This is a genomic window from Dactylosporangium sp. NPDC051541, assembly GCF_044454505.1.
Taxonomy (GTDB): Bacteria; Actinomycetota; Actinomycetes; order Mycobacteriales; family Micromonosporaceae; genus Dactylosporangium.
Map to the genome: position 1 here is coordinate 43093 of NZ_JBITDU010000009.1, position 228571 is coordinate 271663.

Consider the following 228571-nt stretch of genomic DNA (forward strand, 5'->3'; position numbering starts at 1 on the left):
CGCGGCGGCGGTCCGAACTTCGCGGGTGGCCAGCGCGGCGGCGGCCGGCGCGGCGGCGGTCCGAACTTCGCGGGTGGCCAGCGCGGCGGCGGCCGGCGCGGCGGCGGTCCGAACTTCGCGGGTGGCCAGCGCGGCGGCGGCCGGGACTTCAACGGCCAGCGCTTCGACGGATGCGGCGGCGGCCGTTGGGCATTCGTGCTGCTGAGCTGCCTGGACGGCCGGCTCCTGAACGCTTGGCGGCGCGGCGACCCGGGCTACAACCGGCGTTGGGCCCGCCGTAGGTGCAGGGCCTGCGGTGGACGCTGACACTGAAGCTGAAGCCGACACTGACGCTGACGCTGAAACTGGGACCCAAAGCTGGCCCTGGCGCCGACGTCGACGCTGAAGCCAACGCCGACGCTGAGACCAACGCTGACGCTGAAGCCGACACTGACGCCGACGCTGGAATTGAGGCCGGCGCTGGCGTCTGGGTTGACTCAGCGCGTTTGGCGGCCAAATAGCGGAGTTTCCGGGCTTGGCGTTGTTCGAGGCCCCACGCACGATGGCGGGCGTGTTCCTTCCGGAAGTCCTCGTTGAGCTGACAATAGCGGCGCGACCTCGTCCGGTCGCGCATCGCCGTCAATTCGGCCCGGCTGAACAATCCCATCTGCCCCACGGACTCATTCTTCCGAACCGGCGCCCGAAAAACAGCCGGCAACATTCCACAAAAAGCGCCCGGAATGTTGCCGGCCTCCGGCAATATCGTCAGTCGCGGGGGATTACCTGCTCGCCGGCCCAGTCGCGCCAGCGGTCCAGCTTGTCGGCGGCCACCGCCAGTTGTTCAGCGACCGGGCCCGGGCCCGTCGAGCCCGGTGTGATGCGGGCGGCCAGAGCGCCCGGCACCGAGAAGACCTCGCGGACGGCCGGGGTCAGGTGGGGGCTCACCGCGGCCAGGTCGTCGTCGCTGACCTCGTCGAGGCCGATGTCGCGGGCGGCGGCGAGGACGACGAGCTGGCCGGTGATCTCGTGGGCCTCGCGGAACGCGACGCCCTGGCGGACCAGCCACTCGGCCACCTCGGTGGCCAATGTGTAGCCGATGGGGGCCTGGGCGGCCAGGCGGTCGACGCGGACCGTCATCGTCGAGATCATGCCGGCCAGGGCCGGGAGGACCAGTTCGAGGGTGTCGACGGCGTCGAAGACCGGCTCCTTGTCCTCCTGCAGGTCGCGGTCGTAGGCCAGGGCCAGGCCCTTGAGCATGGTCAGGACGCCGGTCAGGTGGCCGACCAGGCGGCCGGACTTGCCGCGGGCGAGCTCGGCGATGTCCGGGTTCTTCTTCTGCGGCATGATCGACGAGCCGGTGGCGAAGGCGTCGTCGAGCTGGACCCAGCCGAAGTTCGGGGTCGTCCAGAGGACCACCTCCTCGCCCAGGCGGGACAGGTGGATGCCGGTGAGGGCGGCTACGAAGAGGAACTCGGCCACGAAGTCGCGGTCGGCGACGGCGTCGATGGAGTTGGCGGCGGCGTGTGCGAAGCCGAGCTCCTTCGCCACCTGGGTCGGGTCCAGCGGGAGGGAGGAGCCGGCCAGCGCGCCGGCGCCCAGGGGGCTGACCGAGGCGCGGGCGTCCCAGTCGCGGAGCCGGTCGAGGTCGCGGAGCAGGGCCTGGACGTGGGCCAGGAGCTGGTGGCCGAAGGCGATCGGCTGGGCCGGCTGCAGGTGGGTGAAGCCCGGTGCGGGCGTGTCCACGTGGCGGGCGGCCTGCTCCATGAGGGCGTCGGCCAGCTCGACGATCCGGGCGGCCACACCGCGGGCGTGGTCGCGCAGGTACAGGCGCAGGTCGGTCGCGACCTGGTCGTTGCGGGAGCGGCCGGCCCGCAGCTTGCCGCCCAGCGTGCCCAGACGCTCCAGCAGGCCCCGCTCCAAGGCGGTGTGGACGTCCTCGTCGTCGACCGTGGGGCGGAAGTCGCCGGCCGCGCACGCGGACTCCAGGTCGTCGAGGGCGGCCAGCATCCGGCCCAGCTCGTCGGCGTCCAGCAGGCCCGCGCGGGCCAGGACCCGCGCGTGGGCGCGGGAGCCGGCCAGGTCGTAGGGGGCCAGGCGCCAGTCGAACTGCACGCTCACGGACAGGCGCGCCAGGGCCTCGGCGGGGCCACCGGCGAAGCGCCCGCCCCAGAGGCGGGTAGGAGTTTCAGAAGCCACGCAGAAGATCCTTCCACAGGTACGGGATCAAGCGGCGCTCAGCCGAGCTGGGCCCACTCGCTGAGCTTCGCGGCCAGCAGGTCGCCGGCGGACGGGTTGGCCGGGTCGGGCGCCTGCCGGGCGACGATCAGGATGGTGTCGTCGCCGGCGATGGTGCCGACGATGTCCGGCAGGCCGGTCCGGTCGATCGCGCTGGCCAGGAACTGCGCGGCCCCGGGCGGGGTGCGCAGGACGACCAGGTTGCCGGAGCAGTCGACGCCGGTGAGCAGCTCGCGCAGCAGGCGGATGAGGCGCGGCGGGGCCTCCTCGGCCGGGCGCAGGGCCCGCTCGCCGTCCTCGGGGATCAGGTAGGCCCCGCGCACCTTCACCGCCCGCAGCTCCTCCAGGTCCCGCGAGAGCGTCGCCTGGGTCACCTGGAAGCCGTCGCCGGCCAGCCGGTCCGCGAGCTCCGTCTGCGAGTGGACGGAGGACCCGCGGATGATGGCCGAGATGCGGTCGAGGCGGGCCGCTTTGGTGGTGGGGGCACTCATCGTCGATCCACCAGGAAGGCCAGGAGGGCTTTCTGGGCGTGGAGACGGTTCTCGGCCTCATCCCAGATCGCCGACTGCGGCCCGTCCATGACCTCGGACGTGATCTCGTCGCCGCGGTGGGCCGGCAGGCAGTGCAGTACCACCGCGCCCGGTTTGGCAGGCAACAGCAAAGTGCCGTTTATCTGGTACGGCAAGAAGGGCGTGCGGCGGTCGAGCCCGTCGGTCTCCTGGCCCATCGAGATCCAGGTGTCGGTCACGAGGACGTCCGCGTCCTTGGCCGCCTCGGCCGGGTCGGGCAGCACCTCGACGACGCCGTGCGCGCGGGCGGCGGCCAGGATCTGCGCGTCGGGCTCGAACCCGGCCGGGCCCGAGAGCCGCACGTGCAGGCCGGCGAGGGTGCCGGCCAGGGCGTAGGAGTTCGCCATGTTGTTGGCGGTGTCGCCGAAGTACGACAGGATCCGCCCTTGTGTCGCACCGAGGCGCTCGCGGACCGTCTGCAGGTCGGCCAGCAGCTGGCAGGGGTGGAATCCGTCGGTCAGGGCGTTGACGACGGGCACGGTGGCGCCGGCCGCGAGCTCGGTCAGGCGGGTGTCGGAGCCGGAGCGGATGACGATCGCGTCGACGTAGCGGGACAGGACCCGCGCCGCGTCGCCGAGGGTCTCGCCCCGGCCGAAGTGGGTCGTGGTCGCGTCGATGATGAGCGGGGCGCCGCCGAGCTGGGCGATGCCGACCTCGAACGATGTCCGGGTGCGCAGCGACGGCTTCTCGAAGATGACCGCGACGGCCTTGCCGGCGAGGGGCGTGAAGCCGTGCCGGTCGGCCTTCATGGCCGCGGCGAGCTCGAGGATCTCGAGCTGCTCGGCCGCGGACAGGTCGTCGTCGCGGAGGAAGTGCCGGACGGTCATGACGGCTGGACCGCGGTCAGGGCCGGGCCGAGCGCGGCCACGAACGCGTCGGCCTGCTCGTCGCTGAGGATCAGCGGCGGGGCGATGCGCAGCACGTCGGGCTGGGCGGCCTGGGCGAGGAAGCCCTGGTCGCGCAGGAGGCCGGCGAGCGCGCCGGCGGCCGGGCCGCGCAGGACGACGCCGAGGAGCAGGCCGGCGCCGCGCACGCCGGTGACCAGCGGATGGTTCAGGGCCTCGACGCCCTTGCGGATCCGCTCGCCGAGGCGCTTGGCCGCGTCGAGGAGGTGCTCGGACTCGATGGTGTCGAGCACGGCCAGGGCGGCCGCGCAGCAGACCGGGTTGCCGCCGAACGTGGAGGCGTGCTGGCCGGGGCCGAGCAGCGTCGCCGCGTCGTCGAACGCGATCATGGCGCCGAGCGGCAGGCCGCCGCCGAGGCCCTTCGCGAGGGTGACGACGTCGGGGCGGACGCCTTCGGCCTGGTGGGCGAACCAGTACCCGGTGCGCCCGACGCCCGTCTGCACCTCGTCGAGGGCGAGCAGGGCGCCGTGCGCCGACGTCATCTCGCGGGCCGCGGTCAGATAGCCGGCCGGGGGTACCACCACACCCGACTCGCCCTGAATCGGCTCCAGGAGCACCATCGCGGTCGCGTCGTCGACGGCGGCGGCGAGCGCCTCGACGTCGCCGTAGGGGACGTGCACGACGTCACCGGGCAGCGGCAGGAACGGCGCCTGCTTGGCCGGCTGCCCGGTCAGCGCGAGCGCCCCCATGGTGCGGCCGTGGAAGCCGGCCTCGGCCGCGACGATCTTCGTGCGGCCGGTGCGCCGGGAGAGCTTGAACGCGGCCTCGTTGGCCTCGGCGCCGGAGTTGCCGAAGAACACCGCGCCCGGGCGGCCGGCCAGGGCGAGGAGGCGCTCGGCCAGGGTGACGACCGGCGGGGAGGCGAACAGGTTGGACACGTGGCCGAGGGTGGCGATCTGCTGCGTGACCGCGGCGACGACGGCCGGGTGGGCGTGGCCGAGCAGGTTGACGGCGATGCCGCCGAGGAAGTCCACATAGGAGCGGCCGGCCTCGTCGACGACGATCGCGCCGCTGCCGCTGACCAGACCGAGCTGCGGCGGGCCGTACGTGTTCATGACCGACGACTCGAACCGCGAGACCAGAGAGCCGCTCATTCCGCCACCACCATTGTCCCGAATCCCTCCGACGTGAACACTTCCAGCAGGAGCGAGTGCGGCACCCGCCCGTCGACGACGTGCGCGGCCGGCACCCCGCCCTTGACCGCCCGCAGGCAGGCCTCCATCTTCGGCACCATGCCCGACTCCAGGGTCGGCAGCAGCTCGGCCAGCTCGTCGGCGGTGAGCTGCGAGATCAGGGATTCCGGGTCCGGGTAGTTGCGGTACAGGCCCTCGACGTCGGTGAGCACCACGAGCTTGCGCGCCTTGAGCGCAACGGCCAGGGCGCCGGCCGCGGTGTCGGCGTTGAGGTTGTGCAGGACCCCGTCGGCGTCCGGGGCGACCGTCGACACGACCGGGATGCGCCCGGCCGCGATGAGGTCGGCCACGGCCGAGATGTTCACCTTCTCGACGTCGCCGACCTGGCCGATGTCGACCGGGGCGCCGTCGACGATCGCGGGCCGGCGCACGGCGGTGAACAGCCCGGCGTCCTCGCCGGACATGCCGACGGCGTGCGGGCCGTGCTCGTTCATGAGCCCGACGAGCTCTCGGCCGACCTGGCCGACGAGGACCATGCGGACCACGTCGGCGGTCTCCGGGGTGGTGACCCGCAGGCCGCCCTTGAACTCGCTGGCGATCCCGAGCCGCTCGAGCATGGCCGAGATCTGCGGGCCGCCGCCGTGCACGACGACGGGCTTGAGCCCGACGTGGCGCAGGAACACCATGTCGGCCGCGAAGGCCCGCTTGAGCTCATTGTCGATCATGGCGTTGCCGCCGTACTTCACCACGAGCGTCGAGCCGGAGAAGCGCTCCAGCCACGGCAGCGCCTCGATGAGCGTGTTCGCCTTGCCGAGCGCGATACCCAGGTCGCGCCCGTTGATACGCCCCCTCATGAGCCCTCCGCTTCGCTCCGGCCCCATGAGCCCCACTGCGCCTCCCGGTGAGCGGCCTCTCCGCTGCGCTCCGAACCGCTCACGAGCTGTAGGCCGAGTTCTCGTGGACGTACCCCATGGAGAGGTCGTTCGTCCAGATGGTGGCCGCCTCGATCCCGGCGTGCAGGTCGACCGTGACGGTGACCGCGCGGCCGCTGAGGTCCACTTTGGACCGGTCCTCGCCGGCCGCGCCGCCCTTGCAGATCCACACGCCGTTGATGGCCACGTCGACCTGGTCGGGCTCGAACTTGGCGGCCGTGGTGCCGATCGCGGCCAGGATCCGGCCCCAGTTGGGGTCGTTGCCGAAGAACGCGGTCTTCACCAGGTTGTTGCGGGCGATGGACCGGCCCACCTCGACCGCGTCGGCGGCGGTGTCGGCCGAGATGACCTCGATCGCGATCTCCTTGGTGGCGCCCTCGGCGTCGGCGACGAGCTGCTTGGCCAGGTCGGCGCAGACCGCGGTGACGGCCTCGGTCAGCTCGTAGGGCGTCGGCTCGATCCCGGACGCCCCGCTGGCCAGGAGCAGCACGGTGTCGTTGGTGGACATGCAGCCGTCGGAGTCGACCCGGTCGAACGTGACCGCGGTCGCCAGCCGCAGCGCCGTGTCGAGGGTGGTCGCGTCGGCGACGGCGTCGGTGGTGAGCACGACGAGCATGGTGGCCAGGCCCGGGGCGAGCATGCCGGCGCCCTTGGCCATCCCGCCGACGGTGAAGCCCTGCCCGCTGTGTACCGCGGTCTTGGCGACGGTGTCGGTGGTCATGATGGCCTGGGCCGCGTTGGCGCCACCGTCGCGGGACAAGGCCCGGGCCGCCGCGTCGATGCCCGCGAGGAGCTTCGGCAGCGGCAGGCGCTCGCCGATGAGGCCCGTGGAGCACACGGCGACGTCACCGGCGCCGACCGGGAAGCGCGAGGCCCGCCCGGACAGCACGGCCGCGGTGTGCTCGGCGGTGGCGTGGGTGTCCTGGAAGCCGGCCGGGCCGGTGCAGGCGTTGGCCCCGCCGGAGTTGAGGATGACGGCCCGCACGATGCCGGCCTTGAGCACCTGCTGGCTCCACAGGACGGGGGCGGCCTTGATGCGGTTGCCGGTGAAGACGGCGGCGGCGGTGGTGTCGGGCCCGTCGTTGATGACGAGGGCCACGTCCAGCGCTCCGGCTACGGCTTTGATTCCCGCCGGTACCCCCGAAGCCCGGAAGCCCTTTGGCGCAGTCACACTCACGGCGCGATCCCGTCGACGGCGAGCCCGGTCGTCTCCGGCAGGCCCAGCATGATGTTGGCGTTCTGCACGGCCTGGCCGGCCGCGCCCTTGACCAGGTTGTCGGTGGCGGAGACGACGATGATCCGGCCGCTGTCCACGTCGACGGTCGCCTGCAGGTGGGCGGAGTTGGAGCCGAACGTGGCGCCCGTCTGCGGCCACTGGCCCTCAGGCAGCACATGCACGAACGCCTCGCCGTCGTAGGCGGCGGCGAGGACCTCGCGCGGGTCGGCCTCCTTGAGCGGCCGGGCCGTGATCGTGGCCAGGATGCCGCGTGGCATCGGGGCCAGGACCGGGGTCATCGACAGCGTGCGGGCGCCGCTGGCCTGCTTGATCTCGGGGACGTGCTGGTGGGCGCCGACCTTGTAGGGCGACATCGACCCCATCACCTCGGAGGCCAGGAGGTGCTGCTTGGCCGAGCGGCCCGCGCCGGACGTGCCGGAGGCGGCGACCACGACGACGTCCTCGGGGTCGGCGACGCCGGCCGCGATGAGCGGGGCGAGGGCCAGGATGGTGGTGACCGCGTAGCAGCCGGTGTTGGCGACCCGGGTCGAGGCCGCGATCAGCTCCCGCTGGCCGGGCAGCTCGGGCAGGCCGTAGGTCCAGGTGCCGGCGTGCGGGCCGGAGTAGTACCGCTCCCACTCGGCACCGTCGCGGAGCCGGAAGTCGGCGCCGATGTCGACGATCTTCACCGCGTCGGGCAGCTGCGCGGCCAGGGCGGCCGACTCGCCGTGCGGGAGGGCCAGGAAGACCAGGTCGGCGTCGGCGAGCGCCTCGGGCCCGGTCTTGGCCAGGACGACGTCGCGGAAGGTTCGCACGTGCGGGTGAACGCTCCCGATGGTCGATCCGGCCTGCGCGAACCCGGTGGCGGCGGCGAGTTCGAGGTGCGGATGGCCGGCGATGAGCCGCAACAGCTCACCGCCGGCGTAGCCCGAGGCCCCCGCAACGGCGACACGTATTCCCATGCGCCCGACTGTATCTCTATGCAGGCGCGGGTTTCAAGGTGGTTACGCCGCGCCCTTGAGACTTAGGTCATCCAAGACGAACGACGTGGCCAGCTTGCTGCCCTCCACGCCGGTGAAGGTGATGGTCACCGAGCCGGTGCCGTTGACCGTGAGGGACTTCTGTGCGTAACCACCGGTCGCGCTGGCGTTGGAGTACGTCGCCAGGGTCGTCCCGCCGGCCGCGACCGTGAGCTTGTCGTATGCGGTGGTGCCGGTCTCGTCGGTGTCGACCAGCAGCCAGAAACTCAGCGTCGCCCGGGTGCATCCGGACGGAATGGTCACCGTCTGCGACAGGGTGTCGGTGTGCGCGGTGCCGTACCCGTCGAGCCAGGCCTTCCACGACCCGCCGTGCGCGGGCTCCGACGTGTCGCTGGTCACCACGCCCGAACTGGCCGTCCACCCGGTCGCGCCGGACTCGAAGCCGGGGTTGCCGAACAGCTCACCCGCCGAGCAGTTGGTGTTTGGAGGCGTGGTCGTGGGCGGCGGCGTCGACGTGCCGGTGCCGGCCAACCAGGCGGTGGCGTTCAAAGCCAATGCGGCGTTGGTACCGGCAGTGTCGTTCCACCCGTCATAGAGCGTATTGCCACTCTGTCCGGTGCCGTCGTCGATCGGCGAGCTGTCGCCCCACACCGCCACCCGCCCCGCGCCGAACGTGGACGTCGTGAAGAACGCCCCGGTCGTGCCGCCGGGCGTGAACCCGCTGCGGTAGACGAGCCCTTTGACGGACGAGTTGTTCGCCGGGTGGAGCGTCTGCGTGGAGCCGTTGCGGATGATGCTGCCGCGGACCTTCCCGAACGCCCCGTTGATCACAGGGTCGGTCGAGCCGGCGATCGCCACCGGGTTCTCCGTGCCGATGTTGTTCACGTCGACGCTGAACCCGAACGGGTCGGTGTTGTCCACCCCGTTGTTCGTCAACAGATCATTGGCGATCCGCACCGAGTCCCAGCCGTCACTGTTCCGGTCGCTGGCGGTGTGGTCGACAATGAGGAAGAACCCCCCACCGGCCTGGATGAACCGCATGATCGCGCTCTTCTCGGCCGCGCTGAGCGGGGAGTTGGGCTCCGGCATCACGAACTCGTCGAAGTTCTTGAGATCAAGCGCCCCCGACCCGCCGTAGGTGATCGTGTTCCCGGCGGGCAGCGTCTTGAGGCTGTACTGCCCGGTCCGCTGCAGCGCCACCCCCCAAGCCGACAGCGCCCCCGTCCACGAGGTCTCGCTACTCGGATTCGCGTTCTGCCCGAGCGGGTCAGGCTGCGAGGTGGAGATGATCCAGTCAGCGTTGCCGGCCGTCTCCGCCTTGGTGTTGTCGAACAGGACACGGTGCACGGCAGCGGCCTGCGATTCGGCCGCCCCCGCCACGTAGGTGACGCCCGCCGTCATGAGTGCGACGGCCAGCAGGGCACGTTTCAGCACTTGCTACCTCCGGGGGTTTCGGAAATCGGAGGCAGTCTATGTATAGATCGGTGTCACCAGCATGAACGCGCGGGTAAGGCTAGGGTCACCACCCCAAAACCCTACGCCTCGACCGGCGCCGGCCGAGCATGCCGATCACGAATCCGCCGCGCCTCGTCAGCCGCCGCCTCCGCCCGCTCCGGACTGATCTCCCGCAGACCCAGGGCGAGATTGTTTAGCGAATCGGCGAGCCTGAGTTCGAACGCACCGGCGTTCACCGCAGCCAGCCGACGCCATACGCAGACGGCTTCGTCGAGGGCGGCCAACCCCTCCTCAGATCGCCCCACGTTCACCAGCCGAATGCCAAGGTTGTTCAATGACTTGGCGAGGTCGGGCTCGAACGCTCCCGGGTTCACGGCAGCCACACGACGCTGCACGTCAACAGCTTCGCCGACAGCAGCCAATGCCTCCTCCATCCGCCCCAACCGCGACAGCTGAACGCCAAAACTGTTCAACGATATGGCGAGGTAAGGCTCGGACGCATCCGGGTTCACCGCAGCCACACGACGGTAGACGTTGACGGCTTCGCCGGTGGCAGCCAACGCCTCCTCAAACCGCCCCAACTCCGACAGCTGAATGCCGAGGTTGTTCAACGACAAGGCGAGATTGGGTTCAAACGCGGCCGGATCTGTCGCAACCAAGCGGCGCCGCACCTCAACGGCCTCCGACGTGACCGCCAACGCCTCCTCCACCCGCCCCATGCCTGACAGGGCTACACCGAGGTTGTTCAGCGAGAAGGCGAGATTGGGTTCAAACGTAGCCGGATCTGTCGCAACCAAGCGGCGCCGCACCTCAACAGACTCCGACGCGACCGCCAACGCCTCCTCCCACCGCCCTAACTCCGACAACCGAAGGCCGCGGTCGTTGAGGGCGGCGGCTAGTCCGTCGGTGTGTTGCAGTGAGGGGTCGATGGCGTGGAGGTGCCGACGGACGCGAAGGCCGGCCTCCGCATAGGTTGCCGCCTCGTGGCGTTGGCCCAGCCGACCGAGGACGGATTGGAGATTGGCACAGAGGTTGGCGATTTCGTGGAGGTCGTTCCCCGGGCCGAGGGTGTGGGCGGTGGTGAGGTGGTGGTGCGCTTCGCGGAGGTCCTCGGCGTCCGATGCTAAGGGTTGAGGCAACGTTGTGACCCGCCATTGCCAGTAAGCGGCGGCTCGTCGATGTGCATCGACGAGTGCGCTGGCATGGCGGTCAGGGGCAGTGAGGGCGGTAGCGGTCCACCGGTGTACGAAGTACGTCGGTGACCCCTCCGGCTGCCGGCCGGGCGTGAGCAGGCCGCTGTCCACACAGGCGGTGACTGCCCGGTCGAGGTTCGGGGCGAGGTCACCTAGTTGGTAGGCCAGGGCATTTCGGTCGACCGGGACTCGGTAGACGCTGGCTCCGGTGATCAGCTGGACTGCGGCCGGGACCTGGTCGAGGGCTGTCAGGAGCTGGTCGAGGAGGATGTCGTCGGCGGCTAGGGTGGCAACCTCAGCTAGTGCATCGTCCAGGACGGTATGGGTGTCCAGATATGCGTCGATGTCCAGGTCCGTGGCCTCCCCCGTTGTGCGGAGGTGGCGCTCGACGGCGGTGGCCAGGCGGAGGGTGACGTCGGTGTAGCGGGCGGTGCCGCCGGCCAGGAGGGCGTCGACGTACTCCAGGCAGCGGGGGTGGCCACCGACCGAACGCCATACTCGTTCCAGGTCGGCACTGGTCATCCGGTCGAGTTGCGGCAGCGCCCAGGCCAGTTTCATGGTTTCCGCGAACGACAGCGGGCCCAGGTGGTGGAAGGTCAGCGCGCGATGGGCGTTGCCGGGCAGGGTGAACCGGTAGCGGCAGGTGATCAGCAGTCGGCATCGGGCCGGGCGGGTTGCCAACTCCGTGAGCAGCCACGCCAGGGTCGGCCGGACTGGCCGGACGCCGGTGCCTTCCAAGTTGTCCTCGAAGTTGTCCAGCACGATCAGGGCCGGCACTTCGGCGAATAGATCGTGCAGGGCCTCGGTGCGGTCGGTGAGGCCCCGGTCGGGGTCGGCGACGCGGGTCAGCAGGCGTGAGACCCGCTCTGGTGGTGCGGTCCGGCGGTCGTGGAGCTGATCGTTGATCTGGCGGGCCAGGTCGATGAGGAGCTGTTCGCCGGTAACGGGGCCGGTGACGGCGACGACCGCCCGGTCCGGTTCCCGTTCGAGGATGCGGGTGACGAGCTCGTCGGCGAGGGTGGTCTTGCCGACCCCGCCGAGACCATGAACGACGATCCCGGCGGTACGGCCGGACAGCAGGGCCGCGGGCCATTCTCGTTGTTCACGGCGGCGGCCGACAACCTCGCCGACCTCCCGCCGCAGGATCCCAGCCCTGGATCGGGTCACGGGCATCTGCTCGGCTGGGGTGTCCGTATCAATGATCGGGACCGAGCCCGACGGGGCGTACACCGATACCGTCGACCACTCCTGGAATGCGGCCAGTCGCCGGTCCCGGTCGTCCAGCGATCGCTCCAGCTCCAGTTGCACGTCCGCGCGGGCATCGGCCACGGCCGCCACCACGTCCGCGGCCGGGTCCGCCGCCAGCCGGCCGTAAACGCGGGCGAACACCCGGGTCGCGTACACGTCGCTGATCGACGTGCCCGTCGCGATCACCACCCCGGCACCCCGAGCCAGGAGTCCCTCGGCGAACGCGACGGTGTGGCAGGCGGCCAGTGCGAAGACCGGTGGTTGTGATCCGGGCGGCACCGCCTCGTCCAGGAACTCGTCGGCGGTCACCATCCGGGCCGCGCCGTCTTCGTCCTCCAGCTGTAGCAGGCCGGGCGTGCCGTGGCCGGACAGGTGCAGCACGTGGCCGGGGTGGCGGTCAAGGCGGCCCGGATCGCCGCCGTCGTGGCGAAGTGCACCACGTGCACGTCGGCGTCGTAGGCTCGGGCCGCGCGGACCGCGGACAGGACGTTGCGGAGCTCGCGCTCATAGTCCAGGACCTGGCCGCCGCCGGTCAGCGGGGACGCGATGGCGACCACGATGCGCAGCGGGCCGGGGCGCATCGGCGTCGCCGATCGGGCCTGGCGGAACGCTCGGACCTGGGGGTCGATACCCAGTGGACGGCCCGACCCCGGCGACAGCATCGCCTCCCACGGCAGGGCCGACAGCTCGGGCGCCACCCGCAGGCCGATCCGAGCCGGTCGGTGTGCGGTCCGGGCCGCCTCGACCAGCTCTGTGAACAGCTGACCGGCGCCGTCGGCGAGGAAATTGCCGGTCAGTGCCCGGCCCAACGCGACGACCGGCGCTTCGACCTGGCTGCCGGGCATGCCTTCGGGGGTGAGGTCGCGGTGTGCGGTCAGCCCCGACCGGGACCGGCGGAATGCATCGAGCGACACCCGCAACTCCGGCACGACGCCCCGGTGCGGGACCGTCACCGCTTGCCGACCCTGGCCGGACACGGTCACCGTATTCGCGTCGACCACCACGGAGACCTCGACCGCTGGGCCGACCGGTGACCGGCCCACCCAGACCTCGGCGACGCCGTCCAGCAACGGCAGCAGATCCTCGACCCGGACCACCCACACTGAATCCCGCAGCCAGCCGTCGACGCTGTTGTGCCGGCCCGACACCACCCCGACCACCAAGCCGTCCGACCGGCGTACGACGGGGGCGCCGCGCATCCCCGCCGTGACCGCCTTCGACTCCAGCCGTCCGACGACCACCCCATCGCGGGTGGCGCTGCCCTCCAACGTTCCCGAGGCCTCCACGAACCGCGAGGTGTCCGCCACGCCGGCGACCGCCACCGGCGTCGACAACGCCTGCTCGCCGGTCGGCGCGAAACCCGCCACCGCCCCCGGCAACACTCCCTCGGCCAGGCCGACCAGCGCGAGGTCGTGCACCGCGTCGACCCGCAACACCCGCGCCCGCACCGGACCCGAGGACTGATCCCCGGCCAGGGCGTCCACCAGCACGGCCCGGCCCACCTCGCCGGCACCCACCTCGACCAGCACCTGCCAGGCCGTCACCGCTACGCCCGGGCGGACCTGGAAGCACGTCCCGGCCGGCACCCGGTCGGCGGACAGCACCCGGCCCAGGGACTTGTCCAACACCACACCTTGACCTGACGGACAGGCGCGGCTCCTACCTCGACTCGGCGACCCGCAGTTCGACCTGGATGTTGCCGCGGGTGGCGCGGGAGTACGGGCAGACGCCGTGCGCGGCCTGGACGAGGTCCTGCGCGGCCTGGGGGGCCACGTTCGGCAGGTCGACGAGCAGGGTCACCGCCAGGCCCATGTTGCCGTCGGCTTCGCTGCCGATCGAGACGCCGGCCGTGACCGTTGAATACGACATATCCGCTTTTGTCGACCGGGCCATCAGGCGCAGGGCGCTGTGGAAGCACGCCGCGTAGCCCGAAGCGAACAACTGCTCCGGGTTGGCGCCCTGCCCCGTGCCGCCGAGCGCGGGCGGCATGGCGAGGTCCAGGTCGATGCGGCCGTCCGTGGTGGCGACGTGGCCGTTGCGGCCGTCGCCCGTCGAGAGGGCTTCGGCGGTGTACAGCGTTTCGGTGAGAACTGGCATGCGTGGAGCGTATGGAGATCGGGAGCACCGCTACATGGCTCACGGTCTCGATTTCATGTCCGATCGTCTCAACGAAAGCGGGCAGGCGATACGATCCGGCGCGTGGATGTGTTGAGCGACGCCATCGCCGTCATGCGCACCGGGCGGCCGCACTCCGCCGAGATCCGCAAGTGCGCGCCGTGGGGCGTCAAGGCCGAGCCGTTCCGCGGGGCCGGGTTCCATGTCGTGCTGGAGGGGACGTGCTGGCTGATCCCGGCCGAGGGGGCCGCGGTCGCGCTCGGGCCCGGGGATGTCGTCTGCCTGCCGCACGGCTGCGGGCACGCCCTGGCCGACAGCCCCGCGACGCCGCTGACCGCCGTGCCCTCGGCCTCCCTCGCCGAGATCCGGCCGTGGCAGGACCCGGGCGACGGAACACCGACGGTCCTGCTGTGCGGCGCGTACACGCTCGATCAGGCCCGGCCGCACCCCTTGTTCAAGGAGCTCCCCCAGGTCATCCACCTCCCGGCCCGGCTCGGCCACCGCTCGTCGCTGCACGCCGCCGTCGGCCTGCTCGCCGGTGAGGTCGGCCGGCCCGGCCACGGCACCGAGGCGGTGGTGGCGGCGCTGCTGGACGTGCTGCTGCTGTACATCCTGCGAGCCTGGCTCGACCGCCAGGGCCCAGCAACGGGGTGGGCCGCGACCCTGAGCGACCCGGTGGTCACGGCGGCCCTGCGCCACATCCATCAAGCGCCGGCCGAGCAGTGGACGGTCGAGACGCTGGGTGCGAAGGCGGGGCTGTCGCGGGCGGCGTTCTCCCGGCGGTTCACCGCGCTGGTCGGGCAGCCGCCGTTGAGCTACCTGACCTGGTGGCGGATGACCCTGGCGGCGCGGCTGCTGCGAGACGGCGACCAGCCGCTGCAGGCAGTCGCGCTGCGCACCGGGTACACGTCGGAGTTCGCCTTCGCGAAGGCGTTCAAGCGGGAGCACGGCGTGGCCCCGGGCCGCTACCGCAAGTCGTTCACTCCGGGTCCAGGAAGCGGGCCAACTGGGAGCGGTTCCGGACGTTGAGGCGGCGGTACAGGCGGGTCAGGTTGGCCTCGACCGCCTTGATGGACAGGAACAGGGCGCGGGCGATCTCGCGGTTCGTCGCGCCCGCGCGGACCAGTTCCACGATGCGGCGTTCGGTCTCGGACAGGCCCGCGCCGCGGCCGCCGTCCAGGCGGGCCAGGTCGGCCGCGGCGACCTCGCGCCACGGGTGTGCGTCGGCGGCGCCGTAGCGGCGGACCGCTTCGGAGAGGGCGGCGCGGGCGGCGCCGCGGCGGTGGGCTCGACGCTCCAGGCCGCCGAGCGTGTAGTACGCCCGGGCCAGCTCCAAGGGGTACGGATGGTCGGGCCACTCCTCGATCGCCCGGTGCAGGGCCTCGGCGCCCTCGCGGGCCTCGCCCGTCGCGGCGGTCAGGACCGCGCGGGCCCGGGCCAGGCCCAGGAAGACGACCTGGCGGTCCAGGTGGCGGGCCCGCTGCTCGACCTCGTCGAGGACCTCGGCGGCCTCCGCGCGGGCGCCCGCGCCGACCAGGGCCTCGACGAAGTCGGCGTGCCAGGGCAGGACGCCGGGGTCGAGCCGGCCCAGGCGCTGGTCGAGGGCGTAGGCCTCGCGCATCGCCTCGGCCGCGGCCACCGGGTCGCCGCGGAGCATGTGGACGAGGCCGCTGGTCGCGTAGGCGGACTTGATCCAGTCCTCGTCGCCGGCGGCCAGGCAGGCGGCCAGGCCGCGGTCGGAGAACCCGGCGGCCGCGGTCGCGCTGCCACCGGCGTACTCGACGAGGGCCGCCACCAGGTATCCCGGGCCGGGCGTCGTCCCGACGTCGACGTAGAGGCGCACGCAGTCCCGGCCGGCCACGAGGGCATCGGCGCAGCGGCCGGCCCGCCAGTAGATGCCGGCCACCGAGACGAGCACCGCGGCCAGGTCGCGGACGGTCCCGGCCCGCTCGACGGCGATCCGCAGCGCCTCGATGCGGCGCACCGCCTCGGCCGTCTCGCCCTTGAACAGCCGGCTCATCGCGGCCACCTGCCGGGCCGCGACCGTGGCCGGGGTCAGCGACAGGCCCCGGGCGAGCTTGCCGGCCCGCTCGAGGTATTCGTCGCCCTCGGTGCCGAGCATGATGTTGCCCCGCCAGCTGAGCACCTCGACCAGCCGCTCCATGTCGCCGCACAGCTCGGCGGCCTCCTCGGCCCGCTTGAGCTCGGCCAGGGCGGCCTCGCCGTCGCCGTCCCAGTAGGCCTTGACCGCCTTGTACAGCCGGACGTGGGCCAGCAGGTCCGGGGTGTCGACGGCCTCGACGAACGCGGCGTCGAGCAGCGGGCCGGAGTTGGAGTGGTCCTCGCCCGACATCTCGACCAGCAGCAGCCGGGCCCCGACGCGGGTGCGGCGGTCGGCGGCGTCGCGCAGGGCGGCCGCGGCGTGGCGGCGGGCGTCGACAGGTGAGCCGGCCGAGTAGGCGTACTGGGCCGCGCTGAGCCGGCGGACCGCGGCGACCCCGGGCGTGTCACGGGGCGTGCGGTCGGCGGCCAGGGCGGCGAGGTCCGCGGCCATCGCCGGGGCGCCGCGCAGCCGGGCCGCGGAGGCGGCGTCGGCGAGGCACTCGGCCAGGCCCTCGTCCGGCTCGGGGCGGGCGGCGGCCAGGTGCCGGGCCCGGTCGACCGGGTCGGTGACGGTGTCGGCCAGCCGCTCGTGGGTTTCGCGGCGGGCCGCGGTCGTCGCGTCGGCGTAGACCATCTCGCGCAGCAGCGGATGCGCGAACCTGATGGCGCCGTCGGGCTCGACGTGCAGTACCCCCGAAGCAATGCCGGATTCGACGTGCAGCTCGGCGATGCCGCAGGCACCGAGCAGGGCCAGGCTGGGGCGGGCCGCGGAGGCGATGACCAGCAGCGCGGGCCAGTCGTCGGCGGGCAGGGTGGCCAGGCGGGCGGCGAGCAGCTCGCGGAGGCGGTCCGGGACCGGCAGCGGGTCGGTGACCGGGAACGAGCTGCTGCCGATGGCCCGGCCGAGCTCGACGGCGTAGAGCGGGTTGCCGGCGCTGGCCTCGAAGATCCGCTGGACGTGGGCCCGGCCGGCCTCGGCCCCGAACCAGGCCCGCAGCAGGTCGGCGATGTCACTCTGCGGCAGCGGCGGCACCGGCAGGGTCACGCTCGGTGGCGGGCACAGGTCGAGCCGGGTCGGCGCACCCCCGTCGGGCACCCGCTCGGCCGCGAGGACCTTGACCGGGACCTCACCGAGGCGCCGCGACACGAACCGCAGCACCCCGGCGCTCGGCTCGTCGATCCACTGCACGTCATCGAGGATCAGCAGGATCGGCTTCTCGGCCGCAAGGGCACGGAAAAGCTCGAGGACCGCCAGTCGTACTGCCAGCTGGTCGTGCGGCGTCGCCGGCAGGGCGCTGCGCAGGAGGGCCCCGTCGAGGGCCGCGCGCAGGTGGGCTGGGAGCAGGTCGGAGGCGTCCGGTGCCCCGTCGAACAGGTCGACGAGGGCCAGGTACGGCAGGTCCGCCTCGGCCTCGGCCGCGGCCGCGCGCAGGACCAGCGCCTCGGTCTCGGCGGCCGCGAGGGCGTCCAGGATGGTGGACTTGCCGATGCCCGCCGGGCCGCAGAGCACGACGCTGCCCCCCGCCGCGAGCCGCTCGCGGGCATGGCTCAGCAGATCGGCCCGGCCGATGGGTGCCGACGGGGTGCTCACCACGACGCCGAGTCTCTAACGAACGCCCGTTCGTCGCAACGCCCGGAGAACGGGACAAGACGGTAAGATGACGCCCGATCGACCCGAGATCATCGCAACCGGGCGCAGGGCAGCACCGCCTCCCACCCCAGAACCGGCCAGGTGGCGATGTGCACGTTCACCCGCGTCAAACCGGGCCGGACAAGGCATTCCGCCCGCGCCTGACCCACCGCCGCCGCCCAGCGCGGGCTGCCGTCACGAGGGCTCGCCGGCCGGAAATTGGCGGCCAGGACCACGGTCAGAAGTGTCGCGAACACGACAAGTGGCAGCCTGAGAGAAATGCAACCTGTGGTCCGGCTTGATCGTTGTGCGCCGGCCGCGAGGACGACCCCGGCCGCGAGGTTGGGCAGGCTGATGAGCACCAGGTAGCGGTCCTCGCCGAACCCGTGCGCACCCAGCTGGACGGCACCGGCGAGGGCGGCGAACCCGGCCAGCACGGCCGCCGGCCGTAACGCTGCGTACGCCTTCGCCCACACGGCCATGCCGATCAGCGCGAGGGGAATCAGGAGCCCGGCGGCGATGAGGGCCCTGTGGCCCCAGACGTCGTCGTACGGCGGCGCCGGCCAGGCCGGCCCGAGGAACGATCGTGGCACACCCCACCGCACGTACATGGCGGCGAGGGCGATCGGATCGTGCTCGGGCCGCTCCCCCAGTCCGCGCCGCGTCGTGCCGGTGAGGAGCGGCACGAGCTGCAGGAGCGAACCGGGTAGTAAACCGATCAGTTTCCAGAGCCATTCGCGGTTGCGATATATGCAGAAACCGACAAAAGCCACGACGGTCAGCAACACGCCGAGCATCGAGTTGAGCACCGCCAGTGCCGGCAGGCCGACGGTCAGCACGTTGGCCCGCCTGCTCCACAACAGCATCCACAGGCCCGCATAGACCAGCGGGAACTGCAGCTGGGCGAGGGTGTTGGGCACGAACCCCATCGGCAGCGCCGCCGTGACCCCGATCACGACCGCCGGGAACCGCTCCAGCCGCGACCGCGCCGCGCCGTAGACGGCCAGACCCAGCGCGCTGGTGATGGCCGCGTCGATCACCGCGTTCAGCGGAGCCGCCCACGCGACCGGGAACAGCGCGATGAAGGCCCAGCACAGGCGGGCCACGACGTGGAAATATCCGTTGAAAGGCGTAAATATCGCTTCATACCACGGCAGGTTCAGCGCGTCGGTGAGGAAGTTCTGCCCGTCCTCGGCCCACAACGAGTCCAGCGCCCCTGGAGAACGGGTCCGTGCGAGCCCGACCAAGGCCCCGACCAGCACAAACGCCACGCCGACCAGGACGCGGACGACCCGTCGCCCCGCTAAATGATGATAAGTCCGAAATGTCGGGCTAGCGAAGCGCCCGACATTTCGTGACTCGTCCGCATCATTCCGTGACCCGTCCACATCATCTCGAGGGACGTCGACATCATCTCGAGAGACGTCTGCGTTGTTTTGTGAGACGTCCACATGCTCGACGGCGGTCATGCTCGTACAACGAGAAAGGCCCCGCCTCGCGGCGGGGCCCTCATCGGAAACAGCCTTTACAGGCGGCCTTCCTTGACCGCCTCCGTCACCCACGGGATGACCTCGTCGAGCATCTTGTCCAGCGACGTCGTCGCCTCGAAGCCGAGCACCTCGCGGGCCTTGGTGACGTCCGGGACGCGCTTCTGCACGTCGTACTCGTAGGGGTCGTCGGAGACCACCCGGAACGGCACGTCGGGGCCCTTGATCTTGCGCCAGATCACCTCGGCCAGGTCCAGGACCGTCGTCGACTCCGCGGTGGAGATGTTGAAGTCCTGGTTGGTCGCCTCGTCGGACTCCATGCAGGCGATGATGCCCTTGGCCAGGTCGCCGCCGTAGGTGTAGTGGCGGACCTGCTCGCCGGAGCCGAGGATGTGCAGCGGGTCCTGGCCCTTGACGATCTTCTGGACCAGGTCGGGCACGACGTGCGACATGGCCAGCTTCACGTTGCCGGAGAGGACCTCGATCTCGCCGAGGGCCCGGCCCTCGCCGACGCCGACGCAGTTGAACGGGCGCACGATCGTGTAGGGCAGCTTGTACTGGTCCCACGCGGCCTTCGCGAAGTACTCGACGGCCAGCTTCTGGAACCCGTACGAGGACAGCGGCGGCGGCACCTGGCGCTCGTCGCCCTCCTTCGACGGCCAGTGCGTCGTCGACTCGAAGACCATCGACGAGGACATGTACGTCATCTTCTTGAGCGTCCCGTGCTGGTGCGCCTTGATCGCGGCGTCGCAGGACGAGGCCATGATCCGCTCGTTGCTGGCGAGCAGGTCGTAGGCGTACGCGTGGAAGTAGGAGATGCCGCCGATGAGCGCGGCGCCGGCGATGAAGTGCTCGCAGCCGTCGAGCAGGTCGGTGACGAGGTCGACGTCGCGGGCGTCGCCCTCGACGAAGCGGTAGTCCGGGTGGGAGTCGTAGCTGCGGGTGACCGGACCGTACTTCGAGTAGTTGTCCAGGCCGACCACCTGGTAGCCGCGGGCGAGCAGCTCCTCGACGACATATCCACCGATGAAGCCGGCCGAGCCGGTGACCAGGACCTTTGCCACGAATACTCCTTATCCTTGGTGAGCCGTGGAACTTTGGCTAGCGGAACGGTCGGCCTGCGCGTCGTCCTGCGCGGCCGTCGAACGGGCGGCCTGCGCGTCATCCCGCGCGGCCGTGGAAGCCGGCCGTTTCGCCAGCTTCTCCACACTCAGTCTGGGGCCGAAGGCGAACCAGTACCACTTGAGGTAGCTCGGCATGAACCGGCCCACGTCGAACCGGGACTCCCCGAGCTGGCGGTCGAGCCAGATCGTCGGGATCTCGGCGACGGGCAGCCGCAGCCGGGTCGCCTTCGCGGTCAGCTCGATGCCGATCTCGAAGCCGGTCTTCGACTCGATCCCGACCTGGCGCACGAACTGCGTCGAATACGCCTTGAAGCTGTTGGTGGCGTCCCGGGTGCCGACGCGGGCGAACCAGTGCAGCGTCCGCCCGGCGTTGCGCGACAGCATCCGCTTGAACCGCGGCCCGCCGACCTGCTGACCGCCCGGCATGTAGCGCGACGCCGCCGCGACCACGACCCCGCGGTCGACCAGCCGGGCCAGGTCCTCGATCTGGCGCGGGTCGTCGGAGCCGTCGGCCATGGTGACGACGGCCACGGGCGCCCGGGCCACGTCGATGCCGAACCGGATCGCGTTGGCCGGGCCACGGCCGTAGGTGTTGAGCACCGGCCGGACCCGCGGGTCACGGGCCTGGACCTCCAGCGCGAACGGCACCGTCGTGTCCTCGGGCATGTCGTGCACCACGAGCACTTCCGCCGGCATCATCACTTCGCGCAGGATGCGGTCCAGGCAGCGGACGATGGCTTCGCCCTCGTTGTAGACCGGGATGACCACAGAGATCTGTGGCGTCAAGCTCATATACGCACGCCCTTGTTCGTCACGCCCCACATGTCCGCAACCGGAATTTCGGTCTGCAGGTCACGGTACTCGGGGTGAGGAGCGGCGATGATGAGCAGGTCCGCGCGGGTGAGGACGTCGTCGAGCGGCACGAACCGGTCGTCCTTCACATACGGATCGGTGCAGAGCGTCTCCTTGGCCCGCAGCATGACGACCTTGCGCAGCTTGTAGGCGAGGGACTCGCGGATGTCGTCGCTGCCGCCCTTGAACGCCATGCCCAGGATGCCGACCGTCATCTCCGACAGGTCGAAGCGCTCCTGCAGCTTCGACACCACGTAGAGCGGCAGACCCTCGTTGATGAGCATCGCGCTGTGGCCGAGCACGAAGTTGTTGTTGTTGAACGCGGCCAGCTGCATCGTGTCCTTGAGCAGGCACGGCCCGGCCGCGAAACCGGCGCCGGGCATGTCCGTCGCCCGCGGGTATTGGAACCGGATCGCGTGCCGGATGCGCTCGAAGTCCAGGCCGAAGTCGTTGGACATCATCCAGAACTGGTTGGCCGCGGCGAACTTGATGTAACGCCAGGTGTTGGTGAACAGCTTGGCCAGCTCCGCCTCCTCCGGCTCCAGGATCACGATCTGGCCGGCCAGGTTGCGGAACAGCTTCTCGGCCCGCTCGGTCGCCTCGGGCGTGCGCGCCGCGACGATCTGCGGCAGCTCGAACAGCTCGGTCATCGCCTTGCCCTCGGCGATGCGCTCGGGGCAGAACGCGACGTCGGCGTTCACGCCGAGCTTCTTGATCAGCTTCTCGGTGAGCGCGGTCACGCCGGGGTGCACTGTGCTGCGCAGCACGATCAGCTGCCCGTCGCGAAGGTATTCCGCGCAGCGCTCGATCGCCTTGGGCACGGCCGCGATGTTGGGGTTGAGGTGCTCGTCGACCGGCGTGCCCACGATCACGACGAGGTTCTCGGCCGACGCGACGCTGGCCGGGTCGGTGCTCGCCTTGAGCCGGCCCTCGGCCACGGCCTTCGCGAGCGGCTCGGCCGCACCCTCCTCGTCGAACGGCAGGGTGCCGCTGTTGACCACGTTGACCGCGGCCTCATTGATGTCGTACAGGGTCACCTGCAAGCCACGGGAGGCCAGCGCGATCCCGAGTGGGAGCCCCACCCGGCCGCAGCCGCCGATCACCACGACGTCGGTGGTGAACCCCGCCGATGCATTGACGTCTGTCACGCTCTGCCCCTTCGATCGGCCTTATATAGAAGAACGCCGCCAACAGCAATAGGCGCGGTGACGGTACCATCTCCGGCCCGGCCGTCCCCCATCGAGCATTACGCACAGTGTCCGAAACCGGATACGAGTGACGGCGGCCACACCAGTGAGATGCGACCGCCGTCAACAGTACTGTCACGCTCCGCGCAGGACCGCCCCGAAGCGATCGGCCGCCACCGCTACAGCGGCGTCGCGGGCGGCGAGGGCCTCCTCGCCGGTGAGCGTGCGGTCCGGCGCCCGGAACGTCAGCTTGTAGGCCAGGGACTTGCGGCCCTCGCCCAGCTGCGCACCGGCGTAGACGTCGAACAGCCGCAGCGACTCGAGCAGCGTCCCGGCCCCCTCGGCGAGGGCCGCCTCGACCTCGCCGGCCGGGGTGGCGCCGTCGACGACCAGCGCCACGTCGATCAGCGCGGCCGGGAAGTTCGACAGCCGGGGTGCGATGGAAACCCCCGGGATCGGCACGACGTCCAGGTCGAGTTCCATCGCGACGGTACGGCGGGGCAGGTCCAGATCCGCACAGACGGCCGGATGCAGCTCACCCGCGTGCCCGACGACGACGTCACCGACGAGGAGCGCGGCGCACCGCCCCGGGTGCCACGGCGCCTCGGCCCCGGCCCGCACGGTCAGCTCCACGCCGGCCGCCGCGGCGACGACCCGGGCCGACTCGACCGCGTCGGCCCAGTCCGCCGGCCGCCCGCCGCCCCACCAGCCGGCCGGGTCGGCCTCGCCGGCGATGACGGTGGCGACGTGCCACGGCTGGTGCGGCAGGAGCGCCTCGACCGCCGCGAACTCCTCGGCGCTCGGGGGTCCGTCCACCCCGTGGGCCGGCGCGATCGCCAGCGGCCCGGACGGGAGGAAGACCGGCCCGATCTCGAACAGCGCGACGTCGCGCAGGCCGCGCCCGAGGTTGCGGCGCAGGGCGGCCAGCAGCGGCGGCAGCAGCGACGTGCGCAGGCCCGGCTCCTCGTCGGAGAGGGGGTTGCGCAGCAGCAGCATCTCCCGCCGCGGGTCGCCCTCCGGCACGCGCATGGCGTCGAGGGCCGCGCTGCCGACGAACGGCCAGCACAGCGTCTCCACGTAGCCGGCGTCGGCGAGCGCCCGGCCGACGGTCCGCCGCCGCCGCTGACCCGCCGTCAGTCCGCGGCCCGGCGGTGCGATCGGCAGGACGCTGGGGATCCGGTCGTACCCGTCGAGGCGCAGCACCTCCTCGGCGAGGTCGGCCGGGTCGTTCAGGTCGTGCCGCCAGCTCGGCGGGGTCACGGTGAGCTGCTCGCCGTCGGCCACCACCTGCGTGCCGATCAGCGCCAGGATCTCCAGGACCCGCTCCGGCGTGTAGTCGACGCCGGCGAGCTGCGACGGGCGCCGGACCGACATCGTCACCGGCACCGGCGGGACGACCGCGTAGACGTCGGTGACGGCGGTGGAGACGGTGCCGCCGCCGTACTCGGCCAGCAGCGCCGCCGCCCGCGCGCACGCGGCCGGGGTGATCTGCGGGTCGACGCCGCGCTCGTAGCGCTTGCCGGCCTCGCTGGGCAGCTTGTGCCGGCGGATCGTGCGGGCGACCGAGCGCGGGTCCCAGTGCGCGGCCTCGAACAGCACGTCGACCGTGCTCGCCGAAACCTCGGTGGTGGTGCCGCCCATGACCGCGGCGAGCGAGACGACGCCGGTGCCGTCGGCGATGACGATGTCCTCGGGGTCGAGGACGCGGTTGACGCCGTCGAGGGTGGTCAGCTTCTCACCGGGCTGGGCCCGCCGGACGACGAGCGGGCCGGTGAGCCGCTCCAGGTCCCAGGCGTGCATCGGCTGGCCGATCTCGATCATCACGTAGTTGGTGATGTCGACCGGCAGCGAGATCGAGCGGATGCCGGCCGTGGCCAGCCGCGTCTTGATCCACTGCGGGGTGGCCGCGGCCGGGTCGACCCCGCGGACCGCGACGGCGGTGAACCGGTCGCAGGCCACGCTGTCGAGGACCTCGATCGGGTAGGCGTCCGTGCCGTCGCCGTCGATGGGCAGGACCGCCGCGACCGGGTCGCGGTAGGCGCCGCCGACGGAGTGCGACAGCTCGCGGGCGATGCCGCGGACGCTGAAGCAGTACCCACGGTCGGGGGTGATGTTGATGTCGACCACGACGTCGTCCAGGCCCACGAGCGGCCGGGCCTCGTCGCCGGGCTTGGCCGAGTCCGGAGCCAAGACGATGATGCCGTCGTGATCGTCGCTCACACCGAGCTCCTGGCCGGAGCAGATCATGCCGTTGGAGACGTGGCCGTAGGTCTTGCGGGCCGCGATCTTGAAGCCGCCGGGCAGCTCGGCCCCGGGCAGCGCGACCACGACCAGGTCGCCCTGGGCGAAGTTGCGGGCGCCGCAGATGATGCCCTGGGGCTCGGGGTTGCCGACGTCGACCAGGCAGTACCGGATCGGCTTCTTGAGGTTTTGCAGCTCTTCGATGTTCTCGACCCGGCCGACGACCAGCGGCCCGGTGATGCTCGCACCGGCGTCGAGGAGTTCCTCGACCTCCAGGCCGACCTTGACCAGGGCCTTCTCCAGGCCGTCGGCGTCGAGATCGGCCGGCAGGTCGACGTGCTCGCGCAGCCAGGACAGCGAAACGCGCACCTCAGGCCTCCCATCCGAACGCCCGCGCGTAGCGCACGTCGCCCTCAACCATGTCGCGCATGTCGGCGGCCTCGTTGCGGAACATCAGGGCCCGCTCGATGCCCATGCCAAACGCGAAGCCGGAATACTCCTCCGGGTCGATCCCGCAGGCGCGCAGCACCCGCGGGTTGACCATGCCGCAGCCGCCCCACTCGACCCAGCGCGGGCCGTCGCGGTGCTGCGGGAACCACAGATCGATCTCGGCGCCCGGCTCGACGAACGGGAAGTACGACGGGCGCAGGCGGGTCCGGGCCTGCTCGCCGAAGAGGCCCTTGACGAAGTTGTCCAGGGTGCCCTTGAGGTGGCCCATGGTGATGCCCTTGTCCACGACCAGGCCCTCGACCTGGTGGAAGACGGGGGTGTGGGTGGCGTCGAGCTCGTCGGTGCGATACGTGCGGCCCGGGCAGACGATGTAGATCGACGGCTTGCGGGTCGTCATCGTGCGGGCCTGCACCGGCGAGGTGTGGGTGCGCAGGACGACCCGGGAATCCTGGTCCTGATCGGGCGCGCCGGCGGCCACGAAGAAGGTGTCCATCATGGACCTGGCCGGATGATCCGGGTGCATGTTGAGGGCGTCGAAGTTGTACCACTCCCACTCGACCTCGGGGCCCTCGGCGACCTCGTAGCCCATGCTCACGAACAGGTCACCGGCCCGCTCCATGATCTTGGTCAGCGGGTGCTGGGCGCCGGCCGGGCGGCGGGCGGCCGGGAGGGTGACGTCCACGGCCTCCTCGACCAGGACCCGCTCCTCCCGCTCGGCGGTGAGGACGGCGAGCCGGGCGTCGAACGCGCCCTGGATGGCGACGCGGGCGAGGTTGACGCGCTTGCCGGCGTCGGCCTTGGCCGCCGGGGGCAGCGAGCCGATCTCGCGGCGGGCCAGGGACACGGGGGCGCGGTCGCCCAGGTGCTGGTGCTTGAGCGCGGCGAGTGCGTCGAGGTCGCCCGCCCCGGCGAACGCCTTGTCGGCCGCGGCGACCGCGTCGTCGAGCGCGCCCTGGTCGAGCAGCGCGGCCTGTTTCGGATCGTACGGATCGTTGCGGTAGGTCATCGGACTCTTCCCACGGGAGATTGGCCTCGGACAGTCTAGAGAGGTCCGCCCGCCGGTCGTGGGAAGAGGTCAGGAGGTGGCGCTTCCTGTCTGCCCACCGCATCCGGCGGGCCACATAAAGGAAGACATCACTGCACACCCCTCATCGCTTTCGCGGAACTGTACAAGCATACGGCCGCGGCCGCAGCCAGATTCAGGCTCTCGGCGCCGCCGTAGAGGGGCACGCGCACGCGGAGATCGGCGTTCAGGTCCTTGGGCAGGCCGTGCGCCTCGGAGCCGAACAACCAAGCGCTTGGTCTATCCAACGTCGCGACCTCGAAGAGGTCCGCGTCGCCGTAACCGTCGGCGGCCAGCACTTGCAAGCCCCCCGCTTGCAACGTGGCAATCGTGGCGGCGGTATCGCGGGCCCGGACGACGTCGACGTGGAACAGGCTGCCGGCCGATGACCGCACGGCCTTGCCGTTGTAGGGGTCGACGGAGTCGCCGGCGAAGATGACGGTCTTGGCGCCGGCGGCGTCGGCGGTGCGCAGGACGGTGCCGGCGTTGCCCGGGTCGCGAATGTCGACGCAGACGGCGACGAGGCGGGGCGCTTGAACAAGCGCTTGTTCGAGCGGAATATCGCGTTGACGGCAGACGGCCACAACGCCTTGAGGCTGCACTGTGTCCGCGAGAGCTTCCATGGCGGCGTCATCGACCAGCGAGGCGGACCACTCCGGGTAGCGGGCGGCGGCCTCGGCGGTGGCGAAGAGCTCCGTGACCACGCCGGCCTTCAGTGCCTCGCGGACGGCCTGCGGGCCCTCGGCGAGGAAGCGGCCGCTCTCGTCCCGGTCCCGGCGGCGGTGCAGGCGCCGAGCAGCGACGACCCGGGGCGTTCGAACGGTGAACACCCCGGGTCGCGAGCTCGACTGCGGATCAGGCGGCGGCAACGGCCGTCTTCGCCACCTGGACCAGGCCGGTGAAGGCCTTCTCGTCGCTGACGGCGAGCTCGGCCAGGATCTTGCGGTCCACCTCGACGCCGGCCAGGCGCAGGCCCTGGATCAGGCGGTTGTACGTCATGCCGTTCGCGCGGGCCGCGGCGTTGATCCGGGTGATCCACAGCTGGCGGAAGTCACCCTTGCGGTCGCGACGGTCGCGGTAGGCGTACTGCATCGAGTGCAGCACCTGCTCCTTGGCCTTGCGGTACAGGCGGGAGCGCTGCCCGCGGTAGCCGCTGGCGGTCTCCAGGACGGTGCGGCGCTTCTTCTGGGCATTCACTGCCCGCTTCACGCGTGCCACGGTTCAAACTCCTCAGGCGAGACCGGCCTCAGGGCTGTGCCCCATCGCGGGCCGGTCGAAGTCTAGAAAGGTCGGGGGGACAACGCCGAGGGTTATCGGCCGAGCATCTTGTTGACGCGACGGGTCTCCGACGGCGCGAGCTCCACGTTGCCGGTGAGGCGACGGGTGCGCTTGCTCGACTTGACCTCGAGGAGGTGGCGCTTGCCGGCGGGCTCGGCGAGGTACTTGCCGCGACCGGTGACCTTCACGCGCTTCTTCATCCCGGAGTGCGGTTTGAACTTCGGCATGGCTGATGTTGCCCTTCAATCGCTGCGGCACGCAGCCGGGCGCCCGCGCAGTGCAGGACCCGCCCGCACGACGCGGTGGTGGACACGGTGGTGCTACGCCCCGGGCCGCTTGGTGAACGACCCGGGCGTCAAATGGTGCTGCGGCCCCGGTGTGCGGGCCGGATATCAAGCCTGGTCGGCGGTGACCGGCTCCGGCTGCTCGGCGACTGGTTCGTCCTCCGAGCCCGTGCCGTCTTCCGACTTCTCGCGGCGCTCGGTGGCCGCGGCCTTCACGTTGCGGTGCGGTGCCAAGACCATGATCATGTTACGGCCGTCCTGCTTGGCCGAGGACTCGACGAAGCCCAGCTCCGAGATCTCCTCCGAGAGCTTGCGCAGCAGCCGGAAACCAAGCTCCGGGCGGCTCTGCTCGCGGCCACGGAACATGATCGTTACCTTGACCTTGTCGCCCGCCTTGAGGAACCGCACCACGTGACCCTTTTTGGTCTCGTAGTCGTGCGGGTCGATCTTCGGGCGGAGCTTCATCTCTTTGATGACGGTCTGCTGCTGGTTACGCCGGGCTTCCCGGGCCTTGAGCGCGCTCTCGTACTTGAACTTGCCGAAGTCCATGAGCTTGCAGACGGGCGGGCGTGCCATGGGCGCAACTTCAACCAGGTCCAGGTCCACGTCGGCGGCCAGCTGGAGTGCGCGCTCGAGCGGGACGATGCCCACCTGCTCACCCTCCGGGCCGACCAGCCGGACCTCACGTGCCCGGATCTGCTCGTTGATGCGTGGCTCTGTGGTGATGGGGCCTCCTCGATAGGTACTTCAATCTCATGTGGCCGACCTGGGCGGGAACGCCAAAAACCCCCGCCGCGCATACGCAGGCGAGGGCCGTTCGACGGACTCCCGAATAAAGTCCGCCGGACCGGACCCGGCCGCCTGTTGCAGCTGCACGGGTGGGAGCTCGGCGCTCCGCTTCGAACACCCCGATGTGGGTCGGGATGCGGTCGACGGTGTCTACTCTACCACGACCGCCGGGTCAACCGCGGCGGGCGTCCGGCTGGCCGTGTGCAGGGCCCGCAGCGCCCGGGCCGCCTTGACCGCGTAGTCCTTGTCGGACATCTGCACCGCCATCACCGCGACCCGCTCGTCGTCCTGCAGGTCGAGGGTGAGCCAGGGGGCGCCGCGGCCGAACGTGACGCCGCGCACGACGTCCCACGGCAGGTCGTAGGCGCCGATGATGTTGCGCACCCGCACGCCGTGCTCGTCGGCCTCGACCCGGGGCCGGGTCATCAGCAGGATGCCGGCGGCGGCGCACAGACCCAGGCCGATCATCGCCGCCTGGTCGCCGCGCTGGAAGTAGCCGGGGCCGTCACCGGTCTTGCCGTGCAGCCCGAAGGCGATGAGCGTGAAGACCACCACGACGACGAGCGCCAGAACGTAGGCGATGATCCGGGCCCGCTGCGGACGGGCGACGACTGGGGCCGGTTGCGCACTGCTGCTCACGGCCCCAGTCTGCCACTTCGGCCGGACACCGCCGGAGGCGGCAGGCCCGGACGCCGTCAGAGGCGGCAGGCGTGGATTCCGGTCACGAGGATGGCGCGGGCGCCGATCTCGTAGAGCTCGTCCATGATCCGGTGCACCTCGGCCTGCGGGACCATCGCCTGGACGGCGAACCAGCCCTCGCGGTGCAGCTTGGAGATGGTCGGCGACTCGATGCCCGGTGTCAGCGCGACGGCGGCGTCGAGGCCGTCCTGCTGCACGTCGTAGGCGAGCATGACGTACTGCCGGGCGACGAGGACGCCCTGGAGGCGGCGCAGCAGCTGCGGTACCCCCGCCGGAATATCGTCACCGGCCCGCCGGATGAGCAGCGCCGACGATTTCATGATCGGATCGCCGAGCACGTCCAGCCCGGCCTGGCGCAGGGTCTTGCCGGTCTCGACCACGTCGGCGACGACGTCCGCGACGCCGAGGCGGATGGCGTTCTCCACGGCGCCGTCGAGCCGGATGATCGCGGCCCGCACGCCGTGCTCGGCGAAGTAGCGCTCCATGACGCCCGGGAACGCGGTGGCGACCCGCAGGCCCTCCAGGTCGGCCGGGGCGGTGCCCTTCAGCGAGCCGGGGACGGCGGCGAAGCGGATCGTGGCCCGGCCGAAGTTGAGGTCGAGCACCTCCACCGCCGGGCTGCCGGCGTCGACGAGCAGGTCGCGGCCGGTGATGCCGAGGTCGAGGTCGCCGGAGCCGACGTAGGTGGCGATGTCACGGGGGCGCAGGTAGAAGAACTCGACGCTGTTGGCCTCGTCGAGGCAGAGCAGGTCCTTGGGGTCGGAGCGCTGGCGGTAGCCGGCCTCCTGGAGCATCTGGCTGGCGGGCAGGGCGAGGACGCCCTTGTTGGGCACGGCGATACGCAGCATGCGGGGCTCTCCACTCATAACGACGGGAAGGACGAGGACCGACCTACAGATGTCGGTAGACGTCTTCCAGCGACAGCCCCGTCGCCAGCATCAGGCACTGCACCTGGTACAGCAGCTGCGAGAGCTCCTCCGCGGTGCGCTGCGGCCCCTCGTGCTCGGCCGCCATCCAGCTCTCGGCGGCCTCCTCGACGACCTTCTTGCCGATGAAATGGACACCCTTCTCGAGCGCGGCGACGGTGCCGGATCCCGGGGTGCCGGCCGCGGCCTTGGCGCTCAGCTCGGCGAACAGCTCGTCGAAGGTCTTCACGGGGACGGATTCTCGCAGGCCCGCGCCCGGAAACGGAATCCGATTAGCGACAGGCGTGTCGCGCCTCACCCCACGGTGAAGTCATGGTCGTCCATCCACTGCTCGGAGGAGTCCTTCTCAGAAACCAGAAAACCTTCGATGGTGTACCGCCCTGAAGGCAACGTCAGCTGCAAGCGCGCCTCACCGAGTGCCGGCGCACCCGCGCTGAGCTGCACGGTGCGCTCGTCGACCAGCGCACCGCCGGCGCTGCGGACCCGCAGGCTGACGGTCCCCTCGAAGGCGACCCCGGCGAGGTACACCGTGAACGTCTTGCCCACCACCGCGCCCTCGTCCGGCTCGATGACCCACACCGGCCCCTGCAGGTCGGCGAGGACCCCGGTCCGCAGGACGCCACCGGTGTCGACGGCCCCCCAGAGCCGCGGCTCGGCCTTGCCGTCGACCAGCAGGCGGATGCCGTCGGCGTGCTTGATCGAGGTGTACGTCGCGGCCGCGGCCACGGTGTAGAGCAGCTGCTGGAGCGCCAGGCGGGGGTCGTCGGGCTTGGCGCCGACACCGCCGAGGTCGACGGTGACCTGGGCCTGGCTGATCGTGATCCGGTTGACCTTGACGGTGCCCGGCCACAGGCTGCGGTAGTCGGGGTCCTTGGCCTTGCCCTGCAGTGAGAGCTCGACCGCGGCCTCGATGCGGCCCTCGTCGGTCAGGGCGGTGGCGGTCAGGAACTCGCGGTACAGCCGGCCGTTGCTCGTGAAGTAGGCGGGCAGGCTGATCGTCGTCGTGGTCGCGCTCAGACTGGGCTTCTTCGACTGCTCCGCGCCGTTGCCGGCCGGCTGGTTCGCCGGCTGGCCCCGGTTGACCTGGACCGCCACCACGGCGATCGCGATGGCGGTGGCGACGGCGGCGACCGCGCCGATCGCGGTGCGAAAGGTGCGGTGCCACGTGCGGGCGGTGCGGGCCCGGATCCTCGGCAGGGCGTCGGGCGACGGCTCGACCTCGTCGGCCCGGGCCCGCAAGGCCTCCCGCAGCCGCTCCTCAGGTGTTTGACCGGGCCTCATAGCGCCTCTTCCAGACTCTTGCGCAACGCCTGCATCCCGCGGGACACGTGGCTCTTCACGGCGCCGCGGCTGCACCCCATCGCGTCGGCGATCTCGGCCTCGCTGAGCTCCGCGTAGTACCGCAGCACGATCGCCTCCCGCTGCCGGGTCGGCAGCCGCCGCACCGCCGCGAGGACCTCCCGGTGCCGCAGCAGGCTCAGCGCCCCCGTCTCGGCGCTGACCACCACCTGCGGCCCGTCCGGCCCCTTCGCGACGTGCCGCTCGACGACACCGCGCTTGCGCAGCGCCGACCGGGCCCCGTTGAGCACGCTGGTGCGCAGGTAGCCCAGCGCCTTGTCGGCGTCGCGCAGCCGCCCCCACCGGCGGTGCAGGGCCACGTAGGCGTCCTGGACCACGTCCTCGGCCACCGCCTCGTCGTGCAGCAGCAGCACCGCGAGCCGGACCAGCCCCCGGTAGTGCGCGGCGAACAGCGCCCCGATGGCGTCGTCGGCGCTCATGTGGTGGAGGTTCTCCGCCTCCACGCCGAACAGTCGAGCCCGAAGTCCCGACTGGAGGTCGCGCGCCGGATCGCCGGGGGTCGCTGCCTGCACGTGCCCACGGTGCCATGCCGCGGCCGCGGTTTCGGCTGTCACACCCAGACGACGCGCGGGTCCGCCCGACGGTTTACCGGCCCGATCACCCGGTTACGCGGATCACCTGGTTACATTGGCGGGCGTGACCGATTTCTCCGACGAAGAGTGGGGCCTGCTCGTCGGCCTCCCCCAGTCTGTCCTGATCGCCGCCTCCCAGGCCGAGCACGACGGGGCCCGGCGCACCCGCGAGGAGTGGGCGGCGGGCATGACCGCCATCGCCGACGGCCGCGGCTCGTCCAGCGAGCTCGTGAAGTCGGTGGCGGCCGAGGTGGTCGCCCGGCAGGGTGACATCACCGAGGGCGAGGAGCCCCCGGTCATCGAGTTCCCCGACCGCGACGCCGGCCTGGCCGACGTCATCGCCCGGGCCGGCTCCGCCCACGAGCTCCTGGCCGCGAAGGCCGAGGCCGCCGAGGCCGAGGCCTACCGCTACTGGGTCGTCACCCTGGCCGACACGGTCGTGGGCGCGGCGAGCTCCGGCGGCGTGCTTGGCATCGGCGGCGAGCAGGTCACCCCGGCCGAGCGCTCCTTCCGCGACCAGCTGGCCGCGGCACTCGAGGTCTGAGCCGCATTCACGGTTCGGCCTCCACCGCCGGACCGAGAGGCGGGACCTCTCGGCCGGCGCGGGCATCCTCGCCGTCACGCTGTTGCGAAGCGCTGGTGTCCCGGCTGGAACCACTCGGTGCTCAGTCGTGCGTCAAGCGGCCCAGAAGATCAGCCCCACGCCCAGCACCAGAACCGCCAGGCCGGCCGCCCAGCCGGCGATGAGTCCAATACCAAGATTGCGGTTTCGGCGCAGCGTTCCAACGCCGGCACCGACGCATCCGACGAAGAGCACGAGTTGGGCGAGGGCCGTGATGGCCGTCGCCGTGAACAGCGAGTCGGGCACCGCGTAGAGGACCATCGAGACGAACGAAAACAGCCAATATCCGCAGACCAGCACCTGTCCGACCACCCCGACGGCGGCGCCGCCCAGGAACCAGCCGAACCGCCGACCGGACCACCAGTGCCGCTGCGCCGGGAGTGACACCGGCGGCGCGACCGGCAACGACCCGAGGCTCAATGGATCGGACACGTCCTCCACGACCGCTCCTCGGATCTTCGCGGCTGGCGGCCAAGGCCGACGACGCCGAGAGAATACGTGGTCAGAATTCGGCCGCGCCACCCCGCACCGACATATGCGAAAAGTCGGATATCCGGGCGCCGCGGCGTGGAGATATCCGACCTCGCGGGCGTGGTGTCAGGACTTGGCGACCAGGCGGAGGGCGACGGCGGCGTCGAGGGCGGCCAAGGTCGCCCCGTAGCCCTTGTCCTCCGCCGAGTCCGGGAACCCGGCCCGGGCGCGGGCCTGCTCCATGCTGTCGACCGTCAGCACCCCGTGCGCGACCGGCGTGTTCTCGTCCAGCGCGACGCGCGTGAGGCCGTCCGTCACCGACTGGCAGACATACTCGAAGTGGGCCGTGTCGCCGCGGATGACCACGCCGAGCGCGACCACCGCGTCGAACCGGTGGGCCAGGGCCTGGGCCAGGACCGGCAGCTCGACCGCCCCGTCGACCCGGGCCACCGTGATGTGGTCGACGTTGGACGCCTCGCCGGCCTCGATCGCCCGGTCCAGCATGTGGTCGACGAGCTCGCCGTGCCACCGTGTGGCGACGATGCCCAGCGTGAGCCCCGTGCCGTCCACCCGTTGCAGCACGGGCGCACCACTGCCTGCCATTACGCCAATCCCTCCGCGACCTCGTCGAGCTCGTCCAGCAGGTGCCCCATGCGGTCCCGCTTGGTGCGCAGGTAGCGCACGTTCTCGGGGTGCGGCCGGGTCGGCAGGGGCACGCGACCCAGTACGGACAGACCGTACCCTTCCAGACCGGCGTGTTTGGCCGGATTGTTGGTGAGCAGCCGCATCGTCTTGATGCCGAGGTCGACGAGGATCTGCGCCCCGGTGCCGTATTCGCGGGCGTCGGCGGGCAGGCCCAGGTCGAGGTTGGCGTCGAGCGTGTCGCGGCCGAGGTCCTGCAGCTGGTACGCCTGCAGCTTGTGCATCAGCCCGATGCCCCGGCCCTCGTGCCCGCGCATGTAGAGCACGACGCCGCGGCCCTCGGCGGCGACCAGCTTCATCGAGGCCTCCAGCTGCGGGCCGCAGTCGCAGCGCACGGAGCTGAACACGTCGCCGGTCAGGCACTCGGAGTGCACCCGCACGAGGACGTCCTCGCCGTCGCCGAGGTCGCCGTAGACGAGGGCGATGTGCTCGCCGGTGCCGTACTTCTGCGTGTAGCCGACCGCCTGGAACACCCCGTGCTCAGTGGGCAGCCGGGTCTCCGCGACCCGGTCGATCTGCTCCTCGGTGTGGCGCCGGTGCGCGATGAGCTCGGCGATGCTGATCAGCGCCAGGTCGTGCTCCTCGGCGAATTTGCGCAGGTCGGGCAGGCGCATCATGGTGCCGTCGTCGTTGACCATCTCGCACAGCACGCCGGCGGGGCGCAGGCCGGCCATGACGGCCAGGTCGACGGCGGCCTCGGTGTGCCCGGCGCGGCGCAGCACCCCGCCGTCCTTGGCCCGCAGCGGCACGATGTGCCCGGGCCGGGACAGGTCGTCGGGGCCGGTCTCGGCCGAGGCGAGCAGCCTGATGGTGCGGGCCCGGTCGGCGGCGGAGATGCCGGTGGTGCCGCCGAAGCGGGCGTCGACGGTCACGGTGTAGGCGGTGCCGCGGCGGTCCTGGTTGGTGCGGTACATCGGCGGGAGGTCGAGCCGGTCGGCCTCGGCCTCGGTGATCGGCACGCAGATGTAGCCGGACGTGTATCGCACCATGAACGCGACCAGCTCGGGCGTCGCGAACTCGGCCGCGAAGATCAGGTCGCCCTCGTTCTCGCGGTCCTCGTCGTCGACGACGATGACCGGGCGCCCGGCCGCGATGTCCTTGACCGCCCGCTCGATCGGGTCCAGCGAGTCGCCGCTCATGACCGGGCGGCTTTCCCGAGCAGCTTCTCCACGTATTTGGCCATGATGTCGACCTCCAGGTTGACGTGCTCGCCGACGCCCTTGGCGCCGAGCGTGGTGAGCTTGAGCGTGGTCGGGATCAGCCCGACCGAGAACGTGTCGCCGGTGACGGCCATGACGGTCAGCGAGATGCCGTCGACGGTGATGGAGCCCTTCTCCACGACGTATCGCCCCAGCCCCGCGGGCAGCGCGAACGTCACCGTCTCCCACTGGTCGCCGGCCTCGCGCCCGATGATCTCGCCGACCCCGTCGACGTGGCCCTGCACGATGTGCCCGCCGAGCCGGGTGGCCACGGTCGCGGCCCGCTCCAGGTTGACCGCGGAGCCCGGCCGCAGCGTCCCGAGGGTCGAGCGCTTGAGCGACTCCCCCATGACGTCGGCCGTGAACAACCTTGCACCGGTCTCCAGGACGGTGACGTCGACCACGGTCAGACAGACGCCGTTGACGGAGATCGAGTCCCCGTGGGCGGCGTCGCTCGTCACGGTCGTCCCGCGGATCGACAGCCGGGCGGAGTCGCCCAGCGCATCGATACCGATGACCGTCCCGAGCTCTTCGATGATGCCGGTGAACACTGCTCACGCACCTTTCACAGTTGCCGTCAGGCGCACGTCGGGCCCGATCCTGGCAAGGTCGACAACGTCAAGCGTCAATGCTTCGGCGATGCTGGAGATTCCCGCGAACCCGAGGGCGGCCGGCCCGGCCCCGAGCAGTTTGGGCGCGAGGTAGGCGACGACCCGGTCGACCAGCCCCGCGGCCAGGAACGCCCCGGCGAGGGTCGGCCCGCCTTCGAGCAGCGCGACCCGGACCCCGCGGGCGTAGAGCTCGCGGAGCATGGCCGGCAGGTCGACCTTCCGGTCGCCGCCGGGTTCGGCCACCCACGTCGGAGCCGAACGATCAAAAACTTGCAATCCCGCTCCGGTACTCCGCGCGCCTCCGACGACCACCCGAAGCGGCTGGCGGGCCGCCGGCTCGCCATGCGGGGAACGCACCGTGAGCTGCGGATCGTCGGCCAGGACGGTGCCGATGCCGGCGATGATCGCATCGACCTGGCCCCGCAGCCGGTGCACGTCCGCCCGCGCCGCCGGCGAGGTGATCCACTTGCTGGTCCCGTCCGCGGCCGCCGATCGCCCGTCGAGCGTGGCCGCGAACTTCCAGATGACGTAAGGAGTGCCCCGCGAGACGGCGGTGAGCCAGCCCTCCATGGCTTCGTGGGCGGCTTCTCGCAGTACCACTCCCAATTCGACGGCGACACCGGCGGACCGCAACGTCTCGGCTCCGCCGGCGGCCAGGGGGTTGGGGTCGGCCACCGCGACGACCACGCGGGCCACTCCGGCCGCGACGAGCGCCTGCGAGCAGGGCCCGGTCCGCCCGGTGTGGTCGCAGGGCTCGAGGGTGACATAGGCGGTGGCCCCGCGCGCCCGCTCGCCGGCCGCCAGCAGGGCCCGGACCTCGGCGTGCGGCCCACCGGCGGGCGCGGTCCGCCCTTCGCCGACGACGACTCCGCCGGCCACGATGACGCAGCCGACGTTGGGGTTGGGACTGGTCTCGCCGAGGCTCAGGCGCGCCAGCTCGATGGCGCGTCGCATGAACGTCTCGTCGTCAGCCATGGCCCTCTCCCGCGTGGTCAGTGATCACACGCGGGGGGACGCTGACGGTCGCACCCGGCCTCGCATCGGCCAAGGGAGCACGCAGCGACCCACCGAAACCCGCCCAAACGGGCAGACTCCGGATCCCGCGCGCTGAACTCCCATCCGGACTTTGACCGTCGGCCCTGGTCTCACACCAGATCCACCGGCCGATGGCTTCGACCGGGTCGCGGGCTTCCGTCCCGTGAGGAACGGTTACCGCCGGTTCGGAATTTCACCGAGCCCCGCCAGCGCGTGGTGGGTACGTAACCTGAGTCTTACACACAACCGGCGGTCCTTACTGTCCTCCGATTCGGGATATGTGTCACAGCCCCGCCGGGCACCCGGACGGGCGGCCCGGCGCAGTGCCGGGCCGCCCGTGGGCGTGGAGCGGCGTCGGACTACGGCACGGTGGTCGGCAGGGTCACCGTGACGGTCGACGTCGGGAGCGGGAAGCGGGTCGGCCACGAGGTCGGCAGGGCCGTCGGCCACAGGGTCAGGGTCGGGCGGCCCGTGGGGCGGATGGTGCGGGTGGTGGTCGGAGTCGGGCGGACGGTCCGGGTGCGGCTCGGTGTCGCCGTCGGGGTCTGGCGCGGGCGGTTCGTCGGCCACGCCGTCGGGTGTGTCGTCGGGCGGTAGGTCGGGCCGTGCGTCGGGCGGTGCGTGGGCCGCATCGTCGGCCACGGGTCCGGGCGGCCGGTCCACGTCGGCCACGGGTCGGGGCGGCCGGTCCAGGTGGAGGTGGGCCTCGGGGTCGGGACGTCGTTGACGTTGCCGTTGCCGCAGGACAGGTTCTTCACGTTCGTGGCCGCCATCGCCAGGTGCTCGCGCAGCGTGGGCAGGGTGTCCCGGGCAAACGTGCGCAGCTTGGCGTTCTGGCCGTCGGCGGCCTCGCGCTCGAACAGGCCGACGTCCGCGCCGTGGTCGGCGTAGATGGTGGGGCCGTAGGAGCAGTCGAACGCCGCGCCGGACAGCCCCGACCAGATGCCGATGATGGCCCGCTGCACGCTGTCGGGCTTGTCCGGTGCGGTCAGGCCGAGGTCCTTGGCCAGGGTGGCCAGCTTGTCGCCGGCTTTCGTATGGTCCTTGACCATCTGGCGGCCGAACGACCGCAGCGCGGAGTTCGTCGCCCGGTCGGCCGCGACCTTGCCGGACTCGACCTCGAAGGCGCCACCGTGCCCGGCGGCGTCGACGAACGCCTTGTCCAGGGACGACAGATCCTTGGCGGCGGCCTGTGCGGGCGCGGGCGCCACGGCGGCGGCGAGCAGGACCGCGGCGACGGTGCAGGCTTTGACACTGAACGGGACGCGCATGACGGCGCCCTCCAATCGTGGGACAGTACAGATGTCGCCACTCTCAGTAACCAAGCCGCTACGGATCTAACGTTCGCCCAAGTTGCAACGTGGTGGCAACCTCGGGGCGCCGGGGCCGGGGTGGGTCAGAGGTCGACGGTGCTGCGGCGGTCGACGGCGACGTAGTTGCCGTTGTGCTTCTTCGCGACCTTCTTCATCTCCGTCGCGATGGCGATGATCTCGCGGGGGTCCTTGAAGCCGCTCTCCTGGGTCACCACGGCCACCCCGATGGAGAGGGTGACCAGGTTGGGGTACTGGACCTCACCGGTGCGGGAGACGACCTCGATGTAGCCGCGCTCGGCGTCGACCGGGTCGTAGAGGGCGTCCGCGGCGGCACTGTAGGAGAGGATGGCGTTGGTCGTGAGGTCCTTGAGCTGCTCCGGGGTGCAGACCAGGAGGAAGTCGTCGCCGCCGATGTGGCCGAGGAAGGCCGGGGGCAGGCCGATGTCGACCACGGCCCGGTGCAGGCTGCGGGCCAGGGCGATGATGAACTCGTCGCCGCGCTGGAAGCCGTAGACGTCGTTGACCGGCTTGAAGCGGTCGATGTCCACGTGGGAGACGGCGAAGTCGGTGCCGGCCCGGGCCCGGTCGGTGATCTCGCGCAGGATGCGGGTGTTGCCGGGCAGGCCGGTGAGCGGGGAGACCTCGCGGTTCTCCTGGTTGCGGCGCAGGGTCGAACGGACCCGCCAGACCAGCTCCATCGTGTCGAACGGCTTGACCAGGTAGTCGTCGGCGCCGGCCTGCAGGCCGATGACCTTGTCGGCGGTCTGGCCGCGGGCGGTCAGCAGGATCACCGGCATCGAGGCGGTCATCGGGTCGGCGCGCAGGCGGCGGGTCAGCTCCAGGCCGTCGAGGTGCGGCATCATCCAGTCGACGACGGCCAGGGCCGGCTTGTGCTCCTGGATCATGGCGAGCGCGGTGGCACCGTCGTTGGCCACCAGGACCTCGAAGCCCTCCAGGTCGAGGTTCACCTTGATGAACCGGGCGATGTCGTTGTCGTCGTCGACCACGAGGATCAGGTCGCGTTCGCCCACCACAGTCCCGTCCGCTCGTAGACGCGAAAAGTCCGAAAAGCCGGAAACTCAAACAGCCAGAGCCCGAAGTTTGCGTACCGCCGTGGCCGGATCCTCCGCGCCATAGACGGCGGTCCCGGCCACGAACGTGTCGGCGCCCGCCTCCGCACACGCCGCGATCGTATCTTCGGCCACACCGCCGTCGACTTCAATGCGCAATTCCAGGTGACCGGTGTCGATGTGGCGGCGGGCCGTGCGGACCTTGTCCAGCAGCTCGGGCATGAACGCCTGGCCGCCGAAGCCGGCCTTGATGGTCATGATGAGCAGGAGGTCGAAGTGGGGCAGCAGCTCGAGGTACCCCTCGACCGGCGTGTCGCGGTCGATCGCCAGTCCGGCGCGGCTCCCGGCCGATCGCAGGTCCTTCGCGATCGCCGCCGGGTCGGTGGCGGCCTCGGCGTGGAACGTGACGTTGTAGGCGCCGGCCTCCGCGTACTGCGTCGCCCAGCGGGCCGGCTCCGCGATCATGAGATGGCAGTCGAACGGCAGGGTCGTGGCCGCGCGCAGGCTCTGGACCACCGGGAGCCCGATCGTCAGGTTGGGCACGAAGTGGTAGTCCATGACGTCCACGTGCAGCCAGTCGGCGGCCCCCTCGACGGCCCGGGCCGCATCGGCGAGCCGGGCGAAGTCGGCGGCGAGGATCGAGGGCGCAATCAACACGTTGTCCGGCACAGCGTGATGCTATCGGTTCGGGCACCGACTGCACGGAAGATCACCCCGGCGTTCGCGCCTCGGCGGCGGGCCCGGCTGCGAGAATGTCGGCCATGGATGTCGTCGAGGCGATCATCGCCGACCATGTGCGGTTCGAGTCACTTCTGCGCGTCCTGCGGGCCCGCGACACCGACGCCGAGGCGGTGCGGGCGCGCCGGCGGCAGGCCCGCACCGAGCTGGCCGACCTGCTCGTCGGGCACGCCGAGGCCGAGGAGTCCGCGGTGTACCCGAAGGTCCGCGAGCTCGCCGGCGGCGGCGACCACGCCGAGCACGGGGCCGACGAGCACATCGACGGCCACCGCAAACTGCTGGCGCTGCTCGACGTCGAGGACGTGCTGAGCCCCGAGTTCGAGCGGGCCGTCGGCAAGCTCGCCAACTCCCTCGCCCACCACCTCGACGAGGAGGAGCGGACGCTGCTCAACGACGCCCGCATCCAGATGGACCCGGCCACCCGCGCGGCCCTCGGGGTCGCCTGGGCCGCCGAGCGCGACCGGCTCATCGCCACCGGCTGCGGCGCCCGCGACAAGGTGGCCGCCCTCGTCCCCGACGTGCAGCCCCCGCAGCAGCGCGAGCCGCTGCACCACGAGGCGTTGAGCTAGTCGGGACCGCGCTGCAGCAGGGCGATGAACATCGCGTCGGTGCCGTGGCGGTGCGGCCAGAGCTGCACCGTCGGCCCCGTCCCGGTCTCCGGCAGCGACGGCGGCAGGTAGGGCCGGGCGTCGACGAGCTCCATCGCGATCGACGAGCGGCGCGCCGCCTCCGTCACCGACACCTCGGTCTCCGCCTGGTGCGGCGAGCACGTGACGTAGGCGACGACGCCGCCCGGGCGGACCGCGCGGAACGCCGACTGCAGCAGCTCCCGCTGCAGCTTCGTCAGCGCCGGCAGGTCCGAGGGCTGCCGGCGCCAGCGGGCCTCCGGGCGGCGGCGCAGAGCACCCAGGCCGGTGCACGGCGCGTCGACCAGGACCCGGTCGAAGACGCCCTCCGGCAGGTCGGGGTCCTTGCCCACGTCGCGGCCGTCGGCGTTGATCGTGTAGACCGGCAGGCCCTCGGTCGCCTTCGCCACGAGTGCCGCCCGGTGATGGGTCACCTCGACCGCCGTGACGTGGGCATCCCGCCGCACCGCCAGCGCACCCAACAGGCCGGCCTTGCCGCCCGGGCCGGCGCAGAGGTCCAGCCAGCGCTCGTCGGGCCCGGTGATGGCGGCCTGTGCGAGGACGCCGGCCACCAGCTGGCTGCCCTCGTCCTGGACGTGCGCGCGGCCGTCGCGGATCGCCGGGATCGCGGACGGGTCGCCGCCGCCGGACAGGACCACCGCGAACGGCGAGTAGCGCCCCACGGTGGCGCCCCGCAGCGACGCGGCCAGGTCCTCGTTGCCGATCCGGCCGGGGCGGGCACAGAGATGTACCGGCGGCGGAAGGTTGTCGGCATCCAGCGCCAGCTCCGCCTCGTCGAGCGAGCCGAGCGCGTCGGTGAACGCGTTCACGATCCACGCCGGATGCGCGTGGACCAGCGCCGCCCGGGCCACCGGGTCGGCCGGGGCCAGCCGCTCCAGCCAGGCCGCGCGGTCCGACTCGGCGATCCGGCGCAGGACGGCGTTGGCGAACCCGGCCGCACCCGGCACCAGCGAGCGGACCAGATCCACGGTCGTGGCCACGGCCGCGTGCGCGCCGACGCGCATGTGCAGCAGCTGATAGGCGCCGATGCGCAGCGCGTCGCGGACCGGCGGGTCGATCCGCTCCACCGCGCGGTCGGCCGCGGCGGCGACGATCGCGTCGAGGGTGCCGGTCTGGCGGAGGGTGCCGTAGGTCAGCTCGGTCGCGAACGCCGCGTCCCGCCCCGTCACCCCCATCTCCCGCAGGATGCCGGGCAGCACCAGGTTGGCGTAGGCGTCGTCGCGGTGGACGGCCGCGACCGCCTCATACGCGGCCTCGCGGGCCGGGTCGATCGCCGGGCGGCCACCGCGCGGGGGCCGGTTGAGCCGATCGTCGCGCCCACCGGCCGGCCGCTGTCCCGGGCCGCGCCGGGGCACTGCCCGCATCAAGACACGCTCTCCCCGGACTCGACCCGGGCCCCGCGGGCCCAGGCGTCGGCCGGCATCGTCTTCTTGCCGGGCGCGGTCACGGTGCCGAGGACGACGGGCACGGTGCCGGTGCCGACGAGCACCCGGTTGCGCTCGACGACGACCTCCCCCGGCCCGGGCGCGGGCGGCCCCCCGGCGATCACGGTCGCCGCCGTCAGCGGCGTGACCGGCCCCAGCTTGAGCCGCTCACCGCGGAACGTCGTCCACGGGCCGGGCGCCGGCGTGCAGGCCCGCATCCGCCGATCGACCGCGAACGCGGGATCGGACCAGCGCACCTGGGCGTCCTCCACGGTGAGCTTCGGAGCCGACGAAAGACCTTCATGCGGCTGCGGTACCGCCGACAGGCCCCCCTGCTCGATGCCGTCCAGGACCCGCACGAGCAGCTCCGCGCCCGACTTGGCCAGCCGGTCCAGCAGATCGCCGGACGTGTCGCGCGGCCCGATGGGCTCGGTCAGCGTCCCGAACACCGGCCCCGTGTCGAGGCCCTCCTCGAGCAGGAACACGCTGGCCCCGGTGATCTCGTCGCCGTGCAGGACCGAATGCTGCACCGGCGCCGCCCCGCGCCAGGCCGGCAGCAGCGAGAAGTGCAGGTTGACCCAGCCGAACCGGGGGATGTCCAGCGCGCTGCGCGGGACCAGCGCGCCGTAGGCCACGACGGGTGCGCAGTCCGGCTCCAGCGCCCGCAGCCGCTCCTGGAACTCCGGCTCCCGCGGCTTCGCCGGCGTCAGCACCGGGATCCCGCGCTCGGACGCCCAGGCGCTGACCGGCGACGGCACCAGCTGCCGCCCCCGCCCGGACGGCGCGTCGGGCCGGGTGACGACCGCCACGAGCTCGTGCTCGGAGGCGGCGATGGCATCGAGGGCGGGCAACGCCACGGCCGGCGTCCCCGCGAAGACGAGCCTCACCGGATGCCGAACAGCCCGTGCGGGCTCGCCTTGACCACCGGGGGCGTCTCGGGGTTGTACCACTCCGCCGCCCGGATCTCCTTCATCGCCTGCTTGCGCCGCTCCGAGTCGAGCCGGTCCACGAACAGGACCCCGTCGAGGTGATCGGTCTCATGCTGCGTGCACCGCGCCATCAGCCCGGTCCCGACGATCTGGATCGCCTCCCCGTGCTGGTCAAACCCCTTGGCGATCACGTTCTGCCGCCGCTTCGTGTCGACATACACCCCGGGGATGGACAGGCACCCTTCGGGCCCGTCCTGCTCCTCCTCGTCGGGGAACTCGAGCACGGGATTCACCAGGTGCCCGACGACGTCGTCCACGTCGAACGTGAACACCCGCAGCCCGACCCCGATCTGCGGCGCCGCCAGCCCGGTGCCGTTCTGCTGGTGCATCGTCTCCAGCAGGTCACCGACCAGCTTGCGCAACTCCTTGTCGAAGTCGACAACGGGGTCGGCAGCGGTGCGCAACACCGGATCGCCGAACAGGCGGACGGACTGGACGGTCAAGCGGCACCTCGTCAGGGAAGATCAGCTGGAATCGGCAGCTCAAAGTCTAAGCTAGCGTTGGAGCGTGTCCGAAACGCCTCGCGTCTCGCTGCGGTCGTTGCTGCCCTACCTTCGCGATCACCGGGCCACCCTCGTCGTCGTCGGGGTCCTCTCCCTCTTCGGCTCCGTCACCACCCTCGCGCAGCCGCTGCTGACCAGGCGGGTCCTCGACGGCCTGCAGGCGTCGCAGGCGATCGGGGGCACCGTCGTCCTGCTCGTGATCGTGCTGGCGGCGGTCGCGGTCATCAGTGCCGTCCGGGACTACCTGCTCCAGCGCACCGCCGAAGGCCTCGTCCTGGGGTCGCGGCGGCGGCTGACCAGGCATCTGCTGCGGCTGCCGATCAGTGAGTACGACCGGCGGCGGACCGGGGATCTGCTGTCGCGGGTCGGGGCGGACACGACGCTGCTGCGGGCCGTCGTCACGTCCGGGCTGTTCGAGACCGTCACCGGTGCGGTCATGGTGGTCGGAGCGACGGTGGCGATGCTGCTGCTCGACCCGGTGCTGTTCCTGACCGCGGCGCTCGGGCTGTCGCTGGGGCTGTCGATCGCGCTGGTGTTCTCGCGGCGGGTGCGGCCGGCGTCGGAGGAGGCGCAGGCGCGGATCGGTGAGATGACCAGTGCCGTGGAGCGGGCGCTGTCGGCGGCGCGGACGATCCGGGCCAGCAGCGCCGAGGAGCGGGAGATCGCGACGGTCGAGTCCAGCGCCGAGGAGGCGTATCGGGCCGGGGTCCGCATCGCGCGGCTGCAGGCCATGATCGGGCCGGCCAGTATCGCGGCGATCCAGGGGGCGTTCCTGCTGCTGCTCGGGGTGGGCGGGGCGCGGGTGGCGGCCGGGACGATCTCCGTCGGGGACCTGGTGGCGTTCGTGCTGTACCTGTTCTTCCTGGTCATGCCGCTGGGCCAGGCCCTGCACGCCTACACGCAGCTGCAGACGGGGCTCGGGGCGCTGCAGCGGATGGAAGACATTCTGGCGGTACCGCTGGAGCCCGACACCGGCACCGCGACGCCGACAAGCACACCGGCGGCGGTGGTCTTCGAGCACGTCACGTTCGGCTACGACCGGACGCCGATCGTGACGGACGTCTCCTTCACCGTCCCGTACGGCACCCGCACCGCCCTCGTCGGGCCGTCCGGCGCCGGCAAGTCGACGCTGCTGCAGCTGGTCGAGCGGTTCTACGACGTCACCGCCGGCACGATTCGGGTGGCCGGGGCCGACGTGCGGGAGCTGCCCCGGCCGACGCTGCGGGCCCAGCTCGGGTACGTCGAGCAGGAGGCCCCGGTGCTGGCCGGCACGCTGCGGGAGAATCTGCGGCTGACGGTACCGTCGGCGACCGAGGCGCAGATGCTGGAGGTCCTGGCCGCGGTGAACCTGACGGACATCGTCGCCCGCACCCCGGAGGGGCTCGACGCGCAGGTCGGCGAGGGTGGTGTGCTGCTGTCGGGCGGTGAGCGGCAGCGCCTGGCCATCGCCCGGACCCTGCTGGCCGCGCCCCCGATCCTGCTGCTGGACGAGCCGACGTCCAACCTGGACGCCCGCAACGAGGTGGCGCTGCGCGAGGCGATCGACATGGTGGCCCGCGACCGGACGATGATGGTCGTCGCGCACCGGCTCTCGACGGTCGTCGACGCCGATCAGATCGTGGTGATGGACGGCGGGCGGGTGGCCGCGGTGGGCCGGCACGAGGAGCTCCTCGACATCTCCCCGCTCTACCGCGAGCTGGCCACCAACCAGCTCCTGGTCGCGCAGTGAGCGCACCGGTATGGGTGGTGGCCGGGCCGCCTGGAGCCGGCAAGTCGACGGTGGCCAACCTGCTGCTCCGGCTGCTCTCCCCCACCCCGGCGCTGCTGGACAAGGACACCGTCTACGGCGACTTCGTGGCCGCGACCCTGGAGGCGTCCGGCCGCCCGCCGGGCGAGCGGGAGGGCCCCTGGTACGACGCGAACATCAAGGTCCACGAATACTCGGGGCTGGCCGCGACGGCCCGGGAGATCCGCTCCCACGGCTGCCCGGTCCTGCTGTCGGGGCCGTTCACCGGGCAGATCTCGGACCCGGCCCGGTGGTCGGCGTTCGTGTCGGCGCTCGGCGGTGATCTGGTGACGCTGGTGTGGGTCCGCTCCGACCCGCAGACCCTGCGGCAGCGGCTGCTGGAGCGGGGCTCGCACCGCGACGGGCAGAAGCTGGCCCGGTGGGCGGAGTTCCTGGCCGCGATCCCGCCGGACCGGGCGCCGGCCGTGCCGCACCTGGAGATCGACAACCGGGCGGGGGCGCCGCCGCTGCTACAGCAGATCGAGAGGGTCGACCTGGATCTTGACCGGATCGGCGGCCTTTCGGACTGACCGGGCCCCGGCCGCGGTCTTCAGCGCCAGGGCGAGGGCCTTGCCGGCCGAGCGGGTCGTGCGCACCAGCATCCGCTCGTGGCCCTCCTCGGCCGCCGGCACCGGCCCGAGCACCTCGGCCCCCGGTGGCAGCTCGGCCAGCGACAGCAGTTCCGCGACCGCGGCCGGCGGGCCGGTCAGCGCCGCGATCCGCACCGCCGGCGGGAAGCCCAGCTCGCGCCGCTCGGCGAGCTCGCGGGCGGCGAGCCAGGCCGGGTCGAAGCGCAGCAGGGCCTGCACGGCGACCAGTCCCCCGTCGGCGACCACGACGACGGGCGCGCCCGGGCGGGCCAGGGCCGCGGCCGCGAACCAGCGGCGCAGGGCCTCCTCGGTGCCGCGCAGGTCGGCCCGGGTCAGGAAGGCCCAGGCGTCGAGGAGCAGCACCGCGCCGAAGCCGCCGTCGGCCAGCGGCTCGGCGCCCGGGGTGGAGACGACGAGCGTGGCCTCGCCCGGCACCGACGTGAGGATGCCGTCGCGGCCCGAGGTGCGCACCGGCGTGTCCGGGAACGCCCGGGCCAGCTCCTCGGCGGTACGGCGGGCCCCGACGACGGCCGCGCGAAGCCGCCGGCGGCCGCACTGCGGGCAGGCGTGGTCGGCGGCGGGCCGGCCGCACCAGCGGCAGGACGGCACGCCGTGCGCGGCCGGCAGCGCGAGGGGGCCGGAGCACACCGCGCACCGGGCCGGCGTGAAGCAGTCGGCGCAGGCGACGGCCGGCAGGTAGCCGCGCCGAGGGACCTGGATCAGCACGGGGGCGCCGGCGTTCAACGCGTCCCGGGCGGCCCGCCAGGCGAGGGTGGGCAGGCGCGCGGCGGCGGCCTGGGCGTTGTCGCGGGCGCGCTCCTGCTCGCCGACGGTCACGACCCGGGGCATCGAGCGCCGCAGCTCCTCGCGGGTCGCGCCCACTTCGATGGCCCATCCGGTCTCGATCAACTGCTGGGCCTCGGCGGTACGGCCGAAGCCCCCCACGATCGCCGCGCAGTGCTCGAGCTCGGCCCGGGCCAGCAGGACCTGCCGCGCGTGCGGATACGGTGCCCGCTGGTCGCTGTGCAGGTCGTCCCCGTCGTCCCAGATGGCGACCAGACCGAGGTCGGCGACCGGCGCGAACGCGGCCGCCCGGGTGCCGATCACGATGCGGGCGCTCCCGCGGGCGACGGCGAGGAAGCGCTTGTATCGCTCGGACGGCCCGGCCGCGGCCGACAGGGCGACGTGATGCCCGGGCCCGCCGAGGACCCGCAGCAGGGCGGCGTCCAGCCGGTCCAGGTCCCGGGCGTCGGCGACCACGATGAGGGCGCCGCGACCGGCGGCGAGGCTGGTGGCGGCGGCCGCGGCCAGGCGCGCCGGCCAGTCCTCGCCGGGCAGCGCGGTCCAGACGGCGCGGGGCGCCCGGCCGTCGGCGAGGGCGCGCAGCAATGCGGCCCCGGCGACATAGCGGTGCCAGGCCAAGCCGTCGACGGCGGCGGTGAACGGGGGCGGCGGCTCGGCCGGTGGTGCCGCCTCGGCCCGCGCGTGCCGGGGCGGGATGGCCAGGCGCAGGACGTCGGAGAGGGTGCCGGCGTAGCGGTCGGCGACCTCCCGGGCCAGCCGCGCCACCCGCGGCGTGAGGACGGGCTCGGGTGAGACCACCTTGTCCAGGAACGAGAGCTTGCCCTCGTGGTCGCTGCCGGCCGCCCGCTCCAGCACGAAGCCGTCGATGAGCTGGCCGGAGAAGCGGACCTTGACCCGGGTGCCGGGCTGGGCGGCCGCCGCCGCCTCGGCCGGGACCTGGTAGTCGAAGGGGCGGTCGAGGTGCGGCAGCGGGCTGTCGACGCACACGCGGGCGATCGGCAATGCCGCGGCCGCGCGTTTCGGCGGGGCCGCCTTGCGCGCCGCCCGGGCCTTGCCACCGGCATTTCCGGCAATGCGCTCGGCGACCGCCCGCGGCTTTAGATCCGACTCCGGGAACAGTGCCGGTTCAATAGGCTCGGATCGATCGGTTGAGCGCACGACTTCAGGGCGTGAAGGTGAATGAATAGACTCAGATGGATTATCGCCGGGTGGCGGAAATGACGATGGCCGATCAATCCGGGATCCGGGCTGATCGGCCAACGTCGGAAGAGTTTCGAAAATGCGTCAGGCGCCGGCGGCGGACTTGAGCTCGGCCGTGCGGGAGGCCTGCTCCCACGTGAAGCCGGGCAGTTCGCGGCCGAAGTGACCGTAGGCCGCCGTCTGCTGGTAGACCGGCTTGAGCAGGTCCAGGTCGCGGATGATGGCGGCCGGGCGCAGGTCGAAGACCTCGTTGATGGCCTTCTCGATCCGCTCGACCGGGACGACCTCGGTGCCGAAGGTCTCCACGAACAGCGAGACCGGGTGGGCCTTGCCGATCGCGTAGGCGACCTGCACCTCGCAGCGCTCGGCCAGGCCGGCGGCCACGACGTTCTTGGCGACCCAGCGCATCGCGTAGGCGGCCGAGCGGTCGACCTTCGACGGGTCCTTGCCGGAGAAGGCGCCGCCGCCGTGGCGGGCGTAGCCGCCGTAGGTGTCGACGATGATCTTGCGGCCGGTCAGGCCGGCGTCGCCCATCGGGCCGCCGATCTCGAAGCGGCCGGTCGGGTTGACCAGCAGCCGGTAGCCCTCGGTCTCCAGGCCCAGGTTCTCCAGCTCGGGCGCGATGACGTGCTCGCGGACGTCCGGGGTGAGCAGGGAGTCCAGGGAGATGTCAGGTGCGTGCTGGCTGGAGACGACCACCGTGTGCAGGCGGACCGGCTTGAGCCCGTCGTACTCGATGGTGACCTGGGTCTTGCCGTCCGGGCGCAGGTAGGGGATCGTGCCGTCCTTGCGCACCGCGGAGAGCCGCCGGGCCAGGCGGTGGGCCAGGGCGATCGGCAGCGGCATGAGCTCCGGCGTCTCGCTGCACGCGAAGCCGAACATCATGCCCTGGTCGCCGGCGCCCTGCAGGTCGAGCGAGTCGCCGCCGCCCCCGCTGCCCTCACGCACCTCGATGGCCGAGTCGACACCCTGGGCGATGTCGGGCGACTGCGCACCGATCGACACGCTCACGCCGCAGGAGGCGCCGTCGAAGCCCTTCTTGGACGAGTCGTATCCGATGCCGAGGATCGTCTCGCGGACGATCTTGGCGATGTCGGCGTAGGCGCTGGTGGTCACCTCACCGGCCACGTGGACCTGACCGGTGGTGATGAGCGTCTCGACGGCCACGCGGCTGCGCGCGTCCTGGGTGAGAAGCGCATCGAGAACGCCGTCACTGATCTGATCGGCGATCTTGTCCGGGTGGCCTTCGGTGACCGACTCCGACGTGAACAGGCGGCGTGCCAATGGTGCTCCTCAGGGGGATGCGGCGGACGACATGATGAGTTTCGCCAGAGTGTACGACCTTGCTCGCACGGCCCGGTCGAGGGTCTGACGGGTTTTAGGACGCTTCCTAGCGCGCAGCACCTCGGCGATCAGGCAAAACGGGCGATCACACGATCCCAAATCCTATCCGCGAGATCGTCTTTGGGCAGGTCGGGCAGGTCGTCGCGGGTGCCGTCGGCACCGAGGATGACGGCCTGGTTGCGCTCCGCCCCGAACGTCTTGTCCACCCCGACCTCGTTGACGACGATCAGGTCGGCCCGCTTGCGCACCAGCTTCTCCTGACCGGCGGCGAGGGCCTGCTCGAGGCCGGCGGTCTCGGCCGCGAACGCGACCAGCACCTGGCCCTCGGGCTTGGCCGCGCCCAGCTCGGCGGCGATGTCGGGGTTGGTCGCCAGCTCCAGCACCGGTGCCGCGCCGTCAACCTTCTTGATCTTCGTCGCGGACCGGTTGACCGGTCGGAAGTCGGCCGGCGCGGCCGCCATGACCACGGCGTCGGCCGCCTTCGCGGCGGTGACGACGGCCACCCGCAGCTGCTCGGTGGTCTCGACCCGGACGACGTCGGCCCCGGCCGGGTCGGGCAGTGTGACGTTCGCCGCGATCAGCGTCACGCGGGCGCCCCGGGCGACAGCGGCCCGGGCCAGGGCGTAGCCCTGCTTGCCGGACGACCGGTTGCCGATGAACCGCACCGGGTCGATCGGCTCGCGGGTCCCGCCGGCGGTGACGACGACATGCCTTCCGGCCAGGTCCTGTTCGGCGACGCCCCGGCTGAGCAGCCGGGTCGCGGCGGCGAAGATCTCGGCCGGCTCGGGCAGCCGCCCCTTGCCGGTGTCGGCGCCGGTGAGGCGGCCGACGGCGGGCTCGAGGACGACGGCGCCGCGGGCGCGCAGCGTGGCCACGTTGGCCCGGGTGGCGGGGTGCTCCCACATCTCGGTGTGCATGGCCGGGGCGTAGAGCACCGGGCAGCGGGCCGTGAGCAGCGTGTTGGTGAGCAGGTCGTCGGCCAGGCCGTGCGCGGCCTTGGCCAGCAGGTCGGCGGTGGCCGGGGCGATGACGACGAGGTCGGCCTCGCGGCCGAGGCGGACGTGCGGCACCTCGTGGGCGCCGGTCCAGACGTCGGTGCTGACCGGCTGGCCGGACAGCGCGGCCCAGGTGGCCTCGCCGACGAACGTGAGCGCGGCGGCGGTCGGCACGACCCGCACCCGGTGACCGGACTCGGTCAGCTGCCGCAGCAGTTCACAGGCCTTGTAGGCGGCGATGCCGCCGGCGACGCCGAGGACGACCCGAGGCCGTTCCCCGGCGCGCTGGTCGGACATGTGATCAGGCGACTTCTTCGATGCGCTCGGCGGTCAGGAGCCCGCTGTTGATCTCGCGCAGGGCGATGGAGAGCGGCTTCTCCTGCGGCGTGGTCTCGACCAGCGGGCCCACGTACTCGAGGAGACCCTCACCCAGCTGGCTGTAGTAGGCATTGACCTGACGGGCACGCTTCGCCGCGAAGATCACCAGGGCGTACTTCGACGTCGTCTTCTCGAGCAGCTCGTCGATCGGCGGGTTGGTGATCCCCTGCGGGTCTGCCACGGTTCCGGCCACGAAACAACCTCAACACTTTCAGTATTGACAGCTCACGAACCTAACGACCTTACCAGACGGGTCGGAAGCCGCTGAAACGAAACGGGCCGCCCCGAAAGGCCCTTCGGAGACGCCGACGCGCCCGGACAGGTGTCCGGGCGCGTCGAAATCTCACTCTTGCAACCGGTCCGGGGGGACCGCCGGGGCGTCACTTGCCGCCGGCGAACTCCCCGAGCAGGGCCTTCCGCTGCTGGTCACCAAGGCCGCGCAGGCGGCGGCTCTCGGCGATCTTCAGCTTCTCCATGATCTGCGTTGCCCGGATCTTGCCGATGCCGGGCATCGCCTGGAGCACAGCCGAGACCTTGAGCTTGCCGACGACATCGTCGGACTCCGCACGGTCGATCACGGCGGCAAGCGTCGTCTTGCCCTGCTTGAGTTGCTCCTTCAGCTCAGCGCGAGCCTTACGGATCTCAGCCGCCTTTTCCAAAGCGGCCGCGCGCTGTTCCGGGCTCAGTGACGGGAGCGGCACCAGGTCTCCTCAGGTCCCTTGAAAAAAAGTGTTGATGGTCTAGCGCCGGGAAAACTAGCGGTCAGAAGCCATTTCGGCAACGTCAGAAGACAAGATCGACGCCTTGTGAAGATTCGGTGATCACGCAGTGACCGCAATTGCGGACGCACAGGAATCACGCGCGCGGTCCGCGGCGGCCCGCAACGCGGCCTGATCCGGACCCGCCGAGAGGACTTCCCGGGACCACGAGGGGAGAACGAGATCGAGCGCGTTCCCGAATACGGCGCGCAGATCCTCGGCCTTCCCGCCCTGGGCCCCGAGGCCCGGCGCGAGGATCGGTCCATTGAGATCGATCAGCCTGTGGCCGGTCGGTCCGACGGTCGCCCCGACCACCACGCCGATGTCGCCCATGGGGCTCACACCGGCGTTGACCTGGGAAATCTCGTCGATGATGGTCTGCGCGACGGTCCGCCCGTCGGCCGCGACGGCCCGCTGGACGGCCGCGCCCTCGGGATTCGAGGTGAGGGCCAGCACGAACGCGCCGAGGCCGTTTTCCCGGGCTTTCCCGACAATCGGGCCGAGAGCACCGAAGCCGAGGTAGGGACTCACGGTGACGGCGTCGGCGCAGAGCGGCGAGGCCGGATCGAGGTACGCGTCGGCGTACGCGGCCGCCGTGGAACCGATGTCACCCCGCTTGACGTCGAGAATTACAAGACTTCCGGAGCCGCTCAACTGTCGGATAACCGACTCAAGCACGGCTATGCCCCTGGAGCCGAAACGCTCAAAAAAGGCGGACTGGGGCTTGATCGCCGCAACCCGTCCGGCCAGGGCCTCCCCCACCGTCCGACTGAACGCTTCCAGGCCCTTGACATCGTCGGAGAGGCCCCAGGAAGCCAGGATGGAGGGGTGAGGGTCGATCCCCACGCACAACGGCCCCAGCGTGTCCATAGCGGCCCGCAGCCGGGCCCCGAAGGGCTCGGTCACACCCTGCGCGATCAAAGTGTGCTCCTAGTCGATGCGACCGCACCCCGGACGAGCGCCGGGCCGCGGTAGATGAATCCGGTGTAGAGCTGAACCAGCGCGGCGCCGGCGTCGAGCATCCGCTGCGCGTCGTCGGGGCGGGTGATGCCGCCGACGCCGATGACCGGCAGGCCGCTCTCCTTGGCCACGAACCGCACGACCTCCAGGGCCCGCGCGGCCAGGGGCCGGCCGCTGAGCCCGCCGGCCTCGGCGGTGGTGACCCCGGGGCGCTCGACGGTGGTGTTGGTTGCGATGAGCCCGGCCACCCCGAGGCCCAGGCAGACGTCGAGCAGGTCGCCGAGGGCCGCGTCGGTCAGGTCGGGCGCGACCTTGACCAGGATCGGCACCGGGCCGCCGAGCGACTGGGCCTCCGAGCGCAGGGCACCGAGCAGGGCCGAGAGATGCGCCTTGTCCTGCAGCTCGCGCAGGCCCGGCGTGTTGGGCGAGCTGACGTTCACGGCGAAGTAGGCGCCCAGGCCGTACAGCTGCCGGAAACTGTGCACGTAGTCCTCGACGGCCCCGGTCAGCGGGGTGATCTTGCTCTTGCCGAGGCTGATGCCCAGCGGCACGCACAGGGGTCCGAGCGCCCGCAGCCGGGCCGCGAGAGCATCGGCGCCGGCGTTGTTGAACCCCATCCGGTTGACGATCGCCTCGTGCTCGGGCAGCCGGAACAGCCGCGGCCGCTCGTTGCCCGGCTGTGGGTGCCGGGTGACGGTGCCGACCTCGACGAAGCCGAAGCCCAGCCGCGGCCAGGCTCCCAGCGCGCGGCCGTCCTTGTCCATGCCGGCGGCGAGCCCGACCGGGTTGGGGAAGTCGACCCCGAACACGGTCCGGCGGGCGCCCGGCGGGCTGTGCGGGCGCCGGGCCCGCGGCAGCCGCGCCAGGGCGCGCAGGGTCCGCTCGTGCACCGACTCGGCGTCCCCGCCGCCCAGCCGGAACAGGACTGGGCGGACCGTCTTCTCGTAGAACGTCACGCCGTCACCTCCGCCGGCTCCGGTGCCGACGTGCAGTGGTCGACATGGGGCCCGGCCCTCCGCTGCGCTCCGGACCGGTCACCGTGCTTCCTTCAGCGCCGCGTGCAGCTCCTGCAGCGGCCGCACGGTCATCTCGCCGCGGATGAGCGCCTCGACCCCCATCACCGCAGCCGCCGCACCCGGCAGCGTCGTGATGCACGGGATGTCGGCGACAACGGCGGCACTGCGGATCTCGTAGCCGTCCTGCCGCCCGCTGGAGCCCTGCGGTGTGTTGATGACCAGGTCCACGTCGCCCGCCGCGATCAGCGCGACGGCGTTGCGCCCGGCGCCCTCCTCGAAGTGCTTGGGCACGATCTCGCAGGCGACGCCGTAGCGGCGCAGCACCTCCCCCGTCCCGGCGGTGGCCACGATCGCGAAGCCGAGGTCGGCCAGGCGCTTGACCGGGAAGACGATCCCGCGCTTGTCCCGGTTGGCCACGGTGACGAGCACGGTGCCGGAGGTGGGCAGCGAGCCGTAGGCGGCCGCCTGGGACTTGGCGAAGGCGTGCCCGAAGGACGGGTCGATGCCCATCACCTCGCCGGTCGACTTCATCTCGGGGCCGAGCAGGTTGTCGACGCCCTTGCCCTCGGCGGTGCGGAACCGCTTGAACGGCAGGACGGCCTCCTTGACGGCGATCGGGGCGTTGTCCGGCAGCATCCCGCCGTCGCCCTCGGCCGGCAGCAGCCCCTCCGCGCGCAGCTCGGCCACCGTGGCGCCGAGCGCGATGCGGGCGGCCGCCTTCGCGAGGGGCACCGCGGTCGCCTTCGACACGAACGGCACCGTGCGCGAGGCCCGCGGGTTGGCCTCGAGGACGTAGAGGACGTCGTCCTTGAGCGCGTACTGGACGTTGAGCAGGCCCCGGACCCCGACCCCGCGGGCGATCGCGGCCGTGTAGCGGCGGACCTCGGCCAGGTGCGACGCGGCCAGGGTGATCGGCGGCAGCGCGCAGGACGAGTCGCCGGAGTGGACCCCGGCCTCCTCGATGTGCTCCATGACGCCGCCGAGGTACACCTCGCCGGTCGCGTCGCAGAGCGCGTCGACGTCGATCTCGATGGCGTCGTCGAGGAACCGGTCGACCAGCACCGGGTGGGCCGGCGAGATCTCGGTGGCCCGGCCGATGTAGTCGCGCAGCGTCGGCTCGTCGTAGACGATCTCCATGCCGCGGCCGCCGAGCACGTAGGACGGGCGGACCAGCACCGGGTAGCCGATCGCGTCGGCGATCAGCTTGGCCTCCGGGAACGTGGTCGCCGTGCCGTGGTCGGGCGAGCGCAGGCCGGCCTCGGTGAGCAGCTTGCCGAAGCGGCCCCGGTCCTCGGCGAGGTCGATGGCGGCCGGTGAGGTACCCACGATCGGCACACCGGCCTGTTCGAGGCGCTCCGCGAGCCCCAGCGGGGTCTGCCCGCCCAGCTGCACGATGACGCCGATGACACCGGGGCCGCCGGCGGCCCGGCCCGAGCTGTCCTCGGCGTGCACGACCTCCAGGACGTCCTCGAAGGTGAGCGGCTCGAAGTACAGCCGGTCGGCGGTGTCGTAGTCGGTCGACACCGTCTCCGGGTTGCAGTTGACCATCACGGTCTCGTAGCCCTTGGCCCGCAGCGCCATGACCGCGTGCACGCACGAGTAGTCGAACTCGATGCCCTGGCCGATGCGGTTGGGTCCGGAGCCGAGGATCAGCACCTTGGGCCGGTCGGACGGGGTGACCTCGGTCTCGTCCTCGTAGGTGCTGTAGTGGTACGGCGTGCCGGCCGCGAACTCCGCGGCGCATGTGTCGACGGTCTTGTAGACCGGCCGCAGCCCGAGCCGGTGGCGCAGCGACCGCACCCCGTCCTCGCCCGCGAACTCCGGGCGCAGGGCGGCGATCTGGCGGTCCGAGAGCCCGGCCCGCTTCGCCCGGCGCAGCAGCGGCAGGTCGAGCACGGCCGCGTCGACGATCTCGGCCCGCAGGTCCACGAGGGCGGCGAGCTGGTCGACGAACCACGGGTCGTAGCCGGACACCGCGGCGACCTCGTCGACCGTGTGCCCTTGGCGCAGTGCGAGCTCCGCGGTGTACAACCGGCCGTCGTGCGGGATCTTGAGCGCTTCCAGGGCGGACTCGCCGGCCTTGTCGGGGAGCGTCCAGAAGCCCGCGGCCTTCGTCTCCATCGAGCGCATGGCCTTGCCCAGCGCCTCCTGGAAGGTCCGGCCGAGCGACATCGCCTCGCCCACCGACTTCATCGTGGTGGTGAGCTCCGCGTCGGCGCCCGGGAACTTCTCGAACGCGAACCGCGGGATCTTCACGACGACGTAGTCCAGCGACGGCTCGAAGGCGGCCGGCGTCTTGAGCGTGATGTCGTTGGGGATCTCGTCGAGGGTGTAGCCGATGGCGAGCTTCGCGGCGATCTTGGCGATCGGGAAGCCGGTCGCCTTCGACGCCAGAGCGCTGGAGCGCGACACCCGCGGGTTCATCTCGATGACGACGAGGCGCCCGTTGGCCGGGTTGACCGCGAACTGGATGTTGCAGCCGCCGGTGTCGACGCCGACCTCGCGAAGAACGGCAATGCCAAGATCCCGGAGTTTCTGGTACTCCACGTCGGTGAGCGTCATCGCCGGCGCGACGGTGACCGAGTCGCCGGTGTGCACGCCCATGGCGTCCACGTTCTCGATCGAGCACACGACGACGACGTTGTCGCGCTTGTCGCGCATGAGCTCGAGCTCGTACTCCTTCCAGCCGAGCACGCTCTCCTCGATGAGCACCTCGTGCACCGGGGAGGCGGCCAGGCCGCCGCCGGCCAGCCGCTCGAGGTCGGCGTCGTTGTGCGCCATGCCGGAGCCGAGGCCGCCCATGGTGAACGAGGGCCGGATGACGACCGGGAGCCCGAGCTCGGCGACGGTCGCGTGGACCTCGTCCATCGAGTGGCAGACCCGCGAGCGGGGCGTCTCCCCGCCGGCCTTCGCCACGATGTCCTTGAACAGCTGGCGGTCCTCGCCACGGCGGATCGCGTCGATGTCGGCCCCGATGAGCTCGACGCCGTACTTCTCCAGGACCCCGGCCTCGTGCAGCGCGACGGCCGTGTTGAGCGCGGTCTGCCCGCCGAGGGTGGCCAGCAGCGCGTCGGGGCGCTCCCTGGCGATCACCTGCTCGACGAACTCGGGCGTGATCGGCTCCACGTAGGTCGCGTCGGCGAACTCGGGGTCGGTCATGATGGTCGCCGGGTTGCTGTTGACCAGGCTGACCCGCAGCCCCTCGGCCCGCAGCACGCGGCAGGCCTGGGTGCCGGAGTAGTCGAACTCGCACGCCTGCCCGATGACGATCGGCCCGGAGCCGATGACGAGGACGTGCCGGAGATCGGTGCGCTTAGGCACGCTGCATCAGCTCCGCGAATCGATCGAACAGGTAATCCGCGTCGTGCGGCCCCGCTGCCGCCTCCGGGTGGTACTGCACGGTGAAGGCCGGGGTGTCGAGGCAGCGCAGGCCCTCGACCACGTTGTCGTTGAGGCAGACGTGGCTCACCTCGACGGCGCCGAACTCGGTCTCGACCTTCCGGTCGAGGGGCGCCTCGACCGCGAAGCCGTGGTTGTGGCTGGTGACCTCGACCTTGCCGGTGGTGCGGTCGAGCACGGGCTGGTTGATGCCGCGGTGGCCGTAGCCGAGCTTGTAGGTGCCGAACCCGAGCGCGCGGCCCAGGATCTGGCTGCCGAAGCAGATGCCGAACAGCGGGATCCTCGCCCCCATGACGGCCTTGGCCAGGTCGACCGGGTCGTCCGCGGTGGCCGGGTCGCCGGGGCCGGGCGAGAAGAAGACCGCGTCGGCGCCGAGGGCCTTGATGTCGTCGAGGGTCGTCGCGGCCGGCAGCACGTGGGTGGTGACACCGCGGGCGGCGAGGCGGCGCGGCACGTTGCGCTTGATCCCCAGATCGATCGCCGCGACCGTCAGCCGGTGCTCGCCGAGGGCTTCCACGGTGTAGCGCCGCGGCGTGCTCACCTCCGCGGAGAGGTCGGCGCCGAGCATCTCCGGCTGCTGCCGGACGCGCTCGAGGAGGGCCTCGGGGTCGTCCTCGACGCTTGACACGCCGACCCGCATGGCCCCCCGCTCGCGCAGGTGCCGGGTGAGCGCACGGGTGTCGATGCCGCTGATGCCGACGATGTCCTCGGCCGCGAGCCGGTCCTGCAGGCTGCCGGTGGCGCGCCAGTTGGAGTAGGTCCGCGACGGGTCGCGCAGCACGTAGCCGGAGACCCAGATCCGGTCTGACTCGTCGTCCTCGCCGTTGATGCCGGTGTTGCCGATCTGCGGCGCGGTCTGCACGACGACCTGGCGGTGGTAGCTGGGGTCGGTCAGCGTCTCCTGGTAACCGGTCATACCGGTGTTGAAGACCGCCTCGCCGAAGGTCTCGCCGACGGCGCCGAAGGCCTCGCCGCGAAATGTGCGGCCGTCTTCCAGTACCAACAAGGCTTCTTTGCGTGTCACCGTGTCGCCTTTCCGTTCTGCACCGTCGGCTCCCCGCGCAGGTAGGTCGCGTCGATGCGGCCGCGCAGCTCCATTCCGGCGTAAGGGGTGTTGCGGGAGCGGCTGGCCATCGCCGTCGGGTCGACGGTCCAGCGCACGCTCGGGTCGAAGATCGCGATGTTGGCCGGCTGCCCGACCTCGATGGCGCCGCCGTGACCGGTCAAACCGGCGATGCGCGCCGGAGCGGCCGACATCCACTCCGCGATGCGGTCCCACTTGGGGCCCATGGTCTGCACCACGATGGCGAGCGCGGTCTCCAGCCCCAGCATCCCGGGCCGGGCGTACGCCCACTCGCACTCCTTGTCCTCGACGCTGTGCGGGGCGTGGTCGGTGGCGACGATGTCGATCGTGCCGTCGAGCAGCCCCGCGCGCAGGGCCAGGACGTCGGCCTCGGTGCGCAACGGTGGGTTGACCTTGAAGACCGGGTCGTACTGCGTGGCCCGGTCCTCGGTGAGCAGCAGGTGGTGCGGCGTGACCTCGGCCGTGACCCGCCAGCCCTTGGACTTGGCCCAGCGGATCAGCTCGACGCTGCCGGCGGTGGAGACGTGGCAGATGTGCAGCCGCGCACCGACGTGCCCGGCCAGCAGCACGTCCCGGGCGATGATCGCCTCCTCGGCGACGGCCGGCCAGCCGGTCAGCCCGAGCCGGGCCGCGACCTCGCCCTCGTTCATCTGCGCGCCGGTGGTCAGCCGCGGCTCCTCGGCGTGCTGGGCGATCACGCCGTCGAACGCCTTCACGTATTCCAGGGCGCGGCGCATGAGCCGGGGGTCGTGGACGCAGTGCCCGTCGTCGGAGAAGACCCGGACCCTGGCCGCGGAGTCGGCCATCGCCCCGAGCTCGGCGAGCTGCTCGCCGGCCAGGCCGACGGTGACGGCGCCGATCGGCTGGACGTCGACCAGGCCGGCCTCGCGCCCGAGCCGCCAGACCTGCTCGACGACGCCGGCGGTGTCGGCGACCGGCGAGGTGTTGGCCATCGCGCAGACCGCGGTGTACCCGCCGAGGGCGGCCGCCCGCGAGCCGGACTCGACCGTCTCGGCGTCCTCACGTCCGGGCTCGCGCAGGTGGGTGTGGAGGTCGACCAGGCCGGGGAGGGCGATGAGTGCCCCCGTGTGGCTCTCGTCAATATTTACGACTTTTCCATTTTCGACATGAATGTCGCCCAGCTGTGTGCCGGTGATGACCGTCACGACTTGCCTCCCAGCAGCAGGTAAAGGACGGCCATCCGCACGGAGACACCGTTGGCGACCTGTTCGACGATCGTGGAGCGGGCCGAGTCGGCCACCTCGGGCGCGATCTCCATGCCGCGGTTCATCGGGCCGGGGTGCATGACGATCGCGTGCTCGGGCAGGCGGCGCATGCGGGGCACGTCGAAGCCGTAGCGGCGGCTGTACTCGCGCTCGGACGGGAAGTACGCCTGGTTCATCCGCTCCCGCTGCACCCGCAGCATCATGACCACGTCGGCGTCGGGCACCACCGCGTCGAGGTCGTAGGAGGTGGCGGCCGGCCACGCCTGCACACCGACCGGCAGCAGGGTCGGCGGCGCGACGAGCGTCACCTTGGCCCCGAGCGTGTGCAGCAGCTGCACGTTGGAGCGGGCAACCCGGGAGTGCAGCACGTCGCCGACGATGACGACGTTGAGCCCGGCGAGGCGGCCGAGGCGGCTGCGCATGGTGTAGGCGTCCAGCAGCGCCTGCGTCGGGTGCTCGTGGGTGCCGTCGCCGGCGTTGACCACGCTGCCCTCGACCCAGTTGGCGAGCCGGTGCGGGGCCCCGCTGGCCGGGTGGCGGATCACGACGGCGTCGGCGCCCATCGCCTGCAGCGTCAGGGCGGTGTCCTTGAGACTTTCGCCCTTGGAGACGCTGGAGCCCTTGGCCGAGAAGTTGATGACGTCGGCCGACAGGCGCTTGGCCGCGGCCTCGAACGAGATCCGGGTGCGGGTGGAGTCCTCGTAGAACAGGTTCACGACGGTGCGGCCGCGCAGCGTCGGCAGCTTCTTCACCTCGCGGGCGGCCAGGCCGGCCATCTCCTGCGCCGTGTCGAGGACCCGGGTGGCGGTGGCCGCGTCGAGGTCGGCCGCGCTCAGCAGGTGCTTGATCATGCCCGGTCCCCCTTGCTCTTGATGACCACGCTGTCGCTGCCGTCGGTCTCGGCGATCAGCACCCGCACGCTCTCGTCCATCGCGGTCGGGATGTTCTTGCCGACGTAGTCGGCCCGGATCGGCAGTTCGCGGTGGCCGCGGTCGACCAGGACGGCCAGTTGCACGGCGCGGGGCCGGCCGAGGTCCTTGAGCGCGTCGAGCGCGGCCCGGACGGTCCGGCCGGAGAAGAGGACGTCGTCGACCAGGATCACGCGACGCCCGTCGAGGCCGCCCGGAGGGATCTCGGTGTGACCCACAGCACGCGTCGCGTGCAGTCGCAGATCGTCCCGGTACAGCGTGATGTCCAACACACCCACGGGGATGTCAAGACCCTCGAATGCCGCGATCCGGGCAGCTAGGCGGCGGGCCAGCGGAACGCCGCGGGTAGGTATGCCCAGCAGCACCGTTTCGGCCGCGCCGGACGTCTTTTCCAGAATCTGATGGGCAATCCGGTCCACCACACGGGCGACATCTGCCGCCGTTAGGATGGTTTTACCCAGCTCAGTGCCGGTTGTCGGGGACGACAAAACCAGACCCCCTTCCCCGCCTCACCGGACGGGTCGTTAAAGGACGTCGAACGTCAACTACCCTAACAACCGCCCTGACCAGGGCAACGGAAGGGTCTCAGAGACTTGACCACGCGTCGCCCGCCAGTTACGGTCACGCTCCGTAGCGATCGCTGGGGAAACCCCTCAGGCCAGTGACTGGGAGTGTCCGTATGCCGTCTGAGTACGCCAAGTCTCTTGGTGCTCGCCTGCGCTCCATCCGACAGCAGCAGGGGCTGTCTCTGCAGGGTGTCGAGGAGAAGTCGGCCGGGCGCTGGAAGGCCGTCGTCGTCGGGTCGTATGAGCGTGGCGACCGTGCCGTCACCGTCTCTCGCCTGGCGGAGCTGGCCGAGTTCTACCGCGTGCCCGTCGCCGAGCTGCTGCCCGAGGGCAGTGGCGTCCGCCACGAGCCCACCAACAAGATCGTCCTCGACCTGGAGCGCCTCTACGACGCCGGCGCCGAGGACCTCGCGTATGTCGCCCGCTACGCCCGGGCCATCCAGCAGCAGCGGGGCGACTACAACGGCCGCGTGCTGTCGATCCGTGCGGACGACCTCCGCGCCCTGGCGATCGTCTACGACGCTTCGCCGTCGGGCCTGGTCGAGCGCCTGAACGAGCACGGCGTGCTGGTCACCGACCCGCGGAGCCTGTTCCAGAGTTGAGCTGTGTGAAAAGGGGCCGCACCCGCGTGGGTGTGGCCCCTTTTTCATGTCGCGTAGTCGGCTATTCGCCCGAGGATGCCGTTGAGGAAGCGCGGGGAGTCGTCGGTCGACAGCGTCTCGGCCAGCTCCACCGCCTCGGTGATCGCCACCGGGTTGTCGATCTCGTCGTTGTAGAGCAGCTCGTAGACGGCGATGCGGGCCAGGTTGCGGTCGACCACCGGCATCCGCTCCAGCGTCCAGCCCTCGGCGTAGCTGGACAGCAGCTCGTCGATGCGGGCGGCGTGGTCCTCGACCCCCTCGACGAGCCGGACCGTGTACGGCAGGTAGCCGGGCTTGGGCTCCTCGAGGTTCGCCACGTAGGCGGCCAGCACCTTCCCGCGCGGCTCGCTGCGCAGGTCGGCCTGGTAGAGCACGTCCAGCGCGCGCTTGCGGGCCTTGCGGCGGGCGGTCATCTGGGCGGTGACGTCGCCGCCCAGGAACGAGCCGCCGGACGACACGTTGGTGACCGTGCCGTCGCTGTAGTCCCCTGAAGTCACGCCCGGCCCAGGTAACGGCTGTCGCGGGTGTCGACCTTGATCTTCTCGCCGGTCGAGATGAACAGCGGCACGTTGACGGTCGCGCCGGTCTCGACGGTCGCCGGCTTGGTGCCGCCGGTCGAACGGTCGCCCTGCAGGCCCGGCTCGGTGTAGGTGATCTCCAGGATCACCGAGGTCGGCAGCTCGACATACAGCGGCGCGTCCTCGTGCGTGGCCACGATGACCTGGGCCTCGGGGAGCAGGAACTTGCTCGCCTCGCCGACGACACCGCCGGGGACCGTGATCTGGTCGTAGGTGTCCAGGTCCATGAACACGAAGTCGTCACCGTCGGCGTAGAGGTACTGCATCGTGCGCTTGTCGACCGTGGCGGTTTCGACCTTGGTCCCGGCGTTGAACGTGCGGTCGACCACCTTGCCGGACAGGACGTTCTTCAGGGTGGTCCGCACGAACGCGCCGCCCTTGCCCGGCTTGACATGCTGGAACTCCACGACGGTCCACAGGTCGCCGTCGAGGTTGAGCACCAGGCCGTTCTTCAGGTCGTTCGTGGATGCCATGTGTATTGACGTCACTTTCGTCGCTCGCGGCCTGCAGACCGGGAGAATGAGATCCCGCCGTCGGCGGGTTGTCCGGTTGACACGACCCACCCACAGCGTCGGGAAAAAATGCCCGGTGAAGTCTACCGGGAGGCCCCAAATCGCGCGACGCAGTGTACTGCGAGCATCGTCTTCCGTTCATACTTCGTTCGTCCGCAGGACACGTGGCTCTGCCAGCGTGCCCGGGTGGGAAGACCGGACCTCCTCAACCGTACCCTGGGCTTCGCCGGATCCGTCGCCATCGCGGTGGGCGGCCTGGCCGCCGGGGCGCTTCCCAAAACCGGCGATGACCTGGGCACATGGCCGGTCGTGCGGGAGTTACGCTCCCTGCCGCTGGTCGCGATCGCGGTCGCCTACGTCGGTGTCGCCCTGCTCTGCGGGGCCTGGCTGCGGCTGCGGCGGACACTGGAGGAGCAGACCACCGCCGATCTCGTCCGCACCCTGCTGTGCTGGGCCGGCCCACTCGTCTTCGTCCCGCCGATGTTCAGCCAGGACGTGTACAGCTACCTGGCGCAGGGTGCGATGGTGCACGAGGGCCTGGACGCCTACAAGTTCGGCCCCTCCGCGCTCGGTGGTCAGTTCGCCGCCGAGGTCCCGCTCATCTGGCAGCACACGCCCGCCCCCTACGGCCCGCTGTTCCTGCGCGCGGCCTCGGCCGTGGTCAACGTCACAGGGCCGCACATGATGTGGGGTGTCCTGGCCTTCCGCCTGATCGCCCTGGTCGGCGTGGCTCTGATCGTGCTGTGCCTGCCCGGCCTGGCCGCCCGCTTCGGCGTCCCCGCGCAGCGCGCCCTGTGGTTCGGCGCCCTCAACCCGCTGCTGCTGCTGCACTTCGTCGCCGGCATGCACAACGACGCCATCATGGTCGGCCTGATGGCCGCCGGTCTCTACGCCGCCGTCCGCAACCGCCCGGCCCTCGGTGCCGCCCTGATCGCCGCGGCCGCCCTGATCAAGGCCCCGGCCGCCCTGGCCCTGCTCACCATCCTGGTCCTCTGCCCCCGCGCCTGGCTGCGCATCGGCGCGGCCGCGGCCGCCTCCGCCGTCGGCCTGCAGCTGGCCTCGGGCCTGAGCATCGGCTGGATCAGCGCCATGCGCACCCCGACCTCGGTCCGCAACGGCCTCTCTTTCAGCACCGACGTCGGCTTCCTCCTGGACGCCCTGGGCTGGCCGGAGCCGATGCAGATCATCCGCACGGCGGCCGCGATCGCCGGCTGCCTGCTGGCCGGCTGGGCCCTGCTGCGGGCCCCCAACCCGGTCGCCGGCCTCGGCCTGGCCCTGAGCTCGATCATCCTGCTCGGCCCGGTGGTCCACCCGTGGTACCTGCTGTGGGCCTTCATCCCGATGGCCGCCGGCCTGCGCCGCATCCCGCCGGCCGCGGTGTGGGGCTCGGTCGGCCTGTCGCTGTTCCTGCTCCCGACGGGCGCTCCGGCGTTCCCGGCCGCCGTGGTGGCCGCCAGCGTCGGCACCGTGGCCGGGCTGCTCTACCTCCGCATGCGCCCGCCGGTCGCGGCGCCGCAGCTGGCCGCCGCGGCGGCGACCAGCTGACTTTTGCGCATGGCGTGGAAAGCGACAAACCGCTCGGTCAGCTCGCGACCGACGCGTATGCCTGCTCCAGGACGGCGTCCGACGGACCCTCCAGCGTGCCGGGCCGCGCCAGGCCGTCGAGCACCACGAAGCGCAGCAGCGCGCCGCGGGCCTTCTTGTCGACCCGCATCGCCGCGTGCAGCTCCGGCCACGCCGCCGCCGGGTAGGCCGTCGGCAGGCCCAGGCGCTCCAGGATCGCGCGGTGCCGGTCCGCCACCGAGTCGGACAGGCGGCCGGCGAGGCGCCCCAGCTCGGCCGCGTAGACGAGGCCGACGCTGATCGCGTGGCCGTGCTTCCACCGGTACTGCTCGCGCCGCTCGATGGCGTGCCCGAGCGTATGGCCGTAGTTCAGGATCTCGCGCAGCTTGCTCTCGCGCAGGTCCTGCGACACCACGTGCGCCTTGACGGCGACCGACCGCTCGATCAGCTCGGCCAGCACGGGGCTCGCCGGGTCCAGCGCGCGAGCGGGGTCCGCCTCGATCAGGTCCAGGATCACCGGGTCGGCGATGAACCCGCACTTCACGATCTCGGCCATGCCCGCAAGCAGGTCATCGGCGGCCAGCGTGTCGAGCGCGGCCAGGTCGCACAGGACCCCGGCGGGCGGATAGAACGCGCCGACCAGGTTCTTGCCGGCGGCCGTGTTGATGCCGGTCTTGCCCCCGACCGCGGCGTCGACCATGCCGAGCAGACTGGTGGGTACCGTCACCACCCGCACCCCCCGCAGCCAGCACGCGGCCACGAAGCCGGCCAGGTCGGTGACCGCGCCGCCGCCGACGCCCACGACCGCGTCCGAGCGGGTGAACGCGGCCGCGCCGAGCTCGTCCCAGCACCGGGCCGCGACGGCGATGTCCTTGCCGGCCTCGGCGTCGGGCACCTCGATCGGCAGCACCTTCGCGCCGGCCGCGGTCAGCGCCGCCTCGACCCGCTCAGCGTGCCCGCGGACGGGCGCCGCGAAGATCACCGCGACCTGCGCGGCCCCCTTGACCAGGTCGGCGACACCGTCGCTGGCACCGCGCCCGATCTGAACGGCGTATCCGGAGACGTCGACGACCGTCATAGCGCGGCCGCCACCTGCGCGGCGATCTCGTCCGGCGTGCGGCCGTCGGTGGCCACGGTCACGGTCGCGACCTCCTCGTACATGGGGCGGCGCTGGTCGAGCAGGTGCTTGAGCGTGGCCCGCGGGTTGATCGCCAGCAGCGGGCGGCCGGCGCCGAGACCGACCCGGGACAGGGCGTCGGCGAACCCGACCTCCAGGTAGACCACCGCGTGCCCGGCGAGGGCCTTGCGGGTCTCCTCGGCCAGGACGGCCCCGCCACCGAGGGCGAACACGCCGTCGAACCGCTCCAGCGTGGCGGCGATCGTCGCCCGCTCCAGGGCCCGGAAGTGCTCCTCGCCCTCGTCGAAGAAGATCTCCGGGATGGGCTTGCCGGCCTCGGCCTCGATCACCGTGTCGGCGTCCAGGAACGGCACGCCCAGGTGCTCGGCGAGGAGCTGGCCGACGGTGGTCTTGCCGGCGCCGGGGGCTCCGACGAGCACGGCCCGCGGGCTCACCGGATCACCAGGTTCTCGAGGTAGCCGGTGAGGTTGCGACGGATCTCGACGACCGAATCGCCGCCGAACTTCTCCAGCGCGGCCTCGGCCAGCACCAGCGCGACCATCGACTCGGCCACGACCGCGGCCGCGGGCACGGCGCACACGTCGGAGCGCTGGTTGATCGCCGTGGCCGCCTCGCCGGTGGTGACGTCGACGGTCTGCAGGGCCCGGTTGAGCGACGAGATCGGCTTCATCGCGGCCCGCACGCGCAGCGGCTCGCCGGTCGTCATGCCACCCTCCAGGCCACCGGCCCGGTCGGTGATGCGCCGGACGCCCTCGGGGGTGTTGATGATCTCGTCGTGGGCGACGGAGCCGCGGGAGCGGGCCTGGGTGAACGCGTCGCCGATCTCCACGCCCTTGATGGCCTGGATCGACATGAGCGCGGTCGCGAGCCGGGCGTCGAGCTTGCGGTCCCACTGCACGTGGCTGCCGAGCCCCGGTGGCACGTGGTATGCCAGCACCTCGACGATCCCCCCGAGCGTGTCGGCATCCTTCTTGGCCGCGTCGACCTCCTCGACCATGCGGGCGCTCGCGTCCGGGTCGAGGCAGCGCAGCGGGTCGGCGTCGATGCGCTCGAAGTCGTCGGGGGTGGGCAGCAGGCCGGGCTTGGCCGCGACCGAGCCGAGCTCGATGACGTGCGAGACGATCTCCACGCCCAGGGCCTGGCGCAGCAGGGCCTTGGCGACCGTGCCGACGGCGACCCGGGCCGCGGTCTCGCGGGCACTGGCGCGCTCGAGGATCGGGCGGGCGTCCGTGTGGCCGTACTTCTGCATGCCCGCCAGGTCCGCGTGCCCGGGCCGGGGCCGGGTCAGCGGGGCGTTGCGGGCCTGGGCGGCGAGGAGCTCGGGGTCGACCGGGTCGGCCGCCATGACCGTCTCCCACTTGGGCCACTCGCTGTTGGCGACCCGGATCGCGACCGGGCTGCCGAGCGTGAGCCCGTGCCGGAGCCCGCCGATGAACTCGACGACGTCCTGCTCGAACGCCATCCGCGCGCCCCGGCCGTAGCCGAGACGTCGACGGGCCAGCTCAGCCGCCACGGACGCGCTCGTCACCTCGACCCCGGCGGGCACGCCCTCCAGGATCGCGACGAGCGCCGGGCCATGCGATTCCCCAGCAGTCAACCAGCGCAGCACGCCCGCAAGTTTGTCACGCGGCTCTTGCTCCGGGTTTGCCCGGGCCGCGGACATCCCACCTTCTGGTGGTCAGGCCAGGGCCGCCCGCATCGCCGCGACCGGGGCCTTGACCGAGGTGAACAGCTCGAACTGGTCGACCGCCTGCCACAGCAGCAGATCGAGGCCGGACACGATCGGGCAGCCGGCGTGCCGGGCGGCGGCCGCGAGCGGGGTCGGCCACGGGTCGTAGATCGCGTCGAAGACCACCGGCCGGCCCGAGAAGTCGGCCGTGGCCAGGTGGTCGGCGGCGCCCTTCGGCACGGTGGAGATCACGACCGGGGCGCCGGTGGCCTCCGCCGCCGCCGACCACGGGGCCGCGGTCAGCTCCACGTCGAGGGCCTCCGCGACCGGGCGCAGCTCCTCGGCGGCCTCGGGGCGGCGGGTGTAGACGGTGACGTCGGCGGCGAGGCTGGCGGCGGCCGCGATCGCCGCCCGGGCCGTGCCGCCGGCGCCGAGCAGGGCCAGCCGCGGCGTGCGGCGGACGCCGGCCTCGAGCAGGGCGCGGACCATGCCCGGGGCGTCGGTGTTGTACGCGTGCCAGCCGTATGGACGCCGCACCAGCGTGTTGGCCGCGCCGATCGCCGCCGCGAACGGGTCGACGAGGCTCGCGACCGCGAGCGCGACCTCCTTGAGCGGCATGGTCAGCGAGAGCCCGGCCCACTCCGGCCCGAGCGACCCGACCAGCCCGGCCAGCCCTTCCTCATCGCACTCGATCGCGGTGTAATCCCAGCCTTCCAGCCCGGCCGCGACGTAGCCGGCACGGTGGATCGCCGGCGAGCGCGAGTGGCTCACCGGCGATCCGAGCACAGCTGCCCGCAACTACTTCACGCCGTTCTTCTGGGCCTGGTCCCAGAGTGCCTGGAATTCCTTGTACGTCTTCGCGTACTTGGTATTGCCCTGCGTGTCGTAGGCCAGGAAGTAGTAGTAGTCGCTCGGCGGCGGGTTCATGGCCGCGGACAGGGCGCTGGAGCCCGGGTTGCTGATCGGGCCGCGCGGCATCCCCGGGAAGTCGTGCGTGTTGTACGGGTTGTTCTTGTTGTGGATCTCGGAGTTGAGCAGCTCCGTCGACGGCTTGGCGCCCTTGTTCGTGATCTTCAGGTAGTAGTTGACCGTGCTGTCGACCTGCAGGCAGTTGCACGGGAACTTGCCGCTGTAGACCCGGTTGTAGAGCACCCGCACGATGCCGGGCTGGTCCTTGTCGAGGCCCTCGACCTGCGCGATCGAGGAGGCGACGAGCGCCTCGTAGGGCGAGATGTTCATCGCGCTCGGGACCGTGTCGAGGAAGCCGATCTTCTCGATCTCCTGGTTGAACCGGGCCACGATGAGCTTCAGGATGGCGGTCGCGTCGACGTTGGGCGGGAGGTCGTAGGTGGCCGGGAACAGGAAGCCCTCGATGCCGGGGTCGCGCGGCTTGCCGTCCTTGCGCGTGTACCAGACGTCGCCGACGCCGAGCGCCTTCGGGTCCTTGGCCGCGGTCTCGAAGTCCGCGTAGGGGATCTTCGTGACCTCCTCGAGCTTCTTGAACGTCTCCTGCCAGGTCAGCCCTTCGGGGAGGGTGACCTTGTTGACCAGCCGGCTCTTCGGGTCGAGCAGCAGCGACAGGGCGGAGGTGGCCTTCATCTGCTTGCGCAGGTTGTAGAAGCCCGGCTGCAGCTTGCGGCTGCGGTCGTCGTTCTTGGCCGCCTCGACGAACGCCTTGGCGCTCTTGACGACGTCCTTCTGCTGCAGCGTCTCGCCGATCTGCGCGGCCAGCTGGCCCTGCAGGATCTCGACCGTCACCTCACCGGTGCCGCCGCCGTTGTAGTCGGGGGCGTCGAAGAGGCCCTTGATCCTGTCGATGCCGACGTAGACGCCGAGACCGAGGCACCCGAAGACCGCCAGGATCAGGAAGAAGGCGAGGAAGGTACGCCCGCCGCGGCCCTTCTTTTTCTTCTTGGCCTGCGCGGAGGTGGCGCGGCGCCGCCCGTGGTGGCGCGGCCGCTCCTCGTCTTCCCACCCGAGATCCAGCTCGGACATCTGTACTCAGCCTCCTGGGCGCTCAGCCACGAACCGCTCCGGCGCGTCTGGCGTCGAGCCAGCGCTGCAGGATCTCCACGGCGGCCGCCTGGTCGACGACCGCGCGCTGGCGTCTGCCTCGGACGCCGCGCTCGGACAGCCTACGGGTTGCCGCCGCGGTCGACATCCTCTCGTCCGTCAGCACGACGGGCACGGGTGCCGCCAGCTCGGCCAGCCGGTTCGCGTATTGCCTGATCGAAGCGGCCGCCGGCCCCTCTTGCCCGGCCAGGTTGATGGGCAGGCCGACGACGAGCTCCACGGCCTCGTACTCACCGGCGTACCGCAGAATTTCCACGATGTCGGACGGGACCCGGTCCGGCTCCGGCTTCTGGTCGCGCGCCACGGTGGCCACCGGGCTGGCGAGGATGCCGTCAGGATCACAGGCGGCCACGCCGACGCGCACCGACCCCACGTCGATGCCGAGGCGTCGTCCCCGGGTCCATTGCTCCACAAGCGCACGATAACCGCTTCGAGCACTTCGGCGCGCTACCCCCGGCTTCCGAGTGTGCCCCGCAAGCGAGACCTAAGGCGCACTTAAACCGTTGTCCGCACGGGGTTTTCCGCCCCGTGCGCACCCCGTCACGGTCCGACACACCGATCGCCCCGCTTGTCGCCCAGTCGTGGACTATGCCGGACTTTCCGGATTTCGAGGAAGTCACGACCGTTGCGAGATACTGCAATTTCGTGAAATGTCCGATAAGTCTCGGGCGCGCAGCGCCCGACTTATCGCGTTGACGCACCGCGCCCGACTTATCGCGTTGACGCACCGCGGCCGACTTATCGCGTTGACGCACCGCGGCCGACTTATCGCGTTGACGCACCGCGGCCGACTTATCGCGTTGACGCACCGCGGACCCGGAAGGGGCCAGGGCCAGCGAATGCTGGGCCCCGGCCCCGTTGTCTGGCGGGAGCGGCGGTCCGCAGGTGACGCGGACCCGAGCAAGCCGCTTTACAGCGCTTTTTCCACTGCGGTCAGCAGGTTCGGGGCTTCGGCGGCCGGGACGCCGCCGCCCTGGGCCAGGTCGGCGTTGCCGCCGCCGCGTCCGGACAGGGCGCCCTTCACCAGGTCGCCGGCCTTCAGGCCGCGGTCCTTGCCGGCCGCGTTGACGGCCACGACCAGTGACGCCTTGCCGCCCGCGCGGGACGTCACGGCGACGACGGCCGGGCGGTCGGCCGGGATGCGGCCGCGGATCTCCTGGACCAGGGTGCGCACCTCGTTGGCCGACGTGCCCTCCGGGGCCTCGGTGCCGACGAACGCGATGCCGTGCACGTCGCGGGCCCCCTCGGCCAGGGCGCCGGCGCCGGCCAGGACGACCTGGGTGCGCAGCTTCTCCAGCTCCCGCTCGGCGTCGCGGAGCTGGGCGACGGTCTGCTCGACGCGGTCGGCGACCTGGTCGCCGGGGACGCGGAAGAGCTCGGCCAGGCGGGACACGAGCACGTGCTCGCGGGCCAGGTGGCTGAACGCGTCCAGGCCGACGAGGGCCTCGACCCGGCGGACACCGGAGCCGACCGACGCCTCCGAGAGGATCTTCACCAGGCCGAGCTGGGCGGACCGCTCGACGTGCGTGCCGCCGCACAGTTCGCGGGCGTAGTCGCCGACCTCGACGACGCGGACCTCGTCGCCGTACTTCTCGCCGAAGAGGGCCATGGCGCCGATCTTGCGGGCCTCTTCCTGCGTGGTGATGAAGGCGTGGACCAGCAGGTCGCGCAGGAGGACCTCGTTGACCTGCTGCTCCACGTCGTGCAGGACGCTGGCCGGGACGGCGCCCGGGGTGTTGAAGTCGAAGCGCAGGCGGCCCGGGGCGTTGAGCGAGCCCGCCTGGGTCGCCGACTCGCCGAGGAAGTTGCGCATCGTCTGGTGGATCAGGTGGGTCGCGGTGTGGGCCCGGGAGACCGCGCGGCGGCGGTCGATGTCGATCTCGGCGAACGCGGTGTCGCCGGGGTGGACCTCGCCGGCCACGACCCTGGCCCGGTGCACGATCAGGCCGGGCAGCGGGGACTGGACGTCGAGGACCTCGACCTTGCCGCCGCCGAGCGTGATGAAGCCGGAGTCGGCGAGCTGGCCGCCGCTCTCGGCGTAGAACGGGGTCGCGTCGAGGACCAGTGAGACCTCGTCGCCCTCCCCCGCGACCTTGGCGCCGAGCAGCGACCGGACCCGGGACTCACGGACGGTCTCGCGGTAGCCGGTGAACTCGACCGGGCCGCCCTCCTCCAGCGCGGCGCGGTAGGCGGACAGGTCGGCGTGGCCGGTCTTGCGGGCCTGGGCGTCGGCCTTGGCGTTGGCCCGCTGCTCGGCCATGAGCCGGCGGAAGCCGTCCTGGTCGACCTCGAGGCCCTGCTCGGCCGCGATCTCCAGGGTCAGGTCGATCGGGAAGCCGTAGGTGTCGTGCAGCTGGAACGCCTTGTCCCCGGCGAGCTGCTGCCGCTTCGACGACTTCGTCTCGGTGATGGCCTGGTCGAGGATCGTGGTGCCGGCGTTGAGGGTCTGCAGGAAGCGCTCCTCCTCGCCGTAGGCGTACTGCGAGATCCGGTCGTACTCCTCGGCGACCTCGGGGTATGACGGGGCCATGCAGTCGCGGGCGATCGGCAGCAGCAGCGGCAGCGCCGGGCCCTCCTGCCAGCCGAGCAGGCGCATCGAGCGGATCGCGCGGCGCAGGATCCGGCGCAGCACGTACCCGCGGCCCTCGTTGGACGGGATGACGCCGTCGGAGATGACCATCAGCGCGGTGCGCACGTGGTCGGCGATGACGCGCAGCCGCACGTCGTCGGGGTGCGACTCGGCGGCGATGTGCGAGACGGCCTGGCCGTAGTGCTTCCCGGTGAGTTCGGCCGCCTTGGCCAGGATCGGCTTGACCTCGTCGATCTCGTAGAGGTTGTCGACGCCCTGCAGCAGGGAGGCGATCCGCTCCAGGCCCATGCCGGTGTCGATGTTCTTGTTCGGCAGGTCACCGACGATGTCGAAGACTTCCTTCGACCGCACGTTGGTGATCTCGTGCTGCATGAAGACGAGGTTCCAGTACTCCAGGTAGCGGTCCTCGTCGACCTCCGGGCCGCCGGCCTTGCCGTAGGCGTCGCCGCGGTCGTAGTAGAGCTCCGAGCACGGTCCGGCCGGGCCGGGGATGCCCATCGACCAGAAGTTGTCCTTCTTGCCGCGGCGCACGATCCGCTCGGCCGGCAGGCCGGTGCGCTTCCAGATGCCGATGGCCTCGTCGTCGTCGAGGTAGACGGTGGCCCAGATCCGCTCCGGGTCCAGCCCGAAGCCGCCCTCGGTGACCGGCTTGGTCGACAGCTGCCAGGCCAGCCGGATGGCGTCTTCCTTGAAGTAGTCGCCGAAGCTGAAGTTGCCGTTCATCTGGAAGAACGTGCCGTGCCGGCTGGTCTTGCCGACCTCGTCGATGTCGGGCGTGCGGATGCACTTCTGCACGCTCGCGGCCCGCGAGTAGGGCGGGGTGCGCTGGCCCAGGAAGAACGGCACGAACTGGACCATGCCGGCGTTGATGAACAGCAGGTTGGGGTCGGCGATGGCCGGCAGCGGGGCCGAGGGGACGACGGTGTGCCCGTTCGCCTCGAAGTGGCTGAGGAAGCGTCGCTTGATCTCGGCGGTTCTCATCCGTGCTGCCGGCCTTCCGGGTACAGATCTTCGTCAAGGGTCAGGTGGTCGGCGAACGCCGCCTGGATCTCGGCTTCACGCTCGGCCATGCCGCCACGCACGTCGTCGACGAAGTTGCGCACTCCGGCGGCGATCCCTGCGGCCGAGTCACGCGCCGACGCGGCGAGGCCCTGCGGGGTGAAGGCCTGAGCCTTCTTGGTCACCGCCCGGACCACCAGTGCTCCGACGGCCAGCCCGATACCGAGCCACAGCAGACGCCGCATGGCTCAACCCTTCCCTATCTCGTTTTTCCGGTGGTACTGCCTGTAGATGGTGCTGTGATCAGGTGCGCTTGCGCCGCTGCTTGATCTGCTCGCGGACCTCGGCCTCGTCGGCGGCACTGCGCCGGTTGGCCGCGGCCTTGCGCACGCCGTAGCCGAACGCGGCCACCTTCACCAACGGGTTCGCCGCGGCCGCGCTGACCACCGTTGACAGGTTCGCAACGTTCGCGCTGACATGCGACACGTTTTCCGTGATGGTGTCGATCCGCGCGAGCTGCATGTTGACCCCGTCCAGCGTCGTGTGGACCTGCGTCAGGGCAACGTTCACATTGTCGATGGTGGTGTTGACCCGCTCCAGCATGGGCGTGGTCTGATGCGCGGCGTCCTGCAGTGCGCCGGTGGCCGCGTCGATCGTCTTGCGCACGCGCAGAATCGGCACCGCCAGCACGAGCACGAGCACGAAGAACCCACCCGACGCCACCAGCGCCGCAATACCGCCCAGGGACACGGTCACGCCAAGCCTCCTCAACCCGCATGAATGCGTGATTCCAACGGAGGAACCCTACCCTCCGTGATGCATTGCCGCGCTTCGACCGGCGCACTTCTGCGCGTTCACTCGCGCGTTCTTGTCACGGGCCCGGTTGCCCACCGCCGCCGGGGTCGTAACTTATGCGGTTGAAAACTTTGATGGTCGTAACCGCGAGCGGACAGATCGTGGTCGGTGCGCCGTTCGCGTCCCCTTCCGAGGGGGCCGCGGACGGCGCTTTCGCGGACGCCTTGGCCGTCGGGGTCTTCCCCGCGGGCGGCGCCGGGCTGATCGTCGGCCGCGCCCCCTTCACATCGCAGACGGCCGCCCGGACCCACAGGTCCAGCACATACTCGTCGCGCTGCCAGCAGGTCTCGATCCCGTCCACGCCCTCGGCCTGACAGTCCGGAATGTCCCACTCGACCCATCCGGCGTCGCGCAGCTTCCCGACGAACGCCCGGTTGGTCTCGTCCGGCCCCCGCGCCGACTCCCACGTGCGCTGCCGCGACCGGCACTCATTGATGCACCACCGGCTGCCGACGGCACCGTCGGTCGGATTCCGCGCCGCCCACTCCGGCAGGTTCAATTCGTCGAGCTCCGCGAACACGGGGTCCCGCGACAGTTCCCGGATGACGAAGAACGCGGCCGGCGCGCCGATGACGGCCAGCACCAGAAAGATGATGGTCGCGTATCGCAGCTGCCGGACCCGTTTGACCTGAGCCCGCTGCAGCAGCCCGAACGGCGCGATCTGGGTCTGGCCCTCCCAGTCCACCACCGCCGCCGGCGAACTGGCCTGTCCCCGGAACGTCACCGGGTTGGGATCGAACCGCGCCAGGTCCACGAACGGCTTGGCCGGCGGCCCGTCCCCTTGGAACTGCCCCCCGGGCGCCCGCCCGTTCCCGAACGGTCCCGCCCGCCCCGGTCCACCACCGGGTCCGTTAGGTCCGCCGGACCCCCCGGGCCGCCCTTGCCCACCACGTCCACCGGACCCACCCTGCGAACCGCGCCCGGGCCCACGCCCATCGCCGGGCCCACCATGCCGCGGCCCACCGCCGCGAACATCGCCGGTGCGCGGCTCACCGCCGCGAACATCACCAGTGCGCGGCTCGCCACCGCGAACGTCACCGGTCCGCGGCTCACCACCGCGAACGTCGCCGGTGCGCGGGTCGTTGCCACGCGTGTCCGGCATACGGGGACCGGAGGCTTGAGGGCCCTGTGCCCCCTGCGGATTCTGGAGGGCCTGGAACGCGCCGGGCTCGTCGGGTTCGGCCGCGTGCCGCCGCCCGCCGCGACCGGGATCGGCCGGGCGGCCGCCGGTGCGCGACTCGCTCTCACCCTGACGTGGCTCAGGCATGGCGTGCGAGGCCCGGCGGCTCCCCGTAGGCGACTCGAACTCGGCATCCCGCGCACGCCGACGACCGCCGCGGGCCTGCGGCGCGTCACCCGGCGGCGCGGCGAACGGCGGCCCATCGCCCGGCGGCGGGGCGAACGGCGGTGCATCGGCGGGCGGCGTGGACCTGGCTTGCGGCGCGGACACGGCCGGCGGCATGGACCCGGCCGGCGGCTGACCGCCCGGCTGCGAACCGTCCGACCGGCGCGACCCGGGCGGCGGCGAACCGGCCGGCGGCATCGAACCGGCGGGTGGCTGGGCGGTGGTCCGTGCAACGTCCGACCGGCGGGATCGCGGCGGCGGCGAAGCACCCGGCGGCGCGAACCCGGCCGGCGGTGGCGGTGGTGCGGCGGGTCCCAGGGTCGCCGCGGCGGTAGCTTCCCACGAGGCGGCCATCTCGCGGGCGGTCCGGCGGCTCCGCGACTCGTGCCGGCCGGTGTCGTGATGTCCGCGGTCCGAGTCCGCGCCGGGACCGGGCGGCGAGTCACCCCACGGTTCGTTGTTCTCCCCCGGCCGACCGGCGGGACGCGAGCCCGACGGGGATTCACGCCACGACTCGGCCGGGGCCGCCGGACGGGACCCCGACTGGGACTCGCGCCGCTGCTCGCCGGGGGCGGCCGGGCGGGACCCCGACGGCGACTCGCGCCACTGGTCGGGCGGCGCGGCCGGGCGGGAGCCGGAGGTGGACTCGCGGGCGGCGTCGCGGGGCAGGCGCCAGACCTCGGTCGCGTCCGGTTTCGGCGGTGCGGACGGGGGCGCCGTGGGTGGCGGTGCCATGGGTGGTGGTGCCATGGGTGGTGGTGACGCAGGTGACGCGGCCGCGGACGGCGGTGGTGCCGTGCGGGGATCGGTGGCCTCGCGCAAAACGTCGCGCGGGGGGCGCCAGGTCGGCATCGCCTCGGTGGTGGGGCCGTCCGGTGGTGGCACGAAGGCCGGCGGGGCTGCGGGTTCGCCCGCCGGGCGGCCGCGGCCGGCGCGGGTCCGGGTGTTGGGGGGCTGGTCGCCGCCGCGGGACTGGGGCGGGACCGGTCGGCGGGGATTCACTCCGTCGAGTACGTCCGCGGGGGCGGTCGAGGATGAAGAACCGGCGAACTCGTCGGCCTGGTCACTGCCGGCGCTGCGGAGCTCGGCCAGCCAGCCGAGCTCGGCGTCCGCGGACGGGCCGGGGCCGGCCTTGCCGCGGCCGCGCCGCTTCTTGGCCTCGTCCGTCACCGGTGCCGCTCCTCCGTGCTGCTGGTCGGTTCCGAAGCGTCACCCGCCCCGTGGGTCCCAGACGCCCCAGTCCCACGCACGATACGCCGCAGTTTCGGCAATCGTTCCGCCACCGCGCGCTCTGCGCCATGGCCCGTCGGGCGGTAGTACTCCCGGTCGCTGACCCCTTCCGGGGCGTACTGCTGGTGAACTACACCCCGGGGGTCGTCGTGAGGGTACTTGTACCCCTTGCCGTGCCCGACCCGGCTCGCCCCCTTGTAGTGCGAATCGCGTAAATGCGCAGGAACTGCACCACCGTGTCCCGCTCGCACATCCTGCATCGCGGCGCCGATCGCGGCTACCACCGCATTGGACTTCGGGGCGAGCGCGAGATGAATAACGGCCTGGGCCAGGACGATCTGGACCTCGGGGAGGCCGACGTACTCCACGGCGTGGGCGGCGGCCGTCGCGATCGGCAGCGCGGTCGGGTCGGCCAGGCCGATGTCCTCGCTGGCCGAGATGACCATGCGGCGGGCGATGAACCGGGCGTCCTCCCCCGCGCTGATCATGCGGGCCAGGTAGTGCAGGGCGGCGTCGACGTCGGAGCCGCGGATGCTCTTGATGAAGGCGCTGACCACGTCGTAGTGCTCGTCGCCGTCGCGGTCGTAGCGCAGGGCGGCCACGTCGACGGCCTTCTCGGCGGTGGCCAGGTCGACGCTGGGGATGTCCTGCGCGATCGCGGCGCCCGCGGCCGCCTCCAGGGCCGTGAGCGCTTTGCGGACGTCGCCACCGGCCAGCCGTACCAGATGAGCTTCGGCATCGGCTTCGAGAACCACGGCGCCGTCCAGCCCGCGGGCGTCGGTGACCGCCCGGCGCAGGAGGGTGCGCACGTCGTCGTCGGTGAGCGGCTGCAGGGTGAGCAGGACACAGCGCGAGAGCAGTGGCGAAATGACCGAGAAGTAGGGGTTCTCGGTGGTAGCCGCGAGCAGCGTCACCGTGCGGTCCTCGACGGCGGCCAGCAGCGAGTCCTGCTGGGTCTTGCTGAAGCGGTGGACCTCGTCGATGAACAGCACGGTCGGCGGGCCGCCGCGGCGGCGCTCCTTGCGGGCCGTGTCGATGACCGCGCGGACGTCCTTGACGCCGGCCGACAGGGCCGAGAGGGCGACGAAGTTGCGGTCGGTGGCCCCGGCGACGAGGTGGGCGATGGTGGTCTTGCCGGAGCCGGGCGGGCCCCAGAGGATCACCGACATCGGCGAGGCGCCGCCGACGAGCTGGCGCAGCGGGGCGCCGGGGGCGAGCAGGTGCTGCTGGCCGACGAGCTCGTCGAGCGTGGCCGGGCGCATCCGCACCGCGAGGGGTGCGTCCGCCGCCACATCGGTGAAGCCGCCGGTGACGGCGCCGCTCCCAGCTGGGGATACGTCGCCGTCACCGGTTGGTTGAACCTCGAACAAGCCGTCCACGGCCCCCGACCCTACAGGTCGGTAACTTACTTCGACTTCTCGACCGGAACCTGGTCCGTCGCCGTCGCCGTCGCGGGCGCGGCGGCCTTCGGCTTGGCGTCGACGCCGGCCTCGGCCCGCTGCTCCTTGGTGATCGGCGTGGGCGCGCCGGTCAGCGGGTCGTAGCCGCCACCGGTCTTCGGGAACGCGATGACCTCGCGGATCGAGTCGGCCCCGGCCAGCAGCATGCAGATGCGGTCCCAGCCGAAGGCGATGCCCGCGTGCGGGGGCGGGCCGTACTTGAACGCCTCGAGCAGGAAGCCGAACTTGTCGGCGGCGTCGTCGGGCGTGATGCCGAGGATGTCGAAGACCCGCCGCTGCACGTCGCCGCGGTGGATACGGACGGAGCCGCCGCCGATCTCGTTGCCGTTGCAGACGATGTCGTAGGCGTAGGCCAGGGCCTCGCCCGGGGACTCCTCGAACTTCTCGATCCACTCCCGGTTGGGCGAGGTGAACGGGTGGTGCACCGCGGTCCAGCCCTTGGCCCCGCCGCCGGTGCCGCCGGCCTCGGGGTCGGTCGGCTCGAACATCGGCGCGTCGACGATCCAGCAGAACGCCCAGGCATTCTCGTCGATCAGCTTGGCCCGCTTGGCGATCTCGACGCGGGCCGCGCCGAGCAGCTCCTGGGCCTCGCGCCGCTCGGTCGAGGCGGCGAAGAAGACGGCGTCGCCGGGCTTGGCCCCGACGAAGTCGGCCAGGCCGGCCAGGTGCGACTCGGACAGGTTCTTGGCCACGGGGCCGCGGGCCTCGCCGGTGGAGGCGTCCAGGACCACGTAGGCCAGGCCCTTCGCGCCACGCGCCTTGGCCCAGTCCTGCCAGCCGTCGAGCTCCTTGCGGGTCTGCGCGGCGCCGCCGGGCATCACGACCGCGCCGACGTAGCCGCCCGCGTCGATCGCGCCGGCGAAGACCCGGAACTCGGTGCCGCGCAGGTATTCGGTCAGCTCGGTCAGCTCGACGGAGTAACGCAGGTCGGGCTTGTCGGAGCCGTAGCGGGCCAGGGCCTCGTGCCAGGTCAGGTGCGGGATGGCACCGACGATCTCGTGCCCGGCCAGGTCGGACCAGAGCGAGCGGACGATCGCCTCGCCGAGCTCGATGATGTCGTCCTGGGTGACGAACGACATCTCGATGTCGAGCTGGGTGAACTCCGGCTGGCGGTCGGCCCGGAAGCCTTCGTCGCGGTAGCAGCGGGCGATCTGGTAATACCGCTCCAGGCCGCCGACCATCAGCAGCTGCTTGAACAGCTGCGGCGACTGGGGCAGCGCATACCAGGTGCCGGGCTGCAGCCGGACGGGCACCAGGAAGTCGCGGGCGCCCTCCGGCGTGGACCGGGTCAGGGTCGGCGTCTCGACCTCGACGAAGTCGCGGTCGGCGAGCAGGTTGCGGGCGATCTGATTGGCCCGGCTGCGCAGCTTCATCGCCTTGTGCGGGCCGGCGCGGCGCAGGTCGAGATAGCGGTAGCGGTAGCGCACGTCGTCGCTGGCGGCCTCGCCGTCGTCGATCGGCAGCGGCAGCGGCGCGGCCTCGGAGAGCACCTCGAGGCTGGTCGCGACGACCTCGACCGCGCCGGTGGGCAGGTCGGGGTTCTCGTTGCCGGCCGGCCGGGCCCGCACCTCGCCGGTGACGAGCACGCAGTACTCGTTGCGCAGCGCGTGCGCGGCCTGCATCTCCTCGCGGAACACCACCTGGACCACGCCGGAGGCGTCGCGCAGGTCGACGAAGATGACCCCGCCGTGGTCGCGGCGGCGGGCCACCCAGCCGGCCAGCGTCACGGTCGTTCCGGTGTCGGCGTCCCGCAGGGAGCCGGACTGATGGGATCGGATCACGGGGTCTCCTTCGGCGAACTACGCAAGACGGCCCATTCTTTCACTGCAGCCGCGGCGCCATGTCCTCGGCCGGGGGGATCCACTCTTCGCTGGACGCGGGCCCCTGGTCGCCGGAGCGGATGTCCTTGACCTGGTCGCCGCCCTCGGCCGAGGCGCTGGCCGGGAACCAGACGTAGGGGATCCCGCGGCGCTCCGCGTAGCGGATCTGCTTGCCCAGCTTGGCCGGGACGGGGGCCACCTCGGTGGCGATCCCGCGGCTGCGCAGAGCGGCGGCGATGCGGTTGCTGGCCGCCCGCTCCTCTTCGCTCCACAGCGCGACGAGCACCGCGGTCGGGGTGGGCCGGCTGACGCTCAGCGCACCGGCCTCGAAGAGCAGGCCGAGCAGGCGGGAGACGCCGATGGAGATGCCGACGCCGGGGAAGACGTCCTTGCCGGCGCTGGCGAGGTTGTCGTAGCGGCCGCCGGAGCAGATGGAGCCGTACTGCTCGTAGCCGACGAGCTCGGTCTCGTAGACGGTGCCGGTGTAGTAGTCGAGCCCGCGAGCGATCTTCAGGGTGGCCTCGACCAGGCCCGGGCTGTGCTCCCGGGCCGTCTCCACGACCGCGGTGAGCTCGGCGACGCCCTCCTCCAGCAGCGGGTGCTCGACGCCGAGCGCCCGGACGGCGTCGGCGAAGGACGCGTCCTGGGACCGGATCTCGGCGAGGGCGAGGCAGTCCTTGGCCTGGGCCTCGGACCCGCCGGCGGCCACGATGAGCTGCGCGACGGCGTTCGGGCCGATCTTGTCCAGTTTGTCGACTATTCTAAGGATTTCCTCGGGATCCTCCAGGCCGAGACCGCGGTAGAACCCCTCGCAGAGCTTGCGGTTGTTCACCATGATCTTGACCGGCGGAATCGGCAGCGAGCGCAGCGCGTCGCCGATGACCAGGGGGATCTCGGCCTCATAGTGGGGCGGGAGGGTGTCCCGGTCGACGATGTCGATGTCGGCCTGCAGGAACTCGCGATAGCGACCGGCCTGCGGCTTCTCGCCCCGCCACACCTTCTGGATCTGGTACCGCCGGAAGGGGAACTGCAACTTACCGGCATTTTCCAGCACGTAACGGGCGAACGGAACGGTCAGATCGAAGTGCAACCCCAGGCTCTGCTCCTCCTCACCCTCTTGGGCCTGGAGCCGCCGCAGGGTGTACACCTCCTTCGAGGTCTCGCCCTTGCGCAGGAGCTGGTCGAGGGGCTCGACCGCCCGGGTCTCCAGGGACGCGAAACCGTAGAGCTCGAAGGTGCGGCGCAGCCGGTCGAGCACCTGCTGCTCGGCGACGCGCTGCGCGGGGAGCCACTCCGGGAAGCCGGACAGCGGCGTAGGTCGGGTCATGGGTGTCTACCAGCCTTTACGCGGCGCCTCGAGCGCCTCACGGAGATAAGGGTTGCGGGCCCGCTCGCGGCCGATGGTCGTCTCGGGGCCGTGCCCGGGCAGCACGACCATCTCGTCCGGCAGCGTCAGCACCTTGTCCCGCAGGCTCGCCATCATCTGCTCGAGGCTGCCGCCGGGCAGGTCGGTGCGGCCGATCGAGTCCTTGAAGAGCACATCGCCCGAGAAACAGAGCTCAGGGCTCCGGAACATCACGGAGCCGCGAGTGTGGCCGGGCGCGTGGTCGACGAGGAGCTCCAGCCCGGCGATCTTCAGCACCAGGCCGTCCTCCAGCGGCGCCACGTCCTCCGGCTCGCTCCACTCCAGCCGCCCGCCGAACAGCGCGGTGAGGTCGGTGCTGAGTCCTTTGGCCGGGTCGGCCAGCATCTCGGCGTCGTCGGGGTGGATGTATGCGGTGATGCCGCGGGCGCCGCAGACCGGCGTCACCGAGAACGTATGGTCGAGGTGACCATGCGTCAGCAGCACCGCCGCGGGCTGGAGACGATGCTCGGCGAGCACCTCGTCCAAGCGGTCCGTCACCCCGATGCCCGGGTCGATGACCACGCACTGCTCGCCCGGCCCGGGGGCCACGACGAAGCAGTTGGTCCCGAACGCCTCGGCGGGGAACCCGGCAACCAGCACGGCGTTCCTCCCTGTCGATGTCCTGCCAATATCCTGCTAGACCCTATCCGGAGGTCAGCCACAGCGAACCGTGACCGGGCGGCGACCCGCATTCCGGGTTCTACCCGTACACTCTGGCGGGCGTGTGACATGGCACCCAAATGTTTTTTCCTGGAGGGGAGCACAGGTGGCTTCCAGTAAGACTCGGCAGCGCGCTCTGGCGCGGGCCAAGACCGAGCGGCAGATTGCCCGGAGGGCGGCCGCGGCGCGGCGCCGCCGTCAGTGGCAGGCGGGCATCGGCAGTGCCGTGGTGCTCGCATTGCTGGTCGTGGTCGTGATCTGGAAGACCGGCGGCTTCTCTCCCGCTCCGGCGAAGGCCGACGAGTGTGCCTACACGAGTGCGGACGCGGCCACCGGCCTGGTGGACGTCGGCAAGCCGCCGTCCCGCGACATCGTCAAGAACGGCGTGAAGACGATGACGATCACGCTGGGCCAGGGCAAGGTGACGGCGAAGCTCGACCCGAGCAAGGCGCCGTGCACCGTCAACAGCTACACCTACCTGGCGGGCAAGAAGTTCTTCGACAACACCACCTGCCACCGCGCGACCGACTCGCTGCTGCAGTGCGGCGACCCGTCGGGCACCGGCAGCGGCGGCCCGCAGTACCGGTTCCCGGACGAGAACCTGCCCACCGCGGCGGCCCCGTCGGCCGACCCGAGCGCCTCCGCCGACCCCTCGGCCGCACCGCCCGCGTCGAGCGCGCTCTACCCGGCCGGCACCCTCGCCATGGCCAACTCCGGCGCCAACACCAACGGCAGCCAGTTCTTCCTGGTCTTCAAGGACGTGCAGCTCCCGCCCAACTTCACGATCTTCGGCACCATCACGGGCGGCCTCGACGTGCTGACGAAGATCGGAGCGGCCGGCAACGACGGCTCCCTGGACCCGTCGCCCGGCGGCGGCAAGCCGAAGGAGGAGGTGAAGATCAGCTCGCTGACCGTCACCGACACCGACCCGGCGGCGGAGCCCGAGCCCGTCCCGTCGACGAGCGCGTCCGTGCCCGCCTCGGCGGCCCCCTCCGCCGCCAGCAGCGCCCCGAGCAACTCGTAACACTCCCAATCCATCCCTGTTGAGCAAGGAGTACCAACCGTGAGCACCAACCGGGACCGTCAGCGCGCCGCCGCGCGTGCGCGGCTGGAGCGGGAGATGGCCGACCGGGCCGAGCAGTCCCGCGGCCGTCGCCGTAGGAACACGATCATCGCCGCCGGAGCGGGCGCCCTGATCGTGGTGCTCGCGGCCGCGTGGGTGGTCATCGCGGTGACCAGCGGCGACGACAAGGACAAGGCCTCCGCCGACCCGTCCGCCTCGGCCACCCCGACCAAGTGCACCTGGCTGCCGCTGGTCGACCCGAGCGCCAGCGCGTCGCCGGACCCGGAGACCGCGAAGAACACCAAGGACGTGGGCATGCCGCCGGCCTCCGGCGAGGCCCGCACGGGCACCCAGACGATGACCCTCGACACCAGTGTCGGCACGGTCAAGATCGAGGTCGACACCGCCCACGCCCCGTGCACCGCGGAAAGTTTCACCTATCTGGCCAGCAAGAACTTCTTCAACGACAGCGTCTGCCACCGACTCGTGGTGCAGAGCATCTACGTCCTGCAGTGCGGTGACCCCTCCGGCACCGGCTTCGGCGGCCCCTCCTACCGCTACGCGGAGGAGAACCTGCCGACGGGCAAGCGCCCGGCCTACGGCGCGGGCGTGGTCGCCATGGCCAACACGGGCCAGCCGGCCTCGACCGGCAGCCAGTTCTTCATCGTGTACAAGGACATCGCCCAGCTGGACGCCAACTACACGGTCATCGGCCGGGTCACCGAGGGTCTTGACCTGATCAAGAAGGTCGCCGACGCCGGCGTCATCCCGGACGCCTCGGCCCCGGCCGCGGACCCGTCCACCGGGCCGAGCGACGGCAAGCCGAAGACCGAGGTGCGCATCAAGTCCCTGACGATGAGCTCACCCACCCCGTAACCCGGGACACCGCGAGCTCGAAGGGCCGCCCACCACACCGGTGGGCGGCCTTTTCGCACCACCAGCAACGGCTCGACCCGCACCCGGCCGCGCGCACCCGCCGCCGGTGCGGAGGCGTGGCCGTGCCTCGGCCGGCGGGTCGGTCAGGCGCCGGAGGTGACGCGGTAGGCGTCGTAGACGCCGTCGATGCGGCGGACGGCGGCCAGCAGGTGGTTGAGGTGCTTCGGGTCGGCCATCTCGAAGCTGAACCGGCTGATCGCCACCCGGTCGCGGGTCGTCGTCACCGTGGCCGAGAGGATGTTGACCTTCTCGTCGGACAGGACCCGGGTGACGTCGGCCAGGAGTTTGTGCCGGTCCAGGGCCTCCACCTGGATGGCGACCAGGAACGTCGAGGCGCTGGTCGGCTTCCAGCTGACCTCCAGGACGCGCTCCGGCTGCTCCTTGAGGTCGGCCGCGTTGGCGCAGTCGTCGCGGTGGACGGAGACGCCGCCGGAGCGGGTGACGAAGCCGAAGACGGCGTCGCCGGGGACCGGGGTGCAGCAGCGGGCGAGCTTGATCCAGACGTCGTCGACGCCGAGGACCTCGACGCCGGGGTCGCTGGCGGCGGTGCGGGGGCGGGCCGGGCGGGTCGGGATGGCGGTCTCGGCGATGTCCTCGACCGCGCCCTCCTCGCCGCCGTAGCCCTGCACCAGGCGTTGGACGATCGACTGGGCCGAGGTCTGGCCGTCGCCGACCGCGGCATACAGCGCGGCCACGTCGGCCAGGTGCAGCTCGCGCGCGATGGTCATGAGCGACTCGGAGGTCAGCAGGCGCTGCAGCGGCAGGCCCTGCTTGCGCATGGCCTTGACGATCGCCTCCTTGCCGGCCTCGATCGCCTCCTCGCGGCGCTCCTTGTTGAAGTACTGCCGGATCTTGGTCCGGGCCCGGGGGCTCTTGACGAAGCCGAGCCAGTCCTGGGTGGGGCCGGCCGTCTCCGACTTCGACGTGAAGATCTCGATGACGTCGCCGTTGGACAGCGTGCTCTCCAGCGGGACCAGCTTGCCGTTGACCCGGGCGCCGATGCACTTGTGACCGACCTCGGTGTGCACGGCGTAGGCGAAGTCGACCGGGGTCGAGCCGGTGGGCAGCGCGATCACGTCGCCCTTCGGCGTGAAGACGTAGACCTCCTGGCTGGACAGGTCGAAGCGGAGCGCGTCGAGGAACTCGCTCGGGTCGCTCGCCTCCCGCTGCCAGTCGAGCAGCTGCCGCAGCCAGGTCATCTCGTCGATGTGCGCGGGCGGCCCGGCGATGGTGGCGTTCTTCGTCTCCTTGTAACGCCAGTGCGCCGCGATGCCGTACTCCGCCGTGCGGTGCATGGCGTAGGTGCGGATCTGCAGCTCGACGGGCTTGCCGGTGGGTCCGATGACCGTCGTGTGCAGCGACTGGTACATGTTGAACTTCGGCATGGCGATGTAGTCCTTGAACCGGCCGGGCACGGGCTGCCAGTTCGCGTGGATCACGCCGAGGGCCGCGTAGCAGTCGCGGACGGTGTCGACCAGGATGCGCACGCCGACCAGGTCGTAGATGTCACCGAAGTCGCGGCCCCGGACGATCATCTTCTGGTAGACGGAGTAGAGGTGCTTCGGCCGCCCGGTGACCTCTGACTTGATCTTCGAGGTCTTCAGGTCGTTGGCGACCTTCTGGGTCACGCTGCGCAGCAGCGAGTCGCGCTGCGGGGTGTGCTCGGCGATCAGCCGGCTGATCTCGTCGAAGCGCTTGGGGAACAGCGTGCGGAACGCCAGGTCCTCCAGCTCCCACTTGATCGTGTTCATGCCGAGCCGGTGCGCGAGCGGGGCCAGGATCTCCAGGGTCTCCTTGGCCTTCTGCTCCTGCTTGGGCCGCGGCAGGAAGGTCAGGGTGCGCATGTTGTGCAGCCGGTCGGCCAGCTTGATCACCAGGACCCGCGGGTCCTTGGCCATCGCCACGACCATCTTGCGGATCGTCTCGGCCTTGGCCGCGTCGCCGAGCTTGACCTTGTCGAGCTTGGTGACGCCGTCGACGAGCAGCGTGACCTCGCCGCCGAAGTCGACCTGCATGCGCTCGATGGTGTATTCGGTGTCCTCGATGGTGTCGTGCAGCAGGGCGGCCACCAGCGTGGTGGTGTCCATGCCCAGGTCGGCGAGGATGGTGGCGACGGCGAGCGGGTGCGTGATGTAGGGGTCGCCGGACTTGCGGTATTGCCCCTTGTGGAAGTGCTCCGCCATGTCGTAGGCCCGCTGCAGGAGCCGCATGTCGGCCTTCGGGTGGCTGGCCTTGTGCTGGGCCATCAGCGGCTCGAGGACCTCGCTGAGCGAGGGGCTCTGCCAGGGCGCGTTGAACCGGGCCAGGCGGGCCCGCACGCGCCGGCCGGTGGGCGCGGACCCGACGAACCCGGCCACGGCCCCGGTGACCCCGCCGGCGGCGTCCGTCAGGTCCTCGGTGTCCTCGCCGAGGATCTCCTCGGGCGTGCGGCGCTGGGACGGCTGGTCGGACGCGCGGCGCTGGGGCGTGCCCGGCGGCGTCGGGAACTGCAGCACCACGCCACCCGCCTCCGCCGTCTCCGGCGGGGCTGTGTCGCGGGCGTCCTGCGGCTCATCCTGCACGTGGTCGACCGTACCCTCAATGGGGGGTGCGATGTCGCCGGTCACCGGCCGCTCCTCATCGCCGACTACGTTTCCGAACCGCAAGCTTACCCGCCCCACACGACAATGCTCGTCAGCGCAGAGGCCTGGAAACGTCAGGAAACCAGCTGTCAGACGGTCAAGAGGGCATGAACCGGGCGTCCCGCCAGCTTCGCGCGCCCCTCCAGGAACCCCAGCTCCAGAAGCACGCTGAAGCCGCTCACCGTGCCCCCGGCCCGCTCCACCAAACCGAGCGTGGCGGCGGCGGTACCCCCCGTAGCAAGCACGTCGTCCACGACCAGGACCCGCTCCCCCGCGATGAACGCGTCGGCGTGCACCTCGAGGGTCGCCTCGCCGTACTCCAGGGCGTAGGTCGCGGCCACCGTCTTGCGGGGCAGCTTGCCGGCCTTCCGCACGGGCACGACACCCTTGCCCGTGGCATAGGCGACCGCGGCGGCGATCACGAACCCGCGGGCCTCGATGCCGGCCACGACGTCGAAGCGCTCCGCCCCGTGCTCGGCGATGATCGCGTCGATGGCGGCCGCGAACGCCGGCCCGTCGGCGAACAGCGGCATCAGGTCTTTGAACAGCACTCCCGGCTTCGGGAAGTCCAGCACGTCCAGGACCTTGCTCGCGACCAGCTCGGCGATCTCCACCAACGCTCCTCACACAAACGAACGGGCGCCGCGTTGATCGCGGCGCCCGTCATTTTGACAGCTGATCGACTACCTCCGGCCACCGGCACCGGGCCGGCCACCGGCGCGCGGGCGCTTGCCCTGGCCGGGCCGGGCCGACGGGCGGGCCCCCGGCCGCGGGGCCGCACCGGCCAGCTCCGAGCGCTCGGCCGCCTTCGCCGGGCCGCCGACCGGCACCCCGTCGCTGTCGCGGGCCGGGTTGGCCGCCCGCGCGGCCGCCTCTTTGGCCTGCGCCGCCCGCTTGCCCTTGACCCGGTTGGAGTGCTGCTGCAGGCGCGGCTCGCGGCTCTTGAGCTCCGCGAGCACCGGGGTGGCGAAGAAGATCGACGAGTAGACCGCGACGCCCATACCGATGAACAGCACCAGACCGAGGTCCTTCAGCGTGCCGGCACCCAGCAGGCCGGCTCCGATGAAGAGCAGGCCGCCGACCGGCAGCAGCGCCACCAGGCCGGTGTTGATGGAGCGCATCAGAGTCTGGTTGACGGCGAGGTTGGCCGCCTCGGGGTAGGTCGTCGTGCTCGAGCCCGTGATCCCGCGGGTGTTCTCCTGGACCTTGTCGAACACCACGACGACGTCGTACAGGGCGAAACCGAGGATCGTCAGGAAGCCGATGACCGTCGACGGGGTGACCTCGAAGCCGACCAGCGAGTAGACGCCGGCGGTCAGCGCCAGGTCCAGCAGCAGTGAGGCGACCGCGGCAACGGCCATCCGCCACTCGAACCGGGCGATGAGGTAGACCAGCACCGCGGCGAGGAAGATCGCGAGGCTCAGGGCCGCCTTGTTGGTGACCTGGCCGCCCCACGAGGTGCTCACCGCGCTGTCGCTGATCTGCTCCGGAGTGATGTCGAAGCGCTTGGCGACGGCGTCCTTGATCTGGGTCTGCCGGGCGGCGTCGGTGATCAGCTCGGTCTTGATGATGTACTGGGTGTCGCCCATGGTCTGGCCGGTCTTGACCGAGACGCCGGCGTCGGTGAACGCCTGCTCGACCTCGGTCAGGGTGCCGACCTTCACGGGGACGTTGTACTGGTTGCCGCCCTCGAACTCGATGCCGAGCGAGAAGCCGCGGATGAACATGCTCGCGATCGCGATGATGATCGCGATGCCGGCGACCGTGAACCACAGTTTCCGGCGGCCGACGATGTCGACGTCGGCCTCACCGCGGTAAAGCCGGGCCGCTAGGCCCCTGCCGCTGCCAGCCATCGTCAGGCCTCCTTCGGGCGGTTACGACGGGTGGTCGGCGCCGCCGCGTCGGTTTTCGATCCCTCGAGCACGCGGCCGAGGCCACTGACCCGCGGTGACAGGAATGCTTTGCTGCGGGCGAAGAGCGTCATGATCGGGTGACGGAACAGGAACACGACCACGAGGTCGAGGATCGTCGCCACACCCAGGGCGAAGGCGAAGCCCTTCACCGAGCCGATCGAGACGAAGTACAGGATCCCGGCGGCCATGAGCGTGATGAAGTTGGCCGAGATGATCGTGCGGCGGGCCCGGACCCAGGCGCGGGGCACGGCACTGCGTGGACTTCGACCCTCGTGGATCTCATCCTTGAGCCGTTCGAAGTAGATGACGAACGAGTCGGCGGCGACACCGAGCGAGACGATGAACCCGGCGAAGCCGGCCAGGCTCAGCGTGAAGCCCATCGAGCGGCCGAGCAGGACGATCGCCATGAAGACCAGCAGGCCGGACAGCACCAGCGAGAGCATGATGACCGCGCCGAGGAGCCGGTAGTAGAAGAACGAGTAGAGCACCACCAGCAGCATGCCGATGCCGGCCGCGAGCAGGCCCGCCTCCAGGTGCGAGCTGCCGAGGGTGGCCGAGATGCTCTGGGCGTCCTGCGAGGTGAACGAGAGCGGCAGGGCGCCGTACTGCAGCTGGCTGGCCAGCAGCTGGGCCTCGGACTTGGTGAAGGTGCCGCTGATCGTGGCGTCACCGGGGATGACGTTCTGGATCACCGGGGCCGAGACGACCTCGTTGTCCAGGACCACGGCGACCTGCTTGCTGTCCTGGCCGTTGTTGTAGGCCACGCGGGTCAGGTCGGTCCAGGCGTTCTGCCCGGTCCCGTTGAACGACAGGTTGACCGTCCACTTGCCGTTCTGCGAGTCGATGCCCGAGTTGGCGCTCTTGACGTCGGTGCCGAGGACCTTGGCCACGTCGAGCTGGTACTTCGTGCCCGGCTCGCACGCGACGGCGGGCTCGGAGGCCTTGCTGATCGAGCCGACCGGCCGGTTCTTCAGCATGTCGCAGGTGATGTAGGGGATGTTGTACTGGATCGACGGCGGCAGCACCGCGACCTCGGCCCCGCTCAGCGTCTTGAACGGCTCGTAGAGCACGGCCTTGGTCGGGTCCTTGCTGAAGTCGACCGGGGCCTGCTCGGCCAGCGCGGCCGCCCAGGCCGCCTGGCCGATCTTGTTCTGCACCGCGGTCCGCTGCGTGGCCAGGTCCGCGGCCACCGACTCCGAGGGCTTGGCGGTCGTGGCGGCGGCCGCCGGCTGTGACGCCGTCGCGGAGGGAGCGGCCGAGGTGGCCGACGGCGCCGCGGACGCCGGCGCGGTCGCCGAAGCCGTGGCGGACGGCTGCTTGGAGGCACCGGTGGAGGCCGACGGGGACGCCGAGGCCGACGAGTTGGTCGCGCCGGTGTCGCCGGTGGAGCCCAGCACCATGCGGAAGCGCAGCTCGGCGGTCTGGCCGATCTGCTTCAGCCGGTCGTCACTCTTGCCCGGCAGGGAGACGACGATGTTGTTGTCGCCCTCGACCACGACCTCGGCCTCGGCGACGCCCAGGCCGTTGACCCGCTGGTCGATGATGCTCCGGGCGGTCTCCATCTGATCCTTGGTGGGCTTCTGATTGCCCTCCAGGTTCTGGGCCTGCAGCGTGACCGTGGTCCCGCCGATCAGATCAAGGCCGAGCTTGGGCTCGAGCCGGTTGCGCCACCCACCGCTGCCGCCGAACCACACGAGTGCGGCGAGCACGATGAAGATGGCGGCAAGCACGGCGAGCTGGCGGCTCGGGCGCATCGGTGCCTGAGGTTGTGCCACGGCTGTCGGTTCTCCCTACACGACGCCGGCGGAGGTCGCTCGGCGTGAATGTTTCACATGGCGGGGGCTATGAGCGGGACTTTCAGTCGGCGTCCGGCTTGACGACGGACTCCTCCTCGGCAACCGGCTCCTCTTCGGCGGCGGCGGCCTTCTGGTTCACCTTGCCGATCGCGGCCCGGGCGTATTTGGCGGAGACACCCGGTGCGATCTCGAGCATGACGAAGTCGTCGGCGACCTCGGTCACGATGCCGTAGAGGCCGCCGACGGTCACGACCTCGTCGCCGAGGCCCATCGTGGACTGCATGTCCTGCACTTCGCGGCGGCGCTTCTGCTGCGGCCGGATCATGAGGAAATACACGAAGGCGGCGAAGGCGACGACAACGAGGAGCGGGAGTGCCGAGCTGCCGCCCGAGGCTTCCGCGGCGAGATACACGATTATGGGCCTTCCGGTCGAGTTATCCGAAGTCCGCGCAGCGGATCGCGGCGAGTCTAATCGGTGTGTCGGATACCACGATGACCGGCGTCAGTCACGGTCCAGTCACAAATCAAACAGACCGGGCGTTCGCGACATATCGCCAGCAGGGTTTCCGCCCCCGACGGTACCAGCGGGACCTGGGATTCCAAGATGCTGCCATGCGCCGGCGGTGGCAATGCGACCACGAGGAGTACGCGCCATCAGGCCCGATCGCAGCAGGAACGGCTCACAGACTTCCTCGACGGTGTCCGGCTGCTCACCGACCGCGACGGCGAGCGTCGAAAGTCCCACCGGCCCGCCGCCGTGGCGCAGCAGGGCCAGCAGCACCGCCCGGTCGAGCCGATCGAGGCCCAGCTCATCGACGTCATACACGCGCAGGGCGGCCCGGGCCGCGGCCAGGTCGACCACCCCGTTGCCGCGCACCTCCGCATAGTCACGGACCCGCCGCAACAAGCGATTGGCGATTCGGGGGGTACCGCGTGAGCGTCGCCCGATCTCGACGGCGCCCTCGTCGGTGATCGGCACGTCGAGGATGCGGGCCGACCGCGCGATGATCAGCTCGAGCTCGTCCGGGTCGTAGAAGTCCAGCTGGCCGACGAAGCCGAACCGGTCGCGCATCGGCCCGGTCAGCAGTCCGCTCCGGGTCGTGGCCCCGACCAGCGTGAACGGCTCCACGTCGAGCGGGATCGCGGTGGCCCCCGGCCCCTTGCCGACCACCACGTCGACCCGGAAGTCCTCCATGGCGCTGTACAGCAGCTCCTCGGCCGGCCGCGCGATGCGGTGGATCTCGTCGATGAACAGCACGTCGCCGAGGCTCAGGCTGGTCAGGACCGCGGCCAGGTCTCCGGCCCGCTCGATGGCCGGACCGCTGGTCATCCGCAGCCCGGCCCCGAGCTCGGCCGCGACGATCATGGCCATCGTCGTCTTGCCGAGGCCGGGCGGGCCGGACAGCAGGATGTGGTCGGGCGGGCTGCCCCGGCGCAGGGCGCTCTGCAGCAGCAGGTCGAGCTGCTCGCGGACCCGGTGCTGCCCGATCAGCTCGGCCAGCCGCTTCGGCCGCACCGACTGGTCCGCGACCATGTCCTCGTCGGACGCGAACGCGCTGACCAGAGGATCGGTCATCGGATCGTGCCCAGCATCCGGATCGCCTGCTTGAGCAGGACCGGCACGGGCGGGACGGTCTGCCCGTCGAGCTGCTCGGCGACGGCCGCCACGGCCTGGTCGGCCTGCTTCTCGTGCCAGCCGAGCCCGACCAGCGCCTGGCGGACCTGGTCGTGCCACACGGCGCCGCCCGCGATCAGGCTGCTGCCCGAGCCCGGCAGCGCGCCGATCTTGTCCCGCAACTCGAGGACCAGCCGCTCGGCGCCCTTCTTGCCGATGCCGGGGACCTGCGTGAGCGTGGACGTGTCGGCCGCGCCGATCGCCCGCCGGACGACCTCCGGGGTGTGCACCGCGAGGACCGCCTGGGCCAGCCGCGGCCCGACCCCGGTCGCGGTCTGCAGCAGCTCGAACAGCTGCTTGGCCTCGTCGTCGGCGAAGCCGTAGAGGGTAAGCGAGTCCTCGCGCACCACGAGGGAGGTGGCCAGCCGCGCCTCCTGGCCGACCCGCAGGTCGGCGAGGGTGTGCGGGGAGCACTGCACGGCCAGCCCGACCCCGCCGACCTCGATCACCGCGCCGTCGGGCGACACCGCCGCCACCTTGCCGCGCACGCTCGCGATCACCGTGTCCTCCTCAACGCCGCGCTGATGCGCTCGCGCGCACCGCCCCGCCACACATGACAGATGGCCAAGGCTAAAGCGTCGGCGGCGTCGGCCGGTTTAGGCGCGACCTCGAGCCGCAGCAGCCGGGTCACCATCGCCGTCACCTGAGCCTTGTCGGCCTGCCCGTTGCCGCTGACGGCCGCCTTGACCTCGCTCGGCGTATACATCTGCACGGGCAGCCCGGCCCGGGCCGCGACCAGGATCGCCACCGCCCCGGCCTGGGCCGTGCCCATCACGGTGCGCACGTTGTGCTGCGCGAACACCCGCTCGACGGCGACGCTCTCCGGCTGATGCTGCGCGACCAGCTCGGCCAGGCGCCGGTCGAGGTTGAGCAGGCGCAGCGCCAGGTCCTGGTCAGGCTCGCTGCGCACGACCTCGTAGTGCACGAGCCGGCACGGGCGCCCCGGCGAGCCCTCGACCACCCCGACCCCGCATCGGGTCAGCCCCGGGTCGACCCCCAGCACGCGCACCGCCGCTCCCCTCAAACGTGTGTTCGACACCTTATCGGACCCGCCGCCCGCGGCGCGGGACACACACCGAGTGCGGCGAAGGTATGTGGGCGGACGCCATGGGACGGGCCCCGGAAGGCTCGTACGTTTCGGCCATGACGACGGAGCATGTGGTCGCGCTCGATCTGCGGGGCCGCACCGCGATGGTGACGGGCGCCGGGAGCGGGATCGGCCGCGCAGTCGCCGTGCGCCTGGCCGCGGCGGGAGCGAAGGTCATAGCCGTCGACCTGTCGTTCCAGAACGCGGACGATGTGGTACCCGTTGCGGCCGACCTGTCCGACACGTCCGCGATCACCGAGGTGCTGCGCGCCCACGCCGACGTCGACGTCCTGGTCAACAACGCCGGCCTGCAGCACGTGGCCGCGCTCGAGGAGTTCCCGCCGGAGCGGTTCAGCTACATCCAGAAGGTCATGGTCGAGGCTCCCTTCCACCTGGTCCGGGGTGTGCTCCCGCACATGTACGCCGGGGGCTGGGGGCGGATCATCAACGTGTCGTCGGTACACGGGCTGCGTGCTTCGCCCTTCAAAGCCGCGTATGTGACCGCCAAGCACGCCCTGGAGGGCCTGTCGAAGACGGTCGCCCTCGAAGGCGCGCCGCACGGGGTGACGGCGAACTGCATCAACCCGGCGTATGTCCGCACGCCGCTGGTCGAGGGCCAGATCGCCGACCAGGCCCGCACCCACGGCATCCCGGAGGCCGAGGTCGTCGAGAAGATCATGCTGACCAGCGCGGCCATCAAACGCCTGATCGAGCCGGCCGAGGTCGCGGAGCTGGTCGCCTACCTCTGCACGGACATGGCCGGCTTCATCACCGGGACTTCGCTGTCGATCGACGGTGGCTGGACCGCACACTAGGTCAGGTGACGGTGGTGGAGTATCTCGAGTTGCTGGCCCGCGAGGCGGCCGCCGTCGAGTTCGAGGGCCCGCTCGTCGCGGCCCGCAACGCCGGCCTCCCGCCGGACCGGATCGCCGAGCTGGAGCAGGCCAAGCTCGTCGCGCTGCGCGTCCGCGCGCTGCTGGAGCGCCGCCGCCGGCGCGAGGAGGAGCTGTCCGGGCTCTTCGACACCGCCAGCGACCTGGCCGGCCTGCGCGACCTCGACGCCGTGCTGGAGGCCATCGTGCACCGGGCCCGGACGCTGCTGGGCGCCGACGTGGCCTACATGACGCTCAACGACGAGGCCCGCGGCGACACCTACATGCGCGTCACCGACGGCTCCATCTCGGCCCACTTCCAGGCGCTGCGCCTGCCCATGGGCGCGGGCCTGGGCGGCCTGGTGGCGCAGACCGGCAGCCCGTACGTCACCGCCGACTACCCCCGCGACGCCCGCTTCCGCCACACCGGCGACATCGACACCGGCGTCGGCGAGGAGGGCCTGATCGCCATCCTCGGCGTGCCGCTGCGCCTGGGCGCCCGGATCATCGGCGTCCTGTACGCCGCGAACCGCTCGGCCCGCCCCTTCGCCCGCGAGGAGGTGTCGCTCCTGGTCTCCCTGGCCGCCAACGCCGCCGTCGCGATCGACACCGCCCGCCTGCTCGGCGAGACCCAGGAGGCCCTCGCGGAGCTCTCGGCGGCCAACGGCGTCATCCGCGCCCACAGCGACTCCGTCGAACGGGCCGCGGCCGCCCACGACCGGATGACCGCCCTGGTCCTGCGGGGCGCCGGCGTCGAGGACGTGGCCGCCGTGGTCGTCGAGGTCCTGGGCGGCTCCCTGCTCGTCCTGGACGCCGAGGGCCGCACCCTCACCCTGGTCGGCGAGCTGACCCGCCCCGAGCCCGCCGCGATCGCCGAGGCCCTGGCCGCGTCCCGCACCGAGGGCCGCAGCGTCCGCCGCGGCGAGCTGTGGGTCGCCGCGGTCGTCGCCGGCGCCGAGAACCTCGGCGCCCTGGTCATGCGCCCCGACCACGCCCTGGTCGACGCCGACCAGCGCATCCTGGAACGCGCCGCCGTCGTCACCGCCCTGCTCCAGCTGTTTCGCCGCACCGTCGCCGAGGCCGAGGGCCGCGTCCGCGGCGAACTCCTCGACGACGTGATCACCCGCCCGGTCCGCGACGCCGACGCCCTGCGCACCCGGGCCAAGCGCCTCGGCGTCGACCTGGACGCCCCCAACGTCGTCGTGGCCATCGGCGCCGACGCCCTGACCGGCGGCTCGGTGCGGCAGCGGGCCGTCTCCTGGGCCCAGACGTACGCCCACACCCGCTCCGGCCTGGCCGCCGCCCGCGACGGCCACGTCGTCCTGCTCCTGCCCGGCGACACCCCCGGCGACGCGGCCCGTGCCGTCGCCCGCGACCTGGGCAAACTCCTGTCCCGCCCGATCACCGCGGGCGCCGGCGGCCCGGCCTGCACCCCGGAGTCCATCGCCGCGGCCTACCGCGACGCCGACCGCTGCGTGACCGCCCTGACCGCTCTGGGCCGCACGGGGACCGGTGCCAGTACCGCCGAACTGGGCTTTGTCGGTTTGTTGCTGGGCTCCGCCCCGGACGGCCGCGACCGCGACGTGCAGTCCTTCCTGGCCGCGACGATCGGCCCGGTCGTCGACTACGACACCCGCCGCGGCACCGCGCTGGTGAAAACTCTGGAGGCCTACTTCGGCGTGGGCGGCAGCCTGGCCCGCGCCGCCGAACTCCTCCACGTCCACGTCAACACCGTGACGCAACGCCTGGAGCGCATCGCCCAGCTCCTGGGCCCGGACTGGCAGAAGCCGGAACGAGCCCTGGAGGTCCAGCTGGCGCTGCGCCTTCACCGCCTGCAGTCTTCCTGATCCGAGGGGGAGGCTTCGCCTCCACCCACACCCCCTCACGATCGACGCCTGCACCTCCAGGCCACAATGGGCCGGGGCCGGAACATCGACAAGGCCAGAAACGCCAAGCGCGCAGCGACGGCGAGGGTGAAGGCGGCGAGAAGGCCGGCAATGCCGAACCCCGCGATGACGGGCCAGACAGCGCCAGCTGCACGCATTCTCGCTCCGAAAAGCGCTCCACCGACAGGAACCGCAGCACAGGCAAGGGCCAACACTGTTCGCAGTGGCGGCTCTGACCCGGCAGAGTCGACTTCCCACGCCATCGACGAGGGCGGGCTGCTGCCATCTCAGACGCCTGGGGACGGGGTCGCCGGGGTCGCCCCACCGGGCGATGATCGCCGTCGAGGTGACCGCGACGGGACCGCGACGGGACCTGCCGCGCCTCCGCGCGCGCCAGCGCGATCCCGCGGCTCCATCGACGGGCCGACGGGCCGACCGTGAAGACTGCGCCAAACACTGGACGTCGTGATGCAGGAAACAGGCCGCCCCGCCGACCGGCAGCAGCGGTGGCGGGGCGGGTTGGTGCGGTGGTGACGGCTAGGCCCGCGCGCCGCGCAGGACGAAGTCGACCAGGTTTTCGGCGAAGTGCTCGTCGGGGACGTTCGGGTTCCAGCGGAGCATGTTCTGGGCCAGCGTCGGGCCGGACAGGGCCAGGAGCATCATCTCGATGTCCAGGTCGGCTCGGAGCTCGCCCGTTTCGATGCCGCGCCGCAGGACCGTGCGCATCATTTCGCGGCGGGGCTCGGAGACGGCCTGGTGGACCCGGGTCATCTCGGGGTTGCGGTAGAGCTCCGGCATCAGGCAGGCCGTGACCTTGCCGTAGTCCGTCATGCGCTTGTTGCGCATCGCCGCGATCAGCGTGACCAGGTCGTCGCGGACCGACTCGCCGGCCAGTTCCGGGAGGGGGCCCTTCATGGCCGTGACCGCGTCGATCAGCAGCGCTTCCTTGTTGGGCCAGCGGCGGTAGATCGTCGCCTTGCCGACGCCGGCCTTCGCGGCGACCGCCTCGATGGAGATGGCGTCCGCGCTCTGGCCGGAGCGGAGCAGTTCGAACACCGCCTCGACGATCGCCTCGTCGACCCGGGCGCTGCGGGGCCGACCGGGACCTTTGCGGTCCTGGTCAGGCACCACATCCACGCTGAGCGTCATGCTCTCCATTGTTACCGACTTTTCACACCGAGGCTACTCACCGGTTTCCTCCTGTCCGCTACTCGCCGACCGCCACGAGCTCCACGCCCTGCTCCTCGGCCAGACCTTCGGCGTTGGTGGGGGCGGGGGCGTCGGCGGGGCGCTTGCCGGGCAGGCCGAGCAGGGCGACGACCGCGCCGAGCAGGGCGAAGACGGCCGAGCCGATCGCCGCGTAGTGCATGGCGCTGATGAAGGCGTCGTTGGCGTGCTGGATCAGTGCCGCCCCGGCGGGCCCGGCGTGCTCCGCCACCCCGTACGCACCGGAGATCGACTCGTTCGCAGCGTCGCGCGCCGCGGCCGGCAGGTCGGTCGTGGCCGACTCGACGTGGCTGCGGTAGACGGAGGAGATGACGGCCCCGAGGGCGGCCACGCCGAGGGCGCCGCCGACCTGACGAATGGTGTTGCTGACGGCCGATCCGACGCCGGCCTTCTCACGGGGAAGCGCGGACATGATCGATTCGGTCGCGGGCGGCATCACGTTGGCCATGCCGACGCCCATGAGGAAGAACAGCGCGCCGACGATCCAGATCGGCGTGTCGGCCTGGATGAACATCCACGCGGACAGGCCGACGGCGACGAGCAGCAGGCCGGTGGTGCCGACGGCCTTGGGGCCGAAGCGCTTGACCATGGCCGCGCTGCGCGGTGCGAAGATCATCTGAGCCACCGCGAACGGGACGAACAGGGCGCCGGAGGCCAGCGGGCCGTAGTCGCGGACCAGCTGCAGGTAGAAGGCGCTGATGAACATGATGCCCATGGCCGCGAAGAAGACCAGGCCGATCATGGCGGTGGAGGTGCTGAACTGCCGGTTGGCGAAGAGCTTCACGTCCAGCGACGGGTAGGCTATGCGCCGCTCGTAGAGGGCGAACGCGGCCAGCACGATCACCGACGCGGCCAGGGTGCCCCAGGACTCGATCTGGCCGAAGCCGTGGTCACCGCCCTCGATGACGCCGTAGGTCAGCAGGGTCAGGCCGATGATCGACAGCAGCACGCCGACGTAGTCGATGCGGCCCGGCTTCGGGTCGCGCGACTCCGGGATCAGGATGTTGACCAGGACCAGGCCCACGATGACGATCGGGACGTTGATCAGGAAGACCGAGCCCCACCAGAAGTGCTCGAGCAGCAGGCCGCCGACGATCGGGCCGATGGCCACGCCGAGACCGACGGCGCCGGCCCACACGCCGATGGCGCGGCCGCGCTCCTTCGGGTCGAAGACGTTGGCGATGATCGACAGCGTCGAGGGCATGACCGCCGCGGCGCCGAGGCCCATCAGGGCACGGGCCCAGATCAGCTGGTCGGCCGAGCCCGAATAGGCCGACACCAGCGACGCGATGCCGAACAGCGTGAGGCCGACGGTCAGCGTGAGTCGGCGGCCGAGCCGATCGGCCAGGATGCCGGCGGTGAAGAGCAGGCCGGCGAAGACGAGGGTGTAGGAGTTGATCGCCCACTCGAGCTGGCTCTGGGACGCGCCCAGGCCCTTCTGCGGGTCGGCGATGGTGCGCATGGCGACGTTGAGGACGGTGTTGTCCAGCACGACGACCAGCAGGCTGATGACGAGCACGCCGAGGATGGCCCAACGGCGCGGATGCCCGGTGTTGGCCGGCGCGGGTGCTTGAGTGGTTGCGCTCACGATGCTGCTCCCCCTGGAACGCGACCCGCCGGGGCGGACCGCGTCGGAACGCGATAACGATACGGAACTGTTCCGTATCAACGTAGACCCTGCCACGCCGATACGGAACCGTCTCGTATTCAAAAGTGCGCCCCGTCACAGTACCGTCATAAACGGGACCGCCGGGCCCGCAGAGCAGCGGCGACGCTCCCCCACAGCCCACGCCGGAACAGCAGCACCACCAGCACGAAGATGCCCCCCGTCACCAGGCCGATGAGCTCGAACCCGGCCTGCGACAGCTGATCCTCCAGGTCCACGACCAGCCCGGCCCCGAGCACCCCGCCCCACAACGTGCCGATCCCGCCGAGCACGACCAGGACCACGCCCTTGCCCGACGTCGTCCAGTGCACGATGTCCAGGGAGACGAACCCGTGCGCGACCGCGAACAGTCCGCCGCCGAGCCCGGCCAGAAAGGCCGAAAGGACGAAGACCAGGAGTTTGTACCGCGAAGCCGCATACCCCAGCGCCCGCGCCCGGTTGGCGTTGTCCCGCACCGCGACCAGCACGCGGCCGAACGGCGAGTGCACGACCCGCCAGGCCAGCAGCAGGCCGAGCGCCACGATCGGCAGGGCCGCGTAGTAGAAGTAGTACGGGTCGGACAGGTCCAGCCCGAACAGTTCCCGGGGCACGCTCTGCAGCCCGTTCTCGCCGCCGGTCACGGACGACCAGGCGTTGGCCACGTAGTAGATCATCTGCGCGAACGCGAGGGTCACCATCGCGAAGTAGATGCCGGTCCGCCGTACCGCCAGCCACCCGATGGGCACGGCGAGCGCGGCCGCGGTGAGCGCCCCGCCCAGCACCGCGACCGGGAACGGTGCCCCGAGCCGGGCCGCGATGAGGCCGGCCGTGTAGGCGGATGTGCCCCAGAACGCCGCATGCCCGAACGACAGCAGCCCGCCGTACCCCAGCAGCAGGTCTATGGCGACCGCGAAGAGCGCCCAGCACAGCATGTCGACGGCCACCGCCGGATAGATGCCGTTCGGGAGCCACAGGGCCACAGCAAGCCCGACAAGAAGTACAAGCCATCTCATGCCGAGCGCTCTGCCTTTCTTCGAATTCGAAGCCTGCGTCATGCCCGCCTCCACTTCGTTCCAGCGGTCATGCCGCACCGAACAAACCCGCCGGCCGTACCAGCAGCACAAGGGCCATCACGAGAAAGATCAGCGTCTGGGCCAGCAGCGGCGGGCCGTAGGCCTCGCTCCACGCCTGCAGCAGCCCGACGCCGAACGCGACCGCGACCGAGCCGAAGACCGAGCCCAGGCCCCCGATGACGACCACCGCGAAGACCCCGATGATCAGGTCGCCGCCCATGAGCGGGTTGACCGCCCGCATCGGCGCGGCCAGGACGCCGGCCAGCCCGGCCAGGGCCACACCGAACCCGAACACGGGCGCGATCCACCGCCCGACGTCGATGCCGAGGGCCCGGGTCAGGTCGGGCCGTTCGATGCCGGCCCGCACCACCGTCCCGACCCGTGTCCGCGCGAGGACCCACCAGGCCAGGGCGCACAGCGCGGCCGCGACGGCGAGGACGAAGATCCGGTACGCGGGGAAGTCGAACAGCCCGAAGTCGACGGTCCCGCCGAGCCCGGCCGGCGCGCCGTAGGGCTTGGACTGGGTGCCGTAGCGCGACTTCACCGCGTCCTGCAGGATCAGCGTCAGGCCGAAGGTGAGCAGGAAGTTGTACAGCGGGTCGAGGGCGGCCAGCCGCCGCACGACGGTCCGCTCCAGGACCGCGCCGAGCAGGCCCAGGACGAGCGGCACGACGGCCAGGGCGACCCAGAACGACAGCCCGAAGGAGTCCAGGAGCACGAACGCGCCGACCGCGCCGAGCATGTAGAACGCGCCGTGGGCGAAGTTGACGACCCGCAGCAGGCCGAAGATGACGGCCAGGCCGAGGGCGAGCAGCGCGTAGAAGCCGCCCCCGACCAGGCCGTTCACCGTGTGGGTGAGCAGTCCCATCAGAGCTTGCAGTCCGGCGACGGGGCCCGGAACGCTTCCTGCGCCGGGATGGTCCTGACGATCTGCTCGTAGTCCCAGGGCTCCTTGACCTCGGCGCCCGGCTTGACCTTGGCCAGGTAGGCGTCGTGCAGGACCCGGTGGTCGGCGGCCCGGAACTCGCCGCCGCGCAGGAAGAAGTCGTCGGCCTTCTTGCCCTCGAGCTGCTTGACGACCGCGTCGGCGGCGTCGGTGCCGGCCGCCTGGACCGCCTCCAGATACTGCGTCGCCGCGGAGTAGTTGGCCGCGTGCGCGAACGTGGGGCGCTGGCCGCCGGTGCGGGCCGCGAACTTGTCGGCCCACGCGCGGTTGCGCTCGTCGAAGTTCCAGTACCACGCGTCGGTGAAGGTGGTGCCGGCGAGCGCGTCCGGGGTCAGGGCGTGGATGTCGGTGAGGAACATGAGGCCGACGGCGAGCCCGATGCCCTTGTCCCTGAGCTTGAACTCGTTGTACTGCTTGACGAGGTTCACCAGGTCGGCCCCGGCCTGCATGGTGCCGAGGACGTCCGGCTTCGGGTTCAGCGTCGGCGCCTTGAGCAGGAACGTGGAGAAGTTGTCGTTGGGGAACGGCGTGGGGTCGCTGGCCACGACCGTGCCGCCGCCCTTGGTGACGGCCGCGCTGAACGACTTCTGCATGTCCTGGCCGAAGGCGTAGTCGGGGTAGACGATGTACCAGTTCCTGGCCCCGCCCTGGGTGGCCGCGGTCCCGGTGCCGTTGGCCAGCATCGCGGTGTCATAGGCGTAGTGGAACGTGTACTTGTTGCAGGACTTCCCGGTCAGGTCCGTGGTGGCGCCGGAGATGTTGAAGTACAGCTTCTTCGCCTGCTTCGCGACATCGGCGACCTTCAGAGCCGCGGAAGAAGTCGGCACGTCGAGGATCGCGTCGACACCGAGCCGGTCGTACATCTCCGAGGCCCGGGTGTTGGCCACGTCCGGCTTGTTCTGGTGGTCCGCGGTCTCGACGGTGATGTTCTTCGTGACCGCCTTGTCGCCGTACTTGGCCTTGAAGTCCTCGATGGCCATCTGCACCGCGACGACGGAGTTCTTGCCGGACAGCTGCGCGTAGACGCCGGACTGGTCGTTGAGCACGCCCAGCACGATCTTGTCGCCGCTCAGCCCGCCGCCGCCGGAGCTGCGTGGGCCTCCACCACCGCAGCCGGCCAGAAGCGTACAGACCACGGTGCCCGTCACAACAACGAAACGCTTCATTTCGGGGGTACCTCCTCAGATGCCCAGATGCGCAAGGAGCTCGGCTTCACGGGACCGCACGTCGGCGTTGTCGAACGTGCCGGTGATGCGCCCCTCGGCCAGCAGGTAGTGCCGGTCGGCGACGGTGGTGGCGAAGCGCAGGTTCTGCTCGACGAGCAGGACGGTGGCGCCGAGGTCGCGGGCCCGGCGCAGGATCTCGCCGACCCGCCGCACCAGCAGCGGCGACAGTCCTTCGGTCGGCTCGTCGCAGAGCAGCACGGTGGCGCCCATGCGCAGGACCCGCGCGAGGGCCAGCATCTGCTGCTCGCCCCCGGAGAGGCTGGTGCCGGGGCTCGTTCGCCGCTCATGCAGGTTGGGGAACATCTCGTAGACGTCGTCGAGGCTCCACGGCCGCGGCCCCACGACGGGCGGCAGCGCCAGGTGCTCGGCGACGGTGAGCGTGGCGTAGGCACCCCGGTCGTCGGGGACCCACCCGAGGCCGGCCCGGGCCCGCGCGTGCGCCGGCCGTCGGCTGATGTCGTTCCCGGACAACGACACGGTGCCGGACCGCCCGGCGTGCAGCCCCATGACGCAGCGCAGCAGCGTGGTCTTCCCGGCGCCGTTGCGGCCGCAGAGCGTGACCACCTCACCCGCGCCCACCTCGAGGTCCACCTCGCGCAGCACGCGGGCGTCGCCGTACCAGGCCGACAGCCGCTCAATGCGTAGCATCGGCACCGCCCAGGTAGGCCTCGATGACCCGCTCGTCGGCCCGCACCCGCTCGTAAGGGCCCTCGGCCAGGACGCGCCCGGCCTGCAGGACGGTGACCCGGTCGGCCAGCCGCCCCACGACCGTCATGTTGTGCTCGACCAGCACCACCGTCCGCCCGTCGCGCACCGCGGCGATGAGCTCGATGGTCCGGTCGACGTCCTCGGCCCCCATGCCGGCCGTCGGCTCGTCGAGGAGCAGCACCTTCGGGTCGAGCGCCAGGGCCAGGGCGAGCTCCAGGGCCCGCTTGCGCCCGTAGGCGAGGCTGCCGGCGGTGTCGTCGGCGGCCGCGGCCAGCCCGACGCGCTCCAGCAGCTCCTCGGCCCGGGCCCGGAACCGGCGCAGGGGCCGCTCCGAGCGCCAGAACGCCCAGCCGAGGCCGGTGCCGCTCTGCAGCGCCAGCTCCACGTGGCCGCGCACGGTCTGCTGCGGGAAGAGGCTGGCGATCTGGAAGGAGCGGGCCAGCCCGAGCCGGGCCACCCGCTCCGGCGCCAGCCCGGTGATGTCGTGCCCGCCGAGCTCGATCCGCCCGGCGGTCGGCGCGAGGAACCCGGTCAGCAGGTTGAACAGCGTGGTCTTACCGGCCCCGTTGGGCCCGACGAGCGCGTGCACGCTGCCGACGGCGACGTCGAGATCGACCCCGTCGACCGCGCGGAAGCCCCGGAAGTCGCGCGTGAGCCCGCGCGCGACGAGTGCGGAACCGTCCATGTGGGATCCACCCCCTGTGACACAAAGAAGTGACGGCCGTCACAAGCTACGGCCGCCACTTCGGGTGTCACCACGGAGTTCATCCACATATTTACATGTAGAGCTATGTGCGCCGGGCGGGCACCCAGCGGGCGAGCGGGCCGAGCCGGGTGCGCAGCCCCGCGAGGCCGCCGGGGAAGAAGTACACGGCCAGGATGAAGATGGCGCCGAGGACGAACAGCGGCTGCGAGAGCGGCCCGGGGAACGAGTCGCCCAGCGCGGCCAGCCGGAAGTCCAGGTAGGTGAACAGGACCCCGCCGATCAGCGGCCCCCACTTGGTGCCGGGGCCGCCGAGTACCACCATCACCAGCAGCGTGAGGGTCTGGTCGGAGGCCGCGATGTGCGGCGTGGCCCCGCCGATGAGCAGCGCGTACATCGAGCCCGCGAGGCCGGCCAGGCCGCCGGCGACGGTGAAGGCGAAGAGCTTGTAGCGGTACGGGTCCAGCCCGAGCACCCCGACCCGGCGCTCGTCGTCGCGGATCGCCGCGAGGACACGCCCGGACGGCGAGGCGGCGATCGAGTGCACGACCAGCACCGTGATCACCAGGACGCCGAGGGCGAGCCAGTACAGGTTGACGGTGTTCGCCACACCGACCAGGAAGTCCGGGACCTTGTCGGTCGCCATCGGCAGGCCCTCCTCGCCGCCGGTCGCGCCGCCCGGGTTGCGCCCGATCGTGATCGCGGCGACCTGCGCGAACGCGAGGGTCACCATGGCGAACGCGATGCCGCCGGTGCGCAGTGCGATCGCGCCGAGGAGCGCGGCCAGGGTGGCCGTGCCGACGACCGCGAGGAGGATCGCGGTCCACAGCCCGTAGCCGGCCTTGGTGACGAGCATGTCGGTGCCGTACACCCCGGCCGCGAAGTACAGCGCGTGGCCGAAGGAGAGCATGCCGGTACGACCGAAGAGCAGGTCATAACCCAGGGCCAGGGCGCCGAACACCAGGCAGAGTGCGAGGAGCTGCAAGGTGCCGGGCGTGTTCACGGCGGAGTCGAAGACGCCGGGGATCTTCAGCCCGCAGTACGGCAGCAGCGCCAGCACCACCAGGGCGACGAGCGGTCCGAACCGCCGCAGCGATGCCCAGTTCATGAGGTCGCGACCTTCCCGGTGATCCCTTGTGGACGGACGAGCAGCACGACCGCGAGGAGCGCGACGACGCAGATGTCGCCGAGGCCCGACGAGGTGTAGTTGACGAACTGCTGGAGCAGCCCGACCGCGACCGCGGCATAGGCGGCGCCGGTGACCGAGCCCATGCCGCCGATGACGACGACGATGAACCCGAAGATGAGCAGGGAGCTGCCGCCGGTCGGCGAGATCGCACCCGTGTAGACCCCGCCGAGCGCGCCGGCGAGGGCCGCGGCCGCCCCGCCGACGGCGAAGACGAGCGTGAACGCGCGCCGGACGTCGATGCCGAGCGCGGTGACCATCGAGCGGTCCTCGACGCCCGCTCGGATGACCAAGCCGATCCGGGTGTACTTCAGCAGCGCCAGCAATCCCACGAGCACCGCGACAGCGGCTCCAATCAGAAGAAATCTGTCGTTGGGGACGCGCGCCCCGGCGATGGTGGTGAGCTGTTGCGTCCACTGTGGACGCGGGTAGGGCTTCGGGTCGCTGCCCCACGTCGCCTGCAGCAGCGCCACCCCGGCGAGCGAGAGGCCGACGGTCACCAGGACCTGTTCGATCGTGCGGCGGTACAGCGGCCGGATGAGCACCAGCTCGACCAGCGCCGCGACGACGGTCCCGCAGACGACCCCGAACAGCACGGCCAGGGCGAACCCCCACCCGCTCGGCCCCGCGCCGGGCACGTGCTCGGCGGCCCACCAGGTGCCGTAGGCGCCGACCGAGAGGAACAGGCCATGGGCGAAGTTGAGCACGTCGGCGAGGCCGAAGACCAGGGCGAGCCCGGAGGCGACGAGGAAGTACAGCGCCGCCAGTCCCAGGCCGGTCAGCGTCAACAGCACGAAGGTACTCACGCGGCATGGCCCTTTCCGACGCCGAGCAGCGCCTTCGTCTTTTCGGTGTAGTCCAGCAGGTCGGTGGCCGGGCCGGTGTAGGCGACCTGGCCGGTGGCGATGACGACGGCATCCTGGGCGAGGCGGCGCACGACGGCCAGGTTCTGCTCGACCAGCAGCATCGGCACGACCTGGGCGACGGCGTGCAGGGCGGCCGCGACCTCGCCGACGACCTTCGGCGCCAGGCCCTTGGTCGGCTCGTCGATGAGCAGCAGCCGGTTGGGGTTGAGCAGCACCCGGCCGATCGCCAGCATCTGCTGCTGGCCGCCGGAGAGGGTGCCGGCCCGCTGCTTCGCGCGCTTCTTCAGCTCGGGAAAGAGGCCGTGGACGCGCTCGTAGTCGGGTGCGGCGCCGGGGCGTTCGGCCAGCCGGAGGTTCTCGGCGACGGTGAGGCCGGCGAAGACGCCGCGGTCCTCGGGCACATACCCGAGGCCGCCCCGGACCAGCTCGAACGTCGGTCTCCGGTTGATCGGGGCCCCGGCGAAGCGGACGTCGCCGGTCACCTCGGCGCCGCGCGGGAGCAGCCCGAGGACGGCCTTGAGGGTCGTGGTCTTGCCGACGCCGTTGCGCCCGAGCAGCGCGGTGACGCCCTGCGGGGCCACCCCGAACGTGACGCCCTGCAGGATGTGCGAGCCGGCGATGCGCACGTCCAGCCCGGCGATGTCGAGGATCGTCATAGCTTCTCCCCGAGGTAGGCCTCCTGGACGGTCCGGTCGGCCATCACCACGTCCGGGGTGTCGCAGACCAGCAGCGCGCCGTGGTGCATGACGGCGACCCGGTCGGCCAGGTCGAGCACGACGTCCATGTGGTGCTCCACCATGAGGACGCTGCGCTGCTCCTCGCGGGTCAGCGTGCGGATGAGCGCCACCAGGCCGGGCACGTCCTCGGCGCTGACCCCGGCCATCGGCTCGTCGAGCAGCAGCACCCGCGGCTCACCGGCGAGCAGCAGCGCGATCTCGAGCTTGCGCTTCTCGCCGTGGGCCAGGGTGCCGGCCAGGGCGTCGGCGCGGTGGTCGAGCCCGACCCGCCACAGCACCCGGGCGGCCCGCTCGGCGATGTCGCGGTCGCGGCCGGGCAGCGGAAACGGCCGGATCGAGCCGCCCCGCCGGGCCTGCACCGCGAGGCGGACGTTGGCGGCGACGGAAAGCGCATTGAAGACCGAAGACGATTGGAAGGTACGGCCCAGGCCCAGACGGGCCCGCTTGTGCGTCGGCAACCGGGTGACGTCCCGGCCGGCCAGCGACACCGAGCCGTCCGACGGTCTGCGCACCCCGGTGATCAGGTTGAACAGGGAGGTCTTGCCGGCGCCGTTGGGCCCGATGACGGCCAGGAACTCGCCCTCGGCCAGGTCGATCGAGACGCCGTCGACGATGGCGACCCCGCCGATCCTCCAGGTGAGGCGCCGGGTGCTCAGCAGGCCGGTGGCCGGGGCGTCCGCGTGGACACTCCCGGCCATCGGTACGGGTGCGGTGCTCAACCGCTCAGCCCTTCATCTGCGCGACCGGCGGCGTCGCGTCGGCCGGGTCGATCGCCTTGATGAGGTCGGGCTTCAGGTCAGTACCGCTGCCGCTGAATTTGCCTTGGAACATCGGCTGCAGCAGGGCGTGGTCTTCTTTGCGGACGGTGAGTTTGCCCTTGACGCCGTCGAAGGAGTACCCCTCGAGCGCGGCGACCATCTTGTCGACGTCGTCGCCGCCGTCCTGCGCGGCCCGGACCACCAGCTGCGCGGCGGTGAACCCGTCCGGGTGGAACAGGTCGATCTTGCCGCCCTCGACGCCCTTGCGAAGCGCCGTGGTGGCTTCATTGTCGCTGGCACCGTCGAAATAGTGGGCGAGGAGCGAGATCTTGCCGCCGGCGGCGCCGAACGTCGGCCAGGACGCGCGCTGGTCGATGCCGGTGACGACGAGCGCCGAGCCGAGCACGCCCTGCTGGTCGAGGGCCTGCCACATGGCGGTCGCGGTGGTGCCGGCCCAGGCCACGAAGATCATGTCGGCCTTGGCGTTCTTCGCCTGCACCGCGAACCCGGTGAAGTCGGTGGCGTTGGCCGGCACCGCGAGGGTGTCGACGGTCGCGCCGGCGCCGCCGATGACGGCCTTGACGGCGTCCGCGTTGGACTTGCCGAAGGCGCCTTCCTGCGTGAACACCAGGACCTTCTTGCCCGTGGGGGCCGGCAGGTAGGACTTCGCGGCCAGGACGTCCTGGTAGGACTGGCGGCCGGAGCGGAAGGTGTACTTGTTGATGCCGGTCACGGCGTCGGTGGCGGCCGGCCCGGAGATGAACAGCACCTTGTTCTGCGCGGCGAGGGGAGCCATCTGGGTCGCCACGGCGGACGACGTGCTGCCCGCGATGATCTTGTAGCCCTGGCCGATGAGGTCCTTGCCGGCCGAGACCGCCTTGGCCGCGTCGCCGGCGTCGTCGACCTCCTTGACCTCCACGGGCCGGTTGCCGACCTTGCCGGTCCCCTTCGTCGCGAAGGCGAGGCCGGCCTTCCAGCCCTCGATGTACTGCTTGCCGTAGCTGGCCAGAGGGCCGGTCTGCGAGTAGACGAGCCCGACCTTGATCGGGGCGCCGTCGCCGGCCGGCTCCTGCGCGGCCTCCTGGGGGCTGGAGCACGCAGACGCGAGCGCCGCGGTGACCGAGAGTCCCAGCACCGCGACCAGCACCCGCCGCGGCGAATATGTCTGCCTGCTCAACGCTTCCTCCGTGTGAACGCCTTGTTAAGGGTGTTGCACACGCTAGGAGTGGCGTGACGCACGTCGCTATGTGGCCGGACCACACAGAATCGACGGTTCTTAGTGGGTGACCTGGTCCAGGAACGCGTCGAGCACGGGTAGGAACCCCGGCGACAGCTGTGGGTTCTCTCGCGCTGCCACCGGATACAGCATGTGCCCCACCCCAGGCAGCACGGCGATCCCGTTGACGCCGCGGTGCCGGGCCGGCAGCCGCTCCCCCAGCACGGCGAGACTGCGCTCGACCGGGACATGCTCGTCGGCGGCCCCGAAGAACGCCATGAGCGGGCACTGCAGGAACGGCAGCAGCGCGCCCGGGTCGAAGGTCAGGTTGCGGGCGAAGAAGCCGAGCTCCTCCACCGTGTCGTAGGGCGGGCTGTTCTCGGCCTCGGGCTGGTCGGCCAGGACCTGGGCCGGGTCTTCACCGGCGGCGAGCCGGGCGGCCCGCTCGTCGGCCCACGCGAGCCCGGCCGCGACCGACTCCTCGGACCGTCCCTCGCGGCGCATCACCCGGGCCAGCCGGGTGCGCTCCTGCTCCTCGATGCCGACGTAGGGCCCGCCGAGCGTCACCACGTAGTCGACCTGGTCCGGGTAGGTGACCGCGGCCAGCAGCGAGACCCACCCGCCCTGGCTGTAGCCGATCAATCCGGCCCGCTCGACCCCGGCCTGCTTGCGCAGGGCGCCCAGGGCCGCGATGGCTTCCGCGGCCCGGTCGGCGAGGGTCTGTGCCCGCCAGTCCCCGGGCGACCCGCCGCAGCCCGGCTTGTCGTGCCGCAGGGTGGCGATCCCTCGCGCGGCCAGCCATGCGGGCACGCCCGCCCAGGCGTGCCGGTCGGCCGGTCCGGACCCGTCGGACAGGACGAGACCCCCGCGGGCGGGCCCGTCGGGGGTGCAGAGGATCGCGTTGAGCGGCCCGGCCGGTGAATCGACGACCGTATCTGTCTCAGGCATTGGATCGGCCCTCCCCCCGCGCAAATCTAGCAGCGGAGGGAGGGCCGCGCCGGTTGGCTTTACTGCCCGGAGGCGGCCAGCGGCGCCTGGTAGGTCTTCAGCAGTGCCGCCTTGTCGGCGTCGACGGTCGTCCAGTCGTCCTTGAGGACCCCGCCGGTGTCACCGGAGTTCGGGTTCCAGGCCCAGTAGGTGTAGCTGAGCCCGTTGTCCTTGAGGTACGCGACGAGGTTGCGCTGCCAGATGCCTTCCAGGTCCTTGTTCCCCTGGGCGTCCTTCTCGGCCACCGAACGGCCGCCGAACTCACCCATCAGCACCGGGGCGGTGCCGTTCTTGACGAGGTAGCCGAACTGCTTGTCCCACAGCGCCGGCATGTTGGCCGGGAACGCCGGGTCGGTGAACCACTGCTGCGACCACACCTTGGGGCTGTAGTCGTGCGCGGAGTACACCAGCTTGGACTGGTCGGACAGCCGCACCGGGTGGTCCTTGGCGCCCTGGAGGTTGCCGCCCCACCAGTAGCCGTCGCCCTTGTAGCTCTCGATGCCCTCGACGATGATCAGCCAGTTGGGGTTGGCCTTGAGCACCGCGTCCCCGGCCCGCTGCGCGGCCGCCTGCCAGTCGGTCTTGGCGTTGCCGTCGCCCCAGGTCGCCTCGCCGTGCGGCTCGTTGTGGAGATCGGCCCCGACGACGAGCGGGTTGTCCTTGTAGTGCTTGGCCAGGTCGACCCAGTCGGCGATCCAGCGGTCCTCGCTGACCTTGTCCGTGTACCAGAGGTTGCTCTGCCCCTGCGACGTCGGCCGGTGCCGGTCGAGGATGACCATCATGCCGCGCTTGGTGGCGCCTTCGACCACCCGGTCCATGATCTGCGCCCCGGTGAGCCCCTTGAGCTGCGGGTTGAGCGCGTAGTCGACACCGTTGGGCTTCGAAGCCGCGTCGAACAGCTCGTTGCTGAACGGCAGCCGCATCGAGTTGAACCCCTGCCCGACCATCTGGTCGAGCATGTCGTCGAGCTTGCGCGACCACAGCCCGTGCGGCGCGAACGTATTGGTCTCCAGCCCGAACCAGTTGACGCCGGTGAACGTCACCGTCTCACCGCGGGCGTCGACGATCTTCGACCCTTCGGCGTGCAACGGCATCTGCAGCCGCTGCCCGGCCTTGGCCGACTCGGGATGGACCGTCTTGTCCTTGTCCTTGCCGAACACCGGCACGAGCGCGATCCCGGCAACCACGACCACGACGAGCGCGGCGATCCAGTAGAGGCGCGTACGACTCATAGAGCTGACCTGTCCTCACACTTGACGGCGGAGCAGGTCCAAACCTTACGGATTACGGACATATACGGTCAGCGTACAAATGCCGGTTTTATCCGTCCTACGATTGCGCGAGCACCCCCAGGCGGTACCGCAGCAGCCCGATACGCTCCGGCGGCGAGACTGAGCTCCGGCGAACAGACCATCGCCGGGAACGGCTCGCGCGGAAACTCGACATCGGCGAATGAACCGCACCAGTTCCTCCGGCGACCCCGGCCGGGCCACAGTGGACAGTCCGTTGAGCGCGGCGACGAGCCGCTCGGCCGCATCCGCAGGGTTGCCGCGCTGCCCGCAACCGGCGCCGCGGACAGCGTGTTGCCTGCTGCGGCGCGACGGTCGCCCCGTCCCACTCCCGCCGGCCGCCGACCTGTCCGCGTGGTGGCCGGCGGTGAGGCGCTGCTGGACCCGGCGGTGACGACCCGCGTGATCGCCGCGTTCGCGACCGGCCCGGCTCCGCGGCCGCCGCCGCCGCCGGAGCCGGAGCCGGCCGAACTGACACCGCGCGAGACCGACGTGCGTCCAGGCCGTGATCTACGCGTATGCGTCAGGGCTGATCCGCGCCGGCGCCGGCTCAGCGGACCAGGGGCAGGAAGAGGTCGTCGACGATCGACTCGATGCGGGCCCGTCCCACGGGTCGCATGTCCATCACCAGGTCGTGGCGGACCAGGTCGAAGGGCATCGACAGGACGGCCGGCGGGATCTTCGCCAGGTCGATCTCGCCGCGGTCGTGGGCCTGCTGATACAGGGTCGACACCCGTACCAGGCGCTGGTCGCCCAGCATGCGGTCGCGGACCTGGGTCGGGGTCAGGCCGGTGCCGGCCAGCAGCCCTGAGTAGCAGGCGGCCGCGGTGACGGCGAAGAACGCGGCCCGGGCCTCGCCCATGCCCGTCAGCGCGGCCAGCAGATCGCCGCGCAGGGTGCCGGTGTCCGGCATCGCTACCGGGTGGGAGCTGCGGTAGTGCTCCAGGGTGGCCAGGACCAGCTCGTCCTTGTTGGCCCAGCGGCGGTACAGGACGGCGATGCCGGTGCTGGCGCGGACGGCCACGGACTCCATGGTCATTTTGGCGAAGCCGGCCTCGACCAGCTCGTCCCAGGCCGCGTCCAGCAGGGCGGCCTCCAGCTCGGGGCCGCGGCGGCGTTGGGGCGTCATGGAGCCAGTATAGGGAAGGTTTGCATTCCTTAGCGCGGTGCCCTACCGTCGATAAGAGAGGGATTCCACTCTTAACCGGACTGTGAGGATGCGGCATGACCATGACCGAGACCGCCGAGGCGAAACTGTCGCCGGCGGTGCAGAAGGCGCTCCTGGCGCTCGTTGTCGGGGGGATCGCGGCGATCCTCGACTCGACGATGGTGACGCTGGCGATCCACACGCTCGTGGTGAAGCTCGAGTCGACCACCGACGCCATCCAGTGGGTCACCACCGGGTTCCTGCTCGCCATGGCCGTCGCGATCCCGGTCACCGGCTGGGCCGAGCGGCGCTGGGGCGGCAAGCGGGTCTGGATGGGGGCACTGCTGCTGTTCGTCCTCGCGTCCGTCCTGTGCGCGCTGGCCTGGAACGACGTGAGCCTCATCGGTTTCCGGATCCTGCAGGGCTTCGGGGCCGGCCTGATCTTCCCGTTGATGCAGACCCTGGCCGTGCGGGCCGCCGGCGGGCGGGTCAGCAGCCGGCTCATGGCCGCCGTCAGCATGCCGATCGCGCTCGGCCCGATCCTCGGCCCGGTCATCGGCGGGGTCATCCTCAACTGGCTGAGCTGGCGCTGGCTGTTCCTCATCAACGTGCCGATCATCGCGGTCGGCCTGTGGCTGGCCGCGCGGCACCTGCCGGACGACCGGCCCGCGGAGCAGACCACCGCCCGCCTGGACTGGGCCGGGCTGGGGCTGCTCGCACCGGCGCTGGCCGGCATCCTGTACGGGCTCTCGCAGCTCTCGCGGGAGGGCGGCATCGGCCACGCGGGGGTGCTGGTGCCGCTGGCGGGCGGGGTCGTCCTGCTCGGTGCGTTCCTGGCCAAGCCGCGGGCGATCGTCGACGTCCGCATCATGCGCAAACGGTCGCTCGGGGTCGCGTCCGCGGTGCTGTTCACGGCCGGCGCGGCGATGTACGCGGCCATGTTCCTCCTGCCGCTGTACTACCAGCAGCTGCGCGGCGACAGCGTGCTCGACGCGGGCCTGCTGCTGATCCCGCAGGGCGTCGGGGCGCTCGCCGCCCGGTTCCTGGTCGGCAAGCTGGTCGACCGGTTCGGGGCGCGGGCCGTCACGATCGGCGGGTTCCTGCTCACCGGCCTGGCCACCGTGCCGTTCGCCCTGGCCGAAGCCGGCACCAGCCTGTGGTGGCTCGGCGCCGTCCTGTTCCTCCGCGGCCTCGGCGTCGGCACCGTCCTCATCCCGCCGATGTCCGTCGCCTACCAGGAAACCGACCGCGCCGACATCCCGCACGCCACGATGAACACCCGAATCGTCCAGCAGGTCGGCGCCTCCTTCGGCACCGCCATCGTCGCCGTGGCCCTGCAGTCCCACAACATCCAGGCCGCCTTCTGGTGGGCCGTCGCCATCACCACCGTGGCCGTCGTACCCGCCGTCCTGCTCCCGCGAGCCCAGCGCCCGGCATAACCGGCGAATACCCTGACGGGCGATAGATCCGGTCGCCGTCGAGCGTGTACCAGGAACCTTCGCGGGCGGCCTGGACACTCGGGCCGGGCGGCGAGGGCTCGCACCGGGACTAGGCGACCCATTCGGCGGCTCGGACCACGGCTTCCAGCTTGGAGCGGGCGCCCATTTTGGACAGGAGGTGGCGGACGTGGCTGCGGACCGTTGTGTAGCTGATCGAGAGTTCGCGGGCGATGTCGCGGTTGTCGAGGCCTTCGGTCATCAGGGCCAGGATTTCGCGTTCGCGGGGGGTCAGGCTGTCCAGGCGCCTGGCGTGTTCTTCGGACCGTTGGGCCTGTTCGCGGCGGCGGGCCAGGAGTTTGGCCAGTTGGCGGGCGGGGACCAGGATCTCGCCGTCCACGGCTCGGCGGACGGCTTCGGCCACGTCGGCGCCGCCGGCGCTCTTGACCAGGTAGCCGGCGGCGCCGGACTCCAGGGCGGTGAGGATGACGCGGTCGCTCTGGTCGGCGCTGAGGAAGACCACTGCCACTTCCGGCTGGTGGGCGCGGAGGGCGGCGACCGCCTCGGCGCCGGTGCCGTCGGGGAGCCAGAAGTCGCACAGGACCACGTCGACGCGCTCCACGTCGGCCAGGTGTTCGACCTCGCCAACGCTGCCGGCCAGGGCGACGACGCGCAACTCCGGGTGTTCGTTGAGCAGGACGGCCAGGCCCTCGGCCACGACCTGGTGGTCCTCGACGATCAGGACCCGGTAGGGCGGGCGCGAATCATTCACGATGCTGCTCCCTTGGACTCGAGGTCGGCGCCGCGCGGCACCCAGAACGTGACGGTCGTGCCGCGGCCGGGCAGGCTGCTGATCCGGAACCAGCCGCCGGCCAGGGCCGCCCGTTCGCGCATCAGGAGCAGGCCCAGGTGGCCGGGGTCGGTGTGCAGGTTCTCGGCGCCGACGCCGTCGTCGATGACGCGGACCAGGTAGCCGCCGTCCTCCTCGCCGAGGATCACCGTGCAGCGGTCGGCGCCCGCGTGTTTGCCGACGTTGGCGACGGCCTCCTGCAGCATCCGGAACAGCAGCAGCCGCGTCGGCAGGGCCGGCTCGGCGACCAGGCGGGAATCGACGCGGACGACGAGAGCATGGTCCTCGGCGAGGTCGTCGAGCAGGTCGGAGACGGCGGCGGTCAGTCCGTCGTCGGCCAGCCGGGGCGGGCGGAAGTCGAAGATCAGCCGGCGTAGCCGCGCGGCCGCCTGGACCAGCGACTCCTCCAGCCGGTCCAGGATGGCGAGGTCCGCCGGGTCGTGCAGGCGGCGGCGCAGGTGCTGCAGGCGCAGCGTGGCCGCGGTGATCACCTGCAGGCTGTCGTCGTGGACGCCGGCGGCGATCCGGGCCCGCTCCCGCTCCTGCGTCACGATCACGTCGCCGAGCAGCTCGCCCTGCTCCTGGCCGGTCAGTGTGAGCCGGGCGATGCGCTGCTCGAGTCCGGCCCGGCCGCTGCTGCCGCGCTCCTCGACGGCGAGGGACAGCATGCCGCTGGGGTCGCCCGCCAGCGTGCGGACGCGGACGTCGACGGGGAGCGTCTCCCCGCCGGGCCGCCGGACGACGGCCGGGACGGCTTCCACGCCGGCGGCGAAGACCGGAGCAACCACAAAAAGTTCGGCGGTGGTACTGCCAAACAGCGCGGACGGCTCCCGCCCGAACAACGTCTCCGCGGCGCTGCTCGCGAGCCGGACCACCCCGGAGGCGTCCACGACCAGCAACGCTTCCGGGGCGGCGCGGAACGCCTGCCAGTACACCGGGCTCAGTTCTCCAGATCCTTGGGGACGACGTACGGCTTGGCCGACGGGATGTCGACCGGGCCGCCCGACTTGTCGACCTTGAAGTTGACCGTGGCCGTGGCGTCGCTGCGCTGGCCGTGGAGCTGGAAGACGACGGTGTCCTCGGTGTCGCCGGGGACCGTGTACTGCCCGACGGCCCGCGCGGCGCCCTTGGCGTCGACCCGGAACGCGGCCACCAGCTCCGGCTTCGCACCCTTGGCCGTCTTGACGGTGACGTGCACGGCCTCGTTGGGCGCGAACTGGGTCGCGTAGAAGTTGACCACCGTGCCGGGCAGGCCGCCGTAGGCGTTGGTGCGGGCCTGCGGCGTGAACGGCAGGATCGTGAACCCGGTGGAGGCCGAGGCTCGGCTCTGCTCGCCGGTGAAGACCAGCGACTGCGCGCCCTTGAGCTGGAACGGCATCACGATCCCGGCGCCCTTGAACGTGCCGGCGTCGTCGGTCTGGACGGCCATGACCGGCTGGCCACCGGCCGCGTTGAGCCGGACCAGGACCCGCTCGCTGGGTGCGAAGCCGCCGCCCGAGAAGGTGATCTTCTGGGTGGCCTTGACGGCGTAGGGGGCGAGTTTGATGGACGGGTACAGCCGCAGCACCTGGAACGGTGCGCTCGCCGCGGCGCCACTGGTCTTGCCCACGACTACCAGACTCGTCTGGCCGACGGCCGTGACGCCGACTCTGATCGGCGTCTTACCCACCGAACCACCCTCGTCGGCCTTGAGGGTGAGGTTGGGGTCGCCGTTGATCCGGCCCCAGAACACGTTGAGCTGCTCACCGGGGGCGAAGCCCTTCGCCGTCAGGTTGATCGTGTCGCCCGGCTTGCCGACGACGGCGGACAGCGTCGCCTGGCCGGCGCCCTGCGCGACCGCGGCGTCGGCCTTGGCCACTTTCTCGCCGCCGCGGGCCTGGGCGGTGACCTCCTGCACCGGCGTGGTCATCGTGCTCGGGAACGTGAAGTTGGCCGTGAACACGCCCCACTTGCCGGCCTTCGCGGTCGCGACCTGCTTGGGCTTCGCCGCGGCGGCCGCGCTCGGCGGCTTCTGCCCCGGCGCCGAGGACGGGCCCAGGTACACGTCGACCATCGAGCCCTGGTCGAAGCCGGAGCCGGACACGGTCACCGTGCCGCCCAGCCGGACCAGGCCCGGGTTCAGGGTGATCATCGCCGCGCCGCCGCCCTGCACCATGACCCCGTTCAGGTCGATGGTCGGCGCGGGCGGGGCCTTGGTCCGCACCTCCGTCGGTTCGGCGTCGCCCTGGCCCAGGCTGGGGGCCTCGATGCCCAGCGCGGGCAGCAGCGAGCGGCCCAGCATGACCAGGAGGAACGCGGCCACCACGGCCACCAGCAGCCGCTTGCGGGAGATCTTGGGCCGCTGCCGTTTCTTGCGCCGGGGACCACCAACGGCCGGGCGGCGCTTCAGGGTCTGCATCTTCGACACTCCAGCTAGGACGAGTTGCCGATCTTGACGATTGACAGCGAGACGTCGCCCCGGGTGGCCTGCCAGACGGTCTCCCCGTGCTGGTCGATCGCCTCGATGATCCAGGTCTCGCCGCCGCGCTGGAGGGCGTCGCGCATCTTGTTCGACATCACGACGTAGTCGACGTTCTCCCAGCTGGAATGGAAGACCTTGTCCCGCACGTCGGGGTCGGACGTGGCCTTGTAGTGCGGGTGGGCGTACTTGTACGCCGGTTTGCTGTCGTGCAGCGCCACCCAGATGTCGTCATCGATGATGAGCCGGGCGCTGGTCGGGATGTTGTGCTTGATCCACGCGACCTGCTGCTCCTGCAGGCGGGTCAGCGGGAGCCGATAGGCGTCACTGAACTCCAGTTGACCCTTCGCGTTGTACTTCACCAGGAACCCGCCCGGCATGACGAGCACCGGCACCAGCAGACAGGCCACCAGTACCGCCGCGCCGCCCTGGTTGGTTCTTCTGGTGAGCCACCCGAAGAACATCCCGAGGTTGAGCGCGAACAGCGGCACCATCGGGGCGATGTAGAAGTCCAGCAGGGCGCTGCGGCTCAGGTAGAACGCGTACCCCAGCGCCATGATCGCGCAGGCCAGCATCGGCGTGCGCAGCCGCTTGTTGCGCCGGCCCGAGATGAGCGCGAGGACGGTCGCGGCGACACCGGCGATGAGCAGGTAGCGGTCCTTGAACAGCCAGCTCTGCTGCAGCAGGTAGGTGAACGACAGGCCGGTGGAGCTGTTGGAGTTGCGGTGCAGCTGCCACCAGATCGTGTTGAGCAGCGACACGTGGCCCTGCAGCTGGTTGTTGTCCGGGTTGAACCGGAAGCCCTCCGGGAACAGCTCGTTCTTGATCTGCGCGAAGAGCAGGTAGCCGGCCACCGGGACCAGCACCGCGAACCACCAGAAGCTCACCCCGAAGCGCCGGTTGGGCTGCTCCCGGACGGTCTTGTGCAGCAGGTACGCACAGCCCGGCAGCAGGAAGACCGCGTTCTCCTTCGTCACCAGCGCGACGCCGAAGCAGGCCCCGGCGCCCATCGCGGTCACGATCCGCCGGTCCTTGCGGGCCAGCAGGTACAGCCCGAACAGGATCCAGAACATCATGAGGTTGTCGAGCAGGACCTGGCGCTGGTAGTACACGCCGAGCGGGGACAGGTTGAAGACGAACGCGGCCAGGAACGCCGCCGGTCTGCTGCCGGTGAACCGCCGCACGATCTCGAACATCAGGAACACCGACGCCAGGTGGACGATGAGCATCAGCACGCGGCCGGTGTTGATGGCGTTGCCGAACGCGCCGAAGCCACCCGGCAGGATGCCGACCCAGCCGGCCAGGGCCAGCCAGCCCATCGGGGCGTGGTCGTAGAAGTACGTGTAGGGCGAGAGCTTGCCCTCCTTCAGCACCGACCAGGCCTGCTCCATGTAGATGCCCTCGTCGGTGAGGTACAGGGGGTAGCGGAACATGTTCCAGCCGTGGCTGACCGCACCGATGAGCAGGGACACCGCGATGAGCAGTTTCGGTGCCCGGCCCGGGTCTCTGGCCGTACCCCCAACCGCAGCTTTTCTGGGTTTTTCAAGCACTTCAGCCGACATTGGTCAGCTCCGGTGCCTCGGTGCGGTGGGCGCCGACATGGGCCGTCTTCTCCCAGTTGGTCGCGCCCTTGAGCTGGCGGTACAGGGCGCGGCCGGCGGCGTAGGACAGCACCATCTGGTACGGGAACCAGGTGATCGCCATCTTCACGACGGTCCCGGGGCCGGCCTTGAGCCCGTGGGCGCCGGTGAACTCGTACAGCCCCACGACCGACATCACGAAGTGCGCGCCGAGCAGCAGCACCGGCAGCCACGACAGCATCGCCACCGGGACGGGCACGCTCAGCACGAACGCACTGAGCAGCGCCACCGGCAGATAGAACCCGAGCATCGCCTGGACGTGCGGGAAGGCGAGGGTGTACCAGGCCAGGAAGCGCTGCCGCCGGTTGGGCATCAGCTTCCAGGTGCCCTTGCCCAGCGTCTGCATGAAGCCCTGGCACCAGCGGGTCCGCTGCTTGATGAAGCTCTGCAGGGTCGGCGGGGTCTCCTCCTTGGTGACATACCGGTCGTCGTAGACCACCCGGACCTTCTCACCCATGCTGGAGACCCGCAGGCCGATGTCGGCGTCCTCGGTCAGGTTCGTCTCGTCCCAGCCGCCGAGCCGCTCGATGAGCTCCTTCTTGAAGAAGACCGTGTTGCCGCCGAGCGTGATGGCCCCGTTCTTGGCGTGGTAGTGCAGGCGGCTGCGGAACCAGAAGAAGTACTCGAGGACGTTGAACGTCGAGTACCAGTTGGAGTCGAAGTTCATCAGCTGCACACCGGCCTGCACGACGCTGACGTCGTCGCTGAGCATGATGGTGTTGACGATGTCGAACAGCTGCGGCTCGACCTCGTCCTCGGCGTCGAAGATGGCCACGATCTCGCTCGTCGCGTGGCGCAGTGCCGTGTTGAGCCCGTGCGGCTTGTTGATCGGCCCGTCGTCGAACACGATCACGTCGACGTTGCTGCGCCCGGCCGCCCGCAGCGCGTTGACCTGGGCCCGGGCCTGCTCGATCGTGCCCACGTCGTCGGCCGAGCAGACGACCAGGATCTGGACCAGGTGCGGCGGGTAGTCAGCGGACGCGGCGCGGGCGATGGTGTGCTGGATGACCGCCTCCTCGTGCCGGGCCGGGAGGATGGCGGTGAAGGAGAGTTCCGGCGTAGCACGTTGATCGGGCACCCGGGCCCGGGCGTCCGCCTCGGGCTGGTCCCACGTGTAGATCATGAGATACAGGGCGTGCGCCGCCTGCACCGTCAGCACCAGCGAGATCAGCGTGAGGACGGCCAACACCAGCTGCTCCATCGGTGCGTTCACTCCAAATCCACTTCGAGCTGACGGCGAAGTTGACCCCGAAGCCGGCCACGATGCCGACCAGGTTCGCGGGGAGGTAGTGCAGGCCGAGTCCGACCAGCAGCTGGACGACGATCACGTTGACGGGCAGGGCGGCCAGCCCGGCGAGGCTGAAGTAGGCGAACCGGGACAGCGACAGCTTCTTCTTGTGGAAGGTCCACAGTTCGTGCAGGACGTAGTTGGACACGAGCGCGAGCTCGACCGAGGCCACCGTCGCCGGCAGCAGCGCGAGCCCCAGCCGGCCGTGCAGCGTGAGCAGGGCGACGTTGTTCACGACGACACCGCTGACGCCCACCAGGGAGAACCGGCTCAGCCGATGCAGGTACGGCATCACGTTCACAACCGTGCCGACCGCTCGGGGGGCGGGGCATCACGCCACGGTGCTGCCGCCGCCGCGACCTTCGGCCTCCCCCGTTTGGCGTAGACCATCTGATCGTCTTGTGGGTAGTGCGGGCGACGATGAGTACTCGGGTCTTGATCGCCGACGACCATGCCATGGTGCGCGAGGGGCTGGTCCGGTTCCTGTCGCTCAGTGACGACCTGGAGCCGGTCGGCGCGGCGGCCGACGGGCAGCAGGCCGTGGAGCTGGCCCACGCCCTGCGCCCGGACCTGGTGCTGATGGACCTGCTCATGCCGGTCCTCGACGGGGTCAGCGCGACCGCCGCCATCCGCCGGGAGCTGCCGGGCGTCGAGGTGGTGGCGTTGAGCGGCTACCTGGAGCCGCAGCTCATCGCCGACGCCCTCCACGCGGGCGCGGTCGGCTACCTCCTGAAGGACACCGACGCCGACGAGCTCCACCGGGCCGTCCGCGCTGCGGCCGCCGGCCAGGTGCAGCTGTCACCCGCGGTCGCCGCCCGCCTGGTGCGCGACGTGCACGTGCCGGGCGCCCCGCCGCAGCTGACCCGCCGCGAGGAGGAGGTCCTGACGCTCCTGGCCCGCGGCCGCGCCAACGGCCAGATCGCCCGGGAGCTGCACATCGCCCCGCAGACGGTGAAGACGCACGTCAGCAACATCCTGCAGAAGCTCGGCGCCTCGAGCCGCACCCAGGCCGCCCTCTACGCGATGCGCGCCGGCCTCGTCCCCCTGAACGCCCCGTCATGACCCGCGTCGCCCTGCTGGACGCCCGGGGTGCGCTCGTCTGCGGCGCCGACGGCTTCGTCGATCGCGCGGTCGTGCGGCGCGCCCTGGCCGGGGCGCGAGCCGTGCGGCATCGGCGCGTCACGTATCTGCCGGTGGCCGGTGGTCTGCTGGCCGCCTCCATTCGCTCTCGCCGGTTGCTGCCGTTCGTGCCGCTGGCCGAGCTCTTCCTGGCCGAACGCGCTCGGCTGGCTCGGGATCTTCACGATTCGATGGTGCAGACGCTGTATGGGATCAGCCTCGGTGCGGGCACGGCGGCCGAACTGTTGCACGGCAACCCGGCCCACGCCGAAGCGTCATTGACGTGGATCAAGGAGACAGCCACCGCGGGCCTCACCGATCTCCGTGGCATCATGCTACGACTTCGGCCCTCCCTCCTGCTCGAGGCCGGACTCATTCCCACGCTCCGCAGCGCCTTCAGCACGACCGGTATGCACCTGGAGCTCGACGCCGATGTGGCCATGAGCCCGCCGGTGGAGGAGGCGCTGTTCCGCATCGCGCTCGAGGCCCTCGGCAACGCCGCCCGCCACGCCGAGGCCTCGCAGGTCACCGTGCGGCTGGTCGGCGCCGACCGGTGGGTGGTGCTGGAGGTCGCCGACAACGGGGTCGGGTTCGTGCCGTCCGCGGCGTTCCCCGGCCGGCTCGGCCTGCGCTCGATGCGGGAGCGGGCGGCGCTGCTCGGCGGGACCCTCGACATCCACACCGCACCCGGTGCCGGCACGGTGGTCCGGGCGGCCCTTCCCGCCGGGTGAGGGCCGCGTGCGGGATGGGGGCGATGGTTGCCATATGCGGGTTGTCGTCGACCTCACGAAGTGCCAGGGGTACGCCCAGTGCGCCTTCCTGGCCCCCTCGTCCTTCCAGATCCAGGGCGATGAGGGCCTGCACTACGACCCGGTCTTCGACGAGGCCGACGAACTGCGGGTCCGCCGGGCCGCGGCCGCCTGCCCGGTGCAGGCCATCCAGCTCGACCGGGTCGCGCAGCGGGTGCCCAAGGCCCTGCTGCACGCCGCGCCCCCGGGCCGGATCGTCATCATCGGCGGCTCCCTGGCCGGCCTGCGCGCGGCCGAGGCGCTGCGCGAGGAGGGCTACACCGGCCAGCTGACGCTGATCGACGACGAGCCCTACGGCCCGTACGACCGCCCGCCCCTGTCCAAGCAGGCCCTGGCCGGCCGGGTCCGCCCCGACGCCACCGGGCTGCCGCACCGCACCGACCTCGACGCGCAGTGGCGGCTCGGGGTCAGCGCGCTCGCCCTCGACCTGGCCGGCCGCCGGGTCCAGCTCAGCGACGGCTCGGCCGTGCCGTTCGACCGCCTGCTGATCGCCACCGGTGTGCGGGCCCGCCCCTGGCCCAACCCGGCCGAGGCCACGCTGGACGGCCTGTTCGCCCTGCGTACCCGCGACGACGCCATCCGGCTACACGAGCGCCTGATCGCGCGGCCGGGCCGGGTCCTGGTCGTCGGCGCCGGGTTCACGGGCTCCGAGGTGGCCTCCACCTGCCGCTCCATGGGTCTCGACGTGACCGTGACGGAGACCGCCAGTACCCCCCTCGCCGGCGCTTTGGGCTCGACCATCGGCGCGATCGCGGCCGATCTGCAGCGGGCGCACGGCGTCGACCTGCGCTGCGGAGTCACCGTCGAACGCATCGAAGGCGACGGCCGGGTCGAACGGGCCCATCTGTCCAGCGGCGAGGTGCTCGACGTCGACGTGGTGGTGGCCGCGCTCGGCGGGGTCCGCAACGTCGAATGGCTGGAGCACTCCGGGCTGGCCGTCGGGCCGTGGGGGGTCGCCTGCGACGCGGGCTGCCGCGCGTTCGACGTCAACGGTGTCGTCACCGACGACATCTTCGTGGCCGGCGATGTGGCCCGGGCGCCGAACGCGATGTTCGGGTACCAGTTCCTGGCCCTGGAGCATTGGGCCAACGCCGTCGCCCAGGCCGAGGTGGCCGCGCACAACATGGTGAGCGACGAGGCCGACCGGTGGCCGCACCTGCACATGCCGCAGTTCTGGTCGCTGCAGTTCGGCACCAACATCAAGTCCGTGGGCGTGCCGACGTTCGCCGACGAGGTGGTCGTCACCCAGGGCTCGGTGCGGGATGGGCGGTTCGCGGCGGCGTACGGCTACAAGGGCCGTCTGACCGGGGCGGTCACCTTCAACCACGCCAAGTGGCTGCCGTTCTACGAGCGCCTGATCGAGCAGGCGGCGCCGTTCCCGCCGGCCTTCACCGTCGTCGACGGGCCCGACGACGCCCTGCCCCTCCCGGCCGGTGTCCCCGATCGGGCGCTGCTGGCCCGCGACGCGACAGTGGTGGTAACCGGCCACCGCCCGACGATGGTGGCGTCCCGATGAGCGTCTTCCAAGCGGTACTGGACCCCGTGAACCGCCACGACCCGTACCCGCTGCTGACCTCGCTGCGCCGGGAGCCGGTCGCGGTCACCGCGGACGGCCGCTATGTCGTGAGCACGTTCGACGCGGTGTCCGCGCTGCTGCACGACCCGCGGATCAGCTCCGCCGGTGGCGAGGCCGGCCTGCTCGGGCTGCCGCCCAGCTTCCTGCTCCAGGACCCGCCGGCCCACGACCGGCTGCGCCGCCAGGCCTACCGGCCGCTCGGCGCGCACTGGGTGACCGACCGGGAGCCGCAGCTGGTCGAGCTGGCGAGCGAACTGGCCGGCGACTTCCCGCCGTCCACTGTGGATCTCGTGGACCAGTTCGCGTACCCCTTCCCGGTCCGGGTCATCTGCTCGCTGCTCGGCGTGCCGCTGGCCGACGAGCCGCGGTTCCGGGTGTGGGTGGACCGGGCGCTGACGGCGGTCCAGCCGGACCGGGCCGCCCTGGACGAGCTGGCTTCGTTCCTGAGCGACCTGGTGGACCGCGGCGCCGGCCCCGGCCTGCTGTCGGCCCTGGCCACGGACGACGGCCCGGACGGCCCGATGCCGCGCGCGGACCTGATCAGCACCGCGATGCTGCTGCTGATCGCCGGCCACGAGACCACGGTCAACCTGATCGCGAACAGTGCCCTGGTCCTGCTGCGCCAGCCGCTGTGGCTGGACCGCCTGCGGGCCGAGCCGGGACTGGAGATCCGGTTCGTGGAGGAGGTCCTGCGCTACGACCCGCCGGTGCAGATGCTCCCCTGGCGCACGGCCCTGGACGACATCCCGGTGGCCGGCACGACGATCCCGAAGGGCGCGTCGATCACCCTGCTGCTGGCCGCGGCGAACCGTGACCCGGCCCAGTTCCCGGACCCGGACCGCTTCGACCCGGACCGCCGCCCGGCCCAGCACCTGGCGTTCGGCGACGGCATCCACTACTGCTTCGGCGCCCCGCTGGCCCGCCTGGAGACGCAGGTGGCGCTGCGCACCCTGGCCCCGATCCTGGCCAAGGCCCGCCTGCTGGAGGACCCGCCGGTGTACCGCCTGAACGCCGTGCTCCGCGGCCCCCGCCACCTGCGGGTAGCGCTGGACTGATCCACCCGTCAACCTAGGGTTGACGGTCCTCGGATCGTCAACCTATGGTTGACGCATGCCTGAACCCGTTACCGCCACCGTCCGGCTGGACGACCTCATCGAGTCCATCAAGCAGGCCCACCCGGCCGCCCTGGACCAGCTCACCGGCGCCGTCCTGGCCGCCGACCACCTCGGCGAGGTGGCCGACCACCTGATCGGCCACTTCGTCGACCAGGCCCGCCGCTCCGGCGCGTCCTGGACGGAGATCGGCCGCAGCATGGGCGTCACGAAACAGGCCGCGCAGAAACGCTTCGTGGCCCCGGAGTTCAACGCCGCCCAGGAGTTCCGCCGCTTCACCGACCGGGCCCGCAAGGTCGTCGTGTCGGCCCAGGAGGAGGCCCGCGACCGCGGCAACAACCAGATCGGCGTGCCGCACCTCCTGATCAGCCTGGTGGCGGACCCGGCTTCACTGGCCGCCCGCGCGATCGCCGCCCAGGGCGTATCCCCGGACACCGTCCGCGAAACCGCCGCCGCCACCCTGACCCCGTCCGACGAGGCGCCGGCCGCCCTGATCCCGTTCGACGCGGCCGCGAAGAAGGCCCTGGAGCTCACGTTCCGCGAGGCGCTCCGGATGAGCCACGAGCACGTGGGCACCGAACACATCCTGCTCGCCCTGCTCGAACTCGAATCGGGCACGGGTGTGCTGTCCGACCTGGGCGTCGACAAGCCGGCCGCCGAAGCCGCCATCACCGCCGCGCTGGCCGCCTGACCGCGACCAGGTCACTGCCGCAGGGCCCGCCCGACCGGCCGGTGCTGGAGCCACTGGGCCGCGATGACCGCCAGCGCCGATGCGACCGGCCACGCTTCGGGCCCCTTGGACCTGATGGAGTCGGCGACGATGTCCGCGATCGTGGAACTCGCGGCCACCGGCGCCTCCGCTTCGTCCGGCGGGTCGGCCAGGCACCCGCGCGGCGAGCATAGTGGCCGATACGTCCGGCGGCACCGCTCGTGCTACGGGCGGGGCGGAGGTCGGCCGTACGGGCGAACCCGCGGGTGCGACCGCCGGCCGGACATGGCGACGGCGCCTCCGCGGCGGGCGGGGGCGCCGTCGGCGAGCTGGACCCAGGTCCTGTCCCGTCGGACTGGACCTAAGCCTCGACCAGGGCCATGACCTCGTCGGAGACGTCGAAGTTGGCGTAGACGTTCTGGACGTCGTCGCAGTCTTCGAGGGCGTCGATCACCTTGAAGACCTTGCGGGCGCCGTCCTCGTCCAAGGGGACGGTGACGCTCGGGACGAAGGAGGACTCGGCGCTTTCGTAGTCGATGCCGGCGTCCTGCAGGGCGGTGCGGACCGGGACCAGGTCGGTGGCCTCGCAGATGATCTCGAAGGCCTCGCCCAGGTCGTTGACCTCTTCGGCACCGGCGTCGAGGACGGCCATCAGGAGGTCGTCCTCGGTCAGGTCGCCGGACTTCGGGACGATGATGACGCCCTTGCGGGTGAACATGTAGGAGACGCTGCCGGCGTCGGCCAGGTTGCCGCCGTTGCGGGTCAGCGCCACGCGGACCTCGGTGGAGGCGCGGTTGCGGTTGTCGGTCAGGCACTCGATCAGGATGGCGACGCCGCTGGGGCCGTAGCCCTCGTACATCGCGGTCTGCCAGTCGGCGCCGCCGCCGATGAGGCCGGAGCCGCGCTTGACCGCGTTGTTGATGTTGTCGTTGGGGACCGAGTTCTTCTTCGCCTTCTGGATGGCGTCGAAGAGGGTCGGGTTGCCGGCCGGGTCACCGCCGCCCGTGCGGGCGGCCACCTCGACGTTCTTGATCAGGCGGGCGAAGAGCTTCCCACGCTTGGCGTCGATGACCGCCTTCTTGTGCTTGGTGGTCGCCCATTTAGAGTGCCCCGACATGCCTAACCCTCCGTCGTCTTACCCGCCTCGCGCACCATCTCCACGAAGTACCGATGGACGCGTAGGTCGCCGGTGAGCTCGGGGTGGAAGGCCGTCGCGAGCAGGTGCTGCTGCCGAACCGCGACAATCCTACCGGCGGACGGGCCATCATTCACGCGCCCCAGTACCTCAACCGAGTCGGACACCTCCTCGACCCAGGGTGCGCGGATGAAGACGGCGTGGAACGGACCCCCATCGATGCCCGAAATGTCCACACTGCCCTCGAACGAGTCGACCTGCCGGCCGAAGGCGTTGCGGCGGACCGTCATGTCGATGCCGCCGAAGGGGACCTGGTCAGGGCGGCCGTCCAACACGACAGAGGCCAGCATGATCATGCCGGCGCAGGAGCCGTAGACCGGCATCCCGGACGCGATCCGCTTCTGCAGCGGGTCCATGAGGCCGAACTCCACGGCCAGCTTGCTGATCGTGGTCGACTCGCCGCCCGGGATGATCAGGGCGTCGACCGAGTCGAGCTCGTCGGGGCGGCGCACGGGGCGGCCGATCGCGTCGAGATCGGCCACCGCGTGCAGGTGTTCGCGGGTATCGCCCTGCAGGGCGAGCACACCGATGATCACGGGGGTGGTCACCAGCCCCGCTCGGCGAGGCGGTGCGGCTCCGGGATCTCGTCGACGTTGATGCCGACCATCGCCTCGCCGAGGCCGCGGGAGACCTTGGCGATCACGTCCGGGTCGTCGTGGAAGGTGACGGCCTTGACGATCGCGGCGGCGCGCTGGGCCGGGTTGCCGGACTTGAAGATCCCGGAGCCGACGAAGACGCCCTCGGCGCCGAGCTGCATCATCATCGCGGCGTCGGCCGGGGTCGCGATGCCGCCGGCGGTGAACAGCACGACGGGCAGCTTGCCGGTCTCGGCGACCTCCTTGACCAGCTCGTAGGGGGCCTGCAGCTCCTTGGACGCGACGAACAGCTCGTCCTCGGGCAGCGAGGTCAGCCGGCGGATCTCCCCGCGGATCTTGCGCATGTGGGTGGTGGCGTTGGAGACGTCACCGGTGCCGGCCTCGCCCTTGGAGCGGATCATGGCCGCGCCCTCGTTGATGCGGCGCAGGGCCTCACCGAGGTTGGTCGCGCCGCACACGAAGGGCACCGTGTAGGCCCACTTGTCGATGTGGTTGGCGTAGTCGGCCGGGGTGAGCACCTCGGACTCGTCGATGTAGTCGACGCCGAGCGCCTGCAGGACCTGGGCCTCGACGAAGTGGCCGATCCGGGCCTTGGCCATGACCGGGATCGACACGGCGGCGATGATGCCGTCGATCATGTCGGGGTCGCTCATCCGGGACACGCCACCCTGGGCGCGGATGTCCGCAGGGACCCGCTCGAGCGCCATCACCGCGACGGCGCCGGCGTCCTCCGCGATCTTGGCCTGCTCGGGGGTGACGACGTCCATGATGACGCCGCCCTTGAGCATCTCGGCCATGCCGCGCTTGACGCGGGCCGTGCCGGTGACCGGCGAACTGGGTGAGGACACGACGACGCACTCCTAACAAGCAAGACTGGATTCACCCGCAAGTTTACGCTCCGGCCATCCCCCGGCCCGACGGCCAATGGGAACCCCGCGGCCCATAAAACCGCAGGGTCAGGTCAGCGAGGGGTCGTCGACGTCGAAATATGCCGGAATCGGGTGTTTCCGGGCCAGCCGGAAGAGTCGGACCAGGCGGAAGCGGCGGGACGCGAGCGCGTCCCGGACGACGTCGTTGTGCACCTGCCGGGCCAGCGCCACCCGGCGGCTGACCTGCACCAGGGTCTCCTCCACGTCCTGCTCCAGCACGAAGCCGGAGCGGAGGTGGCGGGTCAGGTCGTTCTCGGCGACCTCGCGGTCGTCGGGCTGGGCGTCGAGGGCGATCTTGGCCGCGTACATCAGGGTCGGCAGCTGTGCGGCCTCGGCCAGAGCGACCGCGGCCGCGGCCCGGCGGACGAGGTGGGCGTCGAGGGTGGCGTAGGCGGCGGCCGCGCGGGCGTGGAGCCGGTCGACCCGGGCCGCGAGCCAGGTGACGTAGGTGGCGACCGCGACCACCAGGGCCACCACCGCGATCACCCACCACATGCGCCGCAGCCTACGGGACCGACTCCTCTACGGTGGCTCCGGCAACCTCGATCGCGGTGGAGTACACCTCGAGGACCCGCTCGGCGACGACCGGCCAGTCGTAGGCGGCCACCACCTCGGCGCCGCGGGCGGCCAGCGCGGCCCGGCGCAGCGGGTCGTCGAGCAGCTCCCCCGCGGTCCGGGCCAGGGCGGCCGCGTCGCCGACCGGGAACAGCGCGCCGGCCGCGCCGCCGTCGAGCACCCGGCGAAACGCGTCGAGCTCGCTGGCCAGCACCGCGGTCCCGGCGGCCATGGCCTCGGTGAGGATCATGCCGAAGGACTCGCCGCCGGTGTTGGGCGCGACGTACAGGTCGACGGAGCGCAGCATCCGGGCCTTGTCCCCCTCCGACACCTTGCCGAGGAAGACCACCCGATCCCTATGGATGAAATCAGCGACGACGTCGTCCGGATCCCCGGGCCCGGCGACCAGCAGGCGCAGGCCCGGGCGATCGACCGCGAGCAGAGCAAAGGCTTCGAGCAGATACTTGAAGCCCTTGCGGGGCTCCGTGAACCGGCCGATGAAGCCGAGCGCCCCGCCGGGGCCCGGCCAGCCGTCCAACGGCACGGCACCGCGATACTTCGAGGCCTGCACCCCGTTGGGGATCTCCCAGGCGCTGCCGCCGAGGTGCTCGACCTGCACCTTGCGGGCCAGTTCGGACACCGCGATCCGCCCGGTGATCTTCTCCAGGACCAGCTGCAGGACACCTTGGGCGGCGGCCAGCGCGCGGGAGCGGGTCATGGCGGTGTGGAACGTGGCCACGACCGGGCCCCGGGCCGAGAGCACGGCCAGCATCGACAGGCTCGGGATGAGCGGCTCGTGGACGTGGAGCACATCGAAGCGGCCGTGTGACAGCCAGCGCCGGACCCGGGTCGCGGAGATGAGCCCGAAGGACACACGGGCGACGGATCCGTTGTACGGCACCGGCACCGTTCGCCCCGCCGGCACGACGTATGGCAGGGTCATGCCCTCCTCGTCGCCGGGTGCGAGGACGCTGACCTCGTGGCCGAGCGCGATCAGGGTCTCGGCGAGGTCGCGGACGTGGTTCTGCACGCCGCCGGGCACGTCGAACGAGTACGGGCAGACGATTCCGATACGCAACGCAGCTCCCCCTCAGGCAACGGTGCTGACGGACGGCTCTTCGAGCCAGAACCGCTGGAGCATGTGCCAGTCCTCCGGGTGGCGGGCGATGCCCTCGGCGAACGTGTCGGCGACCCGCTGGGTGACGATCCGGACCCGGGTGTCGAGGGCGCCCTCGTCGGTGCCCGGCATCGGGATCGGACCGGCGAGGTGCCCGGCCGCCGCATCCGCATCGAACCACATGTCCACCACGTAGAGGGGTGCGCCGGTCCGCAGCGCGAGCAGGGCCGGCCCGGCGGGCATGCGGGTGCGCCCGCCGAAGAACTCGACGTCGACCCCGCGCGGGGTGAGGTCGCGGTCGGCGAGCAGCGGCACGACGGCCGCGTCCTTGGTGAGCCGCTCCTCGAGCACATCGAACGTGGGCCGTTCACCTCCGGTCAGCGGGAGGATCTCCATGCCGAGCGAGCGGCGGAAGGCCAGGAACTTGCGGTACACACTCTCGGGTTTGAGTCGTTCGGCCACGGTCGTGATCGGCCAGCCCTTGGCGGCGACCCAGGCCCCGGCCGCGTCCCAGTTGCCGGCGTGCGGCAGGGCGACCACGGAGCCGATCCCGGCGTGGTGGTTCTGCCCGAGTAGCTCGCCCCGCTCGAGCCGGAAGCCGCGCAGGATCTGTTCCTTGGTGCGCCCGGGCAGCTGGAAGGCCTCCAGGTAGTAACGCGCGTAGGAGCGCAGGGCCCGGTGGAGCAGCGCCTCGAACTCCTCCTCCGGCATCTCGGGGCCGACCACCTGCCGCAGATTCCTGGCCAGCGTGGCCGTCCCCTTACCCGGTTTCTGGCGGCGGTACCCCCGGTGCCCGCTCGAAGCCGCGGCCGCGAACAGCGGCCAGACCAGGCCGCGGGGCAGTCGCGGCAGCAGGCTGAACGCCGCACCGTAGCCCAGCTCGACGGGGTTCATCGCGCGTGAGCCTGGCGATACACCGTGCCGATGCGCTGACCGATGGTCACGATCGACAGGGCGGCCAGGATCCACATGACGACCTCGAGGCCGTAGGGCACCCCGAAGGTCCAGAGCAGCCCGCCGACGCCGATGCCGACCAGCCGCTCGGCCCGCTCGATGATCCCCACGTTGCAGGTGAAGCCGAGGCCTTCGGCGCGGGCCTTGACGTAGGAGACGACCTGGCCGGTGAGCAGGCAGAGCAGGGCGGCGGCGACGACCCGGGGCTCGTGCTGGGTCGCGTACCAGTAGGCCACGGAGCCGAAGATCGCCCCGTCGGCGATGCGGTCCATCGAGGAGTCCAGCAGGGCGCCGAACTTGTTGGTGATCCCGCGCTGGCGGGCCATCGAGCCGTCGATCATGTCCGTGAAGCAGCTCAGGGTGATGATCACGAGCGCGATGAAGAGGTGACCGCGGGTGGCGAAGCCCAGGGCGCCGACGAGCACGCCGAGGGTGCCGATCACCGTGACGGCGTTCGGGGTGATCCCGGCCCGCAGCAGTGCGGCGGCGACGGGGTCCAGGACGCGGGCCAGTCCGGCCCGGCTGACTACGCTGAGGATCTTCGCCATGGCGCCTTCACGATAACGGGGGCGGAGCTTGCCGGATACCGGCACGTGGGACTGCTCACGATGCTTCAGTAAACCCGAGTCATGGAGGCGGACGACCCTTGTGTCGGTGAGCTTTCGGGTGTGGGATCGGTGAACAGGTCGTGACTGTGAGACTGCTCACAGGTAGCCAGGACGACGGGAAGACTTTCAGGAGGCCCGCGATGGCACAGAAGGTCCAGGAGAAGGGTGTCACCGGCTCGGTGCCGGTGGTTGATGACCCCGGCAGGGTACGCAACGTGGTCGTCGTCGGTCACTCCGGCGCCGGGAAGACGACGCTGGTCGAGGCGCTGCTCGCCGTGACCGGCACGATCCCCCGGGCGGGCGCGGTCACCGAGGGCACCACGGTCACCGATCACGATCCGGCGGCCCAGAAGCAGCAGCGTTCCGTCACGCTGTCCTGCGCGCCGCTCATGCACGAAGGCGTCAAGGTCAACCTGCTCGACACCCCGGGCTACGCGGACTTCGTCGGCGAGCTGCGCGCGGGTCTGCGCGCCGCCGACGCCGCCCTGTTCGTCGTCTCCGCCGTCGACGGCATGGACGCGGCCACGGCCGCGCTCTGGGAGGAGTGCGCCCACGTCGGGATGCCCCGCGCGGTGGCGGTCACCCGCCTGGACCACCAGCGGGCCGACTTCGACGAGGCGCTGCAGATGTGCCAGGAGGTCTTCGGCGACAACGTGCTGCCGCTGTACCTGCCCATGCTCGGCGACGACGGCACCAGCACCGCCGGCCTCATCGGCCTGATCACCCATCGCGTGTTCGACTACTCCCAGGGCTACCCGCCGGAGGTCCGCGACCCCGACGCCGAGCACCTGCCCGCGATCGAGGAGTCCCACAACGCGCTGCTCGAGGGAATCATCGCCGAGAGCGAGGACGAGTCGCTCATGGACCGCTACCTCGGCGGCGAGGTGATCGAGACCAGCGTGATCATCGAGGACCTGGAGAAGGCGGTCGCCCGCGGCACGTTCTACCCGGTCGTGCCGGTCTGCGCCGAGACCGGGGTCGGCCTCGACGCGCTCCTGGAGGTGCTGGTCAGCGGCTTCCCGTCGCCCCTGGAGCACGTGGTGCCGCCGGTCACCGACGTCGCCGGCGAGCCCCGCGAACCGCTGCGCTGCGACCCCGAGGGCCCGCTCGTGGCCGAGGTCGTGAAGACCACGATCGACGCGTACGTCGGCCGCGTCTCACTCGTCCGGGTCTTCTCCGGCACGCTGCGCCCGGAGACGCCGGTCCACATCTCGGGGCACGGCATGGCCGAGCGCGGCCACCCCGACCACGACGCCGACGAGCGCTTCGCCCACCTGTTCTCCCCGCTCGGCGCCAACCTGCGCGAGGTGCCGTACGCCGTCGCCGGCGACCTGGTCGCGGTCACGAAGTCGGGCACCGCCGAGACCGGCGACACCATCTCCGGCAAGGACGCGCCGATGCTGATGGCGCCCTGGGAGATGCCGGAGCCGCTGCTGCCGATCGCGATCGTCGCCCGCACCCGCTCCGACGAGGACTCCCTCGCCAAGAACCTGAGCCGGCTGGTCGCCGGTGACCCGACGCTGCGCCTGGAGCGCAACGCCGAGACGCACCAGTTGGTGCTGTGGTGCATGGGTGAGGCCCATGCGGATGTGGTACTGGACCGGCTGCGCGCCGGCGGCACAGAGCTGGACACCGAACCCGTGAAGGTGGCCCTGCGCGAGACGTTCGCCGCGGCCAGCCAGGGCCACGGCCGGCACGTGAAGCAGTCCGGCGGCCATGGGCAGTACGCGGTCTGCGACATCAAGGTCGAGCCCCTGCCCCGCGGGTCCGGCTTCGAGTTCGTCGACAAGGTCGTCGGCGGGTCCGTGCCGCACAACTACATCCCCTCCGTCGAGAAGGGGGTGCGCACGCAGATGGAGCGCGGCATGGTCGCCGGCTACCCGGTCGTCGACGTCCGCGTCACCCTCTTCGACGGCAAGGCGCACTCCGTCGACTCCTCTGACGCCGCGTTCCAGACGGCCGGCGCGCTGGCCCTGCGCGAGGCCGCCGAGCAGGGGCAGACGACGCTGCTGGAACCGATCGACGAGGTGACGATCCGGGTGCCCGACGAGTTCGTCGGCGCGGTGATGAGCGACCTGTCCGGGCGCCGGGGCCGGGTCCTCGGCAACGAGCCGGACCCCGAAGGCCACGAGCGCACCCTGGTCCGGGCCGAGGTCCCGGCCACCGAACTGGTCCGCTACGCCGTCGAACTGCGCGCGATGACGTCCGGCGCGGGCACGTTCAGCCGCGCCTTCACCCGCCACGACCCGATGCCCGCCCACCTGGCCGACGCGGTGAAGAAGGAGCACGCCGCGGCGCGCTGAGCCGTGATTCTTTCGGGGATCCCGGGGGCGCCCGGGATCCCCGTTAAGGTGAGGCGTGGTGTTCGGGCGCTCGAAGCGCACAGCGGGCGACAGCAGCGCGGTCGTGGACTTCTGGACGTGGTGGCCGACGGTGCGGGCCGACGTCGAGGCCGCGATCGCCTCCGGGGACTGGGCGGTGCTCACCCCGCAGTTCTCGCGGCGGGTCGAGGACATCCACCCGGGGCTCGAGTGGGAGTTCACCAGAGGTACCGATGCCAAACATGCCTTGGTCGTTTCGGCGGCCGGCGTCGCCGAACTCCGCCCGGTCGCGGCCCGCTGGGGTGCCGCCGCGCCCCCGGCCGACTCCACCTGGGAGTATCACACCGCCCGCCAGGCCGACCCGGACATGCTGGGCAACACCGTCGGGCTCGGCGACGGCGTGCAGCTGGACCTGACCCAGCTCCGCTTCGCGTTCCACCGCGACGAGGACTCGCCCGAGCTCTCCGTCGTCGCCTATCACCCGGGCTTCCGCATCCTCGATGACGAGATCCGCGGCCGGGTCACGTTCCTGACGCTGGACTGGCTGCTGGGTGAGAACGCCGTCGAGGAGTGGATCGGCGACATAACCTGGGAGACCACGCCGCCGGAGGGCGCTTCGGAGCCGCCGGAGCTGGCCGCCGCGGTGGCCGCCCTCCGCGAAGAACACCGCACGCCCCAGTGGGTGTTGCTGCGCGCGGACCTGCCCGACGGTTCGCCTTTATTGGCCACGGTACTGCGCCCGCTGCGCCCCGTCCGCTGGCCGCGCTTCGACACCCACGTCGCGATCTCGCTGCCCTACCAGCACCAGAACCAGGCCGGACTGCCGGAGGCCGAGTCCCTGGCGGCACTGCGCGAGTTCGAGGACACCGCGCTGACGACCGCGGCCGGCGGCGACGGCGTCCTGCTGGCCCACGAGACCAGCAAGGGCACCCGCACCCTGCACTACTACGTCGACGCCGACTCACCGGCCGCCGACGACCTGGCCGAGGCCGCCGGCTGGTGGAAGGACGGCCGGGCCCGCGTCGAGCGCCACTTCGACCCGGCCTTCGAGCGCATCGGCCGGCTCCGCTAGCCCGACGGCGCTCGGGCCGGGCCGGCCTTCCAGCGCATCGGCCGGCTTCGCTGGCCGGATAGTGTTGGGACCGTGGCAGACATCGTGCGCAACGACGAAGTGCTCCGGCTGCTGGACGAGCTCACCACGATGACCGGGCGGGCGGACCCCTATCCGCGATACGCCCGGCTCCGGGAGATCTCCCCGATCGTGCGGGCCGAGGACGGGGCGCTCGTCGTCACCGGCTACGGCGACTGCCAGACCGTCGTCCGCGACGCCCGGCTCGCCCACATGCCCCCGGACCTGCTCGGCTTCCTCGGGTTTCCGGACTGGCGGGAGCGCCCGGCGCTCATGCAGCTGTTCACCAGCATGCTCACCCTCAACCCGCCGGACCACACCCGGCTGCGGCGGCTGGTCAGCTCCGCGTTCACCGCCCGGCGGGTGGCGGCGCTGCGGCCCGCGATCGAGCGGGTGGTCGGGGAGCTGCTCGACGAGCTGGCGGCCAAGGCCGCGGACGGGCCGGTCGACTTCGTGGCCGAGTTCGCGCTCCCGCTGCCGATCTCGATCATCGGCGAGCTGCTCGGCGTGCCGGCCGCCGACCGCGACGGCCTGCAGCCGCTGGTGCGCGACTGGACGCAGGTGCTGGAGGTCCTCACGCCGGAGGTGCTGGCCCGGGCCGACCCGGCGGCGGCCCGGCTGCGGGAGTATCTGGCCGGGCTGCTCGCCGAGCGCCGCCAGGAGCCACAGGACGACCTGCTCAGCGCGCTCGCCCAGGCCCAGGCGGCGGACGACCGGCTCACCGACGACGAGGTGCTCAGCAACGCGGCGCTGCTGTTCGCGGCCGGCTTCGAGACCACCACCAACCTCCTCGCCAACGGTCTCGTCGCGCTGCTGGAGCGGCCCGGCGCCCTGGCCGCCGCGGCCGCCGGGCCCGAGTCCGCGGTCGAGGAGCTGCTGCGGTTCGACAGCCCGGTGCAGATCGTCAGCCGCGTCGTCACCGAGGACATCGAGATCGCCGGGCGGACCGTCGAGGCCGGCGAGCGGGTCGTGGCCTACCTCGGCGCCGGCAACCGCGACCCCGAACGCTTCGACGCCCCGGACGAGCTGCGACTGGACCGGGAGCACAACGCGCCGCTGTCGTTCGGCGGGGGCATCCACTACTGCCTCGGCGCGCCCCTGGCCCGGCTCGAGGCCCAGATCGCGTTCCCGGCCCTGGCCGCCCGGTTCCCGGACCTCGCCCTGGCCGGCCCGCCGCAGCGCCGGGACAGCTTGAGCCTCAAGGGCGTCACCGCTCTGCCCGTTCAGCCGGGCGGTGGGACGGCCTGAGCCTGGCCGCTCAGCGGGGCAGCGCGGCGTCGAACTCGCCCCCGCCCGCTCACCGCAGCGGCGGGACGGCCTGAGCCTGGCCGCTCAGCGGGGTAGCGCGGCGTCGAACTCGCCACCACCCGCTCACCGCAGCGGCGGGACGGCCTGAGCCTGGCCGCTCAGCGGGGCAGCGCGGCGGCGAGCAGCGGGTGAGCAGGCGCACGTAGGTCACCTCGCCGCGCTGCCCCCTGTCAGCTGGGTAGCGCGGCGTCGAGCAGCGGGGTGAGCAGGCGGATGTAGGTGGACGTGACGTGGCTGCCGTCGCGGTATACGAGCGTGTTGCCGACTACCGCGGGGCACACGGCGGCCGTGCAGAACCAGGCGGCCGGGTCGATCACCGGGACGGTCGCGGCTGCATCGATCGCGGCTCGGCGGGCTGGGTGGAGCGCTTTCGCCGGCTTGAGCGCGCAGCGGTCGACGGCGGTGGGGTGGGCGGCGACGCAGTCCGGGACGCTCGTGCCGCCGGGGTCGGGGGTGTCCTGCAGGATGACCGTGCGGGCGGTCAGGCGGTTCGCGGTCTTCAGGAGCGCGGCGGCCCACTTCGCGTCGGTGTCGGATTCGGTGTAGGTGCGGGTCGAGAGCAGTACCAACGCCGGCTTGAGCTTTTGCATTTGGTGTATCGCGTCCTCGCGCCACGTCGCGCACTCCCGATAGGGGCGGCGGGTGCCGATCTTCGTGGTGACCATGTCCGCCGGGGTGCAGCCGCTCTTCGTGAACACGGCCAGACGCCAGTGCCGGCGCTTGGCTATGGCATCGACGGCGGTGAACCACTGCTCGGTGTGGGAGTCGCCGAAGAGGACGACCGTGGCCGACGCGGTCGGGTCGCCGTGGCGGTCGCAGCCCTTGGCCACGGCCGTCCTCGTCGCGGTCTCGTCCAGGGCGGCCAGGCAGGCGCGGTCCTCGGGCGGGGTGTCGCGGGCGGCGGTGGTGACGGGCGGGGTGAGATTCCGGGGCATGGCCGTGGTCGTGGCGGCCGGCCACGAACCGCAGCGACAGCCAGGCGGGAAGCAGCGCGGCGGCGGCTACTGCCAGCTTCGTGATGTGGCCGGCTTCGAAGTGCGCGGCGAAGATCAGGGCCGGCCAGTGCCAGAGGTACCAGCCGTAGGAGAGTTTGCCGAGCCAGCGCATGCCCTTGGTGGCCAGGAGGGCGTTGCTGTCGTCGGCCGCCACGATCAGGACCGCGCCCGCCACCGGGAGCAGGGCCGCGACTCCTGGGAACAGGGTGTTGTCGTCGTACGCGATCGCGCTCCCGACGATCAACGTCAGCCCGATCCAGGTGGTCCGCGCCGGCAGCCTTCGGCCGGCCAGGGCCAGAAGGCCTCCGGCGGCCAGCTCCCAGGCGCGGGACTGCAGACCGAAGTACGCCCACGGCGGCGCGGCCGTCGCCTGCCAGACGGAGACCGCGAACGAAGCTGCCGCGAGGATGGCCAGCGCGGTGATCGCTCTGCGTCCGGTTGTTCGGCTTCGGGTGAGCGGTCGGTGTCTGGTCGCTTCGCGCCGGGCGAGCGGTTTGTGTCGGGCTGCTTTGCGCCGGGCGAGCGGTCTGTGTCTGGCTGCTTCGCGCCGGGCGAGCGGTCTGTGTCTGGCCGTTCGGCTTCGGGTGATCACCAGGGCCAGCAGGAGCGGCCACAGGAAGTAGAACTGCTCCTCCACGCCCAGGGACCAGAAGTGCTGGAGCGGGGATGGTTCGCGGGTGGCGTCGAGGTAGTCGGTGCCCTGGGCGGCGAGGCGGAGATTGAGGGAGTACGCGGCGGCGGTGATCGCGTCCAGGCTGACCGCTCTCGCCGTCTGCGGGGCCAGCCAAGCCCAGGCGGCGACGACGGTGGCGACCGTGGCCACGGTCGCGGCCGGGAGCAGGCGGGCCATGCGCCGGGCGTAGAAGGCGGCGAACCGGATCCGGCCGGTGGTTTGGAGCTCCTTGTGGAGATGGCCGGTGATCAGGTAGCCGGAGATGACGAAGAAGACGTCTACGCCTATGTAGCCGCCTTGAACGCCGGGGACGCCCACGTGGCCGAGGACGACCAGGAGGACGGCTACGGCCCTGAGGCCCTCGATGTCGGGGCGGAAGTCGCGCTTAGGTTTTTCGGTTGGACAGTCGCGCTTGGGGTTTTCGGCTCGGCGCTTTCGCTTCGGATGCGGTGCTGAAACCCCTGCCGCCGCCGCTACCCCTGTCGATGCCACCGCCGCGGCCGCCCGCGCCACCGCTGCTGGTGCCGCTGCTGGTGCCGGTGCCGCCGGCGCTGGTGCCGCGGCTGGGGTCGGTGCCGTCGGTGCCGCTGCTGGTGACGGTGCCGGGCGCGGCTCGGTTTGGGGGCGTTGGCTTGGGCTTGGGGTTGGGGTTGGGCGTGGCTTTGGCGCCGACCCGGCGTTGATCTGGCGGGGGTGACTGCGGCCCGGCCGGTCCGGCTCGCGACCCGGGGTGGTGGTCGCGGGCTGCACCTGAACACGGTAGCCAATTCGGACTTTTATTGCATTTTACGGAAAAAACCTCTCATTCGGGGAACCATTCGTCGATGTGCGCGGGCTCTAGCAGTACAAATGCGGCGGTTTTCTGCTCTCCCATCATGAAGGGGCGGGTCCCCGGCCTGGTCAGAGTCGCGTCGCGGTGCTCTTTCCCGACGCGGATCAGCAGTTCGGAGCCGTAGACGCCGGCGATGATCTTGCCGTCGCGCAGGTAGACCAGGCCGCCGAACATGCGCTTGCTCGTCACGTCGGCCCCCAGGCGGTCGTTGAGGCGGGCGGCCAAGGTCTCGTCGTACATTGGATGATTTTATGACCAGCCAGCGGCTCGCCCGTTTTGTCACCGAGGCATTCGCACCCGCAGTACTCGTCTCAGTACTCCTCGTGTTGCTGGGTGTGCACGCCGAGCCAGGACTCGCCCGTGGGCTGGCGCTCGGAGTGGTCGCGGCGCTGTTCGAGAGCGTGTTGCCATTTCTCTACATCCTGCGCGGAGTGCGCAGCGGGCGGCTCTCCGACCACCACATCGGCGACCGCCGGCAGCGGCTGATCCCGCTGCTGGTCGGGCTGGGGTCGGTGGTCGCCGGGTTCGTGGTGCTGCTGCTCGCCCACGCGCACCGGGAACTGCTGGCCGCCGTGGTCGCGGGCGGGGTCGGGCTGCTCGTCGCGGCGGTGATCAACCACTGGTGGAAAATGTCGATCCACACGGCGGTGGCGGCGGGCGCGGTCGTGATCCTGATGATGGTGTACGGCCCGTTCCTGATCGTCGCCGCGCCGCTGGTCGGGGCCATCGGCTGGTCGCGGGTCGCACTGAAGGACCACACCGTCGCCCAGGTCGTCGTCGGCACCGTTGTCGGCGCGGTCGTGGCCGGTGGGGTGTTCGGCGGCCTGCGCTGACGGGGTCGATAGCATCGGGGTGAAACCTGTCGTCGTTCTTGGGAGCAGCCCGTGTCCGCAGTGCGCTCGAACAGTGAAGCCCCACCGCGCATCGTGGTCCCGGCGGGCACGACGGCGGCCTCGGCGGTCGCCGCGGCCGGGCTCCCGACCAGCGGCCCCAAGGCGATTGTCGTGGTCCGCGACGGGTCCTCACTGCGGGATCTGGACTGGTCCCCGTCGGCCGACACCGAGGTCGACGCCATCGACATGTCGAGCCCCGACGGGCTCAACGTGCTGCGGCACTCGACCGCGCACGTGCTCGCGCAGGCCGTGCAGGACGTGTTCCCCGAGGCCAAGCTCGGCATCGGCCCGCCGATCGAGAACGGCTTCTACTACGACTTCATGGTCGGCAAGCCGTTCCAGCCCGACGACCTGGGCAAGCTCGAGAAGCGCATGCAGGAGATCATCAAGGCCGGCCAGAAGTTCCGCCGCCGCCGCTTCGACTCCATCGAGCAGGCCAAGGCCGAGCTGGCCGACGAGCCGTTCAAGCTGGAGCTCGTCGACGTCAAGTCCGACTCCGGGGCTTCCTTCGACGCGTCCGAGGCGATGGAGGTCGGCGGGGGCGAGCTGACCATCTACGACAACCTCGACCCGCAGTCCGACAAGGTCTGCTGGTCCGACCTGTGCCGGGGCCCGCACCTGCCGTCGACTCGGTTCATCCCGGCCTTCAAGCTCATGCGCAGCGCGGCCGCCTACTGGCGCGGCTCCGAGAAGAACCCGCAGCTGCAGCGCATCTACGGCACGGCGTGGCCGACCCGCGACGCGCTGAAGGACTACCAGAAGCTGCTCGAGGAGGCGGCCCGGCGCGACCACCGCAAGCTCGGGGCCGACCTGGACCTGTTCAGCTTCCCCGACGAGCTCGGGTCCGGCCTCGCCGTCTTCCACCCCAAGGGCGGCATCATCCGGCGGGAGATGGAGCAGTACTCCCGGCAGCGCCACCACGAGTCCGGCTACGAGTTCGTCAACACGCCCCACATCAGCAAGGCGAACCTGTTCCAGACCTCGGGCCACCTGCCGCACTACGCCGACACCATGTTCCCGCCTATGGAGATGGAAGGCGCGGAGTACTACCTCAAGGCCATGAACTGCCCGATGCACAACCTGATCTTCCGGGCCCGCGGCCGCTCCTACCGCGAACTGCCGCTGCGCCTGTTCGAGTTCGGCACCGTCTACCGCTACGAGAAGTCCGGCGTCGTCCACGGCCTGACCCGGGTCCGGGGCATGACGCAGGACGACTCGCACATCTACTGCACCAAGGAGCAGATGGCGAGCGAGTTGCAGTCACTGCTGCAATTTGTACTCGACCTGCTGCGCGACTACGGCCTGGACGAGTTCTACCTGGAGCTGTCCACCCGCGACGACTCCCCCAAGTTCATCGGCGACGACGCGGACTGGGAGGAGGCCACCGCCGCCCTGCAGTCCGCGGCCGAGGCGTCCGGCCTGGACCTCGTCCCGGACCCGGGCGGCGCGGCCTTCTACGGCCCGAAGATCTCCGTCCAGGTGAAGGACGCGATCGGCCGGACCTGGCAGATGTCGACCATCCAGGTGGACTTCAACCAGCCGAAGCGCTTCGGCCTCGAGTACCAGGCCTCTGACGGCTCCCGCCAGCAGCCCGTCATGATCCACCGGGCGCTCTTCGGCACCATCGAGCGCTTCTTCGGCGTCCTGACCGAGCACTACGCCGGCGCCTTCCCGGCCTGGCTGGCCCCGATCCAGGTCGTCGGCATCCCGATCCGCTCCGACCACGCCGACTACTTGTTCGACTTCGCCGACCTGCTCCGCAAGGAAGGCATCCGCGTCGAGGTCGACCACTCCGACGAGCGCATGCAGAAGAAGATCCGCAACGCCCAGCAGCAGAAGATCCCGTTCATGGCCATCGCCGGCGACGACGACGTCCCGAACGGCACGGTCAGCTTCCGCTACCGCGACGGCTCCCAGCGCAACGGCGTCCCCCTGGCCGAAGCCGTAGCCCACGTAGTGGACGTGGTCCGCTCCCGCACCAACGTAGGCCCGTCCGCTTCGGGCTCTGCTCCGGGCCAGGATTCGTCGTCTGCTTCGGGCTTGGCTTCTGGCTCGGGCTCGGCTTCTGCTTCGGGCTCGCCTTCTGGTTCGGGCTCGACTTCGGCTTCGGGTTTGTCTTCGGCTTCGGGTTCGTCGTCTGCTGAGTCTGTTTCCGGGTCTCCCGAGTGACGAACCCTGGGGAGCCGGACGAGCTGGAGCGCTTGTGGACGCCACATCGGATGGCGTACATCAAGGGCGAGGACCGCACGGCCGACCACGACGAGCCTGCCGGGTGCCCGTTCTGCCGGGCGCCCGGCCTGCCACCGGAGGACAGCCTGGTGGTAGCCCGCGGCGAGACCGTCTACACGATCCTGAACCTCTACCCGTACAACCCCGGCCACCTCATGGTCGTCCCATACCGCCACGTAGCCGACTACACCGCCCTGACGCTCCCCGAAACCGCGGAGGTGGCGTCCTTCACCCAGACCGCCATGCGAGTGATCCGCCAGGTGAGCGGAGCGCACGGCTTCAACCTGGGCATGAACCAGGGCGCCATAGCAGGCGCCGGCATAGCCGCCCACCTACACCAGCACATAGTCCCGAGATGGGGCGGCGACACCAACTTCATCACCGTGGTCAGCCGCACAAAGGTCCTACCCCAACTCCTGACCGACACCCGCAAACTCCTAGCCGAAGCCTGGCCCGCCGCATAAACGCTCTCCCCCGCACCACTCCCATCTACCGGCGCCACTCCCCTCTCCTGAGCGCAGGCCTCCCTGCCGGCCAACAACGCCAACCCCGCCCTCAGCTCAGCAGCGCCCGCGGCTCCGGCGGGTACTTCACCCTCGCCGCCCGCCGATGAGCGCACAGTCGGCTGTTGTCGCGCCCTCGCCGCCGCCCGTAAGCGCAACACCGACTGGTTACCGCGCCCTCGCCGCCCGCCCCCGAGCGCGACGTTGGCTGTTTCGCACCCTCGCCGCTCGCCTGGCCGTGAGCGAGACCCCGGCTGCTATCGCGTCCCCGCTCGCGAGCGCAACGCCAACTGCTATAGCGCCCTCGCCGCCAGGCCGTAAGCGCGACCCCGGCTGCGCCCTCGCCCTCGCCCGTGAGCGCAACGCCAACTGCCATCCCGCCCTCACCCGCCAGGCCTTAAGCGCGACTTCGGCTGTTATCGCGGCCCCGCTGCGCGCCCGCGAGTGCGACGTTGGTTGTCACCTCGGCTCCGCCGCCCGGCTGCGGGATGCAACCGGGCGGCGGGCTGGCGGGCTGGCGGGCTGGTCAGCGTTTCCAGAAGGCTTTGCGGGGCGGCTGGGTGGAGTCGCCGACTCCTGCTACTCGGTCCAGTTCTGTCAGGGCGAGCTCCCAGAGTTCGGCGAAGGGGCGGGTGGCGAGGGACTGGCGGGTCAGGGCGGCGGCCAGGGTACGCAGGTCCGGCAGGTCCAGCGCGGCCAGGCGCGAGCCCAGGTCCTCGAGGAGTTCGCGGCGCTCGTACTCCGGGCGGTCCTCTGCCTCACGCAGGCGGGCGACCTCCTGCGCGGCCAGGGTCTTGGCGTCGACGCCGCCTCCGCCGGCGAAGCCGTCGAGCTCCTTGGCCATTTCCGGCATGACCAGGCGGCGGGCGAAGCCTCGGCCCGGTGCGGCCTTGCGCCGGACCTGGCCGCCGCTCGGGGGCGGGGGCGGCATCGCCGGGCTCAGCCTCGGCGGGGCCATCGGCGCTGACGACGGGGGTGCCATCGCTGGAGCCGGCGGCGGTGCCATCGGGGCCGGGGATGATGGCGCGAACGGCGCTCCTGGCGCCGAACCCGGCGCACCGGGGCCGCCCGCGGCCGGGGAGTGTGCGACATAGCCGGTCGAGGTCGGCATCGAGGCCAGCGTCGGCTTCAGCACCGGGAACGGCTCTGGGCGCGTCAGATCCCATCCCGCCGGGCTTTCCACCGGCTGGGTCACCTTGCGCGGGTCGCTGCCCTCGGTGACGACTCGGCTGTCGACGGCCACGAACGCGGTGAAGCGGCACAGCACCCCGAACCGCAGCGAGAGCTTGGTGATCTGGTGCTCCAGCGGGGCGCCGGTGAGGTACTGGTCCTCCAGATCGCGCAGCAGCGATCGGGCCCAGACCGCGGTCAGGGCGGTGAAGTCGTGGCGTTCCGCGGGCACCGTGGCCGACCATGGACGGCCGTCGCGGGTCGTGCCGCTGACCGTCAGTGCGCCGGCGACCGGGCCACGGTAGCGCCCGGTGACCACGTATGGGACGCCCGGGAAGATGTCCGCCAGGCGGGCCGGCGTCTGGGTGTCGACGAGCAGGTCCAGGCCGTCGGCGTCGATCCGCACGTCGCTGACGACCGGGGCTCCGATGCGGCGGTGGATGTTGTCCATCGCCTCGTCCAGCCGGTCCTCGCTCTCGACCAGCTCGCAGCGGCCGCCGCCCGCGATGGCAAGGCGGCCCAGGAACCCGGCGTTGACGGCCTGGTCGATGCCGACCGTGTGCACTCGGGTGCCCTGCAGCGACGACGAGATCGTGTGCAGGATCTGGTCCTCGTTGCCGACCTGGCCGTCGGTGACCAGCACGAGCACCCGGTCGCGGGTGCTCTCGGAGCCCAGCAGGCGCAGGCCTTCCATGAGCGGCTCCAGCAATTCGGTGCCGCCGCGGGCGTCCACCCGTGCGAGGTGCTCGACGGCCCGGTAGCGGTTTCGGTCGGTGCCGCCGGCCAGCCCCGATCCCAGCGACTCCGCCGTTTCGATGCGGTCGTCGAACGCCAGCACAGCGAACCGGTCCTGAGCACCGAGGGTGTCGACGATCCGGGCCGCGGCGCGCCGGGCCGCCACCATCTTCCAGCCGCCCATGCTGCCCGAGCGGTCGAGCAGCAGCACGACGTCCCGCGGGCGCGGCGGTGCGTCGGGCTCGGGTGGGAGCACCGTGAGGCGATAGGTGCCTTCCGCGTTTTCGCTCCCAGCCTCACTGTCGATGTCGGGGGCGAGGCTGAGACTTTGCGCGCCGGCCCCGTATGCGAGGCGCAGGATGAAGTCGCGGTTGGCGCGTTCTCCAGGCAGTACCGACAAATGGCTTTCCGCTTTTGCCACCGCGTGCAGGCTTGACCGCACGTCACCGAGGGGCAGGCCCGCCGGGTCGATGTCGACGTCGATCGACAGGCGCAGCGGGTTGGGGAAGCCGGGCAGCAGCACCGGCGGGCTGATCCGGGAAGCGTCGGGGACGGCGTCGGTGTCCAGCGCCCAGCCGTCGCCGACACTGTCACCGTCGAGCGGCGCACCCGGGATGTATCGCGGCGCCACCACCAGCGGGAAGCGGAACGTCGCTTCGCCGTCCTCGAAGGCGAGCGGGCCGACGATGGACAGCTTCACGCTCACGCGCTCGCCGGGCAGGATGTTGCCGACGCGCATGGTGAACACGTCAGGCCGCTCCTCCTCGGCGATCGAGGCCCGCTGACCGGCGGCGATGGCGTTGTCGTAGGCCTGGCGGGCGGCGCCGCGCTCCTGCAGATCGGCCTCGACGGTCCGGCCGTCGGCGGTCATCGCCATGCTGATCACGGCCGCGCGGTCGGGCAGCGGGAAGATGTAGGTCGCCTCGAGCGGCTCCCGGTGGACGTTGACGAACTCCTGGGTGAGATCGGTGCGGGCGACCAGGCCGGTGATCGCGGCCCGCACCTCGAGCCGGTCGAGCGGAAGGTTGCCGCGCTCGGTGCGCAGTGCGCCCAGGCCGGCCTCGTCCGCGGGCGCGGCGGCCGTGCGCGCCTCGTCCTCGGTCATCGTCGCGAGTCTCATCTGGCGTTCCCTCTCCTCGTCGTCGTCTCGTCCGGTGTGACAAGTCCCCGGGTCGCGAGCAGATCCATGAGCTCGCGGGCCGCGTCCCGGATGGCCTCGAGGTCGTCCTCGCTCGGCGTGCCGTGCAGGAGCAGGACCGCTCCCCCGCCCAGCGGCACTCCGCTGAGCAGGCCCGTCGTCACCGGAGCCGCGATCGGCTCCGGACTGTGGTGCGGTCGATGGTGGTGCTCCAGTGGCTCGTATATGGCCGGCCGTTGCGTCCAGAAGCGCTCCGGGGTGCCTCGCGGTGGGGGATCCCCCCGCTCCGCGATGCGTTGGAGCACCTCGTCCGGCGCCTCGGCCAGCTCCGCTTGAATCTCGGCGATCTTGAACCCTTGCGACTGGCGACGTTTGACTGCCACCAGTTGGGTGAGGTGCCTCGGCCCGTACCACGCCGTCCGCCCGCGCATGATGGGCCGATCGACGAGACCGATCGTCGTATACCACCGGACGGCCCGGGCATCGGGAACGTCCCGCACCCGCCCGTTCGGCGCGCCCGCATAGGTGGTGCCGTCGAGCTCTTCGGCTACGCGGCCGATGAGCTCGTCGAGCGTCCATTCCGAAGCGGTCATGGCAGCAATGGTGACACTGTCACGTTGACAGTGTCAAGGTCTGGGGTTTAGGTTGTTGGGCATGACGAGGTTCTCTGATCGCCCACGCACGGCGCTGCTGGTCATCGACATGCAGAACGGCAGCACGAGCGGCTCGTACAACCGGGACGGCGTCATCGCCAACATCAACGCACTGGTGGACAAGGCGCGGGCCGAGGGCGTGCCGGTCGTGTGGGTCCAGCACGCCGACGAGCACATGCCACGGGACAGCGAACCGTGGCAATACGTGCCGGAGCTGGTGCGGCAGGAGTCGGAGGCCTTGGTGCACAAGGGCTATTCGGACTCGTTCGAGGACACCGATCTGGAGCAGAGGCTCGCTGAGCTGCAGGTTGGGCGGCTGGTGGTGACCGGGGCGCAGACGGACATGTGTGTTCGCGCGACGCTGCATGGGGCGTTGGTGCGGGGGTACGACGCCACGCTGGTCGGGGATGCGCATACGACGGAGGACCTGACGGAATATGGGGCGCCTTCGCCTGAGCTGGTGATCGCCCATACGAACCTCTACTGGGCGGATGAGCGGGCTCCGGGGCGGCAGGGCGGGACTGTCGCGACCAAGGAGGTGAGCTTCGGCTGACGTCGTTTTGGTGAGCTGCAGGAGCTGGGATCGATGCGCACGGACGGCGCGCTGGGTGACGATGCCGGCCGGGTACGGCCATGACCCGCCCGCGGCCACGGTGCGGATCTGGCCCTTGCCGACTGGGAGGTGAACCCGGGGAACGTCGCACGCCACCGCCATGGCCGTCGCCGGCAACGCCGTCACGGTGGATTTGAACCTGGGGGCAATTGCACACCACCGCTGTAGCCGTCACCGGCAAACATGGTCGCGGTGGGGTGTATCCGGGGGACGGTCACGCGCCACCGCTGTAGCCATCACCGCCACGGCCGTCGCCGACGATGACGTCGTCCTTCGAGCGCCGGGTGGCCGTCGCGGTGGAAGTGAACCTTGGAGCGATCGCACGCCACCGCTGCAGCCCACCACCGCCATGGCCGTCGCCAGCAATGACGTCGTCCTTCGAGCGCCGGGTGGCCGTCGTGATGCCGTTCGGCGCCGCGACCGCAACGCCGCCGTTGACCCGTGCCGGCGGCGGTAGGGCGGTTACTCGAGGCGGCTGTCGGTACGCCCTCTACCAACGTGATCGTGACTGCGAGAGCCTTGTCGGTCCGGGCGTCGCGGCGGGCGAGTGCACACGCGGGCCGCTGGCGAAACACAGGGCACGGTCGCGGCCGCAGTACTGCCATCGAACCGCATGGCGAAGTGGGCGGCGGTGCGGGTGCGGGTGCGGGCAGGGCGGTGGGTAAGGGCAGGGCGGTCGAAGAGGGCGGGGCGGCCGGCGTAGGTGTGAGCGGGCTGGATTGGCCGGCTGGTATTCGTGTGCCCGTCGGGGTGTGGGCGAGGGTTGGAGGGTTTCGTTGGGGCCGGAGGTGGGTGGGCCCTTACAGCGTGCTGTCCGGTAGGCGGGGTAGGCGGACTTCGGCTCGTACGCCAGGGCGGGCGTCGGTCAGGCGGACTGTGCCTCCGTGGCGGCGGGCCAGTTCGCGGACGATGGCCAGGCCCAGGCCGCTGCCGCCGGCGTCCCTTGCCCGGCCGTCGTCCAGGCGGGCGAAGCGGTCGAAGACGCGTTCGCGTAGCGGGGCTGGGATGCCCTCGCCGTTGTCGGTGACCGTGACGAGGACCTCGTTGGCGCCCTCGGGCTCCACGGCCAAGGTGACCTCGGTTCTGGCGTGGCGTACCGCGTTGTCGACCAAGTTGAGAACGATGCGGTGCAGTGCGTCCGGGTCGCCCTCGGTCCACAGGGACTCGCCCGGCTCGACCCTGACAGTGTCGTAGCGCTTCTTGAAGGAGGTCAGCAACGTTCGCAGCTCCACCGGTTCCACGGCCTTGCGGCGGTGGTCGGAGGCGTCCGCCCGGGCCAGCAGCAGCAGGTCGTCGACCAGGCGGGACAGGCGGTCCAGGTCGGCGATCACGTCGTCGGAGACGGCGGCCCAGTCGCCCAGCTTCTGCGCCACCTCGATCTGGATCCGGATGGAGGCCAGGGGGCTGCGCAGCTCGTGGGCGGCGTCGGCGATGAAGGAGCGTTGGCGGGCCCTTGAGACCGCCAGGCGGTCCAGCATGTGGTTCAAGGTGATGGCCAGGCGCTGGATCTCGTCGCTCGACGGCGGGACCGGGAGGCGTTCGTCGGTGGCGGCGCCGGTGATGCGTTCGGCGCCCAGGCGGAGGCGGTCGACCGGGGACAGGGCGGCGCCGACGACGCGCCAGGCTATGGCCACCAGGATGACGATCAAGGTCGGGTAGGTGAGCCAGAGGGCGTTGGTCAGCAGGTGCAGGCTGCGGTGGTAGTCCGCGAGGGGTACGGCGACCAGGATGATCCGGCCGTCGGGGACCTGGTGGGCGGTCACCCGCAACGTGTCGGGCTGGACGACACGGTCGCCGGGGACCTCGACGCGGTCTCCGCGCAGGGCGCTGTCGAACTCGGTGCCACGCAGGAGCGGTACAAACAAATCCGCATTTTGATCGCCGGCCATGACCGTGCGCGTCTTGGGATCGATGATCTGCACGACCTGGTTGGCCGGGGCCGGCAGGGTCTCCGGGAGGCGGCCGCCCTCGTCCAGGAGGGAGGCGATCTCGGCGGCGGTGGCGTCGGCGGAACGGTCGAGGGAGCCGCGGAAGCTGTAGGTCATCGCGAAGGCCATCGCCGCGCCGGCGATGGCCAGGCCGACGATCAAGCCGGTGGTGCCGAGGAGGACGAGCCGGCCGCGCAGCGAGAAGGACGCCCACCACCTCACGGCGCCACCTCGCACCGGCCAGGAATCGCAAAAGCCACCAAAACCGCAAAAGCCACCGAAACCGCGTGAGCCACCAAGACCGCGAAAGTCACCAGGACCGCGAGATCGGACCGAACAAGCGCCGGGCCGGTCATGTGCGCAGCCGATAGCCGGCGCCGCGGACGGTCTCCAGAAGGTCGCGGCCCAGCTTGCGGCGCAGGTATCCCACATAGACCTCGACCGCGTTCGGTGCGGTGTCGACGCTCGCGTCCCACACGTGATCGAGGAGCTCGGTCTTGGAGACGACCTGGCCGGGCCGGCGCATCAGGTATTCCAGCAGCGCATACTCCCGGGCGGTCAGCACGATCTCCTCGCCCGCGCTGGTCACGCGGCGGCGGGCCGGGTCGAGGCTCAGCTCGCCGACCGTGAGGACGCTCGGGCGCTCGGGCGCGCCGCGGCGCAGGAGGGCGCGCAGGCGGGCGACGAGCACGACGTAGGAGAAGGGTTTGGTCAGGTAGTCGTCGGCGCCGCAGTCGAGGCCGTCGGCCTGGTCGTATTCACCGTCCTTGGCGGACAGCATGAGCACCGGCACCCAGTTTTTCTCGGCGCGCAGGGTCTGGACCACCCGGTACCCGGACAAACCAGGCAGCATGATGTCCAGGATCACCGCGTCGTAGCCTCCGTGCCGGGCCATCTCCAGGCCGTTGGGGCCGTCGCCGGCCACGTCCACGGCGAAGCCCTCCGCCTGCAGGCCCCGCTGCAACGCGTTGGCCATGCGCATCTCGTCCTCTACCACCAGCAGCCGCACGCGTTACAGCGTGGCATGCTCGGCTGTGACACGGCACAGACGGTCTCAGCGATGTCACAGCCGCGTCGAAGCACCATGTATGCAGGAGGTGCAACCAATGCCTAACTTCACGTCACGACCCGTCCTTCGGTGGGCGGTGCCCGCGGTCGCTGCGGTCGCTGTGGTCGGTGCGGGCGTGGCAGCGAAGACCCTTGCGGTCGCCGCCGAGCCTGACCTGCCGCCGCGCACCGCTGCGCAACTGCTGGTCGACCTGCAGACGGCCCAGCTGGACGGGTTGTCCGGGACGGTCGTCGAGCGGGCCGACCTCGGTCTTCCGGCGATTCCGCTGCTGACCGGCGACCAGAGCGCCAAGCTCACGTCGCTGGCGTCCGGTAAGCACACCCTGCGTGTGTGGTATTCGGGGCCCGACAAGGCCCGGGTATCACTGCTGGGCACGCAGGGACAGAGCGACATCATCCACAACGGCAACGACACCTGGCTCTGGGACTCCCAGGCCAAGGAGGCGCAGCACTTCGCCGGTGCTCCGGGGGGAGCCGGCGACAAGGGCGCCGTGCCGTCGCCGACCGACATCCCGACTTCCCCGCAGGAAGCGGCTGACCTGGCGCTCAAGGCGCTGGACCCGACCACGCAGGTCTCCACGGGCACGTCCGCGAAGATCGCCGGTCGCAACGCCTACGAGCTCGTGCTCCGCCCGAAGGACACCGCGTCGCTGGTCGGCGAGGTGCGCCTGGCGATCGACGCGCAGGAGAAGCTGCCGCTGCGGGTGCAGGTCCTGCCCCGCGGCTCGGCCAACCCGGCGTTCGAGGTGGCATTCACCTCGGTGAACTTCACCCGCCCGGACGACGCCGAGTTCAAGTTCAACCCGCCGGCCGACACCAAGGTCACCGAGGTCAACCCGGACGCCAAGGACGCGGAGCAGGCGAAGAACAAGCTCGACGAGAACGGCGCAAACGCCGACAAGCCCAAGAGCGCGGTTATCGGTACCGGCTGGACGTCGGTCGTGGTGCTGCGGTCCTCGGACGCGACCTCGGGGGCGGCCACGTCGGAGGAGCAGAAGAAGGCGCAGGACGCCATCGGGCAGCTGCCGACCGGCAACGGTGGGCGCACGTTCAACACCAAGCTGCTCAACGTGCTGTTCACCGACGACGGCCGGGTGCTCATCGGCTCGGTCACCCCAGAGCGGCTGGCCCAGGTGGCCGCCGACCCGGCCGCCGCACTGAAGTAGAAGCAGCGGTGCAGTAAGCAGCAGCAACAACACCGCTCAACGGTGGGAAGGGACCGCGGGCTCGCCGCGGTCCCTTTCGCGTCCCCGGGCGAACGTGGCGAGGGAGTACATGTCGCGGGCCTGGCTGAGCAGCGCCTCTTCGCGCGCGGTGTCCTGGCGCACGGTGAAGCCGACCGTCGAGTACGCCAGGCCGGCGAGCAGCAGGCAGGACAGTACACACACCGGGGCCAGCATTTCGAACAGCGTCGCACCGGGAACCGCGCCGGTGGTGGGCGCGGGCGTCACGCGGAGAGCGGCCATCACGATGTAATGGGTGCTGCCGACGGCGAGGGACATGAGCACCGAAGCACTGATCATGGCCGCGGTACCGCGAACCACGCTGACACACCACAGCGTCACGATGGCGCTGACGATCGCCGCGGCGAGCCCGATCAGCAGGGTCCGCGCGTCGAACCCCACGACCCCCGCGACCCGCATCGACAGCGGCCCGGTGGCGTACACCGCGGCGAGCCCGATCCCGGTGAGCACCCCGGCCGGCAGGATCTTGCCGGCGCTCGCCGGACCGAAGCCGACGAGGTACAGCCCGAGGCAGTAGACGACCACGGCGATCCCGAACCCGAGGGCCGTGGTCGCGATGTCGTACCGCACGACCGTCTCCGGCACGTCGACGCCCAGCATCGCCATGAAGTGCGGCACCCACGTGCCCGTTCCGCCGATCGCGAGCGCCGACAGGGTCAGCCAGCCCGCCCGGCGCCGGCCGGTGAAGGCCCGGGAGCGGCTGGTCAGGAACGAGCCGAGCAGGCCGCCCAGCATCGACATGGCCAGGGCCAGCGCAGGCGTGATCCAGCCGTAGGAGAATTGCTCAACCGAGGTCACCCGGCGATTGAGCCAGCCCGATCGCTGCCCCGGCCGGACACGTTGTCCGGGGTTTGCCCGTTCGGGGCACGGGTAGCCCGCTCATATGACGGAACCCGACCACTCGCTCATCGGCTCCGGCGCCGCCGGCCGGGCCACGGAAGGCGAGACCGACGAGGCCCTGGACGCCGAGCGCGGGTCCGAGTGGGCGCCGCCGGACACGCCGCCCCGGGACGCGACCACGCCGCCGGACATGGACGACGAACCGGAGCTGCCCGACCCCGACGGGTCGCACCACCGGCTCTGACGCTCAGCCGTACATGGGCCGGGTGGCCTGCATCTCCTCCCGGCTCGGCCCGACGTCCAGCCACGTCCGCGGCGCGTCGGTCTCCTCGAGCTCGACCCGGTCCTCGGGCCGGACCGGCTTCGGCAGCTCGCCGAACCGCGCGTAACGCAGGAATGCGAGCTCGTTGTCGGTGAACTCCATGGCTCGATGGTGCGCGCTCGAGTGCGCGGCGCGCAAGAATGTCCGCCATGACCAAGCCGCCCGCGGTCGGAAGAGCCCAGGTCCTCGCGTACCGCACGATCGCCAACGACCTGCACGAGCGCCACGACGGCGACCCGACCGGCCTCGCCGTGCTCGACCTCGGCGTGCCGAACGTGCCCGCCGGCTCCGCCCGCCAGGCCCTCGCCGCCCGCTGCACCGACCCCCGCGCCGGCGACCTCGCCCTGGCCTGGAGCACCCGCGGCGCCCCGCACCTGCACCGCCCGGCCGACCTGCCCGGGCTCGCGGCGGCGCTCTGGCCCCTCTCCGACGCCGACGCCGCGGCCCGGTTCGCGACCGGCCAGCTGCCGAAAACCGCGGCCGACCTGGGCCTGGAGGCGTTCCGGGCGACGGCCGCGGCCATGCGCAAGGTGGTGCGCAAGCCGACGGCCAAGGGCGACGTGAGCCGGGCCGTCTCCGATCTGGTACCCCCTGAGCTCACCTACGACTGCAAGGCCTGCGGCGCCAGGCACATCTCCGGCGGACTGTTCCAGTTGGCGGGCCTCGGCGGCGGGGTACGCCTCGACGAGGACGCGGCCAAGACCGTCCTCGCGCCGATCGAGCCGTGGCCGAAGCAGCCCGCGAAGGCGTCCGGGACGGCGAATTTCATCCGGGGGTACCTCCGGCTGCTCGGACCGGCGACACAAGGCGACGTCGCGAAGTACCTCGGCACGACCGTCACCGCCCTGAAGCCGATCTCGCCCGAGGACCTCGCGGCCGTCTCCGTCGACGGCCGGACGGCCTGGCTGCCGGCCGCCGACCTGGACACCCTGCTGGCCGCGCCGCCGGTTGCGGGCGTGCGCCTGCTGCCGCCCTCGGACCCGTTCCTGCAGGCTCGTGACCGTTCCGTGCTGGTGCCGGACAAGGCGCAGCAGCAGGAGGTCTGGCGGATACTCGGCAACCCGGGGGTGCTGCTGGTCGACGGGGACATCGCGGGGACGTGGCGGGCGCGGGCGGTACCGAAGAAGCGGCTGGAACTGTCGGTCACGGCGTGGGCGTCCGTGTCGCCGGCTCTGGTGGAGCGCGAGGCCGGGACGGTGGCGGCGGTCCGCGGGTTCGGCGCGGTGGACGTCCGCTGGTAGCTCGCCCAGCTCAAGGGACCGGCCGCGGAACAGTGCCGCGACCCACCTGAGCAGCGCATCGACGGCGACCGCGGCGAGTGACCGCGGCGCCCGCGGTCGGGACGGCGGGGCGGGCGGTACTGTCGGGACGCATGAGGCTGGATCCGGTTGGTCGTTGGCTGAAGCTGCCACCCGCGGTGACCGCACGGGTCACGGCGACGCGCGCCATCCCGATCCGCATGCGTGACGGCGCCAACCTGCGCGCCGACCACTACTCCCCCGCCGTCGACGCCGACCTGCCGACGGTCCTGGTCCGCACCCCGTATGGCCGCGGCGCCCCGACCAACATCCTGTGCCGGGCCGTGGCCCAGCGCGGCTTCCACGTGCTCATCCAGTCGTGCCGCGGCACCGCCGACTCCGGCGGCACGTTCGAGCCGCTCGCCCAGGAGCGCGAGGACGGCCTGGACACGCTGGACTGGCTGCGGGTCCAGCCCTGGTATGACGGCCGCCTCCTCACCTACGGCCCCAGCTATGTCGGCTTCGTCCAGTGGGCCCTGGCCGCCGAAGCCGGCGACGAGCTCAAGGCCATGGCGACGATCGTCACCGCATCCGACTTCGGCCCTCCCACCTACGCCGGCGGCGCGTTCTCCCTGGACACGGTCCTGACCTGGTCCGCCCTGCTGGAGGCGCAGCGCGGCCCGCGCCTGGAGAACGCCGTCGAACTCCTGCGCGGCCAGCCCCGCCTGCAACGCGGCCTGGCCCGGGTCCCGATGGTCGAGGCCGACCGCGTCACCGTCGGCGCCGAGATCGAGTTCTTCCAGCGCTGGCTGGCCGAGGCGGACCCGGCCAACCCGTATTGGACCCAGCGCGGGCACGCCCACCGCCTGCCGAACGTCACCGCGCCGGTCCTGATGATAGGCGGCTGGTACGACATCTTTCTGCCGTGGCAACTGGCCGACTACACAGCGCTACGGGCGGCCGGCCAGCACCCGCACCTGACCATCGGCCCCTGGCATCACGGCAGCCCAGCCCTGTTCCAGCAGTCCGCCGCCGAGGCCGTGGCCTGGTTCCGGGCCCACACCGGCGGCCCCGAACAGATCCGCGACCACCCGGTCCGGGTCCACGTCGGCGGCGCCGACGGCTGGCTGGAGCTGCGCGACTGGCCACCGCCGAAGAGCCGGGTGCAGCGTTGGTACCTCGGGGAAGCCGGCACCCTCACCCCCGACGTCCACGACCACCCGGCGGCGGACGAGGACCTCTGGCCAACCCCCGAGGGCACGACCGACACGCCCCCGGCCGAGGTCTCCCCCGGCGCCCAGCTGGACTCGTTCATCTACGACCCGAAGGACCCGACCCCGGCTCTGGGCGGCCCCCGCCTGGTCGGCAAGATCGCCGGCCGCCGCGACAACCGCCCGCTGGAGTCCCGCCCGGACGTCCTGACCTTCACCTCGGCTCCACTGACCGAACCCCTGTCGGTGGTAGGCCCGGTCTCCGCGGAGATCACGGTCCGGGCGACGACCGCCGGCCGCGACGAGGACACGCCGGCCCCATACTTCGACGTCTTCGTCCGCCTGTGCGAGGTGGACGAACAGGGCCGCTCGTGGAACATCTGCGACGGCCTGGCCCGAGCCCGCCCCGACCGCACTCCCGACACCCCGATCCACGTGGACCTGTGGCCAACCGCGCACCGCTTCACCCCCGGCCGCCGAGTACGCATCCAAATCAGCGGCGGCGCCCACCCCCGCTTCAGCCGCAACCCCGGAACCGGCGCTCCCTTGGGCCACGAGCTCGAGCTCCGCAAAGTCCGCCAGGAGATCCTCTCCCCGTCGTACGTGAACCTGCCGCTGTCCTGACTCCGAGGGGCGAGACGTCGCCTCCACCTTCTGCGGCCGGCCGCCCGGGGCCGCGATCCACGGGCGCGACGGGCCGGAGAGCCCACGCTCCGAGGCCGTGCGCAGCGCGCCACCCCGCCCGCGCCACCCCGCCCGCGCCACCCCGCCCGCTCGCCCAACGGACACGGCCCGGACGACGGGCAGCCGACCCCACCCACGACAAGCGGCGGACGAGCGGACGGCGACTGCGGAAACAGCAGCGGCGCGGGCAGCGGGCCACCATGCGCAGCGTCTCCCACGGCCGCCAACGGACCCAAGACGCGCGGCGGACGACGGCGAGCAGCGACCAGCGAGCCCACGGTGCGCGGGCCCACGATGGGCGACAGGGGCCAGACGGCGGCAGACGGCAGCGGGCAGCGGGACCGGACGGCGACGGGCAGCGGCACGGGCGGGTCGACGACGATGAGGACCGGACGACGGCGGCGGATGAGCGGGCGGCGACGGCGGACAACAGCAGTGCGGAGACGGGGTGTGGAGGAGTGGGTCAGGTTTGGATTGACGGGTGGTACTCGGACTCGGTGAGGCCGAAGGTCCAGGCGACGCCCTCGCGAGCGGTCCGGGTGGTCGGGGGGACTCGCAGCCAGTAGACGCGGCTGGTGCCGTCCGGCTCCGGGGTGCTGTTGACGACCTCGACCATGACCAACGGTTCGTCGTCGGTGAAGTTGAGGCGCCACAGGGTGCCGGCCTCGTCCTGGTTGACGCGGCGGGCGCCGGCTTCGCGGAGGTAGCGGTCGTAGCCGAAGTGCTCCAGCATCACGCGGCGCAGCTCGGCGTTGCGTTCGTCGGCGATCTGGCGGTAGGTGAGCCGGCCCAGGCGGTCGACCAGGTCCGACGGGATCGGCATGCCGCGCCAGGCGTGGATGGCGTAGCCGTCGGTGTAGTGCAGGGCCGGGGCGTCGGCGGCGTGCAGGCGGCCGATGTTGTCCCGGTGCACGGCGTCGGGGCGGTCGGTCAGGATGGCGATGTTGGCATACGGCCACCACCAGCCCGCGGACCTCGCCACTCCGGCCAGACCGGCCAGGCGCTGGACCGCGTGCAGCGCGGCCTCCGCGACACCGTGGCCACCCTCCGCGCCCGCGGTGGCCCAGACCGCCCCGACCGGACCCGCGCTGAACACCGGCTCCGGAGCGTCCGCGACCGGCTCGCCCCCGTCGGACGGATCGCCGTCGACGGACCCGTCAGACGATCCGCCGTCCGCAGGGCCCTTCGCCGCCATCGCCGCCGCCCAGGCCGCCGCCCCCGCCGGCCCGGCACTGAACATCGCCGCCGGATCAGCCGACTCCCCAGCCGCAGCCGACCGCCCAGAACCAGCCGACCGCGCGGACGAGCTCCCGTCCGAAGGCGAGCCAGGAAACGCCGACGAACCGACGAACGTGAACGAACCGGCGGCGGCCGACGACCCGCTGGACGTCCGGGCCGCGCTGGTGGTGGCGAGCGGCGGGGAGCCGGGCGGGGCACCGGCGGCGTCGAACGCGGCCAGCCAGCCCGCGTCGTGCTGGCCGCCCACCGCGTCGAGCAGCACCGCCCGGGCGTGCACGGGCAGTTCGCCGCGCAGGTGGGTGCGCAGCGGGGTCGAGATGCGGTCGTTGATCAGGCGCCAGACGTCCGCGCCGCACGCCGACCACAGCGCCGCCCAGCCGTCCGGGCCCAGCAGGTCGTGGGCCTCAGCCCGGGCGGCGGCCCACGGGTTGGTGCGGATGGCGGCGCGGACCGAGGCGCCGGCGCTGCCGTGGACCGGCGGGCAGCCCTGGAGCCGCAGGTCGGCCTCGATGGCGGCGTCGGCCGCGTCGATCTGGGTGCCGGGGAGGCCGCGGCGGCCGGTGAGCAGGGCCGCGGCGCGGGCACCCGCCTGCGGGGACGCGAACCAGACGATGTGGCGGGGCTCCGGCAGGCCGGCCGAGCGGTAGGCGAGGCGGACCGCGTCGGCGGCGGCCTGGCGGTCGGCCGGGGCGGTCGAGAGGCCGGCGGCGAGCCACTTGGCGGACACGGCGCCCTGCGCGGCCGCCCGCGACTCGGCGGTGGCGAGCTCAGTGGTCATCGAGCGGCCCTCCAATCAAACGCACCGGTCAAGGTAGAAGCCGTGGGCACAACCGCGAGGATCAGCGCTGCCGGGACGAGCATCAGTCGGCCACGTATCGGTAGGCACCGGGCACGTACTCCCGCTGGCGGACAATCCGGTATGAACCCGCCGGGATGGTGATGGTGCCGTGCTCCTCGTGGACGACCCGCGCCCGTGTGATGATCTTCACAAACAGGCGGTCGATGTCGTCGCGGTCGGCCAGCAGGATCGTGTCCGGCCCGACGATCACGTGGGCGTGGCCGGTGGCCTCGCCGCGGGCCAGGACCATGCGTCCGGCGCGGTCACGTGGTGCGGGAACAGCTGTTGCGGGCACTTCACCGGACGAAACCGGCACCAACAGAACGTCACCTTGCCGATACACGGCGCACTCCCCTCGACGGCGCGGACGTGAGTGAGCGGCGAAAGAACGCCCGCCTCACCCTCCGACGCCCAGACGATAGACCCGGGGTACGACATTTTTTCGCCCCCGCGCGTCCCGGCGTGACGGCTTGATGGACAATGGTTGACGAGCAACAGGAGGGGAGTATTCCCCCGCGGCGGTCGTCGTCAGCACGGTGCCCCACGTGAGTGGGGGTCCACACCCGGCGCCGTCGGTCATCCGGCTTATGCGGGTGGCGGAAGAGACCTCCGGTGTCAACTACACAGCCCACGCGGCCCTTCGGGTCGGCGTGGCCTGTGGTGTGTCTACCGGAGGAACTACGTGGATGTTGCCGGCTGGATCTGGACCGCGACGCTCGTCGGGCTGGGCGCCATACTCCTGTTCGATCTCGCGATCGTGGCGCGCCGCCCCCATGAGCCGTCCATCAAAGAGTCGACGATCTGGGTCGCGATCTACGTTGGCCTGGCCCTGCTGTTCGGCCTGTTCGTCCTGGCCAAGTGGGGTGGCAACTACGCCGGGGAGTTCTACGCGGGCTGGCTGACGGAATACAGCCTGTCCGTCGACAACCTCTTCGTCTTCGTGATCATCCTGTCGCGGTTCAAGGTGCCGCGGCAGTACCAGCAAAAAGTCCTTTTGATCGGTATTGCCCTTGCGCTCGTGATGCGCGGCGGGTTCATCGCGGTGGGTTCGGCGGCGATCAGCCGGTTCTCCTGGGTGTTCTACATCTTCGCGGCCTTCCTCGTGTACACGGCGGTCAAGCTGGCCATGCAGGGCGAGTCCGAGGCCGGGGACTTCAAGGAGAACGCGCTGATCCGATGGTCCCGCCGGGTCCTGCCGATGACCCCGCAGTATCAGGAGTCGCGTCTCACCGCGCGTGACGAGCGCGGCCGCCTGCACATGACGCCGATGATCGTGGTGCTGATCGCGATCGGCACGACCGACCTCATCTTCGCGCTCGACTCGATCCCGGCGATCTTCGGGCTCACGGCCGAGCCCTACCTGGTCTTCACGGCCAACGTGTTCGCCCTGATGGGGCTGCGGCAGTTGTACTTCCTGATCGGCGGCCTGCTCGACCGGCTGGTCTACCTCTCCGTCGGCCTGGCCGTGGTGCTCGGGTTCATCGGCGTGAAGCTGTTCTTGGAGGCGCTCGCCGACAACAACCTGCCGTTCATCAACGGTGGCGAGCACGTCGGCTGGGCGCCGCACATCGGCATCGAACTGTCCCTTGCGGTCATCATCGGGACCCTGGCCATCACGACCGTGGCGTCCCTGATCAAGTCGCGGCACGACACGCGTGCAGCTGCCGCACAAGCGGACAAAGCTCACAAAATTCCTTAAAGCCTCGCCCGGGCTCGCTTTACGCGTCAATCGGCGCGAACATGGGGTACCACGGCGGGGCGGGTGATGCATCTTGCACGAAATGACACAACGGGGCCAGCTCGCGGCTCCGACAGTGCTGTGCCCGTTCACGCCCCGGATCTCACCGCACGCCGACGCGGTGCAGCGCTGGTCACTGCACTGGGCGACCCGGCACAACCTGCTCGATCGGCCCGGAGCCCGCGCGACCTTCGCGCGGGCCAAGTTCGCCAACCTCATGTGCCGGGCCCACCCGGACGCCGGCGAGCCCGAGCTGCGGCTGGCCACGGCCTGGCTGATTAGCATCTTCGTCCTCGACGACCTGCTGGAGCGGGCTCTCGTGCGCGATCCGGAGCCGGCCCGCGCGGCCGTCACCGAGGTCGTGCGGCTCCTGCGCGACCAGCAGCCGGCCCCGGTCTTCGGCTCGGCGCTGGGCCGGCCCCTCACCGGGGCCCTGAGCGAGGTCTGGAAACGGACCGAGCCGCGGGTGAGCGCCGTCTGGCGGGAGCGGTTCGTCGGGCACGTGGCCGACTACCTGGCCGGCACGCTCTGGGAGGCCGGCAACCGGGCCGCGGACCGGCCGCCGCTGCTCGAGGAGTATCGCCGGATGCGCCATCACAGCGCGGCCACCGACATGTTCTTCGACCTCATCGAGCCGATGCACGGGATCGAGCTGCCGGCCGGCCTGCTCGACGACCCCGACTTCGCGATCGCGCGACGCACCGCCGGTACCGTCATCGGCATCTTCAATGATCTTGTCTCGTGGCCCAAAGAGGCCGCGGTCGGCGACCATCACAACATCGTGTTCTCGTTCCAGCGCGAGCACCGGCTGCCGCTCGAGGAGGCGGTGACGGCGGCCGTGGCCGAGCACGACGCGCGGGTGCTCGAGTTCCAGATCGCCCGGGACCGCATCGAGGCGCGCTGGTGGAGCGACCCGACCGCCGTCGTCGGCATCACCGACCTGGTCCACTGGATCCGCGGCAACCTGGACTGGTCGATGGAGTCGGGCCGGTACACCCCAGCGGAGGTACCGGCCCAGCGCAGCCCCGACGACTAGCGAGGAACCCTATGAGTGCGCGCGCTTGCGGGCGACGCGCTCGCGGTCCTTCTGGTCGAGCATCACCTTGCGGATGCGGATCGCGGCCGGCGTGATCTCCACGCACTCGTCCTCGCGGCAGAACTCGAGAGCCTGCTCCAGCGACAGCTTCCGCGGCGGGATCAGCTTCTCCGTCTCGTCCGCGGCGGACGAGCGCATGTTGGTGAGCTTCTTCTCCTTGGTGATGTTGACGTCCATGTCGTCGGCGCGGGAGTTCTCGCCGACGATCATGCCCTCGTACACCTCGGTGGTCGGCTCCACGAACATCGAGCCGCGCTCCTGCAGGTTCATCATCGCGAACGGCGTCGCCACGCCCGAGCGGTCGGCGACGAGCGAGCCGGTGGCCCGGGTGCGCAGCTCGCCGTACCACGGCTCGTAGGACTCGAACACGTGGTGCAGGATGCCGGTGCCGCGGGTGTCGGTGAGGAACTCGGTCCGGAAGCCGATCAGCGCGCGCGCCGGGACCAGCCACTCCATCCGAATCCAGCCGGTGCCGTGGTTCACCATCTGCTCCATACGGCCCTTGCGCGTCGCCAGCAACTGCGTGATCGCTCCGAGGTACTCCTCCGGCGCATCGATCGTCAGCCGCTCGGTGGGCTCGTGGACCTTGCCGTTGATCTCCCGGGTCACGACCTGCGGCTTGCCGACCGTCAGCTCGTAGCCCTCGCGCCGCATCTGCTCCACGAGGATCGCCAGGGCCAGCTCACCGCGGCCCTGGACCTCCCAGGTGTCGGGGCGCTCGGTCGGCAGGATGCGCAGCGACACGTTGCCGACCATCTCGCGCTCGAGGCGGTCCTTGACCAGGCGGGCGGTGACCTTGGTGCCCTTCTGCTTGCCGGCCAGCGGCGACTGGTTGGTGCCGATGGTCATCGAGATCGCGGGCTCGTCGACGGTGATGCGCGGCAGCGCGATCGGGTTCTCCGCGTCAGCGAGGGTGTCGCCGATCATGATCTCGGCGATGCCGGCGACGGCGATGATGTCGCCCGGGCCGGCCTGCTCGGCGGGCTTGCGCTCGAGGCCGTCGGTCATCAGCAGCTCGGAGATGCGCACGCTCTGCTGGGTGCCGCCGTCGCGGCACCAGGTGACGGTCTGGCCCTTGCGGATCGTGCCCTCGTGGACCCGGCACAGCGCGAGGCGGCCCAGGAACGGCGAGGCGTCGAGGTTCGTCACGTGCGCCTGCAGTGGGGCACCCTCGTGGTAGGCCGGCGCCGGGATCGTGTCCAGCAGCGTCTTGAACAGCGGCTGGAGGTTGTCGCTGTCCTCCGGCACGGTGCCGTCCTTGGGCTGCGCGAGCGTTGCGATGCCGTCGCGCGCGCACGCGTACACAATCGGGAAGTCGATCTGTTCCTCGTCCGCGTCGAGGTCCAGGAAGAGCTCGTAGGTCTCGTCCACGACCTCCTTGATCCGGGCGTCGGGGCGGTCGACCTTGTTGATCACCAGGATGATCGGCAGGCGGGCCTTGAGGGCCTTGCGCAGCACGAACCGGGTCTGCGGCAGCGGGCCCTCACTGGCGTCGACCAGCAGGACGACGCCGTCGACCATGGTCAGGCCGCGCTCGACCTCACCGCCGAAGTCGGCGTGGCCGGGGGTGTCGATGATGTTGATCGTGACCGGGTCGCCGTCGCCGGGGACGTAGCGCACCGCGGTGTTCTTGGCGAGAATGGTGATGCCCTTCTCGCGCTCGAGGTCCATCGAGTCCATGACCCGATCGGTGAGTTCGGCGCGGGCGTGGAACGCGCCGGACTGCCGCAACATCGCGTCGACGAGCGTGGTCTTGCCATGGTCGACGTGGGCGACGATAGCCACATTGCGGAGATCTGAGCGGGTCTGCATGACTCCTATTGTTCCAGGCCCTCAGGCAAACTTTTCCGGGGTCCCGCGCGTCTATGGTTTACCGCTAGCCTGGCGCACACGGGGAGGTACAGGCGTCGATGAGCCAGTACGGGGATGACAGCACCGCCGAATTCGGGGCATATCCGGCATATGACGAGGAGCCGCCACGCCGGAGACGCAAAACCGGAGTGATCCTGCTCAGCGTCGCCGTCGCGGTCGTGCTCCTGGGCTGCGGCATCCTCGCGGCCCTGGCCAAGGGCAGTTTCGACGGCGGCCGGCCGGCCGCTCAGGAGCGGGTCGGAGACGGATCAAAGCCCATTGGGGGGTACTCCGCACCGCCCGCCACCACCGAAGCGCCGGTCGCGATCGTGGAGACGAGCTCCGCGCCGCCCTCGAAGGCCCCATCGAAGACGCCGAGCAAGGCGGCCACCAAGAAACCTTCACCGAAGGTTACGGAGACCGTCACCCCACCGGCCCCGCCGCACAACACGTGCACCCCGGTCCGCGGCGCCAACCAGCTGCCGAAGGCGACCGTCAAGGGCTACCTGGACACGGCCGCCGCCAAGCACTTCTGGGGCACCAAGACCGACCCGGACTACGAGCAGATCCTCGTGCCCACGCGCCTGCTCTACGCGGTCGCCGAGCAGGAGAGCGGCTGGCAGAGCGACATCAAAGCGTGTGACGGGGGCCTCGGTGTGATGCAGGTCATGCCGGACACGATGAAGTTCATCAACCAGCGCTTCGGCGCCTCGTGGGACTACACGGTCCCGCAGCAGAACGTGATGTGTGGCGCCAACTACCTGGCCTGGCTGATCGCGTTCTACGGCCCGAAGCTCGGCACCTACGACATGACCGACCCGAAACTCCTCGGCGCGGTCATCTCCGCCTACAACTGGGGCACCGGCGGGGTCGACTACGCGAACGTCGTCTACCCCAACCCGCAGTACGTCCAGAACGTCAAGGCCCTGATGGTAGCCAGCCGCGCCGGCAACTACTGACGACGCGAGCCCGGCACCGGGCCCGAACCTCGAAGCAGCCCGGCCGTCAGCTCTCCGGAAAGCGTCGTCAGTGCTCCGGGAAGGTCGACGGGCCCACGTCGGTGTAGCGGCCGGTGTCCGGGTCCCACTCGAACTGGCGGCCTTCGGAGCCGTCGGCGACCAGCTTGCCGAACGCCGGATACCGCTCGGTCAGGAACTCGAGGTCGGGCATGAGCAGCTCTCCCGCGTCGGCCAGCTGCTCGTCGGTCTCGTCGCCGACGAGCAGGTTCCAGCCGCTGGCCTTGCGTCCGTCCGGGGCGGGCGGCAGCGTGGCGTCCTCCGGGTCGTGGTACACGTAACCGGGGGCCAGCGACTCGTCCTCCATCAGGCGCCGCGACGTGAACGCGATCAAGTTACCCATGCCGACCAGTATGGCGGCTGATCCTTGGAGGCTTCCGGTGACCACGGCCGCAACGGACCATCGCGAGACCGCCGCCCACTTCACCGAGCTGGTCCGGGGCACGACCGACTGGTCCGCGCCCGCTCCGGTCCCGGACTGGACGGCCCGCGACGTCGTGCGTCACCTGATCGAGTGGCTCACCTCCTTCGTGCGGTCCGGCTCCGGCATCACCCTCCCCGCCGGCCCGTCCGTCGACACCGACCCGGTCGCCGCCTGGGAGTCGCACGCCGCCGCGGTGCAGGCGCTCCTGGACGACCCGGCCTCGGCCGATGTGATGTTCACCAACCAGCACACGGGCTCGATGCCCCTGCCGGACGCGATCGCGATGTTCTACACCTCCGACGTGTTCCTCCACTCCTGGGACCTGGCCCGCGCGACCGGCCAGGACGAACGCCTGGACCCGGACCGCTGCGCCGCGATGTTCACCGGCATGCTCCCGATGGACGCCGTCCTGCGCACCAGCGGCCAGTACGGCCCCCGCGTCGACGTCCCCGACGACGCCGACCCGCAGACGAAGCTCCTCGCATTCATCGGCCGCGACCCCCGCTGAACCGGCCCAGCTGGAGCGCAACCCGCCGCACCCCGCCCTCGACCAGCCGTCCCCCGCTGCCGCCGGACACACGATCTGGAGCGGCCGCCGCCGTAGTCCCTGCCGCGGACGGGCCGCGATCCGGGCCGAACGCATGCGGGATGCGCTCGAGGATGCCGCCGGCGAACACGTCGTACAGCGGCAGCGTCTCCAGGTGCACATATCCGATGTGGCAGTCGCACGCCACGTTCGGGCAGGTCCGCGCGGCCCGCCGAGCCGCCCACGAGCCGTCGTAGAGGTTGCCGAGCGGCTCCGGCACGAAGTGGCAGCGTCGCACGGTGCCGTCGCCGAGCACCGAAATGACGTCCTCTCCGGTCCGGCACGCCCGCCCCAGCGACACATGCGGCCGCACGCTGTAGCCGAACAGCGGATCGATCGCGGTCCAGGCCGCCTCCTCCGCAGCCGAGTACGTATGGCCCTCAGCGGCGTTCACCCAGAGGTACACCGCCGAATTCAGCTTCTCCCGCAGCTCCACAGCCGCGGCGTGGTGCTCGTCCAGCCCGACGATCCCGACGGAGTGCCGCAGCCCGTGCCGCCGCAGGGTGGTGCACGCCGTGAGGAAGCGCTCGATCGTCGTCTGCCCCGGGTGGTACGTGCACCAGAACGCGAGTTTCGTGGCGTCCGCGGCCCCGAGCCACCCGTCGAGCCGTGCGGACAGGTTCGTCTGGATCGCCACCCGCCCGACGTGCGCCAGGTTGGACAGCTCGACCAGCGCCGCCCGATACCAGCTCCGCGTCAGCCCCTCCCCCCACGGCGTGAACAGCACCTCGACCGGCTCGCCGAAGTCGCGGACCCAGCCCGTGAACCGCTCCAGCGCCGCCCGGTCGGCCCGCAGCTGCTCCGGCGGGTCCCGGCGCTTGGCGAACGGGCAGTAAGGGCAGTCGTAGTTGCAGCTCGCGAGCGGCCCCCGATACAGCACCCGAAGCGTCCTCATCGCGTCGCCGCCCTGGTCATCGCGTCACGTGCCCCGTCATCGCCGCCCGCACGCCCGTCGAGATGAGCCACGGCCCGATCGCGTCGGAGTGCGCGAGGCCTTCGGCGGTGAGCCGGTGCCCTTCCACGTATCCGGCCGCGCGCAGCCGGTCCAGGGCCGGGAAGTCCTCGTCGAGGGTCGTGCCGAACCGCGCCGCGTAGGCCGCCGCGTCCACCCCCTCGGCCCGCAGCAGCGACTTGAGCAGCCACCGCCGCCGCTGCTCCCCGCCGTCGAGCGCGAACCCGACCTCGGCGAGGTCGAAGTCGGCTTCCGGCCGCGCCAGGTAGTCGTCGAGGATGCCGCGCACGTGCGGGACGCTCACCGCGTAGTCGAACGAGTAGTGCAGCGTCGACGTGTAGGAGCGGGCCCCGCAGCCGAGCCCGACCATGCCGTCGTCCTGGCAGCAGTACTCGCCCGAGTGCTCGCCCGCCGGGTGCTCCGCGCCACCGGCTCGCCGGAACTGCCGCATCGACAGCTGCTCATAGCCCTCGCCCGCAAGCCGCTCCACCGCCCGCCGATACAGCTCCAGCCGCTGCGCGTCCCAGGCCGGGTCGGGCTCGTCGCCGCCCTTGCGCCCCAGCCCCGTCAACGGCCGCACGTACAGCGGATACAGGTACAGCTCCTCCGGCCCCCACCGCAGCGCCGCGTCGAGCGAGGCGTCCCAGGTGGCCGGGGTCTGCCCGGGGATGCCGTAGATGAGGTCGATGTTCAGCGCGGCCGGCCCGGACGCGCGGATGGCGTCGAGCGCCCGCTCCACCTCGGCCCGGCGCTGCGGCCGCCCGGCGGCGTGGGCCTCCAGGTCGAGGAAGCTCTGCACGCCGATCGAGATCCGGGTCGCGCCGCGCTCCCGCAGCACCGCGAGCCGGTCGGGGGTCGCGGTGGCCGGCGAGGTCTCCACGGACAACGGCACGGTCCGCAGATCGGCCCGGGTCGTGGCCTCGATCAGGTCGAACAGCTCGGTGAGCTCGGCCGCCGTCAGGTAGGTCGGGGTGCCACCCCCGATCGCCGCCCGCGCGAACCGCGCGCCGGGGATCGCGGCCGTGACCCGCCGGGCCTGCCGGCGCAGCTGCGCGAGGTAGGCGCCGACCTGCTCCTGCGGCGGGTTGGCGCGGGTGAAGAGGTTGCAGAAGCCGCAGCGCATCTCGCAGTAGGGCACGTGCACGTAGAGGAACAGGTTCGCCGTGTCCTCGCCGGCCCACACATCGGCCAGCCGCGGTCGCGGATCGAGCGGTCGATAGGCGGTCTTATGGGGGTACGCGTAGAGGTAGCCCTGATACGGCGAGCCAAGCTTCACCATGCTCCGGCCTCCAGCGTGAACTGCGCATATGGCACCGTCCACACGACCTCGTGCGCGAACCGATGCCCGACGTGCCCGCTCTCGCCGTATGCGGTGCCGTGGTCGCTGCACATGATCACGTGGCACGGCCGGCCGCGCCCGGTCGCCAGGTGCAGCAGCGCCGGGAGGTGCCGGTCGACGTATTCGAGCGCCGCCCCGTGCGACTCAACCGAGTCCTCGGCCGCGTCCGCGAGGTAGTGCCGGTTGGGCTGGTGCAGGGCCGCGACGTTGACGAACGTGAACAGCGGCCCGCCCGCCGGCTGCACCTCCTCGAGCCGCCGCAACTGCGCCTCGAAGCAGGCCGGGTTGGTGACGCCGAACTCGCGGGTCCAGTGCGCCTCGTCGAACAGCCCCGGCAGGACACTGCCCTGCGGTGACGTCATCGCGAAGAAGCCGACGCCGCCGATGCAGACGGTGTGGTATCCCTCCGCCCGCAACCCGGCCACGACGTCCGGCGCGTCGAACTCCCACGTGTCGGCGCCGACGCTGGTGCTCCCGGGGAACCGGGCCACGAACGGCCGCGCGTGCGGCCCCGGCGTCACCGGCGTGGGCAGGAACCCGCCGAAGAACGCATGATGGGCCGCATACGTGAACGACGCCGGCGTGTGCCGCCGCTCCCACACCCCGCCCGGCAGCACCTTCGCCAGGTTCGGCGTCCGCCCGGCGGCCAGCCGCTCCGCCGCCACATCGAACCGGAGCGTGTCGAGCGTGACGAACAACAGATCGTGGGTCCCCAGCAGCGATCTCACCCCGCCACCACCTTCGGGAAGAGCGCCTCGACCTCGGCCGTGTAGGTGTCGCGGCCGTCGACGAGCAGGTTGGGCAGCAGGTCGCCGAAGGCGTTGACCTCGGCGACGGCGTGCTCGGCATACCCGGGGGCGAACATCAGGTCGACGCCCGCGTGCAGGCTGCCCGGGAAGCACGCGGCCGCCCGCTCACACGTCTCCAGCGCCGCCGCCCACCGCTCCTCGCCCACCGCCGCCCGCACCCCGGCCAGGTCTCCGCGGGCGTTGCCCAGGTGCAGGTTGGTCAGCGGCGTCCGGCTGGTGCGGACCACGACGTGGCTGGCCCGCCCGCCGATGACCACAACCCGCAGGTCGAACACCCGCCCGGCGTGTGTGGCCTTCGGGAACCAGCGCTCGACGTGCAGCCCGTCGGCGCCGAGCCGGTCGACGATCGCGGCGACGGTGCGCTCGTCGGTGTAGTGGTGCACGCGCAGCTCGTTGAAGAGGCGCCCGCCGTCGAGGGCGGCCGAGGTGTAGGCGCTGATCCGGTTCGTGCCGAAGGCGAGCGCGATCACCCCGGACGCGGAGCTGCCGTGCGCCGGTTTGACGAACACCCGCGCCCAGCCGGCCGCGCGGACCTCCTCGTAGGTGCGGGCCGCGAACCCGGCCGGGACGGGCACCCCGCGCTCGCGGAGCCGGGCGTGGCAGCGGCGCTTGTCGAACATGACCGCGAGGTCGTCGACGGGCGTCGTCAGCGGCCCCGTCGCGGCGCGCTCGACCCGGCGGGCGGCCGCGATGAACCCGGAATACCACGCGGCCAGGCCGATGATCTCCCCGTGCGCGGCCGGCCGGTCGGCCCCGCGCAGGAGCCGGTCGACCTCCGCGTCCTCCCCCGGTGACTCCAGCCGCACCGGCGAACCGGGCGCGATGGCGAAGTCGCCGGCACACACGTCCCGCCAGCCGACGACCGCCGGTGCGGGCCGGCCGGCGGCCAGGACGGCGGCGCGGAACAGCTTTACCCGCCGGTGGCCCGGGATGCCGACGACGGTGATCATTCCGCGACCGACACGTATCTGAAGCCGTCCTCGTCGATCTCCTGCTCGTCGGAGACGTCGACGCGGACGGCGGGCAGTTCCCCGGCGAAGCGGGCGGCCATCTCCGGGGACATGAAGTGGTGGGACAGGTCGAGCGAGCGCAGGTGGGTCAGCGGCTGGCCGAGCAGCAGCGCCTCGGCCCCGGCGTCGGACAGCGCCCCCATCGACAGGTCGAGACTCTCGAGCCGGGCCACGACCGGCGCCGCGGCCAGGGCGGTCGCGAGGTCGTCGGCGATCTCCGCGTTGCGCAGGGCCAGGCGTTTCAGCGCCGGCAGCTCGGAGCCGGTCATGATCGGGGCGAGGTCGTCGACGACCGCGTCCCCGCCGTATTCGCCCGTGCCCAGCCACAGCTCCAGGTCGGCCAGGGCCGGGAACGACGAGTCGTTGAAGCCGCGGATGAAGGCGGCCGGCAGCCCGCCGCTCTCCACGCACAGCTCCCGCAGCCGGCGGTGGCGCACCGGGGCCAGGCTGAGCCCGTCGGCGCCGCGGATGTGCAGCACCTCCAGGGCCGGGAAGGCGCCCAGCAGCGGCGCGTACTCCCCCTGGTTGATCCAGGAGATCTCGCACTCCTCGTAGGTCATCTCGCCCACGAACAAGGCGCGCAGCCCGGTCAGCCGGTCCCGGTTGTCGATCAGCAGCTGCAGCGGCGGCCCGGACGACTGCGGCTCGCCCCACGACCCGATCAGCAGGGCCGTGACGTTGTGCGCGCCGACGGCGTCGAACAACGCGTCGAGCGTGTCGACGAGCTCCTGCGCATCGTCGTCGTAGCCGATCCCGATCCGGTAGGCGGCGCGCTCACCCGGCCGCGGCCGCTGATGCTGCCCGCGCCCGCGCCGGCCCCGCCCAGCGAGCTCGAACCGCTGGACAGGCAGTCCCGCGAAGGTGGTGAGGTTGCTGCCGATCGTCATGGCCCGGGACGCTAGCAGGACCCTCCGACACTTTTTCGCGCATCGGCCGGGAGCAGCGGCGATGCCAGGTTCCAGCCCGCCGCGAGGAGCTCGTCGCAGGCCTTGACGGCTCGGGTGAGGCGCTCGCGGTACGACCCGGTCAGCTCGATCCAGGGGACGCCCCGGCCGGCGAGCTCGTCGCGGAACCGGGCGGTCATCCAGGCCCGCAGGTGCTCGCCGTCGCGCATGCCGTCGTCCTCGAAAGGCACGCCTTCGTCGCTTGTCAAGAGGTAGAGGGCGGGTTTACGCGCAGCGTCACGGACCGCTGACGATATGTTGCCCAAATACCGCTCTTCCCAGATCGAGGTTGCGAAACTGTCGGTGTCGCAGACCAGAATGGGACCACCGGATCGGGCCGCGGCATCCTCGGCGGCGTTCTGCTCGCGAGTGACGGTGATGAAGTCCTCGCGGGTCCACACGAGGTCCTCCATGGTCTGACCCGGCGCGAGAGCACCCAGTTTCAGGGAGGTCAGCGTGCGTCCGTATTCCTCGACCCAGCGGGTACCGGCGAAAACTCCTCCACGCAGACGAAGATGCGTGGCCAGAGCCCGGGCCAGGGTGGTCGTGCCCGTCGACTCCGCGCCGACGACGACCACCCGCTTGACGAACCAACCGCGCACCGGCGGGGCCAGCATCGCCCAGTTGGCCACCGGATCGGCACGAACCGCAGTGCCCGATATGGGTACTGTGCCGCGCGCGGGATCCACCGGGACGTGCTCGGCGCCGAAGCGGCGGGCCAGCTCCTCGCCGTATGCCTCCGACGAGAAGACGCGGTCGACCCGGCGATCGCCCACGGCCGCGCGAAACGTTGCGGTGTGCGCGTCCCACGCGGCCTCGGACCCGTAGTCGATCGGGGTGTCGTCGTAGACGCCGACGAACCGCACGTGCGGCGAGGCGGCGTGGACCTCGCGCAGCCACGCGAGCCGGTCCTCGAGCGGGATCGACTCCACTGTGGACGGCGCGACGACCACGGTCACCTCGTCACAGGCCCGTGCCGCCGTGTCGACGAGGTGATGGTGACCGGCGTGCGGCGGGTAGAACTTGCCGATCACTAGTCCATGGACCACGCGGGACGCTCCGGGGACGCGAGTCGCAGCTCGGCGCGCCAGGACCGCAGGCCCAGCACGCACAGCGTGAGGAACACGAGATACAGCACGGCGGTCAGCCACAGATCCTTGTAGCCGTAGAGGGGGACGTAGACGACGTCGACGGCGATCCACAGCCACCAGCTCTCCACGAGGCGCCGCGTCTGGCCGTAGGTGGCCAGCAGCGACACCGCGGTCGTGAGCGCGTCGGGCCACGGGACGGTCGACTCGGTCAGGTGCTCGAGGTACCACCACAGCGCCACGGTCAGCACGACGCCCGCGGCGGCGATCCAGACCCACTCGGCCCGGCCCGTGCGGCGGACGCGCTGCTCGAGCCGGCCGGTGCCCCAGCGCCACCAGCCGTATGCGCCGATCACGACGTAGACGACCTGCAGCCAGGCGTCACCGAAGAGCCCGACATGCCAGAACGCGACGATGAAGAGGAGGTTGTTGGCGATGCCGATCGGCCAGTTCGCGATGTGTTGGCGCACGACGAGATAGACGCACACCAGGCCGCTCGCGAAGCCGAGCAGCTCGGCCCAGGTCGTCGGGGCCCCGAACGCGTGGAACGCCGCGGAGGTCAGCCAGTCAAGCACGGTCTACCCTAGCTGGATGGTTCTGGAAGTCGCACTGATCGACGTGCTGGAAGGCCGCGAGGACGAGTTCGCCGCCGCATACCGCAAGGCCCATGAGGTGCTGGCCACGACGCCGGGCTGCCGCTCGGTGCGGATGACCCGCGGGGTCGAGAGCGCGTCGCGGTTCGTCCTGCTCGTCGAGTGGGAGTCCATCGAGGCGCACCTGGACAACTTCCGGGCTACCGAACGCTTCGCCCAGTGGCGGGGGCTGATCGGGCCGTACTTCGACGGAGCCCCCCGCGTGGAGCACTTCAACGACGTCACCGTCTGACAACGGCCCGTCGCCACCCGCCCGCGGACATCCACGACCGGAGCGGACGCCACGGACACCGGCGCGCGTCGCAGCCCGTGGCGTCGCCATCGGCGAAGGCCGACCCCGGCCCTGACCCGCGACCGTCGACGCCGGCCTGCGGACGTCCACGCCCGCCCGCGACCGGGCGGTCGGGCGGTCAGTCGCCGGTCTTCTTGTAGACGATGTAGTCCAGGTTCGAGGTGTAGAGCGCACCGGTGACGAGCTCGCCGGTCCTGGTGATGAACCAGGCGTAGCGGTTCTCGCTGGTGCGCACGCACACCTTGGCCCCCGGTACCAGGCTGCCGACGACGACCTGGCTGACCCAGCGCGACTCCGGCACCGCCGTGCAGGCGGCCAGCGACGGCGTGTCGTTGGTGAGCAGGACCGCGAACTTGGCGCCGTTGGCGGCCGTGATGCCGATCGCGCCCGCGGTGGCGTCGGCGCCGGCGACCTGCTTGGTGCCGCTGTCGAAGTCGAACGCGTCGTCGGCCTGACCGGCCAGGATCACGAACTGGGCGGTGCCGGCGCGCAGGATGCCGGTGCTCGGCGGGGCCGCGGGCACCGTGGTGGCGCTGGAGCCGGGCGCGGCCGACGTGGCACTGCCGGCCGAGGCGCTGGGGGCGGTGCTGCCGACGGTACCGCTGCCGGCTCCAACTCCTCCGGCCGAGCCGCTCGCGGTGCCGCTCGGGTCCGCGGTCGGGCCCGTGGTGGTGGTCGCGCCGGCATCCGGTACCAACTGCGCAGGGTCTGAAGCAACAGCGGCGTCGGTCTGGTCGTTCGCCGTGTTCTGACGGGTCGCCAGCACCCCACCGACGGCCGCGACGATGAGCACGAGCAGGCCGATGACGAGCAGCCCGATCCGCCCCTTACGCGAAGGTTGCGCGGGCGGCTCCGGCTCCTGGTCCACGGGCGGCTCGACCGGTGGCTCCTGCGGAGGCGCGGGCGGCTCCTCCTCCTTGGGCGCGGCCGGTTGGCGCGGCACGATCGCGTAGGCCGACGTGGGCCAGCCCGAACCGCCGTCCAGCGGCGAGTCGGACATCCAGCCGCGGCGGCTCTTGGGCCGCGGTGGAGACCCGTTGACCTGGTCCTGGCCGTTGTCCGTCGGTCGATCCTGCCGTGGGGGGTGTCCCGGCTCCATGCAGCGCGTCCTTCTGGTCCTGGCAGATGTGCAGTTGCCCGGCAGAGTATCGCTGACCGCCCACGGCCCGCGCCACGGCGGAACGGCCGGTCTACCGCGCCAGCATCTGCGCGACCGCGTTCGCGCCGGCGGCCGTGTACCACCCGCTGATCACCAGCATGCCCAGCACGGCCGCGGCGACCAGGAACGCCCAGCCGTCGGTCGGTGCGGCCAAGGGCCGGCGAATGCGGCGGTGGCGCGGACGGCGCTCGGGCCGGCGACCGGAAGGAGCCGTATCGCTACGCTCCGGCATGAAGCCTGCCCAGTCCCGGCGCGCCAACCCCGGTTGGCCCAGGCTGTGTCGCCCCACTGTCATGATCTTCCCCCGTGATCTTCGCTTGAGTCGGAAGGTATCTTGACAAACCTCGCGATCCGTGCAGACCACGCCGTGCCAACCCCGGCCGTGCGCCACGATTCACCTTCAGGTGTGATTGCGGCATGAAGATGGTGGGGCTCACGGGCGGTATCGGCGCCGGCAAGAGCGCGGTGGCGCAGCGGCTGGCGGCCCTCGGCGCGGTGGTCATCGACGCCGACCGGCTGGCCCGCGAGGTCGTCGAGCCGGGCACCGAGGGTCTGGCCAGGATCGTCGAGACGTTCGGCCCCGGCGTCCTGGACCCGTCCGGCGCGCTCGACCGGGCCGCCCTCGCGAAGATCGTCTTCGCCAACGACGACGCCCGCCGGCGCCTGGAGGAGATCACGCATCCGCTGGTCCGGGCGCGGACGGCGGAGCTGATCGAGGCGGCGCCACCCGGCTCGATCATCGTCAACGACGTGCCCCTCATTGTCGAGAAGGGCATGTCTCGGTTGTACTCCCTGGTGCTGATCGTCTTCGCCGCGCTGGACACGCGCCTGGACCGGCTGACCCGGCTCCGGGGCATGTCGCGGGACGAGGCCCTGGCCCGCATCAACGCCCAGGCCACCGACGAGCAGCGGCGGGCCGTGGCCGACATCGCGATCACCAACGACGGCACGCCCGAGGACCTCGACCGCGAGGTCGCCCGAGCCTGGGAACGGATCGTCGCGTCGTAGGCCCGGCGGCCATGGTTCAGGGCGCTCGCGGCGGCCGGTCGCGTGTAGCGCGATCCCGCCTCGGTGCGCTCGCCGGCCGTGACGGGCCGGGGCTGCAACCGGGCGCCGGGAGGACCCACGTGATGGGCGGGCCGGCTCTCCGGTCGGCCGCCGCGAGCGGCCTACGGCTCCACAGTAGGCCGGTGATGTTCCGCACACAATCGCCATGTTGAATACGGCCGACCACCCAGGGCGAGGACCCAGAAAGTGTCATACCCCCCGCGTACGGTTGTGGCATGGCGCTCGACATCCCACGCTTGGATCGCCGTTTCGAGGTGATCAGCGAGTACAAACCCTCCGGTGACCAGCCCGCGGCGATCGACGCACTCGCCAAGCGGGTGCGGGGCGGCGACCGGCATACGGTGCTGCTCGGCGCGACCGGCACCGGCAAGAGCGCGACCACGGCCTGGCTCGTGGAGCGGCTGCAGCGCCCGACGCTGGTGCTCGCCCACAACAAGACCCTGGCCGCGCAGCTGGCCAAGGAGTTCCGCGATCTCATGCCGAACAACGCGGTCGAGTATTTCGTGAGCTACTACGACTACTACCAGCCTGAGGCCTACATCCCGCAGACCGACACCTACATCGAGAAGGACTCGTCGGTCAACGAGGAGGTCGAGCGGCTCCGGCACTCGGCCACGATGAGCCTGCTGACCCGGCGCGACGTGATCGTGGTCGCGACCGTGTCGGCGATCTACGGGCTCGGCACGCCGGAGGAGTACCTCGACCGGGCGGCGAAGGTCACGGTCGGCGAGGAGGTGGACCGGGACAAGCTCCTGCGGCGGCTGGTCGATATTCAGTACACGCGCAATGACATGGCGTTCAACCGCGGCACCTTCCGCGTCCGGGGCGACACGCTGGAGATCATCCCGGCCTATGAAGAGCTCGCGATCCGGGTCGAGTTCTTCGGCGACGAGATCGAGCGCCTCTCCTACCTGCACCCGCTCACCGGCGACGAGATCCGGCAGACCGACTCGCTGCTGATCTTCCCCGCGACGCACTACGCGGCCGGGCCGGAGCGCATGGAGCGGGCGATCGGGCAGATCGAGGCGGAGCTCGAGGAGCGTCTGGCCGAGCTCGACCGGGAGGGCAAGCTCCTGGAGGCGCAGCGGCTGCGGATGCGCACGACCTACGACGTCGAGATGATGCGGCAGGTCGGCTTCTGCAACGGCATCGAAAACTACTCCCGCCACATCGACGGCCGCGAGGCCGGCAGCCCGCCGCACTGCCTGATCGACTACTTCCCGGACGACTTCCTCACCGTCATCGACGAGTCGCACGCCACGGTGCCGCAGATCGGCGGCATGTATGAGGGCGACGCCTCGCGGAAGCGGACCCTCGTCGAGCACGGGTTCCGGCTGCCCAGCGCGCAGGACAACCGGCCGCTGCGGTTCGACGAGTTCGAGGAGCGGGTCGGCCAGACGGTCTACCTGTCGGCGACCCCGGGCCCGTGGGAGCTTGGCAAGACCCAGGGCGAGTTCGTCGAGCAGGTGATCCGCCCGACCGGCCTGATCGACCCCGAGGTGGTGCTCAAGCCGACCAAGGGCCAGATCGACGACCTCATGCACGAGATCAAGCTGCGGACCGAGCGCGACGAGCGGGTCCTGGTCACGACGCTGACCAAGAAGATGGCCGAGGACCTCACCGACTACCTGCTGGAGCACGGCATCCGGGTGCGCTACCTGCACTCGGAGGTCGACACCCTGCGCCGGGTCGAGCTCCTGCGCGAGCTGCGGCGCGGCGAGTTCGACGTGCTCGTCGGCATCAACCTGCTGCGCGAGGGCCTCGACCTGCCGGAGGTGAGCCTGGTCGCGATCCTCGACGCCGACAAGGAGGGCTTCCTGCGTTCGGGCACGAGCCTCATCCAGACCATCGGCCGCGCGGCCCGCAACGTCTCCGGCCAGGTCCACATGTATGCCGACAAGATGACCCCGTCGATGGCCCTCGCCATCGACGAGACCAACCGCCGCCGCGAGAAGCAGCAGGCCTACAACAAGGCCAACGGCATCGACCCGCAGCCGCTGCGCAAGAAGCTCGGCGACATCCTCGACGACATCTACCGCGAGGCCGACGACACCGCCGGCGTCGTGTCCGGCCACGGCCCGGGCGGCGCGGTGGTCATCGGCGGCGGCCGCCAGATGAGCCGCGGCAAGTCCCCGGAAAACACGCGCGCCAAGCAGAAGGGCGGCGGCACAAAGGGCGCCGTCGGCACGTCCACGGTCCCAGCCCGGGCCGGCATGGCCCGCGCCGAGCTGGCCACGCTCATCCAGGACCTGAACGAGCAGATGCTTGGCGCCGCCCGCGAGCTCCAGTTCGAGCTGGCCGCCCGGCTGCGCGACGAGGTCTCGGAGCTGAAGAAGGAGCTACGGGCGATGGACGTTGCCGGGGTGAAGTAGTCCATCTGTTGCCACGTCAGGAGCTCAGGTGCTGGGGGCCGAGGGCGGGGGGAATGTGTGTCTCTTTCCCTTTGGCCTTCGGCCAATCCTTGCGCCTCGGAGATGTTGGTTGTGGGTTGGGCATGTGAGAGCCCTACCGCGCACGGCGGGTGAGGTTGGCTTGGCGTTGCGCCTGTGAGAGCCCTACCGCGCACGGCGGGAGGTGTTGGCTCGTGGTTGGTGGCGGGGAGAGCCTTTGGCTTCGCACCTAACCACCAACGAAGCCCCTCGAACACCACCACCAACGAAGCCCCTCGAACACCACCACCAACGACGCCCCTCAAACACCACCACCAACGACGCCCCTCAAACACCACCACCAACGAAGCCCCTCAAACACCACCACCAACGACGCCCCTCAAACACCACCACCAACGAAGCCCCTCAAACACCACCACCAACGACGCCCCTTGAAAAGTCGGGCGCTTCGCGCCGCGACTTTTCGGACATATCACGATATCCGTGTCGTTGACGGTTTCCGGCTTGCAGGAGCTGCGTTCGGTACAGGACGCGCGGGAAGGCCCCGGTTCCCATGTGGGAGCCGGGGCCTTCTTGGTGCTGCAGTTACCTCGCTGCGCTGGTCAGCTCTTGCCGCCGGCCAGCTTCTCGCGCAGAGCGGCGAGGGCCTCGTCGGTGGCCAGGGTGCCGGCCGGCTCCTCGGGCGCGCGGGTCGCCGTCGGGGTGGAGGAGGTGACGGCGCCGCCGCCTGCGGGGGCGGCTGCGGCCGGCTCGGCGGTCGCGTCGGCCTGGCGGGCGGTCTGCACCTGCTTGGTGTGGGCCTCCCAGCGCTGGCGGGCCTCAGCGTACTGCTGCTCCCACGCCTCGCGCTGCTTCTCGAAGCCGGACATCCACTCGGCGGTCTCCGGGTCGAAGCCCTCCGGGTAGATGTAGTTGCCCTGCTCGTCGTAGGTGGCCGACATGCCGTAGAGGGTCGGGTCGAAGTGCTCCTCGCCCTCGACGAAGCCCTCGTTGGCCTGCTTGAGCGACAGCGAGATCCGGCGACGCTCGAGGTCGATGTCGATGACCTTGACCATGACGTCCGAGCCGACCTGGACGACCTGCTCGGGGATCTCGACGTGGCGCTCGGCCAGCTCGGAGATGTGCACCAGGCCCTCGATGCCGTCGTCGACGCGGACGAACGCGCCGAACGGGACGAGCTTCGTGACCTTGCCCGGCACGATCTGCTGGATCGCGTGGGTCCGGGCGAACTGGCGCCACGGGTCCTCCTGCGTCGCCTTCAGCGACAGGGAGACGCGCTCACGGTCCAGGTCGACGTCGAGAACCTCGACCTCGACCTCCTGGCCGACCTCAACCACCTCGGACGGGTGATCGATGTGCTTCCAGGACAGCTCGGACACGTGCACCAGGCCGTCGACACCACCGAGGTCGACGAACGCACCGAAGTTGACGATCGAGGACACAACGCCCTTGCGGACCTGGCCCTTCTGCAGCTTGTGGAGGAACTCGGTCCGGACCTCGGACTGGGTCTGCTCCAGGTATGCCCGGCGCGACAGAACCACGTTGTTGCGGTTCTTGTCCAGCTCGATGATCTTCGCCTCGAGCTCGCGGCCGACATACGGCTGCAGGTCGCGCACGCGGCGCATCTCGACCAGGGAGGCCGGCAGGAAGCCGCGGAGGCCGATGTCGAGGATGAGACCACCCTTGACGACCTCGATGACGGAGCCGCGGACGACGCCGTCGTCCTCCTTGATCTTCTCGATCGTGCCCCAAGCCCGCTCGTACTGGGCGCGCTTCTTCGACAGGATCAGACGGCCTTCCTTGTCCTCCTTCTGGAGAACAAGGGCCTCGATGTGGTCACCGACCGACACGACCTCAGCAGGGTCGACATCATGCTTGATCGACAGCTCGCGCGAGGGGATGACACCCTCGGTCTTGTAGCCGATGTCGAGCAGGACCTCGTCCCGATCGACCTTGACGACGGTGCCTTCGACGATGTCGCCGTCATTGAAGTACTTGATGGTCTCGTCGATCGCGGCGAGGAACGCCTCTTCGCTGCCGATGTCGTCGACGGTGACCTTGTTGCTGCTGGCGCTCGAGGTGGCCTCGATGCTGCTCGTCATGTGGGCTGTTGCTCCGGTCGGTGGATTGGCCTGTGTGAACCTGCGCGCTCCCGCGGACCCGTCGTCGGGCACAACCCGCCTGTCGCAGTGCAGAATCAATGCATTGGATGCTCAGGATGTGTTCGGCGACCGTGAGCCTGCTCCATGCCGAGGCCGCACAAACCCACGAGTGCACCGATTAGCCTACCCTGCGCCATACCACATGGTCCAACCCTCCCCCAGACCCGATCTGCCGACTTTCGCGGGCCTACCGTTGCTCCCCATGGAATCGTCACCTGACGCAGGCGTCACACGACGCGCCGTGAGCCCGGCCGAGAGCCGCCGGGCGAGCCGGCACTGGTGGGACGCCGACGCGGACGACTACCAGGCGGAACACGGCTCCTTCCTGGGCGACGCGGACTTCGTCTGGTGCCCCGAGGGCCTGCGCGAGGCCGACGCCCACCTGCTCGGCGACGTGGCCGGCCGCCGGGTCCTGGAGATCGGCTGCGGCGCCGCCTCCTGCTCCCGGTGGCTGAAATCCCAGGGCGCGACCGTCGTGGCGGCCGACCTCTCGGCCGGCATGCTCCGCCACGCCCGCGCCGGCTCCACCCGTTCGGGTGTAGAGATCCCTCTCCTGCAGGCCGACGCCAGCGCGCTCCCGTTCCCGGAGGCCGCGTTCGACATCGTCTGCACAGCCTTCGGCGCCATCCCGTTCGTGGCCGATTCCGCAAGAGTCATGCGCGAGGTGTACCGCGTGCTCCGACCCGGCGGCACCTGGGCGTTCTCCATCACCCACCCGATGCGTTGGGTCTTCCTGGACGATCCGGGCGAGGGCGGCCTGGTGGCGGTCCACTCCTACTTCGACCGCCGGGCATACGTCGAACAAGACGAACAAAGCGTCCCGACCTACGTAGAGCAGCACCGAACCCTGGGCGACCGAATCCGCGAGCTCGTCGACGCCGGCTTCGTCCTGAACAACGTGGTCGAACCAGAATGGCCAGAGGGCCACAAAGACACTTGGGGCCAGTGGAGCCCGCTGCGGGGAAAGATCTTCCCAGGCACAGCAATCTTCGTATCCACAAAACCGCAATAAGAAACCATGCCAATACGGTAATACGAACGTGAGACCCCCAGCGCCACCAATATCATGAAATGTCCGAAAAGTCGTGGCGCGAAGCGCCCGACTTTTCGAGCAACACGCCAAGCGCCCGACTTTTCGAGCAACACGCCACGAGAGTTCGGCCGCGGACAGCGAGAGAGCAGAGCGAAAGCTCAACAACGAAGACAACAAGAGCTCGGCAGCGGACGGCAAGAGCTCGGCAAACCGACGGCGCCAGCTCAGCCGACCGAAGTAGGAGAGCCGCGGAGCAGCAGAGGCTTGAAGGCTCTCCCAGGTCCAACGCCCAGCCGACATCTCCTGCCGCGAAGGATGGCCGAAGGCCGAGGGAAAGACACACATTCCCCCGGCTCCAAAGCACTCAGCGGCAAACCGCAAACCCAAGAGCTAGTGATCCGCGGCGTTCCAGTCGGAGCCGACCCCCACCGACACGCCCAGCGGCACATCGAGCGGATACGCCCCGCCCATCTGCTCGCGGACGAGGGCCTCCAGCGGCTCCCGCTCCCCCGGCGCCACCTCGAACACCAGCTCGTCGTGGACCTGCAGCAGCATCCGCGACCCGAGGCCCGAGGACCGCAACGCCCCGTCGACCCGCAGCATCGCCACCTTGATGATGTCGGCGGCGGAGCCTTGGATCGGGGCGTTGAGGGCCATCCGCTCGGCCATCTCGCGGCGCTGGCGGTTGTCGCTGTTGAGGTCCGGCAGGTAGCGGCGGCGGCCGAGGACGGTCTCGGTGTAGCCGTCGCGGCGGGCCTGGGCGACGATTTCGCGGAGGTAGTCGCGGACGCCGCCGAACGTCGCGAAATACTCCTCCATGAGGACCGTGGCGTCGGCGGGGGTGATGCCGAGCTGGTTGCCGAGGCCGTAGGAGGACAGGCCGTAGGCGAGGCCGTAGTTCATCGCCTTGATCTTGCGGCGCTGGTCGGGGACGACCTCGTCGATCGGGACGTTGAAGACCGAGGACGCGGTGGCGGCGTGGAAGTCGAAGCCGGAGTTGAACGCCTCGATCAGGGCGGCGTCCTTGGACAGGTGGGCCATGATGCGCATTTCGATCTGGCTGTAGTCCGCGGTCAGCAGCGTCTCGTAGCCCGCGCCGACGATGAAGGCGCGGCGGATGCGGCGGCCCTCCTCGGTGCGGATCGGGATGTTCTGCAGGTTGGGGTCGGTGCTGGACAGGCGGCCGGTGGCGGCGACGGTCTGGTAGTAGGTCGTGTGGATGCGGCCGTCGTCGCTGATGGACTTGAGCAGGCCGTCGACGGTGGTCTTGAGCTTGGCGACGTCGCGGTGGCGCAGGAGGTGCTCCAGGAGCGGGTGCTCGGTCTGCGCGTAGAGGCTCTGGAGGGCGTCGGCGTCGGTCGTGTAGCCGGTCTTGATCTTCTTGGTCTTGGGCAGGCTCAGCTCGTTGAAGAGGATCTCCTGGAGCTGCTTCGGTGAGCCGAGGTTGAACTCGCGGCCGATCACCTCATAGGCGGCCTGGGCGGCGCTCTTGACGCCGCTGGCGAACTGGGACTCCAGCTCGCTGAGGTATTCCGTGTCGGCCGCGATGCCGGCCCGCTCCATCTCGGCCAGGACGCCGACGAGCGGCAGCTCGACCTCGGCCAGGAGGCGGAACGACGAGTCGCCGTCGCGCGTGAGCTCCTCGCCGATGGCGTCGGCCAGGTCGAGCGTGGCCCGGGCCCGCAGCATGAGGTTTTCCTCGGCCTCGCTGGTGTCCTCGCCGAGGCCGTCGAGCGTCAGCTGGCCGCTGTCGGAGACGGGCGCGTCGACGCGCAGCTCCCGCTTGAGGTAGCGCAGGGCCAGGTCGTCGAGGTTGTAGGTGCGCTGGTCGGGGCGGGCGAGGTAGGCCTCGAGGGCGGTGTCGCTCACGATCCCGCCCAGGGACGTCCAGCCCCGGGCCTGGAAGGCCAGCCGGGCCGGCTTCACGTCGTGCAGGACCTTGGGCCGGTCCTCCGCGGTCAGCCAGGCGGCGACCGCGGCGTCGTCGGCCGCGTCGAGCCCGGCCGGGTCGAACCAGGCCGCGGGGCCGTCGGCGACGGCGACGGCCAGGCCGGTGAGCGTGCCGGTGCCGCGGCCGAACTTGCCGGCGACGGCGACTCCGGTGCGGGTGCCGGCCGGGGCGTGCCGGTCGAGCCAGGCGCCGACGCCGCCGCGCAGCACCTCGCCGTTGAGGTCGAAGCCGGACTCGGCCTCGGGCTCGACCGCGTCCAGGTACTGATACAGCCGGTCCCGCAGCACCCGGAACTCCAGCGAGTCGAAGATCTGGTGCACCGCCTCGCGGTCCCAGCCCTTCCAGCGCAGATCGTCCGGCCGGACCTCGAGCTCCAGATCGTCGCGGAGCATGTTGAGGTCGTAGTTGCGCATGACCTCGGCCAGGTGGGCCCGCACGTTCTCGCCGGCCTTGCCCTTGATCTCGTCGACCCGGGCGATGATCCCGCTGAGCCCGCCGAACTGCACGATCCACTTGGCCGCGGTCTTGTCGCCGACGCCGGGGACGCCGGACAGGTTGTCACTGTCCTCGCCGACCAGTGCGGCCTTGTCGCGATACTGCGACGGCGGGATGCCGTACTTCTCCTCGACCTTGGCCGGCGTCATGCGGTCCATCTCGGTGACGCCGCGCTTCAGATAGAGCACCGTGACGAGGTCGTTGACCAGCTGGAACGCGTCGCGGTCACCGGTGATGATCGAGGTCGGCAGCCCGGCCTCGACGGCCTGCCGGGCCAGCGTGGCGATCACGTCGTCGGCCTCGAAGCCGGCCTTCTCCACGAACGGGATCCGCAGCGCGTTGAGGACTTCCTTGATCAATGGCACCTGACCGGCGAACTCCGGGCGGGTCGCGGAGCGGTTGGCCTTGTACTCCGCGTACTTCTCCAGCCGGAACGTGTTGCGGGACACGTCGAACGCCACCCCGATGTGGGTGGGCTGCTCGTCCCGGAGCATGTTGATCAGCATCGACGTGAAGCCGAAGACGGCGTTGGTCACCTGGCCCGTCGCCGTCGAGAAGTTCTCGGCCGGGAGGGCGAAGAACGCCCGGTAGGCGAGCGAGTGCCCGTCGAGGAGCAGCAGCCTGGAGTCAGTCGAACCCGTCACACCAGCAACCCTAGACCGAGGGTACGACAAAAAATCCGCCGGGCCTTTCAGCCGTTTTGTCCGATTCACCCGCCCGACACCCGTTGTGACGCCGGCGCTGCCAAAAAGTTGTCACAATGCGAATCGAGTTGCGGTTGCGAACAAGAAGATTACGACTGCGCAACTTCCTGCGGCGTGTTGGGCCGAAGGCCTAGTGCCGCGCGGGCACTGTCATTAGGTTGTGCCGTTATCAGCGTCTTGGCATCTAGGCGCAACCACGCCTACCGCGCTGTTAAAAAGGAGACAGGTGATGATCCGCCCCAACCTCGGATGGCGCTCAGTCGCCGTGCTGAGCGCCGCCGCCCTGGCGCTCAGTGCGTGTGGCGATGACAAGGCCGACAGCCCCACGACGGCGGCCACCAGCGGCGGCGCCGCTGCCGCGGCCGGCGACGGCGTTCTCAAGATCGGCACCATCCTGCCGCAGACCGGCTCGCTGGCCTTCCTCGGCCCGCCGGAGTTCGCCGGTGTCGACGTGGCGATCAAGGAGATCAACGACAACGGTGGTGTGCTCGGCAAGCCGGCTCAGATCCAGGAGCTGGACTCGGGCGACACCTCCACGGACATCGCCACCCAGTCGGTGAACAAGCTGCTCACGGACAAGACGGACGTCATCATCGGCGCCGCCTCCTCGTCCGTCTCGCTCTCCGTCATCGACAAGATCACGGGCGCCGGGGTCGTGCAGATCTCGCCCGCGAACACCTCGACGGCGTTCACGACCTACAACGACAAGGGTCTGTACTTCCGCACCGCCCCGCCGGACACGCTGCAGGGCCGCGTGCTGGGCGACCTGATCGTCCAGGACGGCAACGCGAACGTCGGCATGCTGGTCCTCAACGACTCCTACGGCACCGGCCTCGCCGAGAACGCCAAGAAGGAGATCGAGAGCGGCGGCGGCAAGGTCGTCGCGTCGGTGACCTACGACCCGAAGGCCGCGGACTTCAGCGGTGAGGTCGGTCAGATCAAGACGGCCAACCCGGACGCGATCGCCATCATCGGCTTCGACGAGACCAAGAAGATCGTCCCGAAGCTGGTCGAGGCGGGCCTGAAGAACAAGAAGTGGTACTTCGTCGACGGCAACATCGCCGACTACTCGAAGGACTTCCCGGCCGGCACGCTCAACGGCTTCAAGGGCACCCAGCCCGGCGCCGAGACCAAGGCCGACTTCAAGCAGCGCCTGCTGGGCGTCAACAAGGACCTCAAGGACTTCAACTACGCGGTTGAGTCCTACGACGCGGTGATCCTCGCGGCCCTGGCCGCCGAAGAGGCCGGCAGCGACAACCCGGCCGAGATCGCCAAGCACCTCACCACCGTCTCCAAGGGCGGCGAGAAGTGCACCGCCTACAAGCAGTGCCTGGACCTGATCAAGGCCAAGAAGGACATCGACTACGACGGCCTCTCCGGCCCGATCTCCTTCAACGACGCCGGTGACCCGGCCGAGGCCACCATCGGTGTCTACACCTACGGCCCGGACAACAAGCTCCTGCCGACGGTGAAGTACCAGGCCGGCAAGATCTGAGCCTGACGGCCCTGTAGAGGCCCCCCGCCGCACTCAGCGGCGGGGGGCTTTTGCATAGAACCCATAGACGGAACAATGACGTTCCGCTCGCGGAACAATAAGCGGCTTATCCAAGATCACCACCGCGAACAATACGCAAGACCCACCGTGTAAAAAGCAAAAGAAATCCCGCGTCCCCCAAGCCGGGGAACGCGGGAGTTCATTTCGAACGGGTCAGGCGCGGGCCAGCGTCCCGAGGTACAGCTCGATCACCCGCGGGTCGTTGATGAGCCCCTCGCCCGAGGCGGTGTAGGCGTTGCGGCCCTGGTCGAGCACGTAGCCACGGTCGCAGATCTGCAGGCACCGGCGCGCGTTCTGCTCGACCATCACGACCGTCACGCCGGTCGAGTTGATCTGCTTGGTCCGGAAGAACACCTCGTCCTGCAGCGCCGGCGACAGGCCGGCCGACGGCTCGTCCAGCAGCAGGACCGTGGGCTCCATCATCAGCGCCCGGGCCATGGCCACCATCTGCCGCTCGCCGCCCGACATCAGGCCAGCCCGCTGCTTGCGCCGCTCGGCCAGGGTCGGGAAGAGCTGCGTGACGAAGTCGAAGCGCTCCTTGTACTTCTTGGGCCGCAGGAAGGTACCCATCTGGAGGTTCTCTTCGATCGTCAGCGCGGCGAAGACGTTGTTCGTCTGCGGCACGAAGCCGATGCCCCGCTCGACCAGCGAGTTGGCCTTCAGGTTGGTGATCTTCTCGCCGCGCAGCGTCACCTCGCCGGAGCGGATGTTGACCAGCCCGAACATGGCCTTGAGCAGCGTCGACTTGCCGGCGCCGTTGGGGCCGATGATGCCGACCAGCTCGCCGTCGTGCACGTAGAGGTCGGCGCCGTTGAGGATGTTCACCCCGGGCAGGTAACCCGCGGTGACGTCGTCGGCCCGCAGTACCGCACCCTCGGCTTTTTGCACATGCTCGGTGCGGTCGACGATCTCGTTGCTGACCGGCGCCGCGGCCTCGTCCTCGTCAAAACCTGCAGTCACGGCTTGTCCTTCCCATCTTCGCGCTCGAGCTCGTCGACGGCCCCGACCAGGGTCACCCCGTCGCCCTCGGACAGCTCACCGGCGTCGATCTCCTCGCCGCCGACGGTCTTGACCGCGCCGTCGTGATGGGCGCCCAGGTAGGCGTCGATCACGCGGGGGTCGGCCATGACCTTGTCCGGGGTGCCCTCGGCGATCACGCCGCCCTGCCCCATGACGATGATCCAGTCGCTGATGTCGTGGACCATGTCCATGTCGTGCTCGACGAACAGCACCGTCATGCCGTCCTCGCGCAGCTGCTTGACGTGGCCGAGCAGCGACTGCGTCAGGGCCGGGTTCACGCCGGCCATGGGCTCGTCGAGCATGACCATGTCGGGCTGCACCATGAGAGCCCGGGCCATCTCGAGCAGCTTGCGCTGGCCGCCGGAGAGGCTGCCGGCGAAGTCGTCGCGCTTGGCGATGAGCTTGAAGCGGGTGAGCAGATCCTCCGCGCGGGCGGTGATCTCGGCTTCCTGCTGCTTGTAGAGGCCCGGGATCAGGGCGTTCCAGAAGCTCTCGCCCTTCTGCCCGGTGGCGCCCAGCCGCATGTTGTCGATGACCTTGAGCTTCGACAGGGCCTTCGTGAGCTGGAAGGTGCGGACCATCCCGGAGCGGGCGACCTTGTGAGCCGGTACCCCCGAAAGGCTTTTGCCGTTGAACGTCCAGGTCCCCTCGTCCGGCGCGTCGAAGCCGGTGAGGAGGTTGAAGAAGGTCGTCTTGCCGGCCCCGTTGGGGCCGATCAGCGCGGTGATCGAGCCGCGCTGGACCTCGACGTGCTTGACGTCGACGGCGGTGAGGCCGCCGAAGCGGCGCACCACGTTGTCGGCGATGAGGATCGGGTCCGGCTTCGGCACGCCCGGCTCGCACTCGACGCCGGCGAGTGCCGCCGTCGCGCGCTCCTTGGCCGTGCCGGTCGCCTGGATGGACTCAGCGGGCATCGAGCATGACCTCCCTCTTGTCGCCGAAGATGCCTTGTGGGCGGAAGATCAGCAGCAGGATCAGGCCGACGCCGACCAGGATGTAGCGCACCGAACCGGCCTGGTTGACGCTGATCAGCCAGCTCGGGATGAGCTTGTCGCCGATCGCCTCGTTGAGGGCCGCGTCGATGAAGACGAGCAGCACCCAGAAGATCGACGCGCCGACGACGGGGCCGAAGACCCGGGCCGCACCACCGAGGATGACGATGGTGTAGGCGAAGAAGGTGAACTCGGTGCCGTAGGTGTCCGGCTGCACGGCCGCCCGGTCCAGGGCGTAGACGAAGCCGCCGAGCGAGCCGATGACACCGCCGAGGACCAGCGCCTGCATCTTGTAGGAGAAGACGTTCTTGCCGAGGCTGCGCACGGCGTCCTCGTCCTCGCGGATGGCCTTGAGCACCCGGCCCCACGGGCTCTTCATGAGCAGCCACACGACCAGGCAGCTGATCGCGATCAGGGCCCAGCCGACGATCAGGATCCACGTCTCCTTGTCACTGAACGTGATCAGGCCGCCGATGTCGATGCCGCCGCTGCCCTGGAAGGGGTTGAGGTTGTAGAACGTGTCGGAGAAGTTCTGCAGGCCGTCCGAGGCGCCGGTCCACTTGTGCAGGCCGGTGGCCCGGTAGAGGAGCCGGATGATCTCGGCCGCGGCGATGGTGACGATGGCCAGGTAGTCGGCCCGCAGCCGCAGCGTCGGGATGCCGAGCAGCAGCGCGAGGAGGACCGCCCCGGCCAGGCCGATCGCGATGCCGAGCCAGAATGGCAGGCCGAACGTGGCGACCGTGATCGCGATGCCGTACGCGCCAACGCCCAGGAACGCCGACTGCCCGAAGTTGAGCAGACCAGTGTAGCCGAAGTGGACGTTGAGGCCGATCGCGGCGAGTGCGTAGGCTACCGTCGATGAAGCAATGATCGCTTCCAGCGAGACGCTGAAAATACTGTGCCAGTTCAACGCGTCCCCCTCAGCCGATCCGCGACCGGCGGCCCAGGATGCCCTGGGGCCGGAAGAGCAGGATCACGATCAGTACCGCAAGTGCGCCGACGGTCTTGAGCTCCGACGGAATCCACAACGTCGACAGTTGCACGAACATGCCGATGACGAGGCTGCCCACCAGGGCGCCCCAGGCCGTACCGAAGCCACCGAGGGTGACCGCGGCGAAGATCAGCAGCAGGATCTGGAAGCCCATCTGCCAGCCGACGCCCTGGTAGACCCCCAGGAGCACGCCGGACAGCGCCGCCAGGCCGCCGCCGATCGTCCAGACCAGCCGGATGATGCGGTCGACGTTGATGCCGGAGGCCGCGGCCAGGGCCGGGTTGTCGGCGACCGCGCGGGTCGCCTTGCCCAGGCGGGTGCCGAGCAGCGCCCACGAGACGGCGACGATGGCCACGACCGCGATCAGGTCGGCCACGAGGTTCTTGGGCGCGATCGTGAAGGGGCCGAAGCGCTCGCCGGGCTGGGCGTTGAACTCGGCGAAGGAGCGGGTCTCGCCGCCGAAGAAGTACAGCAGGACGTAGCGCAGCGCCAGCGACAGGCCGATCGAGATGATCATCGTGGTGACCATGTTGGTGCGGCGCTTGCGCAGCCAGCCCCAGAAGGCCCGGTCCTGGAGATAGCCGAACGCGGCGCCGATCGCGACCGCGATCAGACCGGACCAGACCAGCGGCACCCCGAGGGTCACGTTGAAGAGGAAGGCCATCAGCGCGCCGAAGGTGACCAGCTCGCCGTGGGCGAAGTTGGTGAGGCCGGTGGTGCCGAAGATCAGCGAGATGCCGAGCGCGGCCAGCGCGATGATGAGCGCGAAGTGAATGCCGGAGTAGAACAGGTCGGCGTACCGGTCGAAGCTCGACGGCTTCGCGGGCGCACCCGGCTGGTTGGCCGCACCGCCCGCCGGTCCGAGCGGGAACAGCACATTGCGGGCCTGCCCGTCGGCGACGCTCGGGGTCAGGCTCGGCCGGTTGTTCGTCAGAACGACGCCGGAGGGAAGGCTGGACACATCCAGGTCGACCCGATAGTCGCCGGGCCCGGTGACCGGGATACTCCACTTGCCATCGGCGTCTGATGTTGCGGTGCCCGCGGGCGCGCCGTCCTGGGTGAACGCGTTGATCTTGACTCCGGCGACGGGCTTGTCGCCGTTCTTCAACGTTCCCTGCAGCGCTTCCCCCTCGGCCCAGGCGCTTGTGGCGCCAATGCCGAAGGAGAGCATCACGCAGGCCAGGAAGGCCGTGAGCATGATCACGGCTCTACGCAATGGTGCTCCTCGAATCAACGGTTACTGGCTGTGCATCCCGGTCCTCGGGACTGGCGGATCATAGCCCGGGCTACAACCCATTTGCGCACTGTTACCAAGCCGTTATTCGATACTGGGCGAGCAGGTAAAAGGTCAGGACTCGGCTGTTACGGAACTGTTTCCACCGGCCGTCTCGGCAATGATCCGGTCGGCCACTTCCCGCATGGTCATCCGGTGGTCCATGGCGGTGCGCTGGATCCATTTGAAGGCCTGCGGCTCGTTCATGCCGTAGGTGGCCATGAGCTGCCCCTTGGCCCGCTCGACGACCTTGCGCGTCTCCAGGCGCTCGGTCAGCGTGGCGACCTCGGACTCGAGCACCGACAGCTCCGCGTAACGCGAGACCGCAATCTCGACCGCCGGCACGAGGTCGCTCTTCTGGAACGGCTTCACCAGATAGGCCATGGCACCCGCCGCCCGCGCCCGCTCCACGAGGTCGCGCTGGCTGAACGCGGTGAGGATGACGACCGGCGCGATCCGGCCACCGGCGATCTTCTCCGCCGCCGCGAGCCCGTCCATGATCGGCATCTTGATGTCCAGGATGACGAGATCGGGCTTGAGCTCCTCGGCGAGCCGGACAGCCGTCTCGCCGTCGCCGGCCTCGCCGACGACGTCGTAGCCCTCCTCGACGAGCATCTCGCGCAGGTCGAGACGAATCAGCGCCTCGTCTTCCGCGATGAGCACCCGCCGGCTCTGTGCCTCGGCCACTAGCCTCTCCCAAATCCGATCCGACTCCACCGACGGCGGTTACCGTCGCGATCAGAGTAGTGGGTACCCTAGTGCGGCGTACTCGTCCCGGTATCCCAATCGGCAGAGGAACGGAGCTCAAACCTCCGACAGTGTGGGTTCGAATCCCACCCGGGGCACCACCGTCACTGTTCCAACCGGACCGGCTCCGCGCCTTCGGTCAGCAGATCCAGGCCCGCGCCGGTCACCACCTGGGCCGGCTGCCGGTCGCGCCCGGCCAGCGCGGCCAGCTTGGCGATCGGCAGGCGGTCCGACTCGACCGCGCAGGCGAAGACCACGTTGCCGAAGCGGCGGCCGCGCAGCAGTTCCGGCCGCACGATCAGGCACACGTCGGCGAACGCGGTGCGCAGCGTGGCTCCCTGGGAGCGGGAGAAGGCCAGTGGCGCGAGGTCGGCCACATTGAGCGCATACACCCCGCCCGGGGCCAGCAGCCGGGCCACCGCGGCCGCGAAAACTACATCCGAGACGCTCTCGGGCATCTGCGCCGCGTCATACACGTCCCCGATGATCAGGTCGTAGGAGCCGGCGTCGAGCTCGGTCACCGTCGCCCGGGCGTCGCCGAAGAGCAGGTCGATCCCGGCCTCCGGGGGCAGCGGCAGGATGCGCTGGACGAACGCGGCCAGCCGGCGGTCCCGCTCCACGACCAGCTGCTCGGAGCCGGGCCGGGTCGCGGCGACATACCGCGGCATCGTGAACGCCCCGCCGCCCAGGTGCAGGACCCGGATCGGCTCGCCCTCCGGAAACGCGGTGTCGACGACGGAGCCGAGGCGGCGGGTGTACTCGAAGAACAGGTGCGCCGGGTTCTCCATGTCGACGTACGACTGCTGCACCTCCTCGACGAGCAGCGTCCAGCCGCCCTTGCGCCGCGGGTCACGCACCAGCCGGGCCGCGCCGTACTCCCCGTTTTCGGCAATGCCCTCGATGATCTCCCGCCAGCTTCCCATTGGGGCACAACCTACCCGGTAGCGGCGAAACCCTCAGCTGCAGGCAGGACCCGCCGAATCTGCGGACATGGAGGGCCGCACGACCATCATCCGCAGCGTCGACGACGTCATCGACGCCCGGGCGGTCACCACCCTCTTCCAGCCGATCGTCCGGCTCGACTCCTGGAACCACCGGCGGCACGAGACCGTCGGCTACGAAGCCCTGACCCGCGGCCCGGCCGGCACCCCGTGGGAGGAGCCCCTCGCGCTGTTCGCGGCGGCGGCCGAGCGCGGGCGGATGGCCGAGCTCGACTGGGTGTGCCGGGCGACGGCGTACCGCACCGCTCTCGACGCCGGGCTGCCGTTCGGCCTGACGCTGTTCGTCAACGCCGAGCCGGCCGCGCTGGGCGTGCCGTGCCCGCCGGACCTGGCCCCGACGATCCTCGACGCCCAGCTGCGGCTGCGGGTCGTGGTCGAGATGACCGAGCGGGCCATCGGCGACGACCCGTCGGCGCTGCTCACCGCGGCCGAGGCGTGCCGGGGCTCGGGGTGGGGCGTGGCGCTGGACGACGTGGGCGCGGAGCCGGCGTCGCTGTCCGTGATGCCGTTCGTGCACCCCGACGTCGTCAAACTCGACCAGCACCTGACCCAGCGGCCCGCGGGCCGGCGCTCGGCCCGGGTCGTCAATGCCGTCTACGCCTACGCCGAGCGCGCGGGCGCCGCCCTGCTGGCCGAGGGGATCGAGACCCGCGAGCACCTCGACGCCGCCCTGGGCATGGGGGCCACCCTCGGCCAGGGCTGGCTCTTCGACCGCCCCGGCCCGCTGCCGGCCGACGTGCACAGCCGCCGCGGCGCGGCCACCGTCCCGTTCGTCGCCGCGCCCACGCCGCCCGGCGGCCGCACCCCGTATGAACTCGTCGCCGCCCGCCGGCCGACCGCCGAGGCCACGAAGCGGATGCTGCTGCCGCTGAGCCACTACCTGGAGGCGAAGGCCCAGGACCCGGACGAGCCGCCGATGCTGCTGGCCTCGTTCCAGGAGGCGCGCTACTTCACACCCGCGACCGCCCGCCGGTACTCGGCCCTGGCCAAGGACGCCGCCCTGATCACGGTCCTCGGCACGGAGCTGCCCGCGGCCCCGGTGCCGGGGGTCCGCGGCATCGCGCTGGCCGCTGATGACCCGCTGCGCGGCGAGTGGAACGTCATCGTCGTCGGCCCGCACTTCGCCGGCGCTCTCGTGGCCCGGGACCTGGCCGACACCGGCCCCGAGGAGCAGCGGCGCTTCACGTATGCGCTGACGTACGACCGCGACCTCGTCCTCGACGCGGCCCGTGCGCTCCTGCAGTGGATTGTGCCAACATAGGCGTTCATGAAGCGTGTCGCGGTGCTGGTGGCGGTCCTCGCCCTGGCGCTGAGCGGCTGCAATTCTAAGAATTCGGACAAGTCCGATAAATCCGAAAAATCGGATTTGAAGCTCCGCGTCGAGCTCACCCAAGGCCGCGTCGACGAGGTCCGCCACACCGTCCAGGTCTCCATGCACAACGACGGCCCAGCCAAGCTCGTCATCCAGCAGCTCGAGCTCAAGGCCCCGTCGTTCAAGGACGGCGCGGGCCCGGTCAAGGCCGACGCCTGGCTGCCACCGGGCGGCCTGCAGGTCGACGTGCCCGTGTCCTACGGCACCGGCGTCTGCACCGGCGACGACCTCAAGCCGCACGCCGCCGCCTCCACGGTCGCGCTGCGCGTGCAGACCGAGGACGGCAAGGTCACCGACGAGACGGTGGCGCTGGCCGACCCCAACCCGATGCTCGACAAGCTCCTCGCGATCGACTGCCAGCAGGCGTACCTCGACCGCCAGGCCACCTTCACCTTCGGCCCCTGGACGCATTTGCCCAGCGGCTGGGTCGACGGCACCGTCATCGTCAAACGGACCGGCTTCAAGGGCACGATCACGCTGCAGGAGTTCGTCGGCTCGATCCTCCTGGAGGTCCTGCCGACGCCGCAGCGCGAGGCCACCCCGAAGCCCTACGCGGTGCTGGCACCCGGCACCGACGAGGTCCGCATCCCGATCGTCGTCGACGGCGAGCGCTGCACACCGCACGCCCTGGCCGAGATCAAGAAGCCGTACGTGTTCCCGGCCTGGGTCAGCCTCGACGGCGGCCCGCCGCTCTACACCGAGCTGAAGATCACCGATGCCGAGGTGGCCGCGTTCAAGCCGGTCATCGATGCCTGCGCGGCGGGCCACACCCAGATGTGACAAAGCCTTGACAACGCTTCTTTAAGCCAGCTTTAGGCCGGTTGCACCGTGTGAGCGCTGGTGACATGCTCCCAGCCATGTCCGAGGCCGGTCGGCGGGCCCGCGCCGCTCTCCCCGCGGTCGCCGTGCTGGTCCTCGCGACCCTGGCGACCCTGGCCCTGTCGACGCTGCTCGGCTTCGCACCGCTGCCTCCCGCCTGGCGACTGGTGCTCGTCCTGGCCCTCGCCGTGCTGCTCGCGCTGGCCGCCGCCGACCAGGTCCGGGCCGCCCTCACCGGCTGGGAGGGCGCGGCCGCCGCCGAGTGGGGCACACACCGCCGCCCCCGCCGCAGCCTCGTCACCGGCGACATCACCCAGCCCCAGGCTTTCAAACAGCAACGGCCTTCGTGGGTACGTCTTGTCGTCGCCGGCACCGCTTTTCTCGCCCTCGGTGCCCTGGTCTGGCTGCCGCAGGTCCCCGGGCACGCGGTGGCCCTCAGGGCGGCGTCGTTCCTGTTCGGCTACGCCGCCTACGCCCTGCCGGTGCTGCCGCTGCTGTTCGCCTGGCCCCTTCCCCGCCTGCCCCGCGAGCCGTGGCCCTGGCGGATTCTGCTGGTCCCCATCGCCGACCGGCGGCTCTGGCAGTCCTCCGAGCTGGCCGCCCTGGGCAGCGCGACCTGGCATTTTCTCCGTGAACGGGTCCTGACGAGAGCGACCGGCATCGTTGTCGCGGTCCTCGGCCTGCTCCACCTGGTCCGGGGCAATCCGCACGTCATGGACGGCGGCACCGCGCGGGCCGGAGGGCTCCTGGGCTACCTCATCGCCGAGCCGATTTCGCTCGCCCTGGCCGCCGGCGGGGCGATCGCGATCCTCGGCGGGGTCCTGGGCGTTGCCGCGGCCGTCATCGCCGCGTCCGTCGGCCGCGCGTGGGGCACCGTCACCGGCTACGTCGCCCTGATCGTCATCGTCGCGCTGCCGCTCGGCGCGGTCGGGGCCGGGCACTGGTACGGCTACGAGTACTACCTGCGCACCGAGAACGGCCACGTGGTCGTCGTCGCCGGCCTCTCACCGACCCACCGCCAGGCCGTCCACGACACCAACCTGGCCGTCGACGGGCTGTCCCCGTCGCTGCGCCAGCTGTTCACCGACGGCCTCCCGGTCGCCGACTACGCCGACGGCGACCGCATCGCCAAAGCCCTGGCCACCCCCGCGACCGCCGCCGCCGACAGCTACTCGGGCGAGCAGTTCGACCTCAAGGCCGGCGAGTGCTTCGACTGGATCGGCGGCTCGTCGCAGCTGCGCTACGTCGCCCAGTGCAACGCCGCCCACGTCGGCGAGGTCACGTTCGTCGGCCACCTGCCGTTCACGGTCGACCCGGGCCCGAAGGCCGTCGACACGGCCACACACGCGATGTGCGAGCAATCCTATGGAGACTATCTGGGGGTACCGTTCGGGCAGTCGTTCCTCCCCCTGGAGAAGCCCCTCCTGCCGCCCGGCCTCGACAAGGCCTGGCACGTGAAGCCCATCATCGCCTGCTGGCTGGGCTCCGTCGGCCCGTGGCCGCTGAAGGGCACGAAGACGGTCGCCGCGCTGCAGCAGAAGTCCGGCTGGGGTCCCGCCGGCGGCTGCAAGATCGAGGTCCCGGACGCCCTGCGCATCACCGCCGAACAGCCCAACACCCGCTGCCTCGCCCCCGGCCCCGACCAGCACCTGACCGTCCCCGGCGCCGGCTTCAACATCGACCTCGAGTTCGCCGCGATCGGCAAGACCGCAGGCGGCGCCCGCATCGGCGCGGGCTGCTTCGACGGTGCCAACCTGGCCAACGGCTACAGCTTCGAGGTCAACGCCGACGGCATCATCGAAATCTACAAACACGCCGGCGACCAGCACCCCCGCCTGGCCGCCTCCGCGAAGCCGAAGAACGCCGCCCCTCCGACCACAGCCTCAACGCCGCTGCAGGTGACGTGCAAGCCAACGGGCGACGGCGGCGTCGAACTGACCGCCTTCTCAACCGGCAACCGCAAAGCCACCTTCGTCGACAAGGACCACCCGTTCACGTCCTTGAGCCCCCGTCTGCTCCTGACCAACGGCACCACCGGCGGCATGGTCATGACCACCATGATCTTCAGCGCCACCCGCCTCTGAGGAGACTCGCCTTGACCGACATCCCCGACGGCCGGGACGCGTGGGTCTACGTCGTCACCGACATCGAAGTCGACGGCCCGTGGCCGGGCCCCAACTCGATGCGGTCGTTCGCCTCCGTCGCCGTCACCGCCGGCGGGGACGAGCTCGGCACCTTCGAAGCCGTCCTCGAACCCCTCCCGGGCGCGGCCCCGAACCCCGACACCTACGCCTGGTTCGAGACGCAGCCCGGCGCGTGGGCGGCCGCGACCACCGACCCGCAACCGGTCGACCTCGTGATGCGGCAGTTCGTGGCGTGGCTCCGCGAACTGCCGGCCCCCCGCACGTTCGCGGCCTCGCCGATCGCCTTCGACGGCACCTGGATGGACTACTACCTGCGCCGCTTCACCCGCTACGGGCTGACCCAGGGCCCCTACGAGCCCGACGTCCTCTTCACCGGCCCCGGCCTGTGCCTGCGCAGCTACGCCGCCGCCCTGACCGGCCGCCCAGTCGCCGAACTGTCACCACAGACGCTGCCGGCGGCGTGGTTCGGCAACGTCGAACACACCCACCGCGCGATCGACGACGCCCGCGGCTACGCCAACCTGCTGGCCGAACTCTTCCGCCAGGCACAGGCCCGCCAGTCCCCGCCCGCACCACCCCGCCCGCACCACCCCGCCCGCACCACTGACCCGGACCGACCGACCGTGCGCGCCCGCCCGACGTAGGCCTCGTTCGTGCCGCCTCATTGCCCGTGAGCAGGTGCTCGTCGCATGGAGGTGCCCGAAGTCGCGTCGGACACGGGCGGGGGTGAGTCGTTGCGGCTGTGCTGGTTGCTCATGCTGGGCCGGCATGGGGTGGCCGGGGTCGGGATCGACGGCCGGACGGGCCGGTCGTGGATGGGCCGACCAGTCCGCACAGACCGGCGCCGCCTGACAGCTGCGCCCGGACCGGTCCGGACACCGTGGCACTGCGGTCCCTGGTGCGGGCCCGGGCCGACCTCGTGCAGGCGGGCCCGGGCCGACCTCGTGCAGCATCGCGTCGCCCTGGCCAACCAACTGCGAACGCACCTGCTGACCGTGCTGCCCGGCTCCTTGCCGAGATCGGCGACGCCTGCGGCCGGTTCCCAACCCCGCCCCCCTCGCCGGCTCCGCCGGAGTCACCCCGTCCACCCGCCAATCCGGGCACGTCACAGTCGTGGCGTTCCGGTAGGCGGTCGGCCCGTGGGCCCTTAGGTCTACGGCGAGCAGCAGCCAGGTCCATCAAGGGCTGTGGCAATGATCAGCCGGGGGTCGCTGGGCACGGACCCTGGCCGCGCGAACCGTACGGCGGGAGGATGGCGCGGGCCGGCCAGCCCGCGAGGGGTTGGCCGGCCCGGTGCTGCAGTGCGTGGTCAGGCGGTGCAGGTGACCGTGGGTACGGCGTTGGTGCCGGTCCACGTGCCGGTGAAGCCGAAGCTGGTGGAGCCGTTGGCGGGGATGGTGCCGTTGTACGCCGCGTTCGTCACCGTCACCGCGGAGCCGGACGTGGTCAAGGTGCCGTTCCACAGCTGAGTGATGGCCTGGCCGTTGGCGAACGTCCACTTGACCGTCCACTTGCTGATCGCGGACGTGCCGGCCTTGACCGTGACCGTGGTCTGGAAGCCGCCCGGTGAGCCCGGCCAGCTGCTGGTGACCTCGTAGGTCGCGGAGCAGGCGCCGTTCGCCGGCGGGGGCGACGACGAGGCGCTGCGCGACGGGGACGGTGAGGTGGAGACGCTGCGCGACGGGGACGGGGACGTGGTGGTCGGGCCCTGGGAGGTCGGGCCGCCGCCGCCGACGGGCGGGTTGAGGTACGGGCCGATGATGTTCATCTTGGCCTGGTTGACCGTGTTCCAGTCGTCACTCACGATGCCGCCGGTGTCGCCGGAGTCCGGGTTCCAGGACCAGTAGGTGAACGAGATGCCGTTCGTGCCCTGGCCCATGTACTGCATCAGCTTGGTCAGCCACTGCGTGTCGAGCGGGTTCGCGAGGGTGCTGCCGAACTCTCCCACCAGTACCGGTGCGATGTTCTGCTTGTAGAGGTAGCCCCAGAAGTGGTCCCAGACGTCCGGGAGGTTGTTCGGGAAGTTCGGGTCCTTGAACCACGGCTGCCGGTCGTACACGGAGATGCCGTAGTCGTGCGCGGAGTACACGAGCCGGTTGGCCACGTTCAGGCGGACCGGGTAGGTGCCGGCCTTGGAGAGGTTGCCACCCCACCAGTCGCACGCCATCGGGTCGTCCGGGATGTTGTCGTAGACGTTCGGGGAGCCGCCGTTGCCGTCGCAGCTGACGCCCTCGACGAAGATCAGCCAGTTGGAGTTGGTCTGCAGGACCGCGTTGCCGATGCGCTCGGCGGCCAGGCGCCAGTCCTTGGTGGTGTCGCCGCAGCCCCAGCAGGAGCCGGTGCCGTTCGGGTCCGTACCGTCGGCGTGCGGCTCGTTGAACAGGTCCGCGCCGATGACGGTCGGGTTGTTCGCATACCGTGACGCCAGGGACTGCCAGTCGGCGATCTCGCTGGCCTCGGAGGCGGCGGCCGTGTACCAGAGGGCGGTCTGGCCGGCGGCGGTCGGCCGGTGCCGGTCGAGGATGATGCGCATCCCCTTCGTGCCGGCGTAGTTGACGACCTTGTCCAGGATCTGCAGCGGCGACAGCCCGATGAGCTCCGGGTTCGTGTCCGTGTTGATGCTCGTGGCGGTGGCCCCGGCGCGCAGGGAGTCACCGGTGTACGGCACCCGGATGGTGTTGAACCCGAGCTGGGCCATGTGGTCGATCTGCTGGGTCCAGGTCGCCGGGCGGCCCGCCCACAGACCGTGGAAGGTGTGGTTGTCGGTCTCCATGCCGAACCAGTTGATCCCGGTCAGCCGGACCGTGGCCCCGGTCGAGTCGACGATCTTGTTGCCGCTGGTGTGGAGATAGCCGGTGCCGGTGCCCGCGTCCGCGGGGCCGGCGCTGAGCGTGACGGCGACGATCGCACCGGCCGCGGCGGCGGCCAGGGCCACCGCGCCGCCGAGGAGTCGCCTCGTTCTCTGGGTTCGGGTACGCACGAGCCGACACTGCGCACGCGAACGATCGCCGTCAATTCGAAGCGCTTCGCCGCCGGTCAACGCGCTGGTCAGGGCTGAAACTTCCAGTGCAAAATGTTTTCCCGAGGCGGGTAAATGGATCCGGGGGCCCATGCGTAACCACGGTGTGGAACGTGAACGGAGGGCCTTCGAGGACTTCTATCGGCGCAGCCGGGATCAGTGCCTGCGGGCCGTCTTCGCCACGACCGGTGACCGGTCGCTGGCGGAGGATCTCGTCGCCGAGGGGTTCGCGCGGGCCTGGGCGTCCTGGTCCAAGGTCAGCCGGCATCCGGCGCCCGCGGCGTGGGTGGTGCGCACCGCCCTCAACCTGCGGATCTCCTGGTGGCGGCGGTACCGGCGGGAGGTCGCACTCGACGGGCACGACCGGTCACTGCCCGTCGACGAAGGGGCCGACCAGGCGCTGCTCGCGGCCGTCCGGCGGCTGCCCAGGCGGCAGCGGGAGGTCGTCGTGCTGCGCATCTGGCTCGACCTGGACACCAAGACTGTGGCCACGGTGCTGGGGATCTCCGCGGCGACCGTCGGCGTCCATCTGTCACGTGCCACTGCACACCTTCGGGCCGAGTTCGCGCCCGTGGCCAGGTAAGGACATGACCGATATGACAGATGACGAGGTGTTCGACGCGGTGAAGAAGACACTTGCCGACGTGCGGATGGACCGGCCGGTCGCGGCGATCGAGGAGCGCGGCCGGCAGCGGCGGCGCAACCGGGGGCTGCTCGGGGTCGCCGCCGGGGTTGGCCTGGCCGCGGTGGCCGGGGTCGCGGTCGCGATCCCGCTGCTGTCGCATGACGACCCACCCGCCACGGCCGGGCCGGCGACCGGCCCGAGCGGCGTTCAATCGACCGAAGCGCCGGCGTTCACGCTGGTCGCCAACGCCGACGGGTCGGTCCGGCTGACCCTGGACTACAAGAAGATTCTCGACCCGCCCACCCTGGAGAAGGCGCTCGCCGGCGCCGGCATCCCCGCGGTCGTCAAGGCCGACGTCCTGTGCACGCCGCAGGGCCAGGAGCTGCCCGAGACCAAGCAGGTGTTCGCGGTGAAGAAGGTCGTCGAGGACGAGGGGTCGCGATACGACCTGGTCATCACGCCGTCGAAGATGCCCGCGGGCAGCGTCGTGTACTTCAGCGTGTTCCCCGTACACAAGGGCGAGGGCTACGCGAAGGCGGCCCAGTTCCTGGTCCCGAAGGACGCCCAGATGAACTGCCGGACAGTGGCGTAGCGGCGAAACCTACAATCGGCAGCGTGCCCCGCGTATCCGCTGCCCATCTCGCCGCCCGTCGGGAGCAGATCCTCGACGCGGCGGCGAGGTGTTTTCTGCGCAACGGGTTCCACCAGACGTCGATGCAGGACGTGATCAAAGAGGCCGGGCTCTCCGTCGGGGCGTTCTACCGGTACTTCTCCAGCAAGGCCGAGCTCATCAAGGCCATCGCCGAGGAGAAGGTCGGCACCATCGTCGGCACCCTTGACCAGCTGCTCGATCAGGAGCCGCCGCCGACCATGCCGGTGGTCATGGCCGAGCTCATCGCCCAGGTCGACCGCAACCTCGGCGAGGAGGGGCCGGTGCGCATCGCCGTGCAGGTGTGGGGTGAGGCGGCCTACGACCCGGCGTTCGCGGACCTCGTCGGCGGCATCTACGGGCGCATCCGGGACAAGGCGGCCGCGCTGGCCGCGAAGGTCGATCCGGGCACCGAACCGGAGGCCGTCGCGGCCGTCATGGTGGGGCTCGTGCAGGGGTACATCATCCAGCGGGTCCTGGCCGGAAGGGTCGACCGCGAGGTGTATCTCAAGGGTCTCGGCGCATTGATGGGCCGTTATGGTGCGGAGGGCGCCCACGAGGCGCGCTGACCCACCACGGAAGGCTCGACCATGACCAACCTCTCCCGGCGCGGCGTGCTGGCCGCGGCGGCCGCGGCCGCGGCCGCGCCCTTTGTCGCCACCGAAGCAGCCGACGCGCACGGCACCACCCCCAAGACCTGGGACCTGACCCTGCTGGGGACCTCCGACACCCACGGCAACGTCTACAACTGGGACTACTACCGCGACGCGGAGTACGACGACAGCGCACACAACGACGTCGGCCTGGCCAAGGTCGCGACCGTCGTCAACGGCGTCCGGGCCGAGCGGCGGGGCAAGGCGACGCTGGTGCTCGACGCGGGTGACACGATCCAGGGCACGCCCCTCGCGACGTACTACGCCAAGCAGGAGCCGATCACCACCACGCACGAGCGGCACCCGATGGCCCGGGCGATGAACGTGATCCGCTACGACGCCGTCACGCTCGGCAACCACGAGTTCAACTACGGGCTGCCGCTGCTCGACCTCTGGATTCGCCAGCTGGGCTTCCCGGCCCTGGCCGCGAACGCCGTCAACGTCAGGACGAACCGTCCGGCCTTCCTGCCGTACCTCATCAAAAAGGTCGATCTCGGACGGGGCGCGCCGAATCTGCGCGTCGGGATCCTGGGACTGACCAACCCGGGCGTGGCCATCTGGGACCGGGCGAACGTCGAGGGCAAGCTGCGCTTCGACGACATGGTGGCGACGGCCGCGAAGTATGTGCCGGAGATGCGCCGCCGCGGCGCCGACATCGTGCTCATCTCCGCGCACGGCGGGGACAGCGGCACCTCCAGCTACGGGCCCGAGCTGCCCAACGAGAACCCGTCGGCGCTGATCGCCGCGCAGGTGCCGGGCATCGACGCGATCCTGTTCGGGCACGCGCACAACGACATTCCGCAGCGGTTCGTCACCAACACCGCGACCGGCGCGCAGGTGCTGCTGTCCGAGCCCTCCAAGTGGGGGCAGCGGGTGACCCGGATGGACTTCCAGCTGACCCGCGAGCACGGCCGCTGGACGGTCACCACCAAGACCGCCACGACCATCAACACCAACGCCTACGCCCCCGACCCGGTCGTCCTGGCCGCGGTGAAAGCCCAGCACAACAAGACCGTCACCTACGTCAACCAGGTCGTGGCCACGTCGACCGAGGAGCTGTCGGCGGCCGAGTCGCGGTACAAGGACACGCCGATCCTGGACTACATCAACAAGGTCCAGACCGACACGGTGGCCGCGGCGCTGGCCGGCGGGCAGTACGCGGCGCTGCCGGTGCTGTCGATCGCGGCCCCGTTCTCGCGGACCGCGCTGTTCCCGGCCGGGCAGGTGAAGATCAAGGACGTCGCCGGGCTGTACATCTACGACAACACCCTCGAGGCCGTGGTGCTCTCCGGGGCCGAGGTCCGGGCGTACCTCGAATACTCGGCCAAGTACTTCCGGACCCTGGCCGTCGGCGCGCCCGTCGTGCCGGCCGACATCAGCGACCCCGCCGTGCCGGACTACAACTACGACGCGATCTCGGGCGTAGAGTACGACATCGACATCGCCAAGCCCGTCGGGCAGCGCATCACCCGCCTGGTCCACCCCGGCACCGCCACCCCGGTCGGCGACACCGAGCAGTTCGTGGTCGCCGTCAACAACTACCGGCGCTCCGGCGGCGGCAACTTCCCCGGGATCGTGAAGACGCAGGTGTACAACGCGCAGCAGGAGATCCGCCAGCTGCTCATCGACTGGGCCCAGGCCAAGGGCTCGATCAACCCCGCCGACTTCTTCGTGCCCAACTGGAAGCTGGTCCGCGAGGGGACGCCGGTGTTCTAACCCGGCACGGAGATCCGGTGCGCTCTAGAGTCATTGCCATGCAGGAACGGATTCTGGGGCGCACCGGCGTCCCCGTCAGCGTCGTCGGACTCGGCGCCTGGCAGCTCGGCGCCGACTGGGGCAACGTCGACGAGGACGCGGCTCTGGCCACGCTCGCCGCGGCCCACGACGCCGGCGTGACCTTCATCGACACCGCCGACGTCTACGGCGACGGGCGCAGCGAGCGGCTCGTCGGGCAGTTCGTCCGGTCGCTCCCGGCCGGCGAGCGGGTCACCGTCGCGACCAAAATGGGGCGGCGGGTGCCGCAGGAGCCGGACCAGTACACCCGCGAGCATTTCCGGGCCTGGAACGACCGCTCCCGCGAGAACCTCGGCGTCGACACCCTCGACCTGGTGCAGCTGCACTGCCCGCCCACGCCCGTCTATGACAATGACGCCGTCTTCGACGCCCTGGACGAGATGGTCCAAGAAGGGCGGCTCCGGGGGTACGGCGTGAGCGTCGAAACGACCGCCGAAGCCCTCGCCGCCATCGCGAGGCCCAACGTGGCGAGCGTCCAGATCATCTTCAACATGCTGCGCCTCAAGCCGCTCGACGAGGTCCTGCCGGCGGCCGAGAAGGCCGGCGTCGGGATCATCGCCCGGGTCCCGCTGGCCAGCGGACTGCTCTCCGGGAAGTACGACGAGCTCACGACGTTCGGGGCCGACGACCACCGCAACTACAACCGCCACGGCGAGGCCTTCGACCAGGGCGAGACGTTCTCCGGGGTCGACTACAACACCGGCCTCGAAGCGGTCCGCCGGCTGCGGGCGCTGAAGCCCGAGAACCTCACCATGTCGCAGTTCGCGCTGCGCTGGATCATCGACCACCCGGCCGTCTCCGTCGTCATCCCCGGCGCCCGCAACGACGAGCAGGCCCGCGCCAACGCCGAAGCCGCCGCCGCACCGGCGCTGCCGGCCGAGACGCACACGGCCGTCGCCGCCGTCTACGACGAGCTCATCCGCGAGTCGGTGCACGGCCGGTGGTAGCCGTCGGCGACACCATCGGCGTCGAGGAGGAGTTCCACGTCGTCAACGGCGAGACCGGCGCCCTCGAGCCGGCCGCCCGCCGGGTGCTGCGCACCGCCGACGCCGAGCCGGAGCTGCACCGGTCCATGGTCGAGACGGCCAGCGCGGTCCAGACCGACCTGGTGGCGCTGCGGGCCGACCTCCTCGAGAAGCGCAAGTCGCTGATCGAGGCGTCCGCACGGCACGGCCTGGCGATCGTCGCCGCCGGCAGCGTCCCCGGCTCCGGGGCGACGGCCAGCCGGGTGTACCCCAACGAGCGGTACGAGCGCATGGCCCAGGAGTACCGCCAGCTCGTCGACGAGCAGCAGGTCGCCGCCTGCCAGGTGCAGATCGGCGTGCCGGACCGGGACCAGGCCGTGCGGATCAGCCGCCGGATCCGGGACTGGCTGCCAACGCTGCTGGCCCTGAGCGTGTCCTCGCCGTACTTCGCCGGCCAGGACACCGGCTACGCCTCCTACCGCACGATCGTCACCTCCCGCTGGCCCACCGTCGGGCCGCCGCCGGACCTGGAGACGGCCGCGCAGTATGACCGGGTCGTCGACACGCTGGTCGAGAGCGGCGTGATCAGCGACGCCGGGATGGTGTACTTCGACGCCCGGCCGTCGGCGCGATACCCGACGGTCGAGGTCCGGGTGGCCGACTCCTGCCCGCACATCGACGACGTGATCCTGCTCGCCTCCCTGGCCCGCGGCCTGGTCACGGTCGCCGCCGAGGAGGACGACGCCGGCCGGCCCCTGCCGGAGGCGCCGCAGGTCCTGCTGCGGGCGGCCACCTGGCGGGCGGCCCGCTCCGGCCTCGGCGGCCACCTGGTGGACCCGCAGACCCGGACCGCAGTGCCGGCCGGGGTCCGCATCGACGCCCTCCTGCGGCACGTCCGCCCCGCGCTCGAGCGGCGCGGCGAGTGGGAGACCGCCCTGGACCTGCTGGGCGACCTGCGCTCGCGCGGGACGTCGGCCACCCGGCAGCGCAAGGCCGCCTCGCACCAGGAAGTGGTGCTCGGGCTGGTCGAGGAGACCGGCCGGAGTTGATTGGGCCTATCCTCCAGGGATGACGCTTCGGGGGTTGCTGGTCGACTGGGGCGGCGTGCTGACCACCGACGTGTTCGCGTCGTTCGACGCGTTCTGCGCCCGGGAAGGGCTGCCGCCCGGCACCGTCCGCGAGCACTTCCGCACCGACCCGTCGGCGCGGGAGCTGCTCGCGGGCCTCGAGGACGGCACGCTGCCGGACGCCGCGTTCGAGGCCGGGTTCGCGGCTCGGCTCGGGCCCGGCATCGCCGCCGAGGGGCTCATCGAGCGGCTCATGGGCGACGCCGGCGACGACCCGGCGATGGTCGAGTTCGTGCGCACGGCCCGCCGGGCCGGCATCCGGACCGGGCTCATCTCCAACTCGTGGGGCGCGGATCGGTACAACCGCGAACTGCTCCTGGAGCTTTTCGACGGCGTCGTGATCTCCGCCGAGGTCGGCCTGCGCAAGCCGGCCCCCGAGATCTACGCGCTCGGGGCGAAGGCGGTCGGGCTGGCGCCGGAGGAGTGCGCGTACGTCGACGACCTCCCCGGCAACCTCAAGCCGGCCCGGGCCCTGGGCATGACCACGCTGCACCACCGGGGCGCGGCCGAGACGATCGCCGCGCTGCGGCCCCTGCTCGGGCTGCCGGCATGAGGCGCCGGGCGCTCCTGGCGCTGCCCGCCTTGGCGGTCCTGGCCGGCTGCGAATCCGACGGGGCCGAGGCCACCGGCGAGCTGCGGATCGCCACCGGCAGCCCGGGCGCCGTCTACTACCGCTACGGCAGCGCGATCGCGGAGCTGTGCAAGAAGTACCTGCCGAACGTCCACGCCAGCGTCCTGACCACGGCCGCGTCCGAGATCAACGTCCAGAACATCCTGAAGGACATCGCCGACGTGGCCTTCACCCAGGCCGACGTCACCGACTCGCACGAGAAGGAGGAGCCGGGCCAGCTCGCCGCCCTGGCCCGGCTCTACGACGACCACATCCACGTCGTCGTCGCCGCCCAGGGCCCGATCGCGCAGCTGCACGACCTGCAGGGCCGGCGGGTGTCGGTCGGCGGCGAGGGCTCGGGCACGGCGATCACGGCCCGGCGGGTGCTGGACGTGTCGAGCATCGAGGTGCGGGAGGCGAAGTACAGCCTCGACGACTCGGTGAAGGCCCTGCGCACCGGCGACGTCGAGGCGTTCTTCTTCTCCGGCGGCCTGCCCGTCTCGGCCATCGCCGACCTGGCCCGCGACTTCCCGATCCGGCTGCTCAACCTGGCCGAGCCGGTGAAGGCGCTGCGGGCGCGGTGGGGCGACTACTACGCGGAGCGGGTGGTGCCGGCGTCGACGTACACGGGCATCACGGCGACCGTGGCCATCGGCATCGCCAACTACCTCGTGGTGCGCATGACGATGAGCGAGCCCCTCGCCTACGGCGTGACCCGCCTGCTGTTCGAAGGCCGGGACGAGCTGGCCAAGGCGCACCAGGCCGCGGCCCGGCTGAACATCCGCTCGGCCATCTCCACGCCGCCGCTGGCGCTGCACCCGGGCGCGATCAGGTACTACCGCGCGCAGAAGCCTTAAGTCCGGGCCTAAGTCGCTTTCGGGAACCAGACGCGGGCGTGCAGGCCGTTCGGCTCGTTGGGGAGCAGATCCAAGCGGCCGGCGGACGCGTCCACCAGGACGGCGACGATGGGCAGGCCCAGGCCGCTGCCGTCGACGTTCTGGGCGTCGGGGGCCCGCCAGAAGCGCTCGGTGGCCTGGTCCCGCTGCTCCTCCGTCAGGCCCGGCCCGTTGTCGATCACATGGAGCGCTACTCCGTTGTCGTCGGCGCTCGGCCGTACCGTCACCGTCGTCCCCGGTCCGGAAAACTTGACCGCGTTGTCGATGAGAGCGTCGAGGGCCTGGTCGATGGCGTTGCGGACGGCCCGCGCGCGCAACGGGTGGGCCGGGCGGACGTATCGCAGCGTGATGTCCTTCTTCGCGGCCACCGGCTGCCAGGCCAGGACCCGGGCCCAGGCCGTCTCGCCGGCGTCGAAGTCGGTCAGGTCGAACTTGCCCCGCTCGGCCCGGGCCAGCGCGAGGAGGCTGTCGAGGACCTCGCCGAGCCGCTCGGTCTCCTCGACCGCGAGCCGGTGGCCCTCGACGGCCTGCGGCTCGATCAGGTCGATGCCGAGATCCTCGACCCGCAGCCGCAGCGCCGTCAGCGGGTTGCGCAGCTGATGACTGGCGTGCGAGACGAACGAGCGCTGCCGCTCCAGGGAGTCGGCGACGGTCGCCGCCATCTCGTTGAACGCCGTGCCGAGCCGGCGCAGCTCCGGCGGCCCGTCGGCGGCCGGCACGCGCACCGTCAGGTCACCGGCGGCCAGCTCGTGGGCGGCCGCGTCGAGCTCGGCGACCGGCCGCAGCGTCCAGCGGGCCAGGGACCAGGCGGCCACGATGCCGGCGAACAGCACGACCAGCCCGCCGCCGGCCAGGATCCCCCACGAGCTGCCGACCCCGTTGGCGTTGGTGCGCACCGGCGAGACCGTCACGACCGCCCCGATCACCTCGCCGCCCCGCCCGACCGGCACGGCCACGACGAGCGGATCGGTGCGCCAGGGCCAGACCGTGCCGTCCTCGCTCGCCTCCCGCCCCTCGAGGGCCCGCCGGACCTGGCGCATCGCGTCCTCGTCGAGCCACAGGTCGCTCCGCGAGCTCACGACCTGGTGCCCGTCCTGGTCCACGACGACCGCGCCGACGCGGTAGACGTCGTCGTACCGGGTCAGTTCCGACGACAGTTCGGCCGTGTCGGTGTCGCGCAGTGCGGGCTCGGCGAGCGTGGCGAACCGCGTGGCGTCGGCGAGCCGATCGGCCACGAGCCTCTGGGTGTCCCTTCCGGCAAGGCTTATTGCCAGTGGTACTTCCAGAGCCGCCAACACCAGCAGGAGCAGGACGAGATAGACCGCACCGAGCCGGACTCTCATGGCTTCTGGTTGTTTCTCATGGGGCCAGGCGGTATCCGACGCCGCGCACTGTTTGCACGAGTCCCGGAACGTCGAGCTTCGCTCGCAGTGACCCCACGTGCACGTCGAGTGTGTGCCGGCCGACGAAGCTGGTCTGCCAGACCGCGAGGATGAGCCGGTCGTAGGACACGACGGTCCCCGGCGTCCGCGCCAGCACCGCCAGGATCTCGAACTCCTTGCGGGTCAGCGCCACCTCCCGGTCCCCGACGACGACCCGCCGCGCGGCCACGTCGATCGTGACCACCCCGACGGTGAGCGTCTCGCTGGGCGGCGGCGCGGCCCGCGCGGCCCGCCGCAGCACCGCCTCGATCCGCGCGTTGAGCTCGGCCATCGAGTAGGGCTTCACGACGTAGTCGTCGGCGCCCGTCTGCAGCCCGATGACCCGGTCCCGCTCCTCGGCCCGCGCGGTCACGGCGATGATGGCCACCCCCTCGTCCTTGCGGCGCAGGATGCGACAGACCTCGATCCCGTCGCCGTCCGGCAGATTGAGGTCGAGCAGGACCAGATCGAACGGCTCACCCGCGAACGTGTCGAGCGCCGACTGGGCCGTCGGGCAGTGCACGACCTCGTGCCCACGCCGGCGCAGGGCCGTGGCCAGGGCGGCCGCCACCCGCGCGTCGTCTTCAACCAGCATCACCCGCATCGTTGGCCCATGGTACGGGAGGCCCACCTTCAAGAGTTCCTCAAGGAACCCCGGCCGCCTCTCCCGCAGAGCCTGCGGAAAGTCCACGGTAATGCGGTGGACATCGTGTCGAGCGGCGAACGTTACCGGGCCTCGACCGTCGCCGCGTTCGAGGCGGCCGTGCTCGTGCGATGTACGGGGGTGTGTGGAGGAGGAGGCCGTGCCCGGGCGCTGGGGGGCACCCGGGCACGATCTCTGTCCGCACCGGCCGCGACGCCCCGATCCCCCGACGGCGTCCTGGCCGAGTTCAACCGCGGCGCCGCCGCCGACCGCCTGGCCGAACTCCTCACCGCCGCCGGCCGCACCGCCAGCGTCCACCGCTACACGGCCGGCAACCGCCACCGCTACGAGATCTTCCGCGTCTTCGCCGACCCCGGCACCCCAAGTTTCCTGGACCGCGCCTGGGCCCAGGGCTACACCGACCTGTGCGCCGTCCCCACCGAGCCCCGCTCCCACCGCCAGCTCCGCCACTCCCGCCAGCTGGCCGAGGCCGCCTGGCGCGGCGTGCTGATGGTCTCCGGTCCGGCTCGCAACGGCTCCCCGGGCCTGCGCGTAGCCGACCTGGACACGGCCACGGTCCTGATGCGCGCCGGCCGCATGATGGCCCTCCCGGTCCGCATGTCGACCCGCCCCGGCGGCCAGCTGCTCCTGGTCATGCCGTCCGCTACCGCTGCTTAGTTGTTTGCCGTGTGCGGCGTCGGCCGGTATACCAGCTCGTGGATGTTCCCGTCCAGGGTCCGGCTCTCCAGCAGCTCCAGGTCGAAGTCCCCGACCCCGCGCAACACCGGCAGCGCCCTGGTCCGCCCGGTGACGACGGGAAAGACGGTCACCTGCACCCGGTCGACGAGCCCGGCGTCGAGCAGCGCCCGGTTCAACGCCAAACTCCCGTGCGACCGCAGCGGCACGCCGGACTCCTCCTTGAGCCGAGCCACCGCCTCGATGCCGCTGACGAGGCCCGCCCCGGGCCACTCGAGCGGCGCCGCCAACGTGCTGGAAACGACCGTGGTGGGCAGCCGCAGCATCAACCTGGCCCACTCGTCGAACCCCGGAATGTCGGCGCCCCGCAGCGGCGCGAAGTCACGGTACGTGGCCGCGCCGTAGACCATGCGCTGCTCCCGGCTGTACTGGGCGCGGCGGTGCTCGAGAAACTCCGGCCCCTGCTTGCCCCAGTAGGCCCCCCAGTCCCCGGTGTGCCCGCCGAACCCGTCGAGGCTCATGAAAACGTCGAACGTGTAGGTCGCTGTCATGCCCGAGCTACGAACCCGCCGACCCGGATCCGACAGCCCGTCCAACCTTTTTCCGGAGACCTTCGCCGGATGACGTGGGTCCCCGATACCGCCGGGCATGACAGACGCTCGGCCGAGCGGTGCGGCGGCGAGGTCGGCGGGCGATCGCAGCGGCGGAGGCGGCGTTGCTATTGGTGGGCGTCGCTGGGTGAATGGGGGCATGAGCCGGCGACAGGTGCGTGATGGTGATCAGACGGCCGCTTCCGAGCAAGGGTTTCTGGTCCTGGCCGGGCGGCGGACAGGCTTGCCGCTGGCGGAGGCGCTCACCACGTTTCGTGAGCTCGTGTCGGCTGACATGGAATGGGCGGACTCGCGCAAGCAGCGGTTCCGGCGGCGCTCGACGTGGTCCAAGGGGCTGTCGCTGGGGCTGACCGCGTTGTCGACGGTCGTCCTGGGACTGCCGATCGACGACTACAAAGCCACGATCGCCCTGCCCATGGTCGCGGTCGTGACGCTGCTGGGGTCGTTGGAGTTGTTCTTCAATTGGCGGTCGCGGTGGATTCTCATGGAGGAGACGCTGTATCGCCTCAACCGGCTGCGGGACGAGATCGACTATCTGCTGGTGACGACACCCGTTGAGGAGATCGGGCGGGGGGACCTCGACCGGTTCTTCGCTGAGCAGCAGCGGGTCTGGGCCGAGGTCAGCCGGCAGTGGGTGGACTTCCGGCGGCAGGGGGACGCCCACTCACCGGGCGCCGCCGTCTCGCTGGCGAACGCCCGGTAGTCAAGCTCAGCGGGTAGCGGGTACGTCCTCCAGGCCGGCCGCGCCCAAAACCTCGTCGGCCTCCACCTCGGCCGGGGTGAGGGTGACCGGGCGGCGGGCTCGGGGTAGTGCCCAGGCGACCACGGCGGCGGCGGCCGCGGCCAGGAGCGCGCCGATCACGAAGATGGTCACGAACTGGGACTCGCGTGGGAGTGGGAGCGGGCCGGGGATCGGGTTGCGGGTGACCATCGTGACGACGAACGCGGTGCCCAGGGACATGCCGACCGAGCGGGCGATCGAGTTGACGCTGTTGGCGATGCCCGTTTCGGCGGGTTCGACGTGGGCGATCAGCAGGGCGGGCAGCGCCGCGTAGCCGAACGTGACCGCGGTGTTGACCATCAGGGCGCCGACGATGACTTCCCAGGTGGCTGCGTGCAGGACGGCCAGGAGGGTGAAGCCCGCGGCGGCCAGGAGGGCGGCGATCACGAGTGTGGATTTCGCGCCGAAGCGGGCTACCAGGCGGCCGCCGAGCGGGGCGGTGATCACGCCGCCGGCGGTGCCGGGGAGGAGGTAGATCAGGCTGGCCGCCAGGACTGAGGCGCCGAAGCCGTAGCCGGCCACCGCCGACGGGGTCTGTACCAGGGCGGAGACGGACAGGAAGACGGCGAACATCGAGAAGCCCAGGAACAGGCCGGCCGCGTTGGCCACCACGAGCGGGCGGTGGCTGAGCATCCGGGTGCTGACCAGTGGGTGGGTCACTCGGCGTTCGAACAGGACGAAGACCGTCAGTACCACCACCGCCGACGCCAGTGAGCCGAGCACTCGCGGTGAGGCCCAGCCCCAGCCGTTGCCCTCTTCCAGGGGGAGGATCAGCAGCACCAGGCCCAGCCCGAGCAGGCCGGCCCCGGTCCAGTCCAGGCCGCCGGTCGCGGCGCCCGCGCGGCGCGGGAGGAGCCAGGCGCCGGCCAGGCCGATCGCGGTCATGGCGGTGGCCAGCCAGAACAGCTCGTGGTAGTCGCCGCCGTCGCGCATGAGCAGGCCGGTGACGACCAGGCCGAAGCCGGCGCCGACCGAGAGCATGCCGCTGACCACGGCCATCGCGCCGGTCAGGCGTTGCGGTGGGAGCTCTTCCCGGAGCATGCCGATGGCCAGGGGGAACAGGCCGAAGCTGGCGGCCTGGGCGACCCGGCCGGCCAGCAGCAGCGGCAGGCTGGACGTGGTGGCGCCGAGGACGGAGCCGAGCAGGACCACGGCGAGGACGCCGAGCATCACGGGGCGGCGGCCGTAGAGGTCGCCGAGGCGGCCGAGCATCGGCGTGAACACCGCGGCGGCCAGGAGGTTGGCGGTGACGACCCAGCTGGCGTCGCTGGTCGAGACGCCCAGGTCGGCCTGGATGTCGGCGACGACGGGGACGACCAGGGTCTGCAGCGCCGAGACGAGCAGAACCACGTAGCAGGCGACGGGCAGGGCCAAACGCGTTCGGAAACTCACGCGACCCAACGTAGACGCGCTGCCGAGAGTTTTCAACACTGTGTCGAAAATAAGTGATGCCGTGTAAAGTCGGCGGCGTGCCAGCCATCAAAAGCCGCCGTGCGCCCACGAAAGGCGATCAGCGGGAGCAGGCCCTGATCGAGGCGGCGCGGGACGTGTTCCGGGAGAAGTCGATCAGTCAGGTCACGATCGACGACCTCGCCGGGGCGGCCGGCATCGCGCGGTCCGGGTTCTACTTCTACTTCGAGTCGAAGCAGGCGCTGCTGGCCGCGCTCGTCGACCAGCGGCTGGCCGAGGCCGACCTGGAGATGGCCGAGTGGCTCGCCGCCGACGGGCTCGACCGGGCAGCGCTGCGGCGCGGGCTGGCCGCGGGGCTGGCCCGGTGGAAGGTCGACGGGCGGTGGCTGCGCGAGGCCTTCATCACGCCCGACCCCGGGCCCGAGGTCAAGCACGTCCGCGACCGGCTGGTCGACGAGGGCTGCACGCTGTTCAGCACGCGCATCGAGCGCGACTCGCGGGCCGGGCTGACGGTCGGCGGGCCGCCCGACCTGATCGCGAAGATGGCCGTCCACCTGCGCAGCATCACGTTCGCCGACGTCTACGCCAACCCGGGCGCCTACGACGAGGACGAGCTACTCGACACCCTCACCGACGCGATCCTGCGGCTGGTCTACGGGCCCGCCCCCGGAAGGCAGTAGCGCGAACTTCCGCTCCAGGCCGTCCATCAGGGCGTCCAGGCCGAGCTCGAACGCGCCGTCGTCCACCGAGGCGTGCCGGCCGGCCAGGCGGTGGGCGTCGCGCAGGTGGGGGTAGTCGGCGGCATACAGCGACGGGTCGTCGACGAAGCCCAGCGCGAAGGAGCCCAGCGCCGAGCCCGCCACGAAGTACCGCATGGCCGCACCGATCCGCGTGGCCTGCGCGGGTGGCCAGCCGGCGTCGACCAGGGCGCCGTACACCGCGTCGGCCAGGCGCAGCGACGCCGGCCGCCGGGCCGGGCCGCGGGCCAGGAACGGCACGACGTTGGGGTGGGCCCGGAACGCGGCCCGATACGCGCGGGCCCACGAGCGCAGCGCCTGCGGCCAGGGGTCGCGGCCGAGCATCGACAGGTCCACGCCGGCCACGATCGCGTCGCCGACGGCGTCGATGATCGCTTCCTTGGTGCCGAAGTGGTTGTACAGCGACGGTGCCTGCACCCCCAGTTCGCGGGCCAGCCGGCGGGTGGACAGCGCGTCCAGGCCCTCCGCGTCCACGATCGCGGTGGCGACCTCGACGATGCGGTCGCGGTTCAGCAGTGGCGTTCGGGGACGGACCATGCGTACGATCCTAGAAACTAACAGCGTTAGTTAAGGAATCAGGTATGGATCTGAGCCTCAGCGACGAGCAGCTGGCCCTCCGGCAGGTGGCCGCCGAGTTCACGGATCGGGAGATCGCACCGCACGCGGCCGCCTGGGACCGGGCCGAGCAGGTCGATCTCAAGGTGGTCGGGAAGATGGCCGGCCTCGGGATGTTCGGGGTCACGATCCCGGAGGAGTACGGCGGCAGCGGTGGCGATCACCTGACCTACTGCCTGCTCCTGGAAGAGCTCGGGCGGGGCGACTCGTCGGTGCGCGGCATCGTGTCGGTGTCGCTCGGACTCGTGGCGAAGAGCATCCTCACATACGGTACCGATGCCCAGAAATCCGCTTTTCTGCCTCGACTGTGCTCCGCCGAAGACCTCGCCTGCTTCGCGTTGACGGAGCCCGACACCGGCTCCGACGCCGGTTCACTCGCCACAAAAGCCACGAAAACCCCGACCGGCTGGCGCATCGACGGCGCCAAGATGTTCATCACCAACGGCACCTGGGCCAAGGTCGCCCTCACCTTTGCGCGAACCGGCGGACCGGGGCCGAAGGGGATCTCCGCCTTCCTGGTGCCGATGCCGTCCGAAGGCCTGCAGGTCACGGAGGTCCACGGCAAGCTCGGCCTGCGCGGCCAGGCCACGGCGATGCTCAGCTTCGACGACGTCGAAGTCCCGGAGACCGCACTGCTCGGCGAAGAGGGCCAGGGCTTCACGATCGCGATGGCGGCGCTGGCGAAGGGGCGGATGTCCCTCGCGGCCGGGTGCGTCGGGATCATCCAGGGGTGCCTCGACGCGGCCACCGGCTACGCCACGCAGCGCGAGCAGTTCGGCAAGAAGATCGCCGGGTTTCAGCTCGTGCAGCAGCTCATCGCCGACATCTCCGTCGAGGCGGACGCGGCCCGGCTGCTCACCTGGCGCGTCGCCGACCTGATCGACCGGGGGCAGCCGTTCGCCACGGCGTCGTCGACCGCGAAACTGTTCGCCAGCGAGGCGGCGGTACGCGCGGCGAACTCGGCGCTGCAAGTGTTCGGCGGATACGGGTACATCGACGAGTACCCCGTGGGCAAGTACCTGCGCGACGCGCGGGTCACTACCGTGTACGAAGGCACCAGCCAAATCCAGAAGCTCATCATCGGCCGCGCTCTCACCGGCGTGAGCGCGTTCGCGTAGGGGGTCACACAGCCGTGATCGACGTCATCAATCCCGCCACCGAACAGGTCATCGGCTCGGTCCCGGCCGGCTCGCCCGACACCGTGTCCGGTGCCGTCGCCGCCGCCCGCGCCGCCCAGCCCGCCTGGGCCGCACTCCCCCGCGCCCAACGCGCCGCCCGCCTGCAGGCGCTCCTCGACGGCCTGACCGCCGCCGCCCCCGAGCTCGCCGAGCTGATCAGCGCCGAGATGGGAGCGCCGTTGCCGGTCGCCCGCAAGGTGCAGGTCGGGCTGCCCCTCGCCACGCTCGCGTCGATGATCGAACTCCTGCACCGGCCGGAAGTACCAGAAACAATCGGCAATTCGCAGGTGTACCGCGAGCCGGTGGGCGTCGTCGCCGCGATCACGCCGTGGAACTACCCGTTGCACCAGACGGTGGCCAAGGTCGCGCCCGCGCTCGCGGCCGGCAACACCGTCGTGCACAAACCCAGCGAGATCGCCCCGCTCTCCGCCAACCGCCTCGCCGAGCTCGTCCGCGCCGCGGGCATCCCCGACGGCGTCTACAACGTCGTCCACGGCTACGGCGACCCGACCGGCGCCGCGCTGGCCGGGCACCCCGGCATCGACCTGGTCTCGTTCACCGGCTCGACCGTCGCCGGCCGCAAAGTCGCCGCGCTCGCCGCCGCCAACGTCACCCGGGTCGCGCTCGAGCTCGGCGGCAAGTCGGCCAACGTCATCCTGGACGACGCCGACCTGGCCGCGGCCGTGAAGGTCGGCGTGGCCAACTGTTTCCTCAACTCCGGCCAGACGTGCACCGCCTGGACCCGGATGCTGGTCCCCGAGTCCCGCCACGACGAGGCAGTGGAGCTGGCGGCGGCGGCCGCGGCGAAGTACACCGTCGGCGACCCCGCCGACCCGGCCACCCGCCTCGGCCCGCTCGCGTCGGCGGCGCAGCGCGACCGGGTGCTCGGCTACATCGAGCGCGGCAAACAGGACGGCGCGACCGTCGCCTTCAGCCACGACGAGGTCCCGGCCGTCGGCTACTACGTGGCCCCGGTGGTCTTCGCCGGTGTCGACCCCGATGCGGCCATCGCCCAGCAGGAGATCTTCGGGCCCGTGCTCTCCATCATCCGGTACCGCGATGAGGCCGACGCCGTCCGCATCGCCAACGCCACCAAGTACGGCCTGGCCGGCGCCGTCTGGTCGGCCGACCGGGACCGGGCCCTGGCCGTCGCCCGCCGGATGCGCACCGGGCAGGTCGACATCAACGGCGGCGCGTTCAACCCGCTCGCCCCGTTCGGCGGCATCGGCGACTCCGGCTACGGCCGCGAGCTCGGCGCACACGGCTACGACGAGTTCACCGCAGTGAAGGCGATCCAGCTGTGACCCTGGCCGCCGTCCTGCGCGAGGTCGACGGGCCCATCGCCGTCGAGGAGATCGAGCTCAACCCGACCGGGCCGGGCCAGGTGCGGGTGCGCCTGGCCGCGGCCGGCGTCTGCCACTCGGACCTGTCGCTGGCCAACGGCACGCTGCGCCAGCCGTTCCCGGCCGTCCTCGGCCACGAGGGCGCCGGTGTCGTCACCGAGGTCGGCGCCGGGGTCACGGACCTGCGCGTCGGCGACCACGTGGTGCTGAACTGGTCGCCGCCGTGCCGTGCCTGCTGGTACTGCGAACACGGCGAACCGTACCTGTGCGTCCACGCCGACGACGCCCGCGGCGTGCCGTTCGCGACGGTCGGCGGCGAGCCGGTCTACGCGGGCCTCGGCACCGGCGCGTTCGCGGCCGAGACGGTCATCGGCGCCCACGCCTGCATCCCGGTCCCCGACGACCTGCCCCTGGCGGAGGCGGCCCTGCTCGGCTGCGCGGTGCTGACCGGCGTCGGCGCGGTCACGAACGCGGCGAAGGTCCAGGCGGGACAGTCAGTGGTGATCATCGGCCTCGGCGGTGTCGGCCTGGCCGCGATCCAGGGTGCCCGGCTCGCCGGCGCGTCGGCCGTCATCGCGGTCGACCCGGCCCCGGACAAGGAGGAGCTGGCCCTGTCCCTCGGCGCGACCCACTACCTGGCCCCGCACGCCGGGCTGAGCAAGGAGATCCGGGCGCTGACCGGCGGCCTGGGCGCCGACCACGCGATCGAGTGCGTCGGGCGCGGCGAGACGATCCGGGCCGCCTGGTCCGCGACCCGCCGCGGCGGCACCGCGACCGTCGTCGGGCTCGGCTCGGCCCAGGACCCGGTCACGTTCAACGCGCTCGAGGTCGCGTTCTTCGCCCGCACCATCATCGGCTGCATGTACGGCAGCACCGACCCCGCGGTCGACGTGCCGATCCTGCTGGAGCACTACCGGGCCGGCCGGCTCAACCTGGCCGCGCTGGTCTCCGACGAGCTCGACCTCGCGGGTGTCGGCGCCGCGTTCAGCCGGATGCGGGCCGGTCAGGGCGCACGGACGCTGATCCGGTTCTAGCCAGGATGACCCGGACGACCGCGTCCGGGTCATCGCTCATCGGCACGTGGCCACAGCGCCTCAGGACGACATGGCGGGCCGATGGAAGCACTTCCCGGGCTCGCGAAGCCTGCACCGGCCGCAGAATCCGGTCCTGGTCACCCCAGGCGACGGTGACCGGGACCGGCGGCTCGCCGGTGAGCATGTAGGTCGAACCGTGCCGGGCCACCGCCGCGAACCCCTTGCCGCCACGCAGGGCCAGGGTGTCGGCCAGGGCGCGCTCCGGTGTCAGGATCGCCGGGTTGGTGACGAGGGTGCCGAAGGAGAAGCGGCGGCCGAACTCGGTGCGGTAGAACACGCGCAGCACCGGCGCCGGGGTGAACGCGCCGAAGCGGAGGCTGCGCAGCACCCGCAGGGCCCGCCGGACCTGGGCCGGGGTCGCGAAGCCGGCCGGGGACAGGGCGGTCACCGAGCGGGCCAGGCCGGCCGCGGCCAGCTCCAGGGCGATGGCGCCGCCGAGGCTGTTGCCGGCCACGTGCGGACGGTCCAGGCCCAGGTCGGCGAAGAAGTCCTTGAGTGTCGCGACGGCGGTCGGCATGCCCAGGTTGTTCGCGGGCGCGGGGGTGCGGCCGAAGCCGGGCAGGTCCAGCGCGATCACGTCGTGGTGCTCGGCGAGCGGGGCGATGACCGGCTCCCAGGCCCGCCAGTGGTGGCCGATGCCGTGGATGAGGACCAGGGGCTCGCCGCGGCCCTGGCGTACATAGTGGACGGTCATGTGTAGCTGCTCCGGTCGAAACGGCGGACCTTCAGGCGGTACCCCCAGGTGGAGCCCGGCCACAGCGTGGAGTTACGGCCGGTGGCGTCGATGTACCAGCTCCGGCAGCCGGTCGCCCACACCGTCCGGGCCATGCGCTCGTCCACGGCCGCGACGAAGCGGGCCTGGGCCTCGGGGCGGGGTTCGAGGGTCCTGGTGTGCCGCAGGGCTCGCAGGGCGCCCAGCACATATTTGAGCTGCGACTCGATCATCAGCACGACCGAGGTGTGTCCGAGGCCGGTGTTGGGGCCCAGCAGCAGGAACAGGTTGGGGAAGCCGGTCACGGTGGTGCCGCGCAACGCCTGCGGGCTGCCCTGCCAGTGCTCGGCCAGGCTGCGGCCGTCACGGCCGCGGATGCGCTCGGCGATCGGCAGGTCGGTGACCCGGAAGCCGGTGCCGAAGACGATGACGTCGGCCGGGTGCTCGGTGCCGTCGCGGGTGACGACGCCGTGCGGGCGGATCTCGGAGATCGGCTCGGTGACGACGTCGACGTTGCCCCGCGCCAGGGCCGGGTAGTAGTCGTCGGACTTGAGGACCCGCTTGCAGCCCATCCGGTAGTCCGGGGTGAGCTTGGCCCGCAGGTGCGGATCGCGGACGTGCTTGCGCAGGTTCGCGCGGGCGGCCCGCTCCGCGAGCCGCATGACGGCCGGGCGCAGGAAGGCGATCACCGTGGCCTCGATCTGCCAGTACACGAGGGTGCGCACGAGCCGCTGGGCGCCGGGGACGTTGCGGTACACCCACCGCTCCCACGGCCGCAGTGGCCGTTCACCGCGGGGCATCACCCAGGCCGGGGTGCGCTGAAACAGGGTGACGTGGCCGGCCTCGGGCTGGATCGCGGGCACGATCTGCACCGCCGACGCCCCGGTCCCGATCACCGCGACCCGGCGGCCTTTCGTCTCGGCGGCGTGGTTCCAGCGGGCGGAGTGGAAGGCTTCACCGCTGAAGGTCTCCAGACCGGGCAGTTTCGGCATCACCGGCTCGTTGAGCGGGCCACCGGCGGCGATGAGGACGTCGGCCGTCCACTCCCCCCGCGACGTGGAGATCCGCCAGTGCGACTCGCTCGCGTCCCAGCCGGCCTGGTGGACCTCGGTCCGGAAGCGGATCGCCGCACGCACCCCGAACCGGTCCGCGCACGCGCGCAGGTAGGCCCAGATCTCGGCCTGCGGCGAGTATGTGCTCGTCCACTCGGGGTTGAGCGCGAACGAGAAGGAGTACACCTGGGAAGGCACGTCACAGGCGCAGCCCGGATAGCTGTTCTCGCGCCAGGTCCCGCCGAGGTCGCCGGCCCGCTCGAAGACGACGAAGTCCTCGTGGCCGCGCTGCTTGAGCCGGATAGCCGCGCCGAGCCCGCCGAACCCGGCCCCGATGATCGCGATTCGCGTGTGCACCGACCACCCGCCCCCACTGGTACCGCTTGGTACCACCGGACGTTACCACCGGGTAGGGCACAGCAAAAGGGGCCCGCCCCCGCACGGGCGAGCCCCCTCCTTCTTGCGATCTCCCCTGGTTGGCTACATGCCGAGGAGACGATCAAGGTAGTCGCGGTATCCGCGGACGGCCGCGCGCAGGCGCTCGGTGTCGTCGCCCTGCTCGCTCTGCCAGTTGGCCAGCTCGGCCCGCTGCGCCTGCAGGGCGTTGGTGATGGTGTCCACGGCCTCGCCGACCAGCGCGTCCGCCTCGCCGGCGACCGCGCGCGGGTCGTCGATGAAGCGCAGCTGCAGCTCCCGCCACCGCTCGCGCAGCCCGTCGACGGCACCGTCGGTCCACACCGCCCCGACGGCCGCCACATCGACGGAGCCGGGCGTGGAGTCGACCACCGCGGGCTCTTGCTCAACCGCGGTGGGCTCTTCCTCGACCGCGGTGGGCTCTTCCTCGACCGCCGTGGCGTGCTCGGCCGCCCACTCCTGGTCTTCCTGCGCCTCGGTCGCCGCGACCTCGTCCTCTTCGGCGTCAGCGGCTTCGACGTCGGAGGCCTCGACGTTCGAGGCATCGGCGTCGGAGGCCTCGACGTCGCGGACCTCGTTCTCGCGGACGGCGTTGTCGTAGGCGGCGTCCACCTCGTCCGGATCGACGGCCCGGGCGTCCTGGGAGTCGTAGTCCTGGGAGTCGGTGTGCAGGGTCTCGCCCTCGCGGGCCAGGGCCTCCTCGCGATCCACGACCTCGACGTCGTCGCGGTCGGCGACGTCCGGGTCGGCCGAGCCGGAGGCGTACGTCGCGGCCGGGTAGGTCTCGCCGTCCTCGTCGCGGTCCCCGTCCCGCAGCTCGTCGCGGTCCTCGTCGTAGGGGGCGTGGGCGGTGCCGACGGCCCGCGCGTCATCGTCGTCGTGCCGGCCGTCGCGCTGACCGATCACGGGAACGAACGTCTCGTGCTGCTCCTGCTGTGTCATCGCAGAGTTCCCTTCCCCCGGCCCTACGACCGGCTCGTGGTGTCGTGCGAAACGTCGCCATTGCGCTGGCGGGGAACGTCGCTCACCGCGTCGTCGTCGGCCCGGTGCAGCTCCGCGCGGTGGCGGTCGGCCGGGTCGTCGAAGCCGGTGACGTGCTCGGCGTCGGCCTCGGCGGCCGCGGCGGCGGCCTCGGCGCGATCCTCGCGATCGGCCGGGCGGCCGTTGGCCGACGGGGTGACATCGGTGCCGAGCAGCTCGGAGAAGAGCGTGCGGTAGTGCACGACGGCCTGGCGCAGCTGCTCGGTGCTGGCCTCGCCACGCTCGGAGAGCTGGGAGATCTCGTGGGCCTCGCGCAGGTGGCCGACGGTGTTGGCGTGCTCCACCGACAGGTGGGCGACGTGCTCCTCGTAGTCGCCGGTGGGGTACCCGCGCTCGGCGGCCACCTGGGACACGAGGGCGTCGGCGTCGCGCACGGCGCCGTTCGGGTCGTCCAGGAACCGGGCCTGGATCTCCTCCCACTGGCTGGTGTATCGGGCCTGCGACTCCGCAGAGAGCTCCTTGATCTCGAGCTGCGCGTGGCGGCGTTCGCGCTCACGGAGCTCCCGTTCGGCGGCGAGGCGGCTGTCCCCCTCGGCTACGGCCCGGTCGTACTCGGGGCCGAACCGGGTCTGCAGGGCCCGCCGCCGGGTGACGAACCAGATGCCGTAGCCGAGCGCGGCGATCACGAGCAGCACGATGACCGTGATCAAAACTTGGGTGGCTGTCATGGCGGTCCTCCTTCAATGGAGGTATGCCCGCCCGGCCGCCCAACTCAAACGAAGTTCATCTGCGGCTTCATGCGCCGACGAGATGGTTGAGGAAGTCGCGGTACCCGTGCACCGCCGCCCGCAGCTGCTCGGTGTCGTCCCGCCCCGAGGCCCGCCAGGTGCTGAGCTGGTCCTTGCGCGCGTTGAGCGAGGCCGTCACCCCGGCCAGGGCGTCGTCGACCAGCCGCTCCGCCTCCCCGGCCGCGGTCTGCGGGTCGTCGACGAACCGCAGCTGCAGCTCCTGCCACCGGGTCCGCACTTCGTAGGCGTGCGCGTCGCTGGTCATGCTCGGCTGCGGGGCCGTGGTCGTGTACGGCACCGACGCCCCGCTCGAGTACGGCACCGATGACATCGGGGCCACCGTGGCCGGCGGGCGCGGGGCCGCGGGCGGCGGCGTGGGCACGGCGGGCGTCGGGACCGCCGGCGTGGGGACGGCCGGCGTGGGCGGGGCCGGGGGCGCGGTCTCCAGCTCCTCCTCGTCCTCCTTGCCACCGCGCAGCAGGATCCAGCCGCCCACCGCCAGCGCCACCACAACCAGGCCGATCGTGATCGTCGTCGAGTTCATTGGGTACCCCTCACAGTGCGAGGATGCGGTCGAGGAACTCGCGGTAGTCGCGCAGCGAGGCACGCAGGTTCTCGGTGTCCAGCCCGCGGGCGGCCCGCTGCTGGTGCAGCTGGCCCCGGCGCGCGTCGAGCGAGGCGGCGAGGGAGGTCACCGCGTCCTGCACGAGCCGCTCCGCCTCCCCGGCGACCAGGTGCGGGTCGTCGATGAAGCGCAGCTGCAGCTCCTGCCAGCGGGCCTTGATCCGCTGCCGGTCGCCGTCGTTCCACAGCGCGGCCAGGGACCCGGCCGCGTTGCCGACGGGCCGATACGCCGACCCGTTCACCGGCGCCGGGCTCACGGCGGGCGCCGGTGGGCTCACCGGCGTCGGCGCGGGCCGCTCCGCCGCGGGCTCGTCCTCCTCGACCTGCGGCGCCAGTTCGTCGCCTTCAGGTTGCATGCGCGCGTTCCTCTCATCGGGAGCAGGCGCGATACCCCGGTACACCCGGACAAAAGCCACCCACGAGGGTGACCGCCGCCACGCTTGCGAGCGTTCGCAAGCCGACCGCAAGTGGCCGCCAAGTCCCTGACGGCAGAGTGCGGAGCATGACGAACTCGAGCAAGTCCTGGGCCGGCCCGACCTACACCACCGCCGCTTCAGCCGCGCACTTGCACCAGAGCAAAAGCGCCGCTGGTACGCCATGACGCGGGCAGGTTTCGCTCGGCGCCCGCGGCCAGGCCGGCGACCACGTCCGACTTCACCGTCCGCAGCGCCGCGACCGGCCCCGGGAAGTACCCGCTGACCGCTTCGAACGGCGTGGTCACCGGCCACAGCCGATCCCCGACCAGGCGGCGGTAGTTGAGATCCCCCTTGAGGATGGTCAGCTCCGCCGCCGCGAACCGGCTCGCCAGCCCGGGCGGCGCGTCGTGGAACGTCAGCGGCGCGCAGTAGAAGTCCTCGGTGTACAGCTCCAGCGTGCCGTGCCGCAGCGCCGCGTTCAGCCGCCCGCCGATCGGGCTCTCCTGCGGGAATCGCCGCAGGTCCGCCAGCACATCGGCGGCCAGCGCATCCGAGACGAAGTACGGCGCCGGCTTGACGTGCAGCTCGACCCGCGCGGCCCGCCCGGTCCGCAGCAGGAAGTCGATGAGCACCAGGTCCGGCAGTAGCTCCCGGCCCGCGTTGTCGGCGACGACGATCACCGTGCCGCCTTGCGCCAGCTCCCACAGCTTCGCGCTGTCGTCGACCAGCAGCTCCTCGGCGTGCTCGTGATGCCGCGCGACCAGCTGAAACCCGAGGTCAGCCCGGTTGCCCCGGACCGCCGCCCGGACCAGCTCCGACTCCGGGATCTCCCGCAGCTCCGCTTCGGCCGGCAGGTCGGCCGCCTTCTGCGGCCCGAACGGATCGATCCCCTGCCAGGCGCCCGGCGCGTAGTACCCGACCGCCTCCAGCAGCCGCCGGTAGAAGAAGTTCTCGGCGAAGAGAAACGGCACGTCGAACCACGACCGCCCCCAGAACCCCGCACCCCACTGCTCCCAGGCCGCCGCGTCGTGCGCTTCGGCGGGCAACGGTTCGACGGCCTTTTCTTGCAAGAGCATTTCCAGCCGCAGTTGTACTGCCGGTGCGTACGGATGCGCCCCGAGCACCCGTTCCACAATGGCCGGATGCCGATCCCGCAGCACCGAATGCGGGAACGAGTCGGGGTCACTGCTCACGATCACGGGTGGCTCGACGCGCATGGGGGCAGTATCGCCCGTAAACTCGAACCATGTCGGAGGAGTTGTTCTACGCGCTTCTCGTGATCGGCGGCTTGCTGCTGATCGCCCTGCTGGTCGTGGCGATCGTCCTGGCCGTGCGGGTCTGGAAGACCGGCAAGTACCTCCAGGCCATGGGCGTCGGCGGCCGCTGGGTCTTCTGGGGCGCGATCATCTACACGATCTTCCCCATCGACCTGCTCCCCGACCCGATCTACCTGGACGACGTCGGCGTCCTCGGCGGCGCGCTGATCTACCTGAGCCGCCTGGCCGTCAAGGCCCGGCAGAGCCGCCAGGCCCCGCCGCAGCAGCAGCACCAGCAGCCGATCCAGCGCCGCTAGGCGTTCTGCGCCCGCAACCTCAAGATTGCCTCAAGCCGGCCGCACCGCTTTGGCGAATGCGCCCCCGGAAGCCCAAGATACGTTTCGATGCCCGCCAGAAACGGCGCACACCCGGATCGCGACGTCGCCGCCTGACAAGCCCGGCGACCAGCACCGACCGCACGAGGCGCCGCGGCCCGAATGTTCGGACGGGCCGCGGCGCATCAGGTGCCGACCGGCACGATGCGGGCCAGCCGGGACAGCTCGGCCGCGGTCAGCGCGCGCAGGTCCAAGTCGCGTTCGGCGTGCACCCACCGCTGATAGGCGATACGAAACACCTGGATGCCGACCCGCGCCGCCAGCTCGGCCACGTCCGGGTCCACCCCCCGCCGCCGGAGCGCATCACCGAACCCGTCGCCCAGCTGCTGCTGCTTGATCAGGTCCCGCTCCAACAGCTCCGGGTTCGCCGCGATCATCAGGTCCCGCCGCCGCTGCGACTCCCGCGACCCCAAGCTCCCCCAGTCGAACCCGGCGAGGGCCAGGGTCACGACGTGCAGCGGCTCCGCGATGTCACCCGCGTGCCGGACCGCCTCGACCAGCGCCGCCCGCAGCCGCCCGGCGTCGGCGAACGGCACCTCTTCCTTGTCCCCGAAGTATCGGAAGAACGTCCGCGTGGTGACCCCGGCCCGCTCCGCGATCTGCACCGCACTGGTCGCCGGAAACCCCTGCTCCTCGAACAGCTCGAACGCGGCCCGCTGCAGCCGCTCCAGACTCCCGTGCTCCCACCGCGGCATCCAGCCAGGCTAACCGCAAGATGCCAAATGTCACACCGCGACATCACTCCCGGGCCGATGTCACGCCGCGACATCAGTGCTAGCGTGATGTCACGCCAAGACATCACCGAGGAATCGAGGCTTGACCATGAACGCGGACGACCGCTGGGCGATCAGCGAGATCCTGGCCCTGCACGCCCACATCTTCGACGGCGGCCACCTGGACCGCCTGGACGAGATCTTCACCGACCAGACCGTCTACGACATGACCGCCGTAGGCCTGGGCCAGTTCGAAGGCATCGACACAATCCGCACCGCCGCCCTCCAACTGGGCCCCCGCAACCCGATCGCCCACCACGTAACCAACATCGTCATAACCGAAAAGACCGAAACCGAAGCAACGGTACTGTCCAAAGGCCTCATGATCATGGCCGACGGCACCCCGGCCAGCGTCACCCACCAGGACACCCTGCACCGCCAACCCGAAGGCTGGCGCATCACCCACCGCCGCATAACCCCCCAACACACCCCCTTGGGCGGAGCCCACCTGACCTGACGACGGTTGCACCGCATCCAGCACCACCGACACAGCGGCCCGGAAGCCATGCGCCTGAAAGAGCTCACCCCAAGACCCCAGCCCCTGGGCAAGGTCCTGATCCGCGTCCGCGCCGCCGCCGCCAACCCGATGACTGAAAGACCCGCAACGGCGAGACGCGAATCAGCCCAAGCCGGCACAGCAGGGCACCTTGCACGCTTGGAGGGTGTCGCGCAGCCACACCGCCCTCGCACCGGGGCGAACACGTCCAGCAGCGGGAACAGCAGCTGCGCGTCCGCGCCATTCCCGCAGAGTTCAGCCACCGCCGGGCGAGACACCCTGAGCCCCAAGGCCGGCCATCACGGAGCGCCTGTCACAGGCAAATTGCCGCACAGCATTCGCACCCAAGCGCCGCATCTGATCGCGGCCCATTCGAAGCGAGCCGACCGCCGATGCGAAGCAAGGCGAAGGGGGCGCGGGTGGTGAAGCCACCGCCGGGGAGCAAGCGCTTGCGCTTGCGCGAGGAATCCACGACCAACAGACGAAAAAGGGCTCGCCCTTTGAGTAGGGTGAGCCCTTGGTCGTGGGCGATACTGGGATCGAACCAGTGACCTCTTCGGTGTGAACGAAGCGCGCTCCCGCTGCGCCAATCGCCCCTGCTCCGGGAACTCTACAGCACCGGGGGTGGGGAGTGCGAGCCGGTACCGGCCGTGTCGGTAGGGTGGTGGGTCTATGGCCCTGTATGCGCTGCTCATCCTGCCGTCCGCGAATCGTGTCTACGCCGACGCTTCTGTCGAGCTCACCCGGGCGGAGTTGGTCGCCTTTGATCGTGGTCTGCTCGGGGGGCGGCTCCGGGAGATCGCGACGCGGGTCATCGGCGGGGTGCCGTATGTGACGTTCGAAGCGGACGAGGTGTCGGCTCGGGACGCGGCGGTGCTGGGGAACCTTTCGTCGGTTTACGCGTTGTTCGAGGTCGTCGGGGAACTGCTCCGGCCTGCGGAGGTGACGCGGCTGGACCGGTTCGACGATGATTTGATCACGATCCAGAAGTACCAGGGAAAGACCAATGAGCAGTTCACGAAGCTGCTGTTGAACGTCACGCTGCTCGCTTCCGCGTTTGCCGGGGAAATGCTCGAGCGGCGGTTCCGGGTGCTCGATCCGCTGTGCGGGCGGGGGACGACGCTCAATCAGGCGCTCATGTACGGGTTCGACGCGGCCGGCGTGGATCGGGATCAGAAGGATTTCGAGGCTTACGCGGCGTTCATACAGACGTGGTTGAAGCGGAAGCGCGTCAAGCACAAGGCCGAGTTCGGGCCGGTGCGGCGGGAGCGGCAGGTGGTGGCGAAGCGGCTGCGAATCGAGCTGGCCGCGGACCGCGACGATTACAAGTCGGGGGCCACGCAGTCGCTCGATGTGGTGAATGTGGACACGCTGCGGTCGCGGGAGTTCTTCAAGGACGCGATGTTCGACCTCATCGTCACCGATGCGCCGTATGGCGTGCAGCACGGCAGCCGCACGGCCGGGAAAGGGCTCGTGCGCAGCCCGGAGGATCTGCTGGCGGAGGCGGCGCCGGTCTGGGCGCGGCTGTTGCGGCCGGGCGGGGCGATGGGGATCGCGTGGAACACGTTCGTGGCCAAACGAGACGTCGCGGCCGGTCTGCTGGCGGAGGCCGGGCTGGAGGTGGTCGACGAGGAGCCGTACCAATCGTTCCGGCACCGCGTCGACCAGGCCATTCTCCGTGACGTTCTGGTGGCCCGGAAACCGGCTTAAGCCCAGGGGATTTCCGGGTCCGGGTGGAATGCGACGCCGCGCATTGTCCACCGTGGACCGTGCGCGGCCAGCCGGCCCCGGAACGCGTCCCAGTCCCGCGCCACCGGCGGTGACCACGCCACTTCGGCCACCGCGGCCAGCCGCGGAAACACCAGCAGATCGATGTCGGCCGTGGTCGTGACGAATTCGGTCCACAGTGGAGCCTCGACGCCGAGGACGTCGGCACCGGCCGGCAGCAGCGTTCCCGGGTCCCAGTCGTAGCACGTGCGGGTGGTGATGTAGCCGGCCCAGTCGTGGCCGATCGGGGTGTCCGCGGTGTACTTCATGTCGAGGTACACCTTGTCGGCCGGGGAAAGCACGAACCGGTCACCCTGGCTCAGGGCCGCACGGGTTTCGTCGTCCAGTTCCGGGCCACGGCCCCAGTACTGCACGATCCGCCCCGCAATGCGCGGCGCCGCCCCGATCTGATGCCAGCCGACGACCGTTTTCCCGGTCGCGGCGACGATCGGCTGCACCCGCCGCATGAACGTCAGATAGTCCTCGGTGGACGTACTCTGCGCCTCGTCCCCGCCGATGTGCAGATACGGCCCCGGCGTCAGCGCCGCGACCGCTTCGACCACGTCGCCGATGAATTCGTAGGTCGTTTCCCGATGCACGGCGAACGTGCTGAATCCGACGTCGACACCCGTGTAAGCCGGCGGGGCGGCACCGTCCACATTGAGCTCGGGATACGAGACGAGGGCCGCATTCGTGTGCCCCGGCATGTCGATCTCGGGCACGATCGTCACGTGCCGCGCCGCCGCATACGCCACGATCCGCGAGTATTCGTCGGCCGTGAAAAACCCGCCGGTGCCCCCGCCGACCTGCGTCGCCCCGCCGATCCGGGCCAGCTCCGGCCGCTTGTCGACGGCGATGCGCCACCCCTGGTCGTCGGTCAAATGCAAATGCAGGACATTCAGCTTGTACCGTGAAAGCTCGTCAATGAATCGCAGTACGACCTCGACACCGAAGAAATGCCGGGCCACGTCCAGCATCGCCCCCCGATACGCGAACCGCGGCGCATCGGCGATCCGCACCCCCGCCACCGTGAACGGCGCCGACGGCGGCAGGAGCTGCAGCAACGTCTGCACGCCGTAGAACAGCCCGGCATCCGTACGGGCCCGAACGACGATCACGTCGGCGTCGACCTCGAGCGCATACCCTTCATCGCCGTCGACGTCGTCGCTGCGCACCAGCGCGATCGCCGCCTCGGACCGGTCGTCCGCGAGGGGCAGCCGCAGGGCCTCCGCCAGGTACGCGCCGACGTCCGCCGACTCGGACCGGATCACCGCATCCGGCGGCAGCACCCAGGTGACGCCGGGCACGGGGACGATGTGAGCAGGCACGGGTACGACATGCATGCCCCCGATCATCGCAGGAACGCGGCGAGCAGGTCGGCCCCGAGCGTCGCGGTCGCCGGGATGTCGAGCGCGTGGCTGCGGTACCGACCGCGCCGGCTCGTGCTTATCAACCCGGCCTGTTTCAGCACTTTGCGGTGCCGGGACGCCTCCGGTGCTCTGAGTGGATCGTCGCCATCCTGATCGGCGCGCTCCTTGGGCAACGGTCTCAAGTCAACCGGCGGGGTCTGTTGGGTGGTCAGGGGTGCTGCGGCGCTGAGTGGGTCAGGTGTCGCTCCAAGTTGTCGGTCATCCTCGTGAACTCGGTCGGTAGGTCTATCTCGTAGCGGTTCGCCAGGACTAGGACGGCCCATTGGCAGTCGGCCAGTTCGTGGGCCAGGTGTTCGCGGGCGTCGGGGATTTCGCGGCGGCCGTCTGCTGCCATCACCAGTTTGGCCAGGTCGCCTACGTCGCCGGCGAAGCCCAGGGCCAGGTCGCACGTCGTCCACGGGGTGCGGCCGGCGGCTGTGTTGTGGCGGTCGTACAGGTCCGCCATTTCCACGGCTCGGGCTTGCAGCGCATTCAGGTCCATCGTTGCAGGGTACGGGCGGTCAGGCTATGTCGGTGCGGGCTATCGCGTTGAGGAGGGGGTCGCCGGCCACGTAGCGGCGGAGGTTGGTCAGGAACAGGTCCCAGATTCTTGGTACGTAGTGCGGGCTTTGCGATGAGCCCGAGATGTGGGACGTGACGATCGTGTTCGGGAGGGTCCAGAACGGGTCGTCCGGCGGCATGGGCTGGCGGTAGTGGTCGTCCAAGGCCGCTCCCGCCAACCGGCCCGACGTCAGTGCCTCGATCAGGGCCTGTTCTTCGATCACGCCGGCCCGGGCCGGGTTCAGGAGCAGTGCGCCCCTCGGCAGCTGGGACAAGGCCTTCGCGTCGATCAGGTTGCGGGTTTGGGGAGTCAGCGGGGTTGTGACGATCAGGGCGTCCAGGGGCGCGTAGAACTCCGCCTGCTCGGTCATGGTGAAGGAGCGGTCCACCGGTGGGGGTTCGGCGCCGCGGTTGAAGGGGTCGTAGCGCAGGCCCCGATCGTGGATTCCGCCGCGGGTCATCACCCAGACCTCCAGGCCCAGGGCTGTGCAATGCCTGGCCACCTCGCGGCCTATGTTGCCGAATCCCAGGATGCCCACCCGGCGGCCGGCCAGTTCCCGTTGGAAGACGGGGTTGCGGTCCCATCGGTGGGAGCGTTGCGCGGAGAGCATCGACGGCAGGTCTCTGGACAGGGCGAGCAGCATCATGACGCACCACTCGGCGATCGGCTTGTCCTGCACGCCGCTGGCGTTCGTCACCACCGGGTCGGAGATCAGGAGGTCGCCGGACAGCTGGCCGTAGCCGTGGGAGCCGAGTTGCAGCCAGCGCAGGCGCGGCATCGGCAGCGGGCACCGGTCGGCGAACAGGATGGTGGTGTCGGGGGTCGGCTCGAAGGTGATCTCGGCGTCGGGAACGATGGTCAAGACCGCCGGCCGGTACTGCTCCGCCAGTGGCTGGGACAGCGCGATGTGCACGGGCATCAGCTTCGCATCAGCTTGCCGGGGACGCTGGAGAACTCCTCGGCGCCCGGGCGGAACGGGTACTTCGAGCGTACGGAGTCGGGCAGGTGCACGCCCAGGCCCGGCTCGTCGGGGCGCAGGACCCGGCCTTCGGACAGGCGCAGCGACCACAGTTCCGTGTGCAGCGGCCCGGCGGCGGGCGGGATTTCCACGGTCAGGGTGTTGGGGCAGGCGAACGCGGCATGCAGGTTCTGCATGACCCCCACGCCGGCGCTCCACGCGTGCGGGGCGACCTGGCGGCCGTCGGCGGCGAAGCGGGCCGCGGTCTGGACGAAGGCGTCGATGCCCAGCCAGGCGGCGTCGGGCTGGGCCACGGCGAACGCGCGGCGGTCGGCGAACACCGCGAACTCGGCGTAGCTCGTCAGCTGCTCGCCGCCGGCCACGGGGACCGGGCTGTTGCGGGTCAGCTCCGCGTAGCCGGCTAGGTCGTCGTAGGGCAGCGGCTCCTCGAACAGGGTGACGCCGTAGGGGGCCAGCGACGACAGGACCGAGAGCGCCGTGTCACGGTTCCAGCGCCGCTCGCCCTCCCGATGCCCCATGTGCCCGTCCAGCAGGATGCCGAGCAACGGGCCGAAGCGGTCGCGGAGCAGGGAGACCTTCTCCGCTTCCACACCGCCGGCGCGCTCCGTGCGGGTGACCGGGTCCAGGTATCCGGAAGCGATCTTCACGGCCCGGAAGCCCAGCGAGCAGTAGAACTCGACCTTGCGCACGAGGTCGGCCGGTGGCCACGGGGACGGGCCGCCGGTGGCGTAGGCCGGCAGGGAGTCCTGCGCGGCCGTGGTGGACAGCAGGCGGTGGACCGGCAGACCGGCCAGCTTCCCGGCCAGGTCCCAGAGTGCGCCCTCGATGCCGGCCAGCACCGCCGCGCCCAGGCCCACCCGGCCCCAGAACTGGAAGCACGTTCGCATCCGGATGACCAAGGCACGGACGTCCAGGGTGCCGGGCTCGAATGCCGGGCCCGCCAGCAGGATCGGGCGCAGGTAGTCCACGACGAGCGGGACGCTCTCCGGGAAGAAGTAACCGGCGTAGGTCTCCCCCAGGCCGACGGCGCCGGTGTTGGTGACGACCTCGACGAAGGCCGCCGACCGGTGCTGCTTGAACATCGACAGCCACGGGTCGTCGGTGCACGGGCCGGTCAGGAGCACGGTGCGGACGTCGGCGATGCGCACGATCCCCACCGTGTCTGGAACATCGTTTCATGTCAAGCCGCCGAACCACCGGTGTCGTAGCCGCGCACGAACGCCTGCGTGGTCAGCATGACCAGGCGGGCACCGGCCACGGCGGCGGCCTCGGCGGTCAGCTCCGGGCGGGCGCAGGCGACCCGGCCGCCGTCGCGGACGAACCACCAGTCCTCCTTCAGGTCGCCGGTCACGAAGACGACCCAGGGGGCGGCGCGGCGGCGGGCCTCGTCGAGGACCTGCAGCCAGATGAGGTAGTCGCCCTCCGGGTTGGCCTTCTCGGCGTCCATGTATCCGGGCGGGAGGCCGGCCGCGACCCGGCGGCGGGCCTCGGCCTGCGCGGCGGCGAGCTCGTCGTCGGGCAGGGCCGCGCCGACCCTGCCGTCCAGCAGGGTCTGGAACCGGTGCAGGATCGCGTCGTCGTCGGCCAGGCCGTGCCGGGAGCGCAGCCCCTCGACCGCCGTCGCGAGCGGGGTCAGGGCGTCGGTGACCAGGTCCTGCAGGGCGTCACGGGCGGCCGGGTCGAGGCCGGTGCGGAAGGCCAGGTAGCGGATGCGGCCGAGGAGGTCCGGTTCGAGCAGGTCGCGATAGTCGGCGACGGTGTCCAGGACCTGTTCGTAGGCGGCGGCGTGATCGGCGCTGACCGTGAACCGGTTCGCGTGGAACTCGAGCGCGGCCTGGTGCGGGACGAACCCGCGGTCGCCGAGGCACTCGATCGCGGCGAACAGGACCGCGCGGGCGTCGGGAGCGAAGCGGTACGCGCTGAGCAGGACGTTGGAGTCGAGGGCCACCAGGCCGGTGCGCAGCGCGGTGGCGATGTCGGTGTCGGCGGGCGGCAGGTAGTGACCGAACTGGTCGCTGAATCCCAGAGGCACATCGACGGATGGTAGATACTGGCGCGATGTTCGTCATCGACGCGGGCTCGGCGGTGCCGCCCTACGAGCAGCTGCGCCTGCAGGTGGCCGCGCGGATCCGGGACCGCTCGCTCGCGGTCGGGGCCCGGCTGCCGACCATCCGCAGCCTCGCCGCCGACCTCGGGCTGGCCGTCAACACCGTGGCCCGGGCCTACCGCGAGCTGGAGGACGCCGGGCTGATCGAGACCCGCGGCCGGGCCGGGTCCTACGTGACCGCGGCCGGGCAGGCGGCGCTGGAGCGGGTGCGGCGGGCGGCCGAGGACTACGCGGCGGTGGTGGCCGCCTCCGGGATCGAGACCGAGGAGGGTCTGCGCATCGCGGAGGCGGCACTCACCCAGAAGCGTTAGGAGACGATCGCCATCGACGGGAGCAGCAGCTTCACCTGGATAGCGGCGGCCGACGGCTCCATGGCGCTGAACATGAACGCCAGCAGGGCGTCGGTGCCGACCCAGGCGCAGATCGACAGCACCACGCCGCTCGAGTCGGTCTTCTGGCACTCGGCCTTGCCGCCGAGCTTGCCCGAGTCGACTGCGGTCTTGTCGCTGCCGGCCCCGCCGAGCTCCTTGAACGCGCCGTCGAAGAAGTCCTTGAGCTGCTTGTCCGGGCCGCCGACGCTGAACGCCGAGCCGGTGCCGCCCCACACGATGACGATGTGCGAGGTCTTGGCGCTGTCCTGATACTGCGCCGCGAACGGGTTCTTGATGCCCGCGTCCGACAGCTGCTTGCTCATGTCCTTGGCCTGGTCCTGGTTCGCCTGCTTCTTCCAGGTGCTGATGGTGGCCGGAGCGGTGAGCGTGACCTTCGGGCCCGCCGGAGCGCCTGTGGTCTTGGTGGCGCCCGCCGAGGCGGCGGCCTGCGGGCCGGCGGTGGTGGTGGTCGTGGTCGGCTTGTCGTCCTCGTCGCTGGAGCTGGTGACGTACCAGACCGCGCCGGCGCCGCCGCACAGGACGAGCACCAGGCCGCCGATGATCAGGCCGAGGGTCAGCCCGTTGCCCTTCTTCGGCGGCGGCGCGTAGGCCGGCTGGGCCCCGTAGCCCGGCTGGGCCTGACCGTAGGGGTCCTGGCTGTAGCCGGGCTGCGCCGACACGGGCTGGC

Annotated in this window: 211 protein-coding genes, 2 tRNA genes, 3 pseudogenes and 1 riboswitch (1 of these 217 cut by a window edge); of the genes and pseudogenes, 61 read left to right on the forward strand and 155 right to left on the reverse strand. The window is 71.1% G+C overall.

Annotated elements, in window-relative coordinates; translation table 11 throughout:
- A partial coding sequence (locus tag ACIA8L_RS34410; protein ID WP_395911022.1) for a hypothetical protein occupies positions 1 to 306 on the forward strand: 306 nt, incomplete at its 5' end.
- 438 nt (positions 307 to 744) lie between these two features.
- Here the strand turns inward: ACIA8L_RS34410 and argH are convergent.
- The 11 genes from argH to ACIA8L_RS34465 form a co-directional block, all read right to left on the reverse strand.
- Positions 745 to 2175, reverse strand: coding sequence for an argininosuccinate lyase (gene argH, locus ACIA8L_RS34415; RefSeq protein WP_395911023.1), 1431 nt, complete (start codon positions 2173 to 2175; stop codon positions 745 to 747).
- A gap of 38 nt (positions 2176 to 2213) precedes the next feature.
- Complete coding sequence (argR, locus tag ACIA8L_RS34420) at positions 2214 to 2705, reverse strand: arginine repressor (protein WP_395911024.1); 492 nt, start codon at positions 2703 to 2705, stop codon at positions 2214 to 2216.
- Positions 2702 to 3610 carry an ornithine carbamoyltransferase gene (argF, locus tag ACIA8L_RS34425; RefSeq protein WP_395911025.1) on the reverse strand — a complete coding sequence of 303 codons (909 nt, stop codon included), beginning with the start codon at positions 3608 to 3610 and terminating at the stop codon, positions 2702 to 2704. The genes argR and argF overlap by 4 nt, the downstream gene beginning before the upstream one ends.
- The gene (locus ACIA8L_RS34430) at positions 3607 to 4782 is read right to left on the reverse strand and encodes an acetylornithine transaminase (protein ID WP_395911026.1); all 1176 of its coding nucleotides are present in this window, start codon (positions 4780 to 4782) and stop codon (positions 3607 to 3609) included. Before ACIA8L_RS34430 ends, argF begins: the two co-directional genes overlap by 4 nt.
- Positions 4779 to 5675, reverse strand: a complete 897-nt coding sequence (argB, locus tag ACIA8L_RS34435; protein WP_395911027.1) for an acetylglutamate kinase — start codon at positions 5673 to 5675, stop codon at positions 4779 to 4781. Before argB ends, ACIA8L_RS34430 begins: the two co-directional genes overlap by 4 nt.
- A gap of 79 nt (positions 5676 to 5754) precedes the next feature.
- Positions 5755 to 6930, reverse strand: a complete 1176-nt coding sequence (gene argJ / locus ACIA8L_RS34440) for a bifunctional glutamate N-acetyltransferase/amino-acid acetyltransferase ArgJ (RefSeq protein WP_395911029.1) — start codon at positions 6928 to 6930, stop codon at positions 5755 to 5757.
- Positions 6927 to 7931, reverse strand: a complete 1005-nt coding sequence (gene argC, locus ACIA8L_RS34445) for an N-acetyl-gamma-glutamyl-phosphate reductase (RefSeq protein WP_395911031.1) — start codon at positions 7929 to 7931, stop codon at positions 6927 to 6929. Before argC ends, argJ begins: the two co-directional genes overlap by 4 nt.
- A 42-nt stretch (positions 7932 to 7973) precedes the next feature.
- Positions 7974 to 9383: a hydrolase gene (locus tag ACIA8L_RS34450; protein ID WP_395911033.1), complete on the reverse strand. Its 1410-nt coding sequence runs from the start codon at positions 9381 to 9383 to the stop codon at positions 7974 to 7976.
- Positions 9384 to 9484: 101 nt separating this feature from the next.
- Positions 9485 to 12226: a tetratricopeptide repeat protein gene (locus ACIA8L_RS34455; protein WP_395911035.1), complete on the reverse strand. Its 2742-nt coding sequence runs from the start codon at positions 12224 to 12226 to the stop codon at positions 9485 to 9487.
- Positions 12151 to 13470 carry a serine protease gene (locus tag ACIA8L_RS34460; protein ID WP_395911036.1) on the reverse strand — a complete coding sequence of 440 codons (1320 nt, stop codon included), beginning with the start codon at positions 13468 to 13470 and terminating at the stop codon, positions 12151 to 12153. The genes ACIA8L_RS34455 and ACIA8L_RS34460 overlap by 76 nt, the downstream gene beginning before the upstream one ends.
- 34 nt (positions 13471 to 13504) lie before the next feature.
- Entirely contained in the window at positions 13505 to 13942 is a 438-nt protein-coding gene (locus ACIA8L_RS34465; RefSeq protein WP_395911038.1) for an organic hydroperoxide resistance protein, read from the reverse strand.
- A 102-nt stretch (positions 13943 to 14044) separates the two neighbouring features.
- On the opposite strand from ACIA8L_RS34465, the gene ACIA8L_RS34470 reads away from it, so the two are divergent.
- Positions 14045 to 14989 (forward strand): AraC family transcriptional regulator, encoded by a 945-nt coding sequence (locus ACIA8L_RS34470; protein ID WP_395911040.1) that lies wholly within the window; start codon positions 14045 to 14047, stop codon positions 14987 to 14989.
- On the opposite strand, the gene ACIA8L_RS34475 is transcribed toward ACIA8L_RS34470, so the two are convergent.
- The 16 genes from ACIA8L_RS34475 to ACIA8L_RS34550 form a co-directional block, all read right to left on the reverse strand.
- Positions 14940 to 17657 carry an AAA family ATPase gene (locus ACIA8L_RS34475; RefSeq protein WP_395911042.1) on the reverse strand — a complete coding sequence of 906 codons (2718 nt, stop codon included), beginning with the start codon at positions 17655 to 17657 and terminating at the stop codon, positions 14940 to 14942. The genes ACIA8L_RS34470 and ACIA8L_RS34475 overlap by 50 nt on opposite strands.
- 86 nt (positions 17658 to 17743) lie before the next feature.
- Entirely contained in the window at positions 17744 to 19162 is a 1419-nt protein-coding gene (locus tag ACIA8L_RS34480) for a hypothetical protein (protein WP_395911044.1), read from the reverse strand.
- Between the two features lie 56 nt (positions 19163 to 19218).
- Positions 19219 to 20244, reverse strand: a complete 1026-nt coding sequence (locus ACIA8L_RS34485; RefSeq protein WP_395911046.1) for an NAD-dependent epimerase/dehydratase family protein — start codon at positions 20242 to 20244, stop codon at positions 19219 to 19221.
- Positions 20245 to 20253: 9 nt separating this feature from the next.
- Positions 20254 to 21096, reverse strand: a complete 843-nt coding sequence (locus ACIA8L_RS34490; protein WP_395911047.1) for a glycosyltransferase family 2 protein — start codon at positions 21094 to 21096, stop codon at positions 20254 to 20256.
- On the reverse strand, positions 21093 to 22304 hold the full coding sequence (locus ACIA8L_RS34495) for a nucleotide sugar dehydrogenase (protein ID WP_395911049.1): 1212 nt from the start codon (positions 22302 to 22304) through the stop codon (positions 21093 to 21095). The genes ACIA8L_RS34490 and ACIA8L_RS34495 overlap by 4 nt, the downstream gene beginning before the upstream one ends.
- A gap of 174 nt (positions 22305 to 22478) precedes the next feature.
- Positions 22479 to 24953 (reverse strand): phenylalanine--tRNA ligase subunit beta, encoded by a 2475-nt coding sequence (gene pheT, locus ACIA8L_RS34500; protein ID WP_395911051.1) that lies wholly within the window; start codon positions 24951 to 24953, stop codon positions 22479 to 22481.
- 1 nt (position 24954) lies between these two features.
- Positions 24955 to 26040: a phenylalanine--tRNA ligase subunit alpha gene (gene pheS, locus ACIA8L_RS34505; RefSeq protein WP_395911052.1), complete on the reverse strand. Its 1086-nt coding sequence runs from the start codon at positions 26038 to 26040 to the stop codon at positions 24955 to 24957.
- Positions 26041 to 26168: 128 nt separating this feature from the next.
- A complete protein-coding gene (locus ACIA8L_RS34510; protein WP_395911053.1) occupies positions 26169 to 26927 on the reverse strand; it encodes a TrmH family RNA methyltransferase in 759 nt (252 codons plus the stop codon).
- 25 nt (positions 26928 to 26952) lie between these two features.
- Complete coding sequence (rplT, locus tag ACIA8L_RS34515) at positions 26953 to 27315, reverse strand: 50S ribosomal protein L20 (RefSeq protein ID WP_223095878.1); 363 nt, start codon at positions 27313 to 27315, stop codon at positions 26953 to 26955.
- 92 nt (positions 27316 to 27407) lie between these two features.
- Positions 27408 to 27602, reverse strand: a complete 195-nt coding sequence (gene rpmI, locus ACIA8L_RS34520) for a 50S ribosomal protein L35 (protein ID WP_395911055.1) — start codon at positions 27600 to 27602, stop codon at positions 27408 to 27410.
- A gap of 165 nt (positions 27603 to 27767) precedes the next feature.
- Positions 27768 to 28367 (reverse strand): translation initiation factor IF-3, encoded by a 600-nt coding sequence (gene infC, locus ACIA8L_RS34525; RefSeq protein WP_395911740.1) that lies wholly within the window; start codon positions 28365 to 28367, stop codon positions 27768 to 27770.
- A gap of 231 nt (positions 28368 to 28598) precedes the next feature.
- Complete coding sequence (locus ACIA8L_RS34530; RefSeq protein WP_395911057.1) at positions 28599 to 29087, reverse strand: PH domain-containing protein; 489 nt, start codon at positions 29085 to 29087, stop codon at positions 28599 to 28601.
- Positions 29088 to 29143: 56 nt separating this feature from the next.
- Positions 29144 to 29995: an ATP phosphoribosyltransferase gene (gene hisG / locus ACIA8L_RS34535; protein WP_395911059.1), complete on the reverse strand. Its 852-nt coding sequence runs from the start codon at positions 29993 to 29995 to the stop codon at positions 29144 to 29146.
- A 43-nt stretch (positions 29996 to 30038) separates the two neighbouring features.
- Positions 30039 to 30302 (reverse strand): phosphoribosyl-ATP diphosphatase, encoded by a 264-nt coding sequence (locus ACIA8L_RS34540; RefSeq protein ID WP_344620409.1) that lies wholly within the window; start codon positions 30300 to 30302, stop codon positions 30039 to 30041.
- Between the two features lie 65 nt (positions 30303 to 30367).
- Positions 30368 to 31354, reverse strand: a complete 987-nt coding sequence (locus ACIA8L_RS34545; RefSeq protein WP_395911061.1) for a Gmad2 immunoglobulin-like domain-containing protein — start codon at positions 31352 to 31354, stop codon at positions 30368 to 30370.
- Entirely contained in the window at positions 31351 to 31944 is a 594-nt protein-coding gene (locus ACIA8L_RS34550; protein WP_395911063.1) for a SigE family RNA polymerase sigma factor, read from the reverse strand. The genes ACIA8L_RS34545 and ACIA8L_RS34550 overlap by 4 nt, the downstream gene beginning before the upstream one ends.
- A gap of 124 nt (positions 31945 to 32068) precedes the next feature.
- Here ACIA8L_RS34550 and ACIA8L_RS34555 point away from each other — a divergent pair, with 124 nt between their 5' ends.
- Positions 32069 to 32548 (forward strand): hypothetical protein, encoded by a 480-nt coding sequence (locus tag ACIA8L_RS34555; protein ID WP_395911065.1) that lies wholly within the window; start codon positions 32069 to 32071, stop codon positions 32546 to 32548.
- 132 nt (positions 32549 to 32680) lie between these two features.
- Here the strand turns inward: ACIA8L_RS34555 and ACIA8L_RS34560 are convergent, their stop codons facing one another.
- The 8 genes from ACIA8L_RS34560 to rpe form a co-directional block, all read right to left on the reverse strand.
- Positions 32681 to 33067 (reverse strand): hypothetical protein, encoded by a 387-nt coding sequence (locus ACIA8L_RS34560; RefSeq protein ID WP_395911066.1) that lies wholly within the window; start codon positions 33065 to 33067, stop codon positions 32681 to 32683.
- Positions 33068 to 33223: 156 nt separating this feature from the next.
- Positions 33224 to 33700 (reverse strand): 6,7-dimethyl-8-ribityllumazine synthase, encoded by a 477-nt coding sequence (gene ribH / locus ACIA8L_RS34565; protein WP_395911068.1) that lies wholly within the window; start codon positions 33698 to 33700, stop codon positions 33224 to 33226.
- Entirely contained in the window at positions 33700 to 34938 is a 1239-nt protein-coding gene (locus ACIA8L_RS34570) for a bifunctional 3,4-dihydroxy-2-butanone-4-phosphate synthase/GTP cyclohydrolase II (protein WP_395911070.1), read from the reverse strand. The genes ribH and ACIA8L_RS34570 overlap by 1 nt, the downstream gene beginning before the upstream one ends.
- On the reverse strand, positions 34935 to 35549 hold the full coding sequence (locus ACIA8L_RS34575) for a riboflavin synthase (protein WP_395911071.1): 615 nt from the start codon (positions 35547 to 35549) through the stop codon (positions 34935 to 34937). Before ACIA8L_RS34575 ends, ACIA8L_RS34570 begins: the two co-directional genes overlap by 4 nt.
- A gap of 3 nt (positions 35550 to 35552) precedes the next feature.
- Positions 35553 to 36584 carry a bifunctional diaminohydroxyphosphoribosylaminopyrimidine deaminase/5-amino-6-(5-phosphoribosylamino)uracil reductase RibD gene (gene ribD, locus ACIA8L_RS34580; protein WP_395911072.1) on the reverse strand — a complete coding sequence of 344 codons (1032 nt, stop codon included), beginning with the start codon at positions 36582 to 36584 and terminating at the stop codon, positions 35553 to 35555.
- Positions 36585 to 36711: 127 nt separating this feature from the next.
- Positions 36712 to 36859, reverse strand: a riboswitch (FMN riboswitch).
- A gap of 144 nt (positions 36860 to 37003) precedes the next feature.
- Entirely contained in the window at positions 37004 to 37930 is a 927-nt protein-coding gene (locus ACIA8L_RS34585; RefSeq protein WP_395911073.1) for a DUF4142 domain-containing protein, read from the reverse strand.
- Positions 37931 to 38040: 110 nt separating this feature from the next.
- Positions 38041 to 38991 (reverse strand): response regulator, encoded by a 951-nt coding sequence (locus ACIA8L_RS34590; protein ID WP_395911075.1) that lies wholly within the window; start codon positions 38989 to 38991, stop codon positions 38041 to 38043.
- Positions 38992 to 39036: 45 nt separating this feature from the next.
- Positions 39037 to 39696 carry a ribulose-phosphate 3-epimerase gene (gene rpe / locus ACIA8L_RS34595; protein WP_395911077.1) on the reverse strand — a complete coding sequence of 220 codons (660 nt, stop codon included), beginning with the start codon at positions 39694 to 39696 and terminating at the stop codon, positions 39037 to 39039.
- Positions 39697 to 39788: 92 nt separating this feature from the next.
- Here rpe and ACIA8L_RS34600 point away from each other — a divergent pair, with 92 nt between their 5' ends.
- The gene (locus tag ACIA8L_RS34600) at positions 39789 to 40334 is read left to right on the forward strand and encodes a hemerythrin domain-containing protein (protein WP_395911079.1); all 546 of its coding nucleotides are present in this window, start codon (positions 39789 to 39791) and stop codon (positions 40332 to 40334) included.
- On the opposite strand, the gene ACIA8L_RS34605 is transcribed toward ACIA8L_RS34600, so the two are convergent.
- The 3 genes from ACIA8L_RS34605 to def are packed head-to-tail and all read right to left on the reverse strand — an operon-like array spanning position 40331 to position 43268.
- Entirely contained in the window at positions 40331 to 41776 is a 1446-nt protein-coding gene (locus ACIA8L_RS34605) for an RsmB/NOP family class I SAM-dependent RNA methyltransferase (protein ID WP_395911081.1), read from the reverse strand. The genes ACIA8L_RS34600 and ACIA8L_RS34605 overlap by 4 nt on opposite strands.
- A complete protein-coding gene (gene fmt / locus ACIA8L_RS34610; protein ID WP_395911083.1) occupies positions 41776 to 42723 on the reverse strand; it encodes a methionyl-tRNA formyltransferase in 948 nt (315 codons plus the stop codon). Before fmt ends, ACIA8L_RS34605 begins: the two co-directional genes overlap by 1 nt.
- Complete coding sequence (def, locus tag ACIA8L_RS34615; RefSeq protein ID WP_395911085.1) at positions 42720 to 43268, reverse strand: peptide deformylase; 549 nt, start codon at positions 43266 to 43268, stop codon at positions 42720 to 42722. Before def ends, fmt begins: the two co-directional genes overlap by 4 nt.
- Before the next feature lie 64 nt (positions 43269 to 43332).
- On the opposite strand from def, the gene ACIA8L_RS34620 reads away from it, so the two are divergent.
- Positions 43333 to 45057 carry an ABC transporter ATP-binding protein gene (locus tag ACIA8L_RS34620; RefSeq protein WP_395911087.1) on the forward strand — a complete coding sequence of 575 codons (1725 nt, stop codon included), beginning with the start codon at positions 43333 to 43335 and terminating at the stop codon, positions 45055 to 45057.
- On the forward strand, positions 45054 to 45644 hold the full coding sequence (locus ACIA8L_RS34625) for an AAA family ATPase (protein WP_395911089.1): 591 nt from the start codon (positions 45054 to 45056) through the stop codon (positions 45642 to 45644). The genes ACIA8L_RS34620 and ACIA8L_RS34625 overlap by 4 nt, the downstream gene beginning before the upstream one ends.
- On the opposite strand, the gene ACIA8L_RS34630 is transcribed toward ACIA8L_RS34625, so the two are convergent.
- The 12 genes from ACIA8L_RS34630 to pyrR form a co-directional block, all read right to left on the reverse strand.
- A complete protein-coding gene (locus tag ACIA8L_RS34630) occupies positions 45585 to 47495 on the reverse strand; it encodes a primosomal protein N' (protein ID WP_395911741.1) in 1911 nt (636 codons plus the stop codon). The two genes, ACIA8L_RS34625 and ACIA8L_RS34630, sit on opposite strands and share 60 nt — an antisense overlap.
- Positions 47496 to 47792: 297 nt before the next feature.
- Positions 47793 to 48992, reverse strand: a complete 1200-nt coding sequence (gene metK / locus ACIA8L_RS34635) for a methionine adenosyltransferase (RefSeq protein WP_395911090.1) — start codon at positions 48990 to 48992, stop codon at positions 47793 to 47795.
- A gap of 128 nt (positions 48993 to 49120) precedes the next feature.
- Entirely contained in the window at positions 49121 to 50344 is a 1224-nt protein-coding gene (gene coaBC / locus ACIA8L_RS34640) for a bifunctional phosphopantothenoylcysteine decarboxylase/phosphopantothenate--cysteine ligase CoaBC (RefSeq protein WP_395911092.1), read from the reverse strand.
- 4 nt (positions 50345 to 50348) lie between these two features.
- The gene (rpoZ, locus tag ACIA8L_RS34645) at positions 50349 to 50618 is read right to left on the reverse strand and encodes a DNA-directed RNA polymerase subunit omega (protein WP_223095917.1); all 270 of its coding nucleotides are present in this window, start codon (positions 50616 to 50618) and stop codon (positions 50349 to 50351) included.
- Between the two features lie 187 nt (positions 50619 to 50805).
- The gene (gene mihF / locus ACIA8L_RS34650) at positions 50806 to 51126 is read right to left on the reverse strand and encodes an integration host factor, actinobacterial type (protein ID WP_190253177.1); all 321 of its coding nucleotides are present in this window, start codon (positions 51124 to 51126) and stop codon (positions 50806 to 50808) included.
- A gap of 120 nt (positions 51127 to 51246) precedes the next feature.
- Complete coding sequence (pyrF, locus tag ACIA8L_RS34655; protein ID WP_395911743.1) at positions 51247 to 52101, reverse strand: orotidine-5'-phosphate decarboxylase; 855 nt, start codon at positions 52099 to 52101, stop codon at positions 51247 to 51249.
- Positions 52101 to 53099 (reverse strand): quinone-dependent dihydroorotate dehydrogenase, encoded by a 999-nt coding sequence (locus ACIA8L_RS34660; RefSeq protein WP_395911095.1) that lies wholly within the window; start codon positions 53097 to 53099, stop codon positions 52101 to 52103. The genes pyrF and ACIA8L_RS34660 overlap by 1 nt, the downstream gene beginning before the upstream one ends.
- 78 nt (positions 53100 to 53177) lie before the next feature.
- Positions 53178 to 56480, reverse strand: a complete 3303-nt coding sequence (gene carB, locus ACIA8L_RS34665) for a carbamoyl-phosphate synthase large subunit (RefSeq protein WP_395911097.1) — start codon at positions 56478 to 56480, stop codon at positions 53178 to 53180.
- Positions 56473 to 57582, reverse strand: coding sequence for a glutamine-hydrolyzing carbamoyl-phosphate synthase small subunit (gene carA, locus ACIA8L_RS34670; protein WP_395911099.1), 1110 nt, complete (start codon positions 57580 to 57582; stop codon positions 56473 to 56475). Before carA ends, carB begins: the two co-directional genes overlap by 8 nt.
- Positions 57579 to 58775 (reverse strand): dihydroorotase, encoded by a 1197-nt coding sequence (locus tag ACIA8L_RS34675; protein WP_395911745.1) that lies wholly within the window; start codon positions 58773 to 58775, stop codon positions 57579 to 57581. Before ACIA8L_RS34675 ends, carA begins: the two co-directional genes overlap by 4 nt.
- A 29-nt stretch (positions 58776 to 58804) precedes the next feature.
- Positions 58805 to 59719 carry an aspartate carbamoyltransferase catalytic subunit gene (locus ACIA8L_RS34680; protein ID WP_395911101.1) on the reverse strand — a complete coding sequence of 305 codons (915 nt, stop codon included), beginning with the start codon at positions 59717 to 59719 and terminating at the stop codon, positions 58805 to 58807.
- Positions 59716 to 60285 carry a bifunctional pyr operon transcriptional regulator/uracil phosphoribosyltransferase PyrR gene (gene pyrR / locus ACIA8L_RS34685; protein WP_395911102.1) on the reverse strand — a complete coding sequence of 190 codons (570 nt, stop codon included), beginning with the start codon at positions 60283 to 60285 and terminating at the stop codon, positions 59716 to 59718. Before pyrR ends, ACIA8L_RS34680 begins: the two co-directional genes overlap by 4 nt.
- Positions 60286 to 60476: 191 nt before the next feature.
- Here pyrR and ACIA8L_RS34690 point away from each other — a divergent pair, with 191 nt between their 5' ends.
- Positions 60477 to 60965: a transcriptional regulator gene (locus tag ACIA8L_RS34690; RefSeq protein ID WP_033356835.1), complete on the forward strand. Its 489-nt coding sequence runs from the start codon at positions 60477 to 60479 to the stop codon at positions 60963 to 60965.
- 44 nt (positions 60966 to 61009) lie between these two features.
- Here the strand turns inward: ACIA8L_RS34690 and nusB are convergent, their stop codons facing one another.
- Together nusB and efp are read right to left on the reverse strand one after the other, a co-directional pair.
- Complete coding sequence (gene nusB / locus ACIA8L_RS34695; RefSeq protein WP_395911747.1) at positions 61010 to 61417, reverse strand: transcription antitermination factor NusB; 408 nt, start codon at positions 61415 to 61417, stop codon at positions 61010 to 61012.
- Between the two features lie 80 nt (positions 61418 to 61497).
- Complete coding sequence (gene efp / locus ACIA8L_RS34700; RefSeq protein ID WP_395911104.1) at positions 61498 to 62055, reverse strand: elongation factor P; 558 nt, start codon at positions 62053 to 62055, stop codon at positions 61498 to 61500.
- Positions 62056 to 62280: 225 nt separating this feature from the next.
- Here efp and mptB point away from each other — a divergent pair, with 225 nt between their 5' ends.
- Entirely contained in the window at positions 62281 to 63639 is a 1359-nt protein-coding gene (mptB, locus tag ACIA8L_RS34705; RefSeq protein WP_395911106.1) for a polyprenol phosphomannose-dependent alpha 1,6 mannosyltransferase MptB, read from the forward strand.
- Between the two features lie 37 nt (positions 63640 to 63676).
- Here the strand turns inward: mptB and aroB are convergent, their stop codons facing one another.
- From aroB to ACIA8L_RS34775, 14 genes are all read right to left on the reverse strand, one after another.
- Complete coding sequence (gene aroB, locus ACIA8L_RS34710; RefSeq protein ID WP_395911108.1) at positions 63677 to 64735, reverse strand: 3-dehydroquinate synthase; 1059 nt, start codon at positions 64733 to 64735, stop codon at positions 63677 to 63679.
- Complete coding sequence (locus ACIA8L_RS34715; protein ID WP_395911110.1) at positions 64732 to 65229, reverse strand: shikimate kinase; 498 nt, start codon at positions 65227 to 65229, stop codon at positions 64732 to 64734. Before ACIA8L_RS34715 ends, aroB begins: the two co-directional genes overlap by 4 nt.
- Positions 65226 to 66404 (reverse strand): chorismate synthase, encoded by a 1179-nt coding sequence (gene aroC / locus ACIA8L_RS34720; RefSeq protein WP_395911111.1) that lies wholly within the window; start codon positions 66402 to 66404, stop codon positions 65226 to 65228. Before aroC ends, ACIA8L_RS34715 begins: the two co-directional genes overlap by 4 nt.
- Before the next feature lie 69 nt (positions 66405 to 66473).
- Entirely contained in the window at positions 66474 to 67262 is a 789-nt protein-coding gene (locus ACIA8L_RS34725) for a shikimate dehydrogenase (protein ID WP_395911113.1), read from the reverse strand.
- Positions 67263 to 68459 carry an endolytic transglycosylase MltG gene (gene mltG / locus ACIA8L_RS34730; RefSeq protein WP_395911114.1) on the reverse strand — a complete coding sequence of 399 codons (1197 nt, stop codon included), beginning with the start codon at positions 68457 to 68459 and terminating at the stop codon, positions 67263 to 67265. It abuts the gene before it with no gap.
- A gap of 22 nt (positions 68460 to 68481) precedes the next feature.
- Positions 68482 to 68949 (reverse strand): Holliday junction resolvase RuvX, encoded by a 468-nt coding sequence (gene ruvX / locus ACIA8L_RS34735; protein ID WP_395911116.1) that lies wholly within the window; start codon positions 68947 to 68949, stop codon positions 68482 to 68484.
- A gap of 498 nt (positions 68950 to 69447) precedes the next feature.
- Entirely contained in the window at positions 69448 to 72108 is a 2661-nt protein-coding gene (alaS, locus tag ACIA8L_RS34740) for an alanine--tRNA ligase (RefSeq protein WP_395911117.1), read from the reverse strand.
- Positions 72105 to 72371: a DUF6167 family protein gene (locus ACIA8L_RS34745; RefSeq protein WP_395911118.1), complete on the reverse strand. Its 267-nt coding sequence runs from the start codon at positions 72369 to 72371 to the stop codon at positions 72105 to 72107. Before ACIA8L_RS34745 ends, alaS begins: the two co-directional genes overlap by 4 nt.
- 58 nt (positions 72372 to 72429) lie before the next feature.
- Positions 72430 to 72876, reverse strand: coding sequence for a DUF948 domain-containing protein (locus tag ACIA8L_RS34750; protein WP_395911748.1), 447 nt, complete (start codon positions 72874 to 72876; stop codon positions 72430 to 72432).
- Between the two features lie 121 nt (positions 72877 to 72997).
- Positions 72998 to 73735 carry a hypothetical protein gene (locus ACIA8L_RS34755; RefSeq protein ID WP_395911120.1) on the reverse strand — a complete coding sequence of 246 codons (738 nt, stop codon included), beginning with the start codon at positions 73733 to 73735 and terminating at the stop codon, positions 72998 to 73000.
- 1757 nt (positions 73736 to 75492) lie between these two features.
- The gene (locus ACIA8L_RS34760; RefSeq protein ID WP_395911122.1) at positions 75493 to 76935 is read right to left on the reverse strand and encodes a replication-associated recombination protein A; all 1443 of its coding nucleotides are present in this window, start codon (positions 76933 to 76935) and stop codon (positions 75493 to 75495) included.
- A 26-nt stretch (positions 76936 to 76961) separates the two neighbouring features.
- Entirely contained in the window at positions 76962 to 78797 is a 1836-nt protein-coding gene (gene aspS, locus ACIA8L_RS34765; RefSeq protein WP_395911123.1) for an aspartate--tRNA ligase, read from the reverse strand.
- 40 nt (positions 78798 to 78837) lie between these two features.
- Positions 78838 to 80163 carry a histidine--tRNA ligase gene (gene hisS / locus ACIA8L_RS34770; RefSeq protein WP_395911125.1) on the reverse strand — a complete coding sequence of 442 codons (1326 nt, stop codon included), beginning with the start codon at positions 80161 to 80163 and terminating at the stop codon, positions 78838 to 78840.
- Between the two features lie 6 nt (positions 80164 to 80169).
- A complete protein-coding gene (locus ACIA8L_RS34775; protein ID WP_395911127.1) occupies positions 80170 to 80841 on the reverse strand; it encodes an MBL fold metallo-hydrolase in 672 nt (223 codons plus the stop codon).
- A 166-nt stretch (positions 80842 to 81007) separates the two neighbouring features.
- On the opposite strand from ACIA8L_RS34775, the gene ACIA8L_RS34780 reads away from it, so the two are divergent.
- Both ACIA8L_RS34780 and ACIA8L_RS34785 read left to right on the forward strand, forming a co-directional pair.
- The gene (locus ACIA8L_RS34780) at positions 81008 to 81925 is read left to right on the forward strand and encodes a peptidylprolyl isomerase (RefSeq protein ID WP_395911129.1); all 918 of its coding nucleotides are present in this window, start codon (positions 81008 to 81010) and stop codon (positions 81923 to 81925) included.
- A 39-nt stretch (positions 81926 to 81964) separates the two neighbouring features.
- On the forward strand, positions 81965 to 82840 hold the full coding sequence (locus ACIA8L_RS34785; RefSeq protein WP_395911131.1) for a peptidylprolyl isomerase: 876 nt from the start codon (positions 81965 to 81967) through the stop codon (positions 82838 to 82840).
- A 143-nt stretch (positions 82841 to 82983) separates the two neighbouring features.
- Here the strand turns inward: ACIA8L_RS34785 and ACIA8L_RS34790 are convergent, their stop codons facing one another.
- The 8 genes from ACIA8L_RS34790 to ruvC form a co-directional block, all read right to left on the reverse strand.
- Positions 82984 to 85506, reverse strand: coding sequence for a RelA/SpoT family protein (locus ACIA8L_RS34790; protein ID WP_395911133.1), 2523 nt, complete (start codon positions 85504 to 85506; stop codon positions 82984 to 82986).
- Positions 85507 to 85610: 104 nt separating this feature from the next.
- Complete coding sequence (locus ACIA8L_RS34795) at positions 85611 to 86135, reverse strand: adenine phosphoribosyltransferase (RefSeq protein ID WP_395911134.1); 525 nt, start codon at positions 86133 to 86135, stop codon at positions 85611 to 85613.
- Positions 86136 to 86204: 69 nt separating this feature from the next.
- The gene (gene secF / locus ACIA8L_RS34800; RefSeq protein WP_395911136.1) at positions 86205 to 87374 is read right to left on the reverse strand and encodes a protein translocase subunit SecF; all 1170 of its coding nucleotides are present in this window, start codon (positions 87372 to 87374) and stop codon (positions 86205 to 86207) included.
- A gap of 2 nt (positions 87375 to 87376) precedes the next feature.
- Positions 87377 to 89209 (reverse strand): protein translocase subunit SecD, encoded by a 1833-nt coding sequence (gene secD, locus ACIA8L_RS34805; protein ID WP_395911138.1) that lies wholly within the window; start codon positions 89207 to 89209, stop codon positions 87377 to 87379.
- An 82-nt stretch (positions 89210 to 89291) separates the two neighbouring features.
- Entirely contained in the window at positions 89292 to 89642 is a 351-nt protein-coding gene (gene yajC, locus ACIA8L_RS34810; protein WP_395911139.1) for a preprotein translocase subunit YajC, read from the reverse strand.
- A gap of 105 nt (positions 89643 to 89747) precedes the next feature.
- Positions 89748 to 90806 (reverse strand): Holliday junction branch migration DNA helicase RuvB, encoded by a 1059-nt coding sequence (gene ruvB / locus ACIA8L_RS34815; protein ID WP_395911141.1) that lies wholly within the window; start codon positions 90804 to 90806, stop codon positions 89748 to 89750.
- A complete protein-coding gene (gene ruvA, locus ACIA8L_RS34820) occupies positions 90803 to 91405 on the reverse strand; it encodes a Holliday junction branch migration protein RuvA (protein WP_395911143.1) in 603 nt (200 codons plus the stop codon). The genes ruvB and ruvA overlap by 4 nt, the downstream gene beginning before the upstream one ends.
- The gene (gene ruvC / locus ACIA8L_RS34825; protein WP_395911145.1) at positions 91402 to 91914 is read right to left on the reverse strand and encodes a crossover junction endodeoxyribonuclease RuvC; all 513 of its coding nucleotides are present in this window, start codon (positions 91912 to 91914) and stop codon (positions 91402 to 91404) included. Before ruvC ends, ruvA begins: the two co-directional genes overlap by 4 nt.
- Positions 91915 to 92048: 134 nt before the next feature.
- On the opposite strand from ruvC, the gene ACIA8L_RS34830 reads away from it, so the two are divergent.
- Positions 92049 to 92807: a 3-hydroxybutyrate dehydrogenase gene (locus ACIA8L_RS34830; protein WP_395911147.1), complete on the forward strand. Its 759-nt coding sequence runs from the start codon at positions 92049 to 92051 to the stop codon at positions 92805 to 92807.
- Between the two features lie 5 nt (positions 92808 to 92812).
- Positions 92813 to 94711, forward strand: coding sequence for a helix-turn-helix domain-containing protein (locus ACIA8L_RS34835; protein ID WP_395911149.1), 1899 nt, complete (start codon positions 92813 to 92815; stop codon positions 94709 to 94711).
- A gap of 576 nt (positions 94712 to 95287) precedes the next feature.
- Here ACIA8L_RS34835 and ACIA8L_RS34840 read toward each other — a convergent pair.
- From ACIA8L_RS34840 to ACIA8L_RS34910, 15 genes are all read right to left on the reverse strand, one after another.
- Positions 95288 to 95899, reverse strand: coding sequence for a TetR/AcrR family transcriptional regulator (locus ACIA8L_RS34840; RefSeq protein ID WP_395911151.1), 612 nt, complete (start codon positions 95897 to 95899; stop codon positions 95288 to 95290).
- A gap of 58 nt (positions 95900 to 95957) precedes the next feature.
- The gene (locus ACIA8L_RS34845) at positions 95958 to 97565 is read right to left on the reverse strand and encodes an MFS transporter (RefSeq protein ID WP_395911153.1); all 1608 of its coding nucleotides are present in this window, start codon (positions 97563 to 97565) and stop codon (positions 95958 to 95960) included.
- 146 nt (positions 97566 to 97711) lie between these two features.
- A complete protein-coding gene (locus ACIA8L_RS34850) occupies positions 97712 to 98635 on the reverse strand; it encodes a branched-chain amino acid ABC transporter permease (RefSeq protein WP_395911154.1) in 924 nt (307 codons plus the stop codon).
- 67 nt (positions 98636 to 98702) lie between these two features.
- Positions 98703 to 99563, reverse strand: a complete 861-nt coding sequence (locus ACIA8L_RS34855) for a branched-chain amino acid ABC transporter permease (protein ID WP_395911156.1) — start codon at positions 99561 to 99563, stop codon at positions 98703 to 98705.
- Positions 99563 to 100807 carry an ABC transporter substrate-binding protein gene (locus tag ACIA8L_RS34860; RefSeq protein WP_395911158.1) on the reverse strand — a complete coding sequence of 415 codons (1245 nt, stop codon included), beginning with the start codon at positions 100805 to 100807 and terminating at the stop codon, positions 99563 to 99565. The genes ACIA8L_RS34855 and ACIA8L_RS34860 overlap by 1 nt, the downstream gene beginning before the upstream one ends.
- A 15-nt stretch (positions 100808 to 100822) precedes the next feature.
- Positions 100823 to 101515, reverse strand: a complete 693-nt coding sequence (locus ACIA8L_RS34865; RefSeq protein ID WP_395911160.1) for an ABC transporter ATP-binding protein — start codon at positions 101513 to 101515, stop codon at positions 100823 to 100825.
- A complete protein-coding gene (locus ACIA8L_RS34870) occupies positions 101502 to 102260 on the reverse strand; it encodes an ABC transporter ATP-binding protein (RefSeq protein WP_395911162.1) in 759 nt (252 codons plus the stop codon). Before ACIA8L_RS34870 ends, ACIA8L_RS34865 begins: the two co-directional genes overlap by 14 nt.
- Positions 102261 to 102363: 103 nt before the next feature.
- Entirely contained in the window at positions 102364 to 103386 is a 1023-nt protein-coding gene (locus tag ACIA8L_RS34875; protein ID WP_395911164.1) for a branched-chain amino acid ABC transporter permease, read from the reverse strand.
- Entirely contained in the window at positions 103383 to 104270 is an 888-nt protein-coding gene (locus ACIA8L_RS34880) for a branched-chain amino acid ABC transporter permease (protein ID WP_395911166.1), read from the reverse strand. Before ACIA8L_RS34880 ends, ACIA8L_RS34875 begins: the two co-directional genes overlap by 4 nt.
- A complete protein-coding gene (locus tag ACIA8L_RS34885) occupies positions 104267 to 104986 on the reverse strand; it encodes an ABC transporter ATP-binding protein (RefSeq protein WP_395911168.1) in 720 nt (239 codons plus the stop codon). The genes ACIA8L_RS34880 and ACIA8L_RS34885 overlap by 4 nt, the downstream gene beginning before the upstream one ends.
- Positions 104983 to 105726: an ABC transporter ATP-binding protein gene (locus ACIA8L_RS34890; protein ID WP_395911749.1), complete on the reverse strand. Its 744-nt coding sequence runs from the start codon at positions 105724 to 105726 to the stop codon at positions 104983 to 104985. The genes ACIA8L_RS34885 and ACIA8L_RS34890 overlap by 4 nt, the downstream gene beginning before the upstream one ends.
- A gap of 64 nt (positions 105727 to 105790) precedes the next feature.
- Complete coding sequence (locus tag ACIA8L_RS34895) at positions 105791 to 107002, reverse strand: substrate-binding domain-containing protein (protein ID WP_395911170.1); 1212 nt, start codon at positions 107000 to 107002, stop codon at positions 105791 to 105793.
- A 99-nt stretch (positions 107003 to 107101) separates the two neighbouring features.
- Positions 107102 to 107989, reverse strand: a complete 888-nt coding sequence (locus ACIA8L_RS34900) for an alpha/beta hydrolase family protein (protein ID WP_395911171.1) — start codon at positions 107987 to 107989, stop codon at positions 107102 to 107104.
- 59 nt (positions 107990 to 108048) lie between these two features.
- Positions 108049 to 109260 (reverse strand): glycoside hydrolase family 5 protein, encoded by a 1212-nt coding sequence (locus ACIA8L_RS34905; RefSeq protein WP_395911173.1) that lies wholly within the window; start codon positions 109258 to 109260, stop codon positions 108049 to 108051.
- 607 nt (positions 109261 to 109867) lie between these two features.
- Positions 109868 to 110446: a TetR/AcrR family transcriptional regulator gene (locus tag ACIA8L_RS34910; protein WP_395911174.1), complete on the reverse strand. Its 579-nt coding sequence runs from the start codon at positions 110444 to 110446 to the stop codon at positions 109868 to 109870.
- Positions 110447 to 110541: 95 nt separating this feature from the next.
- Between ACIA8L_RS34910 and ACIA8L_RS34915 the strand changes: the two genes are divergently transcribed.
- Positions 110542 to 111903 (forward strand): MDR family MFS transporter, encoded by a 1362-nt coding sequence (locus ACIA8L_RS34915; protein WP_395911176.1) that lies wholly within the window; start codon positions 110542 to 110544, stop codon positions 111901 to 111903.
- A 109-nt stretch (positions 111904 to 112012) separates the two neighbouring features.
- Here ACIA8L_RS34915 and ACIA8L_RS34920 read toward each other — a convergent pair whose 3' ends face one another.
- The 6 genes and pseudogenes from ACIA8L_RS34920 to ACIA8L_RS34945 all read right to left on the reverse strand — a co-directional run.
- A complete protein-coding gene (locus ACIA8L_RS34920) occupies positions 112013 to 112672 on the reverse strand; it encodes a response regulator (RefSeq protein ID WP_395911177.1) in 660 nt (219 codons plus the stop codon).
- Positions 112669 to 113685: an ATP-binding protein gene (locus ACIA8L_RS34925; RefSeq protein WP_395911178.1), complete on the reverse strand. Its 1017-nt coding sequence runs from the start codon at positions 113683 to 113685 to the stop codon at positions 112669 to 112671. The genes ACIA8L_RS34920 and ACIA8L_RS34925 overlap by 4 nt, the downstream gene beginning before the upstream one ends.
- Positions 113686 to 113690: 5 nt before the next feature.
- Positions 113691 to 115148, reverse strand: a complete 1458-nt coding sequence (locus tag ACIA8L_RS34930) for a hypothetical protein (RefSeq protein ID WP_395911179.1) — start codon at positions 115146 to 115148, stop codon at positions 113691 to 113693.
- A gap of 14 nt (positions 115149 to 115162) precedes the next feature.
- Positions 115163 to 116680, reverse strand: coding sequence for an ArnT family glycosyltransferase (locus ACIA8L_RS34935; protein WP_395911180.1), 1518 nt, complete (start codon positions 116678 to 116680; stop codon positions 115163 to 115165).
- 79 nt (positions 116681 to 116759) lie between these two features.
- Positions 116760 to 118061 (reverse strand): glycosyltransferase, encoded by a 1302-nt coding sequence (locus ACIA8L_RS34940; RefSeq protein WP_395911183.1) that lies wholly within the window; start codon positions 118059 to 118061, stop codon positions 116760 to 116762.
- A gap of 13 nt (positions 118062 to 118074) precedes the next feature.
- A pseudogene (locus ACIA8L_RS34945) lies at positions 118075 to 118428 on the reverse strand (GtrA family protein); the annotation flags it as partial.
- 128 nt (positions 118429 to 118556) lie between these two features.
- Between ACIA8L_RS34945 and ACIA8L_RS34950 the strand changes: the two are divergent.
- From ACIA8L_RS34950 to ACIA8L_RS34970, 5 genes are read left to right on the forward strand one after another with little or no spacing between them, the layout of a single operon-like run.
- Complete coding sequence (locus ACIA8L_RS34950; protein WP_395911184.1) at positions 118557 to 119198, forward strand: response regulator; 642 nt, start codon at positions 118557 to 118559, stop codon at positions 119196 to 119198.
- Positions 119195 to 119986 carry a sensor histidine kinase gene (locus tag ACIA8L_RS34955; RefSeq protein WP_395911186.1) on the forward strand — a complete coding sequence of 264 codons (792 nt, stop codon included), beginning with the start codon at positions 119195 to 119197 and terminating at the stop codon, positions 119984 to 119986. The genes ACIA8L_RS34950 and ACIA8L_RS34955 overlap by 4 nt, the downstream gene beginning before the upstream one ends.
- Before the next feature lie 34 nt (positions 119987 to 120020).
- A complete protein-coding gene (locus ACIA8L_RS34960; RefSeq protein WP_395911187.1) occupies positions 120021 to 121580 on the forward strand; it encodes an FAD-dependent oxidoreductase in 1560 nt (519 codons plus the stop codon).
- Positions 121577 to 122695, forward strand: a complete 1119-nt coding sequence (locus ACIA8L_RS34965) for a cytochrome P450 (protein ID WP_395911189.1) — start codon at positions 121577 to 121579, stop codon at positions 122693 to 122695. The genes ACIA8L_RS34960 and ACIA8L_RS34965 overlap by 4 nt, the downstream gene beginning before the upstream one ends.
- 55 nt (positions 122696 to 122750) lie before the next feature.
- Positions 122751 to 123443, forward strand: coding sequence for a Clp protease N-terminal domain-containing protein (locus tag ACIA8L_RS34970; protein ID WP_395911191.1), 693 nt, complete (start codon positions 122751 to 122753; stop codon positions 123441 to 123443).
- A gap of 11 nt (positions 123444 to 123454) precedes the next feature.
- On the opposite strand, the gene ACIA8L_RS34975 is transcribed toward ACIA8L_RS34970, so the two are convergent.
- From ACIA8L_RS34975 to pgsA, 8 genes are all read right to left on the reverse strand, one after another.
- The gene (locus tag ACIA8L_RS34975; protein ID WP_395911192.1) at positions 123455 to 123601 is read right to left on the reverse strand and encodes a hypothetical protein; all 147 of its coding nucleotides are present in this window, start codon (positions 123599 to 123601) and stop codon (positions 123455 to 123457) included.
- Between the two features lie 221 nt (positions 123602 to 123822).
- On the reverse strand, positions 123823 to 124578 hold the full coding sequence (locus ACIA8L_RS34980) for a YebC/PmpR family DNA-binding transcriptional regulator (protein WP_395911194.1): 756 nt from the start codon (positions 124576 to 124578) through the stop codon (positions 123823 to 123825).
- Positions 124579 to 124580: 2 nt separating this feature from the next.
- A complete protein-coding gene (gene pdxT, locus ACIA8L_RS34985; protein WP_395911196.1) occupies positions 124581 to 125204 on the reverse strand; it encodes a pyridoxal 5'-phosphate synthase glutaminase subunit PdxT in 624 nt (207 codons plus the stop codon).
- A complete protein-coding gene (gene pdxS / locus ACIA8L_RS34990; RefSeq protein ID WP_395911198.1) occupies positions 125201 to 126100 on the reverse strand; it encodes a pyridoxal 5'-phosphate synthase lyase subunit PdxS in 900 nt (299 codons plus the stop codon). Before pdxS ends, pdxT begins: the two co-directional genes overlap by 4 nt.
- Before the next feature lie 108 nt (positions 126101 to 126208).
- Positions 126209 to 126676: a hypothetical protein gene (locus ACIA8L_RS34995; protein WP_395911200.1), complete on the reverse strand. Its 468-nt coding sequence runs from the start codon at positions 126674 to 126676 to the stop codon at positions 126209 to 126211.
- 10 nt (positions 126677 to 126686) lie between these two features.
- Positions 126687 to 127814 carry a glycosyltransferase family 4 protein gene (locus ACIA8L_RS35000; RefSeq protein WP_395911201.1) on the reverse strand — a complete coding sequence of 376 codons (1128 nt, stop codon included), beginning with the start codon at positions 127812 to 127814 and terminating at the stop codon, positions 126687 to 126689.
- A 12-nt stretch (positions 127815 to 127826) separates the two neighbouring features.
- Positions 127827 to 128747: a phosphatidylinositol mannoside acyltransferase gene (locus ACIA8L_RS35005; RefSeq protein WP_395911203.1), complete on the reverse strand. Its 921-nt coding sequence runs from the start codon at positions 128745 to 128747 to the stop codon at positions 127827 to 127829.
- Positions 128744 to 129355, reverse strand: a complete 612-nt coding sequence (pgsA, locus tag ACIA8L_RS35010; protein WP_395911205.1) for a phosphatidylinositol phosphate synthase — start codon at positions 129353 to 129355, stop codon at positions 128744 to 128746. Before pgsA ends, ACIA8L_RS35005 begins: the two co-directional genes overlap by 4 nt.
- Positions 129356 to 129555: 200 nt before the next feature.
- On the opposite strand from pgsA, the gene ACIA8L_RS35015 reads away from it, so the two are divergent.
- The 3 genes from ACIA8L_RS35015 to ACIA8L_RS35025 all read left to right on the forward strand — a co-directional run bounded on the left by ACIA8L_RS35015 (position 129556) and on the right by ACIA8L_RS35025 (position 134113).
- Positions 129556 to 131718, forward strand: a complete 2163-nt coding sequence (locus ACIA8L_RS35015) for an elongation factor G-like protein EF-G2 (RefSeq protein ID WP_395911207.1) — start codon at positions 129556 to 129558, stop codon at positions 131716 to 131718.
- 55 nt (positions 131719 to 131773) lie between these two features.
- The gene (locus ACIA8L_RS35020) at positions 131774 to 132808 is read left to right on the forward strand and encodes a DUF695 domain-containing protein (protein WP_395911209.1); all 1035 of its coding nucleotides are present in this window, start codon (positions 131774 to 131776) and stop codon (positions 132806 to 132808) included.
- Between the two features lie 72 nt (positions 132809 to 132880).
- On the forward strand, positions 132881 to 134113 hold the full coding sequence (locus ACIA8L_RS35025; RefSeq protein ID WP_395911210.1) for a cytochrome P450: 1233 nt from the start codon (positions 132881 to 132883) through the stop codon (positions 134111 to 134113).
- 230 nt (positions 134114 to 134343) lie between these two features.
- Here the strand turns inward: ACIA8L_RS35025 and ACIA8L_RS35030 are convergent, their stop codons facing one another.
- From ACIA8L_RS35030 to ACIA8L_RS35040, 3 genes and pseudogenes are all read right to left on the reverse strand, one after another.
- Entirely contained in the window at positions 134344 to 135108 is a 765-nt protein-coding gene (locus tag ACIA8L_RS35030; protein ID WP_395911212.1) for an SGNH hydrolase domain-containing protein, read from the reverse strand.
- A 136-nt stretch (positions 135109 to 135244) separates the two neighbouring features.
- Positions 135245 to 136591 (reverse strand): annotated as a pseudogene (locus tag ACIA8L_RS35035) (acyltransferase family protein); the annotation flags it as partial.
- Positions 136592 to 136643: 52 nt separating this feature from the next.
- Positions 136644 to 136913 (reverse strand): TfoX/Sxy family protein, encoded by a 270-nt coding sequence (locus tag ACIA8L_RS35040; RefSeq protein WP_395911214.1) that lies wholly within the window; start codon positions 136911 to 136913, stop codon positions 136644 to 136646.
- Positions 136914 to 136924: 11 nt separating this feature from the next.
- Between ACIA8L_RS35040 and ACIA8L_RS35045 the strand changes: the two genes are divergently transcribed.
- From ACIA8L_RS35045 to ACIA8L_RS35055, 3 genes and pseudogenes are all read left to right on the forward strand, one after another.
- Positions 136925 to 137506, forward strand: a complete 582-nt coding sequence (locus ACIA8L_RS35045) for a phosphoesterase PA-phosphatase (protein ID WP_395911216.1) — start codon at positions 136925 to 136927, stop codon at positions 137504 to 137506.
- Between the two features lie 60 nt (positions 137507 to 137566).
- Positions 137567 to 139567 (forward strand): annotated as a pseudogene (gene thrS / locus ACIA8L_RS35050) (threonine--tRNA ligase); the annotation flags it as partial.
- A 218-nt stretch (positions 139568 to 139785) separates the two neighbouring features.
- On the forward strand, positions 139786 to 140259 hold the full coding sequence (locus ACIA8L_RS35055) for an HIT family protein (RefSeq protein WP_395911750.1): 474 nt from the start codon (positions 139786 to 139788) through the stop codon (positions 140257 to 140259).
- A gap of 565 nt (positions 140260 to 140824) precedes the next feature.
- On the opposite strand, the gene ACIA8L_RS35060 is transcribed toward ACIA8L_RS35055, so the two are convergent.
- Both ACIA8L_RS35060 and ACIA8L_RS35065 read right to left on the reverse strand, forming a co-directional pair.
- Entirely contained in the window at positions 140825 to 143323 is a 2499-nt protein-coding gene (locus tag ACIA8L_RS35060; RefSeq protein WP_395911218.1) for a VIT domain-containing protein, read from the reverse strand.
- On the reverse strand, positions 143320 to 143934 hold the full coding sequence (locus ACIA8L_RS35065; protein ID WP_395911220.1) for a MerR family transcriptional regulator: 615 nt from the start codon (positions 143932 to 143934) through the stop codon (positions 143320 to 143322). The genes ACIA8L_RS35060 and ACIA8L_RS35065 overlap by 4 nt, the downstream gene beginning before the upstream one ends.
- A 61-nt stretch (positions 143935 to 143995) precedes the next feature.
- Here ACIA8L_RS35065 and ACIA8L_RS35070 point away from each other — a divergent pair, with 61 nt between their 5' ends.
- Complete coding sequence (locus ACIA8L_RS35070; protein WP_395911221.1) at positions 143996 to 144547, forward strand: cysteine hydrolase family protein; 552 nt, start codon at positions 143996 to 143998, stop codon at positions 144545 to 144547.
- Positions 144548 to 145407: 860 nt separating this feature from the next.
- Here ACIA8L_RS35070 and ACIA8L_RS35075 read toward each other — a convergent pair.
- Together ACIA8L_RS35075 and ACIA8L_RS35080 are read right to left on the reverse strand one after the other, a co-directional pair.
- Entirely contained in the window at positions 145408 to 146757 is a 1350-nt protein-coding gene (locus tag ACIA8L_RS35075) for a sensor histidine kinase (protein WP_395911223.1), read from the reverse strand.
- Between the two features lie 130 nt (positions 146758 to 146887).
- Positions 146888 to 147544 (reverse strand): response regulator transcription factor, encoded by a 657-nt coding sequence (locus ACIA8L_RS35080; protein WP_395911224.1) that lies wholly within the window; start codon positions 147542 to 147544, stop codon positions 146888 to 146890.
- A gap of 97 nt (positions 147545 to 147641) precedes the next feature.
- Here ACIA8L_RS35080 and ACIA8L_RS35085 point away from each other — a divergent pair, with 97 nt between their 5' ends.
- On the forward strand, positions 147642 to 148769 hold the full coding sequence (locus ACIA8L_RS35085; protein ID WP_395911226.1) for an outer membrane lipoprotein carrier protein LolA: 1128 nt from the start codon (positions 147642 to 147644) through the stop codon (positions 148767 to 148769).
- A 36-nt stretch (positions 148770 to 148805) separates the two neighbouring features.
- Here the strand turns inward: ACIA8L_RS35085 and ACIA8L_RS35090 are convergent, their stop codons facing one another.
- Positions 148806 to 149645, reverse strand: a complete 840-nt coding sequence (locus tag ACIA8L_RS35090; protein WP_395911227.1) for an MHYT domain-containing protein — start codon at positions 149643 to 149645, stop codon at positions 148806 to 148808.
- Positions 149646 to 149730: 85 nt separating this feature from the next.
- Here ACIA8L_RS35090 and ACIA8L_RS35095 point away from each other — a divergent pair, with 85 nt between their 5' ends.
- A complete protein-coding gene (locus tag ACIA8L_RS35095) occupies positions 149731 to 149931 on the forward strand; it encodes a hypothetical protein (protein ID WP_395911229.1) in 201 nt (66 codons plus the stop codon).
- A 3-nt stretch (positions 149932 to 149934) separates the two neighbouring features.
- Here the strand turns inward: ACIA8L_RS35095 and ACIA8L_RS35100 are convergent, their stop codons facing one another.
- The gene (locus tag ACIA8L_RS35100) at positions 149935 to 150111 is read right to left on the reverse strand and encodes a hypothetical protein (RefSeq protein WP_395911231.1); all 177 of its coding nucleotides are present in this window, start codon (positions 150109 to 150111) and stop codon (positions 149935 to 149937) included.
- A gap of 47 nt (positions 150112 to 150158) precedes the next feature.
- Here ACIA8L_RS35100 and ACIA8L_RS35105 point away from each other — a divergent pair, with 47 nt between their 5' ends.
- Positions 150159 to 151250, forward strand: a complete 1092-nt coding sequence (locus tag ACIA8L_RS35105; RefSeq protein ID WP_395911232.1) for a DNA glycosylase AlkZ-like family protein — start codon at positions 150159 to 150161, stop codon at positions 151248 to 151250.
- A gap of 131 nt (positions 151251 to 151381) precedes the next feature.
- Positions 151382 to 153082 carry a CocE/NonD family hydrolase gene (locus ACIA8L_RS35110; RefSeq protein ID WP_395911234.1) on the forward strand — a complete coding sequence of 567 codons (1701 nt, stop codon included), beginning with the start codon at positions 151382 to 151384 and terminating at the stop codon, positions 153080 to 153082.
- Between the two features lie 523 nt (positions 153083 to 153605).
- On the opposite strand, the gene ACIA8L_RS35115 is transcribed toward ACIA8L_RS35110, so the two are convergent.
- Together ACIA8L_RS35115 and ACIA8L_RS35120 are read right to left on the reverse strand one after the other, a co-directional pair.
- On the reverse strand, positions 153606 to 155159 hold the full coding sequence (locus ACIA8L_RS35115; protein ID WP_395911235.1) for a DUF6745 domain-containing protein: 1554 nt from the start codon (positions 155157 to 155159) through the stop codon (positions 153606 to 153608).
- Between the two features lie 82 nt (positions 155160 to 155241).
- Positions 155242 to 155535 (reverse strand): hypothetical protein, encoded by a 294-nt coding sequence (locus ACIA8L_RS35120; RefSeq protein ID WP_395911237.1) that lies wholly within the window; start codon positions 155533 to 155535, stop codon positions 155242 to 155244.
- A 366-nt stretch (positions 155536 to 155901) separates the two neighbouring features.
- Here ACIA8L_RS35120 and ACIA8L_RS35125 point away from each other — a divergent pair, with 366 nt between their 5' ends.
- Positions 155902 to 156918, forward strand: a complete 1017-nt coding sequence (locus ACIA8L_RS35125; RefSeq protein WP_395911239.1) for a TerC family protein — start codon at positions 155902 to 155904, stop codon at positions 156916 to 156918.
- Positions 156919 to 157000: 82 nt separating this feature from the next.
- Positions 157001 to 157993, forward strand: coding sequence for a hypothetical protein (locus ACIA8L_RS35130; protein WP_395911241.1), 993 nt, complete (start codon positions 157001 to 157003; stop codon positions 157991 to 157993).
- A 9-nt stretch (positions 157994 to 158002) separates the two neighbouring features.
- Here the strand turns inward: ACIA8L_RS35130 and typA are convergent, their stop codons facing one another.
- Positions 158003 to 159865: a translational GTPase TypA gene (gene typA, locus ACIA8L_RS35135; RefSeq protein ID WP_395911243.1), complete on the reverse strand. Its 1863-nt coding sequence runs from the start codon at positions 159863 to 159865 to the stop codon at positions 158003 to 158005.
- Positions 159866 to 159963: 98 nt separating this feature from the next.
- Between typA and ACIA8L_RS35140 the strand changes: the two genes are divergently transcribed.
- Positions 159964 to 160863: a transglycosylase SLT domain-containing protein gene (locus ACIA8L_RS35140; RefSeq protein ID WP_395911246.1), complete on the forward strand. Its 900-nt coding sequence runs from the start codon at positions 159964 to 159966 to the stop codon at positions 160861 to 160863.
- 67 nt (positions 160864 to 160930) lie between these two features.
- Here the strand turns inward: ACIA8L_RS35140 and ACIA8L_RS35145 are convergent, their stop codons facing one another.
- A complete protein-coding gene (locus ACIA8L_RS35145; protein ID WP_395911248.1) occupies positions 160931 to 161263 on the reverse strand; it encodes a hypothetical protein in 333 nt (110 codons plus the stop codon).
- A gap of 37 nt (positions 161264 to 161300) precedes the next feature.
- Here ACIA8L_RS35145 and ACIA8L_RS35150 point away from each other — a divergent pair, with 37 nt between their 5' ends.
- Positions 161301 to 161852, forward strand: a complete 552-nt coding sequence (locus ACIA8L_RS35150; RefSeq protein ID WP_395911250.1) for a TIGR03086 family metal-binding protein — start codon at positions 161301 to 161303, stop codon at positions 161850 to 161852.
- Here ACIA8L_RS35150 and ACIA8L_RS35155 read toward each other — a convergent pair.
- The 7 genes from ACIA8L_RS35155 to pnuC are packed head-to-tail and all read right to left on the reverse strand — an operon-like array spanning position 161830 to position 168647.
- Complete coding sequence (locus tag ACIA8L_RS35155) at positions 161830 to 162825, reverse strand: STM4011 family radical SAM protein (protein WP_395911251.1); 996 nt, start codon at positions 162823 to 162825, stop codon at positions 161830 to 161832. The two genes, ACIA8L_RS35150 and ACIA8L_RS35155, sit on opposite strands and share 23 nt — an antisense overlap.
- A 16-nt stretch (positions 162826 to 162841) precedes the next feature.
- Positions 162842 to 164161 carry an STM4012 family radical SAM protein gene (locus ACIA8L_RS35160; protein ID WP_395911253.1) on the reverse strand — a complete coding sequence of 440 codons (1320 nt, stop codon included), beginning with the start codon at positions 164159 to 164161 and terminating at the stop codon, positions 162842 to 162844.
- Positions 164155 to 164949, reverse strand: coding sequence for an STM4013/SEN3800 family hydrolase (locus ACIA8L_RS35165; RefSeq protein ID WP_395911256.1), 795 nt, complete (start codon positions 164947 to 164949; stop codon positions 164155 to 164157). The genes ACIA8L_RS35160 and ACIA8L_RS35165 overlap by 7 nt, the downstream gene beginning before the upstream one ends.
- On the reverse strand, positions 164946 to 165980 hold the full coding sequence (locus ACIA8L_RS35170) for an STM4014 family protein (RefSeq protein ID WP_395911259.1): 1035 nt from the start codon (positions 165978 to 165980) through the stop codon (positions 164946 to 164948). The genes ACIA8L_RS35165 and ACIA8L_RS35170 overlap by 4 nt, the downstream gene beginning before the upstream one ends.
- Positions 165977 to 166927, reverse strand: coding sequence for an STM4015 family protein (locus ACIA8L_RS35175; protein WP_395911261.1), 951 nt, complete (start codon positions 166925 to 166927; stop codon positions 165977 to 165979). Before ACIA8L_RS35175 ends, ACIA8L_RS35170 begins: the two co-directional genes overlap by 4 nt.
- A gap of 11 nt (positions 166928 to 166938) precedes the next feature.
- Positions 166939 to 168018 carry an AAA family ATPase gene (locus ACIA8L_RS35180; RefSeq protein ID WP_395911263.1) on the reverse strand — a complete coding sequence of 360 codons (1080 nt, stop codon included), beginning with the start codon at positions 168016 to 168018 and terminating at the stop codon, positions 166939 to 166941.
- Positions 168018 to 168647: a nicotinamide riboside transporter PnuC gene (pnuC, locus tag ACIA8L_RS35185; RefSeq protein WP_395911265.1), complete on the reverse strand. Its 630-nt coding sequence runs from the start codon at positions 168645 to 168647 to the stop codon at positions 168018 to 168020. Before pnuC ends, ACIA8L_RS35180 begins: the two co-directional genes overlap by 1 nt.
- A gap of 16 nt (positions 168648 to 168663) precedes the next feature.
- On the opposite strand from pnuC, the gene ACIA8L_RS35190 reads away from it, so the two are divergent.
- Complete coding sequence (locus ACIA8L_RS35190) at positions 168664 to 168957, forward strand: antibiotic biosynthesis monooxygenase family protein (protein WP_395911268.1); 294 nt, start codon at positions 168664 to 168666, stop codon at positions 168955 to 168957.
- 178 nt (positions 168958 to 169135) lie between these two features.
- Here the strand turns inward: ACIA8L_RS35190 and ACIA8L_RS35195 are convergent, their stop codons facing one another.
- Together ACIA8L_RS35195 and ACIA8L_RS35200 are read right to left on the reverse strand one after the other, a co-directional pair.
- On the reverse strand, positions 169136 to 170116 hold the full coding sequence (locus ACIA8L_RS35195) for a hypothetical protein (RefSeq protein ID WP_395911270.1): 981 nt from the start codon (positions 170114 to 170116) through the stop codon (positions 169136 to 169138).
- A 91-nt stretch (positions 170117 to 170207) separates the two neighbouring features.
- Positions 170208 to 170330: a hypothetical protein gene (locus tag ACIA8L_RS35200; protein ID WP_395911273.1), complete on the reverse strand. Its 123-nt coding sequence runs from the start codon at positions 170328 to 170330 to the stop codon at positions 170208 to 170210.
- A gap of 263 nt (positions 170331 to 170593) precedes the next feature.
- Here ACIA8L_RS35200 and coaE point away from each other — a divergent pair, with 263 nt between their 5' ends.
- Both coaE and uvrB read left to right on the forward strand, forming a co-directional pair.
- Positions 170594 to 171184, forward strand: a complete 591-nt coding sequence (coaE, locus tag ACIA8L_RS35205; RefSeq protein WP_395911274.1) for a dephospho-CoA kinase — start codon at positions 170594 to 170596, stop codon at positions 171182 to 171184.
- A gap of 275 nt (positions 171185 to 171459) precedes the next feature.
- Entirely contained in the window at positions 171460 to 173616 is a 2157-nt protein-coding gene (gene uvrB / locus ACIA8L_RS35210) for an excinuclease ABC subunit UvrB (protein ID WP_395911275.1), read from the forward strand.
- A 620-nt stretch (positions 173617 to 174236) separates the two neighbouring features.
- Here uvrB and rpsA read toward each other — a convergent pair.
- Positions 174237 to 175835, reverse strand: a complete 1599-nt coding sequence (gene rpsA / locus ACIA8L_RS35215) for a 30S ribosomal protein S1 (protein ID WP_395911277.1) — start codon at positions 175833 to 175835, stop codon at positions 174237 to 174239.
- Positions 175836 to 175998: 163 nt separating this feature from the next.
- Between rpsA and ACIA8L_RS35220 the strand changes: the two genes are divergently transcribed.
- The gene (locus tag ACIA8L_RS35220) at positions 175999 to 176808 is read left to right on the forward strand and encodes a class I SAM-dependent methyltransferase (RefSeq protein ID WP_395911279.1); all 810 of its coding nucleotides are present in this window, start codon (positions 175999 to 176001) and stop codon (positions 176806 to 176808) included.
- A 411-nt stretch (positions 176809 to 177219) separates the two neighbouring features.
- On the opposite strand, the gene polA is transcribed toward ACIA8L_RS35220, so the two are convergent.
- Positions 177220 to 179919 (reverse strand): DNA polymerase I, encoded by a 2700-nt coding sequence (gene polA, locus ACIA8L_RS35225; protein WP_395911282.1) that lies wholly within the window; start codon positions 179917 to 179919, stop codon positions 177220 to 177222.
- Positions 179920 to 180208: 289 nt separating this feature from the next.
- On the opposite strand from polA, the gene ACIA8L_RS35230 reads away from it, so the two are divergent.
- On the forward strand, positions 180209 to 181474 hold the full coding sequence (locus tag ACIA8L_RS35230) for an ABC transporter substrate-binding protein (protein WP_395911285.1): 1266 nt from the start codon (positions 180209 to 180211) through the stop codon (positions 181472 to 181474).
- A gap of 213 nt (positions 181475 to 181687) precedes the next feature.
- Here the strand turns inward: ACIA8L_RS35230 and ACIA8L_RS35235 are convergent, their stop codons facing one another.
- The 5 genes from ACIA8L_RS35235 to ACIA8L_RS35255 form a co-directional block, all read right to left on the reverse strand.
- Positions 181688 to 182494 carry an ABC transporter ATP-binding protein gene (locus tag ACIA8L_RS35235; RefSeq protein WP_395911287.1) on the reverse strand — a complete coding sequence of 269 codons (807 nt, stop codon included), beginning with the start codon at positions 182492 to 182494 and terminating at the stop codon, positions 181688 to 181690.
- A complete protein-coding gene (locus ACIA8L_RS35240; protein ID WP_395911289.1) occupies positions 182491 to 183468 on the reverse strand; it encodes an ABC transporter ATP-binding protein in 978 nt (325 codons plus the stop codon). The genes ACIA8L_RS35235 and ACIA8L_RS35240 overlap by 4 nt, the downstream gene beginning before the upstream one ends.
- The gene (locus tag ACIA8L_RS35245; RefSeq protein ID WP_395911291.1) at positions 183458 to 184456 is read right to left on the reverse strand and encodes a branched-chain amino acid ABC transporter permease; all 999 of its coding nucleotides are present in this window, start codon (positions 184454 to 184456) and stop codon (positions 183458 to 183460) included. Before ACIA8L_RS35245 ends, ACIA8L_RS35240 begins: the two co-directional genes overlap by 11 nt.
- A 10-nt stretch (positions 184457 to 184466) precedes the next feature.
- The gene (locus ACIA8L_RS35250) at positions 184467 to 185753 is read right to left on the reverse strand and encodes a branched-chain amino acid ABC transporter permease (protein ID WP_395911293.1); all 1287 of its coding nucleotides are present in this window, start codon (positions 185751 to 185753) and stop codon (positions 184467 to 184469) included.
- A 132-nt stretch (positions 185754 to 185885) separates the two neighbouring features.
- The gene (locus ACIA8L_RS35255; protein ID WP_395911295.1) at positions 185886 to 186497 is read right to left on the reverse strand and encodes an ANTAR domain-containing response regulator; all 612 of its coding nucleotides are present in this window, start codon (positions 186495 to 186497) and stop codon (positions 185886 to 185888) included.
- 84 nt (positions 186498 to 186581) lie between these two features.
- Here ACIA8L_RS35255 and ACIA8L_RS35260 point away from each other — a divergent pair.
- Positions 186582 to 186658, forward strand: a tRNA-Leu gene (locus ACIA8L_RS35260).
- Positions 186659 to 186661: 3 nt separating this feature from the next.
- Here ACIA8L_RS35260 and ACIA8L_RS35265 read toward each other — a convergent pair.
- Positions 186662 to 187480, reverse strand: coding sequence for a spermidine synthase (locus tag ACIA8L_RS35265; RefSeq protein WP_395911298.1), 819 nt, complete (start codon positions 187478 to 187480; stop codon positions 186662 to 186664).
- Positions 187481 to 187547: 67 nt separating this feature from the next.
- On the opposite strand from ACIA8L_RS35265, the gene ACIA8L_RS35270 reads away from it, so the two are divergent.
- The 4 genes from ACIA8L_RS35270 to ACIA8L_RS35285 all read left to right on the forward strand — a co-directional run bounded on the left by ACIA8L_RS35270 (position 187548) and on the right by ACIA8L_RS35285 (position 192537).
- Complete coding sequence (locus ACIA8L_RS35270; protein WP_395911300.1) at positions 187548 to 188819, forward strand: EAL domain-containing protein; 1272 nt, start codon at positions 187548 to 187550, stop codon at positions 188817 to 188819.
- A gap of 6 nt (positions 188820 to 188825) precedes the next feature.
- Positions 188826 to 189710, forward strand: coding sequence for a hypothetical protein (locus ACIA8L_RS35275; RefSeq protein WP_395911302.1), 885 nt, complete (start codon positions 188826 to 188828; stop codon positions 189708 to 189710).
- Positions 189711 to 189787: 77 nt separating this feature from the next.
- Entirely contained in the window at positions 189788 to 191833 is a 2046-nt protein-coding gene (locus ACIA8L_RS35280; protein WP_395911305.1) for a hypothetical protein, read from the forward strand.
- Between the two features lie 11 nt (positions 191834 to 191844).
- Positions 191845 to 192537 carry a hypothetical protein gene (locus tag ACIA8L_RS35285; protein ID WP_395911308.1) on the forward strand — a complete coding sequence of 231 codons (693 nt, stop codon included), beginning with the start codon at positions 191845 to 191847 and terminating at the stop codon, positions 192535 to 192537.
- A 665-nt stretch (positions 192538 to 193202) separates the two neighbouring features.
- Here ACIA8L_RS35285 and ACIA8L_RS35290 read toward each other — a convergent pair.
- A complete protein-coding gene (locus ACIA8L_RS35290; RefSeq protein ID WP_395911310.1) occupies positions 193203 to 194873 on the reverse strand; it encodes a cellulase family glycosylhydrolase in 1671 nt (556 codons plus the stop codon).
- A gap of 130 nt (positions 194874 to 195003) precedes the next feature.
- Here ACIA8L_RS35290 and ACIA8L_RS35295 point away from each other — a divergent pair, with 130 nt between their 5' ends.
- Genes ACIA8L_RS35295 through ACIA8L_RS35330 form a run of 8 tightly spaced genes read left to right on the forward strand, consistent with a single transcriptional unit; the run spans position 195004 to position 202192 of the window.
- Positions 195004 to 195495 carry a sigma-70 family RNA polymerase sigma factor gene (locus tag ACIA8L_RS35295; RefSeq protein WP_395911312.1) on the forward strand — a complete coding sequence of 164 codons (492 nt, stop codon included), beginning with the start codon at positions 195004 to 195006 and terminating at the stop codon, positions 195493 to 195495.
- 4 nt (positions 195496 to 195499) lie between these two features.
- Positions 195500 to 196129 (forward strand): hypothetical protein, encoded by a 630-nt coding sequence (locus ACIA8L_RS35300; protein ID WP_395911314.1) that lies wholly within the window; start codon positions 195500 to 195502, stop codon positions 196127 to 196129.
- 23 nt (positions 196130 to 196152) lie between these two features.
- The gene (locus tag ACIA8L_RS35305; protein ID WP_395911316.1) at positions 196153 to 196755 is read left to right on the forward strand and encodes a TetR/AcrR family transcriptional regulator; all 603 of its coding nucleotides are present in this window, start codon (positions 196153 to 196155) and stop codon (positions 196753 to 196755) included.
- Positions 196756 to 196776: 21 nt separating this feature from the next.
- Positions 196777 to 198555 carry a bifunctional metallophosphatase/5'-nucleotidase gene (locus tag ACIA8L_RS35310; protein ID WP_395911318.1) on the forward strand — a complete coding sequence of 593 codons (1779 nt, stop codon included), beginning with the start codon at positions 196777 to 196779 and terminating at the stop codon, positions 198553 to 198555.
- Between the two features lie 38 nt (positions 198556 to 198593).
- Positions 198594 to 199580, forward strand: a complete 987-nt coding sequence (locus ACIA8L_RS35315; RefSeq protein ID WP_395911321.1) for an aldo/keto reductase — start codon at positions 198594 to 198596, stop codon at positions 199578 to 199580.
- Complete coding sequence (locus ACIA8L_RS35320; protein WP_395911323.1) at positions 199574 to 200647, forward strand: glutamate--cysteine ligase; 1074 nt, start codon at positions 199574 to 199576, stop codon at positions 200645 to 200647. The genes ACIA8L_RS35315 and ACIA8L_RS35320 overlap by 7 nt, the downstream gene beginning before the upstream one ends.
- Before the next feature lie 19 nt (positions 200648 to 200666).
- On the forward strand, positions 200667 to 201278 hold the full coding sequence (locus tag ACIA8L_RS35325) for an HAD family hydrolase (protein WP_395911324.1): 612 nt from the start codon (positions 200667 to 200669) through the stop codon (positions 201276 to 201278).
- On the forward strand, positions 201275 to 202192 hold the full coding sequence (locus ACIA8L_RS35330; protein ID WP_395911326.1) for a TAXI family TRAP transporter solute-binding subunit: 918 nt from the start codon (positions 201275 to 201277) through the stop codon (positions 202190 to 202192). Before ACIA8L_RS35325 ends, ACIA8L_RS35330 begins: the two co-directional genes overlap by 4 nt.
- An 8-nt stretch (positions 202193 to 202200) precedes the next feature.
- Here the strand turns inward: ACIA8L_RS35330 and ACIA8L_RS35335 are convergent, their stop codons facing one another.
- Together ACIA8L_RS35335 and ACIA8L_RS35340 are read right to left on the reverse strand one after the other, a co-directional pair.
- On the reverse strand, positions 202201 to 203574 hold the full coding sequence (locus ACIA8L_RS35335) for an ATP-binding protein (protein WP_395911328.1): 1374 nt from the start codon (positions 203572 to 203574) through the stop codon (positions 202201 to 202203).
- A gap of 16 nt (positions 203575 to 203590) precedes the next feature.
- Positions 203591 to 204256 carry a response regulator transcription factor gene (locus tag ACIA8L_RS35340; RefSeq protein ID WP_395911330.1) on the reverse strand — a complete coding sequence of 222 codons (666 nt, stop codon included), beginning with the start codon at positions 204254 to 204256 and terminating at the stop codon, positions 203591 to 203593.
- 96 nt (positions 204257 to 204352) lie between these two features.
- Here ACIA8L_RS35340 and ACIA8L_RS35345 point away from each other — a divergent pair, with 96 nt between their 5' ends.
- On the forward strand, positions 204353 to 204973 hold the full coding sequence (locus tag ACIA8L_RS35345; protein WP_395911332.1) for a hypothetical protein: 621 nt from the start codon (positions 204353 to 204355) through the stop codon (positions 204971 to 204973).
- Here the strand turns inward: ACIA8L_RS35345 and ACIA8L_RS35350 are convergent.
- Positions 204970 to 205542, reverse strand: coding sequence for a dihydrofolate reductase family protein (locus tag ACIA8L_RS35350; protein WP_395911335.1), 573 nt, complete (start codon positions 205540 to 205542; stop codon positions 204970 to 204972). The genes ACIA8L_RS35345 and ACIA8L_RS35350 overlap by 4 nt on opposite strands.
- A 199-nt stretch (positions 205543 to 205741) precedes the next feature.
- Here ACIA8L_RS35350 and ACIA8L_RS35355 point away from each other — a divergent pair, with 199 nt between their 5' ends.
- Entirely contained in the window at positions 205742 to 206305 is a 564-nt protein-coding gene (locus tag ACIA8L_RS35355) for a DUF4231 domain-containing protein (RefSeq protein WP_395911338.1), read from the forward strand.
- Positions 206306 to 206311: 6 nt separating this feature from the next.
- Here the strand turns inward: ACIA8L_RS35355 and ACIA8L_RS35360 are convergent, their stop codons facing one another.
- On the reverse strand, positions 206312 to 207775 hold the full coding sequence (locus tag ACIA8L_RS35360) for an MFS transporter (protein WP_395911341.1): 1464 nt from the start codon (positions 207773 to 207775) through the stop codon (positions 206312 to 206314).
- Between the two features lie 77 nt (positions 207776 to 207852).
- Here ACIA8L_RS35360 and ACIA8L_RS35365 point away from each other — a divergent pair, with 77 nt between their 5' ends.
- Positions 207853 to 208473 carry a TetR/AcrR family transcriptional regulator gene (locus tag ACIA8L_RS35365; RefSeq protein ID WP_395911344.1) on the forward strand — a complete coding sequence of 207 codons (621 nt, stop codon included), beginning with the start codon at positions 207853 to 207855 and terminating at the stop codon, positions 208471 to 208473.
- On the opposite strand, the gene ACIA8L_RS35370 is transcribed toward ACIA8L_RS35365, so the two are convergent.
- Positions 208408 to 209088 (reverse strand): TetR/AcrR family transcriptional regulator, encoded by a 681-nt coding sequence (locus ACIA8L_RS35370; protein WP_395911346.1) that lies wholly within the window; start codon positions 209086 to 209088, stop codon positions 208408 to 208410. The genes ACIA8L_RS35365 and ACIA8L_RS35370 overlap by 66 nt on opposite strands.
- 44 nt (positions 209089 to 209132) lie before the next feature.
- Between ACIA8L_RS35370 and ACIA8L_RS35375 the strand changes: the two genes are divergently transcribed.
- From ACIA8L_RS35375 to ACIA8L_RS35385, 3 genes are read left to right on the forward strand one after another with little or no spacing between them, the layout of a single operon-like run.
- Entirely contained in the window at positions 209133 to 210284 is a 1152-nt protein-coding gene (locus ACIA8L_RS35375; protein ID WP_395911349.1) for an acyl-CoA dehydrogenase family protein, read from the forward strand.
- Positions 210285 to 210298: 14 nt separating this feature from the next.
- Positions 210299 to 211648, forward strand: a complete 1350-nt coding sequence (locus ACIA8L_RS35380; RefSeq protein WP_395911352.1) for an aldehyde dehydrogenase family protein — start codon at positions 210299 to 210301, stop codon at positions 211646 to 211648.
- On the forward strand, positions 211645 to 212721 hold the full coding sequence (locus ACIA8L_RS35385) for a Zn-dependent alcohol dehydrogenase (RefSeq protein ID WP_395911354.1): 1077 nt from the start codon (positions 211645 to 211647) through the stop codon (positions 212719 to 212721). The genes ACIA8L_RS35380 and ACIA8L_RS35385 overlap by 4 nt, the downstream gene beginning before the upstream one ends.
- Here ACIA8L_RS35385 and ACIA8L_RS35390 read toward each other — a convergent pair.
- From ACIA8L_RS35390 to ACIA8L_RS35420, 7 genes are all read right to left on the reverse strand, one after another.
- On the reverse strand, positions 212672 to 213475 hold the full coding sequence (locus tag ACIA8L_RS35390; protein WP_395911357.1) for an alpha/beta fold hydrolase: 804 nt from the start codon (positions 213473 to 213475) through the stop codon (positions 212672 to 212674). The two genes, ACIA8L_RS35385 and ACIA8L_RS35390, sit on opposite strands and share 50 nt — an antisense overlap.
- Positions 213472 to 214902 carry a flavin-containing monooxygenase gene (locus ACIA8L_RS35395; protein ID WP_395911360.1) on the reverse strand — a complete coding sequence of 477 codons (1431 nt, stop codon included), beginning with the start codon at positions 214900 to 214902 and terminating at the stop codon, positions 213472 to 213474. Before ACIA8L_RS35395 ends, ACIA8L_RS35390 begins: the two co-directional genes overlap by 4 nt.
- Positions 214903 to 215025: 123 nt before the next feature.
- Entirely contained in the window at positions 215026 to 215901 is an 876-nt protein-coding gene (locus ACIA8L_RS35400; protein ID WP_395911362.1) for a hypothetical protein, read from the reverse strand.
- A 23-nt stretch (positions 215902 to 215924) separates the two neighbouring features.
- Positions 215925 to 216668 (reverse strand): hypothetical protein, encoded by a 744-nt coding sequence (locus ACIA8L_RS35405; protein ID WP_395911365.1) that lies wholly within the window; start codon positions 216666 to 216668, stop codon positions 215925 to 215927.
- Positions 216669 to 216735: 67 nt separating this feature from the next.
- Positions 216736 to 217272 carry a hypothetical protein gene (locus tag ACIA8L_RS35410; protein ID WP_395911367.1) on the reverse strand — a complete coding sequence of 179 codons (537 nt, stop codon included), beginning with the start codon at positions 217270 to 217272 and terminating at the stop codon, positions 216736 to 216738.
- Positions 217273 to 217282: 10 nt separating this feature from the next.
- The gene (locus ACIA8L_RS35415; protein ID WP_395911369.1) at positions 217283 to 217708 is read right to left on the reverse strand and encodes a hypothetical protein; all 426 of its coding nucleotides are present in this window, start codon (positions 217706 to 217708) and stop codon (positions 217283 to 217285) included.
- A 197-nt stretch (positions 217709 to 217905) separates the two neighbouring features.
- Positions 217906 to 218985 (reverse strand): damage-control phosphatase ARMT1 family protein, encoded by a 1080-nt coding sequence (locus ACIA8L_RS35420; protein WP_395911372.1) that lies wholly within the window; start codon positions 218983 to 218985, stop codon positions 217906 to 217908.
- Positions 218986 to 219014: 29 nt separating this feature from the next.
- Here ACIA8L_RS35420 and ACIA8L_RS35425 point away from each other — a divergent pair, with 29 nt between their 5' ends.
- The gene (locus ACIA8L_RS35425) at positions 219015 to 219341 is read left to right on the forward strand and encodes a hypothetical protein (RefSeq protein WP_395911374.1); all 327 of its coding nucleotides are present in this window, start codon (positions 219015 to 219017) and stop codon (positions 219339 to 219341) included.
- Positions 219342 to 219544: 203 nt separating this feature from the next.
- On the opposite strand, the gene ACIA8L_RS35430 is transcribed toward ACIA8L_RS35425, so the two are convergent.
- Positions 219545 to 220114 (reverse strand): TetR family transcriptional regulator, encoded by a 570-nt coding sequence (locus tag ACIA8L_RS35430; protein WP_395911376.1) that lies wholly within the window; start codon positions 220112 to 220114, stop codon positions 219545 to 219547.
- A gap of 127 nt (positions 220115 to 220241) precedes the next feature.
- Here ACIA8L_RS35430 and ACIA8L_RS35435 point away from each other — a divergent pair, with 127 nt between their 5' ends.
- A complete protein-coding gene (locus tag ACIA8L_RS35435) occupies positions 220242 to 220649 on the forward strand; it encodes a nuclear transport factor 2 family protein (RefSeq protein ID WP_395911379.1) in 408 nt (135 codons plus the stop codon).
- A gap of 563 nt (positions 220650 to 221212) precedes the next feature.
- Here the strand turns inward: ACIA8L_RS35435 and ACIA8L_RS35440 are convergent.
- A tRNA-Val gene (locus ACIA8L_RS35440) sits at positions 221213 to 221284 on the reverse strand.
- A gap of 76 nt (positions 221285 to 221360) precedes the next feature.
- Here ACIA8L_RS35440 and ACIA8L_RS35445 point away from each other — a divergent pair.
- The gene (locus ACIA8L_RS35445) at positions 221361 to 222398 is read left to right on the forward strand and encodes a TRM11 family SAM-dependent methyltransferase (RefSeq protein ID WP_395911382.1); all 1038 of its coding nucleotides are present in this window, start codon (positions 221361 to 221363) and stop codon (positions 222396 to 222398) included.
- Here the strand turns inward: ACIA8L_RS35445 and ACIA8L_RS35450 are convergent.
- From ACIA8L_RS35450 to ACIA8L_RS35475, 6 genes are read right to left on the reverse strand one after another with little or no spacing between them, the layout of a single operon-like run.
- Positions 222395 to 223798 (reverse strand): beta-N-acetylhexosaminidase, encoded by a 1404-nt coding sequence (locus ACIA8L_RS35450; RefSeq protein WP_395911384.1) that lies wholly within the window; start codon positions 223796 to 223798, stop codon positions 222395 to 222397. The genes ACIA8L_RS35445 and ACIA8L_RS35450 overlap by 4 nt on opposite strands.
- An 8-nt stretch (positions 223799 to 223806) precedes the next feature.
- Positions 223807 to 223998, reverse strand: a complete 192-nt coding sequence (locus tag ACIA8L_RS35455) for a hypothetical protein (RefSeq protein ID WP_395911387.1) — start codon at positions 223996 to 223998, stop codon at positions 223807 to 223809.
- Positions 223999 to 224033: 35 nt separating this feature from the next.
- Positions 224034 to 224366, reverse strand: a complete 333-nt coding sequence (locus ACIA8L_RS35460) for a nucleotide pyrophosphohydrolase (RefSeq protein ID WP_395911390.1) — start codon at positions 224364 to 224366, stop codon at positions 224034 to 224036.
- A gap of 19 nt (positions 224367 to 224385) precedes the next feature.
- Entirely contained in the window at positions 224386 to 225345 is a 960-nt protein-coding gene (locus ACIA8L_RS35465) for a D-2-hydroxyacid dehydrogenase (RefSeq protein ID WP_395911393.1), read from the reverse strand.
- Positions 225345 to 226553 carry a mandelate racemase/muconate lactonizing enzyme family protein gene (locus tag ACIA8L_RS35470; RefSeq protein WP_395911395.1) on the reverse strand — a complete coding sequence of 403 codons (1209 nt, stop codon included), beginning with the start codon at positions 226551 to 226553 and terminating at the stop codon, positions 225345 to 225347. The genes ACIA8L_RS35465 and ACIA8L_RS35470 overlap by 1 nt, the downstream gene beginning before the upstream one ends.
- Before the next feature lie 32 nt (positions 226554 to 226585).
- Positions 226586 to 227437 (reverse strand): PIN-like domain-containing protein, encoded by an 852-nt coding sequence (locus tag ACIA8L_RS35475; protein WP_395911398.1) that lies wholly within the window; start codon positions 227435 to 227437, stop codon positions 226586 to 226588.
- 26 nt (positions 227438 to 227463) lie between these two features.
- Between ACIA8L_RS35475 and ACIA8L_RS35480 the strand changes: the two genes are divergently transcribed.
- On the forward strand, positions 227464 to 227823 hold the full coding sequence (locus tag ACIA8L_RS35480) for a GntR family transcriptional regulator (RefSeq protein WP_395911401.1): 360 nt from the start codon (positions 227464 to 227466) through the stop codon (positions 227821 to 227823).
- On the opposite strand, the gene ACIA8L_RS35485 is transcribed toward ACIA8L_RS35480, so the two are convergent.
- Positions 227820 to 228571, reverse strand: the 3' portion of a protein-coding gene (locus ACIA8L_RS35485; protein WP_395911404.1) for a hypothetical protein. 298 nt of this gene lie beyond the right edge of the window; 752 of the gene's 1050 nt are visible here — the last part of the coding sequence; the start codon falls outside the window, past its right edge — the gene reads right to left on this strand; it ends in the stop codon at positions 227820 to 227822. The two genes, ACIA8L_RS35480 and ACIA8L_RS35485, sit on opposite strands and share 4 nt — an antisense overlap.

Excerpts from the sequence above, each read along its gene's own strand:
- argR (WP_395911024.1), bottom strand. The coding sequence starts at position 2,705 with ATGAGTGCCCCCACCACCAAAGCGGCCCGCCTCGACCGCATCTCGGCC.
- argF (WP_395911025.1), bottom strand. The coding sequence starts at position 3,610 with ATGACCGTCCGGCACTTCCTCCGCGACGACGACCTGTCCGCGGCCGAG.
- ACIA8L_RS34430 (WP_395911026.1), bottom strand. The coding sequence starts at position 4,782 with ATGAGCGGCTCTCTGGTCTCGCGGTTCGAGTCGTCGGTCATGAACACG.
- argB (WP_395911027.1), bottom strand. The coding sequence starts at position 5,675 with ATGAGGGGGCGTATCAACGGGCGCGACCTGGGTATCGCGCTCGGCAAG.
- argC (WP_395911031.1), bottom strand. The coding sequence starts at position 7,931 with ATGGGAATACGTGTCGCCGTTGCGGGGGCCTCGGGCTACGCCGGCGGT.
- ACIA8L_RS34465 (WP_395911038.1), bottom strand. The coding sequence starts at position 13,942 with ATGCCAGTTCTCACCGAAACGCTGTACACCGCCGAAGCCCTCTCGACG.
- ACIA8L_RS34480 (WP_395911044.1), bottom strand. The coding sequence starts at position 19,162 with ATGACCGCCGTCGAGCATGTGGACGTCTCACAAAACAACGCAGACGTC.
- ACIA8L_RS34490 (WP_395911047.1), bottom strand. The coding sequence starts at position 21,096 with ATGAGCTTGACGCCACAGATCTCTGTGGTCATCCCGGTCTACAACGAG.
- pheS (WP_395911052.1), bottom strand. The coding sequence starts at position 26,040 with ATGACCTACCGCAACGATCCGTACGATCCGAAACAGGCCGCGCTGCTC.
- rpmI (WP_395911055.1), bottom strand. The coding sequence starts at position 27,602 with ATGCCGAAGTTCAAACCGCACTCCGGGATGAAGAAGCGCGTGAAGGTC.
- hisG (WP_395911059.1), bottom strand. The coding sequence starts at position 29,995 with ATGCTGCGTATCGCCGTGCCCAACAAGGGCGTCCTCGCCCTGCCCGCC.
- ACIA8L_RS34545 (WP_395911061.1), bottom strand. The coding sequence starts at position 31,354 with ATGAGGCCCGGTCAAACACCTGAGGAGCGGCTGCGGGAGGCCTTGCGG.
- ribH (WP_395911068.1), bottom strand. The coding sequence starts at position 33,700 with ATGGCAGGCAGTGGTGCGCCCGTGCTGCAACGGGTGGACGGCACGGGG.
- ACIA8L_RS34570 (WP_395911070.1), bottom strand. The coding sequence starts at position 34,938 with ATGAGCGGCGACTCGCTGGACCCGATCGAGCGGGCGGTCAAGGACATC.
- ribD (WP_395911072.1), bottom strand. The coding sequence starts at position 36,584 with ATGGCTGACGACGAGACGTTCATGCGACGCGCCATCGAGCTGGCGCGC.
- ACIA8L_RS34600 (WP_395911079.1), top strand. The coding sequence starts at position 39,789 with ATGGATGTCGTCGAGGCGATCATCGCCGACCATGTGCGGTTCGAGTCA.
- ACIA8L_RS34605 (WP_395911081.1), bottom strand. The coding sequence starts at position 41,776 with ATGCGGGCAGTGCCCCGGCGCGGCCCGGGACAGCGGCCGGCCGGTGGG.
- coaBC (WP_395911092.1), bottom strand. The coding sequence starts at position 50,344 with ATGTCCGACCAGCGCGCCGGGGAACGGCCTCGGGTCGTCCTCGGCGTC.
- ACIA8L_RS34680 (WP_395911101.1), bottom strand. The coding sequence starts at position 59,719 with ATGATCAAGCACCTGCTGAGCGCGGCCGACCTCGACGCGGCCACCGCC.
- ACIA8L_RS34690 (WP_033356835.1), top strand. The coding sequence starts at position 60,477 with ATGCCGTCTGAGTACGCCAAGTCTCTTGGTGCTCGCCTGCGCTCCATC.
- nusB (WP_395911747.1), bottom strand. The coding sequence starts at position 61,417 with ATGACCGCCCGCCGCAAGGCCCGCAAGCGCGCGCTGGACGTGCTCTAC.
- efp (WP_395911104.1), bottom strand. The coding sequence starts at position 62,055 with ATGGCATCCACGAACGACCTGAAGAACGGCCTGGTGCTCAACCTCGAC.
- aroB (WP_395911108.1), bottom strand. The coding sequence starts at position 64,735 with ATGACGGTCGTCGACGTCTCCGGATACGCCGTTCAGATCGGGCGCGGT.
- mltG (WP_395911114.1), bottom strand. The coding sequence starts at position 68,459 with ATGTCCGAGCTGGATCTCGGGTGGGAAGACGAGGAGCGGCCGCGCCAC.
- alaS (WP_395911117.1), bottom strand. The coding sequence starts at position 72,108 with ATGAGAACCGCCGAGATCAAGCGACGCTTCCTCAGCCACTTCGAGGCG.
- ACIA8L_RS34745 (WP_395911118.1), bottom strand. The coding sequence starts at position 72,371 with ATGCGGCGTCTGCTGTGGCTCGGTATCGGGCTGGCCGTCGGAGCACTG.
- hisS (WP_395911125.1), bottom strand. The coding sequence starts at position 80,163 with ATGACCCGACCTACGCCGCTGTCCGGCTTCCCGGAGTGGCTCCCCGCG.
- secF (WP_395911136.1), bottom strand. The coding sequence starts at position 87,374 with ATGGCTGGCAGCGGCAGGGGCCTAGCGGCCCGGCTTTACCGCGGTGAG.
- ruvB (WP_395911141.1), bottom strand. The coding sequence starts at position 90,806 with ATGACCGATCCTCTGGTCAGCGCGTTCGCGTCCGACGAGGACATGGTC.
- ACIA8L_RS34830 (WP_395911147.1), top strand. The coding sequence starts at position 92,049 with ATGACGACGGAGCATGTGGTCGCGCTCGATCTGCGGGGCCGCACCGCG.
- ACIA8L_RS34840 (WP_395911151.1), bottom strand. The coding sequence starts at position 95,899 with ATGACGCTCAGCGTGGATGTGGTGCCTGACCAGGACCGCAAAGGTCCC.
- ACIA8L_RS34850 (WP_395911154.1), bottom strand. The coding sequence starts at position 98,635 with ATGAGATGGCTTGTACTTCTTGTCGGGCTTGCTGTGGCCCTGTGGCTC.
- ACIA8L_RS34855 (WP_395911156.1), bottom strand. The coding sequence starts at position 99,563 with ATGGGACTGCTCACCCACACGGTGAACGGCCTGGTCGGGGGCGGCTTC.
- ACIA8L_RS34860 (WP_395911158.1), bottom strand. The coding sequence starts at position 100,807 with ATGAAGCGTTTCGTTGTTGTGACGGGCACCGTGGTCTGTACGCTTCTG.
- ACIA8L_RS34865 (WP_395911160.1), bottom strand. The coding sequence starts at position 101,515 with ATGCTACGCATTGAGCGGCTGTCGGCCTGGTACGGCGACGCCCGCGTG.
- ACIA8L_RS34870 (WP_395911162.1), bottom strand. The coding sequence starts at position 102,260 with ATGGACGGTTCCGCACTCGTCGCGCGCGGGCTCACGCGCGACTTCCGG.
- ACIA8L_RS34875 (WP_395911164.1), bottom strand. The coding sequence starts at position 103,386 with ATGAACTGGGCATCGCTGCGGCGGTTCGGACCGCTCGTCGCCCTGGTG.
- ACIA8L_RS34885 (WP_395911168.1), bottom strand. The coding sequence starts at position 104,986 with ATGACGATCCTCGACATCGCCGGGCTGGACGTGCGCATCGCCGGCTCG.
- ACIA8L_RS34900 (WP_395911171.1), bottom strand. The coding sequence starts at position 107,989 with ATGCCTGAGACAGATACGGTCGTCGATTCACCGGCCGGGCCGCTCAAC.
- ACIA8L_RS34905 (WP_395911173.1), bottom strand. The coding sequence starts at position 109,260 with ATGAGTCGTACGCGCCTCTACTGGATCGCCGCGCTCGTCGTGGTCGTG.
- ACIA8L_RS34910 (WP_395911174.1), bottom strand. The coding sequence starts at position 110,446 with ATGACGCCCCAACGCCGCCGCGGCCCCGAGCTGGAGGCCGCCCTGCTG.
- ACIA8L_RS34915 (WP_395911176.1), top strand. The coding sequence starts at position 110,542 with ATGACCATGACCGAGACCGCCGAGGCGAAACTGTCGCCGGCGGTGCAG.
- ACIA8L_RS34930 (WP_395911179.1), bottom strand. The coding sequence starts at position 115,148 with ATGCAGACCCTGAAGCGCCGCCCGGCCGTTGGTGGTCCCCGGCGCAAG.
- ACIA8L_RS34950 (WP_395911184.1), top strand. The coding sequence starts at position 118,557 with ATGAGTACTCGGGTCTTGATCGCCGACGACCATGCCATGGTGCGCGAG.
- ACIA8L_RS34955 (WP_395911186.1), top strand. The coding sequence starts at position 119,195 with ATGACCCGCGTCGCCCTGCTGGACGCCCGGGGTGCGCTCGTCTGCGGC.
- ACIA8L_RS34960 (WP_395911187.1), top strand. The coding sequence starts at position 120,021 with ATGCGGGTTGTCGTCGACCTCACGAAGTGCCAGGGGTACGCCCAGTGC.
- ACIA8L_RS34965 (WP_395911189.1), top strand. The coding sequence starts at position 121,577 with ATGAGCGTCTTCCAAGCGGTACTGGACCCCGTGAACCGCCACGACCCG.
- ACIA8L_RS34970 (WP_395911191.1), top strand. The coding sequence starts at position 122,751 with ATGCCTGAACCCGTTACCGCCACCGTCCGGCTGGACGACCTCATCGAG.
- ACIA8L_RS34980 (WP_395911194.1), bottom strand. The coding sequence starts at position 124,578 with ATGTCGGGGCACTCTAAATGGGCGACCACCAAGCACAAGAAGGCGGTC.
- ACIA8L_RS34995 (WP_395911200.1), bottom strand. The coding sequence starts at position 126,676 with ATGTGGTGGGTGATCGCGGTGGTGGCCCTGGTGGTCGCGGTCGCCACC.
- ACIA8L_RS35005 (WP_395911203.1), bottom strand. The coding sequence starts at position 128,747 with ATGAACCCCGTCGAGCTGGGCTACGGTGCGGCGTTCAGCCTGCTGCCG.
- pgsA (WP_395911205.1), bottom strand. The coding sequence starts at position 129,355 with ATGGCGAAGATCCTCAGCGTAGTCAGCCGGGCCGGACTGGCCCGCGTC.
- ACIA8L_RS35015 (WP_395911207.1), top strand. The coding sequence starts at position 129,556 with ATGGCACAGAAGGTCCAGGAGAAGGGTGTCACCGGCTCGGTGCCGGTG.
- ACIA8L_RS35030 (WP_395911212.1), bottom strand. The coding sequence starts at position 135,108 with ATGCCCCGGAATCTCACCCCGCCCGTCACCACCGCCGCCCGCGACACC.
- ACIA8L_RS35040 (WP_395911214.1), bottom strand. The coding sequence starts at position 136,913 with ATGTACGACGAGACCTTGGCCGCCCGCCTCAACGACCGCCTGGGGGCC.
- ACIA8L_RS35045 (WP_395911216.1), top strand. The coding sequence starts at position 136,925 with ATGACCAGCCAGCGGCTCGCCCGTTTTGTCACCGAGGCATTCGCACCC.
- ACIA8L_RS35055 (WP_395911750.1), top strand. The coding sequence starts at position 139,786 with ATGGCGTACATCAAGGGCGAGGACCGCACGGCCGACCACGACGAGCCT.
- ACIA8L_RS35060 (WP_395911218.1), bottom strand. The coding sequence starts at position 143,323 with ATGAGACTCGCGACGATGACCGAGGACGAGGCGCGCACGGCCGCCGCG.
- ACIA8L_RS35065 (WP_395911220.1), bottom strand. The coding sequence starts at position 143,934 with ATGACCGCTTCGGAATGGACGCTCGACGAGCTCATCGGCCGCGTAGCC.
- ACIA8L_RS35070 (WP_395911221.1), top strand. The coding sequence starts at position 143,996 with ATGACGAGGTTCTCTGATCGCCCACGCACGGCGCTGCTGGTCATCGAC.
- ACIA8L_RS35085 (WP_395911226.1), top strand. The coding sequence starts at position 147,642 with ATGCCTAACTTCACGTCACGACCCGTCCTTCGGTGGGCGGTGCCCGCG.
- ACIA8L_RS35095 (WP_395911229.1), top strand. The coding sequence starts at position 149,731 with ATGACGGAACCCGACCACTCGCTCATCGGCTCCGGCGCCGCCGGCCGG.
- ACIA8L_RS35100 (WP_395911231.1), bottom strand. The coding sequence starts at position 150,111 with ATGGAGTTCACCGACAACGAGCTCGCATTCCTGCGTTACGCGCGGTTC.
- ACIA8L_RS35105 (WP_395911232.1), top strand. The coding sequence starts at position 150,159 with ATGACCAAGCCGCCCGCGGTCGGAAGAGCCCAGGTCCTCGCGTACCGC.
- ACIA8L_RS35110 (WP_395911234.1), top strand. The coding sequence starts at position 151,382 with ATGAGGCTGGATCCGGTTGGTCGTTGGCTGAAGCTGCCACCCGCGGTG.
- ACIA8L_RS35115 (WP_395911235.1), bottom strand. The coding sequence starts at position 155,159 with ATGACCACTGAGCTCGCCACCGCCGAGTCGCGGGCGGCCGCGCAGGGC.
- ACIA8L_RS35130 (WP_395911241.1), top strand. The coding sequence starts at position 157,001 with ATGACACAACGGGGCCAGCTCGCGGCTCCGACAGTGCTGTGCCCGTTC.
- typA (WP_395911243.1), bottom strand. The coding sequence starts at position 159,865 with ATGCAGACCCGCTCAGATCTCCGCAATGTGGCTATCGTCGCCCACGTC.
- ACIA8L_RS35140 (WP_395911246.1), top strand. The coding sequence starts at position 159,964 with ATGAGCCAGTACGGGGATGACAGCACCGCCGAATTCGGGGCATATCCG.
- ACIA8L_RS35145 (WP_395911248.1), bottom strand. The coding sequence starts at position 161,263 with ATGGGTAACTTGATCGCGTTCACGTCGCGGCGCCTGATGGAGGACGAG.
- ACIA8L_RS35155 (WP_395911251.1), bottom strand. The coding sequence starts at position 162,825 with ATGAGGACGCTTCGGGTGCTGTATCGGGGGCCGCTCGCGAGCTGCAAC.
- ACIA8L_RS35160 (WP_395911253.1), bottom strand. The coding sequence starts at position 164,161 with ATGGTGAAGCTTGGCTCGCCGTATCAGGGCTACCTCTACGCGTACCCC.
- ACIA8L_RS35170 (WP_395911259.1), bottom strand. The coding sequence starts at position 165,980 with ATGATCACCGTCGTCGGCATCCCGGGCCACCGGCGGGTAAAGCTGTTC.
- ACIA8L_RS35175 (WP_395911261.1), bottom strand. The coding sequence starts at position 166,927 with ATGACGATCGGCAGCAACCTCACCACCTTCGCGGGACTGCCTGTCCAG.
- ACIA8L_RS35190 (WP_395911268.1), top strand. The coding sequence starts at position 168,664 with ATGGTTCTGGAAGTCGCACTGATCGACGTGCTGGAAGGCCGCGAGGAC.
- ACIA8L_RS35195 (WP_395911270.1), bottom strand. The coding sequence starts at position 170,116 with ATGGAGCCGGGACACCCCCCACGGCAGGATCGACCGACGGACAACGGC.
- coaE (WP_395911274.1), top strand. The coding sequence starts at position 170,594 with ATGAAGATGGTGGGGCTCACGGGCGGTATCGGCGCCGGCAAGAGCGCG.
- uvrB (WP_395911275.1), top strand. The coding sequence starts at position 171,460 with ATGGCGCTCGACATCCCACGCTTGGATCGCCGTTTCGAGGTGATCAGC.
- ACIA8L_RS35220 (WP_395911279.1), top strand. The coding sequence starts at position 175,999 with ATGGAATCGTCACCTGACGCAGGCGTCACACGACGCGCCGTGAGCCCG.
- ACIA8L_RS35230 (WP_395911285.1), top strand. The coding sequence starts at position 180,209 with ATGATCCGCCCCAACCTCGGATGGCGCTCAGTCGCCGTGCTGAGCGCC.
- ACIA8L_RS35240 (WP_395911289.1), bottom strand. The coding sequence starts at position 183,468 with ATGCCCGCTGAGTCCATCCAGGCGACCGGCACGGCCAAGGAGCGCGCG.
- ACIA8L_RS35265 (WP_395911298.1), bottom strand. The coding sequence starts at position 187,480 with ATGGGAAGCTGGCGGGAGATCATCGAGGGCATTGCCGAAAACGGGGAG.
- ACIA8L_RS35270 (WP_395911300.1), top strand. The coding sequence starts at position 187,548 with ATGGAGGGCCGCACGACCATCATCCGCAGCGTCGACGACGTCATCGAC.
- ACIA8L_RS35275 (WP_395911302.1), top strand. The coding sequence starts at position 188,826 with ATGAAGCGTGTCGCGGTGCTGGTGGCGGTCCTCGCCCTGGCGCTGAGC.
- ACIA8L_RS35280 (WP_395911305.1), top strand. The coding sequence starts at position 189,788 with ATGTCCGAGGCCGGTCGGCGGGCCCGCGCCGCTCTCCCCGCGGTCGCC.
- ACIA8L_RS35295 (WP_395911312.1), top strand. The coding sequence starts at position 195,004 with ATGCGTAACCACGGTGTGGAACGTGAACGGAGGGCCTTCGAGGACTTC.
- ACIA8L_RS35300 (WP_395911314.1), top strand. The coding sequence starts at position 195,500 with ATGACCGATATGACAGATGACGAGGTGTTCGACGCGGTGAAGAAGACA.
- ACIA8L_RS35310 (WP_395911318.1), top strand. The coding sequence starts at position 196,777 with ATGACCAACCTCTCCCGGCGCGGCGTGCTGGCCGCGGCGGCCGCGGCC.
- ACIA8L_RS35315 (WP_395911321.1), top strand. The coding sequence starts at position 198,594 with ATGCAGGAACGGATTCTGGGGCGCACCGGCGTCCCCGTCAGCGTCGTC.
- ACIA8L_RS35325 (WP_395911324.1), top strand. The coding sequence starts at position 200,667 with ATGACGCTTCGGGGGTTGCTGGTCGACTGGGGCGGCGTGCTGACCACC.
- ACIA8L_RS35330 (WP_395911326.1), top strand. The coding sequence starts at position 201,275 with ATGAGGCGCCGGGCGCTCCTGGCGCTGCCCGCCTTGGCGGTCCTGGCC.
- ACIA8L_RS35335 (WP_395911328.1), bottom strand. The coding sequence starts at position 203,574 with ATGAGAGTCCGGCTCGGTGCGGTCTATCTCGTCCTGCTCCTGCTGGTG.
- ACIA8L_RS35340 (WP_395911330.1), bottom strand. The coding sequence starts at position 204,256 with ATGCGGGTGATGCTGGTTGAAGACGACGCGCGGGTGGCGGCCGCCCTG.
- ACIA8L_RS35350 (WP_395911335.1), bottom strand. The coding sequence starts at position 205,542 with ATGACAGCGACCTACACGTTCGACGTTTTCATGAGCCTCGACGGGTTC.
- ACIA8L_RS35355 (WP_395911338.1), top strand. The coding sequence starts at position 205,742 with ATGAGCCGGCGACAGGTGCGTGATGGTGATCAGACGGCCGCTTCCGAG.
- ACIA8L_RS35370 (WP_395911346.1), bottom strand. The coding sequence starts at position 209,088 with ATGGTCCGTCCCCGAACGCCACTGCTGAACCGCGACCGCATCGTCGAG.
- ACIA8L_RS35375 (WP_395911349.1), top strand. The coding sequence starts at position 209,133 with ATGGATCTGAGCCTCAGCGACGAGCAGCTGGCCCTCCGGCAGGTGGCC.
- ACIA8L_RS35390 (WP_395911357.1), bottom strand. The coding sequence starts at position 213,475 with ATGACCGTCCACTATGTACGCCAGGGCCGCGGCGAGCCCCTGGTCCTC.
- ACIA8L_RS35400 (WP_395911362.1), bottom strand. The coding sequence starts at position 215,901 with ATGACACAGCAGGAGCAGCACGAGACGTTCGTTCCCGTGATCGGTCAG.
- ACIA8L_RS35405 (WP_395911365.1), bottom strand. The coding sequence starts at position 216,668 with ATGACAGCCACCCAAGTTTTGATCACGGTCATCGTGCTGCTCGTGATC.
- ACIA8L_RS35410 (WP_395911367.1), bottom strand. The coding sequence starts at position 217,272 with ATGAACTCGACGACGATCACGATCGGCCTGGTTGTGGTGGCGCTGGCG.
- ACIA8L_RS35415 (WP_395911369.1), bottom strand. The coding sequence starts at position 217,708 with ATGCAACCTGAAGGCGACGAACTGGCGCCGCAGGTCGAGGAGGACGAG.
- ACIA8L_RS35420 (WP_395911372.1), bottom strand. The coding sequence starts at position 218,985 with ATGCGCGTCGAGCCACCCGTGATCGTGAGCAGTGACCCCGACTCGTTC.
- ACIA8L_RS35425 (WP_395911374.1), top strand. The coding sequence starts at position 219,015 with ATGTCGGAGGAGTTGTTCTACGCGCTTCTCGTGATCGGCGGCTTGCTG.
- ACIA8L_RS35430 (WP_395911376.1), bottom strand. The coding sequence starts at position 220,114 with ATGCCGCGGTGGGAGCACGGGAGTCTGGAGCGGCTGCAGCGGGCCGCG.
- ACIA8L_RS35435 (WP_395911379.1), top strand. The coding sequence starts at position 220,242 with ATGAACGCGGACGACCGCTGGGCGATCAGCGAGATCCTGGCCCTGCAC.
- ACIA8L_RS35445 (WP_395911382.1), top strand. The coding sequence starts at position 221,361 with ATGGCCCTGTATGCGCTGCTCATCCTGCCGTCCGCGAATCGTGTCTAC.
- ACIA8L_RS35450 (WP_395911384.1), bottom strand. The coding sequence starts at position 223,798 with ATGCATGTCGTACCCGTGCCTGCTCACATCGTCCCCGTGCCCGGCGTC.
- ACIA8L_RS35460 (WP_395911390.1), bottom strand. The coding sequence starts at position 224,366 with ATGGACCTGAATGCGCTGCAAGCCCGAGCCGTGGAAATGGCGGACCTG.
- ACIA8L_RS35465 (WP_395911393.1), bottom strand. The coding sequence starts at position 225,345 with ATGCCCGTGCACATCGCGCTGTCCCAGCCACTGGCGGAGCAGTACCGG.
- ACIA8L_RS35480 (WP_395911401.1), top strand. The coding sequence starts at position 227,464 with ATGTTCGTCATCGACGCGGGCTCGGCGGTGCCGCCCTACGAGCAGCTG.